This is a genomic window from Labrenzia sp. ATLA3, assembly GCF_057180185.1.
Genome location: NZ_JBXUKV010000006.1, coordinates 1 through 227015 on the forward strand (window position 1 = coordinate 1; position 227015 = coordinate 227015).

204 protein-coding genes, 1 tRNA gene, 1 pseudogene and 1 riboswitch (1 of these 207 running past the window's edge) are annotated in these 227015 nt (G+C 59.4%); of the genes and pseudogenes, 102 read left to right on the plus strand and 104 right to left on the minus strand.

Translation table 11 applies throughout. The features are described from left to right. Positions 1 to 86: 86 nt before the first annotated feature. A pseudogene (locus tag AC2A6O_RS16725) lies at positions 87 to 230 on the minus strand (glutathione S-transferase N-terminal domain-containing protein); the annotation flags it as partial. Positions 231 to 325: 95 nt separating this feature from the next. Here AC2A6O_RS16725 and AC2A6O_RS16730 point away from each other — a divergent pair. From AC2A6O_RS16730 to tyrS, 3 genes are all read left to right on the plus strand, one after another. Continuing rightward, entirely contained in the window at positions 326 to 769 is a 444-nt protein-coding gene (locus AC2A6O_RS16730) for a MarR family winged helix-turn-helix transcriptional regulator (RefSeq protein WP_498928770.1), read from the plus strand. Between the two features lie 98 nt (positions 770 to 867). Continuing rightward, positions 868 to 1452, plus strand: a complete 585-nt coding sequence (locus AC2A6O_RS16735; RefSeq protein ID WP_498928772.1) for a hemerythrin domain-containing protein — start codon at positions 868 to 870, stop codon at positions 1450 to 1452. 331 nt (positions 1453 to 1783) lie between these two features. After that, positions 1784 to 3061 (plus strand): tyrosine--tRNA ligase, encoded by a 1278-nt coding sequence (tyrS, locus tag AC2A6O_RS16740; protein ID WP_148585194.1) that lies wholly within the window; start codon positions 1784 to 1786, stop codon positions 3059 to 3061. 5 nt (positions 3062 to 3066) lie between these two features. Here tyrS and AC2A6O_RS16745 read toward each other — a convergent pair whose 3' ends face one another. The 4 genes from AC2A6O_RS16745 to AC2A6O_RS16760 form a co-directional block, all read right to left on the minus strand. After that, a complete protein-coding gene (locus tag AC2A6O_RS16745) occupies positions 3067 to 3627 on the minus strand; it encodes a DUF4166 domain-containing protein (protein ID WP_498928774.1) in 561 nt (186 codons plus the stop codon). Positions 3628 to 3781: 154 nt separating this feature from the next. Next, complete coding sequence (locus tag AC2A6O_RS16750; protein WP_148585190.1) at positions 3782 to 3997, minus strand: tautomerase family protein; 216 nt, start codon at positions 3995 to 3997, stop codon at positions 3782 to 3784. Between the two features lies 1 nt (position 3998). Continuing rightward, the gene (locus AC2A6O_RS16755; protein ID WP_498928777.1) at positions 3999 to 4385 is read right to left on the minus strand and encodes a nuclear transport factor 2 family protein; all 387 of its coding nucleotides are present in this window, start codon (positions 4383 to 4385) and stop codon (positions 3999 to 4001) included. Next, entirely contained in the window at positions 4382 to 4996 is a 615-nt protein-coding gene (locus AC2A6O_RS16760) for a glutathione binding-like protein (protein WP_498928779.1), read from the minus strand. Before AC2A6O_RS16760 ends, AC2A6O_RS16755 begins: the two co-directional genes overlap by 4 nt. A 156-nt stretch (positions 4997 to 5152) precedes the next feature. Here AC2A6O_RS16760 and AC2A6O_RS16765 point away from each other — a divergent pair, with 156 nt between their 5' ends. Continuing rightward, complete coding sequence (locus AC2A6O_RS16765) at positions 5153 to 5527, plus strand: winged helix-turn-helix transcriptional regulator (RefSeq protein WP_148585185.1); 375 nt, start codon at positions 5153 to 5155, stop codon at positions 5525 to 5527. A 42-nt stretch (positions 5528 to 5569) separates the two neighbouring features. Next, positions 5570 to 5896 carry a hypothetical protein gene (locus tag AC2A6O_RS16770; RefSeq protein ID WP_498928781.1) on the plus strand — a complete coding sequence of 109 codons (327 nt, stop codon included), beginning with the start codon at positions 5570 to 5572 and terminating at the stop codon, positions 5894 to 5896. A 99-nt stretch (positions 5897 to 5995) separates the two neighbouring features. Here AC2A6O_RS16770 and adh read toward each other — a convergent pair whose 3' ends face one another. Then, the gene (adh, locus tag AC2A6O_RS16775) at positions 5996 to 7516 is read right to left on the minus strand and encodes an aldehyde dehydrogenase (protein WP_148585181.1); all 1521 of its coding nucleotides are present in this window, start codon (positions 7514 to 7516) and stop codon (positions 5996 to 5998) included. Between the two features lie 173 nt (positions 7517 to 7689). Further along, complete coding sequence (locus AC2A6O_RS16780) at positions 7690 to 8634, minus strand: GAF domain-containing protein (protein ID WP_498928783.1); 945 nt, start codon at positions 8632 to 8634, stop codon at positions 7690 to 7692. A 445-nt stretch (positions 8635 to 9079) separates the two neighbouring features. On the opposite strand from AC2A6O_RS16780, the gene AC2A6O_RS16785 reads away from it, so the two are divergent. Both AC2A6O_RS16785 and AC2A6O_RS16790 read left to right on the plus strand, forming a co-directional pair. Beyond that, the gene (locus tag AC2A6O_RS16785; RefSeq protein WP_498929448.1) at positions 9080 to 9649 is read left to right on the plus strand and encodes a heme NO-binding domain-containing protein; all 570 of its coding nucleotides are present in this window, start codon (positions 9080 to 9082) and stop codon (positions 9647 to 9649) included. Positions 9650 to 9651: 2 nt separating this feature from the next. Beyond that, positions 9652 to 11457, plus strand: coding sequence for a putative bifunctional diguanylate cyclase/phosphodiesterase (locus AC2A6O_RS16790; protein WP_498928785.1), 1806 nt, complete (start codon positions 9652 to 9654; stop codon positions 11455 to 11457). A 109-nt stretch (positions 11458 to 11566) separates the two neighbouring features. Here the strand turns inward: AC2A6O_RS16790 and AC2A6O_RS16795 are convergent, their stop codons facing one another. The 4 genes from AC2A6O_RS16795 to AC2A6O_RS16810 all read right to left on the minus strand — a co-directional run bounded on the left by AC2A6O_RS16795 (position 11567) and on the right by AC2A6O_RS16810 (position 15346). Next, positions 11567 to 12706 carry a site-specific DNA-methyltransferase gene (locus AC2A6O_RS16795; protein ID WP_148585176.1) on the minus strand — a complete coding sequence of 380 codons (1140 nt, stop codon included), beginning with the start codon at positions 12704 to 12706 and terminating at the stop codon, positions 11567 to 11569. A gap of 131 nt (positions 12707 to 12837) precedes the next feature. Continuing rightward, on the minus strand, positions 12838 to 13524 hold the full coding sequence (locus AC2A6O_RS16800; protein ID WP_148585174.1) for a DNA-3-methyladenine glycosylase I: 687 nt from the start codon (positions 13522 to 13524) through the stop codon (positions 12838 to 12840). A gap of 88 nt (positions 13525 to 13612) precedes the next feature. Then, positions 13613 to 14419, minus strand: coding sequence for an amino acid ABC transporter permease (locus AC2A6O_RS16805; protein ID WP_498928787.1), 807 nt, complete (start codon positions 14417 to 14419; stop codon positions 13613 to 13615). A 126-nt stretch (positions 14420 to 14545) separates the two neighbouring features. After that, positions 14546 to 15346, minus strand: a complete 801-nt coding sequence (locus AC2A6O_RS16810) for a transporter substrate-binding domain-containing protein (protein ID WP_498928789.1) — start codon at positions 15344 to 15346, stop codon at positions 14546 to 14548. A gap of 219 nt (positions 15347 to 15565) precedes the next feature. Between AC2A6O_RS16810 and AC2A6O_RS16815 the strand changes: the two genes are divergently transcribed. Continuing rightward, the gene (locus AC2A6O_RS16815) at positions 15566 to 17053 is read left to right on the plus strand and encodes an AMP nucleosidase (RefSeq protein WP_148585613.1); all 1488 of its coding nucleotides are present in this window, start codon (positions 15566 to 15568) and stop codon (positions 17051 to 17053) included. Positions 17054 to 17212: 159 nt separating this feature from the next. Here the strand turns inward: AC2A6O_RS16815 and bfr are convergent, their stop codons facing one another. The 3 genes from bfr to mutY all read right to left on the minus strand — a co-directional run bounded on the left by bfr (position 17213) and on the right by mutY (position 19713). After that, positions 17213 to 17698: a bacterioferritin gene (gene bfr / locus AC2A6O_RS16820; protein WP_148585168.1), complete on the minus strand. Its 486-nt coding sequence runs from the start codon at positions 17696 to 17698 to the stop codon at positions 17213 to 17215. Between the two features lie 303 nt (positions 17699 to 18001). Beyond that, a complete protein-coding gene (locus AC2A6O_RS16825; protein ID WP_498928792.1) occupies positions 18002 to 18550 on the minus strand; it encodes a 2OG-Fe(II) oxygenase in 549 nt (182 codons plus the stop codon). 83 nt (positions 18551 to 18633) lie between these two features. Beyond that, a complete protein-coding gene (gene mutY, locus AC2A6O_RS16830) occupies positions 18634 to 19713 on the minus strand; it encodes an A/G-specific adenine glycosylase (protein ID WP_498928794.1) in 1080 nt (359 codons plus the stop codon). Between the two features lie 224 nt (positions 19714 to 19937). Between mutY and AC2A6O_RS16835 the strand changes: the two genes are divergently transcribed. The 8 genes from AC2A6O_RS16835 (at position 19938) to AC2A6O_RS16870 (ending at position 27821) form a co-directional block, all read left to right on the plus strand. Further along, a complete protein-coding gene (locus tag AC2A6O_RS16835) occupies positions 19938 to 20447 on the plus strand; it encodes a DUF721 domain-containing protein (protein ID WP_148585162.1) in 510 nt (169 codons plus the stop codon). Positions 20448 to 20810: 363 nt separating this feature from the next. Continuing rightward, a complete protein-coding gene (locus AC2A6O_RS16840; RefSeq protein ID WP_498928796.1) occupies positions 20811 to 21446 on the plus strand; it encodes a DsbA family protein in 636 nt (211 codons plus the stop codon). 87 nt (positions 21447 to 21533) lie between these two features. Further along, positions 21534 to 24992: a chromosome segregation protein SMC gene (smc, locus tag AC2A6O_RS16845; RefSeq protein WP_498928798.1), complete on the plus strand. Its 3459-nt coding sequence runs from the start codon at positions 21534 to 21536 to the stop codon at positions 24990 to 24992. Between the two features lie 212 nt (positions 24993 to 25204). Continuing rightward, positions 25205 to 25591, plus strand: a complete 387-nt coding sequence (locus AC2A6O_RS16850; protein ID WP_148585156.1) for an AtpZ/AtpI family protein — start codon at positions 25205 to 25207, stop codon at positions 25589 to 25591. Positions 25592 to 25644: 53 nt separating this feature from the next. Further along, positions 25645 to 26394: a F0F1 ATP synthase subunit A gene (locus AC2A6O_RS16855; RefSeq protein WP_148585154.1), complete on the plus strand. Its 750-nt coding sequence runs from the start codon at positions 25645 to 25647 to the stop codon at positions 26392 to 26394. A gap of 70 nt (positions 26395 to 26464) precedes the next feature. Next, entirely contained in the window at positions 26465 to 26689 is a 225-nt protein-coding gene (locus AC2A6O_RS16860; RefSeq protein WP_006935776.1) for a F0F1 ATP synthase subunit C, read from the plus strand. An 81-nt stretch (positions 26690 to 26770) separates the two neighbouring features. Then, positions 26771 to 27331: a F0F1 ATP synthase subunit B gene (locus tag AC2A6O_RS16865; RefSeq protein ID WP_148585152.1), complete on the plus strand. Its 561-nt coding sequence runs from the start codon at positions 26771 to 26773 to the stop codon at positions 27329 to 27331. A 10-nt stretch (positions 27332 to 27341) separates the two neighbouring features. Beyond that, on the plus strand, positions 27342 to 27821 hold the full coding sequence (locus tag AC2A6O_RS16870; RefSeq protein ID WP_148585150.1) for a F0F1 ATP synthase subunit B family protein: 480 nt from the start codon (positions 27342 to 27344) through the stop codon (positions 27819 to 27821). A 245-nt stretch (positions 27822 to 28066) separates the two neighbouring features. Here the strand turns inward: AC2A6O_RS16870 and AC2A6O_RS16875 are convergent, their stop codons facing one another. The 4 genes from AC2A6O_RS16875 to AC2A6O_RS16890 form a co-directional block, all read right to left on the minus strand. Then, complete coding sequence (locus AC2A6O_RS16875) at positions 28067 to 28651, minus strand: GNAT family N-acetyltransferase (protein ID WP_498928803.1); 585 nt, start codon at positions 28649 to 28651, stop codon at positions 28067 to 28069. Next, entirely contained in the window at positions 28648 to 29298 is a 651-nt protein-coding gene (gene rnhB, locus AC2A6O_RS16880) for a ribonuclease HII (protein ID WP_498928805.1), read from the minus strand. Before rnhB ends, AC2A6O_RS16875 begins: the two co-directional genes overlap by 4 nt. A gap of 45 nt (positions 29299 to 29343) precedes the next feature. Beyond that, on the minus strand, positions 29344 to 30456 hold the full coding sequence (locus AC2A6O_RS16885) for a PA0069 family radical SAM protein (protein ID WP_498929450.1): 1113 nt from the start codon (positions 30454 to 30456) through the stop codon (positions 29344 to 29346). Between the two features lie 156 nt (positions 30457 to 30612). Then, on the minus strand, positions 30613 to 31320 hold the full coding sequence (locus tag AC2A6O_RS16890; protein WP_498928807.1) for a substrate-binding periplasmic protein: 708 nt from the start codon (positions 31318 to 31320) through the stop codon (positions 30613 to 30615). A gap of 502 nt (positions 31321 to 31822) precedes the next feature. On the opposite strand from AC2A6O_RS16890, the gene AC2A6O_RS16895 reads away from it, so the two are divergent. Then, positions 31823 to 32518, plus strand: a complete 696-nt coding sequence (locus tag AC2A6O_RS16895) for a glycosyltransferase (RefSeq protein WP_498928809.1) — start codon at positions 31823 to 31825, stop codon at positions 32516 to 32518. Positions 32519 to 32565: 47 nt separating this feature from the next. Here the strand turns inward: AC2A6O_RS16895 and moaB are convergent, their stop codons facing one another. Beyond that, a complete protein-coding gene (gene moaB, locus AC2A6O_RS16900; protein WP_498928811.1) occupies positions 32566 to 33123 on the minus strand; it encodes a molybdenum cofactor biosynthesis protein B in 558 nt (185 codons plus the stop codon). A 186-nt stretch (positions 33124 to 33309) separates the two neighbouring features. On the opposite strand from moaB, the gene AC2A6O_RS16905 reads away from it, so the two are divergent. The 7 genes from AC2A6O_RS16905 to AC2A6O_RS16935 all read left to right on the plus strand — a co-directional run bounded on the left by AC2A6O_RS16905 (position 33310) and on the right by AC2A6O_RS16935 (position 41220). Next, entirely contained in the window at positions 33310 to 34536 is a 1227-nt protein-coding gene (locus AC2A6O_RS16905) for an aminotransferase-like domain-containing protein (protein ID WP_498928813.1), read from the plus strand. A gap of 39 nt (positions 34537 to 34575) precedes the next feature. Next, positions 34576 to 35220, plus strand: coding sequence for a ceramidase domain-containing protein (locus AC2A6O_RS16910; RefSeq protein WP_498928815.1), 645 nt, complete (start codon positions 34576 to 34578; stop codon positions 35218 to 35220). Between the two features lie 107 nt (positions 35221 to 35327). Beyond that, on the plus strand, positions 35328 to 37622 hold the full coding sequence (locus tag AC2A6O_RS16915) for an NADP-dependent malic enzyme (RefSeq protein ID WP_148585135.1): 2295 nt from the start codon (positions 35328 to 35330) through the stop codon (positions 37620 to 37622). An 82-nt stretch (positions 37623 to 37704) separates the two neighbouring features. Next, positions 37705 to 38052 (plus strand): chorismate mutase, encoded by a 348-nt coding sequence (locus AC2A6O_RS16920; RefSeq protein WP_148585133.1) that lies wholly within the window; start codon positions 37705 to 37707, stop codon positions 38050 to 38052. A 71-nt stretch (positions 38053 to 38123) separates the two neighbouring features. After that, a complete protein-coding gene (locus AC2A6O_RS16925) occupies positions 38124 to 39248 on the plus strand; it encodes a PQQ-dependent sugar dehydrogenase (RefSeq protein ID WP_498928818.1) in 1125 nt (374 codons plus the stop codon). 333 nt (positions 39249 to 39581) lie between these two features. Then, positions 39582 to 40898, plus strand: coding sequence for a DEAD/DEAH box helicase (locus AC2A6O_RS16930; RefSeq protein ID WP_148585130.1), 1317 nt, complete (start codon positions 39582 to 39584; stop codon positions 40896 to 40898). Positions 40899 to 41001: 103 nt separating this feature from the next. After that, a complete protein-coding gene (locus AC2A6O_RS16935; protein ID WP_498928820.1) occupies positions 41002 to 41220 on the plus strand; it encodes a hypothetical protein in 219 nt (72 codons plus the stop codon). An 861-nt stretch (positions 41221 to 42081) separates the two neighbouring features. Here the strand turns inward: AC2A6O_RS16935 and AC2A6O_RS16940 are convergent. After that, positions 42082 to 43758, minus strand: coding sequence for an electron transfer flavoprotein-ubiquinone oxidoreductase (locus AC2A6O_RS16940; RefSeq protein WP_498928822.1), 1677 nt, complete (start codon positions 43756 to 43758; stop codon positions 42082 to 42084). 379 nt (positions 43759 to 44137) lie between these two features. Here AC2A6O_RS16940 and AC2A6O_RS16945 point away from each other — a divergent pair, with 379 nt between their 5' ends. The 4 genes from AC2A6O_RS16945 (at position 44138) to AC2A6O_RS16960 (ending at position 47098) form a co-directional block, all read left to right on the plus strand. After that, a complete protein-coding gene (locus AC2A6O_RS16945) occupies positions 44138 to 45097 on the plus strand; it encodes a uracil-DNA glycosylase (protein WP_498928824.1) in 960 nt (319 codons plus the stop codon). Between the two features lie 196 nt (positions 45098 to 45293). Then, complete coding sequence (locus tag AC2A6O_RS16950) at positions 45294 to 45890, plus strand: PilZ domain-containing protein (protein ID WP_498928825.1); 597 nt, start codon at positions 45294 to 45296, stop codon at positions 45888 to 45890. A 117-nt stretch (positions 45891 to 46007) separates the two neighbouring features. Next, a complete protein-coding gene (locus tag AC2A6O_RS16955) occupies positions 46008 to 46865 on the plus strand; it encodes a S49 family peptidase (protein ID WP_498928827.1) in 858 nt (285 codons plus the stop codon). 47 nt (positions 46866 to 46912) lie between these two features. Then, entirely contained in the window at positions 46913 to 47098 is a 186-nt protein-coding gene (locus AC2A6O_RS16960; protein ID WP_006935813.1) for a hypothetical protein, read from the plus strand. 54 nt (positions 47099 to 47152) lie between these two features. On the opposite strand, the gene AC2A6O_RS16965 is transcribed toward AC2A6O_RS16960, so the two are convergent. Continuing rightward, positions 47153 to 48544, minus strand: a complete 1392-nt coding sequence (locus AC2A6O_RS16965) for an MATE family efflux transporter (protein WP_498928829.1) — start codon at positions 48542 to 48544, stop codon at positions 47153 to 47155. 316 nt (positions 48545 to 48860) lie between these two features. Here AC2A6O_RS16965 and AC2A6O_RS16970 point away from each other — a divergent pair, with 316 nt between their 5' ends. The 5 genes from AC2A6O_RS16970 to gltS all read left to right on the plus strand — a co-directional run bounded on the left by AC2A6O_RS16970 (position 48861) and on the right by gltS (position 55169). Next, positions 48861 to 49802 carry a glycine--tRNA ligase subunit alpha gene (locus tag AC2A6O_RS16970; RefSeq protein ID WP_205514114.1) on the plus strand — a complete coding sequence of 314 codons (942 nt, stop codon included), beginning with the start codon at positions 48861 to 48863 and terminating at the stop codon, positions 49800 to 49802. Positions 49803 to 50317: 515 nt separating this feature from the next. Next, positions 50318 to 50995 (plus strand): OmpW/AlkL family protein, encoded by a 678-nt coding sequence (locus AC2A6O_RS16975; protein WP_498928831.1) that lies wholly within the window; start codon positions 50318 to 50320, stop codon positions 50993 to 50995. A gap of 353 nt (positions 50996 to 51348) precedes the next feature. Further along, positions 51349 to 51909 (plus strand): LemA family protein, encoded by a 561-nt coding sequence (locus AC2A6O_RS16980; RefSeq protein WP_498928833.1) that lies wholly within the window; start codon positions 51349 to 51351, stop codon positions 51907 to 51909. Between the two features lie 10 nt (positions 51910 to 51919). Further along, positions 51920 to 53866 (plus strand): DUF2207 domain-containing protein, encoded by a 1947-nt coding sequence (locus tag AC2A6O_RS16985; RefSeq protein WP_498928835.1) that lies wholly within the window; start codon positions 51920 to 51922, stop codon positions 53864 to 53866. 82 nt (positions 53867 to 53948) lie between these two features. Beyond that, a complete protein-coding gene (gene gltS / locus AC2A6O_RS16990) occupies positions 53949 to 55169 on the plus strand; it encodes a sodium/glutamate symporter (protein ID WP_498928837.1) in 1221 nt (406 codons plus the stop codon). Between the two features lie 11 nt (positions 55170 to 55180). Here the strand turns inward: gltS and AC2A6O_RS16995 are convergent, their stop codons facing one another. Further along, positions 55181 to 56668 (minus strand): putative bifunctional diguanylate cyclase/phosphodiesterase, encoded by a 1488-nt coding sequence (locus AC2A6O_RS16995; RefSeq protein ID WP_498928839.1) that lies wholly within the window; start codon positions 56666 to 56668, stop codon positions 55181 to 55183. A 308-nt stretch (positions 56669 to 56976) separates the two neighbouring features. Here AC2A6O_RS16995 and glyS point away from each other — a divergent pair, with 308 nt between their 5' ends. Continuing rightward, positions 56977 to 59064 carry a glycine--tRNA ligase subunit beta gene (gene glyS, locus AC2A6O_RS17000; protein ID WP_498928841.1) on the plus strand — a complete coding sequence of 696 codons (2088 nt, stop codon included), beginning with the start codon at positions 56977 to 56979 and terminating at the stop codon, positions 59062 to 59064. A gap of 127 nt (positions 59065 to 59191) precedes the next feature. On the opposite strand, the gene AC2A6O_RS17005 is transcribed toward glyS, so the two are convergent. Further along, positions 59192 to 60427, minus strand: a complete 1236-nt coding sequence (locus tag AC2A6O_RS17005; RefSeq protein ID WP_498928843.1) for an MFS transporter — start codon at positions 60425 to 60427, stop codon at positions 59192 to 59194. A 461-nt stretch (positions 60428 to 60888) separates the two neighbouring features. On the opposite strand from AC2A6O_RS17005, the gene nadA reads away from it, so the two are divergent. The 3 genes from nadA (at position 60889) to nadC (ending at position 64549) form a co-directional block, all read left to right on the plus strand. Further along, complete coding sequence (nadA, locus tag AC2A6O_RS17010; protein ID WP_498928845.1) at positions 60889 to 61971, plus strand: quinolinate synthase NadA; 1083 nt, start codon at positions 60889 to 60891, stop codon at positions 61969 to 61971. Between the two features lie 100 nt (positions 61972 to 62071). After that, a complete protein-coding gene (locus AC2A6O_RS17015) occupies positions 62072 to 63673 on the plus strand; it encodes an L-aspartate oxidase (protein WP_148585103.1) in 1602 nt (533 codons plus the stop codon). Positions 63674 to 63685: 12 nt separating this feature from the next. Next, the gene (gene nadC, locus AC2A6O_RS17020; protein WP_498928848.1) at positions 63686 to 64549 is read left to right on the plus strand and encodes a carboxylating nicotinate-nucleotide diphosphorylase; all 864 of its coding nucleotides are present in this window, start codon (positions 63686 to 63688) and stop codon (positions 64547 to 64549) included. A gap of 212 nt (positions 64550 to 64761) precedes the next feature. Here the strand turns inward: nadC and AC2A6O_RS17025 are convergent, their stop codons facing one another. Beyond that, positions 64762 to 65355, minus strand: coding sequence for a HupE/UreJ family protein (locus AC2A6O_RS17025; RefSeq protein WP_148585100.1), 594 nt, complete (start codon positions 65353 to 65355; stop codon positions 64762 to 64764). A 273-nt stretch (positions 65356 to 65628) separates the two neighbouring features. Here AC2A6O_RS17025 and AC2A6O_RS17030 point away from each other — a divergent pair, with 273 nt between their 5' ends. Continuing rightward, the gene (locus AC2A6O_RS17030; RefSeq protein ID WP_498928850.1) at positions 65629 to 66693 is read left to right on the plus strand and encodes a GlxA family transcriptional regulator; all 1065 of its coding nucleotides are present in this window, start codon (positions 65629 to 65631) and stop codon (positions 66691 to 66693) included. A 66-nt stretch (positions 66694 to 66759) separates the two neighbouring features. On the opposite strand, the gene AC2A6O_RS17035 is transcribed toward AC2A6O_RS17030, so the two are convergent. Continuing rightward, a complete protein-coding gene (locus AC2A6O_RS17035; RefSeq protein WP_148585098.1) occupies positions 66760 to 67416 on the minus strand; it encodes a GntR family transcriptional regulator in 657 nt (218 codons plus the stop codon). A 133-nt stretch (positions 67417 to 67549) separates the two neighbouring features. Here AC2A6O_RS17035 and dctP point away from each other — a divergent pair, with 133 nt between their 5' ends. The 5 genes from dctP (at position 67550) to AC2A6O_RS17060 (ending at position 73349) form a co-directional block, all read left to right on the plus strand. Then, on the plus strand, positions 67550 to 68536 hold the full coding sequence (gene dctP / locus AC2A6O_RS17040) for a TRAP transporter substrate-binding protein DctP (RefSeq protein ID WP_498928853.1): 987 nt from the start codon (positions 67550 to 67552) through the stop codon (positions 68534 to 68536). A 74-nt stretch (positions 68537 to 68610) separates the two neighbouring features. Continuing rightward, positions 68611 to 69159 carry a TRAP transporter small permease gene (locus AC2A6O_RS17045; protein ID WP_148585095.1) on the plus strand — a complete coding sequence of 183 codons (549 nt, stop codon included), beginning with the start codon at positions 68611 to 68613 and terminating at the stop codon, positions 69157 to 69159. Further along, a complete protein-coding gene (locus AC2A6O_RS17050) occupies positions 69159 to 70475 on the plus strand; it encodes a TRAP transporter large permease (protein WP_148585093.1) in 1317 nt (438 codons plus the stop codon). The genes AC2A6O_RS17045 and AC2A6O_RS17050 overlap by 1 nt, the downstream gene beginning before the upstream one ends. Continuing rightward, positions 70475 to 71740, plus strand: a complete 1266-nt coding sequence (locus tag AC2A6O_RS17055) for a malonyl-CoA decarboxylase (RefSeq protein WP_498928855.1) — start codon at positions 70475 to 70477, stop codon at positions 71738 to 71740. Before AC2A6O_RS17050 ends, AC2A6O_RS17055 begins: the two co-directional genes overlap by 1 nt. A 91-nt stretch (positions 71741 to 71831) precedes the next feature. After that, positions 71832 to 73349, plus strand: a complete 1518-nt coding sequence (locus AC2A6O_RS17060) for a malonate--CoA ligase (protein ID WP_498928857.1) — start codon at positions 71832 to 71834, stop codon at positions 73347 to 73349. 652 nt (positions 73350 to 74001) lie between these two features. On the opposite strand, the gene AC2A6O_RS17065 is transcribed toward AC2A6O_RS17060, so the two are convergent. The 5 genes from AC2A6O_RS17065 to ygfZ form a co-directional block, all read right to left on the minus strand. Further along, entirely contained in the window at positions 74002 to 75249 is a 1248-nt protein-coding gene (locus tag AC2A6O_RS17065) for a cell wall hydrolase (RefSeq protein WP_498928859.1), read from the minus strand. A 233-nt stretch (positions 75250 to 75482) separates the two neighbouring features. Then, positions 75483 to 76514 (minus strand): NUDIX hydrolase, encoded by a 1032-nt coding sequence (locus AC2A6O_RS17070; protein ID WP_498928861.1) that lies wholly within the window; start codon positions 76512 to 76514, stop codon positions 75483 to 75485. Between the two features lie 20 nt (positions 76515 to 76534). Beyond that, positions 76535 to 77041: a tyrosine phosphatase family protein gene (locus AC2A6O_RS17075; RefSeq protein ID WP_148585083.1), complete on the minus strand. Its 507-nt coding sequence runs from the start codon at positions 77039 to 77041 to the stop codon at positions 76535 to 76537. A gap of 54 nt (positions 77042 to 77095) precedes the next feature. After that, positions 77096 to 77758 carry a YfbR-like 5'-deoxynucleotidase gene (locus AC2A6O_RS17080; protein WP_498928864.1) on the minus strand — a complete coding sequence of 221 codons (663 nt, stop codon included), beginning with the start codon at positions 77756 to 77758 and terminating at the stop codon, positions 77096 to 77098. Positions 77759 to 77781: 23 nt separating this feature from the next. Beyond that, on the minus strand, positions 77782 to 78696 hold the full coding sequence (gene ygfZ / locus AC2A6O_RS17085; RefSeq protein ID WP_498928866.1) for a CAF17-like 4Fe-4S cluster assembly/insertion protein YgfZ: 915 nt from the start codon (positions 78694 to 78696) through the stop codon (positions 77782 to 77784). A gap of 195 nt (positions 78697 to 78891) precedes the next feature. Here ygfZ and AC2A6O_RS17090 point away from each other — a divergent pair, with 195 nt between their 5' ends. From AC2A6O_RS17090 to AC2A6O_RS17110, 5 genes are all read left to right on the plus strand, one after another. Further along, positions 78892 to 80223 (plus strand): dihydroorotase, encoded by a 1332-nt coding sequence (locus tag AC2A6O_RS17090; protein WP_498928868.1) that lies wholly within the window; start codon positions 78892 to 78894, stop codon positions 80221 to 80223. 317 nt (positions 80224 to 80540) lie between these two features. Continuing rightward, entirely contained in the window at positions 80541 to 81692 is a 1152-nt protein-coding gene (locus tag AC2A6O_RS17095; protein ID WP_498928870.1) for a L,D-transpeptidase family protein, read from the plus strand. 250 nt (positions 81693 to 81942) lie between these two features. Then, positions 81943 to 83631 (plus strand): methyl-accepting chemotaxis protein, encoded by a 1689-nt coding sequence (locus AC2A6O_RS17100; protein ID WP_498928872.1) that lies wholly within the window; start codon positions 81943 to 81945, stop codon positions 83629 to 83631. A gap of 231 nt (positions 83632 to 83862) precedes the next feature. Continuing rightward, entirely contained in the window at positions 83863 to 85125 is a 1263-nt protein-coding gene (locus AC2A6O_RS17105) for a BtaA family protein (RefSeq protein ID WP_498928874.1), read from the plus strand. Positions 85126 to 85157: 32 nt separating this feature from the next. After that, a complete protein-coding gene (locus AC2A6O_RS17110; protein ID WP_148585072.1) occupies positions 85158 to 85814 on the plus strand; it encodes a class I SAM-dependent methyltransferase in 657 nt (218 codons plus the stop codon). 49 nt (positions 85815 to 85863) lie between these two features. Here AC2A6O_RS17110 and AC2A6O_RS17115 read toward each other — a convergent pair whose 3' ends face one another. The 3 genes from AC2A6O_RS17115 to AC2A6O_RS17125 all read right to left on the minus strand — a co-directional run bounded on the left by AC2A6O_RS17115 (position 85864) and on the right by AC2A6O_RS17125 (position 89590). After that, positions 85864 to 87369 (minus strand): caspase family protein, encoded by a 1506-nt coding sequence (locus tag AC2A6O_RS17115; RefSeq protein ID WP_498928876.1) that lies wholly within the window; start codon positions 87367 to 87369, stop codon positions 85864 to 85866. Between the two features lie 7 nt (positions 87370 to 87376). Then, positions 87377 to 88459, minus strand: coding sequence for an OmpA family protein (locus AC2A6O_RS17120; RefSeq protein ID WP_498928878.1), 1083 nt, complete (start codon positions 88457 to 88459; stop codon positions 87377 to 87379). Between the two features lie 162 nt (positions 88460 to 88621). Further along, entirely contained in the window at positions 88622 to 89590 is a 969-nt protein-coding gene (locus tag AC2A6O_RS17125; RefSeq protein WP_148585066.1) for a LysR family transcriptional regulator, read from the minus strand. Between the two features lie 108 nt (positions 89591 to 89698). On the opposite strand from AC2A6O_RS17125, the gene AC2A6O_RS17130 reads away from it, so the two are divergent. The 10 genes from AC2A6O_RS17130 (at position 89699) to AC2A6O_RS17175 (ending at position 98998) form a co-directional block, all read left to right on the plus strand. Then, positions 89699 to 90565, plus strand: coding sequence for an ABC transporter permease (locus tag AC2A6O_RS17130; protein WP_498928880.1), 867 nt, complete (start codon positions 89699 to 89701; stop codon positions 90563 to 90565). Further along, a complete protein-coding gene (locus AC2A6O_RS17135; RefSeq protein ID WP_148585062.1) occupies positions 90565 to 91350 on the plus strand; it encodes an ABC transporter permease in 786 nt (261 codons plus the stop codon). Before AC2A6O_RS17130 ends, AC2A6O_RS17135 begins: the two co-directional genes overlap by 1 nt. Positions 91351 to 91402: 52 nt before the next feature. Continuing rightward, positions 91403 to 92542 carry an extracellular solute-binding protein gene (locus AC2A6O_RS17140; RefSeq protein WP_498928883.1) on the plus strand — a complete coding sequence of 380 codons (1140 nt, stop codon included), beginning with the start codon at positions 91403 to 91405 and terminating at the stop codon, positions 92540 to 92542. A gap of 85 nt (positions 92543 to 92627) precedes the next feature. After that, positions 92628 to 93713 (plus strand): ABC transporter ATP-binding protein, encoded by a 1086-nt coding sequence (locus AC2A6O_RS17145; protein ID WP_498928885.1) that lies wholly within the window; start codon positions 92628 to 92630, stop codon positions 93711 to 93713. Next, a complete protein-coding gene (locus AC2A6O_RS17150; RefSeq protein ID WP_498928887.1) occupies positions 93710 to 95065 on the plus strand; it encodes an aminotransferase family protein in 1356 nt (451 codons plus the stop codon). The genes AC2A6O_RS17145 and AC2A6O_RS17150 overlap by 4 nt, the downstream gene beginning before the upstream one ends. A 9-nt stretch (positions 95066 to 95074) precedes the next feature. After that, a complete protein-coding gene (gene kce / locus AC2A6O_RS17155) occupies positions 95075 to 96004 on the plus strand; it encodes a 3,5-dioxohexanoate:acetyl-CoA acetone transferase (protein ID WP_498928889.1) in 930 nt (309 codons plus the stop codon). A 2-nt stretch (positions 96005 to 96006) separates the two neighbouring features. Then, positions 96007 to 96495 (plus strand): GNAT family N-acetyltransferase, encoded by a 489-nt coding sequence (locus tag AC2A6O_RS17160; RefSeq protein ID WP_148585053.1) that lies wholly within the window; start codon positions 96007 to 96009, stop codon positions 96493 to 96495. Continuing rightward, positions 96492 to 97514: a histone deacetylase family protein gene (locus AC2A6O_RS17165; RefSeq protein WP_498928891.1), complete on the plus strand. Its 1023-nt coding sequence runs from the start codon at positions 96492 to 96494 to the stop codon at positions 97512 to 97514. The genes AC2A6O_RS17160 and AC2A6O_RS17165 overlap by 4 nt, the downstream gene beginning before the upstream one ends. Beyond that, positions 97511 to 98611, plus strand: coding sequence for an NAD(P)/FAD-dependent oxidoreductase (locus AC2A6O_RS17170; RefSeq protein WP_498928894.1), 1101 nt, complete (start codon positions 97511 to 97513; stop codon positions 98609 to 98611). The genes AC2A6O_RS17165 and AC2A6O_RS17170 overlap by 4 nt, the downstream gene beginning before the upstream one ends. 36 nt (positions 98612 to 98647) lie before the next feature. Then, positions 98648 to 98998 (plus strand): RidA family protein, encoded by a 351-nt coding sequence (locus AC2A6O_RS17175; RefSeq protein ID WP_498928896.1) that lies wholly within the window; start codon positions 98648 to 98650, stop codon positions 98996 to 98998. 120 nt (positions 98999 to 99118) lie between these two features. On the opposite strand, the gene AC2A6O_RS17180 is transcribed toward AC2A6O_RS17175, so the two are convergent. Then, entirely contained in the window at positions 99119 to 99937 is an 819-nt protein-coding gene (locus tag AC2A6O_RS17180) for a helix-turn-helix domain-containing protein (protein ID WP_498928898.1), read from the minus strand. Positions 99938 to 100071: 134 nt separating this feature from the next. Between AC2A6O_RS17180 and AC2A6O_RS17185 the strand changes: the two genes are divergently transcribed. Further along, a complete protein-coding gene (locus AC2A6O_RS17185; RefSeq protein ID WP_498928900.1) occupies positions 100072 to 100494 on the plus strand; it encodes a hypothetical protein in 423 nt (140 codons plus the stop codon). A gap of 109 nt (positions 100495 to 100603) precedes the next feature. On the opposite strand, the gene AC2A6O_RS17190 is transcribed toward AC2A6O_RS17185, so the two are convergent. From AC2A6O_RS17190 to AC2A6O_RS17205, 4 genes are all read right to left on the minus strand, one after another. After that, entirely contained in the window at positions 100604 to 101350 is a 747-nt protein-coding gene (locus AC2A6O_RS17190; RefSeq protein ID WP_286192688.1) for a transporter, read from the minus strand. Between the two features lie 183 nt (positions 101351 to 101533). Then, the gene (locus tag AC2A6O_RS17195) at positions 101534 to 103489 is read right to left on the minus strand and encodes a multiheme c-type cytochrome (protein ID WP_498928901.1); all 1956 of its coding nucleotides are present in this window, start codon (positions 103487 to 103489) and stop codon (positions 101534 to 101536) included. An 88-nt stretch (positions 103490 to 103577) separates the two neighbouring features. Further along, on the minus strand, positions 103578 to 104573 hold the full coding sequence (locus AC2A6O_RS17200) for an HAD family hydrolase (protein ID WP_162530055.1): 996 nt from the start codon (positions 104571 to 104573) through the stop codon (positions 103578 to 103580). 83 nt (positions 104574 to 104656) lie between these two features. Continuing rightward, positions 104657 to 106264 carry an arylsulfatase gene (locus AC2A6O_RS17205; protein WP_498929453.1) on the minus strand — a complete coding sequence of 536 codons (1608 nt, stop codon included), beginning with the start codon at positions 106262 to 106264 and terminating at the stop codon, positions 104657 to 104659. Between the two features lie 468 nt (positions 106265 to 106732). Here AC2A6O_RS17205 and AC2A6O_RS17210 point away from each other — a divergent pair, with 468 nt between their 5' ends. Next, positions 106733 to 108607 (plus strand): hypothetical protein, encoded by a 1875-nt coding sequence (locus AC2A6O_RS17210; RefSeq protein WP_498928904.1) that lies wholly within the window; start codon positions 106733 to 106735, stop codon positions 108605 to 108607. Between the two features lie 124 nt (positions 108608 to 108731). Here AC2A6O_RS17210 and AC2A6O_RS17215 read toward each other — a convergent pair whose 3' ends face one another. Both AC2A6O_RS17215 and AC2A6O_RS17220 read right to left on the minus strand, forming a co-directional pair. Next, a complete protein-coding gene (locus tag AC2A6O_RS17215; protein WP_148585040.1) occupies positions 108732 to 108944 on the minus strand; it encodes a hypothetical protein in 213 nt (70 codons plus the stop codon). 183 nt (positions 108945 to 109127) lie between these two features. Next, complete coding sequence (locus tag AC2A6O_RS17220; RefSeq protein ID WP_148585038.1) at positions 109128 to 109832, minus strand: hypothetical protein; 705 nt, start codon at positions 109830 to 109832, stop codon at positions 109128 to 109130. A 212-nt stretch (positions 109833 to 110044) separates the two neighbouring features. Between AC2A6O_RS17220 and AC2A6O_RS17225 the strand changes: the two genes are divergently transcribed. Then, a complete protein-coding gene (locus tag AC2A6O_RS17225) occupies positions 110045 to 110689 on the plus strand; it encodes a LysE family translocator (protein WP_148585036.1) in 645 nt (214 codons plus the stop codon). A 111-nt stretch (positions 110690 to 110800) separates the two neighbouring features. Here the strand turns inward: AC2A6O_RS17225 and AC2A6O_RS17230 are convergent, their stop codons facing one another. The 4 genes from AC2A6O_RS17230 to AC2A6O_RS17245 all read right to left on the minus strand — a co-directional run bounded on the left by AC2A6O_RS17230 (position 110801) and on the right by AC2A6O_RS17245 (position 112754). Beyond that, positions 110801 to 111073: a hypothetical protein gene (locus AC2A6O_RS17230; RefSeq protein ID WP_006933467.1), complete on the minus strand. Its 273-nt coding sequence runs from the start codon at positions 111071 to 111073 to the stop codon at positions 110801 to 110803. A gap of 191 nt (positions 111074 to 111264) precedes the next feature. Continuing rightward, the gene (locus AC2A6O_RS17235; protein WP_209001137.1) at positions 111265 to 111675 is read right to left on the minus strand and encodes a TIGR02301 family protein; all 411 of its coding nucleotides are present in this window, start codon (positions 111673 to 111675) and stop codon (positions 111265 to 111267) included. A gap of 60 nt (positions 111676 to 111735) precedes the next feature. Continuing rightward, positions 111736 to 112182: an NUDIX hydrolase gene (locus AC2A6O_RS17240; RefSeq protein WP_498928908.1), complete on the minus strand. Its 447-nt coding sequence runs from the start codon at positions 112180 to 112182 to the stop codon at positions 111736 to 111738. Positions 112183 to 112241: 59 nt separating this feature from the next. Beyond that, a complete protein-coding gene (locus tag AC2A6O_RS17245) occupies positions 112242 to 112754 on the minus strand; it encodes a hypothetical protein (RefSeq protein WP_148585030.1) in 513 nt (170 codons plus the stop codon). Positions 112755 to 112871: 117 nt separating this feature from the next. Here AC2A6O_RS17245 and AC2A6O_RS17250 point away from each other — a divergent pair, with 117 nt between their 5' ends. Together AC2A6O_RS17250 and AC2A6O_RS17255 are read left to right on the plus strand one after the other, a co-directional pair. Beyond that, positions 112872 to 113627 carry an SOS response-associated peptidase gene (locus tag AC2A6O_RS17250; protein ID WP_498928911.1) on the plus strand — a complete coding sequence of 252 codons (756 nt, stop codon included), beginning with the start codon at positions 112872 to 112874 and terminating at the stop codon, positions 113625 to 113627. A gap of 79 nt (positions 113628 to 113706) precedes the next feature. Then, the gene (locus AC2A6O_RS17255; RefSeq protein ID WP_498928913.1) at positions 113707 to 114582 is read left to right on the plus strand and encodes a methyltransferase; all 876 of its coding nucleotides are present in this window, start codon (positions 113707 to 113709) and stop codon (positions 114580 to 114582) included. 109 nt (positions 114583 to 114691) lie between these two features. Here AC2A6O_RS17255 and AC2A6O_RS17260 read toward each other — a convergent pair whose 3' ends face one another. The 4 genes from AC2A6O_RS17260 to AC2A6O_RS17275 all read right to left on the minus strand — a co-directional run bounded on the left by AC2A6O_RS17260 (position 114692) and on the right by AC2A6O_RS17275 (position 120901). Next, positions 114692 to 115123 carry a glyoxalase superfamily protein gene (locus AC2A6O_RS17260; protein ID WP_498928915.1) on the minus strand — a complete coding sequence of 144 codons (432 nt, stop codon included), beginning with the start codon at positions 115121 to 115123 and terminating at the stop codon, positions 114692 to 114694. Between the two features lie 421 nt (positions 115124 to 115544). Further along, on the minus strand, positions 115545 to 117008 hold the full coding sequence (dnaA, locus tag AC2A6O_RS17265; protein ID WP_498929455.1) for a chromosomal replication initiator protein DnaA: 1464 nt from the start codon (positions 117006 to 117008) through the stop codon (positions 115545 to 115547). Positions 117009 to 117960: 952 nt separating this feature from the next. Beyond that, on the minus strand, positions 117961 to 119241 hold the full coding sequence (locus AC2A6O_RS17270; RefSeq protein WP_498928917.1) for a glycoside hydrolase family protein: 1281 nt from the start codon (positions 119239 to 119241) through the stop codon (positions 117961 to 117963). 247 nt (positions 119242 to 119488) lie between these two features. Next, positions 119489 to 120901 carry an FAD-binding oxidoreductase gene (locus AC2A6O_RS17275; protein WP_498928919.1) on the minus strand — a complete coding sequence of 471 codons (1413 nt, stop codon included), beginning with the start codon at positions 120899 to 120901 and terminating at the stop codon, positions 119489 to 119491. Positions 120902 to 121070: 169 nt separating this feature from the next. On the opposite strand from AC2A6O_RS17275, the gene fabI reads away from it, so the two are divergent. The 3 genes from fabI to AC2A6O_RS17290 all read left to right on the plus strand — a co-directional run bounded on the left by fabI (position 121071) and on the right by AC2A6O_RS17290 (position 124102). Next, a complete protein-coding gene (gene fabI / locus AC2A6O_RS17280; RefSeq protein ID WP_148585023.1) occupies positions 121071 to 121889 on the plus strand; it encodes an enoyl-ACP reductase FabI in 819 nt (272 codons plus the stop codon). An 88-nt stretch (positions 121890 to 121977) separates the two neighbouring features. After that, a complete protein-coding gene (locus tag AC2A6O_RS17285) occupies positions 121978 to 122622 on the plus strand; it encodes a histidine phosphatase family protein (RefSeq protein ID WP_498928921.1) in 645 nt (214 codons plus the stop codon). A 295-nt stretch (positions 122623 to 122917) separates the two neighbouring features. Beyond that, positions 122918 to 124102: a DUF3095 domain-containing protein gene (locus AC2A6O_RS17290; RefSeq protein WP_498928923.1), complete on the plus strand. Its 1185-nt coding sequence runs from the start codon at positions 122918 to 122920 to the stop codon at positions 124100 to 124102. Here AC2A6O_RS17290 and AC2A6O_RS17295 read toward each other — a convergent pair. Beyond that, positions 124093 to 126333 (minus strand): putative bifunctional diguanylate cyclase/phosphodiesterase, encoded by a 2241-nt coding sequence (locus AC2A6O_RS17295; RefSeq protein ID WP_498928925.1) that lies wholly within the window; start codon positions 126331 to 126333, stop codon positions 124093 to 124095. The genes AC2A6O_RS17290 and AC2A6O_RS17295 overlap by 10 nt on opposite strands. A gap of 344 nt (positions 126334 to 126677) precedes the next feature. Between AC2A6O_RS17295 and aroC the strand changes: the two genes are divergently transcribed. Then, positions 126678 to 127763, plus strand: coding sequence for a chorismate synthase (gene aroC, locus AC2A6O_RS17300; protein WP_498928927.1), 1086 nt, complete (start codon positions 126678 to 126680; stop codon positions 127761 to 127763). 140 nt (positions 127764 to 127903) lie between these two features. Beyond that, a complete protein-coding gene (gene yghX, locus AC2A6O_RS17305) occupies positions 127904 to 128791 on the plus strand; it encodes a YghX family hydrolase (RefSeq protein ID WP_498929457.1) in 888 nt (295 codons plus the stop codon). A 128-nt stretch (positions 128792 to 128919) separates the two neighbouring features. On the opposite strand, the gene AC2A6O_RS17310 is transcribed toward yghX, so the two are convergent. From AC2A6O_RS17310 to AC2A6O_RS17375, 14 genes are all read right to left on the minus strand, one after another. Beyond that, positions 128920 to 129474, minus strand: a complete 555-nt coding sequence (locus AC2A6O_RS17310; RefSeq protein ID WP_498928929.1) for a hypothetical protein — start codon at positions 129472 to 129474, stop codon at positions 128920 to 128922. Positions 129475 to 129497: 23 nt separating this feature from the next. Continuing rightward, positions 129498 to 130817 carry a 3,4-dihydroxy-2-butanone-4-phosphate synthase gene (ribB, locus tag AC2A6O_RS17315; protein WP_148585013.1) on the minus strand — a complete coding sequence of 440 codons (1320 nt, stop codon included), beginning with the start codon at positions 130815 to 130817 and terminating at the stop codon, positions 129498 to 129500. 71 nt (positions 130818 to 130888) lie between these two features. Further along, a complete protein-coding gene (locus AC2A6O_RS17320) occupies positions 130889 to 131998 on the minus strand; it encodes a class I SAM-dependent methyltransferase (protein ID WP_498928931.1) in 1110 nt (369 codons plus the stop codon). A gap of 14 nt (positions 131999 to 132012) precedes the next feature. Further along, the gene (locus AC2A6O_RS17325) at positions 132013 to 133245 is read right to left on the minus strand and encodes a class I SAM-dependent RNA methyltransferase (RefSeq protein WP_498928933.1); all 1233 of its coding nucleotides are present in this window, start codon (positions 133243 to 133245) and stop codon (positions 132013 to 132015) included. Between the two features lie 139 nt (positions 133246 to 133384). After that, the gene (locus AC2A6O_RS17330; protein WP_498928935.1) at positions 133385 to 134125 is read right to left on the minus strand and encodes a TlyA family RNA methyltransferase; all 741 of its coding nucleotides are present in this window, start codon (positions 134123 to 134125) and stop codon (positions 133385 to 133387) included. Between the two features lie 7 nt (positions 134126 to 134132). Continuing rightward, positions 134133 to 134261 (minus strand): hypothetical protein, encoded by a 129-nt coding sequence (locus tag AC2A6O_RS17335; protein ID WP_286192660.1) that lies wholly within the window; start codon positions 134259 to 134261, stop codon positions 134133 to 134135. A gap of 33 nt (positions 134262 to 134294) precedes the next feature. After that, positions 134295 to 134921, minus strand: a complete 627-nt coding sequence (locus tag AC2A6O_RS17340; protein WP_148585006.1) for an SCO family protein — start codon at positions 134919 to 134921, stop codon at positions 134295 to 134297. Between the two features lie 121 nt (positions 134922 to 135042). Continuing rightward, a complete protein-coding gene (locus AC2A6O_RS17345) occupies positions 135043 to 135561 on the minus strand; it encodes a copper chaperone PCu(A)C (protein ID WP_148585004.1) in 519 nt (172 codons plus the stop codon). 38 nt (positions 135562 to 135599) lie between these two features. Continuing rightward, entirely contained in the window at positions 135600 to 135992 is a 393-nt protein-coding gene (locus AC2A6O_RS17350; RefSeq protein WP_498928938.1) for a hypothetical protein, read from the minus strand. A 94-nt stretch (positions 135993 to 136086) separates the two neighbouring features. Continuing rightward, positions 136087 to 137478, minus strand: coding sequence for an MFS transporter (locus tag AC2A6O_RS17355; RefSeq protein ID WP_209001135.1), 1392 nt, complete (start codon positions 137476 to 137478; stop codon positions 136087 to 136089). Positions 137479 to 137704: 226 nt separating this feature from the next. Further along, a complete protein-coding gene (gene dxs / locus AC2A6O_RS17360) occupies positions 137705 to 139624 on the minus strand; it encodes a 1-deoxy-D-xylulose-5-phosphate synthase (protein WP_205514048.1) in 1920 nt (639 codons plus the stop codon). Positions 139625 to 140027: 403 nt separating this feature from the next. Continuing rightward, complete coding sequence (locus AC2A6O_RS17365) at positions 140028 to 140276, minus strand: exodeoxyribonuclease VII small subunit (RefSeq protein ID WP_006933521.1); 249 nt, start codon at positions 140274 to 140276, stop codon at positions 140028 to 140030. 115 nt (positions 140277 to 140391) lie between these two features. Then, positions 140392 to 141321, minus strand: coding sequence for a histone deacetylase family protein (locus AC2A6O_RS17370; RefSeq protein WP_205514046.1), 930 nt, complete (start codon positions 141319 to 141321; stop codon positions 140392 to 140394). Positions 141322 to 142187: 866 nt separating this feature from the next. Further along, positions 142188 to 143183 (minus strand): L-threonylcarbamoyladenylate synthase, encoded by a 996-nt coding sequence (locus AC2A6O_RS17375; RefSeq protein WP_498928942.1) that lies wholly within the window; start codon positions 143181 to 143183, stop codon positions 142188 to 142190. A 314-nt stretch (positions 143184 to 143497) separates the two neighbouring features. Here AC2A6O_RS17375 and AC2A6O_RS17380 point away from each other — a divergent pair, with 314 nt between their 5' ends. From AC2A6O_RS17380 to AC2A6O_RS17390, 3 genes are all read left to right on the plus strand, one after another. Next, entirely contained in the window at positions 143498 to 145279 is a 1782-nt protein-coding gene (locus AC2A6O_RS17380) for an acyl-CoA dehydrogenase (protein ID WP_498928944.1), read from the plus strand. A gap of 21 nt (positions 145280 to 145300) precedes the next feature. Further along, complete coding sequence (locus AC2A6O_RS17385) at positions 145301 to 146044, plus strand: crotonase/enoyl-CoA hydratase family protein (RefSeq protein WP_498928946.1); 744 nt, start codon at positions 145301 to 145303, stop codon at positions 146042 to 146044. Between the two features lie 74 nt (positions 146045 to 146118). Beyond that, positions 146119 to 146982, plus strand: coding sequence for an SDR family oxidoreductase (locus tag AC2A6O_RS17390; protein WP_498928948.1), 864 nt, complete (start codon positions 146119 to 146121; stop codon positions 146980 to 146982). A 67-nt stretch (positions 146983 to 147049) separates the two neighbouring features. On the opposite strand, the gene AC2A6O_RS17395 is transcribed toward AC2A6O_RS17390, so the two are convergent. Then, on the minus strand, positions 147050 to 147616 hold the full coding sequence (locus AC2A6O_RS17395) for an NADPH-dependent FMN reductase (RefSeq protein ID WP_498928950.1): 567 nt from the start codon (positions 147614 to 147616) through the stop codon (positions 147050 to 147052). A gap of 135 nt (positions 147617 to 147751) precedes the next feature. On the opposite strand from AC2A6O_RS17395, the gene AC2A6O_RS17400 reads away from it, so the two are divergent. The 3 genes from AC2A6O_RS17400 (at position 147752) to AC2A6O_RS17410 (ending at position 150813) form a co-directional block, all read left to right on the plus strand. Beyond that, complete coding sequence (locus AC2A6O_RS17400) at positions 147752 to 148192, plus strand: winged helix-turn-helix transcriptional regulator (protein WP_498928952.1); 441 nt, start codon at positions 147752 to 147754, stop codon at positions 148190 to 148192. A gap of 170 nt (positions 148193 to 148362) precedes the next feature. After that, entirely contained in the window at positions 148363 to 149910 is a 1548-nt protein-coding gene (locus AC2A6O_RS17405) for an ankyrin repeat domain-containing protein (protein WP_498928954.1), read from the plus strand. A gap of 96 nt (positions 149911 to 150006) precedes the next feature. Further along, complete coding sequence (locus AC2A6O_RS17410) at positions 150007 to 150813, plus strand: mechanosensitive ion channel family protein (RefSeq protein WP_498928956.1); 807 nt, start codon at positions 150007 to 150009, stop codon at positions 150811 to 150813. Between the two features lie 61 nt (positions 150814 to 150874). Here AC2A6O_RS17410 and AC2A6O_RS17415 read toward each other — a convergent pair whose 3' ends face one another. The 3 genes from AC2A6O_RS17415 to AC2A6O_RS17425 all read right to left on the minus strand — a co-directional run bounded on the left by AC2A6O_RS17415 (position 150875) and on the right by AC2A6O_RS17425 (position 156428). Further along, positions 150875 to 153760: a cation:proton antiporter gene (locus AC2A6O_RS17415; protein ID WP_498928958.1), complete on the minus strand. Its 2886-nt coding sequence runs from the start codon at positions 153758 to 153760 to the stop codon at positions 150875 to 150877. Between the two features lie 110 nt (positions 153761 to 153870). Next, positions 153871 to 155409 (minus strand): hypothetical protein, encoded by a 1539-nt coding sequence (locus tag AC2A6O_RS17420; protein WP_498928960.1) that lies wholly within the window; start codon positions 155407 to 155409, stop codon positions 153871 to 153873. A 71-nt stretch (positions 155410 to 155480) separates the two neighbouring features. After that, complete coding sequence (locus AC2A6O_RS17425) at positions 155481 to 156428, minus strand: DMT family transporter (protein WP_498928962.1); 948 nt, start codon at positions 156426 to 156428, stop codon at positions 155481 to 155483. 192 nt (positions 156429 to 156620) lie between these two features. On the opposite strand from AC2A6O_RS17425, the gene AC2A6O_RS17430 reads away from it, so the two are divergent. Next, on the plus strand, positions 156621 to 158783 hold the full coding sequence (locus AC2A6O_RS17430) for a malate synthase G (protein ID WP_498928964.1): 2163 nt from the start codon (positions 156621 to 156623) through the stop codon (positions 158781 to 158783). A 171-nt stretch (positions 158784 to 158954) separates the two neighbouring features. Here AC2A6O_RS17430 and AC2A6O_RS17435 read toward each other — a convergent pair whose 3' ends face one another. The 4 genes from AC2A6O_RS17435 to AC2A6O_RS17450 all read right to left on the minus strand — a co-directional run bounded on the left by AC2A6O_RS17435 (position 158955) and on the right by AC2A6O_RS17450 (position 164390). Next, positions 158955 to 159806, minus strand: coding sequence for a hypothetical protein (locus tag AC2A6O_RS17435; protein ID WP_498928966.1), 852 nt, complete (start codon positions 159804 to 159806; stop codon positions 158955 to 158957). A gap of 262 nt (positions 159807 to 160068) precedes the next feature. Continuing rightward, entirely contained in the window at positions 160069 to 161280 is a 1212-nt protein-coding gene (locus tag AC2A6O_RS17440; protein WP_498928968.1) for a mandelate racemase/muconate lactonizing enzyme family protein, read from the minus strand. Positions 161281 to 161289: 9 nt separating this feature from the next. Next, positions 161290 to 162777, minus strand: coding sequence for an aldehyde dehydrogenase family protein (locus AC2A6O_RS17445; RefSeq protein WP_498928970.1), 1488 nt, complete (start codon positions 162775 to 162777; stop codon positions 161290 to 161292). After that, positions 162774 to 164390, minus strand: a complete 1617-nt coding sequence (locus AC2A6O_RS17450; RefSeq protein ID WP_498928972.1) for a GMC family oxidoreductase — start codon at positions 164388 to 164390, stop codon at positions 162774 to 162776. The genes AC2A6O_RS17445 and AC2A6O_RS17450 overlap by 4 nt, the downstream gene beginning before the upstream one ends. A 184-nt stretch (positions 164391 to 164574) precedes the next feature. On the opposite strand from AC2A6O_RS17450, the gene AC2A6O_RS17455 reads away from it, so the two are divergent. Next, positions 164575 to 165468, plus strand: a complete 894-nt coding sequence (locus AC2A6O_RS17455) for a LysR substrate-binding domain-containing protein (RefSeq protein WP_498928974.1) — start codon at positions 164575 to 164577, stop codon at positions 165466 to 165468. Between the two features lie 329 nt (positions 165469 to 165797). Here AC2A6O_RS17455 and AC2A6O_RS17460 read toward each other — a convergent pair whose 3' ends face one another. Together AC2A6O_RS17460 and AC2A6O_RS17465 are read right to left on the minus strand one after the other, a co-directional pair. Beyond that, positions 165798 to 168128, minus strand: a complete 2331-nt coding sequence (locus AC2A6O_RS17460) for a fatty acid cis/trans isomerase (RefSeq protein ID WP_498928976.1) — start codon at positions 168126 to 168128, stop codon at positions 165798 to 165800. Between the two features lie 28 nt (positions 168129 to 168156). Then, positions 168157 to 168387: a hypothetical protein gene (locus AC2A6O_RS17465; RefSeq protein ID WP_498928978.1), complete on the minus strand. Its 231-nt coding sequence runs from the start codon at positions 168385 to 168387 to the stop codon at positions 168157 to 168159. Positions 168388 to 168586: 199 nt separating this feature from the next. Here AC2A6O_RS17465 and AC2A6O_RS17470 point away from each other — a divergent pair, with 199 nt between their 5' ends. The 3 genes from AC2A6O_RS17470 (at position 168587) to AC2A6O_RS17480 (ending at position 171847) form a co-directional block, all read left to right on the plus strand. Beyond that, entirely contained in the window at positions 168587 to 169912 is a 1326-nt protein-coding gene (locus tag AC2A6O_RS17470) for an NAD(P)/FAD-dependent oxidoreductase (protein WP_498928980.1), read from the plus strand. 1 nt (position 169913) lies between these two features. Continuing rightward, entirely contained in the window at positions 169914 to 171236 is a 1323-nt protein-coding gene (locus tag AC2A6O_RS17475; RefSeq protein WP_498928982.1) for an NAD(P)/FAD-dependent oxidoreductase, read from the plus strand. A 65-nt stretch (positions 171237 to 171301) separates the two neighbouring features. Next, positions 171302 to 171847, plus strand: coding sequence for a ClbS/DfsB family four-helix bundle protein (locus AC2A6O_RS17480; RefSeq protein WP_148584963.1), 546 nt, complete (start codon positions 171302 to 171304; stop codon positions 171845 to 171847). Here the strand turns inward: AC2A6O_RS17480 and AC2A6O_RS17485 are convergent. From AC2A6O_RS17485 to AC2A6O_RS17500, 4 genes are all read right to left on the minus strand, one after another. Next, complete coding sequence (locus AC2A6O_RS17485; RefSeq protein ID WP_498928984.1) at positions 171829 to 172557, minus strand: GNAT family N-acetyltransferase; 729 nt, start codon at positions 172555 to 172557, stop codon at positions 171829 to 171831. The genes AC2A6O_RS17480 and AC2A6O_RS17485 overlap by 19 nt on opposite strands. Before the next feature lie 175 nt (positions 172558 to 172732). Beyond that, complete coding sequence (locus tag AC2A6O_RS17490) at positions 172733 to 173263, minus strand: MarR family winged helix-turn-helix transcriptional regulator (protein WP_498928986.1); 531 nt, start codon at positions 173261 to 173263, stop codon at positions 172733 to 172735. 171 nt (positions 173264 to 173434) lie between these two features. Continuing rightward, entirely contained in the window at positions 173435 to 174409 is a 975-nt protein-coding gene (locus AC2A6O_RS17495; protein ID WP_498928988.1) for a DnaJ C-terminal domain-containing protein, read from the minus strand. Between the two features lie 197 nt (positions 174410 to 174606). Beyond that, a complete protein-coding gene (locus AC2A6O_RS17500) occupies positions 174607 to 175074 on the minus strand; it encodes an RT0821/Lpp0805 family surface protein (RefSeq protein WP_209001133.1) in 468 nt (155 codons plus the stop codon). Between the two features lie 81 nt (positions 175075 to 175155). Between AC2A6O_RS17500 and pdxH the strand changes: the two genes are divergently transcribed. Beyond that, positions 175156 to 175791 carry a pyridoxamine 5'-phosphate oxidase gene (gene pdxH, locus AC2A6O_RS17505; RefSeq protein WP_148584955.1) on the plus strand — a complete coding sequence of 212 codons (636 nt, stop codon included), beginning with the start codon at positions 175156 to 175158 and terminating at the stop codon, positions 175789 to 175791. A gap of 53 nt (positions 175792 to 175844) precedes the next feature. Here pdxH and AC2A6O_RS17510 read toward each other — a convergent pair whose 3' ends face one another. The 3 genes from AC2A6O_RS17510 to AC2A6O_RS17520 form a co-directional block, all read right to left on the minus strand. Continuing rightward, positions 175845 to 176819: a magnesium transporter CorA family protein gene (locus AC2A6O_RS17510; protein ID WP_148584954.1), complete on the minus strand. Its 975-nt coding sequence runs from the start codon at positions 176817 to 176819 to the stop codon at positions 175845 to 175847. A gap of 281 nt (positions 176820 to 177100) precedes the next feature. Next, positions 177101 to 177397, minus strand: a complete 297-nt coding sequence (locus AC2A6O_RS17515) for a hypothetical protein (RefSeq protein ID WP_498928991.1) — start codon at positions 177395 to 177397, stop codon at positions 177101 to 177103. Positions 177398 to 177534: 137 nt separating this feature from the next. Further along, complete coding sequence (locus AC2A6O_RS17520; protein ID WP_498928993.1) at positions 177535 to 177972, minus strand: hypothetical protein; 438 nt, start codon at positions 177970 to 177972, stop codon at positions 177535 to 177537. 189 nt (positions 177973 to 178161) lie between these two features. Between AC2A6O_RS17520 and AC2A6O_RS17525 the strand changes: the two genes are divergently transcribed. Then, on the plus strand, positions 178162 to 179160 hold the full coding sequence (locus AC2A6O_RS17525) for a DUF1499 domain-containing protein (protein WP_498928995.1): 999 nt from the start codon (positions 178162 to 178164) through the stop codon (positions 179158 to 179160). A gap of 12 nt (positions 179161 to 179172) precedes the next feature. On the opposite strand, the gene AC2A6O_RS17530 is transcribed toward AC2A6O_RS17525, so the two are convergent. Continuing rightward, the gene (locus tag AC2A6O_RS17530; RefSeq protein ID WP_498928997.1) at positions 179173 to 180075 is read right to left on the minus strand and encodes an MBL fold metallo-hydrolase; all 903 of its coding nucleotides are present in this window, start codon (positions 180073 to 180075) and stop codon (positions 179173 to 179175) included. A 172-nt stretch (positions 180076 to 180247) separates the two neighbouring features. Here AC2A6O_RS17530 and AC2A6O_RS17535 point away from each other — a divergent pair, with 172 nt between their 5' ends. The 8 genes from AC2A6O_RS17535 (at position 180248) to phoB (ending at position 189215) form a co-directional block, all read left to right on the plus strand. Further along, positions 180248 to 180733, plus strand: a complete 486-nt coding sequence (locus tag AC2A6O_RS17535) for an SRPBCC family protein (protein ID WP_148584947.1) — start codon at positions 180248 to 180250, stop codon at positions 180731 to 180733. Between the two features lie 236 nt (positions 180734 to 180969). Next, entirely contained in the window at positions 180970 to 182325 is a 1356-nt protein-coding gene (locus AC2A6O_RS17540) for an ATP-binding protein (protein WP_498928999.1), read from the plus strand. Between the two features lie 645 nt (positions 182326 to 182970). Further along, on the plus strand, positions 182971 to 184011 hold the full coding sequence (locus AC2A6O_RS17545) for a substrate-binding domain-containing protein (protein WP_148584943.1): 1041 nt from the start codon (positions 182971 to 182973) through the stop codon (positions 184009 to 184011). A gap of 65 nt (positions 184012 to 184076) precedes the next feature. Continuing rightward, positions 184077 to 185546, plus strand: coding sequence for a phosphate ABC transporter permease subunit PstC (gene pstC, locus AC2A6O_RS17550; protein WP_498929002.1), 1470 nt, complete (start codon positions 184077 to 184079; stop codon positions 185544 to 185546). Further along, positions 185546 to 186898, plus strand: a complete 1353-nt coding sequence (gene pstA / locus AC2A6O_RS17555) for a phosphate ABC transporter permease PstA (RefSeq protein WP_148584939.1) — start codon at positions 185546 to 185548, stop codon at positions 186896 to 186898. Before pstC ends, pstA begins: the two co-directional genes overlap by 1 nt. A gap of 11 nt (positions 186899 to 186909) precedes the next feature. After that, on the plus strand, positions 186910 to 187707 hold the full coding sequence (gene pstB / locus AC2A6O_RS17560) for a phosphate ABC transporter ATP-binding protein PstB (protein ID WP_148584937.1): 798 nt from the start codon (positions 186910 to 186912) through the stop codon (positions 187705 to 187707). Between the two features lie 31 nt (positions 187708 to 187738). Beyond that, complete coding sequence (phoU, locus tag AC2A6O_RS17565) at positions 187739 to 188434, plus strand: phosphate signaling complex protein PhoU (protein WP_148584936.1); 696 nt, start codon at positions 187739 to 187741, stop codon at positions 188432 to 188434. Positions 188435 to 188513: 79 nt separating this feature from the next. Beyond that, positions 188514 to 189215 carry a phosphate regulon transcriptional regulator PhoB gene (gene phoB / locus AC2A6O_RS17570; protein ID WP_148584935.1) on the plus strand — a complete coding sequence of 234 codons (702 nt, stop codon included), beginning with the start codon at positions 188514 to 188516 and terminating at the stop codon, positions 189213 to 189215. Positions 189216 to 189529: 314 nt separating this feature from the next. Here the strand turns inward: phoB and AC2A6O_RS17575 are convergent, their stop codons facing one another. After that, the gene (locus AC2A6O_RS17575; RefSeq protein WP_498929005.1) at positions 189530 to 190066 is read right to left on the minus strand and encodes a GcrA family cell cycle regulator; all 537 of its coding nucleotides are present in this window, start codon (positions 190064 to 190066) and stop codon (positions 189530 to 189532) included. A gap of 440 nt (positions 190067 to 190506) precedes the next feature. Here AC2A6O_RS17575 and AC2A6O_RS17580 point away from each other — a divergent pair, with 440 nt between their 5' ends. Genes AC2A6O_RS17580 through AC2A6O_RS17590 form a run of 3 tightly spaced genes read left to right on the plus strand, consistent with a single transcriptional unit; the run spans position 190507 to position 193629 of the window. Then, a complete protein-coding gene (locus AC2A6O_RS17580; RefSeq protein WP_498929007.1) occupies positions 190507 to 191703 on the plus strand; it encodes an aspartate aminotransferase family protein in 1197 nt (398 codons plus the stop codon). Next, positions 191703 to 192632 carry an ornithine carbamoyltransferase gene (gene argF, locus AC2A6O_RS17585; RefSeq protein ID WP_498929009.1) on the plus strand — a complete coding sequence of 310 codons (930 nt, stop codon included), beginning with the start codon at positions 191703 to 191705 and terminating at the stop codon, positions 192630 to 192632. The genes AC2A6O_RS17580 and argF overlap by 1 nt, the downstream gene beginning before the upstream one ends. Before the next feature lie 10 nt (positions 192633 to 192642). Continuing rightward, a complete protein-coding gene (locus tag AC2A6O_RS17590) occupies positions 192643 to 193629 on the plus strand; it encodes an Hsp33 family molecular chaperone (RefSeq protein ID WP_498929011.1) in 987 nt (328 codons plus the stop codon). A gap of 413 nt (positions 193630 to 194042) precedes the next feature. Here the strand turns inward: AC2A6O_RS17590 and AC2A6O_RS17595 are convergent, their stop codons facing one another. Further along, a complete protein-coding gene (locus AC2A6O_RS17595; RefSeq protein WP_498929013.1) occupies positions 194043 to 194690 on the minus strand; it encodes an alpha/beta family hydrolase in 648 nt (215 codons plus the stop codon). Positions 194691 to 194805: 115 nt separating this feature from the next. On the opposite strand from AC2A6O_RS17595, the gene AC2A6O_RS17600 reads away from it, so the two are divergent. After that, on the plus strand, positions 194806 to 195651 hold the full coding sequence (locus AC2A6O_RS17600) for a sterol desaturase family protein (RefSeq protein ID WP_498929015.1): 846 nt from the start codon (positions 194806 to 194808) through the stop codon (positions 195649 to 195651). Between the two features lie 25 nt (positions 195652 to 195676). On the opposite strand, the gene AC2A6O_RS17605 is transcribed toward AC2A6O_RS17600, so the two are convergent. Then, positions 195677 to 196573 carry a transporter substrate-binding domain-containing protein gene (locus AC2A6O_RS17605; protein ID WP_498929017.1) on the minus strand — a complete coding sequence of 299 codons (897 nt, stop codon included), beginning with the start codon at positions 196571 to 196573 and terminating at the stop codon, positions 195677 to 195679. A gap of 117 nt (positions 196574 to 196690) precedes the next feature. Next, positions 196691 to 197140, minus strand: a complete 450-nt coding sequence (locus AC2A6O_RS17610; protein WP_498929020.1) for an Lrp/AsnC family transcriptional regulator — start codon at positions 197138 to 197140, stop codon at positions 196691 to 196693. 148 nt (positions 197141 to 197288) lie between these two features. Here AC2A6O_RS17610 and AC2A6O_RS17615 point away from each other — a divergent pair, with 148 nt between their 5' ends. Next, the gene (locus tag AC2A6O_RS17615; RefSeq protein ID WP_148584922.1) at positions 197289 to 197495 is read left to right on the plus strand and encodes a YjiS-like domain-containing protein; all 207 of its coding nucleotides are present in this window, start codon (positions 197289 to 197291) and stop codon (positions 197493 to 197495) included. 47 nt (positions 197496 to 197542) lie between these two features. Here AC2A6O_RS17615 and AC2A6O_RS17620 read toward each other — a convergent pair. Then, positions 197543 to 197616: transfer RNA gene (locus tag AC2A6O_RS17620), tRNA-Gly, on the minus strand. 168 nt (positions 197617 to 197784) lie between these two features. Between AC2A6O_RS17620 and AC2A6O_RS17625 the strand changes: the two genes are divergently transcribed. Then, a complete protein-coding gene (locus AC2A6O_RS17625) occupies positions 197785 to 198585 on the plus strand; it encodes an ion transporter (protein WP_498929022.1) in 801 nt (266 codons plus the stop codon). A 193-nt stretch (positions 198586 to 198778) separates the two neighbouring features. Here AC2A6O_RS17625 and AC2A6O_RS17630 read toward each other — a convergent pair whose 3' ends face one another. Beyond that, positions 198779 to 199327: a YigZ family protein gene (locus AC2A6O_RS17630; RefSeq protein ID WP_498929024.1), complete on the minus strand. Its 549-nt coding sequence runs from the start codon at positions 199325 to 199327 to the stop codon at positions 198779 to 198781. A gap of 7 nt (positions 199328 to 199334) precedes the next feature. Further along, on the minus strand, positions 199335 to 200471 hold the full coding sequence (locus AC2A6O_RS17635) for a 2'-deoxycytidine 5'-triphosphate deaminase (RefSeq protein WP_148584916.1): 1137 nt from the start codon (positions 200469 to 200471) through the stop codon (positions 199335 to 199337). A gap of 140 nt (positions 200472 to 200611) precedes the next feature. Next, positions 200612 to 200691: riboswitch (SAM riboswitch) on the plus strand. Positions 200692 to 200727: 36 nt separating this feature from the next. On the opposite strand from AC2A6O_RS17635, the gene AC2A6O_RS17640 reads away from it, so the two are divergent. Further along, positions 200728 to 201936 carry an O-succinylhomoserine sulfhydrylase gene (locus AC2A6O_RS17640; protein ID WP_498929026.1) on the plus strand — a complete coding sequence of 403 codons (1209 nt, stop codon included), beginning with the start codon at positions 200728 to 200730 and terminating at the stop codon, positions 201934 to 201936. On the opposite strand, the gene AC2A6O_RS17645 is transcribed toward AC2A6O_RS17640, so the two are convergent. Next, the gene (locus AC2A6O_RS17645; RefSeq protein ID WP_498929028.1) at positions 201933 to 202550 is read right to left on the minus strand and encodes a CDP-alcohol phosphatidyltransferase family protein; all 618 of its coding nucleotides are present in this window, start codon (positions 202548 to 202550) and stop codon (positions 201933 to 201935) included. The genes AC2A6O_RS17640 and AC2A6O_RS17645 overlap by 4 nt on opposite strands. Before the next feature lie 210 nt (positions 202551 to 202760). On the opposite strand from AC2A6O_RS17645, the gene apaG reads away from it, so the two are divergent. Then, positions 202761 to 203162 carry a Co2+/Mg2+ efflux facilitator ApaG/CorD gene (apaG, locus tag AC2A6O_RS17650; RefSeq protein WP_498929030.1) on the plus strand — a complete coding sequence of 134 codons (402 nt, stop codon included), beginning with the start codon at positions 202761 to 202763 and terminating at the stop codon, positions 203160 to 203162. Between the two features lie 127 nt (positions 203163 to 203289). Here apaG and AC2A6O_RS17655 read toward each other — a convergent pair whose 3' ends face one another. Together AC2A6O_RS17655 and AC2A6O_RS17660 are read right to left on the minus strand one after the other, a co-directional pair. Then, a complete protein-coding gene (locus tag AC2A6O_RS17655; protein WP_498929032.1) occupies positions 203290 to 204390 on the minus strand; it encodes an alpha/beta hydrolase family protein in 1101 nt (366 codons plus the stop codon). A gap of 18 nt (positions 204391 to 204408) precedes the next feature. Next, positions 204409 to 204822 (minus strand): tellurite resistance TerB family protein, encoded by a 414-nt coding sequence (locus AC2A6O_RS17660; protein WP_148585602.1) that lies wholly within the window; start codon positions 204820 to 204822, stop codon positions 204409 to 204411. 319 nt (positions 204823 to 205141) lie between these two features. On the opposite strand from AC2A6O_RS17660, the gene AC2A6O_RS17665 reads away from it, so the two are divergent. Then, positions 205142 to 206800, plus strand: coding sequence for a lysine--tRNA ligase (locus AC2A6O_RS17665; RefSeq protein ID WP_498929034.1), 1659 nt, complete (start codon positions 205142 to 205144; stop codon positions 206798 to 206800). 79 nt (positions 206801 to 206879) lie between these two features. Here AC2A6O_RS17665 and AC2A6O_RS17670 read toward each other — a convergent pair whose 3' ends face one another. From AC2A6O_RS17670 to AC2A6O_RS17680, 3 genes are all read right to left on the minus strand, one after another. Continuing rightward, positions 206880 to 207683, minus strand: a complete 804-nt coding sequence (locus AC2A6O_RS17670; protein WP_498929036.1) for a pyrroline-5-carboxylate reductase family protein — start codon at positions 207681 to 207683, stop codon at positions 206880 to 206882. A 166-nt stretch (positions 207684 to 207849) separates the two neighbouring features. After that, on the minus strand, positions 207850 to 208743 hold the full coding sequence (locus tag AC2A6O_RS17675; RefSeq protein WP_498929038.1) for a thermonuclease family protein: 894 nt from the start codon (positions 208741 to 208743) through the stop codon (positions 207850 to 207852). A gap of 35 nt (positions 208744 to 208778) precedes the next feature. Next, the gene (locus AC2A6O_RS17680; RefSeq protein WP_498929040.1) at positions 208779 to 209462 is read right to left on the minus strand and encodes a S24 family peptidase; all 684 of its coding nucleotides are present in this window, start codon (positions 209460 to 209462) and stop codon (positions 208779 to 208781) included. Positions 209463 to 209613: 151 nt separating this feature from the next. Here AC2A6O_RS17680 and AC2A6O_RS17685 point away from each other — a divergent pair, with 151 nt between their 5' ends. Together AC2A6O_RS17685 and AC2A6O_RS17690 are read left to right on the plus strand one after the other, a co-directional pair. Further along, the gene (locus AC2A6O_RS17685; RefSeq protein WP_162855036.1) at positions 209614 to 209958 is read left to right on the plus strand and encodes a DUF952 domain-containing protein; all 345 of its coding nucleotides are present in this window, start codon (positions 209614 to 209616) and stop codon (positions 209956 to 209958) included. Next, entirely contained in the window at positions 209955 to 211049 is a 1095-nt protein-coding gene (locus AC2A6O_RS17690; protein ID WP_498929042.1) for a quinone-dependent dihydroorotate dehydrogenase, read from the plus strand. Before AC2A6O_RS17685 ends, AC2A6O_RS17690 begins: the two co-directional genes overlap by 4 nt. A 12-nt stretch (positions 211050 to 211061) precedes the next feature. On the opposite strand, the gene AC2A6O_RS17695 is transcribed toward AC2A6O_RS17690, so the two are convergent. Further along, positions 211062 to 212414 carry an MATE family efflux transporter gene (locus AC2A6O_RS17695; RefSeq protein ID WP_498929044.1) on the minus strand — a complete coding sequence of 451 codons (1353 nt, stop codon included), beginning with the start codon at positions 212412 to 212414 and terminating at the stop codon, positions 211062 to 211064. A 208-nt stretch (positions 212415 to 212622) separates the two neighbouring features. Here AC2A6O_RS17695 and AC2A6O_RS17700 point away from each other — a divergent pair, with 208 nt between their 5' ends. Further along, complete coding sequence (locus tag AC2A6O_RS17700; protein ID WP_498929046.1) at positions 212623 to 213570, plus strand: histone deacetylase family protein; 948 nt, start codon at positions 212623 to 212625, stop codon at positions 213568 to 213570. A gap of 10 nt (positions 213571 to 213580) precedes the next feature. Here the strand turns inward: AC2A6O_RS17700 and AC2A6O_RS17705 are convergent, their stop codons facing one another. The 9 genes from AC2A6O_RS17705 to AC2A6O_RS17745 all read right to left on the minus strand — a co-directional run bounded on the left by AC2A6O_RS17705 (position 213581) and on the right by AC2A6O_RS17745 (position 224064). After that, the gene (locus tag AC2A6O_RS17705; protein ID WP_498929048.1) at positions 213581 to 214657 is read right to left on the minus strand and encodes a DUF883 domain-containing protein; all 1077 of its coding nucleotides are present in this window, start codon (positions 214655 to 214657) and stop codon (positions 213581 to 213583) included. A gap of 122 nt (positions 214658 to 214779) precedes the next feature. Continuing rightward, positions 214780 to 215055, minus strand: a complete 276-nt coding sequence (locus tag AC2A6O_RS17710; protein ID WP_498929050.1) for a DUF6460 domain-containing protein — start codon at positions 215053 to 215055, stop codon at positions 214780 to 214782. A 555-nt stretch (positions 215056 to 215610) separates the two neighbouring features. Next, entirely contained in the window at positions 215611 to 216732 is a 1122-nt protein-coding gene (locus tag AC2A6O_RS17715; RefSeq protein WP_498929052.1) for an AraC family transcriptional regulator, read from the minus strand. A gap of 148 nt (positions 216733 to 216880) precedes the next feature. Beyond that, positions 216881 to 219091, minus strand: a complete 2211-nt coding sequence (locus tag AC2A6O_RS17720) for a 3-hydroxyacyl-CoA dehydrogenase NAD-binding domain-containing protein (RefSeq protein ID WP_498929054.1) — start codon at positions 219089 to 219091, stop codon at positions 216881 to 216883. Positions 219092 to 219109: 18 nt separating this feature from the next. Next, positions 219110 to 219493, minus strand: a complete 384-nt coding sequence (locus AC2A6O_RS17725) for a cupin domain-containing protein (protein ID WP_148584886.1) — start codon at positions 219491 to 219493, stop codon at positions 219110 to 219112. 2 nt (positions 219494 to 219495) lie between these two features. Continuing rightward, entirely contained in the window at positions 219496 to 220704 is a 1209-nt protein-coding gene (locus AC2A6O_RS17730; RefSeq protein ID WP_498929057.1) for an acetyl-CoA C-acetyltransferase, read from the minus strand. Positions 220705 to 220731: 27 nt separating this feature from the next. Continuing rightward, entirely contained in the window at positions 220732 to 221370 is a 639-nt protein-coding gene (locus AC2A6O_RS17735) for a glutathione S-transferase family protein (RefSeq protein ID WP_498929058.1), read from the minus strand. Positions 221371 to 221475: 105 nt separating this feature from the next. Further along, positions 221476 to 223272, minus strand: coding sequence for an acyl-CoA dehydrogenase C-terminal domain-containing protein (locus tag AC2A6O_RS17740; RefSeq protein WP_498929060.1), 1797 nt, complete (start codon positions 223270 to 223272; stop codon positions 221476 to 221478). A gap of 330 nt (positions 223273 to 223602) precedes the next feature. After that, positions 223603 to 224064: a MerR family transcriptional regulator gene (locus tag AC2A6O_RS17745; protein ID WP_148584879.1), complete on the minus strand. Its 462-nt coding sequence runs from the start codon at positions 224062 to 224064 to the stop codon at positions 223603 to 223605. A 422-nt stretch (positions 224065 to 224486) separates the two neighbouring features. Between AC2A6O_RS17745 and AC2A6O_RS17750 the strand changes: the two genes are divergently transcribed. Then, a protein-coding gene (locus tag AC2A6O_RS17750; protein ID WP_498929062.1) for a peptidoglycan-binding protein crosses the window boundary here: on the plus strand, positions 224487 to 227015 show its 5' portion. It continues 1545 nt past the right edge of the window; 2529 of the gene's 4074 nt are visible here — the first part of the coding sequence; the start codon lies at positions 224487 to 224489; its stop codon lies off the right edge, out of view.

A 227015-nucleotide genomic window follows, 5' to 3' on the forward strand; every position in this document is an offset into this window, starting at 1 on the left:
CGCTTCGACATCCCTGATCTCCTTCTCGTCGAAGACCAGAAGACAACAAATCGTAGCTTACGTCAGTGTCCGATTTCCGGGGAGTAGCTCACGGTGCGAAACCAGTCCGGTTTGTCGGCAAGGTCGATCATGACCCGGTCGAACGGCACATTCTTTTCATCAAGAACAATCGCTGCGCGCTGCACGTAGGGGCAAAGCGCGTGGCTGATCAGGGTGAGCTTGGTTGGCATCTGAAAACTCCTTTTCATGCACCTGCATTAAGATGAATGCAGTTGCATGAAAAATCAAGATTGATGCACTTGCATAAATTTTCTATCCCTTTGTCATGAGACAGACCACGCCACCACCGCCAGCCGCCATCGATGCCTGGGCCCGTTTGCAGCGGGCGAGCGGCGCTGTTCTGGCTCGCGTCGAGACGCGTCTCAAGGCGGACGGGTTTCCACCGCTTGGCTGGTACGATGTGCTCCTGGAACTGAGCCGCGCCGAGGACAAGACCCTGCGCCCGGTTGAAATCGAAAAGCGGATGCTGCTGGCGCAATACAACGTCTCGCGGCTGCTCGACCGCCTTGCTTCGGCAGGTTACATCGAAAAGCTGAAGAGCCCGGAGGACGGCAGGGGCGTGTCCGTGCGCCTTACATCTGAAGGGGACGCGCTCTTGAAGGCCATGTGGCCCAGCTACCAGGCGGCGGTGGAGGCCGAGTTTACGAAATATCTGGAGCCGGGCGACGCGGAAACGCTCTGGAATGTACTGGGCAGGCTTGTGCCCTGACATCTGTTCCCGGGGAGTGAACACACTGTTTCCCCAAGACACGCCAAAACACGCGTATAAGGTCGGCAAAACCTCTCGATGACCGGACTCTGATTGCCATGACAGACAGCAACAACCTGGACGAACGGACCGGACTTCCGCAGGAATGGCTGTTCCTTCTGGAAGAACATCCGCGTGAAGACTGGTCGGCTCACCGGAACCTGGGGCCCTTGACCGAGTTCTGGCTTGCCCGGCACAACGGCTTTCGTCAGCTCGGCGGTGACCTGGACACAATCCTGACCGACTTCCGCGAACAGAAGATCCCGGTGAACCGGTTCGGCAACCTTTTCGCGCCGCGCCTGCAGCAGTTCCTGAGCGAGTTGCATCACCATCACATGATCGAGGATCAGCACTATTTCCCGGTTTTCATGGAAGCGGAAAAGCGCCTTGTCGACGGGTTCGAGCTGCTCGAAGGCGATCACGAGCTGATCCATCACCGCATTGAATCGGTCATCAAGAGCGCAAACAAGCTGTTCGGACAGCTGCAGACAAAAGACCGGGACGCCATCCGTCGTGCAGCCGACAGTTTCGCCGGTGTCAGCGACACGCTGATCTCCGGCCTGATGCGCCACCTGGATGACGAGGAAGACCTGATCGTGCCGCTTATCCTGGATCGGGGCGAGCGGAAACTGGGACTTTCGTAAAAGCGGCTGTGCAGGCGGTTGGCCAGGGATCCTTGATCTGGCTGAAGCTGAGTGCTTTGCCCACGTCACGGTGTTGAGGCTTTCCGGTTACACTTGGCCGGGCCGTGGATATCGGCGGTACAACAGGCTTGACTCCTTTCCCGCTCTCACGCATTTAAAATGGCATGACCAAGATGAGCGCATCCTTCGTGTATTTTTATTACGTCACCGACATACCGGCGGCTGCGTAGGATCTTGTTCACCCCATAGACACCTCAAAAGCCGCCGCGTCAGGCGGCTTTTTGGTTTCTAGAGACCCGAGCTTCCTGGCGGGGGAACCAGGAAGCGAAAAATGACCAGACATATGATCGAAGCCGGTAAACCGGCAACAAAACTCAAATCGGAAGCACTTGCCGTGCTTCTGGAACGTGGACTCGTGCATCAGTGCACGGATATCGAGGCACTCGACCAGACCCTGTCGCAGGGTCCGATCACCGCATACGCCGGGTTCGATGCCACCGCGTCCAGCCTTCATGTTGGCCACCTGATGCCGTTGATGACGATGCGTTGGCTGCAGAAGCTCGGCCATCGTCCCATCGTCGTGCTCGGTGGCGGCACCAGCCAGATCGGCGACCCGAGCTTCCGGAACGATGCCCGGCCGATGCTGGAAGAGCGCCAGATCGCCGCCAACATCGCGACCATACGACGATCCGTCGAACGGCTCGTCGACATGGAAGGCGAAGATGGGGCTTTGCTGGTCGATAATGCGGAATGGCTCAATGAATTCCGCTTCCTGGAATTCCTTCGCGACTATGGCTCCCAGTTCACCGTCAACCGCATGATGACCTTCGACAGCGTCAAGTCGCGCCTCGATGCACAGATGCCGCTGACGGTTCTGGAGTTCTGCTACATGATGCTGCAGGCCGTCGATTTCCTGGAACTGGCAAAACGTCATGGCTGTTCGCTTCAGGTTGGTGGGTCCGACCAGTGGGGCAACATCGTCAACGGTGTGGAGCTTGGCCGCCGCGACGGCCGCAAGCTGCACGGTTTGACGGTGCCGCTGCTGACGACCGCCAGCGGTGCCAAGATGGGCAAGACGGCCGCCGGTGCCGTGTGGCTGCATCCCGAACATCTGTCGCCCTTCGGCTTCTGGCAGTTCTGGCGCAACACCGCCGATGCCGATGTCGCCAAATGCCTGCGCCTCTTCACCGAACTGCCGATGAGCGAGATCGAACGTCTGGCAGCGCTGGAAGGGGCGGAACTCAACGAAGCCAAGAAGATCCTGGCCACCCAGGTGACGGCTATCGTTCACGGTCCGGAAGAAGCGCGCGGAGCCTTGCAGCAGGGCGATGCACTGTTTGCCGGTGAAGGCGAGATCCTGGAGCCAACCCACAGTATGCCGCTGAAAACGCTGGCGGAAGGTCTGGGGCTTCTGGAGCTAGTGGTCGCGGTCGGCTTCGCGTCCTCCAACGGCGAAGCCCGCCGGTTGGTGGAAGGGGGCGGCGTCCGTCTCAACAACCAGATTGTTGACGATGCGCGTCGCCGTATCGCGACAGGTGATCTTCAGGCCAATGACCGCCTGTCGATATCCGTCGGCAAGCGCCGCAAGGCGCTGGTGGGATTTGAGTGAGTCGCTTAGACGGCTTCCGCGTCATCGATCAGAACGGCCGGCTCCAGCCGGCCGTTGTAGCCGAAGACCTTCCCGATCAGCGGGAATGTCACCTCAACGCTGAAACTATACCTGCCATCGACAACACGTTCGCGCCCGACCGCTCTCGGAGCAAGGGGCAGCGGCAGAGATAGAGGACCGAGTGAAACTTCCGCCGGGGTGATGTCGATACCCTGTTCGGTCGCACTCACTTGCATCTTGAACAGGAAGGGGCCAAGGCGCTCCAACATGCAGGGATAGGCTTCGCCGTTTCCGGCCATCATGTCGGTTTGGAATGGCTGCCCGTCAAACCGCCGTGTCCAGCGCTCTCCGCCCGCGATAGGTTCAAAGCTGGTCTCGACCCGAACACCCATCCGGGCTTCCGGCAACTTCGCCAGCCGGCAGATCAGTCTGGCTGCCAGGGAAGTGCCTCTGCTGACATCCGCGATTCCACGCGCCTCTCGCGCAAAACTGTGCATGTAGCGAATCTGTTCCGGAACCTTTGCGAAGTCGGGGCCGAGTATGTCCTGATAAAGTGTGCGGGGCATGTGTGAACTGCTTTGATGTCGATGTGTCTTCCCAGGCAGACCACTCCGGAGGCATTTGGGCAACTGAAAATCGTCTTTGTGCTTATTGCGTGACGTCCAGTTGAGCAGCGCCCCAAAGAAAGAAGCCGGGAGATCCCGGCTTCATTTGGTTTGCTCAGCTTTGTTTCTCCAGTTGCCTTGCCCGGTAGTCTGCCACCGGCAGGCCGCCGACGCCCCAGTTCTCAAGGTCCACTTCCTCGATCACCACGAAGGTGGTTGCGGGGGTCTTGTCGAGCACATCGACCAGAAGGTCCGTCGCGCCCTTGATGAGCCGGGCTTTCTGCTCTGCGGTCACCCCTTCACGGGTCACCTGGATATTCACGTAAGGCATGTCAGGTCACTCCTTCGGTGCGGGGCCGGATTTCAAAGATCTTCGCCATGATTTGCCAGTGGCCCTCGTCACGCACGAATGTCAGGAAGTCGGTGAAATCGTTGCTGCCGATCGAGCAGCGAACCCTGGCAAAGGCCGTGTTCTCGCCGGCAAACTGGATTTCGTCGATGACATCGCGGCGCTCCTCGCCCCGGGACGCCGGCGACTGACGGGCGGCGACGACCGGCACATACTCGGCCATCGTGCGGTAGAGAAGGGGTGTTTCGTCTGCAGTGGCGTAGATCGCCCGCTCGTGAAACACCTGCTGCAACAGGTCGGTATCGCAGTGATAAAGCGCATCGAAATAGTCGGAAATGACCTTTTCCAGCGCAGCCAAGGCACTGCTCATGCCGCCAGACCTTCTTCCTGAAGGGTCTTCTGGGCCGCCGGACGGGCGCGGATGCGCTCGACATAGGCTGCCGTCTTCGGCCAGTCGCCAAGAGATACGCCGATGAAGTTGGTCCAGTTCAGGATGACAAAGGCGTAGGCATCTGCCACGGAGAAGCTATCACCCAGCAGATAGTCGCCGCCCTTGGCCAGCAGGGCATCGAACTGGCCAAGCCTGATCTTCAGCTTGGCCAGGTTATCAGCCGCGTCTGCTTCAGAAAATTCCTTGCCGGAAAAGAACGGACTGAACCCCTTGTGCAGTTCGGACGAGAGGAAGCTGAGCAATTCCAGGACGTGGAACCGGTCGAGCGGTTTGCCGGCGCTATCGGAGGCAAAGTCCGGATATTGCTCGCCAAGCCAATGCAGGATCGCGACGTTTTCCGTGAGGACGTCGCCGTTTTCAAACCGCAGTGCCGGTACGTAGCCGCGCGGATTGGTCTCGTCGTAAACCGCGCCGGTTTCCGTCAAGCCCGCAGATGTATCCACTTTTTCGAGACTGTAGGTGGCTCCCGCTTCGTTGAGAATGAGATGAGCAGCCATGGAACAGGCACCGGGTTTGTAGAACAGTTTCATCGATTGGCTCCTTGGTTCATATCGATGCCTGGAAGGTGTAATCTTAGGTCACCATTGACAAGCAAGTTTCTATTGGTAACTTGCATTATTGAGTTACCGGGCAGAAACCTGATGGTTCCCGCGTGACCTTGGAACTTTAAAGATCGTGTGGGGCCCATGGCATTGAAAATGCGCAAGAACCTTAGCCCGAAGCCGCCGCAACCCTGCAGTCTGACCCAGTGCATGAAGGTGATTTCCGGCGCCTGGGCGCCCAACGTTATCTGGAACCTGCGCGCAGGTCCGCGCCGCTTCAACGAGCTGAAGGCGGATATTCCCCCTGTTTCCGGCAAGGTTCTGTCACAACGCCTTTCAGAACTGGAAGGGCGCGGCATCCTGTTGCGCCATGTCCGGCCGACATCGCCGCCGTCGGTCGAATATGAGCTGACGGACCTCGGCCAGGATCTCGTTCCCGCGCTGGAAGCCATCGTCGAAGTCGGTCACAAACTGAAGGAACGGCGTGATTTCCAGAAGGCGGCGGAAGCTGCCGAATAGGCTCTGGATCGGGGAGGGGGACTTGAAACACCGGACCTTTGTTTGTGTCCATGGCGTCTGGCATGGCGGCTGGTGCTGGTCGCGTCTGGCAACCATTCTGCGGGAACGCGGACACCACGCCTGACCCCGCATCCGTTCCAGACCTTCACCACAGCCCTGGAGCTGAAACACCTGGTCGGAAACGGCCTTCCGGCTCACTACATCGAATGCACAGACCCGCCCTATCCGCCAGCAAAAGTCGCCTTGGTCCGCGCGCGAGCCAAAGGCTGGCCGGTCTCGCAGATCGCGTCCGGGCGTGATGCGATGGTGAGCGAACCGAAGGCGCTGGCAGACTTGCTGGAAGGCATTGCTGAAGAGTTATTACGATGAAGCCGCAGGTTAGGGGCCTTGAACGGAAAACGGGGCAGCCCTCTGTCGAAGGCTGCCCCGCGTCACTGCCAGAACAGGGTCGTGTAACCTTGGTGGCCTTTAGAAAAACCCGAGCTTGTTCGGGTTGTAGCTGACCAGCATGTTCTTGGTCTGCTGATAGTGATCCAGCATCATCTTGTGGTTTTCACGACCGATACCGGACTGCTTGTAGCCACCGAAGGCCGCATGGGCCGGGTAGGCGTGGTAGTTGTTCACCCACACGCGGCCCGCCTCGATAGCGCGGCCGAACCGGTAGCAGCGGTTCGCATCACGGGACCATACTCCGGCGCCAAGGCCGTACATGGTGTCGTTGGCAATCGCCAGGGCTTCTTCGTCGGTCTTGAACGTGGTGACCGAAACGACCGGACCGAAGATTTCCTCCTGGAAGACCCGCATCTTGTTGTGGCCCTTCAGGATGGTCGGCTGAACGTAGAAGCCGCCGGAAAGGTCGCCGTCGAACTTGGCTTCCGCGCCGCCGCACAGCACTTCCGCACCTTCTTCAACGCCGATGGTCAGATAGGACAGGATCTTGTCCTGCTGCTCACGGCTGGCCTGGGCGCCGACCATGGTTTCCATGGAGCGCGGATCACCCTGCTTGATGGCTTTCACACGAGCAATCGCTCGCTCGATGAAGGCTTCGTAGATGTCTTCCTGGATCAAGGCCCGGCTGGGGCAGGTGCAGACCTCGCCCTGGTTGAACGCGAAGAGAACAAAGCCCTCGATGGCCTTGTCCAGGAACGCATCGTCCTGGCTCATGACGTCGGAGAAGAAGACGTTCGGCGACTTGCCGCCGAGCTCCAGCGTCACCGGAATGAGGTTCTCGGTCGCGTACTGCATGATCATCCGGCCGGTTTGGGTCGAGCCGGTAAAGGCGATCTTCGCAATGCGGTTGGACTTTGCGAGCGGCGCGCCGACTTCCGCACCAAAGCCGTTGACGATGTTGAGAACACCATCCGGCAGCAGGCCACCAATGAGCTCTGCCAGCACCATGATCGCGGCCGGTGTCTGCTCAGCCGGCTTCAGGACGATGCAGTTGCCGGCGGCAAGTGCCGGAGCCAGCTTCCAGGCTGCCATCAGGATGGAGAAGTTCCACGGAATGATCTGGCCGACAACGCCGAGCGGTTCATGAAAGTGATAGGCGACCGTATCGTTATCAATCTCCGACATCGATCCTTCCTGGCCGCGCAGGACACCGGCAAAATAGCGGAAATGATCGACGGAAAGCGGAATGTCGGCGGCAGTCGTCTCACGGATCGGCTTGCCGTTGTCCCAGGTTTCCGCCTTGGCCAGAATGTCGAGGTTCTGCTCCATGACATCGGCGATCTTCAAAAGGATATTGGCGCGTTCCGCTGCCGGGGTCCGACCCCAGCCATCCTTGGCCGCATGTGCGGCATCCAGCGCCAGGTCCACGTCGGCGGCGTCGGAGCGGGCGATTTCGCAGACCGTATTGCCGGAAATCGGTGTGATGTTGTTGAAATACCGTCCGTTGACCGGGGCAACGAATTTGCCGCCAATGTAGTTGTCGTACCGGGATTTGAACGGAGACGTCGTGTCGACGTTAAAGCTTGGCATCTGGTTCATCTGGGGTCCTCCACAAGATCGGCAGTCAGCCAACCGAAGCTGCAACTGACCGAAGGTCCCGGTCCTCCACCGGGAATGGGCAGACTGTGCGGGAGGAGGTCGCGCGGCGATAGATGGGGGAATGTGTAACTGTCCGGCATGTGTCTCAGTTCTGAGACAGGTTGGCCGCGATTTCAGTCGAGGCCGAGCCGTTTCATACGCCGATAAAGGGTTGCCCGGCCGATGCCGAGCGCGCGGGCCGCTTCGGAGACATTGCCACCGGCCCGCGTCAGGGCACGGATGACGGCTGCCCTTTCAGCCTTTTCAAAACCGCTCGGACCATCCTCCCGGCCAAGCAGATCGGAAGCGGGCAGGGGTTTCAAAGGGCCGCTTGCGCCAAGCCCGAAGGCCTTTCTGGCGGCGCGAGTCGCGCCAAGCACGATGTCGTCGCCGTCGACCGCGAGCAGCATCGCGTTGTCTGTGCTCTCGCCATCGGCGACAATGATACGGGCTCCGGGAAAGGCGGCACGGAAGGTCTCTATCTCGATCTGTCTTGCTGTCTGCGAGACCATGGCGGCAATCAGCCGGTTGAAGGCTTCCGTCTGGTCGGACCGTGCGGAGGAGACGTCCAGGGCCCCGGCAAGCCGTCCGTCCGGGCCATAGATTGGCGCGTCCATGCAGCTCATGCCGACATTGCGTGCCAGAAAGTGCTCCTGCCGGTGGACGATGAGATTGCGTTCTTCGGCGAGGCAGGTGCCGATTCCGTTGGTTCCGACGGCGGCCTCACTCCAGTTGGTCCCCTTGCTCAAGCCCCAGTCCTGAAAGGTATCCGCGTCGGCGGAGGTGCAGCGCTGGTCGAGGATGACACCGTCCGCATCGGTCAGAAGAACCGTGCAGCCGGACTGACCGACCAGGCCGAAAAGCTGATCCAGCTTGGAGGCTGCGATCGTCAGGAAAGCCCCCGTCTCTTCCAGGCGCTGGCAAAGCTGGTCGTCGCCGAGGCGCTGAGGAGGCTTGCCGGTGGCTGGATCCAGCCCATATTTGTCGATGGATCTACGCCAGGACGCCGCGATCCGGGAGAGCGCAGGCGCGGACGCGGATTGCACGGTTCGTAAAACTGTTTCGACGTGATCCTTCATTGTCGCGATCACCGGTCCAAAGGCGTCCGGCACTTTCAGCCGGTTTCAAACCCTGAACCCGTTCCTCCCATGAACGCTCGTTGAACGCAAAGGATGGCGGGATTGGAGGGCGATTGCAAGATGTCTGTCCGGCGCGGTCCAGGATCGGTGACATGCAAGGTGCCCCCTCGGCGGGCTTCTGTTGACATGCCGGAAAATCACCCGAAGAAGTACGTCCGCGTTAGGCTGCGTAGGGGAATAAACGTATTTCCTGTCATTTCTCCGGATGGTCTTCTGAGGAAAGAAGAAACCTGGAGTGATAATGTTAAAGAAGTTCGCGAAAAAGTAGTAAAATAAACTCAAGATGAGACTTAAAAGCAGAAATATGGCTGGAGCAGATTAGAGCGGCTTTAAGCAAATTCGTATAATCACACTATAAAATCCTGGGGGGCACCAGATGTACGGAATGCTGAACGAAGGCATTCGTAGCTTCGTTACGGAAAATCATGGACCTGAGGCTTGGCAAAGCATTTGTGAAACCGCAGGCCTGGATCAACTCGAATTCGAACGAATGTCGAGTTACGACGATGCCATCACTTACAAACTGATTGATGCCATCTGCGGCTTCACCGGTCTTCCCCTGGCGGATGTCATGGCCATTTTCGGCAGATACTGGGTTGACTTTGCGGGTGCTTCGCATTTCGGCAATCTCATGCGGCTTGCCGGCAATTCCTTCATCGAGCAGTTGAAGGGGCTCGACGACATGCACGACCGCATCCTCCTGACGATGCCTCATCTGAAACCGCCTTCCTTTGAGGTAGAGCAGAAGGACGATGGATCCTGTATTCTGCATTACTATTCCGAGCGCGAAGGACTGGCGCCGATGGTGATCGGCCTTCTGCACGGCCTTGCCTCGGAGACCGGTGAGCACATTGAGGTTAGCCAGGTCGCGGCGAAATCCGAGCAGTGCGATCACGACATTTTCGAAGTCAGGATTCTCGACAAAGCGCCACAACCTTCCAGCACCGGGGCCTGAATTTGACTTCATCCAAACTCGATCTGAGCGGCAAGGCCATCAACATGCTTTTTCCCATGCATGTCGTGCTGGACAGTCGCGGACGGATCGAAGGCCTTGGCCCAACACTGGAAAGGGTCCTGGGGACAGGCATTCTGGAGGCGGATCTCTTTGACGTTTTCACGGTGGAACGGCCGCGAAACGTCAGGTCTATCGCAGATATCCGCGAGAGGCTCGGCACAAAACTGGTTCTGCGGGCGCATCTGCGAGACGGCGAGCCGGTACAGTTCCGCGGGTTTGCATTGGCCGGCGCGGACGAGGACACGATTTTCCTGGATCTGTCTTTCGGCCTCCACTTGTCCAAGGTCGTGGAACGTTTCAAGCTGACGGAAGCAGACTTCAAACCCAACGATTTTTCCATCGACCTTTTCTATTCCTTCGAAGCGCAGCGCACGCTTCTGGAAGACAGTCAGAAAATGGCCTCCGCACTCAAGGCGGCGAAGATTGAAGCAGAAAAGAAGGCCTCGCAGGACCCGTTGACGGAAATCGCCAACAGGGGAGCCCTGCACCGCCGCCTGGAAGACGTGTTGCATTTGCCGAACAAAGGGCAACTTTTTGCCCTGCTGCATATCGATCTGGATCAGTTCAAGTCGATCAATGACAATTTCGGCCACTCCGCAGGCGACATGATCCTGATCCGGACGGCGGAGGCAATGACATCTCTTTCCGGTCCGAACGATCTTCCAGCGCGCCTCGGCGGTGATGAATTCGCTCTGTTTCTGGCGGCTCCCCCGGACAGGGAAGAGCTCTATGCCATGGCGCTGCGCCTGCTGGACGAGATCTCCATGCCGATCCGCTACAACGGGCAGAACTGTCAGGTTACGGCAAGCATAGGCATCGTGCTGTTCCACCCCGGGCAAGTCCAGAACGCCGACAGACTGATCGCGCATTCCGATATCGCGCTCTACGACGCCAAGACGACCAGGTCGTCCGTCAAAGTGCTGTCAAAGGAAATGATCCGGCGGCATGAGGAGACCAGCAGGCTGGTCTCGCTGATCGAGGAGGGGCTGAAACTCAGTCAGTTCGTCCCCTACTTTCAGCCGCAGATAAACAGCATGACGGGCCAGGTTTGCGGCCTGGAAGTTGTTGCCCGCTGGCAGACCGAGACGGAAGGGGTGCTGCCGCCGGCCCGCTTCCTGGAAACGGCGACCAGGGCGAATATCATGTCGGAAATCGACCGCCAGGTGCGCCGCAAGGCCTTCACGCATTTCGCAGAGTGGAAGGCTGAGGGCAAGGATATCGGCAAACTCTCCCTGAACGTGACCGCATCGAACCTCAGATCGGAGCAGTTTGCCGCGATTTTGCAGAGCGAACTTGATGACGCGGGCCTGACACCCGGCGATATTCAACTGGAACTTCTGGAATCAATCCTGTTTGAACAGTCGGACCAGGGGTTGATCGCCCAGTGCCGCAATCTGGAACAGGCCGGTTTTGCCCTGGCGCTTGACGACTTCGGCACGGGTCACTCTTCGATCGCCACCTTGATCGAAACACCTGTCGCGACCTTGAAGATAGATCGGTCGTTCGTCTCCGGCCTCGACAAAAGTCCGAAGATGCAGAGGATTGCGGGTGCCATGCTGGCGATGGCCCAGAATATGGGACTGGATGTTCTGGCCGAGGGAGTGGAAACCCGCGAGGAACTGGAGTTCCTGGAAAACTATGGCTGCCGGCTGTTTCAAGGGTTCTACTTCTCACCGCCCCTCGGCGCGGTGGAAATTCGGGAGTGGCTGGATGTCTGGGCGCCCGACTTGAAATGCGTGACGGCCTGATCGGGCCAATATTCCTGCCGTAAATAAAGAAAACCCCGTCTCCTTTTCTGGGAAACGGGGCTAAGTGGATTTCGCGGGGAACGCGAAGTCTCCTCTTTGGAGTGCCTGCTTATGCCTGCAGGCGGGATCTGATTTCCTTGCGGAGGTCGTCGATAGGTGACGTCTTTCCGCCTTCGTTTATGTGCCAGAAGGTCCAGCCGTTGCAGGCTTCCTGCCCCTGTACCAGGGCACCGACCTTGTGGATCGACCCGGTATGGTCGCCGGACTTGAGTGAGCCGTCCGCACGCACGATGGCAAGATGTTTGCCTTTCGGGCAGCTGAGTTCCGTGCCCGGCTGCAACAGTCCGCTCTCCAGCAACGTGCCGAACGGAATGCGCTTCTGGGCTCGCTTGCCCTGCTGCATTTCCAGCGATGCGGCGTCACCCGTCTCGATGGCCGAGATACGTGCCGTGGCCGCGTCGATATAGTCCTGCTCACGCTCCACCCCGACGAAGTGACGGCCGAGTTTCTTGGCGACGGCACCGGTGGTGCCGGTTCCGAAGAACGGGTCGAGCACGACGTCTCCCGGCTTGGAGGAGGCCGTCAGAACACGGTAGAGCAGGGCTTCCGGTTTCTGGGTCGGATGCACCTTTTGTCCGTCCTTGCCCTTCAACCGCTCGGCACCGGTGCACAGCGGCAGATGCCAGTCGGAGCGCATCTGAAGGTCCTCGTTGAACGTCTTCAGAGCGTCGTAGTTGAAGGTCGGCTTCGCATCTTTCGACTTCACCGCCCAGATCATGGTCTCGTGGGCATTGGTGAACCGTTTGCCACGGAAGTTCGGCATCGGGTTGGACTTCAGCCAGACGATATCATTCATGATCCAGAAGCCGAGATCCTGCAGGATCGCGCCGACACGGAAGATGTTGTGATAGGAGCCGATCACATACAGCGAGCCATCCGCCTTCATGACCCGGCGAATGGCCAGAAGCCAGGCCCGGGTGAAAGCGTCATAGGCTTGAAAACTTTCGAACTGGTCCCAGTGATCGTCACAGGCATCCACCTTTGACTGATCCGGCCTGTGCAAATCGCCACCCAACTGAAGGTTGTAGGGCGGATCCGCGAAGACCAGGTCCACAGAACGGGACGGCAGTTTCTCAAGGGCGGCTACGCAGTCGCCCTTCAGGATCGTGTTTAGCCAGGAAGCACCGGCTTCCGGTTCATTGGATAGACGGGGTGCCACGGTGGACACCCCGGTACGCAGTACACTCATTGCGACGCAATACCTCACGCAATTTCGAGTGTCATGGTTACCGGGTTTGGTAAACCAGCGGTTAAGCGATCGAAACAAAAATTCCCTTTGAATCAAAGCTTTGTTTACAATCGTAAAAGCTGAATGAGAAGTTAATGACCTGTCCCGACCGAAAAGGCCAGAATTCTGCTGATTTCGTTCAGACTGCGACCGGAAGTTGCTTTCCATTCGTTAAAAGCAGCCTGAATCGCGTTCAGATTTTTTTTCGACAGGGAGTCCTTCTCTATGACATTTTCTCGGATGAGGGCGTTAACCACATCGCCGGAGAGGACGAAACTTTCCTTGCCCATGAAGCGCAAAGCGATTTGCCCGGTGTTGCCGCCGAGCCGGCTGCCCCGCTTCTTGAGCAGCTCCATCAGACCGATCTGGTCGTTCACCGGGTAATGCGCGAAAAATTTGGCTGCGCTGCCGTGTTCCCTGCCAAGCTCCTTCAGGAAAATCGCGTTCTGCTGAACGGACCGGATCTTGGCGCCATTGCGCACGATGCGTTTGTCGCCCAGCAGTTCCTCGAACGCTTCGTCGGGCAAGAAGGCGAGGCGGGCGACGTCGAAGCCCTCGAAGGCCTCTTCGAAGCCCGGCCACTTCTGATCGATCACTTTCCAGCTGAACCCGGCCTGAAAGACGCATCTGGTGAACATGGCAAGCCAGCGGTCGTCACCGATCCTCTCCAGGTCCTCCACCGTTTTGGGAGCGTCATGCTCTGCGAGAAGAGCGTTGAGCGCCTCCGGTCCGCCCTTTTTCTCTGCGGCCAGAGCTTCGATGTCTTCAAAGGAACGCATGCAAATCTCCGTCTCGCTGCAAATAGCCGATCCACCCCGTAACCCTCATCAGGATGAGGAACAGGAGGGGAGGTCGTCGGAGAAAACCTTAGCGCTCCTGGATCTGTTGTGTCCGTTCAAATTTGCGCAGGGCCAGCGAAAGCGTGATCGTCATCATCAGGTAGATGAGGGCGACGACGTTATAGGTCTCGAAATAGCGGAAGGAGCCTGCCGCATAGACCTTCCCGAGCTGGGTGATATCCGCGACCCCCAGAACCGACACCAGCGAACTGTCCTTGATCAAGGCGACGAAATCATTGCCGAGCGGTGGCAGGATGGTCTTCAGCGCCTGCGGGAAGATAATGAGGCGGAAGCGCAACCAGCCGTTCATGCCAAGTGCTTCGGCTGCCTCGATCTGGCCCTTGTCGACGGCCTGGATACCAGCCCGGAAAACCTCGGCGATAAAGGCCGAGTAACCGATTGTCAGTGCAAGAACCGCCCGCCAGAGCAGCGGAAAATCCCGGGTGCGCAGAAGGTCCAGCCCCAAGGGCTCCAGAATGGCGTTGACTGCCCCGATGAACAGCGGGGTCGCGACAAAGGCGATATAGAGCAGCAGCACGATGATCGGCATACCGCGCACGATTTCGACGTAGAATCGTGCTGTCTGCCGCAAGACAATCGATCCGGACAGCGAGCCGAGTGCCAGCAGCAGCCCGAGCACGGAGGCGCAAAAGAAGGCGACCAGCGTTACGAAGACCGTCAGTCCGATACCGCGTGAAACCGTTGCCATGACCTGCGAATAGATGTCATTGGTCGCAATCTGGAACAACAGAAAGGCCGCGACACCGACGGCAACCACAAGCCAGTAGGGGAAGTCTTCCTTGGGCGCGCCGGACGGTCTCTTGTTGCGGAACATGGCTTGGTCTGGGCTCCAGCGGTGTTTACGGCGGTTCAAACGAAAACGGCCAGCATCGGGGCTAAGAACAGCCCGGATACCGGCCGTGGGTTGGAAAGTCCAGCCGCCTGCGGACGGAGATTGGCTTTACTGAGCGGCTTTGTAGTCGAAGAACCACTTCTTGTTGAGGGCATCCAGCGTGCCGTCGGAGCGCATGCTGGCAATGGCCGCGTTGACCGGTTCGATCAGGTCCGAGCCCTTCGGAAAGATGAAGCCGAAGTCTTCCGAGCCCATCGGGTCGCCAATCAGCTTGAAGGTGTCCGGGTTGGTCGAAACGTAACCCTGGCCGCCGGTGCTGTCGGTCAGAACCAGATCGACGTCACCAGTCTTCAGCGCCTGAACCGCGGCTCCGAAGGTTTCGAACAGCTTGATGCGCGGGTTGGCTTCGTCGCCATCCAGCACTTCATAGACGGTCACATAAAACGGTGTGGTGCCCGGCTGGGCGCCGGCCAGAAAATCGCTATTGGCAGCAAAGCCCTTGGCGTCGGTAAACCGGTCCTCGTCGGCGCGGACCAGCATGAACATTTCGGACCGCATATAGGGGACTGAAAAGTCCACCTGCTCGGCGCGGTCGGCGCGAATGGTGATACCGTTCATCGCCATGTCGTATTCGCCGGCCGATATGGCGGGGATCATGGCGTCCCAACTGGTGTTCTCGAAAGTGACGTTCAAGTTCAGCCGTTTGGCGATCTCGGCAACGGCATCATATTCCCAGCCGATTGCCTGGCCGGACTTCGGATCGACGAACTGCAGCGGCGGGTAGGTATTTTCCGTGGCGATAACGACGTCCCGGCCGCCAAGATCCGGCAGATTGTCGGCAAGGGCGGAGACGCCTGCGCCAATCAGGGAGGAAACGGCAACCGCAAGGGTCAGGACAGTGTTTTTCATGGGAAACTCCAGGTCAGAAATCAGCCGAAGCTTAGCCGCTTGCAACGCTTTGGGAAAGCCTGCTCAAATGCGACGCGAAGGGTCTTTTGCAGAAATTTTCTCTCTGCGAAAAAAAATTCAAAATCCGATGGTAGATCTATTGACCACGGGAAGCGTTAGCGGGACTGTGAACCCATAAGAACAATAAGGAGACAGTTTGTGTCCAACTCAAACAAGAACATGTTTCATCAAGCCGCCCGCAGGGTCCGGCATGCGCCTTCCCATCCGCTTGAGGTCTTTACCGACGCCGACAAGGCGGTCGACCGGCTGATCGAGATTTTTGAATCCAACACCGCCTTTCTGCGCAAGCATTTTCAGGATCTGCTGGAAGGCAGGGAAATCGACGGCCGCGTGCGCGCCTTCTATCCGCAGGTGCGGATCGTGACCGACAGCCACGTCCGGCTGGATAGCCGCCTGTCTTACGGTTTCGTCTCCCGGCCGGGCACTCACGCTTCGACGATCACCCGTCCGGACCTGTTCCGGCACTATCTGGTGTCCCAGCTGTCACTGCTGATGAAAAACCATGACGTGCCGATCCAGATTGGCGACAGCGACATGCCGATCCCGCTGCACTTCGCCTTTTATGACGGCACGCACGTGGAAGGCGGCGCGGCAGCAGCAAACCTCGATCGTCCCCTGGCGGATATGTTCGATCTGCCGGACCTCACCGTGATGGACGATTCCATTGCCAACGGCACTTATGATCCGGCCGACGGGGTCATGCCGCTTGCCTCGTTCACTGCGCCGCGGGTCGACTATTCCCTGCACCGCCTGCAGCACTACACGGCAACCAAAGCCGAGCACTTCCAGAACTACGTGCTTTTCACGAACTATCAATTCTACATCGACGAATTCTGCCGCATGTCCAAAGAGCTTCTGTTGCAGCCGGACAGTGGTTATGAGGCCTTCGTTTCCCCCGGCAACGTGGTGCTGGAGGCTGGCCAGAGCCAGCCGGACGGCGAAGAGCTGACAAAGCTGCCGCAAATGCCGGCCTATCACCTGAAACGGGCGGACGGCAGCGGCATCACCATGGTCAATATCGGCGTCGGGCCGTCCAACGCCAAAACCATCACCGATCATATCGCCGTTCTGCGGCCGCATGTGTGGCTGATGCTGGGGCACTGCGCAGGCCTTAGAAACAGCCAGACGCTTGGCGACTATGTTCTGGCCCATGGCTATGTGCGCGAGGACAATGTTCTCGACCAGGACCTGCCAATCTGGGTACCGATCCCGCCGCTGGCGGAAGTGCAGGTGGCCCTGGAAGACGCGGTTGCGGAAATCACCGGCATCGATGGCTACGAACTGAAGCGGGTGATGCGCACGGGAACCGTCGTTTCGCTCGACAACCGCAACTGGGAACTCTGGGACCAGCCGGAACTGGTCAAGCGGTTCTCCCAGTCCCGTGCCATCGCGCTCGACATGGAATCGGCGACCATCGCCGCCAACGGGTTCCGTTTCCGCGTGCCCTACGGCACGTTGCTATGCATCTCGGACAAGCCACTTCACGGCGAACTGAAGCTGCCGGGCATGGCAACCGACTTTTACAAGCGCCAGGTCGCCCAGCATCTTCAGATCGGTATCCGGGCGATGGAGAAGATGCGCGACATGACCGCCGAACGCCTGCATTCGCGCAAGCTGCGCAGTTTCACCGAAACGGCGTTCCAGTAAGGCGTCTTGAACGGCGAAGGCGTTTCATCAGACGAGCGCACGCCACGAAAGTGACGAAGCGCGCCGCCTGACGTCACACGCGTTTAACACACCAAATAAAAAAGCCGGTGCAGCGCTGCACCGGCTTCGTCATCGCTTGGAAAATCCCGGCTTGAGGCCTTACTCGGCTTCGTCGGCCGGAGCGGCATTCAGCATGCCGTAGCGCTCGACACCGATCTTTTCCAGAAGCTCAAGCTGGGTTTCCAGAAAGTCGATATGGCCTTCCTCGTCTGACAGCAGCTCTTCAAAAAGCTGCATGGAGACATAGTCGCCTTCCTCACGGCAGATGTCGCGGGACTTGGCGTAGGACGTGCGGGCGTCATATTCGCCGGCGAGGTCCGATTCCAGCACTTCCTTGATGTTCTGCCCGATCCGCAGCGGCGCAACCTTCTGCATGTTCGGATGGCCTTCTAGGAAGATGATGCGGTCGACCAGCTTGTCGGCGTGCTGCATCTCCTCGATGGATTCTTCACGTTCCTTCTTGGCAAGGCGCGCGAAGCCCCAATCGCTCAGGAGGCGGTAGTGAAGCCAATACTGGTTGATGGCGCCAAGCTCCAGAAACAGAGCTTCGTTCAGGCGCTCAATGACTTTTTCGTTCCCTTTCACGGCAGAGCCTCCTTCTTGGAAATCGATTATTGTTTAGAATCATTCTAGGGTAATTCACTTCAGGCGCAAGGGGCCATGGCACCTTGAGTTGCTACTTCCACTGGTTATACCCCAAAGCAGCAAAATGAAACCGGCCTCGGATACCTCCATGTAAGGCAAGGAGATTGCAAGACTTTTCCGGGCGAGCAAATCAGGATCTTCATAGTGTCTGTGTGTTGCCGGTCGATGACGGCGGGCAGTTGAATGGACGTTCGCCCAATCGTTTGGACAAGCGAGAGATAGCGCGGAAATCCGCAGCGGGACTCAGCGAAAGCGGGGACCATGGCTCCAGCAGGTGAGGGAATACCGGCTTCCCTTGCTCACCGGCACCACCCTGTGCAGCATGAAACTGGCAAACAGCGTTGCGCAGCCCTGATCGCGCGACGCAGCCATCACCTTGTGCCCGAGGCTGATTTCCAGCGCCCCGCCTTCATAGGTGTCCGACGGTGAAAGCTGGGTGACGATGGTCGCCTTGCGGAACTGAGCAATAGGGCCTTCGCCGACATCCGAATGCCAGTCGTAATGGCCTTCTTCGCTTTCATCGTAGATGGCGACCTGAAGTTTTTCCCGAAACTCGGTGATATCGAAATCGAAGGCCTCACGGTTGGCTTTGGCCACAGCGATCATCACACGGTTCATGACCCAGCCGGCGGTGCCTTCGTCATCAAGCCAGCTTATGCGCGCGCGGCGGATCTCGCCCTGCTGCTTGCCACCGACAAGGCCACCTGTGTCCTGGGCTTCCGCCAGGCTCAGGCGGATGATTTCATCGCAGTCTTTTTGAGAAAAGAGTGCGTCATAGGAATAGGTGAACATGGGGGCTCAGATCCAGCAAACGTGTTCGCTGATCAACAGCCAATCCGGGTAAACTGCAACTGTTTTCTTGAGCCGGGAAAGAACTATTTCCGCGGCCGTTCGACAGCGGCTGCCAGCGCTTTTTTCATCACCGTGGGAAGTGCTTCGCTTTCAATGACTTCCGGGGACGACCACCAGGTATCGTCAAGTGGCGGCAGGGCGTCCGCCGCAAGATCGGCCCGGTAGACCGTGAGCCGCAAATGGAAGTGGGTGAAGGTGTGTTTCACTTCCACCGGGCGCTGCTGCCAATCCGCGGAAAACGGTGCAAGGCTGAGGGCCTGATCAAGATCGAAATCCTCCGCCCACTCTGTCCCTGGCACTTCGCTCATTCCGCCCAGCAGCCCTCGCGGCGGGCGGCGGCGCAGCAAGACTGCGCCCGTTGCCGCGTCGACTGCCACGAAAGCGGCGCCGAAACGCGTCGGCTTTTCCTTTTTCGGCGCCTTGCGTGGCAGCGTTTCGGCAAGGGCTGACGACTGTACCCGGCAGATGGAACGCCAGGGACAAAGCCCGCAGGCCGGTTTGCGGGGTGTGCAGATCGTCGCACCGAGATCCATCACAGCCTGTGCAAAGTCGCCGGGCCGCTTGTCCGGCGTCAGATCCGCCATTTTCGCCTTGATCTCCGGTTTGGCGTCCGGAAGCGGCGTTTCGATCTCGTAGAGACGTGTCAGAACTCTTTCCACGTTGCCGTCAACCACAGCCGCGTGCCGGTCAAAGGCAATGGTTGCGATGGCTGCGGCCGTGTAGGGGCCGATGCCCGGCAGCTTCTGCAATGCCACTTCGTCTTCAGGAAATTGGCCACTGTGGTTCCGGGCAACGGTTTCGGCGCATTTTTTCAAATTGCGCGCCCGCGAATAATATCCAAGGCCCGCCCAGGCTTTCATGACGTCTTCTTCCGCTGCGTCGGCGAGATCGGTCACGGTTGGCCAGCGTCGCGTAAACTTCTCGAAGTAGTCTTTGACGGCGGCGACTGTGGTTTGCTGCAGCATGACTTCGGACAGCCAGATCCGGTAGGGATCCGGGACTTCGCCCAGGTTGCGGTCTTCCGGGGAAACCCGCCAGGGCAGGCGCCGGGCATGACGGTCGTACCAGTCAAGAAGCAGTCTGGAAGGGGAAGCAGAGGCCATGAGATCAGATGAACAACAGGTGGTGACATGAAGCAGCAAGCCTTGGATAGCCTGGGGACAACTTGGCTGATATAGGCAGTGCGGTGAGTTAGGTGTAAGTATTCGTCGTCGTTTTGTCGTAATCTATTGAGATACAACACCCCAATCTGGAAACTGGCCGGCAAATCACCGGACTGTTTGTCTGGATGAGGAGGTAGGCTATTAGCGCTACAAAGGCAAACCCTGTGCACGCCTCGAGAGGGGCAAAACCGCTGGCCGATCTTGTCGGCAAGGCGATGACGCCTGTTTGCCGGAAACGGGGGTTTGCGTCCGTTGACATCATTGCCGCCTGGGCCGACATCGTTGGCGAGCGGTATGGCACGCGCGTACAGCCGGACAGGCTGATCTGGCCACGCCAGCCCGAGCGCAGCGATCCGGAAAAGCCGCCGGAACCGGCGACGCTTGTGGTGCACACAGACGGCGCAACAGCCCTGATGCTGTCCCATGACAGCGCGCAGGTGATCGAACGCATCAACACTTTCTACGGCTGGCGGGCCATTGGCCGCATCAAGATCCTGCAAAAACCGGTTCTGGTGAAGCAACCGGTCAGCAAGAAGCCTTTGCGCGATCTGACGCAGTCCGAAGAACGTCAGCTTGAAGAGCGGCTGGAGGGCGTTGAGAACGACCGCCTTCGGCAAGCGCTGAAAAAGCTTGGCGCCCAGATCATCGCCCGTCAGGCAGACGATGCCGCGTGACGCGGTTGTGCCTATCCCTTCAATAACAACTCTGTGAAACGGGGACCGGCGGAAAATCCTCCAGACACGGCTGTTCCCGAAAATGGCCGGTTTACCCGACCCTTCGCTTGATCATGGCCCGGAATGCGGCAAAGAGGCCCGGCGGTTGATCGTCCTCGCTCATGCCACATTTGATAAGCTTTGTTGACGCCGCCTGTCCGAGAGGGCAGAGAAGGCAGCAAGACGGTTCATCCTGCGTTCAGCTGAAGGCACATAGGGTGGCCCGGTACCATTGAACCCGATCGGCTTGGATATCCGTCAGGATATTCTTCGATCCATGCACCGGCCGGTGCAGCGCTTGACTATTGTGACAGGACGATCTTCGTGACCCAGACCCGTAGACAGTTTCTCAAAACCACTGCCCTGGCGATGGCCGCATTCTGCCTCGCCGGATCGAGCTTGGCTCTTGCGCAGACCGTAAACGAGGCCGAGCTGGTAACGCCCGGCCCCTTGGGCGACAAGATCCTTGGCGAAGAAAACGCGCCGGTCACCATTGTGGAATACGCGTCCATGACCTGCGGTCATTGCGCCAATTTCCACAAGCGTACCTATCCGGACCTGAAGGCCAACTACATCGATACCGGCAAGGTACGCTTCATTTTCCGCGAGTTCCCGCTGGATCCGGTTGCCGCAGGTGCCTTCATGCTGGCGCGTTGCGCACCTGCCGACAAATATTTCGAGATTGTGGACATCATGTTCGAACAGCAGCGAGCCTGGGCGTTTACCGACAATCCGTACCAATCCATGCTCGACTTTTCCAAGCAGATAGGTTTTACAAAAGAGTCCTTTGAGGAATGTTTGGGGAACCAGGACCTGCTTGATGCCATCGAAGCGGTGAAAAACCGTGGCGCAAACGAGTTTGGCGTAGATTCCACCCCGACGTTCTTCATCAATGGCGAAAAGCACTCGGGGGCGCTTTCGATTGAAGAGATGGGCAAACTTATTGACGCGAACCTCTAGACTGGCGGTCAACCCGCCGGTCCGTTCGGTTTGCCTCAATCGAACCCATGATCTTCAGGTGTCCGTGTCCACGGGGCACGGGCGCCAATGAAATTCTCCAAACTCCGTATCGTCGGCTTCAAATCCTTCGTCGAACCGATGGAGTTCATCATCGGCAACGGCCTGACCGGGGTGGTCGGGCCGAACGGCTGCGGCAAGTCCAACCTTGTCGAAGCCCTGCGCTGGGTGATGGGCGAAAACTCCTACAAGAACATGCGTGCGTCCGGCATGGACGACGTCATCTTCTCCGGCAGCCTGAACCGCCCGGCGCGCAATACCGCCGAAGTGACGCTGTATCTTGAAAACCAGGACCGCACGGCACCAGCCGCTTTCAACGATGCCGATGCGCTGGAAGTCAGCCGCCGGATCGAGCGCGAGCAGGGCTCCAACTACAAGATCAACGCCAAGGATGTGCGCGCGCGCGACGTGCAGTTGCTGTTCGCGGATGCCTCCACCGGCGCCAGGTCGCCGGCGATGGTGCGTCAGGGCCAGATCGGTGAGTTGATTGCGGCCAAGCCGACTTCCCGTAGACAGATTCTGGAAGAGGCGGCGGGTATTTCCGGCCTGCATTCGCGCCGGCACGAAGCGGAAATCCGCCTGCGCGCGGCCGAGCAGAACCTGGAGCGGCTCGAAGACGTGCTTGTCCAGATCGACGGCCAGCTCGACAATCTGCGCCGGCAATCACGCCAGGCATCGCGTTACCGCAACCTCTCCTCCGAAATTCGCGGAGCCGAAGCTTCGATCCTCTACATCCGCTGGACCGAGGCGCGCGATGCGCTGGGCGTTGCGGAAAGTCATTTTGCCGAAGCCCAGAAGCAGGTGAATGAAGCAACGGGCCTCCAGGCGGAAAGCGCCCGCATTCAGGCCATCGCGGCGCACAAGCTGCCGGAACTGCGCGACGATGCGGCCAAGGCAGGCGCGGCGTTGCAGCGGCTTGTTATTGCCCGCAACGAACTGGACGCGGAAGAACGGCGGGTGAAGGAAAAGCTTCAGGACCTGGAGCGCCGTCTGGTGCAACTGGCGGAAGACATCCGGCGCGAACAGTCTTTGGTGTCTGAAAACGATGAGGTTCTGGAACGCCTGTCGGAAGAACGCGCGGAGCTTCTGGAAGAAAACGAGATGGTGCAGGAACGCACCGAAAGTGCCCGCGAAAAGGTGACCGAGGCTGAAGAGATTGTCGGAAACCTGGAAAGCCAGCTGTCCGATCTGACCGCAGCCGAGGCCCGTGCGACTGCCGAACGCCGCCAGTTGGAGCGCGCTGTTGCCGAAAGCCGTCAGCGCTCGGACCGGTTGCTCGCGCAGGCCCAGGACGCCCAGAAGGCCCTTGCCGAACTGAACGAACGCATGGCCGAGCAGGACGGTGTCACCGAAAACCGGGAAGCCCTGGAAGTGGCGGAGGAAGCCCTTCTGGAGGCGGAAGCCGCCGCCGAAGACGCCGAAACTGCAACCCGTGAAGCGCGTGAGCAGGAACAGTCGGCCCGCGGCCCAGTTGGCGACGCCCGCCAGTTGCTTCAAGGCCTTGAGACCGAGGCCAGGACGCTTGAGCAGGTGCTGAACGTTCATTCCGAACAGGATCATACGCCGGTTGTCGAGCAGATCCGCGTGGAGCAGGGCTTTGAAACGGCTTTGGGCGCAGCGCTTGGCGAGGATCTGGATGCTTCTCTGGAAGAAGCTGCCGCTGTGCGCTGGGGCGGTGTCCTGTCTCATGAGGGTGACCCGGCGCTGCCGGCTGGGGCCCGCAGCCTGGCCGAAGTGGTGGAAGCGCCTGCCGAACTGAGCCGCCGCCTGCGCCAGGTCGGCCTTGTCGACCAGGCAGCGGGTCCGGATCTGCGCACATCCCTGAAGCCGGGCCAGTGCCTCGTTTCGGTGGAAGGCGACCTGTGGCGCTGGGATGGTTTCGTGATTGCAGCCAATGCGCCGACACCGGCAGCACAACGCCTGGCGCAAAAGAACCGACTGGCCGAACTTGGAGACGAAATCGAACAGGCCCGGCGTGATCTTGAGGATCGCCAGCAGGCAATGGAAAGCGCTGCGACCAGGGTGCGTCAGGCGGTCGAGCTGGAGCAACTTGCCAGAGGCAAGGTACGTGACGGCCAACGCCAGACGGCGGCCGCTCGTGAAGCTCTTGCGGCAGCGGAACGGGCCGTCTCGCAGTTTGCCGCCAAGCTGGAAGCCGCACAGGACCGGGCACAGCGCCTCGGCGAAGAGGCTGAACTTGCGCGCGAACAGCTGGCCGAAGCCGAAGAACGTCTCGAAGAAGCGCCAGATGGAATCAGCTACCGCGATCGTATCGAGGACCTGCAGTCGCAGGTCGCGGCGGCGCGCGGTGCCCTGGCCGAAGCTCGGGCGGTGGCAGAAGGTCTTGCGCGCGAGCAGCAGATGCGCGACCGGCGTCTGGAAGCCATTGCCCGGGAATATGACGGCTGGAAAACGCGAGCTGCCAATGCCGCACAGCAGATTTCCATTTTGCAGGAACGGCGTGAAGAAGCGGAAGAGGAGCGGGCCGAGCTGATCGAGGCGCCCGAGGACATCGAGATCAAGCGCCGCGACGTGTTTTCCGCCATTGCCAAGGCTGAGGAAGACAAGAAGGCGAAGGACGATCAGCTTCAACAGGCGGAACTGGACCTTGCCGATGTCGACCGCGCGGCCAAGGCTGCAATGGAAGCGATGGCTGGAGCCAGGGAAGAGAAGATTCGCGCCGAGGAGCGCCTTGAAGCCGCCCGGGACCGCAAGCAGAACCTGGAACGGCGCATCGACGAGGACCTGGAAGTCGCGGTAACGGCATTGCCGGAGATCGCGGGCTTGAAGGAAGGCGCGCCGCTGCCCGATCCCGATGCCATGGAACGCAAGCTGGAGCGGCTGAAAGCCGAGCGCGAGCGGCTAGGCGGTGTCAACCTGCGTGCGGAGGAGGAGCTGCGTGAAATCGACGATCAGAAAACCACGCTGACCTCGGAGCGTGATGACCTGATCGAGGCGATTCGACGCCTGCGGACCGGGATCTCGAATCTCAATCGCGAGGCGAGGGAGCGACTGCTGGCCTCCTTCGAAGTCGTCAATGGCCACTTCCAGCGCTTGTTTACACATCTTTTTGGAGGCGGTACGGCCGAATTGCAGCTCGTTGATTCCGATGACCCGCTTGACGCAGGTCTGGAAATCATTGCCCGCCCGCCCGGCAAGAAGCCGCAGACCATGACACTGCTGTCGGGCGGTGAGCAGGCGCTGACGGCCATGTCGCTGATTTTCGCGGTGTTCCTTACAAACCCGGCGCCGATCTGTGTGCTCGACGAGGTCGATGCGCCGCTCGACGACGCCAATGTGGAGCGTTACTGCGACCTCCTGGACGAGATGTCCAGGAGCACGGAAACCAGATTTGTGGTGATCACGCATAATCCGATCACCATGGCGCGCATGAACCGCCTCTTTGGTGTGACGATGGCCGAGCGCGGCGTTTCCCAGCTTGTTTCGGTCGATCTGGAGACGGCGGAGCGATTCCGGGAAACTGGCTAAGATCGCGTCTGGTGTGGCACTGCCGCGAAAAGCTTATGCAACTTAGGTCTGGCTGAATCGGCTTAAACGAAAAAATATATTATTTTTCAATTAGATAGACTTTGACGCAGGCTTCTTGACACGACATGAGGTGCCGACTATGGTGCGCGCGGCTTAGGGGGCTCCCCAGTTGTCGGATCAAGCATGTCGGCGCGAGCTGAGGACTTAAGAACATGTCTTCGCAAAACGGCGATAATAAGGATCGGACGGTTGGTTCCCCGGAAGCGGGTCTGTCGGAGCGGCGGGCTCAATTGAACCGGAAGCTTGACGACATAAGAGTGGTTGAAGAAAAGACCGCTCGGAAGTCTCAAAGCAGCTCATCCGGATACGCGCAGGCAATGAAACTCTCTTCTGAGTTTATCGCCGGTGTGCTGGTGGGGGCCGGGATTGGTTGGGTTGGCGACCAGTGGTTTGGGACATCGCCCTTCGGGTTGATTGTCTTTCTGCTACTGGGTTTCGTAGCCGGGGTCTTGAACGTTCTGCGCGCGGCCGGTGTCGTCGAGCAGCCGGATGCCAAGGTCCAGCGCGAAAAAGACGTTCAGAACGACAGATCGAAATAGAATTTGTCGCGCCTTCTGGCGCATTGATATGAACGAGCGAAGAAGGCTGGCCGGTGGCGAACGATCCGATCCATCAGTTCCATATCCAGACGCTATTCCCGATTGAAGTCGGGGGCATGGATTTCTCTTTCACCAACTCTTCGTTGTTCATGGTTTTGACCGTGGCGGCGACGTCTGCATTCCTGATTTTCTCGACCAGCGGCCGCGGACTTGTTCCGACCCGTCTGCAGTCGATTTCGGAAATGGCGTATGAGTTTGTAGCCGGGACTTTACGAAGTGCGGCGGGAACGGAAGGGATGCGCTTCTTCCCTCTCGTGTTCTCGCTCTTCATGTTCGTTCTGGTCGCGAACCTTTTCGGGATGTTCCCGTACTTCTTTACCGTCACCAGCCACATCATCGTGACCTTCGCGCTGGCGATGCTGGTGATCCTCACCGTGATCATCTACGGCTTCATGAGAAATGGCATGAAGTTCCTCAAGCTCTTCGTTCCGAGTGGCGTGCCTGCGGCACTGATCCCGCTCGTGACGCTGATCGAGGTGATTTCGTTTCTTTCGCGTCCGATCAGCCTGTCCGTTCGTCTTTTCGCGAACATGCTTGCCGGTCACATCACGCTGAAAGTGTTCTCCGGATTCATCGTCAGCCTTAGCGCGATGGGTGCGGTTGGTATCTTCGGATCCATTCTCCCTCTCGGAATGACGGTTGCCCTGACGGCTCTGGAATTCCTGGTCGCGTTCCTGCAGGCATACGTCTTTACCGTTCTGACCTGCATGTATCTGAACGACGCCATTCATCCTTCACACTGAGGGTAACCCAATCACACGGCCTTTGCGCCGCGAGTGAGCAATCTGCAAACACCATTTAGGAGCACGTGTCATGGAAGCAGAAGCAGCAAAATACATCGGTGCCGGTATCGCATGCCTGGGCATGGGCGGCGCAGGCATTGGCCTCGGCAACATTTTCGGTAACTACCTCGCAGGCGCTCTGCGCAACCCGTCCGCTGCTGATGGCCAGTTCGGCCGTCTGATCTTCGGCTTCGCCGTGACGGAAGCTCTGGGCATCTTCTCCCTGCTGGTGGCTCTGATCCTCCTGTTCGCTTAATCGCTAATCCTTAGCGACTACCGATGCGACTCCGGTGGCGGCGCGCTCTAGCGCCGCCTAGCCGGATTTAGGAGACTGGAAATGGCAGGCCAAACTCACTCGACCACAGAAGGCATGCACGAAGCCATAGAAGTGCCGGCCGCAGAGCATGGCGCGGGTTTCCCGCCTTTTGACAGCACCACATTTGCTTCGCAGCTCTTGTGGCTCGCGATCACGTTCGGCGTGTTCTACTGGATCATGAAGAATGTGGCCGTTCCGCGGATCTCCGGTATTCTGGAAGACCGCCGGGACCGTATCGCCGGTGACATTTCCGAAGCCAACCGGCTGAAGGAAGAAACCGACGCTGCGATCGCAGCTTACGAGCAGGCGCTGGCCGAAGCCCGTAACAAGGCTCATGGCATTGCCCATGAAACACGGGCCAAGCTCAAGGCAGATCACGAAGCTCGCCGCGAAAAAGTGGAAGCCGAGCTGAATGGGAAGCTGAAGGAAGCTGAAGCACAGATCGCCGCAACCAAGACCGATGCCCTTTCTCAGATCGGCGACATTGCCGGAGAATCCGCATCAGCGCTCGTCGAGCAGCTGATCGGCAAAGCTCCGACCAAGACCGACCTGAACAAGGCGCTCAAGTCGGCGATGAACTGAGGAGACCGTCATGGACGCTACATTTTGGGCCCTGATCGGTCTTATCCTGTTCTTCGTCGTGATCATCTACGTCAAGGTACCGGCCAAGATCAACGGATCGCTTGACGACCGCGCCGAAACGATCCGCAAGGAACTGGAAGACGCACGCAAGATGCGTGAAGAAGCCCAGGCTCTCTTGTCTGAGTATCAGCGCAAGCGTCACGAAGCCGAAGGCGAAGCCGAAGCCATCATTGCGGAAGCCAACTCGGAAGCCGAGCGCCTGACGCTCGAAACCGGCCAGGCTCTGGACGAAATGATCGCACGCCGCACCAAGTCTGCGGAAGACAAGATTGCACAGGCCGAAAGCCAGGCAATCGCTGAAGTCCGCGCCAAGGCTACCGACGTTGCCATTGCTGCGGCTGAGGAAATCCTCGCCGCCAAGGTGAAGGACAAAGTCGCCGACGACATCCTCGCCAAGAGCATCGACCAGGTGAAGGAGCGGCTGAACTAGGTTCGGTCCACTCTGCTGACGAATTGAAGAAGCGGCCTTTCGGGGCCGCTTTTTTGTTGCTGGTTACAAACCGCCCGAAACCCGCTGTGTCTGTCGGCAGAACGTCAAGGTCCACTACTGACCGAGGCGTTTTGTAAAGGAGCAATTGTGGTTCTGGAATGCCCCTCGCGCAAACGCGGTGCGCATGCACGCGAACATTGCGCCAGTCTCGGATGTGATCTGGGGCAATCGACGTTCCAAATGCGTCAGTCCACTTGAAGGCCTGCGTCGGACAAATTTCGTGTCATGATCAGGTTTGGGGCCGAGCCACCTTCGAAGTCGAACGTCCAGCGGCCCGCGACCACCAGGCGCTGTGCCTTGTAAAAACCAATGGCTTTCAGGTTGCCCTCGTAGACGGTCAGAAAAAACGTCTGGTGACCAGCTTCGCGGATAAGGAGGCAGGCAGTTTCAAGCAGCTTGCGACCAATCCCCAAGCCCTGATGGTGTCGCCGGACATAGAGGGTTTCTATTTCTACCGTTCCCAAATCGGGCTGGATCGGCCGCGCCTTGAGGTCGAGTCGCAGATATCCAAGCAATCCGGCGCCGGAGCGGCACACGATCAGACGCTTATCCGGGCTGTTTAAGACGGCCGCGAACGCATCCGGCGTATATGTCTGCAGAACGTGCCTGGCGTGACTGTCGGGTATGCCCTCAAGGGCGTAAGTATCCAGCCAAACTTCGATCGAAAGTGCCGCCAAGGCATCGAAATCCGAGGTGATTGCTTCACTGAGTTCCGCGTTCACAGGCAAACCAGGTGTTGGCATGTCGAACCGTGTGATGACGTTCCTCACGAGCCGGCTGCCAGCCTGACCGGTTTGAAGCTCATGCGGTGGTGAACCGTCGGTCCATGGCGCTCCAGAGCCACCTGATGCTGCGGTACGCCATATCCCTTGTGCCGGGCAAACCCGTAGTCCGGAAAACTGGCATCCAGATGCACCATCATCCGGTCCCTAGCGACCTTGGCCACGATGGAGGCCGCCGCCACGCACAGGCAGCGCCCATCGCCCTTGATCAGCGCTTGTCCGGCCTGTTTCAGACCCTGCGGCACGTCGCGGCCATCGACCAGAACGTAATCGGGAACAAGAGGCAGGTGATTGACGGCCCGCACCATGGCCGTCAGGGTCGCGGTGCGAATGTTCAAAGCATCAATGGTTGCCGGTGACGTACTTGCGAGCGAGACATGGGCCGTTGCGACAATCTGTTCGTAGAGCTCTTCACGCCGGGCCTCGGTCAGTTTCTTGGAATCGTTGAGGCCGTCGGGCAGCCGGTCGTAGTCAAGGATAACGGCTGCGGTTACGACAGGCCCCGCCCAGGGGCCGCGACCGGCTTCGTCGACACCGCAAAGCCGACCGTCAAATGCGGCCGCGTGTTTGCGCTCAATCGCAAGATCCGGGCTATCGGGAAAGGCAAGATCGAAAAGGGAAGGGCTGAACGTCATGCCACGCACCCTGCCGCCGGACAGGCCGTTTCTCAAGATGCCGCGTCAAAAGAGATCCAATTGCACACCGCCTTTTTGCGGCTGGACGAAGGCTTCCGTATTGAGTTTCTTCCGACGGAGATTAAGGCCGAGCCGTTTCGCTGCCAGCGAGAACCGTTTGGCAATCTGATCGGCATAAGGGCCGCGTCCGCGCATGCGCTCCCCCCATTTGGCATCGTAGTCTTTGCCGCCGCGCATGGATCGGATCAGGTTCATCACATGGCGATAGCGGTCTGGCCGCTCGCGCAGCAGCCAGTCGCGAAACAGCTCGGAAACTTCCAGCGGTAGCCGCAGCAGGATGTAGGCGACTTCCGTTGCGCCATGCTCGGCTGCCGCTTCCAGCACGTTTTCAATCTCGCTGTCGGTCAGGGCAGGGATCACCGGCGCCATCATCACCGATGTTGGAATTCCGGCATCCGAAAGCGCCCGCACAGCCTCAAGCCGCTTGTGTGGCGCGGAGGCGCGCGGCTCCATCGCGCGGCAGAGCTTCTTGTCGAGCGTCGTGACCGACAAGGCCACCTTCACAAGGTTTCGCTCCGCCAGCCTCGACAATATGTCGATATCACGCGTTACCAGCGCCGACTTGGTAACGATGGCGACGGGGTGGGAGCAATTGTCCAGAACCTCCAGGATCTCACGCATCAGCTTGTAGCCGCGCTCCATTGGCTGATAGGGATCCGTGTTGGTGCCTATGGCGATCACGCGCGGTTGGTAGCCCTGGCGGGACAGCTCACGTTCCAGAAGCTGCGCGGCGTTGGGTTTGGCAAACAGCCTTGTTTCAAAATCGAGCCCCGGAGACAGCCCCATGAAAGCATGGCTTGGCCTGGCGAAGCAGTAGATACAGCCGTGCTCGCAGCCCCGGTAGGGATTGATCGAGCGGTCGAAGGAAATATCAGGCGATTCGTTCCGGGTGATGATTGTCCTTGCACGCTCTTCCTGAACCTGGGTCTTCAGCGGCGGCAGGTCTTCAAGGCTTTCCCAGCCGTCGTCAAAATATTCGCGTGACAGCTTTTCGAACCGGCCGGAGGCGTTGATTGCCGCCGCGCGTCCCCGCCGCCTGTTCTCGGCGACGGAGCGGACATCGGGCACGTTGCCGGTCACGTCGGCTGCAAGGGAAATCTCTTCGGGATGGCTGAGGGGCACGCGGCAAGGTCCAGGTTATGGGTTGGAACATAACGGGAACATTATCACGGTGCCGACGTGATGCAAGGTGTCGTTTACGTCCCGCGCGGTCAGGACTTCAAAAGATGGTGGAGTTTTGCGCTAGCTGTAAACTCAGGAACCGTCACGGTCGCCGCTGCCTGGGTGGCGGCCAAGGTATTTTACCAGAATTGCATCCAGCGTGCCGTCCGACTGCATCTGGCGAATGGTTGCATCATAGCGCCCTGGCAGGCTCTCGATTTCCGGAAAAGTGGAGGCTTTGGAAAAGACGTTGTAATAGGGCTTGGTGATCAGCGGTTGAGGCAAAGTGGCCAGTTGAGCCAGACGCCCGGCCTTCTTTTCCTCGTAAAGCGTGCTGATCGTGTTCATGGGAACAGCATCAACACGTTTGGCCAGAAGCATTCCGATTTGCAGGTTGTTGCTGGCAATCGTCTGGAAATCGAGGCCGGACGCAAGAAACTCCGGCGTATAGGAAAAATCCTGGGTGATGCCGATCTGAAGTCCCTGCAGGTCGTCATAGGAGTCAAACTGAATTGACCCGGCATCTTCCGCACGGATGAAAAAGCGCCAGCTGATGTCGATGTAACTTTCCTGCGGATAGATGAGATACTCCATCCTGTCCTGATTTTTGGAAAACAGCAGCAGCATGTCCGCACGCCCGGCACGTGCTTCCTGTTGAATGCGGGTGCCGGATTCGACAAATGTCAGCGAATAGGAAAGGCCGAGGCGGCGCATGACCTCATCGAGAACCTCTACGTCGATGCCTTGATAGACCCCGTGGTCGGCGAACTTGTAAGGCTCTTCAGGCGTAGCCAGCACCACGAGGTCTCGCGCTGACGCAGTCGCGGCCTGCAAAGCCAGTGCCAGGACAAACCCGGCAAACCCCGCAAATAACCGCCCAGGGGACCGCGCCAGGCAGTGTCGGCCGAAGTTTGGCTTTTGATCAGGTGTCGTCATAGCGCCTGTTGCCTGTGTCCTGGTCGGGAAGCAGGCCTTCAGCTTTGGCGTGCTCTCTTAAAATAAAATGAAATCCAGTCCGGCGTTTCGCAGAAACGGGTCAAATTTCCAAAAAAGTCTGCATGAATATCGCTCAATGGCAGGGTGAACCAAATTTTCAAAGGGATTTTCGTTATTTGGAACAGGTACTGGTGCAGCATTCACCCGGTCTTTTATTTTCCTGCGACCAAAGTAGACATTGCCACACGCTATATCACGTTGCGTACGTGGCTGATTATTGCATTGTGTCAAGAAGCCGAACAAAAAACTGCGCCTGCTTTGTCGGTGACACTCGCACTTTGAAAAAAATCATGTAAAACTTGAGGCCATGATTAGCGTCATCATTGCGACAAGAAATTCTGAATCCGAACTGATTCACGCGCTTTCAGCCCTGGTGCCGGCGGCGGCAGAAGGTGTTGTGCGCGAAGTCATCGTGGTTGATGGCGGGTCCTCGGATAACACGGAAAAAGTTGCTGACGCTGCAGGGTGTGTCTGGATCAACCGCAGCACCGCATCCCGCAGCGAGCGCCTGGCCTATGGGGCTTCCGTGGCAAGCCGGGGAGAGTGGCTTCTGTTTCTGCGGCCGGAAACGCTTCTGGAAAGCGGCTGGCATCATGAAGCCCAGGCCTTCGTCGAGCGTGCGGCCCGTGCGCCCAAGGGCCCGCGGACAGCAGCCAGTTTCAGCCTTCGCTACGAAGCCTTCGGCCTGAGCGCACGGCTGAGCGAGTCCTTCGCGGCCCTGCGGTCGCAACTGCTCGGCATGCCCTACGGCAACCAGGGCCTCCTCATTTCCAGGCAGTTCTATCAAAAGCTCGGCGGTCATCGGCCACTGCCCGAGTTGGAAGATCTCGATATCGCCAAGCGGATCGGGCGCGGGCGGATGGTGTTCCTGCGGGCGGCTGCGGTTTCTTCCGGAGAGCCTGAGCAGGAACAGCTTGTGTCACGCCTTCGTCAGGCCTTCGCACGGTTCTGCGTCGGCACTCTGCGTATTCCGGCAAGCGTTGCCGTCAAGCTGCACGGGTAAGGCCTCGGCGCCCACCGTTCGGGCACCTTCCGAACGATCAAGTGAGATCAGGCCTCGCGCAGTTTGCCGCGCTTCAGGTGCTCATCAAGCCGGGGCATGATTTCCACGAAATTGCAGGGCATGTGCCGATAGTCCAGCTGCCATTTCAAGATACCGTCCCAGGCATCCTTGCAGGCGCCCGGTGAGCCGGGCAGGGCGAAGATATAGGTCGCCCCGGCGACACCACCGGTGGCGCGCGACTGGATCGTTGACGTGCCGATCTTGTCGTAGGAGATCCGGTGAAAGACCTCGGAAAAGCCGTCCATCCGTTTTTCGAACAGCGGCTCCATGGCTTCCGGCGTCACATCCCGCCCAGTAAAGCCGGTGCCGCCGGTGGAGACGATCACATCCACGCCCTTGTCTTCGATCCACCCTTTGACGACCGCCTGAATGGCCGGAATGTCATCGGTGACGATCTGCCTGTCCGCAAGCACATGCCCGGCCTTTTCGATCCGGTCTGCCAGCGTGTTGCCGGACCTGTCCTCTTCAAGCTTGCGGGTGTCTGAAACCGTCAGCACAGCAATGTTGAGCGGAATGAACGGACGGCTTTCATCGAGACGGGACATGGCGAACTCCTTTGCTCTCCAGACATAGGCGATCGGCGCACCGGCTTCCAGAGGCTGCTCGCAAACTGTCGTGGCAAATGTGTTTTGAAATAAAATTACAAAAAATAACAAGATTGAGACACTTGCAAAACAGTTAGGTCAGTATTATTGACTTAAATAGCCAATCAAAAAGACAATGAGCCAACAATGACAACCTGGGAAAGCCTCTACGCCCGACGCGCCAGTCGCATGCGCGCTTCCGAAATCCGTGAACTGCTGAAACTGCTGGACCAGCCGGATGTGATCAACTTTGCCGGTGGTATTCCCGATCAAGCCCTGTTTCCCGCTGAAGCGTTCAAGGCCGCCTATCAGGAAATCCTGGCGGGTGAGAGCGCAGGCCGTGCCCTGCAATACGGCATGAGCGAGGGCAGCGCCCGCCTGCGCGACTGGATCGTCAGCCATATGCGCCGCCTCGGGGTCGAGTGTGGGCCGGAGAATATCCTGGTCACGTCGGGCTCTCAGCAGGGGCTGGATTACATCGGCAAACTGTTTCTGACCGAAGGCGACACCGCACTGGTGCAATGGCCGACCTATCTGGGCGCACTGCAGGCCTTCAATGCCTATGAGCCTGGCTACGACCGGCTTGACCCCGGGGCCAATCGCCCGGCAGAAGACTATGCGGCGGCGGCGCGCGAAAGGGGCGGACGGGTCAAATTTGCGTATCTGTCTCCCGACTTTGCCAACCCGACCGGCCTGACGGTTGATCTGGCTGAGCGAAAGCGTCTTCTGGCGCTGGCCGGGGAACTCTCCTGCGCGGTCATTGAGGATTCGCCGTATGAGGCACTGCGTTACGACGGCGAACCGCTGCCGCCGATGCTGGCTCTCGATTGCGAAGCCTCGGGCGGGATCGACAAAGCTCGTACGCTCTACTGCGGCAGCTTTTCCAAGTCACTCTCGCCGGGATTGCGCCTCGGTTGGATCTGCGCGGCGGCTGACGTTATTTCCAGACTGGTACTGATCAAACAGGCAAGCGACCTGAATTCGCCGGTGCTCAACCAGGAAGCCATGGCCCGGGTTGCCGAGAGTGTTTTCGAGGCGCATACGGCAAAGACGAATACGGTCTACAAGGCCCGCCGCGACGCGATGCTGGCGGCGCTGGAAAAGCACATGCCGGCAGGCGTTAGCTGGACCCGGCCGGAGGGCGGCATGTTCGTCTGGATGACGCTGCCCGAAGGGGTGGATGCAGCCGCTCTGCTGGAGACTTCCATCGAAACGGCACGGGTCGCCTTCGTGCCGGGACGCGCCTTTCATCCGGACGGTACCGGCGCAAACACCCTGCGGCTCAGCTTTTCCTGTAACGACTATCCGAAAATTGAAGAAGGTATTTCAAGGCTTGGACGCTTGATTACCGAAACTGTCACATCCAAGTTGTAAGTCCTTCGAAGGAAGAAGCAGGGGCGGGTGTTGGAGCCTATGGCGCTGACCGAAAAGCTGGACAATTATTGTGAGCGGACCGGGCCGGAGGTCTGGTCCGAGCCGCTCAATGCGCTCACCAATGCGGCTTTTCTGATTGCGGCGATCGCCGGCTATATGCTCTGGCGCCGGAAGACGCCGGACGATTTCTTCGCACTCGCCATGATCGGCATCGTCTTCATCACCGGCGTCGGGTCGTTGCTGTTCCACACTTTTGCGACACGATGGGCGAGCCTTGCGGATGTCATCCCGATCGCGCTGTTCATCCATGTCTACCTTTATGCGGCGCTGAACCGGTTTCTGGGATTGGCCTGGTGGCTGGCGCTTGGTGTGGTGATCGCGTTTTTTGCCGCAACACCCTTCGTGGGACAGGCGCTCGCGCCGATCGTCGGCTCGTCTGCCGGCTACGTGCCCGCGCTTGTGGCGATATTTGCGGTGGGTGGGCTGCTTGTGCTCAGGAATGCCCCGCTCGGGCGCGAGGTGCTGCTGACCGGTGTCATCTTTGCCGTGTCGCTGACATTCCGGACCCTGGATGGTCCGATTTGCGATCAGCTTGCAATCGGTACGCATTTCCTGTGGCATATTCTGAACGGGCTTGTACTGTTTTTGTTATTACGGGTTCTCATCAGGCATCGTGCCGGTTAAATCTCACAGAGTATTCATAAAATTGCAGATCATCGTCGCGGATAGACCGGACGGCTTTGCGACACAACATAATGACCTTAGGGAAGAGGCAGGAGACAGGGACCGTCATGAGCGACAGTAAAAAGACCGGAAGTGATCTGACAGAAGCAGCCCTGTTCTATCACGAGCATCCACGCCCCGGTAAACTGGAAATCCAGGCGATCAAGCCGCTTGGCAACCAGCGCGACCTTGCGCTGGCCTATTCACCAGGTGTCGCCGCGCCGTGTCTTGCGATTGCCGACAACCCGGCCCTGGCCGCCAATTACACTTCGCGCGGCAATCTGGTTGCCGTCATCTCCAACGGCACGGCGGTTCTCGGTCTCGGCAATATCGGCCCGCTGGCGTCCAAGCCGGTGATGGAGGGCAAGGCGGTCCTCTTCAAGAAATTCGCGGGTATCGACGTTTTCGATATCGAGGTGGCGCAGACCGATGTCGAGAAATTCGTTGATGCGGTGTCCGTTCTGGAGCCGACCTTCGGCGGCATCAACCTGGAAGACATCAAGGCACCCGAATGCTTCATGATTGAATCGAAGCTCCGGGAAAAAATGAACATTCCGGTGTTTCACGACGATCAGCACGGCACGGCGATCATCGTCGGGGCCGCGGTTCGCAACGGGCTGGACCTTGCCGGCAAGAAGATCGAGGACGCCAAGATAGTGGCCTCCGGCGCTGGGGCGGCGGCGCTCGCCTGCCTGAACATGCTGGTTTCGCTCGGTGCGAAGCGGGAAAACATCTGGGTGACCGACATCGAAGGCGTCGTCTACGAAGGTCGTGAAGCCTTGATGGACGAATGGAAGGCGGTCTTTGCCCAGAAGACGGATCTGCGGTCTCTCGATCAGGTGATCGACGGTGCCGATGTTTTCCTTGGCCTGTCCGCTGCCGGTGTCTTGAAGCCGAGCATGGTGGAGAAGATGGGCAAGGGCCCGCTGATCCTGGCGCTGGCCAACCCCAACCCGGAAATCATGCCGGAGGACGCCAAGGCTGCCCGGGACGACGTGGTCATGTGTACCGGGCGGTCCGACTATCCCAACCAGGTCAACAACGTCCTGTGTTTCCCCTATATTTTCCGGGGTGCGCTTGATGTCGGTGCGACCACCATCAATGAGGAAATGAAGCGGGCCGCCGTCGAGGCGATTGCGGGCCTTGCCCGCGAGGAACCGTCTGACGTTGCTGCGCGTGCTTATGGCGGCAAGACGGAAACCTTCGGTCCGAACTATCTGATCCCGTCGCCGTTCGACCAGCGCCTGATCCTGCGCATTGCACCGGCCGTCGCCAAGGCTGCCATGGCAACCGGTGTTGCCACGCGCCCGATAGAGGATTTCACCGCCTATCTGGACAGGCTCAACCGTTTCGTCTTCCGGTCCGGCCTGATCATGAAGCCGATCATCCAGAACGCAACCAAGGACCCGAAGCGCATCATCTATGCGGAAGGCGAGGACGAGCGCGTTCTGCGGGCCGCACAGGTTCTGATCGAGGACAATATCGCCAAGCCGATCCTAGTTGGCCGTCCGGATGTGTTGCAGCAGCGCTGTGAACGCTTTGGTCTTCGCATCCGTCCGGATGTCGATTTCGAATTCATCAACCCGCAGGACGATCCGCGCTACCGCGACTATGTCGATGAATATTTCGAGTGTGTCGGCCGCAGGGGCATGCCGCCAAATGCGGCGCGGACGATTGTTCGAACCAATACCACCGTGATTTCAGCACTCGCGGTGCGCCGCGGTGACGCTGACGCGGTCATCTGCGGCCTTGAGGGACGGTTTATCCGGCACCTGCGCGATATCAAGCAGGTGATCGGCGTTTGCGAAACGGCAAGAGATCTTTCGGCCATGTCGCTGCTGATCAACTCGCAAGGGGCGATCTTCCTGTCGGACACATTCGTCACGGAAGACCCGACGGCGGAAGAGATCTCCGAAATGGCAATCCTCGCTGCCGAGGAAATTCAGCGCTTCGGGATCGAACCGAAGGTTGCCCTGCTGTCGCTGTCCAATTTCGGATCCCGAGACACTGCATCCTCACGCAAGATGCGCGAAGCACTGGACATGATCTGGGAGCGCTATCCGGAGCTGGAAGCCGATGGAGAAATGCACGGCGATAGCGCCCTCAGCGTCGATCTGCGGGAGCGGGTGATGCCGGACAGCAAACTGAAAGGGGAAGCCAACCTGTTGCTGTTCCCGAACCTGGATGCGGCCAACATTGCCCATAACCTGCTGAAGGTCTCGACACAGGCACTTCATGTCGGTCCAATTCTGCTGGGCACCGCCAAGCCTGCGCATATTCTGACACCGTCGGTAACCTCACGCGGCGTCGTGAACATGTCGGCGCTTGCCGGCGTCGAGGCGCAGACCCGGTCTTCCCGCTAGGTCCGGCTTGCAACAGCGCTTTCTTCCGATCAAGGCGGACCGGCACCACCGGTCCGCCTTTCCATTTTAAAAACGGCACACCATGACCCGATTGAAACAGCCCGCCGACTGCGTCAGCAAAACGGACATACGATCCGCCATCGATGCGCTCGACGAGGACCTCTTGCAGCTCTTTGCCCGCCGCCAGGGATACGTCCGCCGCATGGCGGAACTGAAACAGCATCCTGATGAGGCTTTTGACGCCCAGCGGATTGAAACAATGATTGCAGCCCTGAAGAGCAGAGCAGAGGAACTGGGCCTGGAAGGCGAGCAGGCCGAGGCTGTCTGGCGTACGCTGATCGACTGGAACGTGGCCTTCGAGAAACGCACGATCGCCGCTCGGCTGGAGCGACTTCGGGACATGCCGTCGAAACCGGGTTCCGATTTTTAGCGCCTTGCCGGGTTTCCCGGACGGATCAAACGCCTACCTAGTAGCGGATATGGATCGTTCGTGGAGCCGTCATGACATTGAATTTGTCTATTCTTCCGGGTGTGGCCGCACTAGCCACCGTGCTTGGTCTGCCGCTTGCCCCTGCCGCGTTGGCACAATCCGCCGTTCAGCTCGAAACCGTCGGCGCCGGCTTGTCCTATCCCTGGAGTGTCGCCTTCCTGCCAGACGAGGGTTTTCTGGTGACCGAGCGCGACGGCGCGGTAAAGCATATTGATCCATCCGGCAGGCAAAGCGAGGTTGCCGGCGCGCCGGAAGTGTTTGCGCAAGGGCAGGGTGGTTTGCTGGATGTGGCGCTCAGCCCCGATTTCTCCACCGATCGAACGCTTTTCCTGACCTATTCTCAAGGCTCCCCCGAAGGCGCCGGCACGTCCCTTTTCCGGGCGCGGCTGGCCAATGCCTTTGAAGGCGGCTTTGTGCTGGAAGACGGGCAGACCATATTTTCCGGCAACAACCGGGCCTACGGTGGCCGCCACTTCGGTTCGCGGCTTGCCTTTGCGCCCGACGGAACCTTGTTCATGACAGTCGGAGAGCGGGGAGACGGCGAGCGTGCACAGGACACGGCGGACCATGCCGGGTCGGTGCTGCGGCTGACGCGGGATGGGCAACCGGCACCGGACAATCCCTTCATAAGCCAGGAAGGCGCCAAACCGGAGATCTGGTCCTACGGCCATCGAAACCCCCAGGCAGCTGCGATTCATCCGGACACCGGAGTGCTCTGGACGGTTGAACACGGTGCGCGCGGCGGCGACGAGATCAACATTCCCGAAGCTGGAAAGAACTATGGTTGGCCGGTGATTTCCTACGGACGTCATTACTCGGGTGGAAAGATCGGCGTTGGCACGTCAAAAGACGGGATGGAGCAACCGATCCACTATTGGGATCCGTCCATTGCACCGTCCGGCATGGCCTTTGTGACCAGCGATCTCTATCCGGAATGGAAGGGCGACATACTGGTTGGTGCTCTGGCCGGGCGGCATCTCGCGCGTGTTGACCTGGAGAATGGCAGGGTGGTTGGCGAGGAAAAGCTTCTGACGGATCTGGGCGAGCGGATCCGTGACGTCCGTCAGGGGCCTGACGGCTACATCTATGTCCTGACCGACAGCGACGATGGCCGCCTGCTTCGTCTGAAGCCGTGAGATCAGTCGAACTTTTTGAGCTATAAGAGCTTTTCTGGCTTCTTTGCTTGACATTGCGCCCCATCCCGTCGATATAGCGCAGTGCAACCACTGCCGCGTGAGCAGAGAGTGCGCCCCGTACAGGAACACATTCCTGGCGGGCAGTCGCAAGAAAGTTGCCACTTCAAGAACCCAATGAGGGGTTCAACCAGTTCCCATTTCACGCGAGGGTCTGGCGGTAAGGAGACCGAGCAGCGATGGCTGCCGTCTGTACCGCACTCCAACTTTGAGCCGCACCGTCATCGACGTGCGGCTGACCAAGCGTTTGTTTTCGCTTGAACCAAGGATTTTATATTGACCGACTTTCAAAGCCTGGGACTCTCCAACGGCCTCGTAACTGCCGTTTCCGAGAATGGCTATGACACTCCGACGCCGATCCAGCAGATGGCCATTCCGTTGATTCTGGAAGGCCGGGACCTGATGGGTCTGGCGCAGACCGGTACGGGCAAGACGGCGGCTTTCGGCCTGCCGTTGATCGACCGGCTTCTGATGGAGAACAAGAAAGCTGCCCCGAAGGGCACACGGGCGCTGATTCTTGCACCCACGCGCGAACTGGTGAACCAGATCGCCAAGAACCTGATTTCCTTTCTGAAACATACGCCACTGCGGGTTTCCTCCGTCGTGGGTGGTGTCTCCATCAACGGGCAGATCAAGCGCCTTTCGAAGGGCACCGACATTCTGGTGGCAACGCCGGGCCGCTTGCTTGATCTGGTCGACCGCCAGGCGATTGATCTGCGCACGGCCTCCCATCTGGTCCTCGACGAAGCGGATCAGATGCTTGATCTCGGCTTCATCCATGCCCTGCGCAGGATTGCAGGACTGGTCGCCGACAAGCGCCAGACGTTGCTGTTCTCCGCCACCATGCCGAAACAGATCAACGAACTGGCACAGTCCTATCTGCGCAATCCGGAGCGGGTTGAAGTCGCCCCGGCAGGCAAGACCGCGGACAAGGTCACTCAGTCGGTTCATTTCATGGACAAGACCGCAAAAGGCGACTTCCTCGTCGATCAGCTTCGCGACAACCCGGATGGGCTTTCGCTGGTGTTCTGCCGCACCAAGCATGGCGCCGAGCGGCTGATGCGCAAACTGTCGCATTCTGGCATTTCCGCTGGCTCGATCCACGGAAACAAGAGCCAGAACCAGCGCGACCGTGCGATCAAGGAACTGCGGGAAGGCACCATCAACGTGCTTGTGGCAACGGATGTTGCCGCCCGTGGCATCGATATTCCAGGTGTCAGCCACGTCTATAACTTTGAGCTGCCGGAAGTGGCGGAAGCCTATGTTCACCGGATCGGCCGTACGGCCCGTGCCGGTGCCGATGGTGAGGCGGTTGCCTTGTGTGCTCCGGAAGAAATCGGCCTTTTCCGTCAGATCGAAAAGCTGATCGGTATCGAGATTACTGTGGCAGGTGGCGATGTTCCGCCGATGTCCGCAGCATCCTCCGGCCGTGCCAAGCGGGGCGGGAACAGGAACAGCAACGGCGGTAACGGCAAACCGGGCGGCAAGAAGCCGTTCCGCAAGCAGTCGTCCTCCGGTGCGAATGACAACGCATCCGAAAACCGCCGGCCTCCGCGTCGCCGTCGTCAGAACACGCGCAGAGACGCTGCCTGAGGTTTTCAGTACGAGAACCTGAAAAGAAATAGCACCGGGAAGTGGCCTTCCCGGCGCCGAACCTTGTGGTCGATGGGTTTCAGAACTGCTTTGACAGCACTGAATGAATTTGGTGGATGAACCGCCGGATCAGAGCCAGAACCGCCGCAGCCTGGCCATGCGCCTGCATACTTCCTGTCCACAAGGTATCCAGCCGCGTGCGCAGCTCGATCTCGTCAATCTTTCGGGAAAACTGCGGAAGAATTCCACAGACCTTGCTGAAAACCACCAAAAGCTTGGTGAGTTGCTACAAATTAGCCCCGTTGAAGTAAACGTAAATTAACAAACACGAGACTGCAATCACAACCGTTTATGCGGCTCTGATCGTGTGGAAAAAATATTTATTTAATAAATACAGTAACTTAAGAATATTTACGCGTATAAGACTTTGGTTTAAGTGACAACCTGAGGTCGAGTGAACCTTCAATCGTTTTAAAGAAGTGCTTAGATTTCAAAGAATTGGCGTTTTCATTTTCTTTATCTATCATTGTATAGAAAAAATTTATGGTGCCTGTCTGAAGGGGTAGGTTGACTATCGCCTTGTTTGGAAAAGAAAAAACGGGCCCGTGGTTTTCTCGATAAATATCGCGATGCGATCAGCGTCTTTCTATCCGATTTTGTGAAATACCGGTGAGGTCTTTCGCGTGCGTTTGTCTGATCGAATTTTTTGACCAATTGGTATTATTTTGCCTTTTGGAGCCATAACAAGTTTTTATTTAGTGAATAAATTAATTGACCTTGCCGTTGGGTGAGCCTATTTCGGCGCCATCAAGGTTTTGGTTAACCGATTTAAGTGAATCGAAACCTGAAAAAAAATCCAGAGCTGTTCTGGGATAATGTGCACGCTGGCTCCATCGGGACCATCGACCTCATAAAGAACAGCCCGTCGTCAGTACGGGTACGAACTTGTGGCGCGGGCAAAGACGCGGCGGCAAGCCGAGTGGCATGACTGCTCGGTCCTGTCACCGCGTTCGATAACCGCAACAGGCTGGACCCCCACAACAGCCAGCCTGATTACGACCCATCGGCCACAAGACTGCAGCACCGGAAAGGTTTCCTTTCCGGTGCTGTCCGTTTTTTCGCAAACGAAAAAAGTCACGCGTTACCACGTGGCTTTCAACGATTGGCAGTCTGCCAGACTTACTTACATGTTCGGATAATTCGGACCGCCGGAGCCTTCGGGAACCGTCCAGGTGATATTGCCGTTCGGGTCCTTGATGTCGCAGGTCTTGCAGTGCACGCAATTCTGCGAGTTGATCTGGAACCGCGGCGCATCTTCGCCTTCCTCGATCCACTCATAAACACCCGCCGGGCAATAACGGCTGGAGGGGCCGGCAAAGACGTCGTGTTCCGAACGCTTCTGCAGCGCCTCGTCCTTCACCTTCAGATGGATCGGCTGATCCTCTTCGTGATTGGTGTTGGACAGGAAAACAGACGACAGCTTGTCGAAGGAAACGACGCCATCCGGCTTCGGATAGTCGATCTTCTTGCAATCCTTGGCCGGCTTCAGCGTGTCGGCGTCTTTTTTGCCGTGCTTCATCGTCCCGAAGAAGGAGAAGCCGAACAGCTCGTTGGTCCACATGTCGAGCCCGCCAAGGGCGATACCGATTGCGGTGCCGAATTTCGACCACAGCGGCTTGGCATTGCGCACACGCCACAGATCCTTGCCGATCGGGCTTTCGCGCCAGGTCGCGTCGTAGTTGCTCAGCTCGTTATGGGCCTCCCCGCGGCCGATGGCTGCCATCACTTCCTCAGCTGCCAGCATGCCGGACAGCATTGCGTTGTGGGAGCCCTTGATGCGGGGCACATTGACGAAGCCCGCGGAACAGCCCATCAGCAGGCCGCCGGGGAAGGAGAGCTTCGGAACCGACTGGTAGCCGCCTTCGGTGATGGCACGGGCGCCATAGGAAATGCGCTTGCCGCCTTCGAAGGTATCGCGGATGGCCGGATGCGTCTTGAACCGCTGGAATTCATCGAAAGGTGACAGCCAGGGGTTTTCGTAATTGAGGTGAACGACGAAGCCGACCGCCACCTGGTTGTCTTCCAGATGATACAGGAAGGTGCCGCCGCCCGTCTTGCCGTCCAGCGGCCAGCCGAAGGAGTGCTGCACGAGGCCGAGCCGGTGTTTTTCCGGGGCAACCTGCCACAATTCCTTGATGCCGATGCCGAACTTCGGAAAATCACTGTTCTTGTCGAGGTCGTATTTCTCAATGAGCTGCTTGGCGAGAGAGCCGCGGGCACCTTCGCCGATCAACGTGTATTTGCCGCGCAGCTCCATGCCGCGCGTGAACATGGCGTTGGGCTTGCCATCCCGGCCGATTCCCATGTCGCCTGTTGCAACGCCAACCACGTTGCCGTTGTCGTCATAAAGAAGTTCGGCGGCGGCAAAGCCCGGGTAGATTTCGACACCCAGAGCTTCAGCCTTCTCGGCGAGCCAGCGGCAGACGTTGCCGAGCGAGACGATATAGTTGCCGTGGTTGTTCATGAGCTTCGGCATGAACATGTTCGGCAGGCGCATGGAGCCTGCAGGCCCCAGCACGAGGAAATGGTCGTCGGTGACCGCCGTCTTGATCGGCGTCTCTTCTTCGCGCCATTCCGGAAGCAGCTGGTCGAGAGCGATTGGGTCGATCACTGCGCCGGAGAGAATATGCGCACCGACCTCGGACCCCTTTTCCAAGACGACGACGCTCAGCTCCTCGCCCTTGTCATTGGCGATCTGTTTCAGCCGGATCGCAGCTGCCAGGCCTGCGGGCCCGGCGCCAACGATCACAACATCCACATCCATGCTCTCGCGTTCGCCAAGCGCTTCTTGTTCGCTCATCTTTTTCTCCCTCCGCCCAAAGGGCAACATCTGCGCCGCAAGGAGCTCTGTTCAGGTTAGCCAGCGTCTCGATAACGGCTGATATCCGACTGTCAGAGCAACTTGACCACGTTCGTTCAGAACCAGTGCCTATTAGCCCTTACCGCTTATTTGCCTTATTTTGCAGCGCAAAACACGACATTTTTCATCGGCAATTGCGAAATCAGGACGCTGATCCTCCTGTTGAGGCCCAGATAGACCAAAGCAGGCAAAGGGCGTCAAGTGCCGATATTCCGCTTACGTAAGCGTTATATCGCACGGGGTTATCTTCGCTCTCGTGTGCACAGGCTTTGGAAAACCGGCCGCATTGAGCGTGTCACACTGCTGCATGCTTGTAGAAATGACCGGGGTCGTTAAACTCCGCGCCGGAGGCAGCCACTTGCAACAGATCCCGAACGACCCAAGACATCTCGAAGCCCTGCTGGATTTCTACGCGGGGGCGGGGGTCGATTGTTTTCTTCAGGACGATCCCGTCGATTGGGTGGCGCTCACACGAGAGCACACCGCGCAAAGGGCGCAAGCCGCTCCGCAAGCGGCAGGACACAGCCAGCCGCAGCAGCCGCGGCATCAGACGCCTGCAAACAATTTTCAGGGTCAGACAGCGGCCCCGGTTCCGGCCGCACCCGTTGCAGCTTCGGTCGGCACAGCACCGCCTGCGTCCGTGGGCCAGGCGCCGGTTTTGCCCGACAGGGAAATCATCGCTGCTGCCCGGGATCTGGCGGCGTCGGCCCCGACGCTCGACGAGCTGCGCAAGTGCCTGAGCTCCTTTGAAGGGTGCAACCTGAAACTGACGGCCAAAAAGCTTGTGTTTGCCGATGGCAATCCTGCGGCGAAGCTCATGTTTGTTGGCGAGGCGCCAGGGCGTGACGAGGACTTGCAGGGCCTGCCGTTCGTCGGACGTTCCGGTCAGTTGCTGGACAGGATGCTGGCAGCCATCGGTCTGGATCGCTCTTCGGCCTACATCGCCAACGTGGTGCCCTGGCGGCCGCCGGGCAACCGGACGCCGACCCCGCAGGAAACCGAAATCTGCAAACCGTTCATTTTACGCCAGATAGAGCTGGTCAACCCGGATGTGCTCGTCTTTCTCGGCGCGGCGTCGGCCAAGACCCTGCTCGGCGTTCAGGACGGCATTCGCAAGATGCGCGGTCGCTGGATGACCTACCCCTGCAAGGGGCGGGATATCTCGGCCATCGCCACCTATCACCCGGCCTACCTCTTGCGCAGCCCACTTGAAAAGCGGCTGTCCTGGCGAGATTTTCTGGCAATCAAACAGAAGCTTGGTGAAAAGACGCCGGATTGATCAGCGCGCTGTGTGATTGCAGCTTGCCAGGCAGAAGCGCTTTTGCCTGCTGCTTGGTGCTGAGCAACATCGCTGAAAAACCGCGCGGATCCTCTTGTTGGCGTCGAAAGTAGCATTTCGGCAAAAGGGAGCGGCTGGCAGAATTCGGGCGGGAATGTGCTATTTTGCCGGAACTCTGAACAACCTGGTCACGACAATGGATGCAGACAAATGCATTGCGGCGCTTGTCGTCGACTTGGCGGACATGTCCTGTTTCGAAGCAACCGCCTATGATCTGACGGACAAGGGCTGCTGGATCGCGTCCGACAAGGTTGACCTCCTGAAAGAGGAAGTTGGCTTGCGTCTGGCAGGCTTCGACAGGCTGGTGCGCGGGACGGTGATTGCCTATGGCGACCAGCAAGCCCAGATTTCCTTTCAGGTTGAACACCAGAGCCAGGGAGAAAAACGCCGTGAAGCCCGGCGTCAGGTCCGGATCACGGCCATTGTCTGCGGAAAGACCAACCCGGTGACGCTGAAGTGCCGGATAATCGATGCCAGCAGATCCGGCTGCCGGCTGCAGGGAGACAGACTGGATCGTCTTCCTGCGGATATCGAAGTCTTTATTCCCGATCTTGATCTGCCCATCAGCGCAAAGATTGTCTGGCGCAAGAACAGCGAGGCCGGAGCCAGGCTCACCTGGCCGTTTGAACCGGCGCAGAAACCCGAACCGGAGGACCTGCTGGAGCGCCTGAAGGAAGAAGAAGCCAAGCCGAAACGCAAGGCAAAAAAGAAGATCAGCGCGTTCGGCAGTTGAGCTGGTCTTCGCGTTATAAAAGCGCGCAGCACGGTTTTGACGGTCAGAGCCTTTGCAAGCGGCCCTCGCGTACATATATCGGAAGGAGATTGTGAACTCTTTCAGGGCTTTTTTCGCGTGATTTCATCCCTTCGCCGGTTACTTCCCAAACGCTTTCGAAATGACAAGACGGTAATCCCGGTCGTGCGCCTCAGCGGCGCGATTGGCGGCGGTGGACCGCTGCGGTCCGGGTTGTCCCTTGCGACCGCGTCCATCCCGCTGGAAAAGGCCTTCTCGATGAAGAAGGCGCCGGCAGTGGCCCTGGTCATCAATTCGCCGGGCGGGTCGCCCGTTCAGTCGCGGCTTATCTTCAAGCGGATACGCGAACTGGCGAAGGAAAACGAGAAGGACGTTCTGGTCTTCGTCGAGGATGTGGCTGCCAGCGGCGGCTACATGATTGCGCTCGCGGGAGACGAGATCTTCGTTGATCCGTCGTCCATCGTCGGCTCTATCGGCGTTGTTGCGGCCGGGTTCGGCTTTACCGAGATGATCAAGAAGATCGGTGTTGACCGGCGTGTCTATACAGCTGGTGAAAAGAAGGTCACGCTTGATCCTTTCCAGCCGGAAGTGCCGGAAGACATCGAATACATCAAAAGCCTGCAGCTTGAGATCCACGAGACCTTCATCGACATGGTCAAGTCGCGCCGGGGCGATGTGCTGGCAAACGACCCCGACCTTTTTTCGGGCAAGTTCTGGACCGGCCGAACCGGTGTCGAACTGGGGCTTGTCGATGCAATTGGCGACCTGCGTGGCGTGATCAAGGATCGCTTTGGAGACAAGGCCGAACCGAAACTGATTTCCGCGCCTCGGGGGCTTTTGGGCCGCAAGGCTGGGGTTGGGGTCAACCTCGGCAAGGGTAGGCTGCTGGAAGGCGTTGGCGAGGAATTGATCTCCTCTGTTGAAGAGCGGGCAATGTGGATGCGCTATGGCCTTTAAAAAGGCACAATGAGTGTGTGAAAATCGGGCGAGCAAGGGGAAACGATATGACCGAACTGATAGGCGTGGCCGCATTGGCAGTGGGTGGCTACTGGATCGTGCAGCGCGTGAAGCGCAAGATGGCCGAGGTTGAAAACCAGATTTCCCGGGCCGCTGCCAAGGCAGATCCGAATGGCCGTGGCGCCAAACTGGTGCAGGATCCGGTCAGCGGCAAATACCGTCCGCAAGCCTGAGGAAACGGCGGGCAATTTGATCACCCGCCGTCACTATTCTTTCTTTCGTCAGCATTATTTCGCCGGGACTGCCCGGAACAGGCCCCAGCGGGCCGGTCCACTGCGCGCGGTAACGGCCAGCAGCACGAGCGTCACCACCAGCAACATCAGTTCAGCCAGAGGGCTGGACAGCCAGATGCCGCTCTCTCCGAAATAGGCCGGCATCACGAACACCAGCGGCAGGAAGAAGGCATAGGGCTTGGTGAGGCTCAAAAGTGCCGCCCGACCAGCGTCCCCCAGCGCCTGAAAATAGGTCGCCACCATGAACTGCGGTCCCGCCACAAAATAGAGCGCCACGATCACCGGAAGGATCCGGCCGACGTCCTTTGCGACAAGGGGATCGTCGACAAAGGCGAAGCCGATCTCGTGCGAGAACAGTGTCAGCACCAACTCCGCGAGACCGCAGTAGGCAAATGCCGTAACCAGCCCCAAACGCAACGTATTGTCCGAGCGATGCCACAGGCCCGCACCGGAATTGTTGCCGATCATGGCCTGCAGCGCCTGGGCAAGGCCCAGGAGAGGCAAATAACAGAAGGTCATGATGCGAGTGACGATCCCGTACGCGGCAACCGTTGCCTCGTAGCCGCTGGCACCAGCCGACTGAAGCGCGGCGATGGTCGCCGCGGAACCGATGGCAATGCCGATGAAGCTCAGGCTCTGGGGCGCGCCAAGCATCAGGATGGCGCGCCAGGATGACGTCAGCGGGTACCGCAGAAGCGCGACCGGAGACAGGTCCGTTTTCCCGCTCAGCCGAAAGGCCAGCATGATTGCAAGCGCCAGGGCTTGCGCCAGCACGGTACCGACCGCACTGCCGGCTACGCCATAGTCGAAGACCGCGATCAGCAGATAATCGAAAACGATGTTGGCCAGCGAAACAAGCAGGCTGAAGACTGCCATCAAGACGGCAAGGCCTTCATTGCGCAGGGCATCCGCATTTACCGACAGAACGAACATCAGCGGAGAGAAAGCAACCGTAATGGCCAGATAGGTATGGCTCATACCGGCAATCTCCGCCGAACCGTCGGCGGCGGCCCGGGTAAGCCCGTCGCCGAAGACAGCGAACAGCGTGATCACGATCGCTGCAATGGCGAGGGCCAGTCCGTGGGCACCGGCGAAAACCGCTTCAGCATCAGTCCCAAGGCCTGCCCCGAGCTTGCGGGCAAGCACGCTGGACATGCCGCTGGCAACCAGGGTGGCCAGTGCTGCCAGCAGCATATAGGCGGGAAACATCAGCGTGACCGCGCTGAGGGCGTCCGGCCCGGCGAAAAGGCCGAGGAATATGGCGTCGACCACGGTCAATAACCCGTTCATGCTCATCACAAGGATGATGGGCAAGGCGGTTCTGACCAGGGTCGGAAGGATTGGCCCATGCGTAAATGTATTGGGCCGGGATATGTCGGAAGACATTCCGTTCTCCATCAATGGGCATTTCGATCAGGAAGGAGGGGCTCGCATTGCCACCAGCGCGAAATGCGTGGGGAACAGAAAGTCTTGAAAACCAGAATTTCACCGTGACTGACGTCCGCGAGCGGCAGGCATTCTGGAGCCGGTGCGAGGGATAGCGTGGAGCCGTCGGTCCGTCAATCTGAAACAGCCACGCCCGCTTCGCCTTGACCTTGCCCCGACATCGTGGCACCTGTCGCCCGAACCGGCGGTCGTTGAACGCCGGGCAGAGCCACATTCGCGGAACATCTTCATGTCGACTGAAACCCTGCCGGCGCACATGCGGCCGGAAAATTCCTTTCAAGGCCTGATCCTGACCCTGCAGCGCTACTGGGCCGACCAGGGCTGCGTTGTGCTTCAGCCTTACGACATGGAAGTCGGCGCCGGTACGTTTCACCCGGCAACGACACTGCGCTCGCTCGGTCCGCGTCCGTGGCGTGCTGCCTATGTGCAGCCGTCGCGCCGGCCGACAGATGGCCGCTATGGCGAGAACCCGAACCGCCTGCAGCACTATTACCAGTTCCAGGTAATCCTGAAGCCGTCGCCGTCGAACCTTCAGGAGCTCTATCTGAACTCGCTCTATGCCATCGGCCTCGATCCGAAGCTGCACGATATCCGCTTTGTGGAAGACGACTGGGAAAGCCCGACCCTGGGCGCTTGGGGGCTTGGCTGGGAATGCTGGTGCGATGGCATGGAAGTCTCGCAGTTCACCTATTTCCAACAGGTGGCCGGCTTTGAATGTTCGCCTGTCTCCGGCGAACTGACCTATGGTCTGGAACGCTTGGCCATGTATATCCAGGGCGTCGATAACGTCTATGACCTCAACTACAACGGCATGGAAGGCGACGCGAAGGTTACCTATGGCGATGTCTTCCTGCAGGCCGAGCAGGAATACTCCCGGCACAATTTCGAGCACGCGGACACGGAAATGCTGTTCCGCCACTTCAAGGATGCCGAAGCCGAATGCCGCTCGTTGCTGGAAGCAGGCGCCAAGGCGCGCGAAGCTGCCGGTGCCAACGTGCACCAGGTGGTTCTGCCGGCCTATGACCAGTGCATCAAGGCCAGCCACGCCTTCAACCTGCTGGATGCGCGTGGCGTCATCTCCGTGACCGAACGCCAGAGCTATATTCTGCGTGTGCGCGAACTGGCCAAAGCCTGCGGCGCTGCCTTCCTGGAAACGGAAGCCGGCGGTGTCGGCTATGACAACCAGGCGGCCGGTTGAACGCACTCCACGTTCTTGAGCTGACCCTTTAAAATCGCGTCATTTGACCGGTGCATTTGCGCCCGCTGACAGGCGGCTTGCGTGCTGTGGTGTTTCCTGCCACCAGCGCGAGCCTGCGCAGTTCGCGAACGTATGCGCACGGTCATCCCGTCACCCATCTGCTACCAACCTGAACACCGGTGAGGCTTCGACCGCATGACCGGTCGTTCTGCCGGGCGCGAGGTGCCCGTTTCGGGCCATGGGACGTATGTGCTTCACACAAGACCGGGCGCCATCGCGCAAGTCTGAAAAGTGGCCGGAGACCGGTCGCGGGAGCGCGCTGAGCCGTCAATTTGCAAACTGGAATTATTATAAAAATCAATATGTTGATGCAAAAATGCAACTATCGGTAAATGGTCGTAACGTAAGTTTTGATATCGGTCCCGATGATTTGATCCATCTCAATGTTGGCCCATCTCCAGGCGCCTACGCCGGACGGACAGCGCGCTTCTGCGCGACGACTCATGGAGACTGAAATGAACAGGAAATGGAGCGGCCTTGCAGCCGCAGCCTTGGCGATGACGTGTGCCCAGCAGGCGCTGGCAGCCGATCTTGGAAGCAGCGAGCCGCCGGCGGCATTCGAGGCCGTCGCGCCGAAGAGCCCTTGGCAAATCCGCGTTCGTGCACTCGGTGTCATCACCCAGGACAGCGGCTCGGTGGACGGAATCTCCGGCTCCGACCTTTCCTACTCGGATACCGTGATCCCCGAACTCGACATCACCTACTTCTTCACCAACAACATCGCTGCGGAACTGATCCTCGGAACGACCTTTGCCAAGGTCAACGGTGAGGGGTCGATATCGGCTCTGGGAGAAATCGGTGAGACCTGGCTGCTGCCGCCGACCCTCACGCTGCAGTATCATTTCACCAACTTCGGCAAGTTCAAGCCCTACGTCGGCGCTGGTGTAAACTACACGATATTCTACAACCAGTCGGCAGATAGTGCAGACAACCTGCATATCAAAAACAGCTTCGGCGCGGCTTTGCAGGCTGGTTTCGACTATATGATCGATGACCACTGGGGCGTGAACCTCGACGTCAAGAAGATCTTCCTGGAGCCCGACTACGACGTGACGGTCGGCGGCACGAAGATGCACGGTACGGCGGAAATCAATCCCTGGCTCGTGGGTGCTGGTCTCACCTACCGGTTCTGATCGAGGCACTTTAAAGTTTGCAAATTGATGCGGCGAATGAGCCGGGGCTGCCTAGCGGTCCCGGCTTTTTCGTGTCCGGGGGCTCCAGGCCATCCAGTCCGGCTTCTATCTGTGAGGAGGCTCCCGTGGCCTGATCTGGCTCGAGGTAAAGGACAATTGCGCAGAGAAGCGAAAATCACTGTTTTCGCAGTGGAGACCCGCAGCCTTGAAAAGAACGGCCGGTTCAGATGATTTTGGCCCGGTAACCTGTGTTCCAGATTACTCTTTGTCGTTTCACGACTGCCTGTAGAGTCGATCCGGATGACAAGCTATTCGTCAGCGGTTAGCTTCCTCGGCAGATTCCGGAGGTTCATATGGTCTTTGCCTGGTTCATTCTCGCGCTGCTGATAGCGCTCTCCCTGATAGTGATCGTTCTTTACAATGCTCTGGTCCGCAAACGGCAGATGGTCGAGGAAGGCTGGAGCGGCATCGATGTGCAGCTCAAGCGCAGGGCCAATCTCGTTCCCAATCTGGTCGAGACCGTCAAGGGCTATGCGTCCCACGAACAGGACACCTTGAACGCGGTGACGCAGAAGCGGGCGGAGGTAACGTCCATGTCCAGGGACGATGTCGCAGGCCGCGCCAAAGCGGAAGGCGAACTCAGTCAAGCGCTGGGCCGGCTTTTTGCAGTGGCGGAGGCCTATCCCGACCTGAAGGCCAGCCAGAACTTTTCCGACCTGCACAAGTCACTCGACGAGATCGAGAACGCCATTCAGATGGCCCGCCGCTATTACAACGGTGCTGTCAGGAACCTGAATGTCGCTGTCGAGAGCTTTCCGTCCAATCTGATCGCCAGTCAGTTCAAGTTTGAAAAGGCCGAGTATTTCGAAATCGAAGACGAGGCCGACCGCGCGGTGCCAAAGGTCCAGTTCTGAGGAGCCCACTATGCTGAACCGGATCTCAGCCTGCATTCTTGCTGCCTTCGTCCTGCTGGCCGCGGGCATCGGGGCACATGCGGACGAACGCATCTTGAAGTTCGTTTCCGATATCGACGTTGCCCGCGATGGTACGCTGACAGTCACGGAAACGATTACCGTGCGTGCGGAGGGCAATCAGATCAGGCGCGGCATTTTCCGCGACATTCCGCTTGCGGTGGAGGGGGCGAACGGGCGCATCTACAAGGCCGGGTTCAAGCTGCTTTCCGTGCAGCAAGGCGGTGTTCCTGCGCCGTACCACATCAACGAAAACAGCCAGGGTGTCCGGATCTATGTCGGGGAGGAGAACACCTTCCTGCAGGCGGGCAACTACACCTACACCTTCAGCTACGAAACCGACCGGCAGATCCGCTTTTTTGAAGACCATGACGAGGTCTACTGGAACGCGACCGGCAACGAATGGATCTTCCCCGTCGATGAAGCCATCGCCCGCGTCGTTCTGCCGAAGGGCGTGAAAGCCAGCGAATGGACGGCCTACACGGGCGGTTACGGAGAGACCGGCAAGGCTTTCGAAGCGCGGAGCGCTCAAGGCGGTTCGGAAGTGATCTTCCGGACGACGCAGGTTCTGCCACCCTACGAAGGCCTGTCGGTCAACGTCAGTCTGCCAAAGGGCGCGATTACGCCGCCCTCGGACGCTGAAAAGCTCGAGTATTTCGTCAACGACTACAGATCGGAACTGATCGGCGGAGCCGGGGTGCTGCTGGTGCTCCTGTATTACTTCGCCGCCTGGTGGATGGTTGGACGCGATCCTGCTGAAGGTGTTGTGTTTCCAAGATTCTCACCTCCCGCTGGCATCTCACCGGCGCTTGCAAAATATATTCAGAACCAGGGCTTCGGTGACGGCGGCTGGGTCGCGTTGTCGGCCGCCTGTCTCAACCTGGCCGTCAAGAAACGTTTGCGGCTTGAGGAAGAGGACGGCGACACGACGCTGGTGTTGAACCGAACTGGCCGGGAAGGGCAAATTCCCGGATTTGGCCTTCCAAAGGGCGAGGCAGCGCTGGAGGAATGGTTGAGCGGACGGGACAGCCCGTTGCCCCTGAACAAGACCAACGGCAAGTCGATCCAGGCTTTGGGCAGAAAATTTCGGGCGGCGATCGAGCGGGAAAGCCGGGACGTTTATTTCAGAACCAACAAGCGGTTTCTCATACCCGGTTCCATTCTGAGCCTGGTCACCATTGTCGCTCTTCTGGCTTTCGGCGGGCTGCAGCCCGGCCAGGAAGGGTTCGTCATCATCTTTCTGGTCTTTTCCATGTTCGCGACCGTCTTTGCGATCAATATCGGCAAAGCCATTTTCCGCTTCGCCAGCATGAAACTGCGCATGGCCCTGATATTCGTGGTCTTCGGCCTCGGCGTTGCAGGAGCGGCCTTCGGTGCCTTCCACGTGAATGGCGGAGTGGACTCCCTGCCTGTTCTGCCGTTCATCGCGGTGGCGCTGGTCGCCCTGAACATTCTGTTCTTTTTCCTGATCAGTGCGCCGACGGCGCTTGGGCGTCAGGCTCTTGACGAGATCGAGGGACTTCAGATGTACCTGAGCGTGGCTGAAAAGGAACGGCTCAACATGGCGGAAGTCCCGGACATGAGCACCGATCACTTTGAGGAGCTTCTGCCGTATGCCGTGGCGCTTGGTGTTGAAAAACCTTGGGCGAAGGCCTTTGAAGCCTGGCTGACCACGGCGGCAGGGGCGGCAGTCGCAGCCAGCTATCATCCGGGCTGGTACGGCGGCAGCCATTTCGACGCCCGGCATGTGTCTGACAGCCTGGGCCGGACGGCAAGTTCCATGGCCGGGTCTTTCCAGTCCTCGCTTCCTGCCCCTAAGTCATCGAGCTCGGGATCGTCTGGCTCTTCGGGTGGTTTTTCCGGTGGCGGCGGCGGCGGCGGTGGCGGAGGAGGCTGGTAGGCAACCCTGGGTCGGCAGGTCTTCCTTGCACAGGCCGCTTTGTAAGGCATAGTGGAAGCCTGAGACAGGGGCGAGAATGCAGATGGCCGGCGAAACGATCACGCTTACGGAATTTGTCAGCTTCAATCTGGCCATCCTCGTCTATTTTCTAGGGGTGCGGCTGAACAAGAAGATTGGCCTTCTGGACAGGTTCAACATACCAGAACCTGTGTCCGGCGGTCTGCTGGTGGCGCTGTTCTCGCTCGCTGTCTATCTGAGCCTTGGAACCGAAATCGGGTTCTCCCTGCAGTCTCGCGACTACCTTCTGTATTGCTTCTTCACCGCAATCGGCCTGAACGCGCGCTTTGCGGATCTTGCCAAGGGCGGCAAGCCGCTTTTGATCCTGCTGATGCTCACCGTCTGTTACATGCTGCTGCAAAATGCGGTTGGCACGGGGCTGGCGGCGGCGATGGGGCTTCCCACAGGTTTCGGTTTGCTGGGCGGGACCATTTCGCTGGTCGGCGGCCATGGCACGGCAATCGCCTGGGGGCCGAAGCTGGCCGCCGACTACGGCGTTGCGGGGGCCGTCGAGATCGGGGCTGCAACGGCAACGCTCGGCTTGATCGCCGCCAGCCTTCTGGGCGGGCCGGTCGGCAAGTTCCTGATGGAGAAACTGGGTGGGAGACCCGATCCGAACCGCCCGGAAGAAGCCCCGATGATCGGCCTTGAGATGGATCGGGAAGCGGACGCAAGCGTGACGCACACCGGGCTGATGCGTTCCCTGCTGGTTCTCAATATCGCAATCGGTCTCGGCGTTGCGCTTCAGGAAGCTTTGAGCACGGGCACAGGGCTGGACCTTCCAGTGTTCGTCTGCTGTCTTTTCTGCGGCATCCTGCTGTCCAACACCGTGCCACTGGTCTTTCCGAAGATGACCTGGCCGGCAAGGTCCAAATCCCTGGCGGTCTTGTCCGACCTTGCGCTTGGCATCTTTCTGACGATGTCCCTCATGAGCCTTCAGCTCTGGACCATTGCGGGTCTGGCGGGGCCGATGCTTCTGATTCTCTTCACGCAGATCGTCGTCGCAGCCGCCTTCATCATTCTGGCGCTCTATCCGCTGATGGGGCGCAATTACAATGCGGCGGTGCTGGGGGCTGGTTTTGCAGGGTTCGCCCTGGGGGCGACACCGACCGCCATTGCCAATATGACGGCAATCACCAAACACTTCGGACCGGCAACCCAGGCCTTCCTGATCCTGCCGCTGGTTTCGGCTTTCTTCGTGGATCTGGCCAACGCAGTCATCATCCTCCTGTTTCTGGGTGGATGAGGGCAGGGCGATCAGGCAGCGTCTATCGACTTGCTGAAGGGCAACCGGCCGTTGATCTGGGATGCCAGCAGGCTGGAAGCGTCTTCTGAAGAAACCGCAGCGGCATAAAGGAACCCCTGGCCGTAGTGGCAGCCGTTGGAATTAAGTGCGTCATGAACGGCACTATCCTCAATCCCTTCCGCCACCGCATCGATGTCGAGCCCCTTGGACAGGACCAGAATGGCTTCGACGATGGCCCCACACTGCTTGTCTTCCAGCATGCGCTCGGTAAAGGACTTATCGATCTTGACCTTCTTGATCGGAAAATCGCGCAGATAGCTGAGACTGGAATGGCCCGCGCCGAAATCGTCGAGCGCAATGGAGATGCCTGCTTCCGTCAGTTCGGTCAGGATGCGTTTGGCCGATTCCGGGTTTTTCACCAGCGATGTTTCCGTGATTTCCAGAACCAGCCGGCTGGGACTAAGCCCGTTCTTGTTCAAAATGGTGCTGATCTGCACCGGCAGGGCAGGGTCCTGCAATTGCACCGGAGAGAGATTGAAAGACAGATAGAGATCGTCCGGCCAGGTGACGGCGACCTTGCAAGCGTCCTCCAGCAGATGGTGCGTCAGTTCGGAGATTATGCCGCAGTCTTCCGCGATCGGAATGAACTGCAGCGGGGGTACGTTGCCGAAATCCGTGTCCGTCCACCTTGCCAGAGCCTCGAACCCGGCAATGCGGCCCGAATCCATGTCCAGAATCGGCTGGTAATAAGCCCTGACCTGATGCTCCGATATAGCGCGGCGCAGACGCTGTTCCAGAAGGGTCCGATGCAGGATCGAGGCATCCATGTCGACCTCGAAAAACCGGTAGGTCGAGCGCCCGGAGGATTTGGCACGGTAAAGCGCGATGTCCGCCCTACGCAAAAGTTCGGTAATCGCATGACCGTCATGAGGGTAGAGCGCGATGCCGATGCCGGAGCCAATGGAGATTTGCCGATTGCCGAACTCGAAACGGTCGCTGATGCGGGTCAGCAGCCGCCGGGCGAATCCGGCCGCCTCCGACTTCTCATTGAACACAGGAGAGACAATGGCGAATTCGTCACCGCCGAGCCGGGCGACAATGCCCTCCTTGCCGAGGATTTCCGCCAGCCGATCAGCAAAGCTGCGCAGCAGGTTGTCGCCAAAGGCGTGGCCATAGACGTCGTTGATCGGCTTGAAACCGTCGAGGTCGAGCATCATCACGGCGCGAAAACACTCCGGCTTGACCTCGTAGGTCAGGTCGGCAAAGGCTTCCAGCAGACGGCGGCGGTTGGGAAGCCCGGTAAGCGGATCGTGCTGGGCAAGGGCCAGGGCTTCGGAATGGGCCGAGGACCTGGCTTTCAGCTCCTTGCGCAATCGCTGGGTCGCCCATGCCCCATAGGCGAGACTAAAGATGGCAATGCCCAGCACAAGGCTGGTAATGAAATCAAACGTCAGTTGGGAATGATCGATTTCAAAAGCAGGAAAGAATACCGGTATCACCTTGATACCAGTAAAAATGACAAGGACTATAGCAAGTAGTGCAACTATAGATCGCGTCGTATATCCGTGCTCTGCAACTTCCCGTTTCACTTTAGGTTGATCCCAATACATGCAACTGCTAACAGGTTGCGAAGTTTCACATGCAATTCTTGAAGAAGAATGAAACAAAGCAGATGAGCCGTTGTCTGAACGGGCCAGCCGTTGGCGGGCGCTGCCTCGAAAAGGGGTGACAAGTCTTCATTGTCTTGGTAACGGACGGCGCAAACCGTTTCCGGTGTTATCCCACCAGACCAAAGGTCCAGACATCCATGCCCGATCTTCTGCTTGAACTTTTCAGCGAAGAGATTCCGGCCCGAATGCAGCGCAAGGCGGCCGAAGACCTGAAATCTCTCGTGACCAATGCCCTGGTGGATGCGGGTTTGCCGTACGAAGGCGCAAAGGCTTTCGCGACACCGCGGCGTCTTGCCTTGCATGTCGCAGGTGTTCCAGCGGGGTCTGCCGCCACACGCGAAGAGCGCAAAGGCCCGCGTGTCGGAGCCCCGGAAAAGGCGCTGGAAGGCTTCCTGCGAGGGGCTGGATTGGCGTCGATCGATCAGGCAACCATCCAGACGGACCCCAAGAAGGGGGACTTCTACGTTGCCGTCATCGAAAAGCCGGGCCGGTCTGCGATTGATGTCATTGCCGAATTCATGCCGGGAATCCTGCGTAACTTCCCCTGGCCGATAACCATGCGCTGGGGCGCCGCGACGACCCGCTGGGTGCGGCCGCTGCACTCCATCGTCGCCACCTTTGGCCCGGAAACGGAAGAGCCGGACGTCGTTCCGTTCGAATTCGACGGCATTAAGGCCGGCAAGACCACCCGTGGCCACCGCTTCCTGGCGGATGAGGCCTTCGACGTGCGTCGCTTCGACGACTACGCGCCGGCCCTCGAGAAGCACAAGGTCGTGCTTGATGCGGACCGCCGCAAGGACATCATCCAGAACGATGCCAAGGATTGCGCACTGGCGCTCGGCCTCGATCTGGTCGAGGATCCGGGTCTTCTGGAAGAAGTCGCCGGCCTGGTCGAATGGCCGGTGGTCCTGACCGGCAGCTTCGACGAGGATTTCCTGACGATCCCGGACGAGTGCATTCAGCTGACCATCAAGGTCAACCAGAAGTGCTTCGTCTTGAAGAACCCGGCCACCGGGCGCCTTGCCAACAAGTTCGTGCTGGTCTCCAACATCGTCGCCGATGATGGTGGCAAGCTGATCGTGGCCGGAAACGAGAAGGTGATCCGCGCACGCCTGTCCGACGCCCGCTTCTTCTGGGAAACGGACCTGAAGTCGAAGCTGTCGGACAATCTGCCCAAGCTGGACGAAGTCAAGTTCCACGAAAAGCTCGGCAGCGTCGGAGAGCGGGTGAAGCGCATGATTGCGCTGTCAGCCGAACTTGCTCCGGCTGCCGGAGCTGACGAGGCAAAGGCTCGGCGCGCGGCAGAACTCGCCAAGGCGGATCTCGTCTCCCACATGGTGTTCGAATTCCCGGAATTGCAGGGCCTTATGGGCCGCTATTATGCAACGGCCCAGGGCGAGGACGCATCGGTGGCAACTGCCATCGAAGAGCATTACAAGCCGCAGGGGCCGAGCGACAGCCTGCCGAGCAACCCGGTTGCCGTGGCCGTGGCGCTTGCCGAAAAGCTGGACCTTCTTGCAGGTTTCTGGGCGATCGACGAAAAGCCGACCGGCTCGAAGGATCCCTATGCCCTGCGCCGTGCGGCTCTCGGCGTGATCCGGATCGTTCTGGAAAACAATCTCAGGATCAGGCTTGGCGACAGTCTCCGCTCCGCTCTGGATCTTCAGGGTGTGAAAACGGCGGACCCTGCGGCTCTTGTCGCCGATCTGCTGTCGTTCTTCGCCGACCGCCTGAAAGTCCACCTCAAGGACGAAGGCGCGCGTCATGATTTGATCGACGCCGTTTTTGCGCTCGAAGGCCAGGACGATCTTCTGATGGTGGTCCGGCGTGTCGAGGCGCTTGGCAAATTCGTTTCCTCCGACGACGGTACCAACCTGCTGGCTGGCTACAAGCGTGCGGTCAACATTCTGAAGGCCGAGGAAAAGAAGGACGGGGCTCCTGTTTCCGGCAAGCCGCATGCGGACCACTTGCAGGAGCAGGCCGAAATCGATCTGGCGTCTGCCATCGATATCGCCCGGGCCGAAGCGGCCGACGCCGTGGCAAGCGAGAATTTCGAGGGCGCCATGGAAGCTCTTTCAAAACTGCGCGCGCCGGTCGACCGTTTCTTCGATGACATTCTGGTCAACGCGGAAGACGCCACACTGCGCATGAACCGCCTGCAGCTTCTCGCCGAAATTCGCGATGCGACCCATGTGGTGGCGGATTTTTCAAAGGTCGCCGGATAAGCCGACCAGACCTGAAAACAAAAAAGGGCGGGCCTTGGGTCCGCCTTTTTTCGTTCTGGAGCTGTAGCTGGGGAAGCGTTGGAACGTCACCACATGCAGCTTTGGCTCAGCTCATAACTTCCGCGCCTCACTCTGCCGCCTGAGCCGCCAGCCGGTCGACAGGTTTTTCCTCGATCGGCCAATGCACGATGGCGGCGAAGATGCCGAGAGCGATGCCAAGCCACCAGATGGGATCGTAGGAGCCTGTTTCGTCATAGATCTTGCCGCCCAACCACACGCCCAGGAACGAGCCGATCTGGTGGGAGAGAAAGACGAAGCCGAACAGGGTCGCCATGTACCGCGGACCGAACATGACCGCGACGAGGCCGGATGTCGGCGGCACGGTGGACAGCCACAGGAGACCCATGGCAGCGGAAAAAACCAGCAACGAGGCGGGGGTGACCGGCAGCATGATGAAGGCGAGGATCGCAACGGAGCGGGCAAGATAGATCAGTGACAGAAAGACCGGCTTGGAATAGCGGCCGGAAATGTAGCCTGACAGCAGCGACCCTGCGATGTTGCTCAGGCCGATAAGACCGAGCGCAGCGGCCCCCCAGGCCGGATCGAGACCCTGATCGGCGATATAGGGCGGCAGGTGTACCGTGATGAAGGCGAGGTGAAAGCCGCACACGAAAAAACCGAAAGTCAGCAAGATAAATCCGCGCGTTCTGAAGGCCTCTGCAATGGCGGAGGTCAGCTTCTGATCGTTCGCCGGATTGCTGTTTTGGGGCAGTTCCGACTTTCCCCGGAGCGCAATGGCCAAAAGCGGCACAAGAGCGACGAGCCCGGCAAAGACGACAAGGGTCTGCTGCCAGCCGATGCTGGCGATCAGCGTACCGCCAAGAGGGGCGAACAGGAACTGGCCGAGTGAGCCGGAAGCCGTGCCGATGCCGAAGGCGAGCGTTCTCTGCTCTGGAGTGACCGTGCGGCCGAAAGCGGCCAGAACCAGAGAGAAGGACGAACAGGAAATGCCAAGCCCGATGAGCACACCAGCCGAGACATGCATGGCGACGGCGCTTTCCGCGTCGATCATCAGCAACAGACCGGTGCAGTACAGCACGGCTCCGAGCGTCATGGTCTTCCAGGTGCCGAACCTGTCGGCCATCATGCCGGCAAGCGGCTGGCCGATGCCCCACATCAGGTTCTGGATTGCCAGCGCCAGCGCAAAAATCTCTCGGCTCCAATCCCGGGCATCGGTCATCGGCTGGAAGAAAAGGCCCATCGCGGAACGCGGACCGAAGGAAATGAGCGCGATCAAACAGCCGCAGGTAATCACCAGCGGGATATTGGGGCCAGCCCGGCCAGTGGAGGAAGCTGTTGTCATGGAGGTGTCTCTGATCGTCAAACTACGATCAGAATAGGCGGAAAGCAGGTCCCCGAAAAACGCGTAATTTTGATGGATTGATCAGCGTCTCGAATGGAACGTGCGCCGATAGACACGCTGGCTCGATGTGTCAGGAAGCTGGCCAGGCCACCCGGTTTTCACGAGGAGAGAGGGCTTGGGAGCTGTTTTTCAATTCAGGAAGATGGGGAGAATTGTTAGCCGGCTGTCAAAGGTTTGAAAAATTTCTTCTTAAGTTTCGGAAAAGAAAGGGGAAACGGTAGGCGGGCAATAATTTTTCGGATTTTTGTAGATTTTCGATTTGTCCACGACTATATAAACTCCGAAAGAGCAAAAGTATGGGCCGGTCAGCCCGTTTTCTTTTGCTCTAAATATGCTCAAGTTGAGTATAATTAAGTTGCGGCATCATCCCCCCTCACGCCGCGCAATAAAGGGAGGTCGCGATGACCATAGCCCAGACCAATGCACCGGTTGGAACTCCGATTGCCGCCGGACTGACGGCACTGGAGCGTTTCGGCAAACTGGAGCGCCCGGACCTGCGGTACACGCCGGAGGTCGCCGAGGCGACTGCGCAGATCTATGAGAAGGTCAAGCACATCATCCCGGCCATCGAATGGCCCGCTCTGGCGCCGACCATCCATGCGATCAACCAGCTGAAGAAGCAGCGCAACGCGGTTATTCTGGCTCACAACTACATGACGCCGGATATCTACCATGGGGTGGCCGACATCGTGGGCGACAGCCTGCAACTGGCTATCGAAGCGACCCGCACCGATGCCGACGTCATCGTCCAGTGCGGCGTGCACTTCATGGCGGAGACCTCGAAAATCCTGAGCCCGGAAAAGACGGTGCTGATCCCGGATATGCGCGCAGGCTGCTCCTTGGCCGAATCCATCACGGGGGCGGATGTGCGGGCTCTGCGCGAACGCAACCCTGGCGTCCCGATCATCACCTACGTGAACACGTCAGCCGATGTGAAAGCGGAATGCGACATCTGCTGCACGTCTTCCAACGCGCTGCAGGTGGTCGAAAGCTTCGGCGTCGACAAGGTGTTCCTGATCCCGGACAAGTATCTGGCCGCCAATGTCGGCAACAAGACCGACGTCGAGGTTCTGGTCTGGGACGGCGCCTGCGAGGTGCATGAGCGCTTCACCGCGGAAGAGCTGCGCGACTATCGCAAGATCGAGCCGGATGTGAAGATCATCGCTCACCCGGAATGCCCGCCCGAAGTGGTCGCGGAAGCCGACTTTGCCGGGTCTACCGCGCATATGATCGACTGGGTGAAGACCAAACGTCCGGAAAAGGTGATGATGATCACCGAGTGTTCCATGGCGGACAACATTGCCAGTGAAACGCCGGGTGTCGACTACATCCGTCCGTGCAACCTGTGCCCGCACATGAAGCGGATCACGCTGACCAAGATCCTCGACTCTCTGCTGGAGATGAAAGAGGAAGTGGTCGTTGACCCGGCGGTGGCCGACAGGGCCCGCACCGCGGTCGAGCGGATGATCAACTTGAAACTCTGACCGGCTTCGGTCTAAACCGCACTTATGCGATTGCTTCCGGGCTTCTCCGGCCCGGAAGTTTCTTTTGGGGCTCATGCCCGTCTGTTCCAGGAAGTTTCCCATGGCCGTGTCGGTTGAGGATTTTGCACCTGCTCATATGGGCAAGGATGTGGATGATGTCGTCATTCTGGGAGGAGGCCTGGCGGGGCTCTTCTGCGCGCTGAAACTCAGCCCGCGTCCTGTCACTGTCATCACCAACGCGCCGATCGGGCAGGGGGCGTCCTCCGCCTGGGCGCAAGGCGGCATCGCAGCCGCGATCTCCGAACAGGATTCGGTCGAAAAACACCGCGACGATACGTTGGTGGCCGGTTGCGGCATCTGCGAGGAAAAGATCGTCGACCAGATGACCCGTGAAGGCAGCGCCCGGGTGCACGATCTCCTGTCCTACGGCGTTCCGTTCGATCAGGATCTCGAAGGCCGGCTGAAGTTTTCGCGCGAAGCTGCCCATTCGCACAGCCGGGTCGTGCGTGTGCGCGGCGACATGGCCGGACGGGCCATCATGGATGCCTTGATTGCCGCTGTTCGCAAGACACCCTCGATCCGCATTCTGGAAGGCTATATCGGCGAAAGCTTCATTGGCGAAGGCCGGTATGTGACGGGTGTCCTCGCCCGCAAGCGCGGCGGCCTGGAGCGTCTGGTCTTCCCGGCGAGGGCCGTGGTACTCGCCTCTGGCGGCATCGGCCATCTTTACGCATTGACGACCAACCCGCATGAAGCCAACGGCCATGGTCTTGCCATGGCAGCCCGTGCAGGGGCCGTGATTGCCGATGCCGAATTCGTTCAGTTCCACCCGACCGCCCTTGATCTCGGCAAGGATCCGGCGCCGCTGGCGACCGAAGCCTTGCGCGGTGAGGGGGCAACGCTCGTCAACAAGGCCGGTGAGCGTTTTATGGAAGGCGTTCACCCGGATCTCGAGCTGGCACCGCGCGACATCGTTGCCCGGGCAATCCACCGGGAAGTCTCCGAAGGCCGCGGGGCCTTCCTGGATTGCAGGACCGCAATCGGCGACAGGTTCAAGGACGATTTCCCGACCGTTTTCGCGGTCGCTGCCGCAGCCGGCCTCGACCCGGCGAAAGACCTGCTACCTGTGGCACCCGCCGAACACTACCACATGGGTGGAGTGCTGACCGATGCCAACGGCCGGACGTCTCTCGACGGTTTGTGGGCTGCTGGCGAAGTTGCTTCGACCGGAGCCCATGGCGCCAACCGTCTGGCATCCAACTCGCTGCTGGAAGCGGTGGTGTTTGCCGCACGCATCGCCGAGGATATCCAGGGCCTGATGCCCACCCCGCGCAGCGCCTACTGGAACGAGATGGACGATGCTCCCGGCTTGCCAAGCCAGCGCAACGCCGACGAGCGGCAGGCCATCAGCGTTCTGCGCAAGACGCTGGCGCGCAATGTCGGTGTGCTGCGCGATGCCGAAGGGCTCAAGAAGGCTCTGGCAGATATCGTCAGGGTGGAACAGGACTGCGTGCGCCGGTCAATCCTCAACATGATGGTGACCGGGCGTATCATCACGGCAGCTGCGCTGAAACGCGAGGAAAGCCGCGGCGGGCATTTCCGCAAGGATTTCCCGCAGGAAAACCCCGACATGGCAAGCCGCTCTTACACCACCTTGAAGGAAGTCGAGGCCATCACCGCCGAGGCCCTTGAAACTGCCTGACCGGAGAGGCGCATGACCCGCAGATATTTGCCTGAGCTGCCACGCCTGATGGTGGATGAAGCCGTCAAGGCGGCCCTTCTGGAAGACTGGGGCCGGGCAGGCGACGTGACCAGCCAGGCGACGCTCCCGCCGGAGGCAAAAGCTTCCGCCGTGATTGCCGCACGCAAACCGGGGGTTCTGGCCGGGCTTGCCTTTGCCGAAAGCGCCTTCCGCCAGACCGACGCCGGGCTCCGATTCGAGGCGGTTCTGACCGACGGTGACCGGTTGTCGCCGAAAGCAGTTGTCGCCCGGATCGAGGGGCCAGCCCGGGCGCTCCTGGCCGCTGAACGTGTGGCGCTGAATTTCCTGGGGCATCTGTCCGGCATCGCTACGGCGACGTCGCACTTTGCCGATCTGATCGCCCACACCAAAGCCGACATCGTTTGCACCCGCAAGACGACACCGGGCCTGCGGGCTTTCGAGAAATATGCGGTCAAATGCGGCGGGGGTTCCAACCACCGCTTCGGTCTGGATGATGCGATCCTGATCAAGGACAATCACATCGCGGTCGCCGGCGGCGTGACGCAGGCCATCGAAGCCGCGAAGGCGTTTGCCGGGCACCTTGTCAAGATCGAGGTGGAAGTCGATACGCTGGAGCAATTGCAGGAGGCGCTTGCGGCCAGGCCGGACGTGGTCATGCTCGACAACATGCCGCCCGAAGTTCTGAAACAGGCTGTCGCAATGGCCGATGGCAAGGTTCTGCTGGAAGCTTCCGGCGGCATTGAACTCGATACGGTCAAGGCCGTCGCCGAAGCCGGTGTCGACCTGATCTCCTCAGGCTGGATCACCCATTCAGCCCCGGTTCTGGATTTGGGTCTCGATATCGAGATCGGCTGACGTTTTACCGGCGACCGTTCAAAGTTCGGCCCTGTCTGACATCCCACCTCCACCTTAACCTCATCCTGAGGAGGACCGCGAGAATCCATCTCGACGGATGGGCCACTTGCTCTGGAGTATGCCGCCCATCCTTCGAGACAGCGCTCACGCGCTTCCTCAGGATGAGGTTGGGGGGCGTCAGCCAAGGCGGTAAATCAATCAGTCACTGAAACTCACGCCGCGGCGAGGTAAAGCCCACCGAGGGCGGTCAGCACACCCAGGCTGCGAATGATCCGCGGGGCCCAGGCCGGATCGTTGCGCGTGGCCACATTGGCGCCATAGCCGATCAGGAGGCCAGCTGCATGGAGCAGCGCTGTTGCCAGAACGAAGCCGCCGGCATAGGCCAGTTCGGCGGCCGAGCCGATTTCGCCGCCGTGGGCATGACCGTGGCAGATACCGAAAATGCCCACCAAAGCCGCGCACAGACCAAGCGGCAGACGCAGCGCAAGGGCGACGGCAAGACCCAGAACAACCACCGAAGTCAGGATGAAGGGTTCAACATAGGGCAGGGGAACGCCCGCTAGCGAAAGCAGAAAACCGACGATCATCGAGCCGACGAAAGCGGTTGGCAGGACCCAGACGGCACGACCGCCCAGGAGAGCGGCCCAAAGGCCAACGGCGATCATGGCCAGCACATGATCGGTGCCAAACACCGGATGCGAGAAGCCGGCGGCGAAGGAGCCGTGTTCGGAAGGATCCAGATGGGCAAGGGCAGGAGAGGCGGTCAGCAGGCCGAATGCGGCAGCAAGGCCGAGGCGGTAGAACATGAAACGATCCTTCAGTTGGTCACCCCGGTGCCCCGGCATGGGTCGCACCGTTCATGATTGGGTCAAGACACCCCGTACTATCGGAGTTTCTGGAGCCCTGTAAACCGAGGCGAGGGGCTCTTATGCAAGGAGGTCCATGGTTGCGTAGCGGAAGAACTGCGATATTTCAGTCCGTTTTCCCGATAGGGGACGGCTTTTCAGAGTGCTAATTTCCAGGTCATTGGATCCTCAGGTTCGGGTCGAGCCGATGACGATGGTGGAGGCAAGGTTCCGATGAGCGCTGGATTGAACGAAACACAGGTTCCCCGCGGGCAGGAAACGCCCAAGGCACCGGCCTGGAACGAGGCGCGTGATGATGATGAGGCGCTCACTTCCCGGACAGTCGAGATCTGTTTTCTGTTGATGCGCAATTTTTCGCTGCTGTCCTTCGCGTCGGCTATCGAGCCCTTGCGCATCGCCAACAAGGTGCTGAAACGGAGAGCTTTCACTTATCGATGCTGCAGTCTTGATGGCGGCGATGCGGTTGCCAGCAACGGCAGCACCATACGGGCAGATTGTGCCATCGGCGATGTCGAGCGCCCGGATCTTCTTGCGGTCTGCAGCAGCGACGATGTGGAACGCATTTCCCTGTCACTGGCCCAGAAGGTTGCGATCCGGAAACTGGCGAACCGGTCCAGCCGGATCGCGGGTATCTGCACAGGTGCCTACGTGCTGGCCGACTTCGGCCTTCTGGACAACCGGAACTGCACGATCCATTGGGAATATGCCGATTTTTTCAAGGAGTGCTTCCCGCATACGAGGCTGGTGGACAGCCTCATTCAGACGGACGGCAAGTATATGACCTGCGCCGGAGGAACATCCGCGCTCGACCTCATGATCGGCTTTGTTGCCCAGGTTCACGGTGGCGCGGTTGCCGCCGACGTTGCCGAAATCGCCCTTCATCACGACTGGCGCAGCGGCAACGAACGGCAGCACAAGCATATGCGCGATGATCTGGAATCGGTTTCGCAGCGGGTGCGCAGCTGCATCGCATTGATGACGGAAAATGTCGTCGAACCTCTTTCCCTGCAGGAAATCGCGCAGATATTGGACGTCAGCCCCCGGCAATTGCAGCGGGAATTCCAGAAATACCTGAAGTGCAGTCCGCAGGACTATTACGCCAAGGTTCGTCTGGATATCGCCCGGCAGCTGGTTTGCCGCACCTCCATGCGCATGATCGACATCGCAATGGCCTGCGGCTTTGCCAGCGCATCCCATTTTTCGAAACGCTACCGGTCCGCCCTCGGCACAAGTCCCGCCGCGGACCGTCAGCAGCATGGCCGGGTTTTCGATTTCTAGCGGAAGGGACCAACGGCACCGCCGTTGGATTTGATGGTTATCAAGGGGATGTCGTCGGGAGGGCGATTACTCGGCAGCCGGCTTCAGGTTCGCCATCAGGTGGTGGAATTTCTCGCCCTGAACGGAAACGTGCCGGCGAATGGCCTCAGCCGCCCTTGCGCCGTCGGCTGCCTCTATGGCGGCAACAACGTCTTCATGTTCGGCCATCGACTGGTTCATGCGGCCGCGCACGCGAAGCTGCACCCGGCGGAACGGCTGGAGCCGACGCTGCAGGCGCAGGCATTCCTGCTCCAGAAAACTGTTGCCTGACTGACGGTAGATGATGGCGTGAAACTGCTCGTTTTCCTGGTAATAGCCATCCGTATCCTGCGCTTCAACCGCGTGTTTGCAGCGCTCGTTCGTGGCGTGAAGATCGGCGAGCGCGGTTTCTGAAATGCGCGCCGCAGCCAGGCGGGCGCTGACGGCTTCCAGCTCTGCCATGACTTCGAACATCTCGATCAGTTCCACCGGGCCAGGCTGGCGAACGAAGACGCCGCGGCGGGGGATCTGAACGACAAGTCCCGACTGGGACAGCCTGTGAAGGGCTTCCCTGATCGGTGTTCTGGAAACGGAAAATCGGGTCGCAAGTTGAACTTCGTCCAGCCTGTCGCCATCGGCGAACGTGCCGTCGAAAATCAACCCTTCTAGCGCATCAGCGATGCGGTCCGATCGTTTTCTTTCCATGGATGGCATTTAGCATATGACATTTTTGCGCGCAATATTGTCATTCTTGTATACAAAACACCTTGACAAAAAAACATCACATAGGGGTAAGATCCATCTCCGGTTCCCTTCCGGAACCAACAGGGAGGAAATAATGAACATCAAATTTTCAGCGTCGGTCGCCGCCATGGCGCTTTTCGCCAGCGCGCTCACAGCCAGTGCCGAGGAGCTTCGCCTGTCTCACCAGTGGTCGACCGGCGACGTTCGCCACAAGGTCGCCCAGATGGTGGCTGACGACGTGGCCGCGGCCGATGTGGATCTCGACATCAAGATTTTCCCGTCGCAGTCGCTTCTGAAGGCGCGCGAGCAATACAAGCCGCTGACCCGTGGCCTGTTGGACATGACCGTTTTGCCGCTCAGCTATGCGGGTGGCCTGCAGCCCGCCTATAACCTGACCCTGATGCCGGGTCTGGTGAAAAACCATGACCATGCCGCCCGGATGAACGACAGCCCCTTCATGGATGCCATTGAGGAAATCATGGCAGAGGATGACGTGATGGTGCTGGTGCACGGGTATCTGGCCGGTGGCTTTGCAGCCAAGGACAAATGCATCACCAAACCGGATGATATGCCGGGCCTTCAGACGCGCGCGGCTGGCAAGGCCTTTGAGCAGATGCTTGCCGGCGCCGGTGCCTCGATTGCATCCATGGCGTCCTCCGAAGTTTACAACGCCATGCAATCCGGTGTTCTGGACGCGGTCAACACCTCGTCCTCGTCCTTCGTCAGCTACCGCATCTACGAGCAGGTCTCCTGCTACACCCCGGCTGGCGAATATGCGCTCTGGTTCATGTACCAGCCTCTCCTGATGAACAAGTCCAAGTTCGACAGCCTGACGGAAGAGCAGCAGAAGGCCCTTCTGGCGGCATCGGAAAAGGCACAGGCCTTCTATCTGGAGGAAGCCAAGAAGGCAGACGCGGTTTCTGCTGAGGTCTTCCGCGAGAACGGCGTTGAGATTGCGGAAATGAGCGCCGCGGATTTCGATGCCTGGCGCGCCCTTGCCAAGGAAACATCTTACAAGGCTTTTGTAGAGGAGACCCCGAACGGTCAGCACCTTCTCGATCTGGCATTGTCAGTAGAATAAGCGTCTGAACTTGCGGGGTGGGCTGAAACCCACCCCGTTCGCTTTCCAAAGGACCTCATTTCAAGGAGTGACCCATGGCGGGCCACAGTACGGCTGCAGTTGCGCATGCCGGCAGCAATCCCTTCTTGCGCTTTGTCGCCGCGATTTCGACCGTGGCGGGCTGGTGTTCGGCTACGATGATCGTCGTCGCGGTCGTTGTCACGTGTCAGATGATTTTCGTGCGCCTGGTGCTCAATGCCTCCACCGTCTGGCAGACGGAAACGGTCATCTATCTGGTGATCGCCGCAACCCTTGTGGGCCTGCCTTACGTTCAGCGGCTCCGGGGCCACGTCAATGTCGATCTGTTTCCGTTGTGGCTGTCGCTGCGGGCCCGCTTCGTGCTGGCCTGCATCACGTTGTCGGTTTCGATGCTGGTCATGGCGATGATGCTCTTTTACGGCTTCGAATTCTGGCACCTTGCCTGGTCGAGAGGCTGGACCTCCGACACGGTCTGGGGCGTCCGGCTCTGGATCCCCTATCTCTCGATCCCCGTCGGCTTTGGACTGCTGTTGCTGCAACTTGCGGCGGACCTCTACGCGGTTCTCACCGGTGTGGATAAACCCTTCGGTCTGGAGGACAAATAATGGATCCTCTGCTGCTTGGTGTACTGGTGGCCGTCGCCACCATCCTTGTTCTCTTCTCAGGTATTTCCGTGGCCATTGGTCTATTGATCGTCTCCGCAGGTTTCCTGCTGGCGTTCGACGGTATGCGGTCGCTGGAACTGATGCCGGAAATCCTGTTCGGCAAACTTGATAACTTCGCGCTTCTGTCGATCCCCATGTTCATAATCATGGGCGCGTCCATCGCCTCGACGCGGGCAGGGGCGGATCTTTACGAGGCGCTGGAACGCTGGTTGACACGGGTCCCCGGCGGACTGGTGGTCTCCAACCTCGGTGCCTGCGCGCTGTTCGCCGCCATGTCCGGCTCTTCACCGGCCACCTGTGCGGCCATCGGCAAGATGGGCATTCCGGAAATGCGCAAGCGCGGTTATCCGGACGGTGTTGCCGCTGGCTCCATCGCTGCAGGTGGAACGCTCGGTATCTTGATCCCGCCGTCGGTCACCATGATCGTCTACGGCATTTCGACGGAAACCTCGATCGGGCGTCTGTTCCTGGCCGGCGTCATTCCCGGCCTGATGCTGATGGGCCTTTTCATGGCCTGGTCGCTCTATTCGACCTGGCGCAGCGGCAATGCCAGCGTGCTCAGCGCCGGCAACTACAGCTGGGCGGAGAAGTTCGAAATCCTGCCGCGCGTGCTGCCGTTCATGATCATCATTCTCGGCGTGCTCTATGCCATGTACGGCGGCATCGCGACCCCGTCGGAAACCGCAGCGGTCGGCGCGCTGCTGTGCCTGCTGATCGCGGTTATCGTCTACCGGCTCTGGAGCCCGAAGCTGCTCTGGACCGTGTTGAGAGACAGCACGCGGGAAAGCGTGATGATCCTCTTCATCATCGCCGCAGCCGGTGTCTTCTCCTACATGCTGTCGTCGCTGTTCATCACCCAGGCGATTGCGGAATGGATCGGCACCCTTGCGGTGAACCGCTGGATCCTGATGGCGGCGATCAACATGTTCCTGCTGATTGCCGGCTTCTTCCTGCCACCCGTTGCGGTGATCCTGATGGCCGCACCGATCCTGCTGCCGATCATCACGACCGCCGGCTTTGATCCGATCTGGTTCGCGGTTGTCCTGACCATCAACATGGAGATCGGTCTGATCTCTCCTCCGGTCGGGTTGAACCTTTACGTGATCAACGGCATTGCCCCTGACATTTCCTTGAAGACGATCCTCACCGGCTCGCTGCCATTCGTGGCCTGCATGTTCCTGGCGATCGTCATTCTCTGTTTGTTTCCGGAACTGGCCACATGGCTGCCGGATGTAGTGATGGGAGAAGCACGTTGATGTTCCTGGCCGACCTGCTGACGACTGTTTTCGAGCGTAGATACCTTTCGAAAGGGACTGACAAGGCGGATGACCGTCCGCTTGAAGCGCTCGTGACAGATCTGATCGGGGCAACGGGAGAGGTCTCCGGGCAAAAACTTGCCCGGCAGATCCTCGCCCGGTACGGCGGACTGAACGACGAGGACAAGCGCGCTTTCTTCCGGTATCTCGCCGAAGATCTTGCCGTGTCGGTTCCCGCCGTCCGTTTGGCGCTGGAGCATTACGAGACGGGACAATCGAAGGCGAGCTACCGCGAATTCATGGAGGCGGTCGAACCGCCCCGGCAGGAGCTGATCCGGCGGCTCAATCAGATTCCCGACGCAACCCGGCTTCTGGTCGGCATGCGCGAGGATCTGCTGCGGCTGAGCAAGGGCGACGATTCTCTGCAGGCGCTCGATCTGGATTTCCGGCATCTGTTCGCCAGCTGGTTCAATCGCGGTTTCCTGGTGCTGCGGCCGATCAACTGGGAAAGCCCCGCCCAGCTGCTGGACAAGATCATTGCCTATGAAGCCGTTCATGCGATCGACAGCTGGAGCGATCTTCGTCGCAGGCTGGAGCCTGTCGACAGACGCTGCTTCGCGTTTCTGCATCCGGCGATGCCCGATGAACCGCTGATCTTTGTGGAAGTTGCTCTGACAAAAGGAGTACCGGGTTCGATCCAGGACCTCCTTGCCGAAAACCGGACCCAGATCGAGGCAGACAGGGCAGATACGGCGGTTTTTTATTCGATCTCCAACTGCCAGGCGGGCCTTGCCGGCATTTCCTTCGGCAACTCGCTCATCAAGCAGGTTGCCGCGGATCTGTCGCTGGAACTGCCCAAGCTCAAGACCTTTGTCACCTTGTCGCCGATCCCGGGGCTGGTGCGCTGGCTGGACAGTAAGGGCATTGACCACGCCGCCGCCGATGGGGAAAGCCTGCGCAAGCATGCAGCCCGCTATCTGATGACCGCAAAACGCAAGGACGGTCTGCCGCTCGACCCTGTTGCCCGCTTCCACCTTGGCAATGGCGCGCTCGTTCATCAGGTGCATGCCGGGGCGGATCTGTCGGACAAGGGGCTGAAGCAATCCGCCGGTGTGATGGTCAATTACCTCTACGATCTGGAGAAGGTCATGCAGAACCATGAAAGGTTCGCTTCCTCGCAGACAGTCGCCGCCTCATCTGAAATCAAATCCCTCAGCACCGCTGGAGACAAAGCCCTCGCATTAGAGCTTTCCGCACCCAATTGATGCGGTTAAGTATCTCTAACACTATAGAATCGATCAGCTTTTTGGCCTTGCGAGGTAAGATTGAATGCCTGCTGATCCAGGAGCCCCATAAATGACAAACCCACTTTACGACCAACTTTTCGGAAAGCACGCCGGCAAGAACACTCCCTTTCTGATCTTTCAGGACGGCTCCATCCTGACCCACGCGGCGTTTCTCGAAAGCGCGGCGCAAATTGCTCACGTTCTGACCGGCAACGGCATGGTGGCTGGTGATCGGCTGGCAGCCCAGGTTGAAAAATCCGCGACAGCGCTGGCACTTTATGCGGCCTGTGCGCAGGCGGGTATCGTGTTTTTGCCGCTGAACACGGCCTATACAGTCGATGAACTCAGCTACTTTATCGAAAACAGCGGTGCCAAAACCGTGGTCTGCGACGGCGGCAGCAAGACCTTGCTGGAACCTGTGACCTCCCAGCTCGGCGCCCGTCTCGAAACGCTCAATGCCGATGGGTCCGGTTCGTTGACCGATCAGGCCAAGGCAAAGCCGTCAGAGTTTGAAACGGTAAAACGCGCACCCGACGATCTGGCGGCGTTCCTGTACACTTCCGGTACCACCGGACGCTCCAAGGGAGCGATGCTGACACAGGCCAACCTCCTGTCGAATGCCGAGGCTCTGGCAGATCTCTGGCGCTTCACCGACAAAGACGTGCTGTTGCATGCCCTGCCGATTTTCCACACGCATGGTCTCTTTGTTGCGACCAACGTTTCGTTGATGGCCGGTGGCGCGATCCTGTTCCTGCCGAAATTCGATCTTGATGCCATGATCGGCCTGATGCCGAAGGCAACGACGATGATGGGCGTGCCGACCTTCTATACCCGCCTGCTTCAGGATGACCGCTTTACGTCGGAGCTGACCAAGGGCATGCGGCTGTTCATTTCCGGAAGCGCACCGCTTCTTGCCGATACGCACCGGCAGTTCGAGGAGCGGACCGGTCACCGGATCCTGGAACGCTATGGCATGACCGAAACCAACATGAACACCTCCAATCCCTATGAGGGCGAACGCCGTGCCGGGACAGTCGGTTTTCCGCTGCCGGGCGTTGAACTGAAGATCACAGATCCGGACACGGGCAACACGCTGCCGGCCGGAACGGTCGGTCAGATAGAGGTGCGCGGGCCGAACGTTTTCAAGGGCTACTGGCAGATGCCGGACAAGACGGCGGCGGAATTGCGCCAGGACGGTTTCTTCATCACCGGCGATCTCGGGATGATCGACGCCGATGGCTACGTGCATATCGTCGGGCGCAACAAGGACCTGATCATTTCAGGTGGCTACAACATCTACCCGAAGGAGATCGAACTGATCCTGGATGACCAGCCGGGCGTGCGCGAAAGCGCCGTCATAGGCGTGCCGCATTCGGATTTCGGCGAAACGGTGCTGGGCCTCGTGGTGCCCGATGGCGATCAGGCGCCGGACCTGGACGCGATCATGGCTGTCACCGGAACGTCGCTGGCCCGTTTCAAGCATCCGAGAAAGCTCGTTCTGATCGACAGTCTGCCCCGTAACACCATGGGCAAGGTCCAGAAAAACATCCTGCGTGAACAGTTCAAGGATACTTTCGCCACCGCTTGAGACCACGCACATGACCCGGCACGCTCCAGAAGCTTGCCGGGTTTGTGCTTTGCGGGTGGGCTTTCCGGTTTGGTTTGCCGTTTAAACGCGTGCCGGCTCTGAAGAAGATCATTCGGGGCGATCATCATGGGCGAACCGCAGAACCAAGACCGAAAAGTCCGGCAAGCGACCCGGTCATCAGGCTGACCCGCTATGCTCAGGTCCCGATCCTGTCGGGGCTCAGCATTGCCATGCCCTGTTTCTCATCACCTTTTTCGTCGATACCCACGACGCGATCCAGAGCTTCGAATGTCTGGCCCGGAAGAAGGTAATCCTTCTGAACCTCGATCTGCTCGATATGGTCTTCATCGCCAATCTGGCGACCTATGTGGTGACCAACGTCTTCAAGTCGAGTGGTCGATAGGGAAGGAACACGCGGTTTGCTGCGGATGCCCGGACAAGCGGCCCATCCTTCGAGACGGACCTGATGATCCTCCTCAGGATGAGGTTCGGTGTTTACAGATGTCTGTAGAAATCTGATCCATGCTCGCCTCCTCTCAACCTCATCCTGAGGAAGCGCGAAGCGCTGCCTCGAAGGAGGGGCCGCAAATTAGGACGCCTTTGCAGTCGCAGCCAGGAGAGGGCCGTGGAAAGAAGCCCCAGGGCGGCTGGATCAGTTCCAGCCGCCGGCGTAGGTCTTGTAGAAGATGTGCAAGCCGACCTGGCCGCGTTTGGACATGGATTTCGCCCACCGCGGTTTGACATAGGTCGCGTGATAGTGCGTCGAGGCGTCAACCATCTTGGAATAGCGCTTGCCGTCGGTCACTTGCCTGGCCAGCTTCTGCGCCGTTGCCCAGGCAACCGGACTGGAAATGCGGTCCTTGATGCCGTCGCAGGCAAAGGAGAACTGGCAGCGGTTGCGCTTGTGCTGGTTCTGGTAAACGACGCCGCAGATACTGTCCGGATAGGCCGGGTTCTTGACCCGGTTCAGCACGACCTGCGCCACGGCCACCTGGCCGTCTTCGCTTTCACCGCGCGCCTCAAAGTAGATGGCCTCGGCCAGGCAGCGCTGCTCTTTCTTGCTTCCAACGGAAAGCGGCAGCGGCTTTTGGGCCCACCAATGCGGATTTTCGGGGTCTTCCGGTGGCGGCAGTTCCTGCTCATACATTGCAGCGCCGAACAGGGCATCGAAGGGTTCTTTTGTTTCCTTCACGCTGTCGGGGGCGTAGGCGGAAACGAGCGAGAAGCTGGCAGCCGCCGCATTGCGCGCCATCATCACCTTTTGCAAATCCAGCGGCCCGTCTTCCGGGAAACCATCCTGGCCATGGCCGGCCAGCATGCTGGTTTCTTGAGAGTTGAGCGGCTGTGCCTTCACGAAGGCCACGCGCGGCAGATCCTCATGTTTCTTTTCCGTCGAGATGAGGCTGGACATGGAATAAAGGTTGCCGGAGGCCCTCTCGACCATCTGGCGATCCGGCGCCATCGTGATCAAGCGGTCGCTTTTGGCGGAGCTGTTGGTCAGGATCTTGTCAGGAATTTCGGTCGGACGGGAGCTTAAGGTAACTTCGTCAAGACCGACAATCGGCCGCGCTTCAAAGTCATCGTCTGCGGAGGTCAGCGTCAGGACCGGCGATGAGGTGTAGTCCGGCACCGGTGTTGTGCCGAGCGCCAGTTTCGGCGAAATCTTGGTGGTGAAATTCGCAGGCTCAAGATACATCATCCAGCGCGGCGATTCTGCCTTGCGCGTATTGACGAGCGCGAAGATGTCCTGATTTCCAACCGATCCGCCGATACCGAGCCAGACCAGGGGACAGGCCACAAGCACGTATTTGAGCCGGCGCATTCGCGCACGGACCGGGCCGAAATCCTGTGTCACTTTAGAAGAAAACCGCTTTACGTTGCGGGACTTAAGGCCAGACATACGCAGCCAACTCCAACTCGTTACACATCGTCCCGAAACGCCGGACGAACAGCGTGAACGCTGTGTAAACAACGACGCTGGAATTGAAGATGTCCGCTTAACCTTGAAAGAGCGTTAATAAGACTGGAATTCGTGGAAAATCGTGGAAGTTTTCGCACCGGAGGGGTGCGTTATGGTTAATATTACTAAGGAATTAACTTCCGTGACGGCCGGCAATAAAGGGCGGAAAGCCGTCAGCGACCCCCGACGCGGAGCCCGGGCGCAGGCCGCTCGCTCAAAAGCTGATGACGGAACCGGAAGAGCGCTGCCGGGCGGCCACCAGTCGCGGTCGATGTTGCGCCGGTCGGTTCGACAAGGTCGGCATTTTCCACCAGACGCCGGAAATTCTGCTTGTGCAGATGCCGTCCCGAAATGGCCTCGACCGAAGTTTGAAGTTCGGTCAGGGTGAAGGTTTCAGGCATCAGTTCGAATATCACCGGCCGGTATTTCAGCTTGCCGCGCAGTCGGGAAATGGCCGTTGCCAGCACCCGGCGGTGGTCGAAGCGCATCGACGCGCCAAGGAAGGGCAGGTCGGACCGGCGCAGGGCCGCAGGCCGTCCATCGGTCCGCGCTTCCTCGACAAGACCCGCTTCATAGAGAAGCTCGAACCGCTCCAGCGCCCGTTCTTCATCCCAGGAGGTTCCGCCCGTGCCAAAGGCCAGCCGCACCCGCTCCTGACGTCCGAGTGGTTTGGGCGGCTCGCCAGATGGTGGCGGTTCATTGGCCCACAGGTCGAGCGCCGGCAGGATGTCCCGATCCAGGACATCAGGCCGTCCGGTGCGCCAGTCCTCCCAGGGAAAATAGTCGTACCAGGACCGCCATGCCGAATCATGCCGCGACAACATGCTCTCCGAATCCGGGGTCTGGCGGGTCAACGCCAGATATCCCACCGAAACCACGTGCGGGCCCTCGTCGCCGGTAACCCGGTGTCGGCCCCGGTCGCCGAAGGTATAGAGCTGTTCCACATACCCAAGCCTCAGTGCGGTCTGGTTTTCCACCCAGGACCGAAGGCCGATTTCGAAGGTACGGTGACGGATCGGATCGAACGGTCCAAAGGGCAGGCTGTCGAGCGCTGCTTCTGAAGAGGTATTTGCTCCACTGTCTGCGCCCGTTACCTGGCCAGTCTGCTTTGCGTCGTTCACATGGACGATCTGCGGCAGGCCCCCTGCAACCGATACGATGACGGCATTCAATCCGATTTCAATATTGGCTTGCCGGTGGGGCATTGGGTCTCCGTGGTGGGCGGTCAGTCGATCGGCATGACAAAGGGGGTGCCTTCAAAGGCATTGGCACCGCGGCCGATGCCACGGATGGCGTCGATCATGCGGCCGTCGCGGCCGAGAAGTTTGTCGCCAATGGCAACGATCCGGGCGTTTGGCGTGGCCGAAGGCGAGCGTTGCCTCAGGATTTTCGCTAGATGCTCTTCGTCCGCGTCCGGATTGAGCGAACAGGCAGCCACGTAGGCACCGGCCGTGGAGCGGCTGATCCCCGCCCAGCAATGGATGACCAGCGGCGCCTGCCGGTCCCAGGAATTCACGAACGACAGAAACGCCGCCACATGCCGTTCGCTGGCCGGCACCAGCCCCTGCACCGGGCTGACAATGTCGTTGAACGCAAGCGACAGATGCCGCTCCGGCAAGATGCCAGCCGGGGTCGGCACGTTCATTTCCGCGTTGATCAGCGTGATCACGGACTTGGCGCCCGTGTTGGCCACCGTTTCAGGTAATTTCGATAGGGAGCAGACGTGCAGCATGACAGGACCGGTTCTTAGTTTCTGCCACTAAACTAGGGTCATTCGCGGGCAAGGTCACCCGTTTGATTGCTTGCTTTTTGCATTGTTCCCAGCTTCGCGCAGGGCTTCGATCTCGTCGAAGCGCTGCATGAACATTTCCTGGGCAGTTTTCACCGGCAAAGGCTCGAGGCCATAGCGCAACTTGCCGTCGGCATCGAGTGGAAAACCGCGCGGTTTGCCGAAAATCTTCGCCGCTTCGTTTTCCTCGAAACCGGCCAGTTCCACAGCCTCGAAATAGGCACAGATGATGTCCGCGCGCTTGGCGAGCTTCTTCACGGTCATCGGTATGGCCGCAGGAAGGCCGAACCGAACGTGGATGGCCGCCTGCAGACGCGATTCCACTCCCTTGTAGGCTTCGCCGATCACGGATTTGAACGGAGAAATCATGTCGCCGATGACATATTCCGGTGCATCGTGAAGCAGAACGGCCAGTCGCCAGTGCGGTGGCAGGTCGGGTTTCAGCATCAAGGCGATGTCTTCGACGATCAGCGAATGTTCAGCGACCGAGAAGGCGTGATTGCCGTAGGTCTGGCCGTTCCAGCGGGCGACACGGGCAAGGCCATGGGCGATGTCGGAAATCTCGACGTCAAGCGGCGAGGGGTCCAGAAGATTGAGCCGTCTGCCGGACAACATGCGCTGCCAGGCGCGCGGGGGCTGGTCGGTTCGGGCAGAGGCCATCGGTTCTCAAGGGGCTCGCGGTTTCAGTCCGCGGTGTTCGGTTCCGGCAAGGAAAAGGAAGCCCAGTCGGGCAGCTTGACCAGAATCTCCGTGTCACCGCATTTCAAAGGAGAGCCGTTGTCCTTGGCTTGGGCAACCTTGTCAAGGCGCAGAAGCGCAAGGCCCACAGCGCCGTCTTCGGTCACGGCACTGGAGCCGAGGACGCCTGCGGATTTGCCATCGGCCGTGATGTCGGTGCCTTTTTCCCCAAGCGCAGCGCTGCTTTCGATCTGAACGAACCGCTTGCGGGCAGTACCCCGGTGATGCACGCGCGAAACGACTTCCTGCCCGACGTAACACCCCTTGGAAAAGGAAACGCCGCCAAGCTGGTCGAGATCGGCGTCATGCGGGAAGATATCCGAATAGTCGAAGTCTTTCAGACCCTCCGGCACACCCATTGAAATGCGGTGACGGTCATAGGCGGCAAGGTCCGCAGCCGTGGCGTGGAGTTTCGGGGCAAGATCCGCGACAGGACCTGCAATGCGCTTGCCGAGTGCCGGCAGGCGCGGGTCGGTGACCTCAGCAAGAGCACCCTCCAAATCACTGTCCGGAACCTCGCCTGCGTTCGCAGTGTCATCCCACTGGGCGATCACGCCAAAGTCCTCCGGCAGCATCTCCAGGTCCACCTTCGCTCGCAACCGGTAGAAAGTCAGCCGTTTCAGAAAATCGGCGGCGGTTGCGGAAGGTACATCCAGCAGATAGCTGCCTTCCTGCCGGTAGATCAGGAAGTCGAACAGGATTTTGCCCTGGGGTGTCAGCAGGGCACAGGCGCTTGCACCGCCTTCCACCATGCCGTCGATGTCAGCCGTGACCAGATTTTGCAGAAAATGCTGTGCATCTGCGCCTCCAACACGGATCAGCGAGCGGTCGGACAGATGGGCGTAGGACAAGGTCGGCACGGCAGGCTCCATGAACAAGATGGCTGTTTCAGACACATTGTCTGGCCAGTTTCACTTGAGTGGCACATAAGCGCTTTGCCAACCGTGGGCAAGGTTCTGAATCTGTTGGCCTCTGTCTGGCCCTTTGCCGCCGGGCCGCGTATAAGCCCGATAAACCGACCTGCCGATAGACCCGAATGAATGCGGAGGAGCCACATGAGCGCGACCTATGACCTGATCCTGAAGGGCGGAACCGTTGTCAATCAGGATGGCGCGGGACAGCGTGATGTTGCTGTTCGCGATGGCCGCATTGCGGGCATCGGCTCCTTCGACGCCTCACAGGCCGGCGAAACGGTCGATTGCACGGGCCTGCATGTTCTTCCCGGCGTCATGGACACCCAGGTGCATTTTCGCGAGCCAGGTCTCGACCATAAGGAAGACCTGGAGTCCGGCTCTCGTGCTGCCGTCATGGGCGGTGTCACCGCGGTCTTCGAAATGCCGAACACCAATCCGCTGACGACTTCGGAAGCGGCCCTTGCCGACAAGGTGCGTCGCGGTCATCACCGCATGCACTGTGACTTTGCCTTCTGGGTCGGCGGAACGCGGGACAACGCCAGGGATATTCCCGAACTGGAACGTCTGCCGGCTGCGGCGGGTATAAAGGTGTTCATGGGGTCTTCCACCGGTGATCTTCTGGTGGAAGACGACAAGGGCGTGAAGGAAATCCTGTCCGTGACCCGCCGCCGGGCAGCCTTCCACTCCGAAGACGAGTTCCGCCTGCGGGAACGCCAGGGTGAGCGTGTTGAAGGTGACCCGAGTTCCCATCCGATCTGGCGCGACGAGATCGCAGCTCTCCAGTGCACCCAGCGGCTGGTGGGCATCGCGCGCGAAACCGGCGCGAAGATCCACATTCTGCATCTGTCGACGGCGGAAGAGGTGGATTTCCTCATCGACCACAAGGACGTTGCCTCGATTGAGGTCACCCCGCACCATCTGACGCTGACGGACGAAGCCTACCACCGGCTGGGCACGCTGGTTCAGATGAACCCGCCGGTGCGTGCCCCACGTCATTCTGAACGCCTGTGGTGGGCACTGGAGCAGGGCATTCTCGACATTTTCGGCTCAGATCATGCGCCGCATCTGCTGGAAGAAAAACAGAAGCCCTATCCGGCTTCGCCGTCTGGCATGACCGGTGTGCAGACGCTGGTACCGATCATGCTGGATCACATCAATGCAGGCCGTCTCAGCCTTGCACGTTTCGTCGACATGACCAGTGCGGGCCCGGCCCGTCTCTTCCAGACTGCGCGCAAGGGCCGGATCGCCGTCGGCTACGATGCCGACTTCACGGTGGTCGACATGAAGCGCAAGGAAACCATCCGCAACGAGTGGATTGCCTCCAAATGCGGCTGGACGCCCTATGACGGCAAGGAGGTCACCGGCTGGCCGGTTGGCACGGTCGTCCGTGGGCAGCGCGTCATGTGGGATGGTGAACTGGCGGCACCCTCGCGCGGTGAAGCCGTCCGCTTCCTTGACGCACTGAAAGCCTGAAAAAGCCGTTCCTGAAAATCTGTGACGTGAGGGGCTGTTCTCCCTGTTCAGGCCCAGTTCACGTAGCGTCTGCTAACTTTACAAAATGTGATGTGAATAACAGCGGCGAGATAGCTAGTGTGCGACCTTGCGGCTGAAAGGTGGAAGGAAACCAATAAGTAACCGTGTTTCCTAACCCGATCTACACAGATGTTGGGTACAGTTTTAATCGAGCTTTATGGGTTTTTGCGTTGGGGAGCTCAGGGATGTTGTCATTGAAAAAAAATAGCCGGAGCAGGCGCACACGTTCGCTGCTCAGCCTCACCGGTGCCGCAGTTATGTCAGTCGCCGTCATGTCGACGGCCTTTGCGCGCGACGGCGCTCCGGAAGCGGATGCCGCAAGCGAGCCGCCATTGCACATGCTCGTTTCGCTGGACGAACAGAAAATCAAGGTCTACCGCGGCCTGGATCTGATCGAGATTTCGTCGATTTCTTCCGGAAAGCGCGGACACAGCACACCTACTGGCGTGTTTTCCATTCTGGAAAAGAAGCGCAAGCACTTTTCCAATCTCTACAACGATGCGCCGATGCCGTTCATGCAGCGGCTGACATGGTCAGGCATTGCTCTGCATGTCGGCAGGCTGCCCGGCTATCCGGCTTCTCACGGCTGCATTCGGCTGCCCAAAGCCTTTGCGCGGTCGCTTTACAGCATGACCGAGCGCGGCATGCATGTTGTCGTGACCAGGGGAGAGGCAAATCCGCTCGGAGTACATCACGCGGTGCTGCCTCAGCCCTACGTGCCGGAAACCGAGGTCGCGAGCCTGACGGACGAGACCATCGCGTCTGATCCGGCTCTGCGTGGAGCCATTCAGGAAGCGCCTTTGCAGGCCAATCTGCCTGCGGTCCAGCCGGAAAACCCGTATTTCGACTTGCCGCTGCGGATGATCATCACGCCGCAGAAAGCACCGAGCCGTGTGCAGGTGCTGCAGCAACTGCTCAACCAGATGGGCTTCAATGCCGGTCCGGAAGACGGTGTCATGGGCCGCAAGACCCGGGCAGCCATCAGCCTGTATCAGGAAGGCGCCGACTTGCCGGTCACCGGTCATTTGACCGATGCGCTTGAAACCCGCATTCGTGCCGACGCCGGCTACGAAGAACCGCAGAACGCCACGTTGCGGATCCGCCGCAAGTTCCGCGATGTATATTCCGCACAGGTCACGATCAAGGATATCGATCAGGAAATCGGAACACACGTTTTCACCGCGATGGATTTCAAACCGGGTGACACGTCCGTTGACTGGATCGCGGTTTCCGCGGAAGGGGAACGTGGCGGATCTTCAATGGAAGTTCTCGACCGGATCGAGATGTCCAGGAAGGTGGGACTTGAAGTTTCGAAGATGCTGACTCCGGGCTCGTCCCTGACGGTTACAGACCGCAACTTCACCCGCAACACCGGCCTTGGAACCGACTTTGTGGTGATCACCCGCTAGGTTCAGATTTCCCGACGTGCTGGACAAGTGTCAGGCCCCCGCTCTCGCGGGGGCCTTTTTCATTCTGCCGTTACCGATCAGCAGGCGCGGTATACTTCAGATTGTGGCAGTAGAAGTTAAAACCTATAGTATTGAAGGCAAATTGATCAATTATGGCGTGTATCGACATTGTTAAATGTGACAGGCTCACGGAAAATTTACAATAATGCTTCAGAAGTACCCTCAGTTAGTTTCCTCAGAGGTACGTCAGATGAAATACAACAGCATTCCACTGACCTGGAAAATTGCCATTCCGGCAGTGACTGTTTTCGCCTTCACCGTTCTGGTCGCAATTATCAGCCTGAATTCCCTTCACAAAGGAATGCTCGATGAGCGTCTCCTGAGTATCAAGAACATCGACCAGTCTGCGATCGCGATAGCGAAACGGTACAATGATATGGCCGTGGCTGGTACTCTGACCGAAGAGGAAGCCAGACAGCGTGCAGCGGTTGCCATCGGCGGAATGCAGTTCAGCGGTAACGGCTATATTTTCGTCTATGACAAGAAAGGAACGCTGCTGGTCCACCCGCGCTCCGAGATTGTCGGAGATAATCGCTGGGACAACGTCGACCCGGATGGCGTCTATATCACGAGAGAACTGATCAAGGCAGGCGACGCCGGCGGCGCCTATATTCAATATCAGACCAGGAAGAAGACCGGGGACGAGGTCTATCCCAAGCACGCATGGAGCGAGCTTTTCGCTCCCTGGGGTTGGTACGTCGGCAGCGGTGTCTATGTGGATGATCTTGACGCTGCGTATTGGAGCGCCGCCATTGTAATGATCGCTGTGTCTGCCATCGGTGCGCTCGTTGCGGGTTTCGTTGCCTTTTTCACGATCCGCAGTATCAGCCGCCCGATCAAGGCCCTTACCGACAACATGAACAGTCTTGCGGAAGGCAACAGTTCCATTGAGGTCGTGGGAACCGACCGCGGGGACGAAATCGGCCAGATGGCATCCGCCATGGAGGTCTTCGTGCGCAACGAGAACACGCGCAAGCAGCTTGAAGAAGAACAGCTGGCCAACCAGGAACAGGCTGCGCAGCGTGGTGAGGAAATCCAGCGCATGAGTGCCGAGTTCGATCGCCAGATCATGGAGATGATGAACATCATCGAAGGTTCGGTCAGCCGTCTGCAGAGCGCATCGGAGGAAATGACCAACGGCGCGGAACAGACGACGTCCCAGAGTGGCCTCGTCTCAAACGCCTCCTCTCAGGCCGCCCGCAACGTGGAAACGGTTGCCGCGGCTGCGGAAGAGCTTTCGGCATCGGTGAACGAAATCCGGCGTCAGGTACAATCCTCCAGCGAGATCGCCTCCCAGGCAGCTTCTGAAGCCCGTGCCACCAACGAGCGGATGAACGGTCTCTCCGAAGCAGCCGGGCGTATCGGCGAAGTGGTGACCCTGATTCAGGCAATTGCCGAACAGACGAACCTTCTGGCCCTGAACGCAACGATCGAGGCAGCGCGCGCAGGCGAAGCCGGCAAGGGCTTTGCTGTCGTTGCTGCCGAGGTCAAGGAACTTGCCACCCAGACGTCGAAGGCAACCGAGGAAATCTCCAGCCAGATCTCGGCAATTCAGGGCGAAACCCAGTCCGCTGCGAATGCAATCTCGTCCGTGACGCAGATCATCAACAGCATGAACGAAATCGCACAGTCGATTTCTTCGGCGGTTGAAGAACAAGGTGTGGCGACGCAGGAAATCGCTGAGAATGCGACAGAAGCATCCCGGAGCACGGTGGAAGTGACCAACAGCATCGAGAGCGTCTCCCTGGCGGCTGAAAGCACCCGTCACAATGCGGAAACAGTCGATGTCTCTGCACGCCAGCTCGAAGAAAACGCCAAGACCCTGAAGGGTCAGGTTGCAGCGTTCCTGGACGGCGTACGGACACAGTCCGCAGCCTGATCAGCTTTCGGTAATAATGCATCAAGGCCCCCGCATTTGCGGGGGTCTTTTTTGTGTGCTTTCAGGTGTCCGTCCCGACAAGGGAAGTTAGACCAGAACCGGATTGGCCAGTGTCCGCCGACCGTTTTATTGTCCGGATGACGGCTCGAATCTCCCCAAACGTCACCAAACTGTCGTGTCCGTCACGTATCGGAAGGCAGTTTATTGGCGCAGGTGACTCGGGAGAAAGACATGGCGCAGAGCACGCTCACCGCATCGAAGAAACGTCTGAAGAATGCGGTTCACCGGTCTGAAGCAACTTCCAGGGACGGCTTTCTGGAGCGCCTGTTTACGTTCGCCTTCAAGGGGCTCGTCTACCCGCAGATCTGGGAAGACCCGGACGTCGACATGAAGGCACTGCGCCTGACGCCGGACTCCAGAATGATCGCCATTGCGTCGGGCGGCTGCAATGTCATGTCCTATCTGACGGCAAACCCGGCCGAAATCACTGCGGTTGATCTTAACCGCGCGCATGTTGCGCTGGGCCGCCTGAAACTGGCCGCCGCCAGGCATCTGCCGAATTACGAGGTCTTCTACAGGTTCTTTGGCGAAGCCGACGAAAAGGCCAATGTGGCTGCCTATCAGCGTTTCCTGAAGGACAAGCTCGATGCTGAAACCGTTGTCTACTGGGAAGGCCGGGACATTGCCAACTGGGGCCGCAAGCGGATCACGCTGTTCTCGCGCGATCTCTATCATCACGGCCTGTTGGGCTATTGCATCGGTGCCGGCCACCTGATTGCGAAGCTCTATGGCATCGACCCGAAGTACATGGTCAAGACCAAGTCCCTGGAGGAGCAGCGCAGCTTCTTCGATACCGCGCTGGCGCCGCTGTTCGACAAACGCCTGGTGCGCTGGGCAACGTCGAAGAAGATGTCTCTCTACGGACTGGGCATCCCGCCTGCGCAATATGATGCGCTGGTGTCCGCCAGTGCAGAAGGCGATATGTCCGCGGTGCTGCGTCAGCGGCTTGAGAAACTCGCTTGCGACTTTTCCATGCAGGACAACTATTTTGCCTGGCAGGCCTTTGGCCGGGGCTATGCCCCCGGTGGTCAGGATAGCACCGGTCCCGCAGGGCCTCTGCCGCCCTATCTGAAGCGGGAACATTTCGAGGAAATTCGCCAGCGTGCGGGCCGTGTCCGGGTGCTCAACCGCAATTTCACCGAGCATCTCCAGTCGGTTCAGGAAAAGACGCTTGATGCCTATGTGTTGCTCGACGCGCAGGACTGGATGACCGACCATCAGCTCAACGCGCTCTGGACCGAAATCACCCGCACTGCCCGCCCGGGAGCCCGGGTCATCTTCCGCACGGCTGCCGAACCGACATTGCTGCCGGGCCGCGTCGCCGACCAGATCCTGGATCGCTGGACCTATGAGGAAGAGGAAAGCCTGGAACACGGCCGTCAGGACCGGTCTTCCATCTATGGCGGCTTCCATCTTTATGTGTTCAACGGCTAGACTGGCCATTCTCGGTACGGAAAACGAGCATCATGACCCAAGCTGTCGAAACGGCCCGGCTGATGGATGCCGTCTATCGTCATCAGCGCCATTTTTACGACCTGACCCGCAAGTTCTACCTGCTCGGGCGCGACAGGCTGATCCGTGATCTCCAGCCTCCACGTGGCGGCAATGTTCTGGAACTCGGCTGCGGCACGGGCCGGAACCTGATTGCGGCAGCCAAGGCCTATCCGGACGTCCGCTTCTTCGGTGTCGACATTTCCAGGAACATGCTGGAAACCGCGCAAAAGAACATCGACAAGGCAGGCCTGACGGAGCGGATCACGCTTGTGGAAGGTGATGCCGCCAATCCCGCTGTAACGGAAGGCCTGGGCGTGTCGGCATTCGACCGCGTGTTCTATTCCTACACGCTGTCCATGATCCCGATCTGGCGCGAAGCGCTGACGGCAGGTGCCGCCCGGCTGGCGCCGGACGGGCGTATTCACGTGGTCGATTTCGGTCAACAGGAGCGCATGCCGGGCTGGTTCAAACGCCTGCTCTTCGCCTGGCTGAAATCCTTCCACGTGTCTCCGCGCGCAGGGCTGGAAGACGAACTGAAAGACCTGGCTGCCCAAAATGGGGCGGTGCTGTCGTTCCACCGCCCATACGCCGGCTACACGGATTATGCGGTGATCGCCAAGCCGGTGTAAGCGCCGCGCCGAGGGGGGCTGTTCTGCGTCAGAGAAACGGGCGCTGACCTCAGGGACATCCCTGTTCGGCCCAGAGCCGCAAGGCATTCTTGAAGACACCGCCATAGGGGTGTTCCTTTGCCACGGCGCGGGACTTGTCAGCGACATAGGTCTTGGCCTGGTCGCACAGGTTGGCCTGTTCCCAGTGATGGCACGCAGCGCAGGTCTTGTCCTTCCAGACAGCCTCCGGCAGGCCTTCGATCGGCGGGAATTTCGGTGACCCTGTGATCAGCTCCGAAATGCTTCGGCTGGCGATGTCAGGCGTTCCCATGGCAAGCGGCGCATTGAACGCAATCACCGCAGGCGGGCCTTTCTGATCCTTGGTCGTTGCGGGCTGCTGCGTGGCCACAGGCGTGTCTTCGGGCGGTGGCTGAGTGGCAACCGGATCCTTGCTCTGCTCCTTGTTCAGGATCGTCTGCTGTTCCAGACGCGCCAGTTCGGCAAACGCCCCGTTTGGATAGGCGTCAAGATAGGTTTGATAGGCGCTTGCCGTGCCTGCACGACGCGCTGTTTCGATCATCTCGCGTTCGCTCGTCTGGGGGGCAGCCGGCTCGGAGGCCCCTTGCGGCGGAGCTTTAGCCGATGCGACGGGCTGTGCTTCCTTCTCCATCAGGACCGTCAGGAGCTTCCTGGCTTCTCCGGAATAGCGGCTGTCCGGGTGCGCGCGCAGGAACAAGAGCACCTGTAGCGGATCGTTGCTGAGTTTGACCGAGTCCCAGATCTGGCGAAGTTCGACTTCTTCCTGGGTAGGCGCCTTGACTGGAAGGAACTGGAAATCGACGGTGAGTGACGACGTATCCCACGGTGTCTGCTGGTTGTTCGTATCCTTCAGAACGTCGATCCGAACTTCCCTGAAAAGGGTTTCGACGGACATTCCGGGTGTCTGCATGTGCCGGGCCAGGGCTTCTGTGAAGGGGCTGTTGCCGTCGACACCGTCAAGAGCAACATCGCCCGGGGCTGTCGAGTAGGCCAGGAAGGTGCCCCTGGGGGCCTTCATTTCCGCAAGGCCATTGTCGCTCAGGTCCGGAATCGTAACGAACGGATTGTTCCGACAGGCATCGAGAATGACGATATTGGTCCGATTGCGGGCCGAGAACATCTGCCGCAAGACGGCCTGTGCCGGAACCCCGACCAGGCTGAGGTCTGCAGCATCCTGAAGCTCTATGTCGACAGGAAGCAGAAAGTTCGTGCCGAAGGATTGCACACCGTGCCCGGCATAATAGAAAAGCCCGGTCGCGTCCTCGCCCGCGGTCCGCAAACGGCTGCCAAAGTTGGAGATTGCCGTGATCATCTCGTTCTGGCTGGAGTTGGTCACGAGCGTGACCTCAAAGCCCACCTCGCGCAGCGCGTCGGCCATCAGTTCCGCATCTCTTACCGGATTGTCCAGCGGTGTGACTGTCGAATAGGCGCCATTGCCGACCACCAGAGCCAGCCGCGGTGCCGCATGCGCTCTGTTCGTGAGCATTCCGATGGTCAAGGTCAGCGCCATGAGGAATGCGATTGTAATGCGATGCATGGTGGTCCTATTCGACAACGACAAACTCTATCCGCCTGTTGCGTTGTTTTCCTTCCGCCGAGGTGTTCGGGGCAACAGGACGGCTTTCCCCGTAACCGACACTCTTGATCCTGCTTTCGGGAACGTTCTTGGAGACAAGATATTGCTTGACCGCTCCGGCCCTGCGTTCGGACAGAGCCTTGTTTGAGGTGTCGCTCCCATCGCTGTCGGTGTGGCCGCCAACTTCGATGACCAGACCCGGGCATCTCGTGATGATATCGACCAGGCTGTTCAAAAGAGGCTGGCTTCTCGGGTCAAGCTGTGAGCTTCCGCTCGGAAAGTAGATATTGTCGGTGCGGGACAGGATTTCAAAGCGGCCAATGCAGGCTTCGGCGTCCAGATTGCCTTCCGGTTCCAGGGCGGTGCTCGCCGCCGACTGGGCTGCTGCGACCTGCGGGGCCTCATCGGCCGAAACGCTCTGAACCGGTTTACCGGCTTTCCGTGCAAAGACGAAATCGAAGGAAACCGTTGCAGACGGCACGATCACCACGCCGGCGGCTTCCTCGAGTTTCTTGATGCCGCCGCCGAGGTTGAAGTCGGAAGCGGCAACAGAAATCGGCGCAGTGCTCGACACGGCAACCAGATCCTCGCTCAGATAGGTCACGGCAACATTGGACTGGTAGGTTTTGGAAATCCCGTGAAGATCCAGCTTGAAATCAAGCGGTATGATCTTGCGTTTCGCTGTTGGAAGGTCGGCAAGAGCCGATGCATCGATCTGCGTTGTGATCACCGCCTCGGGGAATTCGAACGTCTCGAAGAACAGGAACCGCATGCGCACGTTTCTGAGGTCGATCTTGGTATCGATCGAGTCCAGATAGATGCGAACCTTGGCGCTGCCGGTTTCATCTATGCCGCCTTCAATTTCGGCGAAGGAGCTTGATTCCACGATGGTCAGGTTCTTCACGGACTGGAACCTGAGGGACGAGGCATCCCGCTGCAGCGTCCAGCCACCTTTGAAGAAGGCTTCCGACGCGCTTGCTGGCGACTGAAAAAGGGCAATTGTCACCAGCCCCAGGAAAATCGCTTTCCAGGCAAACCGAACACCATTCATTTTCATACCCTTTCAGCCCGGTCGGCGTTTATCGCCACTTTTCCGTAACCTAATGAAAGTGTTGCAAAGTCGACGGGGGATTGCAACGTACCCCTATCGGGATTCCACTTACAACGATTTTGCGGCGTGAAAAGTCCGTTTGCCACAAATCCTACCAGCGTGTCACCTGTAGGTGCGGTCCTCGATTGGCGTTTCCCGTATCTTTTCAAGAAGCATGTCGAGAAGGGCCTGCTCGGCACGGTTGAGTTTCGCTTTCGGGTTCCAGACCACATGCACGTCGATCTCCGGCAGCGCGTCATAGGGCGGCAATTGCCACAACAGCCCCTCGCGGACGTCCCGCTTGGCGACATGGACGGGCAGGGGGCCGATTCCCAGTCCGGCGATGATCATGCGCCGCACTTCTTCGAGATTGGCCGAAGTGCCGACAACCCTGTCTTCCAGATCGGCTTCGGCACGCATCAAGGTGACCGCTCGCAGTGCATCTTCCAGCCGGTCGGTGACGAAACTGACCGAGGACTGACCCGCAAGATCGGTCTTTGTCAGGTTTGTCTTGCCGAACAGCGGATGGGGTGGGCCGCAGAAAAGGCCGAAGAATTCCCGGAAGAGGCGCCGATATTCAAGCTTCGGATTGCGCTCGCGCACCAGGCAGATTGCGAGCGATGCCCTGCGCGAAGTAACGGCCTCCAGTGCGTCCTTGCTGGCGGATACCTTGATGGTGAGCGTTGCCGCCGGATGGCGTTCATGAAAGGCACGCAAGGTGTCGTCGTAAAGCGGAGAGACCACATGACTGGCCATGGCGATTTCGACATGGCCGCGGATCTCGTCGGTCACGTCGCGCATAAGGGTTCCAAGCCGCAGGATGGAGCCCTGGATCTCGATGGCTTCCTTCAGCAGCAGTTGACCGGCTTCCGTCAGCTCGAACTGGCCCGGCTTGCGGTTGATGAGCTTGCGCTCCAACCGGTCCTCCAGCCGCTTCAGCGCACTGGAAACGGTCGGCTGCTTGAGGCGCAGCCTGTCGGCAGCTTTAGTCACGCTTCCGGACTGGGCCAGTACGACGAAGGTTCGCAGCAGGTTCCAGTCCAGTTCGCGGGCTAGCCGTTCCGCATGGATTGGGCGCAATCGCTCGGTCATTGATCAGATCTATAGTTATAATTTCCACTATCTATTTGATCAATGAACACCCGTCTGCGACGCTGAAGTCAAGCAATTTTGGCAAGGCATTTGGCGGGGTTCGAGCGCATGAGCGTTGAGGCGCGGGAAAAACGGCAGCCATGGATACTCCTTTCGCCTGCGTTGACCGCCGTCGGATTGCTGCTGTTCATTCCGCTCGTTTTCATTGTGGTCTATTCCTTCTGGCTGCGCACAGCCACCGGTGCCGATCAGGCGGGCTTTTATCTGGACAACTGGAATGAGGCGCTGACCGACCCCTTCTATCGGGACATCCTGCTCGGCACGCTGAGGATCGCGGCGATCACGACAATTGCCTGCGCTGTCATGGGCTACCCGGCGGCCTATTTCATCGCCCGCTCGCGCGGCAACAAGGCATTGCTGCTGCTGTTGCTGATGCTGCCGTTCTGGATCAGCTACATCATCCGAACCATGTCCTGGATCAACATTCTGGGCGTGTCCGGCGCGGTCAACTGGGTGCTGCTCAATCTCGGCATCGTCTCCGAACCGGTCCAGATGCTCTATAACGAGCCAACGGTGATCCTCGGCCTCGTGCACTTCCTTCTGCCCTTCATGGTGCTGAACGTCTATGTGGCGCTGGAAGGGATCGATGTCTCGCTGGAAGACGCGGCCTGCTCGCTCGGCTCCACCCGCTGGCAGGCGTTCCGGCAAGTCACCTTGCCATTGTCCTTGCCCGGGCTTGCCGCAGGTGGTCTGCTCTGTTTCGTGTTGAGCGCGGGCACCTATATCACCCCGCTGGTTTTGGGCGGTCCGACGGACGCCATGTTCGCCAATCTGGTCTTTGAAGCGATCATCACCCAGCTCAACTGGCCGCTCGGCTCGGCGCTGTCGCTCATGTTGCTCGCCGTCCTCGGCGCCCTGGTGCTGATCTACAACCATTATCTCGGCATGGGCCAACTGATGAAGGGGCTTGGCTGATGGGCTGGCAACTGATCCGGGCCTATACGTTGCTCGTCTATCTCTTCCTGTTTCTGCCGGTCGTGGTGGTGGTGCTTCTCAGCTTCAACGCCAGCCAGTTCGGCAGTTTCCCGATGACCGGTTTCTCATTCCGCTGGTTCGTCGAACTGGCCGGAAACGACGCGATTTTGCGGGCGTTCCAGACCTCGATTGTTCTGGGTGCGCTGACGGCGCTGATCTCCACGACACTTGGCGTTCTGGCAAGCCTTGCCCTGGTGCGGTACGACGTGCCTGGCCGCAACATGATCTCCACTCTCCTGATCGCGCCCATCCTGGTGCCGGAGGTGGTGCTGGCGGTCGCCTTGCTGCTGTTCCTCAATTTCCTGTCGATCAACAAGAGCTTCTTCCTGCTTCTCATGGGGCACGTCATCTTCACGCTGCCCTTTGTCATCCTTGTGGTGCAGGCTCGTCTTGTCGGGATCCGCCGCGACTATGAGGAAGCCGCGCTCAGTCTTGGCGCCAGCCCTGTGCAGGCCTTCTTCCAGATCACGCTGCCCCTGCTGGCTCCGGCGGTGTTTGCCGGCATGCTGTTCGCCTTCACCATCAGCTTTGACGACATCACCGGCACCTTGTTCTGGAAGCCGGGCGGGGTTGAAACCGTGCCCACCCAGATCTTTGCCATGCTGCGCAATTCCATCTCTCCGGAGATCAATGCGCTCGGCACCGTGATGATTTTCCTCACCGTCGGCCTGCCGCTTCTCGGGCTGGCAATCGCCCGGCGGATGGCCATGCAGCGCGGCGGTTAGAACCGCGCGATCAAAGCAAGTAACCGACAAAAGAACCAGAGTGGAAACCAAGATGGACAATACCAAACGCTATGAGCGTCTGCGCGAACGCTATCTCAACGGCGATCTCGACCGCCGCAAGTTTCTCGGGCTGATCGGGGCGGCCGGTCTCGCCTACGGTGTGCAGACCCCCTTTGCCCGCCATGCCTTGGCGGCGACCGAGGAAGTCCGCTTCGACGGTTGGGGCGGGGTCGTTTCCGAAGCCTTCCGCAAATACGCCTTCGATCCCTATACGAAAAAGACGGGCATCAAGGTTGTCGACGGCACCTTCGGCGGGGGGGATGAATATCTGTCGCGTGTGAAGGCCAGCCAGGAAGGCGAATACAACATCGCGCATCTGTCCGGCGTCTTCGACTATGCGCGCTATGTCAATCTCGGGCTGAACTCGACCCTGAACGAGGACAACATCCCGAACCTGAAATACGTGATCCCGAAGCTGACCGATGTCTTCCGCAGTGTCACCGACGGCAAGCTGTCCTGCGTGCCGTATGACTATGGCACCACGGGCATTGCCTATAACCGGAAATACATCTCCGACGACGAAGCCAAGGAGAAGGGCGCGAAACTCCTGATCGATGAAGCCTACAAGGGCAAGATCGGCGCCTGGTCCGACTGGCGCACCCGCGTCTGGTACGGATCACTGCAGACCGGCCAGGATCCGAACGACGCAACGGATATGGATGCGGTCTGGCAGGCCGTGCGCACCAACCGCGATCTGCTGTTGAAATACTGGCAGTCCGGAGCGGAACTGATGAGCCTTCTGGCGGAAGAGGAAATCTACGTCACAGAAGGCTGGTCCGGCCGGATCTATGCGCTTCAGGAGCAGGGCCACGACATTGGCTATATAGATCCGCCCAACGGTTTCGGCTGGCAGGAATGCCTGTTCGTGATCAAGGGCTCGCCGATGGAAGCCTGTGAAGAGCTGCTGAACTTCATGCTGGCGCCCGAAACCTCCATCGCGGTCGCCGAAGGACAGAACTATCCGCCGGCGCTTGACCCGAAAAAGGTCGACCTCGGCAAGAAGATCCCGACCCTGCCGGCCTTCGATCCGACAGGAACGCTCGATGGGCTGACCTTTGCCAATCCGGAATACTGGAACAGCCACGAGCAGGCATGGTCCAAGATGTTCGGACGGATCCAGAAGGGTTACTGAGCCCGGCACGGCCCATCCCTGAACCAATACCTTCCGGCAGTTGCTGCCGGAAGGCCGTTCTCTCCCCAGCACCTGGAGAATTTGCGTGAGCGCGGTTTCCCTCAACAACATCGTCAAGACGTTCGGCAGCTTTACCGCCGTTCATCGGATGAGCATGGACATCCCGGACGGAAGCTTCGTCACGCTGCTCGGTCCCTCAGGATGCGGCAAGACGACGACCCTCAGGATGATTGCCGGTCTCATCGACCCCACCGAAGGCGACATCACCATCAAGGGCCAGCGCATCAACGATGTGCCGATCCACAGGCGGAACCTTGGGCTCGTCTTTCAGAATTATGCGCTGTTCCCGCACAAGACGATTGCAGAAAACGTGGCTTTCGGCCTGAAATACCGCGATATTTCCAAGGCGGACGCCGAAAAGAAGGTGCGCGATGCGCTGGAACTGGTGCAGCTGCCCCACGTCAGCGACCGTTATCCCAAACAGCTTTCCGGCGGCCAGCAGCAGCGTATCGCCCTGGCGCGGGCCATCGTCATCGAACCCGATGTTCTGTTGCTGGACGAGCCGCTGTCTGCGCTCGACGCCAACTTGCGCGAGGACATGCGCGTGGAGCTGAAGCGCATCCAGCACCGGATCGGCATCACCACCGTCTTCGTCACCCACGACCAGTCCGAAGCGCTTGCCATGTCCGACAGGATCGTCGTGATGTCCAACGGGCGGGTGGAGCAGATCGGCACGCCGCAGGACGTCTACAACACCCCCGCAAGCGAGTTCGTTTCGCGTTTCCTGGGCGTTTCCAACATTCTGCCTGCCACCTGCCAGGCGGTGAACGGGCAGGAGCTGTCTCTCGAACTGCCTCACTTCGGCAAGGTCAACGTGCCGAAGGAAAAAGCGCCCAACCTGTCGCAGCCCGGTCCTGCGCAGCTTGTAATTCGGGCGGAAAAACTTCTACTGACGGAAAAATCCGCACCGGCGGATGATCGCATCGCGCTCGACGGCAAGGTCGAGGCGGTGGACTACCAGGGTCAGGCGGCGCGATATTTCGTGCGTGTCGGCGACCAGCAGCTTCAGGTGATCAACATGATCGATCAGCGTCCTTTTCAGGAAGGCTCGGACGTTTCCGTCCGCTTCCGCCCGCGTGACTGCGCAGCCCTGCCGGGAGCTGCCACATGAGCCGTCCGCAAACCTCTCATCTGTTCTACCAGTCCCGCCAGCGCCGGCCCGTGCTGGATCAGGCGCGCGGCGTCTACATGTGGGATGTCGATGGCAAGCGCTATCTCGACGGCTCCTCCGGGGCGATGGTCTGCAACATTGGCCATTCCAATCCGCGTGTGCTTGAGGCAATGCGCAAGCAGATGGACAAGTCCACCTTCGGTTATCGCCTCCACTTCGAAACCGAACCTGCTGAGCTTCTGGCCGCCAGGACGGCCGCGCTGGCACCCGAAGGGCTGGAAAAGGTCTTCTTCGTTTCCGGAGGATCGGAGGCGGTGGAAAGCGCCATGAAGCTCGCCCGCCAGAATGCCGTCGCGATTGGCGAGGCGCAGCGCTACAAGATCATCTCGCGCGAGCCGAGTTATCACGGCTGCACACTCGGGGCGCTGGCCCTGACAGGCTACGCGCCGCTCACCGCACCTTTCGATCCGATGATGCGGCCGATGCCGAAGATTCCGGCGCCGCGTGCCTATCTCGACGGACTGGACCCGGACGACGAGGCAACGGGGCAGCATTATGCCGACATGCTGGAGGCAAAGATCCTGTCCGAAGGCCCGGAGACGATCCTCGCCTTCATCGTCGAGCCGATTGGTGGCGCTTCCACCGGCGCGCTCGTACCGCCGAAAGGCTACATGCAGCGCATCCGCGAGATCTGCACGCGCTACGGGGTCCTGCTGATCCATGACGAGGTCATGACCGGAGGCGGGCGCACCGGCAAATTCTTCGCCGGCGAACACTGGAATGTCGAGCCGGATATTCTGGTCATCTCCAAGGGCTTTGCCGCAGGCTATGCACCCCTCGGGGCCATGATCGCGCATAAGGACATTGTCGCCAATGTGCTCGACAATGGTGGTTTCCTCCATGGCTTCACCTATGCCGGCAATCCGCTTGCCTGTTCGGCCGGTCTTGCGGTGCTGGAGGAGATCGAGCGGGAAAACCTCTGCCAGAACGCAGCCGCGACCGGGGCGCTCCTGAAGAGCGAACTGAAGAAGCTGATGGACCGCTATTCGATCATCGGCGACGTGCGCGGCGAAGGGCTGCTGCTGGCGTTCGAACTGGTCGAGGACCGGGCAAGCCTGAGGCCGCTTGCAAAGGAGTTGAACGCCTTCAACGAGCTTGTCGACATTGCCTATGAAAACGGCCTGATCATCTATTCCCGCAGAACGCGAGGCGGTTACAGCGGCGATCATTTCCTGATCGCGCCGCCCATGATCTCGACCCCGGATCATGTCGCCGAGATCATCGAAGGCCTCGACCTCTCTCTCCGCCAGTTCCTCGAGAGGATTTCGCAGCAACAGGCCAGAGCCAGCTAAAATAAAGACATGACAGACAAGATCATCATCACCTGTGCCATCACGGGCTCCATTCACACACCCACAATGTCACCCCATCTGCCTGTGACACCTGCAGAAATCGCGGGCCAGGCCATCGGCGCTGCCGAGGCCGGCGCGGCCATTCTGCACCTGCATGCACGCAACCCCGAAACGGGTCAGCCGTCGGCCCGGGAAGCGGATTTCATGGCCTTCCTGCCGGAGGTCAAGGCAGGTTGCGGCGCGGTGCTCAACCTGTCGACCGGGGGCAGCGCCATCATGAGCCTGGAGGACAGGCTTGCCGGTCCGCTGAAGGCCGAGCCGGAAATGTGCTCGCTCAACATGGGCACGATGAACTTCGCGCTCTATCCGCTGGCCGACCGCTACGACACGTGGGTGCACGACTGGGAGCAGCCGTTCCTGCGCGGCACGGACGATCTCGTCTTCAAGAACACGCCGCGCGACATCGAATTCGTGCTGACCCAGATGGGACAGCAGCGCGGCGCCCGCTTCGAGTTCGAGTGCTATGACGTCGGGCATCTCTACATGCTGCGCCACTTCGCTGACCGGGGGCTCGTCAAACCGCCGTTCTTCATCCAGTTCGTCTTCGGTGTTCTGGGCGGCATCGGGGCCGATCCGGAAAACCTGCAGCACATGAAACGGATGGCCGACAAGCTGTTCGGTGACGACTATCTGTTCTCCGTCTTGGCGGCCGGCCGACAGCAGATCCCCTTTGCGACAATTGCCGCCAGCATGGGCGGTCATGTGCGTGTCGGTCTGGAAGACAATCTGTATATCGCCAGGGGGGAACTTGCCCGGTCCAACGCGGAGCAGGTTACCAAGATCCGCAATATTGTCGAAGAGCTTGGACGCAAGGTTGCGACGCCTGAGGACGCCAGGCAGATGCTTGGTCTCAAGGGCACGGGCGGGACGGCCTTTTGATCATGAGCGGCATTACGATCAGGCGCGCGGAGCGGGATGATGCCGAAAGGCTTCACGCGGCATTGCTCCGGCTTTCCGCCGATATGGGCGATACCCATGTCGCCGGTCTCGACGACGTCATCCGTCACGGTTTCATGGAGGCGCCAGCCTTTTTTGCGCTGCTGGCGATCCGGAACTCTGACGGCCGAACGCTCGGTGTCTTGCAGGCCTCGCCGATCTTCTCGACGACGCGCGGCGGTTGCGGTCTCTATGTCTCCGATCTATGGGTCGATGGCGACACGCGTGGAGAAGGGCTGGGCCAGCGTCTGCTTGCCGCGAGCCTCGACCTTGCGCCTGAAAGCTGGTCCCCGGTTTTTCTGCGTCTCGCCGTTTATCACGACAATCCGGATGCTCGCCGTTTTTATGAACGGCTCGACTTTACGCCTCGGGAAGGGGAAACCGTCTTCGACCTGCGCGCACCTGCATTCGACAAATTGAGGCACCGCTCATGAAAGCCATTTTCGACGACCGCCAAGGGGCGCACGACCCCAAGCATTTCATGGCGAACGGAACCCGGCTGGCCAATCCGGAACAGCCGAAACGCATCGAGGTCCTGACAGCAGGAGCCAAAGCGGCCGGTTGCCGTTTCGAGCAGCCGGAAGATCATGGTCTTGGTCCGATTGCAGCGCTCCACTCGGCGGAATACCTGGTGTTTCTTCAAACGATCCATGAGCGCTGGAGCCGGATCGAGGGAGCGTCCGACGAGGTCATCCCGAACATTCATCCGGATCGGCGCACGGCAAGCTATCCGCGCTCGGCAGTCGGTCAGGCCGGTTTCCACCAGGCCGATACCAGTTGCCCCATCGCCGCGGGCACCTGGGAGGCGGCTTATTGGTCTGCCCAAAGCGCAATTCACGGCGCGGATTTGATGGCAGCCGGGGAACAGGCCGCTTACGTGCTGTCGCGCCCGCCCGGCCACCATGCCTTTGGTGATCTGGCGGGCGGCTTCTGCTTTCTGAACAACTCCGGCATTGCCGCCGAAAGGCTTTTGAAGGCAGGCAAGCGGCCGGCGATCCTCGACATTGATGTCCACCACGGCAACGGCACGCAGGGCATCTTCTATGAGCGTGGTGACGTGCTCACCGTCTCGCTGCATGCCGATCCGGTACGGTTCTATCCGTTCTTCTGGGGGCACGGCCATGAGCGCGGCGAGGGCGCCGGACGAGGCTGCAATCTCAACCTGCCGCTGGTGCGCGGCACGGGAGATGAGGACTATCTGAAAAACCTGGAAACGGCATTCGATCATATCAGGGCATTCGGCACCGACGTTCTTGTTGTTGCCTTGGGGCTTGATGCCTACGAGAAGGATCCTCTCAAGGGACTGGCTATCACGACGCCCGGGTTCGGACGGATCGGTGCCGCTATCGCGAAGCTCGGGCTGCCGGTGCTGTTCGTGCAGGAAGGCGGATACTTGTCGGACGAACTGGGCCAGAACCTCACCAGTTTCCTGACAGGGTTTCAGGACGCATGATCGAGACATCGGATTTTCTGATCATCGGTGGCGGCATCGCCGGAACTGGCGCCGCTGCGCGGCTTGCTCCGGAAGCGAAAGTCACCGTGCTGGAAATGGAAGATGCGCTCGGCCGTCACGCGACCGGCCGCTCGGCTGCCATCTTCATCCGCAACTACGGCAATGCCACCTTGCGTGCATTGAATGCGGCTTCCGAACCGGTTCTGAAGAGCCCGGAAGGAATTTCCGACGAAAGCCTGTTGTCGCCCCGCGGGGAAATGCTGATTGCGACCGAGGACGAACTGGACGCCTTCCAGGCATATCTGGATGGTACCGAAGGCATGGAGGTCCTGACGGCGGACGAAGCCGTTGCCCTGTTTCCTTTGCTCCGCAAGGAGTGCATTGCTGCCGCCGCCATCGAGCGGGACGCGCAGGATATCGACGTCGACCGGCTGTTGCAGGGCTTTGCGCGGCTTGCACGCAAGGCCGGGGCACGGTTCGTCATGGAAGCACCGGCACAGCGCATTCTCAGGAGCGGAGACAGGTGGCGTGTCGAAACGCCCAAGGGCGTGTTTGAGGCTCCGGTTCTCATCAATGCCGCCGGAGCCTGGGCGGATCAGATTGCGGGTCTCGCGGGCGCTCGGAAGATAGGGCTCGTGCCCATGCGCCGCTCGGCCGCAATCGTGCCACCTCCGGACGGTGTCGATATTACGAAATGGCCGCTCGTCGCCAGTGCGTCGGAGCAATGGTACGTCAAACCGGATGCAGGAAAGTTCATGGTGTCACCCGCCGATGAAGATCCCGTCGAACCGCATGATGCCTGGGCTGACGACATGGTTCTGGCCGAAGGCCTGCATCGCTTTGAACAGGCCGTGACCATGCCTGTCACCCGCGTGGAGCGGAACTGGGCGGGCTTGCGCAGCTTCGTTGCGGATCGCACACCTGTGGTTGGTTTCGCGCCTGACGCGGAAGGGTTTTTCTGGCTTGCCGGTCAGGGGGGCTACGGCGTACAAACGGCGCCAGCGCTGTCCCGGCTCGTTGCGGATCTTTGTCTCAGGCACCCGAGCGAGCTGCCCGAAAAGGTCGTGACCGCTCTCGATCCCGCCCGCTTGTTCTGAGCGGGCGTCTCTTTCAAGACTAGAAGGAATTCAATCATGTCCGACATCAAACGGCTGGAAGTTGGCCCGCGCATGAGCCAGGCCGTCATCCACGGCGGTCTCGTCTATCTCGCCGGCCAGGTCGGCAATCCGGGCGACACTGTCACCAACCAGACCCAGACCATTCTGGACCGCATCGACGCTCTTCTGGCACAGGCCGGAAGCGACAAGAGCCGCATTCTTCAGGCCACCATCTGGCTGGACGACATGAAGGACTTTGCCGAGATGAACAAGGTCTGGGACGCCTGGGTTGACCCGGCCAATCCGCCGGCCCGTGCAGCTGGTGAATCCAAGCTGGCAGCGCCGGAATACAAGGTCGAGATCATCGTCATCGCGGCGCTTGCCTAAATCACTTTCGAAATCGAACCCGCCCATCGGCGGGTTCGGTTGAAAGATGCAGGCGCAAACACAGCAGTGCCGCCCTGGCACGCCGCGCCGTTGCATCCGTTTTGGCGACCTGAGGGCACCTCAGGAACGGCCGCCTGCGCTTCCAGCACTCAACGCATTCATCTGCCGTGCCGTTTCCTCGTCTGCGGGAAAGAACGCCTCGATGGCGATCTCTGACAAGGTGACATCCACCGCCGTGCCGAACACCGTCGTGGTGCTCAGGAAGCTCAAGGGCCCATTTGGGCCTTGCAGATAAAGCGGAACGGCAATGCGTCCTTCGTGGAAGGGATTTGGTTTGCGGGATTCGTCTGCCTCATCTGGAACCATTGCGGCAAGCTCGTCCCGAAGGGCGGCCAGTTTCGGGTCAGCCGATTGATCGACCTCATGTGCCAGGCGTGCCAGAACATGGGTCTGCCATTCGCCGAGATTGAGGATACGTGGGGCCAGTCCATCAGGGTGCAGGCTGAGGCGCAGCACGTTTACCGGTGCTTCCAGAAGGTGTGGTGTGATGCCGTCCAACAGAGCAAAGACCGCCTGATTGGCGGCTTGCAGCTCCCAGTATCTGTTCACGGCAAGAGCCGGATGGGGCATATGCCCGTCAAGGATCCGGCGGACAACGGCGGTTGCCGCAGCCAGTTCGGGTTCATCCAGATCATGCTGCGGATACTGCGGAGCATGGCCGGCGGCAACCAGAATGGCGTTGCGCTCGCGCAAGGGAACATCCAGCTGTTCGGCCAGATGCATCACCATGTCCCGGCTTGGACGCGAGCGTCCGGATTCCAGAAAGCTCAAATGCCGCTGCGAGATGTCCGCTTCGCTTGCCAGCGCTAGCTGGCTCATCCGCCGGTGCTGACGCCATTGACGCAGCAGATCGCCCGCCGTCCCATTTGTCCGCTTCATGAGCATCACCCTGCCGTTTCGCTCGCGATAATTCAATTACCTCCAAAGTAATCGACTTCAGAACATCGGTTGGCAATCCTTTCTTTGTCGCCGCCCGCACCGTGCAGGCGTGCCGTGAGGAGTGGAGACCGAAAATGCCCAAATCGAATAAACCCGTTCCGCTACAGATTGTTCTGCGGTTTGACGCGCTCGTCTGCGCAGTGACGGGTATCCTGCTCGTCGGGGCTTCGGGATGGATTGCCGGGTTGACGACACTTCCCGCCAGCCTTTTGTTCTGGGCAGGCGTGGCGCTGTTTCCCGTGGCGGTGCTCATGGCGGTCTTTGCGGTCGCGGAGCCGGTGCCCGCTTGGGCGTCAAGCCTGGTTATCACCGGAAATCTTCTCTGGACCGTGGCCAGCCTGCTGTTGCCGCTGACGGGCCTGGTTTCGCCCAACATGCTCGGCTGGATGTTCCTGCTGGCACAGGCCGTCATCGTTCTCTGCTTCACCTGGCTGGAGTGGAAGGCAGCGCGGGAAGGCTGGAAGGTGGACCGCAAGGCGGCGAATGTCTCGACCTGATTTGGTGCTGCTTTCGTTGCACGACAGAAAAAGGCCGGTCCCTGGTGAAGGGAGCGGCCTTTTGATCTCAAGTCTTTTGTCCGCAATTCGCGCTTGAAACGAAAGGCACTTATTTCGGGAAGAGAAACGTTACTGCAGCTCGTGCGCCGAAGCCTTCCGGACCGTTGTCCGAACTGACCGCGTAGTAACGAACCCCCGCCTGAAGGCTGATGGGCTGTTTGTCTATCGTCACAAGTTTGGCGACCATGGCATTGACTGGCACCGACCATTCGTTCGACGTCCAGTTATAGGTGCTTTCCGAGTTCAGCGTGAAGGTCCAGGCGTCCTTGGTCGTGTAGGACAGGAACGGCTGCAGGAAGGTCGAGTTGACGTCGCTGCGGTTACCGTCGCCCGCAAAGGACCAGACATGGTTGGCAAGTCCACCGTAGGTCCAGGGACCAGACTGACGCAGGACAACGCCTGTCGGTCCCGCGCCCCATTTGCGGGAGCTCAACAGATCATCGGTGCCTGTTGGCAGCAACATCACCGGACCGAGACCCCAGATGATCCCGCCGGACGTCGGTTCCTTGGGTGAAAAGAAGAAGCTCTGCGTGGTATCGCTGAGACCAAACTGCGTGCCTGAATTCCCAGCGATATCATCCTGCCAGACCACGGGAACGATCGTTCGGGAGATCAGGTTCCAGTGCTCGTTGAGCGTGATGGGCACCACCGGCTGAATATTCAAGGTGACCTTGTTGCCGTCCGACGGGCCAAATCCGTGATCGTAGTTCCATTGGAATGGAACGCTGATGAGCGATGCCACGGGATTGGAGAGCTTCTTGGCAAGGTCGGCATCTTGGGCGCCCGCCGGCGCCATCTGGCAGAAAAGCGCGAGAGCGCCCAGAACAAACAACTGCTTCATGGTATGTGCCTTCCATGTCCAGGGCCGCTTGCCACCGTGACAGGTGCCCGATCATCAATGACACCCGGATATGTCTTTCGGGTGTGGCGGATGTATTTCAGGAAAAAGCAATCGGAAGTATATCACGCCTTTTGTGCTCTATTGTTGCGAAAGTTGCTGTTTGTAGGATTGCAGCGTCGGATCGGATGGATTGGCAACCAAAGCCTTTTGCAGACTGAGCTGCGCTCCCGCCAGGTCGCCGATGGCCATCTTGATGCGCACTTGCATCACCCAGGCATTGATCATTTGCGGATCCAGAAGGGTGACCTCTTCGAAAGCCGCAATTGCCGCCGGAATGTTGCGAAGGACAAGGGCCGTTCCGCCCAGCACGAGCTGGGTCTCCGGAAAATCCGCCTTGTTCGCGAGCGATTGCTGCCATTCGGCTGTGGCACTGGAGGCTGCCTCGGCCATTTTTTCGGGCATGTGGGCAATGGGTGCGCCGATCATGAGGCGGGCTGCCGCAATCCTCACGGATCTGACCGGGTCGCTCAAGGCAGGAATGATCCGGGGAAGCCGCTGGGGTGGCGGTACCTGCTGTTGCAGCGCCAGCGCCCCGGCGCGGACCATGGGCTCCGGATCTGCGAACAGGTCGGTGACAGCCTCGGCAATCTCCGGTGTCGCAACCGGCAGCAACAGGTCCAGTGCGCTCGCCCGCACGATGCCCGGATAGCTCGCCTGGTGAGCAACCGCCAGAAGGTCCGCGGCGTTGACGCCCGGGTCCTGCCGCGCGGCCGAAAAGATCTCCGCAAAATGCGCGCCGCGGTGGCGGCTGTCCGGAAAGCGCTCTTCAAGTTCCTTTGCTGCCCAGGCGGCGGACTTGTCGGTATGGCAATCGTTGCAGGCATTCGGCGTTCCGAGCTTTTCAGAAAGATCCGGCCTCGGAACACGGAAGGAATGATCCCTCCGGCCATCGATACCCATATAGACGCGCTCGATCATGTGGCACGATTTGCACGCAGCGCCCGGCGTGTCGGGCTGATGGAAATGATGTGAAGGATCGTCATAGAGCCTGGCCGTCAGTGACGGGAAGGCCTTGTTGCCCGCAGGACTGTGACACTGGGTGCAAACGGCGTTGCCCTCCGCACGTAATTCTCCGCTATGTGGCTCATGACAATTGCTGCAGCTTACCCCCTTGGCGTACATCTTCGACTGCAGGAACGAGCCGTAGACATAGACCTCGTCAAGGATCTGCCCATCCGCGTGATAAAGGCCTGCGCGCAGCGGTGACAGTCGATAGGCGTGATGGAACGGAGTACCCGGCACCGGATTGCCGTCGTCAAAGGCTTCGCGGCGTGAATGACAGCCTGCGCATTGCTGGATTTCCGCTTCCGGTTGGCCTTTTGCAAACACCGCCAGAAGACCGGACGGGCCGGTTCCCGGGAAGGGGCTTTCGGCATAGGTCTCCGGGTCTTTCGCCCAGGCAAGATGCGCGGCGCCCGGACCGTGGCAGGCTTCACAACCGACCCCGATTTCCGCCTGCCGGCTGGAATAGGTTCTGGTGACGGGGTTATAGTTTTTTTCAAAGCCGGTGGAGTGGCACTCGGCGCAGCGGGCGTTCCAGTTCTTGTAAGGACCGGTCCAGTGCAGACCGTCTGCCGGTGGAGGCGCATCGTCGCCGTAAAGGTGGTACCAGCGCTTCTTCTGCTGGTCCCACACCACGTCGAAGGACTGAACCCGCCCAGGTTCCGTCTCAACCAGATACTGCTGCAGCGGCGCGATCCCGTCGACGCCAATCACCTTGAAGGTTTGCGTCTTTCCCGGAACGTCGCTCGTCTCGATGAAATAGTCGCCGTCCCGGGTAAAGAAGCGACTGGTGCGCCCCTTGTGCGTGAACTCGGAATTGTTGAAGTCCGCGTCGACCGTATCCGGTCCTGGCTCCATCCAGGCCTTGGAATGGTGTGAGCTGCGCCAGGCGCTGGCTTCGGCTTCATGGCAGCCGGTACAGGCGGCTGTGCCGGCATAGTCCGGGACAGCGGGAGACAGGTTTTCGGCAGCAATGGCGCTCTGGAGCCAGAGCGTTGCAATGAGCGCGGCGAGCAATCGGGTGAACAGCATTCTGGGCGCTCAAACCTTTCCATCGTATCCGCCGGATAACGCGAGAGGTCTGCGTCTGCCGGCACCAAATCGTGTCTTTCCCGCAGATCTAGTCCGGAAAGATCTGCTTCCAGTCGTCTTTCATGCTGATGATGTGCCACCCTTCTTTCGAAGCGTCGTCCAGGCCCTTGCTCAGCATCCCGAAATGGGTATCGCGATCATAGGCATATTCCCTGACTGCATCGTCGTGATGGACGAACATGCCGAGGCGCTTGCCGGAACCGGCGGTCGTATATTGCAGCATCTGATAGTCGCCGTCGGAGTTGCCGAAGGCTGCCAGCGGGCGCTTGCCGATGTGGGTCAGGATACCCACGGGCTTGCCGGCCTTGTCGTCAACAAAGGCGATCTTGGGGGTTCGCATCAAGGTGGGAACGCCGTCGATGATCTTGTATTCCGTGACGATAGAGGAGCCGACCACCTGCTCGGTCGGAATCCCGTAGACCCTTTCGGTCCACGGACGCATGAATTCGATGCCGCCACCGGAAACGATGAAGGTCTTGAAGTCGTTGGCACGCAGATAGGCGAGAAGTTCCAGCATCGGCTGATAGACAAGGTCGGTATAGAGCTTGTCGAACCTCGGGTGTTTGGCGGTTGCGATCCAGTCGGTGACCGTCTTTTCGAACGCGTCGGTGCTCATGCCGGCATGGGTGGCAGCGATGATTTCCATCAGCCCCTTTTCGCCAGCCTTGCCGAGGGCTTCCATGTCGTTTTCCAGAACGGCCTGGAACGGCTGGGTCGTCTTCCATTCCGGGTGGTCCGGCGCCATGGCCTTTACCCGGTCGAGTGCGAAGACAAGCTGGGTATACATGGGATGTTCGACCCACAAGGTGCCGTCATTGTCGAAGGTGGCGATCCGGTTTTCCGGTATCACATAGTCCGCTCCGCCTTCCGCTGTGACCGCTTCGACGAACTCCACGATTGCCTGCTTGTTTGCACCATCGTTCCAGGACGGTAACGGATCGGATTGGGCCAGGGCTCCTGCCGCCGAGACGCTGATTGCCACCAGGCAAAGCACCAACGTTTTGAAGAGTGATCTGGCGTTCATGGCTGAGACCTTCCGATATGGCGATTTCTGGTTGATGTCCGCCCCGTTACTGATCGGGGGCGGACACTGTCGGCGTGTTCAGATCAGTTCCCGGTCGGCAGACCGATTGAGAAGCCGTCCTTGGCAAGGGCCTCCTGAACGTACTTGAAGCGTTGATACTGGGTCAAAGTAATCGGCCCTGTGTAAACTTCACTCTGCAGCTTCCGCGGCGGGTACTTGATGTAGGATTCAACGAGTTTTTTCACTTCCTCATTGATCACCGGCAGGTACCACGTACGTTCGGTGAAGTTGTTCATGAACATGTCGTAGCGTTCTTGCGGATCGGCAAGCAGATTGAAAATCTGCGGAACAGTTGCAACATAGCTTTCTGCGCCCTTCCATCCTAAGTTGCTGTCGACGGCAAGTCCACCGGTAGATGCGCCGTCATCGCCGCGCAGATTGAACACAGCCTTGTAGTTGCCGACGCGGGCAGCGCCCGGCGACAGTTCGTTCTCGGTGAAATAGAACCAAGCTTTGCGGCCGGAATCTCCCGTGCCTTCCCAGACAGGTGTCATGTCGTAGCTGTCGAAGATGATCGGTTTGCCTTCGCGGTCTTCGGTCGGCAGGGTGATGCCCGCGACGGAAGCGAAAGTGGCCATCAGGTCGAGACCTCCGACGACAGCGGCACTCTTCGTGTCCGGCTTGACGTGACCGGGCCAGCGGACGATTGCCGGAACGCGGTTGCCCCCTTCACGCACGGTGCCCTTGGTCCCGCGGAAAGGCGTATAGCCTGCATCCGGATAGACGTCCTGCCAGGCGCCGTTGTCCGTCGTCCAGAACACAATCGTGTTGTCCGCAAGGTCGAGCTCGTCGAGCTTCTTGACCAGATTGCCGATACGCGCGTCGAGTTCGACGACGGAATCGGCATATTTGGTCTTGGAGATCGACTTTCCTTTGAAATCGGGTGCAGGCATGTTTGGCTGGTGCACCTTCATGAAGTTGACGTTGATGAAGAACGGCGTATCCGGCTTCTTGGCAGCTTCCTCCAGGAATTCGAGCCCCGCTTTTTCGACATAGCCATCAAAGAATGGGATGCCGACCACACCCTTGTCCGGCGTGTCGACATACTGGCCATTGATCTTGAAGTCTTCGGTCGGTTTTTCACCGGCTTTGCCGGACAGCGATCCCTTGGTGACCTTTGCGAACATCTCGCGCAAGTCTTCCGGCATGTCCGGGAACCAGGTCGGATCGGCATAGGTATAGGCGTTGAGGTGATAGAGGCCGACGTGTTTCATCACGTCGTAGCCCTGGGCATTGGGCAGGGCGTAATCGTCTTCCCCCAGGTGCCACTTGCCAGTGAAATAGGTGTCATAGCCACCGGTCTTCAGAACCGATGCCAACGTCCACTCAGCAGCCGGAAGTCCGCCGCCCTGGCCCTGAAACGCCACGGTCGTCATACCGGAGCGGTTGGGAATGCGGCCTGTCTGCATGGCGGCACGCCCTGGCGTGCAGCTTGGCTGGGCGTAGAAATGGGTAAACATCATGCCGTCGTCGGCCAGTTTGTCGATGTTCGGCGTCGGCATGCCACGCGCTTCACCGCCCAGATACGGACCCGTGTCGCCGTAGCCGGTGTCGTCCGAAACAATGAAGAGGATGTTGGGTTTCTTCGCGTCCTGGGCGAAGGCCATGCCTGACAGCGCTGTGCAGGCCATGCCCGCGATCGCTAGTCCGGTCACTATTCTGGTCAACATACCTAATGGCTCCCTTTTGGTCCATTTGTTGAGGAGGCCTGAGAAGGCCCGACGTAACGTGTGCTTCCTGTGAGGAAGCTGGAAATTTCCCGTTCGAGCTCTTCGATCACGGCACGGTAGTCCGCCGCTTTGGCCTCATCGTTCCCCCAGCGTGCCAAAGCGCAACATGCGGTTGCGTAGTCCTCGCACAGTGAAAGGAAGGCTGGGTGAGCGCTGCAGAGGCGACGAAGAGCAAGTTCGTCCACGTTGAAGCGACGCATGATGAGAGCTGCAGCCGGCATGACGACACTGCTCCGTTCTCGAGAGCTCCTGGAAAATTCCACCAGAATTACCCATCGGAAACAGGCCTGTTGCAAGGTATGAACAGGTACGAACAGGAGTCTGGCGAGGCCTGTTTACCGTCTCTGCCGGTTTTGTTGGTTGTTCCGGATGACAAAGTCCACGGCATCGGACTATCGTTGTGCGGACATCGTTTTCCGGGAATTTTGGGGTGGAACAATGCTGCCTGGTGGGCAACACATAGTTGCAACGGATAAAGCAGACGAATACGACTGCCCTGCTCGTGTCCGGGAAGAGCTTTCCCGTGTCCTGCAAAGCGATCATTTCCACGCAACTCCCAAACGCCGGGCCATGCTGACGTTCCTCATCAAGGAAGCGTTGGCCGGACGCGCAGATAGCCTGAAGGGCTACACCATCGGGTTGGCGGTCTTCAGCCGGGACGAGAGCTTCGACCCACAGTCGGACCCGATTGTTCGTCTGGAGGCCCGGCGCCTGCGGCACGATCTGGACAGCTATTACATAGCCGAGGGTGCCCGAAACCCGCTTCGAATTTCCATTCCCAAAGGTCAATACGCTCCGAAGTTTCACGACAACCTGGCAGACGCTCCTGAAAGGGAGAGCCCGGTTGACGCCGGAGAGGACACCGTTCAGCGAAAGCAGCCGAAGGAAGAGGAAGCTCCTGCACAACCTGCTGTCAGGGCATCGAGATTGCCTTGGGCCGTTGCCGCGGCGGCAGTCCTGTTGCTTCTGGCGGCAGTTGCAACTGCAGCCGTGATGCATTTCCTGCCGGTAGAGGAGGAGCGGCAAGAGGTCTCAAAGCCGTCCGTGATGGTGCTTCCCTTCAAGGTGACATCGACAGATCCGGAACAGCAGATACTGGCCGAGGGAATTGCGGAGCAGATCATGACCGCATTGAGCCGGTTTCCGGACTTTCGCATTTTCTGGCCACCATCCGGCGCCAACGCTGCCACCACAATCGATCCGGTTGAAATCGGCCTGAAGGAGAATGTCTCCTTCCTGATTATGGGCGCGGTCGGATCGGAAGGCGGGGTGATACGGGTCAGCGCCAAACTGATTCACAGCTCCAGCAGGCGCGTGCTGTGGTCGGGAAGCTATGACCGCATGCGCAGCAGATCGACCCTGCTGGAAATCGAGGAAAGTATCGCGTCGGAAATCGCATCCGTCGCCGGACAACCCTATGGCATCATCAAGACCGAACTGGCAAGCAGTCTGCCGGCCGGGAACGAGCCGAGTAACGACAGTTTCGAATGTGTGCTGCGCGGATACGTCTATCGGAGGAACTTTTCCAGACAACTCCACACAAGGGTCCAGTCGTGCCTCGAGCGCGCGGTCAAACGGGATCCGGGTTATGTCGAAGCCTGGGCGATGCTGGGCTGGATCTATCTGGATGCCGCCCGCTTCGGTCTGATTGCAGACGAAAACAAGGAACTTGCCTTCGACCATGCACTGGATGCTGCGTCATACGCCTTGAACCTTGATGGCAACAATATCCTGGCGCTCAAGGCGCTTTCCTCGATCAATCACTACATGGGCAATATCGAGGAAGGCGAAAGGCTGGCCAAGAAGGCACTCGCTCTCAATCCCAACGATCCGGACACCATGGCTCAACTCGGCTGGCGGCTGGCTGTGGTGGGAAAATTCGACGAAGGCATTTCCTACCTGGAAAAGGCGATAGAGCGCACGCGGAACGCCCCCGGCTGGTATTATCACCTGATTGCCGTCGACCACCTGCTGAACGAGCGCTATGCGGAAATGCTGACAGCTGCAAAGAAGGGCGTTCTTGATGGCTCAGGGGTGAGCTGGTGTCTCGTCGCCGTTGCGCAATCCAAACTTGGCAATCAGGCAGCAGCCCGTGCCGCGTTGGAGAAGATGGCGGAAATGTCACCCGAATTGGGTCAGGATCCAGGTGGTTACCTGCGTTCGCACCAGGTCGGGGAGCAAATCGTCACCGCCCTTGTGGAAGGCTTGAAATCAGCCGGTTGGAAAAAGCCAGCCGGGGGGTGAGATCGGGAAGGCGTCCCAACAACAGAAGAACTTGCTTTGGGCAAGACTGCCTGGAGACGTTCCGAAACAGCGGTTCTTTTGCCTCAACCGTTCCGGAACGCCAGCTTTGAAAACCTGCGGGGCGTTAACAGCCCGGCGTCATCGAGGTGCCTTCAGACATTGCGCCGGAACACGCGTCAGGATCGCCGTCCGGGCCCTGGTCTACGGACGTCAGGTCGCCAATGGGGGGGGCAGAGCTGCCATCTTCGAGCCCGTCCCCGGACTGGTTGCTGGATTGGCAGCCGCCAAGAGCCAGGATCGAAATCAGAAAGGCAGCGGAGAAAAATCTTACAATCATCTTGGTCACTCGCATGCGCCGCAGGTGGCGGGAGTTGGAAGGCGGGGCGCAAGATACGTGCTTATCGGGTAGGCAACGGCTTGCGCTCGCACTGATTGTCACGATTTTTTCAATGGCCGCAATAGTCTCATGGATTGACTATCCGATTTATCGGCCGATTGGAGTGTGGCGGGATTGATTTGCTCAATCGCCCGCCACGAAATAATGCAGCGTGCCGTCCGGACCGATGCCGACTCGGTAAAACGTCCAGGCGCCGAAATCCTGCATTTCGGCAAAATCGCCTGCAGTAACGATCCGGAACATCTCCACTTTCTGATCGGGTGTCAGATCGTGCAGCGGGTAGCGGGCAAAATAAGGCCAGATATACATTTCCTGGGGCGTTCCGGCATCGACATGCAGGAAGCCGGCATCCATGATGTCGGCGAGAATGGCCAGGATCTCGAAGCCTTCACCGTCACCGGAGCTTTCTTTGAGGAAGTCTATCGGGTCGTCGATTTGCCCGAACGAGACGGTGGGCGGCAGTTCGTTGCTTTCGAACACCATGCGCAGACGTTCCATGTTTCCCGAAAGCGCTGCTTCCTTCAACTGGGCCTGCATCCGCTGAACCGGCTTCGGCAGATACGATGTGCTGTAAAGCACCTGGGGCAGGTCCGCGCTGTCGCTCGCTGGTGTTTCAGCAGCTTCGGTGCCGGCCGGTTCGACGCCCTCCGATTCTCCGGCCTCCGGCGACGTCAGGTCGTCTGCCGGAATTGACGGAGCGTTTCCGGTTTCGGACGGCGCAACCGGAATTGTTTCAACCTGCACCGTCTTGGCGACACCCGGAGCTGCGAATGCTGTGCCTGCCAGAAGACCGGCGACAAGAGCCGCAGCCTGATAAATCCGACTCATGAAAGTTCCTCGTTTATCCGCACCTGTCCATCGCCCTTCATGTCATGGCGGTGAAAGCAGGCATCGCCCCGCGCCATTCCTTAAACAATTCATGCAAGGGTGAAAACACAGGACCTCGAATTTCCTCTTGTCTTGTCACGAGGCCACCGGGCCGCTATCGAGTGGTCCGTTCGCAATAAAAGTAAAATCAAAGGTCTAGAAAAGGACCGCCCGTGTCGTTTTTCGAATATGCGCTGATTGGTTTTTTTGTTGGCATTGTCACAACGGCACCTGTCGGTCCTGTCAATATCATGGCCATTCAACACGCCGTGCACAGCGGGTTTCGTCAGGGTGTCTTTGTGGGGCTGGGCGCGGTCGTCGCCGATACCATTTATGCCGCTGCGGCAATTTTCGGCATCTCGGCGGTTACAAATTTCATCAAGGGCCAGATAGACCTTATCGAGATTATCGGCGGAGCGTTGCTGATCATTTTCGGCATCAAGATCTGGAACACCCATCCGCATCTGAGCCGGAACGGCAAAGAAAAGGAACACGGATTTCTGGCCGACGCGACGGCGGCCTTCTTCATGGCCATTACCAATCCGGGAGCGGTGTTTGCCTTTGTCGCAATATTTGGCGGTCTGGGAGACTATCGCCCCGAGAACGGGGACCATTTCGGCGCATTGGTGATGGTGGCCGGTGTTGCGGCAGGCGCAACAACATGGTGGGTGGTGGTTTCGGCGTCCGTCTCACACTACAAGTCGCGTATCGACGACCTCTGGCTGGATCGCGCCAACCATATTGCCGGATTTCTGCTCGTCCTGTTCGGCGCTCTGATCTATCTCAAGCTGGCGCTGGAAGCGGCGGCGTTGATCTGACCGGCTTGCGCATAGGCGGAAACAAAAGCCGCAGACAAACGGTCAGCATCAACGGACTGGAATCAAAAAGGCCGGATAACCGGCCTCTTCACAACGTGTGACGTGATCGGGTTACTGAAGAACGCGGTTCACGGTGTAGTCGCCTTGCAGGATACGATCCGGCAGGCCTTCGGCCAATTTGGCCACGGCATCTTCACCATAGGCGGCAACCAGATCCGCAAGCGCTGTGAACATCGCCGCATGTGCTACTGCGTCCGCATCCACGCCATTGGCGATGGCTTCGGCCCAAGCGTCGGAAATGAAGCCGAGTGCAGCACGCCTGATGTCTTCGTCTTCAGCAAATTCGGCTTCCATTGCCGCGTCGGCGTAATCATCGTTTATCATTCGCTTCCTTACCGGTCCTTCCCGAACGCATGGGAAACAACCCTTGCGTGTTCCTGCCCCGAATCTTGAGTATTGATCCTAGCACGGCGAACCGCGCTGATAAGTAACCGTGAACGCAAACTTAACGGCCACCCACAAATTTGATTCAAAAGGTTAACCAACTCGTAACGATTTGAATATTTTTGCGTACATTACCGGCCGTAGCGGCTCGTGACGTCGCTGATGATGACCTCACCTTCGCTCAAGTACTGTGCCATTGCGAGACGGGCAGCCTCGGTGCACTCTCTGTAAGCGACTGAGAATCCACGATAACCCTGGTTAAAACGCTCAATGAACCTGCGGCGCCGATTCTCGTCCAGAGTTTCTGCGTCCAGGAAATCCTCCATGCGGTCACGCCAGCTCGGATTATCGCTTTCCTTGCACAACGGACGCAGGAAATGCAGCGCTCCGAATATTTCGGACAGACGCATGAGTTGCTGTTCGTAAGGAGGCGCGTCGACCGCTGTTTGTTGAGCCGATACAACCTGAGCCGGATACACGCTCCCCAAGACCAGAACAACGGCGGTTCGGAAAAAGAAAGCTTGCATGCGGCGGTTCATCATGGGCCGATCATGCGGAACCCGGCTCGGCACCGCAAGCACTATGGCAAGTTGATCCCAAGATTAGACGCCCGGTCGTTGACCGAGGGGCGTTGCCAAGTGCCGCCGGATGCGCTCGGGGGTGCCGGGTGTGGTCAGCAGACCATCAAGATCTTCTATCTTCACCCAGTCGAGTGCGGCCGCATCGTCGGCTGCAACGGCGTTGCCGGAAACATAGGGGCCGCAAAATACGGTCAGGATAAAATGGGTGGCAACGCGGCCATCTTCGTCACGCTGGATCGAATCGAAGGTCTCCACAGGCTCATCGAGTTTTGCGGTAACGCCGGTTTCCTCAAAGAGTTCGCGCGCGGCAGCTTCCTGCAGGGTTTCGCCCAGTTCTATCACGCCACCGGGCAGGCTCCAGTGATCCTTGAACGGGGGCCTGCCGCGCTTCACCAGCAGGGCGCGGCCGTCGCGGTGGCACAGGACACTGACACTGGCGCGTGGTGTTTCCGGATAAAACCTGGACATGGAACCTCGGCGGGCGAAGAAAAGTCTGATTCTGTCCGGCCAGAATAAGCGGCCTTGAGCTATGCGAACAGGGCGTCGATTTCCGCCTGCGCACCTTCACCTTCGTGTTGGGTCGCTTCGGGCTCCACATGGCCGTGGATGACGGCGCCGGCAACGGCGATCAGAGGCTTGATTTCAATCGTTGCCTTGTCGGCGATTTCCGTCGCGATCGTTGCCGCATCCGGGGTGTCCCGCAGCTGGTCCTGGATGCTGATCACGAGCTTGTTGATTCCTGCGACCTGATTTTCCAGGTGCTCGCGCAAGTATGCCGGAGCGGCATGATAGGCCAGAATGGCCAGCTGTTTGTCCTTGAAAGTCGAGTTCTCGAAATGGCCCTCGTAGTCGAGCGGCTCCCATTCCAGAACATCTTCTGCGCAGTCCGGCATATCCGGAAGCATTTCCAGAAGCATCATCACTTCATTGAAATGATTGAGATAATCCGTCGCCAGGCCGGTCTGGGGATTAATGTTTGCCTCTTCCAGCCTTTCGGCTGCCAGCTCCCCGGCGCCCAAAACTGGATGCAAACATTCCATACCGGTCCCCCCTGTTATTGACTTGGAACCTACGGTACTTGTTTTTTATTTCCAATTGCCTAACTCGGCGGAACCCCGTTTGCCCCCGGTTGAGGCTGCCCCCATGGGAGAAAAACGATGTGCGGCCGCCTGGCTCTGACGACACCTCCGGATGCTGTGCGCAGCTTCTTTGATTACGTCGATCAGCCCAATTTTCCGCCGCGATACAACATCGCGCCAACCCAGCCGCTGGCCATCGTGCGGCAATCGCTCGATGGCACGCGCCGCTTTCACCTTGTCCGCTGGGGCCTGATGCCGCCATGGGTCAAGGACCCGGCAAGTTTCACGCTCCTGATCAATGCGCGGGCTGAAACCGCATCGCAAAAGCCGTCGTTCCGAAACGCCATGCGCCATCACAGATGCTTGGTGCCGGCCTCCGGTTTTTACGAGTGGCGGCGCACCCCGGAAGGCAAGCAGCCATTCTGGATCCGCCCGGCGGAAGGCGACATCATGGGCTTTGCCGGCCTTTGGGAAACGTGGTCGGATCCCGATGGCGGCGATATCGATACCGGCGCGATCCTCACCATCCAGTCCAACCGGATGATGTCGGCGATCCATCACCGGATGCCCGTGATCCTGAAACAGGAGCATTTCGGCACGTGGCTGGATGTCGCCAATGTTGACAGGCGAGAGGCGGAAAAACTGCTTCGTCCGGTCGAAGACGATTTTCTGGTGGCAACGCCGGTGTCGAACCGGGTGAACAAGGTTGCCAACGACGATGCGGATGTGCAGCGCGAGATTGCGCCCGACGAAATGTCTGTGCCGCTGAAAAAGGTCGCCAGGCCGGCGGCGGAAAAAACCCAGGCCGACAAAAAGCAGCTCGATCTGTTCTGATCCGCACCGGACCTTCAGAATTGCCGTGCAAAAGCGCGCTCTTGGCTGTAGGGCAAGGGCTCAGCCGCAAGGATAGACCATGAGCAACAACGACACGCCCGAATTCGAGCCAGACGAGATCTTCGACGACGCAACTCCCGAAAACGAAGCGTTGGCGGAAGCCTACAATCGTGGCCTTGACCTGCAGAAATCGGGTGATCTGGAAGGGGCCGCACAAGCTTACCGCGAAGCCTTGGCTCTCGATCCGGACGATCCGGGGGGCGTCAGCATTCGCCTGGCTGCCATTGGCGCGGAAGCCGCGCCGCCGAAAATGCCGGATGCCTATGTAGCAACCCTGTTTGATCAGCATGCCGATGTCTTCGACGACATTCTGGTTGATGAACTTGGCTATTGCGTGCCGCTGATGGTTCGCAGCCTTGTTCAGACACTTGAGATCGGTCCTTTCGACAGGTTGCTCGATCTTGGCTGCGGCACGGGTCTCACCGGGATGGCTCTTTCCGACTGCACCGCGCATCGGACCGGTGTCGACCTTTCCGAACGGATCGTCGAGCTTGCCTATGACCGAGACGTCTATGACGACCTTTATGTCGGCGAGGCTGTCGCATTTCTTGAGGAGTTCGAGGAAGACGACGGCTCACGACCGAGCTGGGACCTGATCGCGGCAACCGACGTGTTTCCCTATCTCGGCGCCGTTGAGCCTTTTCTGACGGGGGCCGTCGACCGCTTGACCCCGGGTGGCTATCTGGCCTTTTCAACCGAGACCTTGCCGGACGAAATGCTTCAGGGCCGCTCCTATATGGTTGGGCCGAAAAGCCGCTTTGCTCAGGGGGAAGGCTATATTCGCACGTCTCTGGATACCGCCGGTTTCGACATTCTCGCAATGGACCCGATCACTGTGCGTCTGGAAGATGGCTATCCCGTCCCCGGACACCTGGTGATCGCACGGCTGCGCTGACGGTCAGCCGCTGAACAATGCCCGTTATGGCGCAGCGTTCAGCGGCTCAGGTTCGTTTCACCAGCGCCTTCGGCGCAAGCGATTGAACGGCCGGGAAGTATGGTTCAGGTCAGTCGGTCGTCTGCATGCGCAGATAGGGTTCGCCGTCAGACGTCCGTTTGACCGCGACACCGTCGCCGGTGATCACAACCACGACCCTGCTGCGAAAGGCAGAGAAGCTGTCGAAGGTCACCACGTCCACCGGTGTGTCGAACTTGATGGTCACTCGGTAGTGGCCTGTGGTGCCAATCCGGCTCAGCGACAGCACTTCTCCGTCGAAGGGCTGCTTCAAGTAGCTTCCCGAGACACGGCTGCCGACGGCAAACTGCATCTCGTTCGGCCGCGCGGCCGTCGCGGAGGCGGTGTTCCAGTCCTTGAAGCCGTATTGAGCAGACAGAAGTTCAAGCGCCTGGCTGTGAGAGATGTCCTGCCCTTTGGCAGCAAGTGCGGCGCGCAGGCGCTTGGCCTGTGCCTTGAGATTGGCAACGCTGGGTAGCGTCATGGGATTACCTTTCCAAGAAAGGCAGGCGGTCAGGTGTTCGCCATGTGGCGGTGACCCGTCATGGGGCCCGCATTGCCATCAGCCTGCACTGTCTCGTGAAGGTCGGTCAAAGCTGCAAGAAGTCTTGCGCAAGGGCATTCACCATGGCCGGAGCCTGCGGGCGGCTGGTTCCCTCAAACCGGGGCAAGGCATACGCCCGGTAGCCTGGCCTGTCAACGCGGCAAAAAAAGAAGCCGCTGACGCGGCTTCAAGGGGTGGGGGGGTAATATAAAAGCACCCGACGGTTCTTGCCGCCTGAGTTGGACCGCGCCCCGGTGGGCGCAGAAGGGTGATTGCCCCGTATAGGGGGAAGGGCAATCGCGGAGGCGGGCGTGCCCGCCACCGCAGGTTTTCCGGGGGGAGGGGTGGTCCCGGAAACAGATCAGGCGTGGATCAGACGTTTCAGAAGTTCCACTTCCTGAGCAAGGGTCTTGTCCTTGGTCACCAACTCGTCAATCTTGCGAACGGCATGCAACACCGTGGTGTGGTCGCGGTTGCCGAAACGCCGACCGATTTCCGGCAGCGATCGTCCGGTCATCACCTTCGCGATATACATCGCGATCTGGCGCGGACGGACCAGTGTGCGGGCCCGGCAGGACGACAACAGGTCGGCCTTGGTAACGCTGAAATGCTTGCAAACCACCTGCTGGATCTCTTCCACCTTGATGGAGCGCGGTTCACCGATCCGCACGAGGTCGTGCAGGGTTTTTTCCGCCAGATCCATCGTTACCGGCTGTTTCGTCAGCTGGTTGTGGGCGAACAGGCGATTGAGAGCACCTTCCAGGTCCCGCGCCGATGCAATCACGTAACGTGCAATGTAATCGGCGACATCTTCGGGAACGGAAAAACCCGGATGCGTGCGGCGTGCTGCGTGGATCCGCTTCTTCAGGATATCCTGGCGCAGCGCATAGTCGGTGGCCTGAATGCCGACGATCTCGCCTTTCTGGATCCGGTAGCGCAGCGTCTCGCCAAGCGTATCGAGATCTTCCGGTGGCCGGTCGGCCGCCATGATGATCTGGGTCGGCGACTCCATCAGCAGTTCCAGAGTCTTGCTGAATTCCTCTGCAGCCTGCTTGCCATGCAGGAACTGCAGATCGTCTACCAGCAGCAGGTCGATGGAGCGCATGGCCTGTCGCAGAACGGGAAACGCCGGTGTTCTGAGTGCCGGGACCAGGTGATACATGAAGAATTCGGCTGACAGATACGCAACCTGCCGTCCCGTCTTGCGGGCTTCGGCAGCCGCGGCCTGCAGCAGGTGGGTCTTGCCGATGCCGGTGGCGGAATGGATATAGAGCATATCCAGAGTGCCCTGGTGACCGGCAGCCATCTGGCGCACGGCAGCGCAGGCAAGGCTGTTTGAAGCGCCTTCCGCAAAGGTGTCGAACGTCAGCTTGGGATTGAGGGACGCACCGTTCAGGAACTCTCCGGCGGCATCCTCATTGCTGTCTGCAAGGCAGGGAATGACCGGCACGCTGTGAGAAGAGCCGAACTGAGGCGTGCTGTTGAAAGGACCGGGGCGTCCGCTGATCCGCCGGGCGGAGATCGCATTGGGCGCAAGTCCGGCCTTGAACTGGCGCGGACGCAGGGCGCCGCGAACGGTCAACTCGATACGGTTGATGTCGTCCTGCTCGCGTTTCCAGAGACCGACGAGTTGCTTCTCGTAATTGTTCTGAATCCAGTTTTTCAGGAAGCGGGTGGGGACGGAGAGGCGCACTGCGTCGCCCGTCGTTTCTTCGTGATTTACTCTGCCGAACCAGTTGGAAAATACATCGTCACCGAGCTCGTTTCTCAGTTCCTTTTTCACACGATCCCATTGATCCGAACCGGCTAAGTTCTGAACCTGCATCATTGTGGCCTCCAATGGAGGGACTGTCTGCATGGCATCGATCCCCCCCCGTGCACTGTCTATGGACAACGATTTTCTGCCTCGTTGCCCGTTTCTATCCTTAGGTCTCTTGCCCATTCTGGGTCTTCGGACCGGGTGGCTTATTAACGCCTATGAAACACCATTAACCTTTTGCTTACCATATTTACAAATAGCTTATTTTTATGAGGTCATAGACGTATCATATTGTGATTTTTGTAGATGACGGTCGCTGCGCATGTAAATTTTACATAGCGAATCTTGCTTTTCGTCATCGTCAGGATCTGCCGCAAGTCCCGACGTAGTTGTTCTCCTGTTGCTGTTGATGCTCTGCCTGAGAGCTTGAAGACGATTTTAGGAAAAATTTAACTTTTAAGGAAGTTTTCTGCGAGTTTTCAAACGCCCGGTGTAAAATTAAGAACATCAGCCAATAAAAAAGCCGGGTTTAATCGAAAGATCATGTCAGTTTTACGGAGGGTGTGTACGCGCCGGTTCGCCTGTGGCATGACCGAAAGGCCGAGTGACATTTTTTTGTCGGCTGATCAGAAACGACTCGTTGTGGAAGCTGGGGACAATGTGCTTGTGACAAGGGCGCGCTGTGAGCGTTCGCGTTACGCGCACTGGCTGGCTCCAGAGTCTGGAAAGATCAGACAGATCAAGACCCTGGCCGAAGCAATGTATACATTGGCAGTGCCGCCGGTGCTCGTGGCTCCTCGCGCCCTTATCCCCAGTCCAGGCGAAATTTCGGCAACCTGCCAATTCTGACAATTGATCGATCAGGGCTGTTGCGGGCGGGCGTCCGCTTTCCGGCAACAGGCGTTTTGGATGGCCGTGACCCGGCATTGCTTAAGTAGAGGTCAGTAAAACATGGCGTCTGGCCCACGTTGATACGGAAAGGCCGGCTCTCAACGAGCCGGCTTTTCCGCGCGTGAGGTCAAGTCGTCGTCTTGAAAACAGTCGCAACAGTAGAAAACAGGTAGTTTCTATTCACGTGGACATCTATCGGCATATTGGGACCGTTGTTGTGCCAGATGGGGGCGTTGTTGTTCAGGCCGGGGCCGCGCTCCACTGAAACGAGGCCAAAGCCGTCATTGTCCCAATAGCCGTTAGGGAAACCGGGTGCGGGCGGACCACCCCACCAGGTGTAGATGTTAGGAGCTTCTGGCTGGTTCCACAGTTCATCACAATATTCGAAGTAATAAAGCCCGATACACAGCGGGTGTTCAAAAGCTTGCGGCAGCATTGTCTGAGCAACTTTCGCCGCCTTGCTGCAGGTTTGATCGTCGGCATAGATTGTTCCGGGGTTATTCGGATCCCGATGACTGGTGGCCGGTATGCCCCATTCGGTCAGGAGAACGGGTTTCTTGGCCCGTTGCGGCAAGTTGCCATAATCCCTGAAAATGCTTTCGAAGGTCTGGGTCTGATAGGTATTGACCCCCCAGAAGTCGATGCTGGGGCAGTTCTCCATATAAGAAGACGCTTTCAGGGGAATGTTGGGGTCGTCATGGGTTGCCATGCCGACCAGTTTGCCTGGCGCTTCTTCCTTCACGATGGCGGCCATCGTTTCTACCTGGCCCCACCAGAACTCGGCCCATGCCGGATTGTTGTAGCAAACGTCTGCGCCGTCCTGTTCGTTCTGGATGGTGAATCCCATCACCGCCGGGTGATCTGCAACGGATTTGACGGTCTCACGCAATACGTTGGTCCAGTAATCGATCTCTGCCCGTGTGGCGTTGTCATATTGGGTCTTCCAGAACATCGTGGCGGGCAGGGGAATGCCGATCAGAACGGATCGGTGCATCTTTGCTTCGGCTGGCGCAAACTTGTCCCACGCGAGATCCAGAAAATACTGATGCGTGAAATAGTGACCGCTGTCCCAGGGAGCCGGAAAGGTTCCGTTTCCCTCCAGTTGCCGCGACAGCATGCAGTAGACCCGAAGCGAGTTGTTGTGGAGCTGCCTGAAATTGGGAAAGTCGCGTAACAGGAGGGGCGACCAACTGGATATGAACGTGTTTCCTGCTTCAAATTCGTCCCAATACCAGTCTCCCAGGGCGGGTGCATAGGAATTGGAGCCATTGATCGGGGCAGGGGAATAGCAGACCCCTTTCAGTTTGATCTTCTCGGTCTTGGGCGGTTGCCCGTCTTCTGAGAGTTCGCAGTAAAGAGATGCGTTTCCATCGGTGTCGACGGAGCAGGTCCATTTGGTGGTCGTCATGGTGGGGTGCCTGAAATAAGGGTTTCGAATGACGCGCGGCGCTCAGGAAGATTATACTTTATAGTGTACATGTGAAGTGTTGCAATCAATAGGTGATGAATGAAGCTTTAAAGCCACTGCCTGCATTTGGGGTGGTTTGCCAAGGGGGCTGGCAGGGGCGCTTTGGGGGCATTCCGGGCAGCTCATAAAAAATGCCGGCGCTTGTGGCGCCGGCACGGGGTGTCTGTCGGGATGAGCTGATCTCGGTTTAGAGAACACGGCCCGGGTTCAGCAGGCCTTTGGGATCGAATGCGGTTTTGATCCGCTGCATGAGATCCAGTTCGATACCCTGCTTGACGTCCTTCAGGAGATCGCGCTTGAGACGGCCTATGCCGTGCTCCGCGGAGATGCTGCCGCCGAAATCGTTGACGATGCCATGCACGATGGCGTTCATCTCATCCCACTTTGCCAGGTACTCTTCCTTGTCGGCCCCAACCGGCTGGCTGACATTGAAGTGGATGTTGCCATCACCGATATGGCCAAACGGAACAGGCCGGCATCCAGGTACGAAAGCGTCGACCGCAGCCATCGCCTTGTCCAGAAAATCGGGGATCGAGGCAACGGGCACGGAAACGTCATGCTTGATCGAACCGCCTTCAGGCTTCTGCACTTCCGACATGCCGTGGCGGATATGCCAGAAATCCTGAACCTGGGTCAGGTTCTGCGCAAAGGCGGCGTCTTCCACAAGGCCGTTTTCGAATGCCTCACCCAGAATGCTCTCCATCAGGTCCCGGACAGGAAAGGCATCCGAACCGCTGGACAACTCCATCAGGACGTACCAGGCATGTTCGCCTTCAAGCGGGTCGCGAGCCCCTTCTAGATGACGAAGGCAGAACTCGACGCCAACGCGCGGCATGATTTCGAAGCCGGTCAGAACCGGCCCGGCCTGCGCCTTGGCAAGCGTGAACAGCTTGAGGGCGGCCTGAGGATGCGGCAGGCCGACAAAGGCGGCTTCCAGTTTCTTGGGCCTGGGGAAAAGTTTCAGTGCCGCGGCGGTAATGATGCCGAGCGTGCCTTCGCCACCGATAAATAATTGTTTCAAATCATAACCGGTATTGTCCTTGCGAAGGGTTCTGAGGCCGTTCCAGATCTCTCCCGTCGGCAGTACGACTTCGAGGCCGAGAACCAGATCGCGCGTGTTGCCATAGGCCAGGACGGCAGTGCCGCCAGCGTTCGTGGATATGTTGCCACCGATCTGGCACGAGCCCTGTGCACCGAGCGCGAGCGGGAACAGCCGGTCCACCTTTTCCGCTTCGTTCTGCAACGTCTCCAGCACCACGCCAGCCTCCGCCGTAATGGTGAAGCCGGCCGGGTCGACTGCGCGGACCTTGTTCATCCGAGACAGGGAAAGAACGATTTCGTCGCCGGTTTCCTGCGGAATCTGGCCACCGACGAGGCCGGTGTTCCCCCCCTGCGGAACAACCTTGAGATCGTTCTGATAGGCGTAGGTCATGACAGCGCTGACCTCCTCCGTGCTGCCCGGGCGCAGCACCATGGGAGTGACGCCCTGATACAGGTCGCGCCATTCTGTGAGATAGGGAGCCTGGTCGTCCGGATTGGTCAGAACGTTGGCTTCGCCGATCAGTTCGGCAAAGCGGTCGGCATGGGCAGTGCGCTCCATGAGCGAGGTCCTCGTGAAGTTTGACGGTAAAATTCGGGCGCCAACATAGTGTCTGAAAGCGTCTGCGTCGACGGTTCATTCCGTTACCGTGTCTCTTGAAGGAATAGACCCCTTGTGCCATAGGAAGCCAGCCCGCTGGGGCGGAAATGGAATTCTTTCGGAGACGACGATGGCGGAAACGCGCGGACTGATGAATGGCAAACGCGGCCTGATCATGGGTGTGGCAAACAACAAGTCAATTGCCTGGGGCATTGCCAAAGCACTGGCCGACGCGGGAGCAGAACTGGCACTGACCTACCAGGGCGATGCGTTGAAGAAGCGTGTTGAACCGCTGGCAGACCAGCTGGGCGCAATCGTTGTGGGCCATTGCGACGTCACCGATGGCGACTCCATCGATGCAGTCTTCAAGGCGCTGGAAGACAAATGGGGCAAGATCGATTTTCTCGTTCATGCAGTTGCCTTTTCCGACAAATCCGAATTGACCGGCCGTTTCGTCGATACGTCTTCCGACAACTTTGCCCGCACCATGGATATTTCCTGCTACTCGCTGACCGCTGTCACCCAGCGCGCAGAGAAGCTGATGTCCGATGGCGGCTCCATCCTGACACTGACCTATTACGGCGCCGAAAAGGTGATGCCGCATTACAATGTGATGGGCGTTGCCAAGGCTGCGCTGGAAACCAGCGTAAAGTATCTGGCGATGGATCTCGGTCCCCAGAACATTCGCGTGAACGCGATTTCCGCCGGTCCGATCAAGACGCTTGCCGCCTCCGGTATCGGCGACTTCCGCTATATTTTGAAGTGGAACGAATACAACTCACCCCTGCGCCGCACGGTCACGATCGAGGAAGTTGGCGACAGCGCCCTGTTCCTGCTCTCCGACCTTGGCCGTGGTGTGACCGGCGAGATCCAGCACGTCGACTGCGGCTACAACATCGTCGGCATGAAGGCGGTGGACGCCCCGGACATTTCCGTCGTCAAGGATTGATCGTTTCGGATGGCCGGTTTCAAACCGGCCATTTTTCTGTTGAGTAAGCCCTGTTCCTCTGAGCTGACCCCGTTTTCCGGAAACTGACATGACTTCTGTGCTGAGTGCCCTGAAATCCGGCCTGCTGCCCAAGCTGCACGATCCGGAGTTCCTGGTCTTCGTCCGCCATGGACAAACGGACTGGAATTTCGAAGGGCGCATGCAGGGGCAGAAGGATATTCCGCTCAATGAGACCGGACGCGCCCAGGCAAGTGGCAATGGCGAGAGGCTGAAGGCGTTTCTGGAGCGCGAGACAATCGATCCGGCCGGACTGGATTTTGTTGCCTCACCCCTTTACCGCACACGGTCCACCATGGAGCTGCTGCGCCAGTCGATGGGGTTGCCGGTTGAGGCATACCGCCTTGAGGACCAGCTCAAGGAAATCACTTTTGGCGACTGGGAAGGCTTTACGCTGGAAGAACTCGCGGATGAGGAACAGGATCTCATTCTGCAGCGCCGTGCCGACAAGTGGGGCTTCGTCCCGCCCGGAGGCGAGAGCTACAAGATGCTGACGGAGCGGATCGCCCGCTGGCTGGTGACCGTCGACCGGCCTTCTGTTGTCGTTTCCCATGGTGGCGTCTTCCGCGTTATGCGCGGTCTGCTGGAAGGTCTGGACACGGATGTGGTGCCCAAGCTGGATGTGCCGCAGGACAAGGTGTTTGTCTGGCGCAACGGCACGTTCGAGGCTGTCTGAAGCTCCAGGCATCGCAGGTGTTCAAGGGTATCTGGCGTCCATATTGAAGCAGCGCACAAAGCTGTTCGGTCTGCTTCAGTCTTCCGACATACATGTTGCCGCTCGCACGGATCACTTTGTTGTAGACAGACCATGTAGTTTCTCTTGTGATCATCGACACTGCAAAAGAGTGGATGATGCCGCAGCGGAAACTTCTGCGCCGGACAGCCCCAGCGCGGTGATCGGTCGGGACGACCGCAGCGTAAAAGAAAACAGCTAATGCAAGGGAGCCCGGAGAAAATCTAGGTGAGGTGCCGTGTCCGCCAATGAGTTTTACAGTGAGCTGCCAAGCTTTTCAGATTTCAGCACCGTCGGCGATCTAGCCGATTATCGCCCCGTGCCGGACGACTGGTACGTTCTTGCCACAGATATAGTCCGCTCCAGCGATGCGGTTGCGCAGGGCCGGTACAAGGAAGTCAACATGGTCGGAGCCGCGACGATTGCGGCAGTCCTGAACCGGATCGGCAGTGACCGTGTGCCATTTGTTTTCGGCGGAGACGGCGCGATGCTGCTCGTGCCCAAACACGATGTGAAGGCTGCCTGTGAGGCGCTTGCGGGCGTTGTCGTCTTGGCGCGCCAGGTCATGGAGCTGGAGTTGCGTGCCGCGGCTATCCCGGTCTCCCATCTGAGAGGGCTGGGCGGCGATGTCCGTGTGCGCAAATACCGCCTCAGCCCCGGCAATCACCTTGCCATGATCTTGGGAGACGGGCTGGCGATCGCCGATCACATCCTGAAAGATCAGGAGAAGTCCCGGCAATTTGCGGTTTCGATCCCCGATGCCGCTTTGCCACCGCTTGACGGGCTGTCCTGCCGGTGGGAGCCGCTTCCTTCGCAACACGGCCATATCGTGTCTCTCATCGTCAAACCGGTCGGGCGCATTCCGATGCAGGAGATCCTTAAAGGACTTGCCGACAAACTCGGCTACGACCCTTCGACGGATGACAGCCGGACGAGACTTGCGGACAAGACGCGCCTGCGCTTTCGGTTTCCGCCAACCGGAACAGGCCATGAAGTGCGGCTCGGATCTCCGGGCAGGCACTTTCGCGGATGGGCGAAGGCGATGCTCGAATCGGTTGTCTTCATGATCAGCCATCATACCGGCTGGCGTATCGGGCCGTTCGACCCGAAGCGGTACTTTCCGGAGCTAGGCCTGAACACGGATCATCGCAAGGTCGGCGACAGCCTTCAACTCGTTCTGGATCTGACGCCCGAGCAGCTTGGAAATGTCGAAGACTATCTGAAAGCCGGTTATGAGGCCGGGGATCTTGTGTACGGACTTCACGTTTCCGCATCAGCACTGATGACCTGCTTCGTGGAGGACATCAGCAACAGCCGGCATATCCACTTCGTGGACGGCGCGGACGGCGGATTTTCCTTTGCCGCAGCCGAATTCAAGAAACGGCAGGCGGAAATGACTGCGAAAGCGGCCGGTCAGGCCTGACCGCGCAGCGGGCCTTGCCCCTCGAGAGCGGGCTCCCAGGAAACGAAATCCTGTTTCAGGATCATCGTTGCGAGGTCGGTTTCCGGCACTGCCTGCGATATGAGGAAGCCCTGGATGACATCGCAGCCGTTGCGTTTCAGCCAGTCCCGCTCGCCCTCGGTTTCCACGCCCTCGGCAAGGACGCTGATGTCGAGGCTCTTGGCAAGGTTGATCAATGCGCAGGTGAACTTTTGCAGAGCCGGGTTGGTATCGACACCGGAAATGAAGCTGCGGTCGATCTTGACCCTATCGACTTTGAGATCGCGCAGACTGGAAATGCTGGAATGGCCCGTTCCAAAATCGTCCAGCTCGATGAAGAAACCCAATTGGGACAGTCGCGCGATGTTCTGCTTGATCGGAGCCGCCGTGACTTCGTCGATCATCACCGCTTCCAGAATTTCGAGGCTGACGTGGGCCGGATTCAGGCCAAGGTTCATCACCTGTTCGTGGAGCACGTCCACGGCTTTGGTGCTTGTCAGGAGGCTGGCGGTGACGTTGAGCCCCAGATGCATGGTGGATCGCGTCTTGCCACTGAGGCTGGCGGCGAAGTTCAGCGCCCGGCTACGCACCGCGTCCTCGATATGCTCCATATATCCCGCTTCCATGGCTGTCGGCAGGAAGGCGCCGGGATAGCGGATCGTGTCGTTGTCTATCCAGCGGGCCAAGGCTTCAGCGCCAACGACTTCGCCCGTGTGTATATTCACCTGAGGCTGGAACCACGCGACAATGTTGCCTTCCTTCAGGGCGTTCTGCAGTTCCGCGGCAATCTGGTCGCTTTCCTCGAAGGCTGTGCGCATCGCTGGTGTGAACCGGCTGAACTTGCCTGGCCCCTTCTGCTTCGCGGCCCTTAGGGCGAGGGCCGCATCGGTCAGAATATGATCGGAGATCTGATCGCCGGGACAGCTGATGAAAATGCCCGCATTGGCTTCGACCGCAGATCTGTTGTTGCCGATGACCCGGTCCGTTGAAATTTCCTGAAGCAGGGTGAAGGCGAGTTGCTCGAAACGGGCCACCCTTTTGAGCTGCGGGCGCAAAAGCAGAAATTCGGTCCCGCCTGTCCGGCACAGAAAGTCATCCGGCTCGGCGTGCTGGTTCAACTGCTCGGCCACCTGCCGAAGCAGAGAATCGCCATTGTGGTCGCCAAATCGGTCGTTCACCTTCTTGAACTCTCGCAGATCAATCAGGATGGCGCCGGTTTGCAGGCCGGGTTCCGCCGGGGGCAGGTTTCGAATGGTGTTCAGCAGGGCTCGCCTGTTTGGCAGGCCGGTCAACGGGTCATGAAAGCCGAGGCTTTCAAACTCCTGCTGCGTCTTGTCGGCAAGTGCGCGTGACAGGGCGATGGCTATGGCAAAGGCCGCGACGATCACCAGTCCACCGACAAGCCCGGCAAGGGTGACAGCGAAAAGTGTTTCCGACCGCTGCCGCTCCAGGTCTAACAGGAGATAGTCCACCGTGGACTGCCACAAGGCAAAAGCGGCATTCACCAGGGCCGGCTGCATTCTCACCACCGGCTGGGACAAAACATCCCCGCCTCGTTCGGCGACAATCGCCGATGTCAGCAGTTTCGACCCGACGGTCTGGAACGCTATGTTGGTTGCTCGGAAAACCCCGGCCTGCTTCTGCAGCAGTTCGGCTTGCTCCCCGGTCAGGTCGAAAAAGTACTCTACCGTATCGTGCGCGGCACCATCGGCGGCAATCTTGTACTGACCGCCCTGCACGGGGATCGCCATCTTGTCCCAGACATTGATCTCGCCCCGGGAGTGGATCTTCTGGGCGTTGTTCGCCAGGATCGCAGACTGAATGACCACCGTCGGCAAGACGTCGGTGATGAACTGCGGAAGCTTCGCGGCTTCGAAGGAAGAGGTCGAACTCAGCCTGGTGATCTGGGAGATCTTCGAGGCAAGGGTTTGCCCCTGACGAAGGGCGAGGGGAACGTCGTTATCTTGCAGGAAAGTATCGAGCGGTTGCATGAGATCTGCGGACCGTTCGCTATCCTCGAGCTCTTCTAGGTGCTCACGCAGGTTGACCGGCGTGCTGCTGATCTTGCCGGTGAGCGCCTTTTCCTTCAGCAGCGGTCCCAGTGCTTCAATCAGGTGAAGCCCGGCAAGGCTGGTGTCGATCGAATTGACCTTGTCGAACCTGTTATGAAACCAGAGCGAAGCAAACACCAGGCTGGGTGCCAGCAGGAACACGATCAGTCCAGTTAGCCAGCCCCTGATCCGCAACGGTATGCCTCGTGATTATCATTCATCCTCAACGTGTAATAGTGGTAGAGGTTTAAGGATTAGCAAATCCAGGGTCGAATTTTCACGAGCCATTTGCAAATTTTCCAGTGTCTTACAAGCAGAACATGTAAAACCCTGGTCGATGACCGCAGCATCCAGTCGAAATCTACTTGTTTTCAATTTCAGCAGGACCGGGGAGCGTATACGCCCACCTAAAAATGCCCTATTCCGGGCTGCGGGCTTGAGCTTGCAGGCGTGATGGCGTATCGCTCGGCGCCTGAAAGTTCATTTGCTAACCTCGGTCCCCGTTCATGTCGCACAACAGCTTTGGTCATCTTTTCCGGGTCACCACCTGGGGCGAAAGCCACGGTCCCGCAATCGGCTGCGTGGTCGACGGTTGCCCGCCGCTCATTCCGCTGACGGAAATCGATATTCAGGGCTTCATGGACAAGCGGAAGCCGGGCCAGTCCCGCTTCACGACGCAGCGGCGCGAGCCGGATGAGGTCAAGATCCTGTCCGGTGTCATGGTCGATGAGGATGGCATTCAGAAAACCACCGGTACGCCGATTTCGCTGTTCGTGGAAAACACCGACCAGCGCTCGAAGGACTATTCCGACATCAAGGATCGCTTCCGTCCCGGTCATGCCGATCTCACCTACAATGCCAAATACGGCATTCGTGACTATCGGGGCGGTGGCCGGTCGTCGGCGCGTGAAACGGCCATGCGTGTAGCCGCCGGGGCTGTCGCCCGCAAGGTGCTGGAGGGCGTGAGCATTCGCGGTGCCCTGGTGCAGATCGGGCCGCACAAGATCGACCGGAGCAACTGGAACTGGGCGGAAGTCGATAACAACGCCTTCTTCTGCCCCGATGCTGAGGCCGCTAGCTTCTGGGCGGACTATCTGGACGGTGTCCGCAAGGCTGGATCTTCCGTCGGTGCGGTCATCGAAGTGGTTGCCGAAGGCGTGCCGGCCGGCTGGGGTGCGCCGATCTATGGCAAGCTGGATACGGATCTTGCTGCGGCCATGATGTCGATCAACGCGGTCAAGGGCGTCGAGGTCGGCAATGGGTTCGATGCCGCAAGCCTGACCGGCGAGGACAATGCCGACGAGATCCGCCTGGACGATGTCGGCCGTCCCGTGTTCCTGAGCAACAACTCCGGTGGCATTCTCGGCGGGATCTCCAACGGTGATCCGCTGGTCGTCCGCTTCGCGGTCAAACCGACATCATCGATCCTGACCGAGCGCAAGTCGATCACAAGCAAGGGCGAAGAGGTCGATGTCATGACCAAGGGTCGTCACGACCCTTGCGTGGGCATTCGTGCGGTGCCGGTGGGCGAGGCGATGATGGCGTGTGTCCTGGCTGACCATTTCCTGCGTCATCGCGGCCAGATCGGCTGACCAGCAGACACTGCGGGTTACAACTCGTTACAATTCCGGAAGGCAAGGGCCATGGACCTTGCCGGTCATCTCCCTAGTTTTATCTCCAGCATGACGTCTCATGCATTTCAGGGAGTGATGACATGAATGAAATGACGCCGGTGCGCCGTATGACGGCAAAAGACTTTCCCCAGGAACTGCTCGATCTCTATGATTTCTACGCGCATGGAAAGATCACCAAGCGCGAGTTCATGAACGGGGCCGCAAAATTCGCAGTCGGTGGTCTGACGGCTGCCATGCTGCTCGACCAGCTTTCGCCGAACTATGCGCTTGCCCAGCAGGTTGCGCCGGACGATGCCGACATCGTAACCGAACGCATCACTTACCCGTCTCCGAACGGCCATGGCGAAGTGAACGGCTATCTGGTGAAGCCGGCAGGCGCCACGGGAAAGCTGCCGGCTGTGCTGGTCGTACACGAGAACCGGGGTCTCAACCCTTACATCGAGGATGTCGCCCGCCGTCTCGGCAAGGCCGGGTTCATGGCGCTGGCACCTGACGGCTTGACCTCCGTCGGCGGGTATCCCGGAACGGACGACAAGGGCCGCGAGTTGCAGCGCACGGTCGACGGCACGAAGCTGATGAACGACTTCTTCGCGGGGTTTGAGTATCTGCTCAACAGCGATGACAGCACCGGCAAGGTTGGTGCGGTCGGCTTCTGCTATGGCGGTGGTGTCGTCAACGCCATTGCGGTGGCCTATCCCGAGCTTGCTGCCGGAGTGCCCTTCTACGGCCGTCAGCCGGATGCCGCGGATGTCTCAAAGATCAAAGCGCCCCTGATGTTGCAATATGCCGAGCTGGACGAGCGCATCAATGCCGGCTGGCCGGCCTATGAGGAGGCTCTGAAGGCCAACGGCAAAACCTATGTGGCCCATATGTATCCGGGCGTGAATCACGGCTTCCACAACGACACCACGCCGCGCTACGACGAAGCGGCGGCAAAGCTCGCAGAGAAGAGAACGATCGAATTCTTCAAGGAAAACCTGATGTAGGGCTGCCGAATTGCCTTTGTGCGGTCATCCCTGTTCCGGTCTTTCCGGACAGGGTGGCGTCGATCAGCCTCTTTACCCGCAGCGCTCAGGCAGTTGCCGGGCTGCTGACTGTCAATTCTGGCCACGCATCAGGCGAACATGAAGGCCCTGATGCGGCTCAGGATTTCTTCCGGGTCAGCGGCGAGCGTGTGCAGGTTGATTGCGATCAGGTCCTGCCCGTGCTCGCGTCGGGTGCGTTTCCAGTTGCGCATCATGAATTTCTTCCAGACCGGAACGGTCTGTGCCTTCACGACGGCATCTTCCAGTGACCGGGTCAGAAGCACGTCAAGCCGGACCAGTTCGATGGAGCGGACAGAGGTTCGCTTGATGTCGGCCGTCCCGATGGCTGCCCAGTCGATGAAGCCGATGCGCTCCACATACAGGCCGTCCTCGTTGGCGCCGAGCTGAGGTATGCCTTTCTCGATCATCGGATAATGCCAATAGGCGATGCCGAGAGGCGCGAGGGCGGCAAGGGCCAGCAGTGGAAGGCTGCCGACGGCTCCGATTACGGCGAACAGAATGCCGAGGACAAGGCTGCCGTAGACGATGCTTTCGCTCTGGCTGCGGTTGAAGCCGACGGCGAAAGGCTCCGGGACCGGCTTTGCTTTGTCCTCTTGTTCGATTGCCTCTTTCTTCGCCGCCATGAAAGGCACCTTCCGAAGGATCCTCAGATATCGAGGATCTCTGTTTCGTCAATCTTGATGTCAAACCCTTCCAGACCAACGTAATGGCGCTCACGGGAGGCTAGCAGGCGAATGGAAGTGACGCCCAGGTCCTTCAGGATCTGTGCACCAAGCCCGACCTCACGCCATTGTTCCTGTCTGGCTTGTGCGGAGCTGTGTTCCTCGGTATCGGCGGCCTCAAAGTCGGATCTTGACCGCTTCGACTGACGGGCAACGCCGACCGAGCCTTCCCGCAGATAGACGATGATCCCCCGTCCGCGTTCCGCGAAATGTTTCATGATCGGGTCAAGCGGCCGGCCCTCTCCGAAGACATCGTCGAGCACGGACTCCAGCTGCAGGCGCACCGGCACGTTGCGGCCGTCCAGAATGTCGCCATAGACGATGGCCAGATGGTGCATCGGGTCGTACGGAGTGGAATAGGTGGTGGCATAGGCCGGACCGAACACCGTATCGACCGGCTGTTCGTTGACCCGCTCCACCAGCTTCTCGGTGCGCTGGCGCCAGGCGATCAGGTCGGAAACGGAAACCATCTTCAGGTCGTACTCCGCTGCGAATTCGGCCACCTGCTGGCCGCGCTTCACGGTGCCGTCGTCATTGACCAGTTCGCTGATGACACCGACCTGTTCCAGGCCCGAGAGACGGCAGAGGTCGACAGCAGCTTCCGTATGGCCGGAGCGGATCATGACGCCGCCTTCCTTGGCCACAAGCGGAAAGACGTGTCCGGGACGGACGAAATCGTCAGCGCCGACATTGGGGTTTGCGAGCGCGCGTACGGTGGAGCAGCGTTCCTCGGCTGAAATGCCGGTGGTCAGTCCCTGTCGGTAGTCGACGGAAATGGTGAAGGCCGTTGCCAGCGGAGCGTCGTTTTCGGAGACCATCGGATCAAGCCGCAGGCGGCGGGCGTGAGCAACCGTCATCGGGGCGCAGATGATGCCGGACGTGTGACGCACCATGAAGGCCATCTGTTCCGGCGTGACCTTGGCGGCGGCGACAATCAGATCGCCTTCGTTCTCGCGGTCATCATCGTCAGTCACGACCACCATTTCTCCACGTTCGAATGCGCGGATTGCTTCTGCGACACGGGCCTGGGACACGGGATGCTCCTTGGTTGTAGACAGTCCGAGAAAGTCGTTGGGGGTTACGGCACCATTGGTGGCAATTGCGATCTTGCGAGCCATGTCCCGCGAGACCCAGACATTGGGATCGTTGCAAAGGGCCGTAACGGAGGCAGGCGAAAGGTTGGCGCGGCGCGCAAAGGCGCTGCGGTTTTCCCCGGTCTGCAAGAGCCATAGATCCAATCTCATAATCTTGGATATACGCCCGAATATTTTCAGTCTCAAGGGAAGAGATGTAATTTTTCAGTGATACTGAAAGATCAGTCGCTTTTGATAAACTCCGCGACGCGGGAGACGAAGGCCGGAGTCATCCAGCTTTGTTCTAGCCCTGCCGCCTTTGCGAGCCCCGTCAGGTCTTCGCTGAGATAAGACGTAAAATACGGCTCGTGGAAAAGCTGAGGAAAGACCGACAGGAGACCGTCATATTCCGGCACATCTCCTGTCTGCAGGCTGTCGACAAAAAGAAACGAGCCGCCGGGCTTCAGAACGCGGCCCACTTCCGACATGACCTGTCTGCGGATTTTCGGCGGCAGCTCGTGAAACAGGAAGACGCAGGATACGACGTCGAGTGAATTGTCCGCGAACGGCAATGTTTCGGCGAGACCGCAGACATACCCGGCGCGGCGTGACGGCAGGCGTTCCCGGGCAACATTGAGATAGGGTTCCGACAGATCGATGCCCGTGCCCTTCAGGCGCGGAAAAGCGGCCAGGGCGGGCCGCAAGAGACCGCCGGTGCCACAGGCGATGTCCAGGTAGGAAACGCGGCGCTGATCCTTGCGGCGCAAGATTTTTGCAAACGGAACAAGGGCCCTGCGACGCATCGCGGCGGTGGCGCCTGAAAACAGCACATCCACCTGGAAATCGTAGAGCCGGGCACTTTCCTCCGACAGCCAGCCGTCGGTCTGAAAATGGAAGTTCTGCCGATAATAGCGGGGGAGGGCGGCTGCAAATCCCTCGGTGGAATTCACTTCCTGGTGCGCACCGCTCGCCCGTCGCCGAGCAACCTCCGGCACATCCTTGAAGAAGGCGCGACTGGTCGCAATCAGTTCGCCCGGTGTCATCGTGCCGTCGGACGGGAGTGGATAAAGCCCGTCCTCGACGGCTTTCAGATCGTCCGCGAACAGCTTGACGATGTCCGCCAGCATACGCCTCTGGCTCGGCACCGGGCCTGTCGGCACCACCTCCGGTGTTTCCGGAAGCTCTTTCTGGAGGTCCCGGTTCATCCGCCGCATGGCTTCGGAATGCAGGGTGTAGAGCGCAACGCGGGAGCCTTGATAAAGCGCATAGCGCGTTCGGCGGGCAAGGCTCAGAAGCGGCGGCAGGCTGCGGGGGCCTCTGACAGGTCCGAATTCCTCATCCGCCGCACTCATGGCTCACTCCCCTATCAAGGTCTGTTCAACACCGCCACAGCTTCAATATGGGGCGAAAAGTGGAACTGGTCCACTGGTGTGACGCTTTGCAGCACATATCCGCCGTCGAGCAGGATCCGCAGATCCCGGGCAAGCGTCGCTGGATTACATGAGACGGCAACAATCGTCTTGACCGTCGAAAGGGCCAGTTGTTCTGCCTGCGCCTGGCCGCCGGCACGCGGAGGATCGAAAACCACGGAGTCGTAACGGTCCAACTCCTCCTTCACCAGCGGTCTGCGAGAAAGATCGCGCCGTTCAAATGTTATCTTCTTCAGACCCTGGGGTTTGCGCAGGGCCTTGTCAAAGGCGGCCAGTGCCGCTGCATCGCCTTCCACCGCGTGCACATTGGCCTGCTGGCCGAGCCTGAGCGCGAATGTGCCGACACCGGAAAAGAGATCGGCGATGGCCTTGGCCTTGCCGACGCCTTCAAGAACCAGCTTGGACAACGCATGTTCCGCCGCCAGCGTTGCCTGGGCAAAGCCGCCGGGGGCGGCGACAATGCCGATGCCGCCCATGTCGAGCAGGGGCGGACGCAGCTCCAGGATGACTTCGCCATTGACCGAAAGCCGGGCAAGGTTCTGATCGACGACCTTTTGCGACAGGGCCGGGATCTTGCGTTCATATCCCTTGTCGGCCTTGTCGAGCGCGACATCCAGACCGGTGGTGGTCACCAGGACGGTCATCCGAAGCTCGCCTTTTTTCGGCAGAACTTCCGAGGCAAGCGACTTGAGGCCGGGGAGCGCTTCAACGATGACAGGGTCCAGCACGGGGCATTCGGAAATATCGACCAGCCGGTGGCTGGCCTTTTCATGGTAGCCGAGCAAAGTGTGGCGTCCGGCGCGGGTGGCCGTCAGAACAGCCCGGCGGCGACCGCCCATGGTCGCTGCAATCGTGCTGGATACATCGGTCTCGATACCGCGATCACGCAAGGACTTTTCGACAAGCCCGCGTTTCCAGGCCAGATATGGCCCTTCTGCAAGATGCTGCACGGAACACCCGCCACATGCGTGGAAATGTCGGCACACCGGTTCGACCCGGTCCGGCGACTTTGCAACGATCACTGGATCTTGCGCGCGTCCGTCCACCACTTTGGCCCGGACGGTTTCGCCCGGCAGGGCTTCGGCCACATAGACCGGCCCGGTCTCCGTCTCGGCAACACCGTCACCACGGTGGCCGAGCGTGGTGATTTCAAATTCTCTCTCGCTCATGGCCGAGCGATAGCGCCAAGAAGGGGAATGAGCAAGCCTTGATCATGAGACAGCCTCTCCGCGCTATCCCTGAGGTCAGCGGTATGCGCTTGGTCGGAATGTAGAAAAGGGAGAAGGGAAGGGGGAGAAGCGATGACCCTCAGCCAGCTTTCCGTCCGTAGAGCAGCCATTCCGCATTGCCGTCCCCCCCTTTGACCGGCGAGGGAACGAGGTCACCTGCCTGCCACTCTGGCATGCTGTTCAGCCACACCTGCAGGGATCTCGCGGTTTCTTCGGCAATTTCCGGATCAACCAGGCCGCCTTTGCCGATATTGTCCTTGCCCGCCTCAAATTGCGGTTTCACCAGGAACACGCCTTCCGCGCCGGGCGCGGCGAGTGCGAGCGCGGGCGGCAGGGCAAGCTTCAGCGAGATGAAGCTGACGTCGGAGACGAGCAGGCTTGGGGCGTCTCCTCCAAGATCCTGCAAGGTCAGGTCCCGCGCATTGAGACCGTCGCGTGCGACCACCTTCGGATTTGTCTTCAGGCTGTCGTGCAATTGGCCGTGGCCGACGTCGATGGCATGAACTTTTTCAGCGCCGCGTTCCAGAAGGACCTGGGTAAACCCGCCGGTGGAAGCGCCGATGTCGAGGCAGATCCTGCCGTTTGGATCGACAGCGAACCGGTCAAGGCCTTCGATCAGCTTCAGCGCGGCCCGGCTGACGTAGCCTGAGGCCGGATCTTCAACGGTGATGCTGGCATCGGCGGAGGTTTTCTGCGCCGGTTTGGTGCAGGGAGCGCCGTCGACGCTGACTGTCCCACGCAGGATGGCGTCCCGTGCCCGCGCGCGGGACGGGAAGACACCCGTATCGACGAGATGCTGGTCGAGGCGTTGTTTGGACATATGAATTTCAGAAGCAGCCGGCGATTGCCGAGATCAGTCGGTCGGCGAAGACCCGCTCACCGGCATAGAGCCACAGAAACGCCGAAAGCGCGACGAGGCCCGTCGCGCCAGCGGTCAGTCCCATGAACAGCGGCATGCGCATCGTGTCCGGCTTGCTCCAGTTTTTACCTCAGGAAGAGGCTGGCGCGTTGTCGATGAGCCTGCGCAGCTTCTTCATGGCGGTTTCTTCTGCCTCACCATAAGCAATCGTGCCGACGAACTTGTTGTCTGCACTCATGAGATAGATGGCAGCGGAATGGTCCATCGTATAGTCGCCATCGTCAAGAGGCACCTTCTTGGAATAGACCCGGTATGCCTTCAACATGGGATCGATCTGCTCTCGCGTGCCGGTGAGCGGAACAATGCGTTTGTCGAAGGCCCACACGTAGTCGCGCATGACTTCGGGTGTATCGCGCTCCGGATCCACGGTCACGAACGCATAGTTGAGCTTGTCGGCATCCGGTCCGAGTTCTTCCATCCAGCCCTGAAGCTCGGAAAGTGTCGTCGGGCAGACATCTGGGCAGAAGGTGAAGCCGAAAAACAGAACGGTTGGCTTCGTCGAAAAGGTCTTGTCGGTCACCGTTTCGCCGTTGCCGTTGATAAGCTCGAACGGGCCGCCGATGGCCGCAAGCGGCTCGATCAGGCCACCGGTGTTCTTGTTGCCAGCCGTCTGCTGATAGACCAGTACTCCGGAAACGATCGCAAGCACGGCAACAGCCGCCCAGGCCACGTACCGGAAGAGTTTCAAACCAGACATCGGTTTTGTCCTATCCTGATCAGAGCCCCCGGCACCTGTTGCAAGGCAGGAAGGGGCTCTGACACTTTGAAAATGGGTGTGGGCGTTTTATCGAGACCGAAGCAACGCCCACAGACGGGGCTCAGTTCTTGCCGTGATCCATCTTGCTGTGGTCCATGGCGCCATGCTCCGCACCGCCATCGGGAGTTTTGGCGCCCATCTTGGAGACAGCCATTTCGACAGCAACATCGCCAGCTTTTTCAAAGGTCAGGACAACCGGAATTTTGGTGCCCTCTTCGAAGGGTTGGTTGAGGCCCATGAACATGACGTGGTAGCCGCCCGGCTGAAGCGCAACCGTTTCACCGGCCGGGATTTCGACGCCATCTTCCATCTTGCGCATTTTCATCACGCCGTCGGTCACCGCCATCTCGTGAATTTCCACCTTTGCGGCAACGTCGGAACTCGCACCCACAAGGCGGTCTGCCTCGGTGCCGTTGTTGATGATTTCGACAAAGCCGCCGCCAGCCTTTGCTTTCGGCGGCGTTGCGCGGGTCCATGGATGGTTGAGCGTCAGCTCGCCAGCCTTGTAGTCGTGCGCGAGAGCGGACAGGGAGACAAGCGAAAGGGCGGCGGCAGCCGCTACGGTTTTCCAGATTTTCATAATGCTATTCCTTGAGGTCTGAGATGTTGGATGTTTTTTCAGACCGAGGAAGGCGGCGCCCTGATGGGGCTGGACCGCTGAGCAGGGGGCAGGACAGATGTCTGCCTTGTCGGCAGGTGCAGGTTTTCGGCGCTTGCGAGTGGTTGATCCACATGCGGCACTGCGCTTGCCAGGCAGGGCGCGATTGCGCAGCCATGGGCGCAGACCGGTCCGCATTGACAGGTGAGCGGATTGTGCGGTCGCGGCAGGCTCTGGTCCTGGTCGGAAGGCTGGCAAAGGCTGGTAAGACCTGCAGCAACCGCTGCATCCGGCGACAATGCGCTTGCAAGAACCAAAAGCACAAGACGCATCGCAAAGGCAAAGGCCGCCAGCGCCACCAGGGGGTGACGCTCCTGCCGGAGCTGTTGCAGCTTTGTGACGCGCGCTTTCATACAAGCGGCTATAAGCCGGTTGCACAATCATGTCGAGAGGCGAAACCGCGCAGGCAAAGGGGGCGATAGCCGGGCCACATGGAGCGGAAAGACATCAGGTCGTTGGCGGTGTCTTGTCCGCTGCGTCTTCGGTTGCAGTGGTTTCGGCGGAAGCGGCCGCATCCTCGTCGCTCGTATCGCTCTCGGCGGAGGTTTCGAAATTGTAGATGTCGTCTTCGTAAGCCGGGAACTCCTCGGGTGGGATGACAATTTCTTCGGGAGCGGCATCCAGGGCTTCGGCGGTGACAACCGAACCGACCTGCGCGGTGGAGGCGTATTCGAAGTCTGTCTTGTCTTCTCCGGTCGGTGCCACGCGGGTCATCACACGGGCAAGGATGAAGATCACCATCATGATATTGGCCGCGATAATCATGATGTACAGCCCGGACGGGCCGGTGTGGCTCATGATCATGGAGGCTGCCAGCGGTCCGATGATCGAGCCGATACCGAACGACAGCAGCATGCCGGAGGAGGTCGCGACGAAATCTTCGGTCGCCGCGTGGTCGAAGGCGTGCGCAACCGCGATTGCATAAAGCGGCTGCACGACCATGCCCACGGCGACCGCGCACAAAATGGCGACCATGAAGTCCTTCGGCGAGAAGAACACGATTGCCATCGAAACGGCTGCAGTTGCGACACCGAGACCGGCGATCACGAGACGACGATCGATGCGGTCGGAAAGCCGGCCCACTGGCCACTGTGCAATAAGACCGCCGCCGACGATGGCGGCCGCATAAAACGCGGCTTGCTTGGTGGAAAGGCCAATCTGCGACCCGTAAAGGGACGAGAGCGTAAGCAGAGCGCCTTGAGACGCGCCAATGAACAGCACGCCGACAAATGCTGCCGGGGAGTTCTTGTAGAGCTTTTTCGGCTCGAAACGCACCAGAGTGATCGGGGCGGGCTGGGTCGATGTGGTCAGAGATACCGGCATCACGGCAAGGGACACCATCACCGAGGCAATCGCGAAGGGAATGAAATCGGCGATGTTCATTGACGCAATGGAAATCTGCCCCAGCATCAGGGCGCCGAACAGGACGACGATGTAAAACGACATCACCGTGCCACGGTTCTCGTTCGAGGCGCTTTCGTTCAGCCAGCTTTCCACGATCATGTAAAAACCGGCAAGGCTGAAGCCGGAGATCATGCGGATGATCATCCAGGCATAGGGATCGATGAGCACCGGGTGCAGGATGGCGGCGGCGGACATCAACGAGACGAGCGCGGCAAAGGCCCGGATGTGCCCGGCGCGCATGATCACCAGCGGTGCGCCGAGACAGCCGATCACCATGCCGAAGAAATAGGCCGATGAGACCAGCCCGATTTCGAAGTCCGTGAAGTAAAACCGTTCCGCGGCCAGTGGCAGCAGTGTCGTCTGTATACCGTGCCCGAATATGAGCAGGGCGACCGACAACAAGAGAGCGGATACGGAAAGAAGGGTCTGAGCCATGGCTGCATCCTGACGATGGACCGCCGCAGCCCGGTCAGGAGCGTTGCGACTGGTATCGTGCCCGAGAAATAAAACAAAAGCGCCGGTTTGAACCGACGCACCTGTTCCTTTCAACCAGCCTTTTCAGGTATGGCGCCCCGTGTCAATCGGGTTTGATTTGAGCTCCCCAGCCGACTTTGACGGCGGGTATCCCGACGTCCTTTGGCAAAGAACGAAACACAAGCCCTCAGGCGCGCTGCGGCGCACTGACAGAGGCTGTTCCGAGTGCTGTGAAGACGGTCTTCAAAATGCCGTCACAGGAGAGCCCTGAGCGTTCATACATCGCTTCCGGCTTATCGTGATCGAGATAGGCATCCGGCAGAGCGAGTGCACGGACCTTCAATCCGTTGTCCAGAAGGCCTTCCTCGGCAAGCCGGGTCAGCACATGACTGCCGAAGCCGCCGGCTGATCCTTCCTCGATCATGACGAGAACCTCATGCTCGCGGGCAAGACGGCGGATCATGTCCATGTCCAGAGGTTTGGCGAAGCGGGCGTCTGCGACAGTGGTCGAAAGGCCGGCGGCATCCAGTTCGTCCGCAGCCTTGAGGCATTCGCTCATGCGGCCGCCGAAGTTCAGGAGGGCAACCTTGGTGCCTTCCCTGCGGATGACGCCCTTGCCGATTTCAAGCACGCTGCCGCGCTCCGGCATGTCCAGACCGACGCCTTCGCCGCGCGGGTAGCGGAACGAGATCGGGCCTTCGTCATAGGCAACGGCAGTCGCCACCATGTGGCGCAGTTCCACTTCGTCCGAAGCCGCCATGACGACAAAACCGGGAAGGCAGGTCAGGAACGCGGTGTCGAAGGCGCCCGCATGGGTGGGGCCATCGGCACCGACAAGACCGGCCCGGTCTATCGGAAAGCGTACGGGAAGGCCCTGGATCGCCACATCGTGAACAACCTGGTCATAGGCGCGCTGCAGAAAGGTGGAGTAGATCGCGCAAAACGGCTTGAAGCCTTCGGTGGCAAGACCCGCAGCAAAGGTAACCGCATGCTGCTCGGCAATGCCGACGTCGAATGTGCGTTTCGGATAGGCTTCGCCGAACAGATCAAGGCCGGTTCCGTCCGGCATCGCGGCCGTGATGGCGACCACGCGGTCGTCCGTTTCCGCTTCCTTGATCAGCGACGTTGCAAAAACGTTGGTGTAGCTGGGCGCATTGGCCTTTGGCTTGGCCTGCTTGCCGGTAACCACATCAAACTTGGCGACGCCGTGATACTTGTCCTTCGCTCCTTCCGCGGGAGCATAGCCCTTGCCCTTCTGGGTGACCGCATGGATCAGGATCGGGCCGTGGTGAGTGTCACGGACATTCTTCAAGATCGGCAGGAGATGTTCGAGATTATGACCGTCGACCGGGCCGACATAATAGAACCCGAGTTCCTCGAACAACGTTCCTCCGGTCCAGAAGCCACGGGCATATTCCTCTGCCCGGGCAGCCTTCTCGAACACCGGCTTGGGCAGGTTCTTGACCAGATTTTTGGCCGCATCGCGGAAGGTCTGGTAGGTCGGGCCCGAAACGAGCTTGGCCAGATAGGCGGACATGGCACCAACCGGCGGTGCGATGGACATGTCATTGTCGTTCAGGATGACGATGAGTCGCGAGCCGAGATGGCCGGCGTTGTTCATCGCTTCATAGGCCATGCCTGCGGACATGGCGCCATCACCGATCACCGCGATGACATTGTTGTCTGCGCCCTTCAGGTCCCTGCCGGTAGCCATGCCGAGACCGGCTGAAATCGACGTGGAGGAATGCGCGGCGCCAAACGGGTCAAAGGCGCTTTCGGCGCGTTTTGTGAAGCCCGACAGACCATTGCCCTGGCGAAGTGTCCGGATTCGGTCGCGGCGCTCCGTCAGGATCTTGTGCGGATAGCACTGGTGGCCGACATCCCAGATGAGCTTGTCTTCGGGCGTGTTGAAGACGTAGTGCAATGCGACCGTCAGCTCGACGACGCCAAGCCCCGCGCCCAGGTGACCGCCTGTCATCGACACGGCGTCGATTGTTTCCGCGCGCAATTCGTCGGCGAGCTGCTTGAGATCATTTTCATCAAGCTGGCGCAGATCGGCCGGGGACTTTACCTGGTCAAGAAGAGGGGTATCGGGCTTGGAAGACACTCTGGAGATAGCTCCACGATTTGAAACATGGCGGGCAGGCATACACCAACCGGATATAGGGCGCAAATCGGGCAGGGGGTATGCGCCATTTTGGCTCCACGAGTCCTGCGATGAAAACGCCGTGCATTTGCCTGAAATGACTTAAGGGGCCTTTTGGCAGAAAACGTGCAGGTTTTGGCGAAAATACGCGCAGTTATCTCGTTGGCTGATGCGCTTAACGAGAACGAAACCGCCCGCCAGTGAAGACATTGTCTGACACACGGTTATTTGATTGACGCGAAGGGAAAGAAATCGGCAGCGCAGCTTTCTTCCGAAAATCCGCGTTGCGACCGGGCGAGCCGGCACACAGTTCAGAACTGGCTCCGGATGCAGGCCGAAGGGCTATCGGTTTCGCGTGGCCGGGTTATTGCGGGTCGAGCGCTTCGGTCCCGCTGGCTTCGCCGTTTTGACCCAGCTGGATCTTCTCGACCTTGGCCTCCGCGGATTTCAGGAGCGTGTCGCAATGCTTGCGCAGCGCGTCGCCGCGTTCATACATGTCGATGCTCCGCTCCAGCGGCACGTTGCCTTGCTCGAGTTCCCGCACAATGGTTTCGAGCTGCTTCAGCGCTTCTTCAAAGGAAAGGCCGGCAATGTCGTTGGCAGCATCGGTCATCGGTGGGATCCCGTTTGTCTGAATATCGTCTGGTCTTGAGGGAAACTTGCGGTCTGAAGGCCGAAGGTCAAGGTTTCATTTTGGCCTTTTGCCGGTCATCCCCGTGCTTTTCACACTAACCGGTCATGAGTGTCATCACATGCGCGGCGACCGATCGCGCCAGCCCTTCAAGGTCGTATCCGCCTTCGAGAACGGAGATCAGATGGCCGTTGCTGTGGGTGTCGGCGACGTCCATCAACGCGCGCGTCGCCCAGGCGAAGTCTGCCTCGACAAGGTTGAGCCCACCCAGCGGGTCGCGCATGTGCGCATCAAATCCTGCGGAAATGATCACCAGTTCCGGTGCGAAGAGATTGAGGCGCGGCAGAAGCAGTATCTCGAAGGCTTCCTTGAAGCCGGTTCCATCTTCACCGGGCGCCAGAGGGGCGTTCACGATGTTGTTGGCGTCTCCGGTCTCCGACGCTGCACCGGATCCCGGATAAAGCGGCATCTGGTGAGTGGAGCAATACATCACCGTCGGATCGTCCCAGAAGATATCCTGGGTACCGTTGCCGTGGTGAACGTCGAAATCGACGATGGCCACCCGTTCCAACCCGAATTTCGCCTGCGCATAGCGCGCGGCAACCGCCGCATTGTTGAAAAAGCAGAATCCCATGGCGCGGTCTTTTTCCGCGTGATGACCGGGAGGGCGGGACGCGGAGAAGGCGTTGTTGACCCTTTTCGTCAGCACCTCATCGACCGCACGGCAAGCGCCGCCAACGCCGCGCAGCGCTGCTTCCCACGTGCCGGGCGACATGGTGGTGTCGGCGTCTACCCTGGCTGTTCCTTCCTCCGGAGCCAGCCGGTGGATCTGGTCAACGTAGCTCATGGGGTGAGCGCGGGCGATATCCTCAACAGTCCCCATGGGCGCGAGATCGCGTTCCACGGACTGGAATTTTTCGTGTTCCAATATCCTGTCGATTGCCCGAATGCGGTCCGGTCGCTCCGGATGCCCCACAGGGGTCAGGTGATCGAGATAGGATGAGTGGTGCAAAAGCAGCGTGGACAAGGGGGCGTTTCCGGAAGGTGAATTGTTATCTTTTGTCGGCCCTGCATCAGAGCGGTTGTAGGACAGGCTGTCAATTCCCGCATTGGACTAGAATGCGGACCTGTAAAGGGAGTTTGAGGCGGATTGTTCCTCCACGCCATTGCGACGGCTCGCACCTCGCAAACTGCGGCACATCAGGTGAGCGGCGGAAACTGGAAAGACGCACCTGGTCACACGCGATTGAAAACAGGACAGGGCCGCTGGGCAAAAATGTCAGTCTCTGGGCATTGGTCGCATCGCCGCGGCGAGGTCTGCCGGCCAGTTGATGGTCCTGAAGAAGCACAATGGCCATTCAACCACTACGTGCACATCGTCTCCGGATTGGCTGTCGTGTAACCAATCGCTTCGGTTGGTCACGCTGTGGCCTCTGTTGTGGCTGGTCGGGTCAGGAAGGGGGGGCAAAAAAACGGGCCGGCTATCTTGCCGGCCCTTACAGAGGTGCGAGCACCGCAGTGCTCGAGGGGAGGTCCGCTGCATCTCAATTCTGATTCTTAAACTAAGCGATTCCAGTAAGGGAATGCGAGCCTTTTACCGTAATCCATCTGCGGCATGGTGTTGATAAGTTTGCAGTAGAAGCTCTTGTTCCGGCAAATATTGTATGAATTGCTTAACCAGAATCGAGTTTTGGCGGCGAAGTTTGCTTGTCATCGGGAACGGAAACTTACGGTGTTTGAGATTAAATTAAGGCGATCCCGATTCAGCTTGATTTTCAACGACTACCGCCGAGTTGCTGTTTTTTAAGGCCTTTTGCTTGGGTGCCGAAGAAGGCATCAAACAACAGCCCAAGCACTTGGCCGGCTCAATCGTATTCGGGAGCAGCGCTGGTGTCAGTCGCGCGGGGCAGCTGCTCGACGCAGCCGGTCGTTGATCGCCTCGCCCAGTCCAAAGCTGGGGATAAACTGCACCTTGATTGTGCTGACACCCTTTGCATCGAGAAATCGCATGGCGCGAAACAGATTGGCGGCGGCTTCGGCAAGGTCGCCAGTCGCGCTCAGGTTGAATTCCGCCAGGGCTAGGTCAGCGCCCGGCAGCCGGTTGGCACCGAAGGAAAGCAGGCCGTCGTTGGCCGTCACATCGCTTGCATTCAGCTGCATCGCCGCATCGGGCGCATAATGTGACGTCAGCATTCCCGGCGCTGCCGGGGCATCCGGCCGCATTTCCGGGCTGGCGCCTTCAAGAGGCTGCCCCAGCACATGTTCGATATCCTCGCGGGCAAGACCGCCCGGCCGCAGCAGGCGCGGCGTTCCGTCAATCAGGCCAACGATGGTGGACTCTATGCCGACGGCACAAGCACCGGCGTCGATGACGAAGCTGAGTGAAGGGCCGAGATCGGCAACAACATCTTCTGCCCGCGTCGGGCTGATCTTGCCCGACCGGTTCGCGCTTGGCGCGGCAAGCGGCCTGCCGGTTTTTTCGGCCAGAAACCGCATGACCGGACCCACAGGAACGCGCAAGGCAACGGTCTGAAGTCCGGCGGTCGCCAGATCGCAAATCGGTGACGTGGAGCGTTTGGGGACGACCAGGGTCAAGGGGCCGGGCCAGAAGGCCTCGGCCAGTGCCAGCGCGCGCTCATCGAAAATGCCATGATCCAGAGCTGCATCCAGTGTCTGGACGTGCGAGATGAGCGGGTTGAACTGCGGTCGGCCCTTGGCCGCGAAAATCTTGGCGCAGGCTGTCCCGTTGGTGGCATCGGCCGCAAGGCCGTAGACGGTTTCGGTCGGCACCGCCACCAGCTCACCTGCCATCAGCGCAGCGCAAACGGCATCTGCTTCAGGCGCTGCCTGCCAGTCGGCTTCCTCGATGTCGAGCGTCCAAGTCCGCATGTGCCTCACTCGCTGGCGCATCAGGCGTTTACGCGCGGCCTGGATACGCGAAGATTTTCCATTCGGCGACGGTGTCGCAATCCTGTCAGGCAGGAGCCGGGCCGAGCGGACATCTCGGTTCCGCAATAGACCAAAAAGACGATGACCTGCCGCTGCGATACGGGTTGACGTTAACGTCAACGGGTCTATTGTCCTTCCAAACCGCTGTCGATGTTGCCTTTTGCGGAGTAGCCTTGCCGCCGTCAAGCTCGGAACAGCGAAAACCGTCATCTGGCGGAACGAATCGAAAGCCAATTGGTTTTGGGAGGACCTGAATGTATCGCGCACCCGTCGATGAGATTGCCTTCACTCTGAAACATGTCTGCGGTCTGCCCGACCTGCAGAAGAGTGCCCGTCACGCCGAACTCGGCGACGATCTTGTCGATGCAATTCTGACTGAGGCTGGCCGGTTTGCCGCCGAGGAAATCGCCCCCCTGAACGCGGTGGCCGACAAACACGGCACACCGCTTGTCGACGGCAACGTGTCCACGCCTCCGGGGTGGCGCGAGGCCTATCATGCCTGGATCGAGGGCGGCTGGAACAGCCTGACCGCCAATCCGGAATCCGGCGGCCAGGGCCTGCCGGTTATGATGTCGGCGGCTGCGCTGGAAATGTGGAACTCCGGGTCAATGGCATTCGCTATCGGTCCGACCCTGACCATAGGTGCCATCGAGGCAATGGAAAAACACGCCTCGGAAGACCTGAAGGCCAAATACCTGGAGAAGCTGGTCTCCGGCGAGTGGATGGGCACCATGAACCTGACCGAGCCACAGGCCGGTTCGGATCTGAACGCGCTGAAGGCAAAGGCTGAACGCCGCGACGACGGCACCTACCGCATCTTCGGCCAGAAGATCTTCATCACCTATGGCGACCACGACCTCACTGACAACATCGTCCACATGGTGCTGGCGCGCCTGCCGGATGCGCCGGCTGGCACCAAGGGTATTTCGCTGTTTCTGGTGCCGAAGTTCCTGGTCAACGACGACGGCTCCCTGGGCGAGCGCAACGACGTGAAGGTGGCCGGTGTCGAGCACAAGATGGGTATTCACGGCTCGCCCACCTGCACGATGGTCTATGGCGATGAAGGCGGTGCCATCGGCTGGCTGGTTGGCGAGGAAAACCGGGGCCTGGCCTGCATGTTCACCATGATGAACAATGCACGCCTGGCAGTCGGCATTCAGGGGCTCGGCGTTGCGGAGCGCGCCTATCAGCACGCTTTGACCTATGCGCTGGAGCGCAAGCAGGGCAGGGCACCTGGCGATACCGGTGAAGGCATGAGCCCGATTGCCCGCCATCCGGACATCAAACGCATGCTCCTGGGCATGAAGGCGCGCACGCAGGTCGCCCGGGCCATCTGTTATGCCTGCGCCCATGCCATCGACATGTCGAAGATTGCCGAGGACGAGGCCGGCAAGACCTTCTGGAGCGAACGCGCCAGCCTGCTGACGCCGATTGCCAAGGCCCTGCCCACGGACTTCGGCGTCGAGGTTGCCTCCCTCGGCATTCAAATTCATGGCGGCATGGGCTTCATTGAGGAAACCGGCGCGGCACAGCACCTGCGCGATGCCCGGATTGCCCCGATCTATGAAGGCACCAATGGCATTCAGTCCATCGATCTGGTCATGCGCAAGCTGCCGCTGTCCGGGGGGGAGCAGATCAAGGGCTTCATCGCGGAACTGCAGGCGGTGGCAGACGAGGTTTCGGCCTCCAACCGGCCGGAGTTCGGGGCGACCGCCGACCGGCTCTCGGCCAGCATTCGGGATCTTCAGGAAGCAACCGACTTCATGCTGAGCGCCCAGGCGGATGGCCGAAGCGGTGACGCCCTGGCTGGTGCAACGCCCTATCTGCGGCTCGCCGGCCTGACCCTGGGCGGCGCTTTGCTTGCCAGGGGCGCGCTTGCCTCAGCGGGCGAACCCGCACAGAGGTTGGCCGAGCGCACGCTGCTCGCCCGCAGTTTCTGCGAAACCCTGTTGGGTGAAACTGCCGGTCTGAAGTCGGATATTCTTCTGTCCGCCGAAGCCATCCAGGCGTTCGACGCCGAAGCCCTGGCGTCCTGAACCGCCTGACCGGAGTTGATGATGATCCGCAAGTCCCTTGAAGACGGCGTCCAGACCCTGCGTCTGGACAGACCGGAAAAGAAAAATGCCCTCACCGGGCAGATGTACAGCGATCTCGCAGAAGCCTTGGAGGTCGGCAATACGGATGCAGACATCCGCTGTCATCTGATCTGCGGCGTGCCGGAGGTTTTTACCGCTGGCAACGATATTGGCGACTTTCTGCAATATGCCGGCAAGACCGGGTTTGGCGAGACGCCGGTCGTTCGCTTCCTGAGAGCTCTGGTTCGCAACGAGAAGCCTCTGGTCGCTTCCATCGATGGCATCGCCATCGGTGTCGGCACCACTTTGCTGATGCATTGCGACATGGTTTTTGCCAGCCCGCGCGCCCTCATCCGCTCGCCCTTCGTCGATCTCGGCCTCGTTCCTGAAGCGGGGTCCAGCCTGCTCGGACCGCAGATCATGGGTCCGGCCCGGGCTTTCGAACTGCTGTGCCTCGGCAACGCCTTTTCGGCGGAAAAAGCCGAGAAGGCCGGGCTCGTGAACGAAGTGGTCGAAGGGGATGTCGACGCGGTGGCCCTGGCTTGCGCAAAGGAAATCGCCGCAAAGCCGCCTGAAGCCATGGCGCTTTCCAGAAAACTTCTGCGAGGGGATACGGCTCAGCTTTCCGAGCGCGTCGAAGAGGAAATCAGGATTTTTGCCAGCCGGCTGAGCGCCCCGGAAACCATCGCTGCCTTCCAGGCCTTCATGACGAAGAAGAAGGCCTGAGCCCTCTTGGGGCGGGACGACAAAACTGGAGACCGCAAGGTCGTCGCCGGAGAGCGACATACGGAGGAAACACCATGTCCCTGAAGGGCAAGACACTTTTCATCACCGGCGCGTCACGCGGCATTGGCAAGGCGATTGCGCTGCGAGCCGCACGGGACGGAGCCAACATCGCCGTGGCCGCCAAGACGGCGGAACCCCATCCGAAACTGGAAGGCACGATCTATACCGCCGCCGAGGAGATCGAAGCCGCCGGAGGCAAGGCGCTGCCGGTGCTGCTTGATGTACGCGACGACGAAGCGGTCAAGGAGGCCATCGACAAGACGGCAGCGCATTTCGGCGGGCTCGACATTGTGGTGAACAACGCCAGCGCCATCCAGCTGACGCCGGTGCAGCAGACCGACATGAAGCGGTTCGATCTGATGCATCAGATCAACACCCGTGGCACGCTGGCTTGTTCCAAACATGCCATCGACCATCTGAAACAGTCCGACAATCCGCATATCCTGATGCTGTCTCCGCCACTGGACATGCAGGAAAAATGGTTCGCTCCGTTCACGCCCTATTCGATTGCGAAATACGGTATGAGCCTGGTGGTGTTGGGGCTGGCTGGCGAGCTCCGCTCAAAAGGCATTGCGGTCAACGCCCTGTGGCCGCGCACGACCATCGCAACAGCGGCGATCAGGAATATCATCGGCGGCGACAGGATGATGCAGCAGAGCCGCACGCCGGATATTCTGGCCGATGCGGCCTATGAGATCTTTACCACGCCGTCGAAGGAGTTCACCGGACAGTTCGTCATCGATGACACTTTCCTGGCCAGCCGCGGCGTGACCGATTTCGACAAATACCGGGTGGACCAAGGTCTGGCATTGGCCCCCGACTTTTTCGTGCCCGACGACAGTCAGGCTCCGTGCGATCTCGGTCCTGTCAAGAAGTAACGTCGGAACCAGCGCACACAATGAAACGATTGAGGGCCGCCGGATCATGATCCGGCGGCCTTTTCATTCAGGCGCGCATGGGTTTCAGAGCGTTTGCCCACTTGGTGAGCTCGCTCAGCATCAGCGTGGTGCCTTCGCTGATCTTTTCGTTTGGCGTGAAGATGTCTTCGTCATTGATGAATTCCGGGAAGAAGGGAACCGGAACCACCTGCGGCAGGGCCACGACGTTGACGTTGGCCAGCAGGTCGCGCAGCGTCTGGGAGGCACGAAGGCCGCCGGAAATGCCACCGTAGCTGATGATGCCGGCCGGCTTGTAGTTCCACTCCTTGTAAAGCACCTGAATCGCGTTCACCAGCGATGCCGGCGCGAAGGAATCATATTCCGGGGTCAGGAACACGAAGGCGTCGGCGTCGGCAATGATGCTGCTCCAGCGCTTGGTGTGCTCGTGGGTGTACTGCTGAGCGGCAGGATGCGCCGGCTCGTCCAGAAGCGGCAGGTTGATGTCGGCGAGGTCAACGTATTCCACCTCGAAGCCGCCATGCGCTTCAACGGCACTGGCCGCCCACTTCGCAATGGTAGGGCCGACTCGTCCGGGGCGCGTGGACCCGGAGATGACCTTCAATTTCAGCGACATGTTGAATTCCTTGAGAAATAAGATCTTGGGAGGAGTATCCAGGCGATACCTCAGTATACGTTGGATACTTGCATGAAATGATGTATGCCGCTGTCAGCCGCAAGACGGCACTTTTTGGAAACCGAGGTATCCTTGATGAAACCCCTGGCTAAATCCTTTGACGAACTGCCAGCTGAAGCACGGCCTTCTGAAGAAAAACCACGTGAGCAACTGCCGCACCACGAGGACCCGCGTTGCGCGCCGGTGCGCAGGTTGCTGCAGACGGTGTGCAGCAAATGGTGCAGCCTCGTGGTCGCCCACCTTGAGGCCGAGCCACGGCGGTTTTCCGATCTGAAGCGCTCGATTGGCGGCGTGACCCAGAAATCCCTGACCGCGACCTTGCGGGAACTAGAGAAGGACGGTCTGGTCCACCGTGTTGTGACGCCCACCATTCCACCGCGGGTCGACTATTCCCTGACACCGCTCGGCCGGACGCTTCTGGTGCCGTTGAAGGCGCTTACAAGTTGGGCGATCGAGAATGAAGCCGCTGTTTCCAGTGCGCGCGAAAGGTTCGAACGCGAGCATGGTTCCGATTGAGCCTCGGGGTTGAAATCTGCTCTTCTCAAATGCAATCTGATGCCGCCGATGAGGGCGGCAACCGGATCCGCGGAAAGCGAAAGCACCCTGACATCTGAAGATATTTGCCGGTTTTTCACCTGCGCCCGACACCAGCGGATCGCCCGGGCTTACACTTCAGGAGAAAAGCCATGTCCACAGGACCTGCATCTTCCGTCGATCATTACCGGAAAACCGCGCGCCGTCTGAAGAAGGCGTATTTCAACGGCGAGGCAGAGGCCGTCGCACGGACCGCCGCCCATGTCGATACAGCAAGGTCACTGCGCCATGCGGATTTTCTGCATGTCATCGCCCGCGAAGCGGGCCATGAGAGTTGGCCAAGGCTGAAATTCGCGATCGAAACTGCATCCTTCAGCCGGTCAGAACGGGCAGCACGTCTGAAGCAGGCACTTTATTTCGGCCAGCATTGGGTTACGGAAAAACTGCTGGCAGATGACCCGACGCTAAAGGATGACAATTTCGGACTTCAGGTCGCGCTCTTCGATCTCGAGACTGTTCGGTCCATCCTGGCAACCGACGCCGGAGCCGCCACGCGCCAGGTCGGCGTGCGTACGCCGATCCTGCATCTGGCGTTTTCGAAGAACATTCACCGGCGGCCGGAACTCGCCCCGCAGATGCTTGCCATTGCCAGGCTGCTGGTGGCCAACGGGGCGGATGTGAATGATGGATATCCAGACCAGCCTGGCGACAAGCATCTGTTGTCCGCACTCTACGGCGCCTTGTGTCATGCGGATAATTACGAGCTTGGCCGCTGGCTGCTCGAACGGGGGGCTGATCCGAACGACGACGAAAGCCTCTATCACGCGACCGAGCTCGGGCATTCCCGCGCGCTTGAGCTGTTGTTGAAATATGGCGGAAGGCCTGACGGGACCAACGCCTTGCCGCGTGCGCTCGATTTCGGCGACGTGACGAAGGTCCGGCTGCTTCTGGACGCTGGGGCTGATCCGAACATTACTGAAGCAGACCACCCGAGCGGCCAGCCGATGGACTCCATTCCAGCGCTTCACCAGGCTGCACGGCGTGGGTGTTCAGAAAAGATCGTCGAACTGTTGCTTGCCCATGGCGCTGATCCGGATGCGGAATGGGAAGGGCACACCGCCCATGCCATGGCAGCGATTTACGGCAACTTGCCGGTTGCCGCTTTTCTGGCCAGGCGGAAACATGCGCGAGAGCTGACCCCCAACGAGAAGATTCTGGGGGACTGCGCGAAGGGGAAGTCAAACCCGGGAAGGCTGGATATCGCGCGTTTGAGCAGGGAAGACAAAAGCCTGCTGACAAGGCTTGCCATTCTTCCCGGAAAACGGGACCACATGAAGGCGCTGATTGCCGCCGGTCTGGACCCGGACGAAACCGACGAAATGGGGCTGCCGCCGTTGCATGTTGCAGGCTGGAACGGCCTAGCGGACGAGATGGACTATTTCCTCTCGCTTGGGCCGGACCTTACCCGCAAGAACCACTTTGGCGGCGATGCCCTGGACACCGTCGTCCACGGTTCGGAATTTGCTCCGAAGCGACCGGAGGCAGATCACATTTCCTGCGCACGTCTGCTGCTCGAAGCCGGCTGCCCGATAGACCCGCGCTCCATCACTGGCTGTGGCAATGAGGAAATGGCACAGTTTCTGGAAGATTGGCTTGCCGAGCCGGGAAGCAATCCCGGTTCTCGCGCGTTAGACCGATAGGGGCGAGCCTTCTCAAGGTAGATTTCTGGCCAGCACCAAAATCTGCTGTTAGTAATTCCACGTAATCAAGTGATCGCATAAGGCCGGAGGGAGTTCATGGAAAGCGCAATCGACCAGGTGAGTGTCTATACGCCACTCATCATCAACGCGGCGAAAGCCGTCATCGTTCTGGTGATCGGCTGGTTTCTGGCAGGCTTCCTGTCGAGCATTGTCAAGAAACGCATCGTCGCCCACCCGCGCATTGACGATACCATCGGCAGCTTCGCAGCATCGATCGTGCGCTGGCTGGTCCTGCTCGTCACCTTTATCGCGGTGCTGCAGCTGTTCGGTATTCAGGCAACCAGCCTGGTGGCGGTTCTCGGTGCCGGTACCCTGGCCATTGGCCTGGCGTTGCAGGGCACGCTGAGCGACATTGCCGCCGGTGTCATGCTGATCATCTTCCGCCCCTACAAGATCGGCCAGTATGTTGATATCGGCGGAACCTCCGGAACGGTGAAAGATCTCAACATCTTCGTCACCGAACTGGTGACGCCGGACAACGTGCAGATCATCATGCCGAACGGAAAGGCCTGGGGAACGGTCGTGACCAATTTCTCGGCCCATTCCACCCGCCGGCTCGATCTGACCTTCGGCATCGACTACGACGACGACATCGACAAGGCGATACAGATCATCCTCGATGTCGCCAATGCGGACGATCGGGTTCACAAGGATCCCGAACCCTGGGTCCGGTTGACCAACCTTGGCGACAGCTCGGTCGATCTTGGTGTCAGGCTTTGGTGTGATGCCAGCGACTACTGGGAACTGAAATTCCATATGCTGAAATCGGTGAAGGAAGCCTTCGATGGCGGTGGCATTTCCATTCCTTATCCGCATTCGGTGGAAATTCAGAAAGCGGGTTAACGCGCAAGACATCGCCGCAGCGGTTAGGCGCCACTGCGGCGATGTCGGGTAAAATCACACTTCAGGCCGTTTCACTGGCTTTCTTTTCCGGTGCCGAAGCTTCTGACGTGCGAGGTTCCTCGGGCGTCTCGTCGGCAAGAGAGGCTTCAGCCGAGGCAGTGCTGCTGTCTTCGGTCGCTTCTTCCGTCTCTTGCGTCCTCGCGCTTTCACCCTTTTCAGCAGGTGACGTTTCTTCCGCGGTGACGGTCTCCACTGCGTTCAGCTTTTCCGTGAGCGAGGGATCGTTCTGGGCTTCCTCTTCATCGAAGATGACGACCTCGGCTTCAGGCTCATTTGAGCCCGGATCCGGGTTGGCGGTTTCCTGTTCAGGGTCTTCATCGGACTGCGTACTGGTCCTGACCTCCGAGAAAATCGGGAAGACGGGATCTTCCATTTCCGCCTCGCCATCGTCCTTGTTCATCAACTGACGCCGTTTGGTCAGCATCGCGACGTGATTGCGCAGGTCTTCGTTTTCGGCCAGAAGCGCCTTGAAATCCTGCGCTCTGAGGCTGAGCAACTGACAATACCCCAGTGCAACGACATCGGCGCTGCGGCGGCCACCGGTCATCAGCGCAATTTCGCCGAACACATCACCGCGCCCAAGGCGGATGGTGTGACTGGGGGCGCGTACTTCCACCGCACCTGAAGCAATGAAATAGGCGGCATCGCCGCGATCACCCTTGCGGATCAGCTTCTCGCCCGGCGTTGCGAATTGCGGGCGCATCATCCGCCGGATAGCCTTTTGCTGCTTGCGGGTGAGGTCTGCGAACAGCGGGTGTGCGCTGACGAGTTCGCGTGTCTTCAGGCCGAGATCGAGCTTCGGCCGTGTGTGGCAGGCTTTTCGGGTCCGCTCGACATCGCGCAGTAGCTCCCGATGCAACTCGGTGCCGATCAGCATCTGCTCCTTGGCTTCGTCAAAGGCGGTTTCTTCCAGCCGGACGCCTGCCTTGCGCAGAAACTGCCCTTCGAGGGCGTCGGCATAGTCCGGATACTGCAGGCGCAGGGCATCGATGGCTGCAAGGGTTTCGTCCTGCCGGATCGCCAGGATGTCCTGCAGGATGTCGGCAACACGGTCACCGAGCAGGGGTCGGATCCGCTTGTTGTTGAAGTCGACCAGTTCGTCGGCAAGGATCCTGTAGACGAGCAGGAATTCGAACCGGTCGGCAAGGCGGATGGCCAGTGGCCGGGCAATTCGGAGCCGCCGCTGCAGAGCTTGCGCCAGGCGGAAACCAAGGCCGAATTTGAGCGGCTGCCGCGCAGCCTGATTATAGCCGGAGCGGCCTTCGGTTCGTGTCAGGTCTCCTGTGCGTCCCGTCATGGCAAGGAAGCGCGACACGGACCGGCCGGCGATGGTCTTGTCGTGGAAATGCTCCAGGACGAGCTGCTGTTCGCGGTCGGCCAGGGCGATCAGGCCAATGCGGACACGGTCCCAGTCCTTGAGTTCTTCCAGCTTGTTGGTTTCCGCCGCAGCTGCAGCCGCACGGGTTTCGTAATCCTTCAGAACATCGTCCGTGACGCGCGGGGCGATGTGATAGTTGCGGGCGGCGGTTTCCACTTCCTGCCGCACGTCTGACAGGGCAAGTGCGAGGAACTGGGTGCGCAAGGCCTCGTCGCGGGCATTCAGCTTGTCGAGGCCGAGCAGCCGGATCAGCGGCTTCAGGCTGGTGCCATAGACAAGCAGTGTGAACAGAACGAAGCCCGTCGCCAACTTGGTGACGAAGACCGACACTTCGTCCGACAGCAACGCGTGCTCGGACACGCTGAGCGCCAGTGTCAGTGTGACGGCGCCGCGCATGCCGCCCCACAGGATCACCGTCTTGTAGCGGTCGTTGACCGCTTGCCCCATTCGAAAAACGCTGAGGAGCGGCAGTAACCCGAAGATGACGACGGCACGTGCTGCCAGCGCCGCGACGATGACGACAAACAGCAACAGGATGTCGATGGGTGTGAAGCCTTCGACGAAACGCGGGATCAGGATGGCGGACAGAAGGAAGATGAGCGACGCCGCCCAGAAGGAGATCTGTTCCCACACTGAGTGCAGAAACTGCCAGTTTGCGGGTTGAATTCGGGCCGGGCCGTAAAGGTTGAACACCGTTCCTGCGCAAACCACCGCAACGACGGCGGAAACATCGACAAACTGATCGCTGAGCACATAGGTGCCATAGGGCAGGGCCAGGCTCAACGTCACCTGTGCCAGGGGAATATCGCGCATGATCGGCAGCAGCGAAACTGCGATCCGGCCAAGCAGCGCACCGACAATGATGCCGCCGGCAAACGAGCGGCAAAAGGCGAGGGCGGCTTCGCCGACCGTCATCGTTTCGTGACCCGTCAGCATATGCAGCAGGATGACGAAGATCACGATGGCGGCCGCGTCGTTCAGCAGGCTTTCGCCTTCCACGATACGGCCGAGGCGTGCTGGTGCGCCGATGTCCCGGAAGATGGCGACGACGGCCACTGGATCCGTGGTCGCGACGATCGAGCCGAGAAGAAGGCAGGCGATCAGTGTGATGTCCGTGAGCGAAAAAAGTGTCGCCAGCGGATAGAGGGCAAAACCGATAAAGGCCGTTGCAACAAAAACGGCGATGACCGCCATCAGCAGGATAGGAGCAATATCCTCGACGATCCGCCGGACATCTAGCGTGAGCGCGGTTTGAAACAGCAGGATTGGCAGGAAAATATAGAGGATCATCTCCGAATCCAGCGGGGGATTTATGAAGACGTCCGCAATCGAATTGAAGACATTGGTTTTGGCCGTGTAGCGCAGATAGATGGCCAGAATGCCGATCATCGTGCCGACAGTTGCCAGCAAAACGCTCGGCGCCAGCCCAAGCCGCCGGGCAAGGGGCTGCAGCAGGGAAATTGTCAGCAGGAGCAGCGCGAAAGCGCCTGTAATTAATGGAGTTTCCATGCCGATATGGTGCACCGCGATTGCGGCAATTTCAAACTAGTGTTTCAAATATTCTTGCAGCCCCCGGCAATAGCCACAGGATTGGGCGGAAATGACCATGACGCCAAACCCTATCGGCCAAAAACTTTGCGGAAGGGCCACGTCAGGAACCTCACCCAGTCGGCGACGACAAGCCAGAATATTGCCGGCACCACCATGACAAACGCAAACGGCAGGAAGAGCACGATCTTCGTGAGCTTGATCGGAAGAGACGTCGCCTGGGCCGCTGCACGGTTTTTCAGAACGTAGCGCCAGAGCCGGTTCCACCAGCGCCAGAGATACCAGCCCAGAAACAAGGTGACGGCGGACAGGAGAGCGAAGAGAAACAGGTTGAAGTTGGAGACCCAGGGTATCCAGCGGCTCTCGACTTCGTCCGTGTGTGCGGGATCTTCGTTGTTGCTGTGAATGCTCCGGACACCCGTCCGCAGGCTTCCATCCAGAAGCCAGCCGGCAAGCGTGTAGTCGTCCCCGGCCGACGAAGACACTTGCGGGCTGGCAGCCGCAGATTTCGCTTTCGGGTCGAAACGTGTTGCCGTCACGAGCCGGAAGTTTCTCTCGTCTGCGGCGTTGATCACGGTTGTGCTGTTGGGTGGCGACAGAGCCTTCAAAAGGTCGGCCTGGGTCATTGCCGATTGGGCGGCTGCAAAGCGTTTCTCAAGAGCGGTCTTTGAAAACCAGCTTTTGCCCGGTTGAACCAGCGAAGAACTTTCGACGAGCATCAGGTTGACGCGCTGGCTCTCGGCTGCTGCCTGGAAGCTGTCGAGGTCGATTTCCCGCACGGACTTGCCATCGCGCACACTCAATTGCGGGCGTCCGGTCTGCGGGTGCGGCGTAATGCGGCCACTGACGACCAGTGTCCTGTTTTTGTATTTCGCCAGGCTCGACGCCAGAATATCGGCATCGAGATTGGCAACAACGTCGCCCGGAGCCGCCGCCTTCGCCGCCCCGGCCTTGTCGAACCGGGCCATCTTGAGGTCCGCCTGTTTGACCGGCCGGGTGAGGAACTTCATGTTGCCGTCGAGTGCTCTGGCTGTTGCCGGATCGATCAGGACATCGGGCGAAAGCGCGACTGCCAGCCGTGTGCCGCCTGAATGGCGAACCGGCTTCAGGTCATATGCCTTGCCATTTGGCATCACCATCACCGGCCGGGTCTTGGGCGGCAGGCTGTCCAGTTGGTCCCGAAGCTTGAAGAAGTCAGCTTCCCGGACAGCTAGCTGAAGCGAGCCGGGGGCTTTGGTCTTGCCTGGAAGATCACCCGCCAGTGGCCGATGCGCCTGCCTTGCGGCATCATCCAGGACATCGGGCAGATCGTGAAGGGAGGACAGATGCAGGCTTTTGCCTTCGGCGTTGACAAGTTGCCAGGCGTTTCCCGGGGCCGGCACCAGCGCAATGGATGCGGCACCGGAGATCTTGGGCAGCCGTTTTGCAATCGAGGCGCCTTCGTCGAGAAGATGCTTGGGCGTGTGGACATGTTTTCCTGCGGAACCGGCGGCGTCTCCGGCTTCCCGCGCAAGCCGCGACAACAATCCGGCTTCGGCGGTTGAGGCAAGACACAAGGTGATTGCCGCCAGCAGAAGCACGCGAAGGGTAACTTTGAAATTATAGAACACGTCTGAAATCCAGGTCAGATAGAAAAGGTTATTTCAAAAAGCTCGAAAGGTCAGGCATTTCGCCGGTTCGCTCAACCTGCCTTGCGCTCCGATAGCCATATGCCACCGATAACCAGCGCCAGAGCGCTGCCGTGGTACCACTTGAACGGTTCTCCAAGGATGGAAACCGCAAGAATGGCCGCGAAGATCGGCACGAGGTTGATGAAGATCCCCGCGCGGGCCGGTCCGATCAGTTCGACGCCGCGCATGAAGAAGATCTGCGCGATGCAGGACGGAAAGAGCGCGATATAGAGGACCACCAGCCAGCCCTGGAGCGACGGCCACTGAACGGTGTCGGCAGCGATGTCATAGGCAAGACCGGGCAGGGATGTGAGTGCGGCAATACCGGACAGAACCGCAAAGAACGCAAGCGGCGAAACCCGCGGCCGGTCACGCAGCGCAAGCGTATATCCGGAATAGAGCACACAGGCGATCAGCATCACGCCATCGCCTGGATTGACGGCAAGCGCCAGCAGCACGTCCAGGCTGCCCTGGGCGGCAATCAGCGTCACCCCGACAAGCGTCATCAGAATGCCGAGGACCTGCAGGGCCCGGATCCTGGTGCCGAAGGCAATCAGGGAACCGATCAGAACAAGGATCGGGACCGACCCCTGGATAATGCCCAGGTTGACGGCCGTGGTTTTCGTTGCGGCGATGTAGAACAGGGTGTTGAACCCGATGAACCCGAAAACGGCCATCAGCACCATGCGCAAGGAATAGGGCCGCATGAGAGGCCATTCCGCACATATGTGCCGCCATTGCAGCGGCACCAGGATGCCGGCAACGATCACCCAGCGCAGGAACACCACCACCATGGGGGACACTTCGCCCACCGCAAGGCGGCCGGCAACAGTGTTGCCGCCCCAGAACAGTGAAGTCAGGGTCAGCATCAGCAGGGCATTGCCGTAGGACAGGTCGCCTACACGTTTAACCAGCGAGAACATGGAAACCGTTGCGTGGAAGATGGAATGAAGGTCCATCGGTAACGGATTGGCGCGCGGAGGCAAAGAGCAATCTTTTTGTATACCGTCTTATACTGTTGGAGATAATGATCTGGATCTTTTCCAAAATGGAAAAAGTCATCCAATAGGTCCGGCAATTGACGATTGCGTGCTTAGACCCCAAAACACGGGCTAATATCAGATTTTCAAGTTCGTTTAGGGAGCTGACAGATGACAGGCCGCGTCGATGCCCATGGATTGCAAGTAGCCAGGGTTCTTTATGACTTCATCAATGAAAAAGCTCTTCCGGATACCGGCGTCGAGCAGGAGCATTTCTGGAAAAGCCTGTCGAGCCTGATTCACGATCTGGCACCCAAGAACCGGGAACTTCTGGCCAAGCGTGACAGCCTGCAGCAGAAGATCGACATCTGGCACAAGGCCAACCCGGGCACTCCGGACATGGACGGTTACAAGACTTTCCTGACGGAGATCGGGTATCTGGTGCCAGAGGGACCGGACTTTTCCGTCGGGACCGCCAACATCGATCCGGAAATCGGCACCGTTGCCGGTCCGCAGCTTGTCGTTCCGGTGATGAACGCCCGCTACGCTCTCAACGCCGCCAATGCACGTTGGGGCTCTCTCTATGATGCGCTCTACGGCACAGATGCAATGGGCTCCCTGCCGGCCGGCAAGGGATTTGACCCGGCGCGGGGCGCAGAGGTGATTGCCTATGCGCGCAAGGTTCTCGATGAAGCCGCCCCGCTGGCAGACGGAAGCTGGTCCGATGTAACCGGGTTCGCCGTGGAAGCCGAAGCCCTGGTCATTTCGACGAAGGCCGGAAGCACCAGCCTTGCCGACGCCTCGCAGTTTGCCGGTTACTCCGGAGACAACGAGGCTCCCTACAAGGTGCTGCTCGTCAAGAACGGCCTGCATCTGGAAATCAACATCGATGCGCAACATCCGATCGGCAAGACCGATCACGCCCACATCGCCGATGTCATTCTGGAATCGGCCATGTCGACGATCATGGATTGCGAGGATTCCGTCGCTGCGGTGGACGCAGAAGACAAGGTCGTCATCTACACCAACTGGCTTGGCCTGATGAAGGGCGACCTGGAAGAAACATTCCAGAAGGGTGGAGAGACCGTCACCCGCCGGATGAATGCCGACCGCAACTACACGGCACCTGACGGGTCCGCGCTGTCACTGCACGGACGCTCGCTGCTGCTGGTGCGCAACGTCGGTCACCTGATGACCAACGATGCCGTGCTCGACAAGGACGGCAACGAGGTGCCGGAAGGTCTTCTCGACGGCATGATCACCTCGCTGATCGCGCTGCACGACATCGGTCCGAACGGCCGTGAACTGAACAGCCGCGCCGGCTCGGTCTATATCGTCAAGCCGAAGATGCACGGTCCGGAAGAAGTGGCCTTTGCCTGCGAGATCTTCAATCGGGTGGAAGATGCTCTCGGCCTTGCGCGCAACACGCTCAAGATGGGCATCATGGACGAGGAACGCCGCACCACGGTGAACCTGAAAGAGTGTATCCGCCAGGCAAAGGACAGGGTGTTCTTCATCAACACCGGCTTCCTCGACCGCACCGGCGACGAAATGCACACCTCCATGGAAGCTGGTCCGATGATCCGCAAGGGCGACATGAAGGCTTCAACCTGGATCAGTGCCTACGAGAACAACAACGTTGATGTGGGTCTTGCCTGCGGGCTGCCGGGGCATGCCCAGATCGGCAAGGGCATGTGGGCCATGCCCGACCTGATGAACGCGATGCTGGAGCAGAAGATCGGTCATCCGATGTCCGGGGCGAACACTGCCTGGGTTCCGTCCCCGACGGCTGCGACGCTCCATGCGCTGCACTACCACAAGGTGGCGGTAACTGAGCGCCAGAAGGAGCTGAAGAGCCGCGACGCGGCGAAGCTGGAAGACATTCTTTCCATCCCCGTTGCCGAGCGCCCCAACTGGGCACCCGAAGACATTCAGGCGGAGCTCGACAACAATGCCCAGGGCATTCTGGGGTACGTCGTGCGCTGGGTGGAACAGGGTGTCGGCTGCTCCAAGGTTCCGGACATCAACGATGTCGGCCTGATGGAAGACCGCGCGACCTTGCGTATTTCCTCTCAGCATATCGCCAACTGGCTGCACCATGGCGTTGTCGACCGGGAGCAGGTTCTGGAAACCATGAAGCGCATGGCGGCAGTGGTCGATGGTCAGAACGAGGGCGATCCGCTCTACCGGCCGATGGCAGCGGATTTCGAAGGCTCGGTCGCCTTCCAGGCAGCCTGCGAACTGGTGTTCGAAGGCACCAGCCAGCCAAACGGCTACACCGAGCCGGTGCTGCATCGCCGCCGGATCGAGTTCAAGGCCAAGACAGCGGCCTGAGCTTGAGAAAAGAAAACTGATGTTTCGGCCGCAGGGACACCTCCCTGCGGCCGAACTGCTTATGGCTTAGAGTTCGGTGGGTCTAAGGCATCAAATCCACGGATCAATAAGAAAACCAGCATCAAGGACTTTGTTCGGATTCTTTGGCGCGACCATACCTAGAACTTTCCCTTAAGATGAGACATCGTCTATGAGCCACCTACGGTCACGAAACATCATATGCTTCGCCCGCAGCTCAGAAATGATGGCATCCCTTTCAAGATTCTTAGGTCCAGTTCCCCAAGCATATTGTGCCAGAACTGTTTCAATAATCTGCAAATATAGACAGTTCCTGTTTGCTAAACCATATTTCATAGCTTCTTTATTTGCTAAACCATTTACTTTTAGGTCATTTATAGAATGGAATTTCTTCCGTTTTTTATTCTCATCCATTTGTCTTACATTTACTAACTGGGCGATGACGTCAGGATGGTTATCTTTAATATTTTGAAAAATCTGCATCAGTTCAGAAATCTTAGGCGGTTTTACATCAGCGTTCGGCCAATTCGGTGATGAAAATGTTCTAATACGATCGGCAGCAAATGCCATCGCGGCCTCATCATCGTCCTCGGAGATAGCGCCCGAAGCAAACTTACGCGCCAATGCAACAGCAATATTTAAGTTGACAGCGTAATGACCGGGCAACCGAAACGGCTTTGCGAGAAATGCCAAGACCTCTTCGATAAAACAATTTTCTTCATAAGAAAGGTCACCGTGCTCACCAACTTTGCGCAATAACTCTCGCACACCTTCCCAGGCAATAAGCTTGCGTGCTAACCAAACGACATCGGTTGGCTTAGTAATTGGCTTAACACTTTCGTCTAACGGATACAGCCTCATAGGACTGCACTTCACATTTACTACGGCCTGACTGCCCAAATTGGCTCTAATGAAATCATTCCATTCGAGTTCTAGGCGATTACGAAGTGCCTGCTCTTCCGGACTAATTGGCGGAAATTTATATTGCTGTGGCTGGTCTGACAAAGGACATTGCCTCTTAAGTGAAATACTGACTCAAAATTGCTTTGCTCCATCAAAACCTTCAAGGTCTTTTTGGAGACTGCAAGTCCTCGGAAGCATCACAGGTAATCTGGCAAAACATCAGACGCCACCCCACAATTAGAAGCGCTAAAAACAAAATCGGCTCATGGCCTAGGGTGACGCGCACGTTCTCGCGGCTGTGTCTCTGGTCGACCAGCGGTTTTTGCTGCGGGATAGCCTGGGAAAGCGCGGGTCCTTCTCTGTCTCAGAGCGGCAACGCCGGACTTTCTTGGAGTCCCAGATGCAGTTCGTTGCCAGTATAGGGATGTGCCCGGGCAACATCCTCGTTGAGATCGTGACCAAGGCCCGGTTCGTTCGAAGGGATGACGTAGCCGTCTTCCCAGCGGATTGGGGTCTTCAACAGCTCGGCATAGAAACCGTCGAAAGTGCGGATGGATTCCAGCACCAGAAAATTCGGGCTGCAGGCTGCAAGCTGAATATTGGCGAGCGCTACCAGCGGACCGCAGTAAAGATGCGGGGCGATCTGCGCTGATCGGCATTCCGCCATGGCGGCGATCTTCTTGGCTTCCAGCAGACCGCCGACACGCCCGAGGTTCATCTGCAGGATGCTGGCCGCACCGGTTTCCAGCACCCGGGCAAATTCATATTTGGTGCAGAGCCGTTCACCGGTCGCAACCGGGATGGACGTGAACCGCGCCACTTCGGCCATGTCTTCCGGCTTCTCCGGTGGGATCGGTTCTTCGAACCAGAGCGGGTCATAGGCCTCGATCCGGCGCGCAAGGCGCTTGGCGCCCGACACGGTGAACTGTCCATGGGTGCCGAAAAGAAGGTCGGCCCTGGTGCTGACCGCATTGCGGATCTGCCGACAGAAGGCTTCAGAGCGTTCCAGATCGTCAAGGCTCGGCTGGTGACCGTCGTAGATGGTGTAGGCACCGGCCGGGTCGAACTTCACTGCCGTGAAGCCCTGTTCCACCGCCTTGACCGCCGCTTCCGCCGCCATGTCCAGGTCGTTGTAGACGTTGGGTTTCGACGGATCCGGATAGACGTCGCCATCGGAAGGATAAAGGTAGGTGTAGGAGCGAAGGCGCTCATGCACCTTGCCGCCCATAAGCTGATAGGCCGGCTTGCCGGCAGCCTTGCCGATGATGTCCCAGCAGGCCATTTCCAGCCCAGACAAGACACCCATGACGGTGACATCCGGACGCAGCGTGTAGCCGGCACCATAGGTCTTGTGCCAGAGCTTCTCGATATGGTGCGGATCTTCGCCCTCGAACTGGCGCTGAAACACGTCCTTCGCCATGTCGGCAACCAGATGGGGGCCGAAAGTCGCGTTGTAGATCTCGCCGTAGCCGATGATCCCGCATGCCGTTACCAGCTTGACGAAGATGAAGTAGCGCCCGCCATGGCGTGGTGGGGCGTTTTCGACGACGAAGGTCTCGATTTGGTCGAGTTTCATATTGTCCACTTAGCTCGCGTTGCTGATCGTGATGGACTTTACCTTGGTATAGGCGTCGAGCCCTTCCCAGCCTTTTTCACGGCCATAGCCTGATTTCTTGTTGCCGCCGAACGGCAGTTCATTCCCGCCAGCCCAATAATCGTTGACCGACACTTGCCCGCAATCCATGGCGCCCGAAACGCGCATGGCCCTGCCAATATCCCTTGTATAGACACTTGCGATCAGGCCGAAATCGGTGCCGTTGGCCAGTGCGATGGCGTCTTCTTCGCTTTCAAACATCTGAACCGACAGAACCGGGCCGAAGATTTCTTCCTGGACCGCGGGATCATCCGGTGCAAGGTCGGCGATCACCGTCGGCTGGAAGAACCAGCCTTTGCCGGTGTCCCCATCGGTGGTGACGTCACCGCCGGTCAGGATATTGGCACCACGCGCCTTTGCGGCATCCACATGGGCCTTGATACGGGACAGATGGAGTTCGGAATTGATGGCGCCCATGTCCGGGTCGGTCAGGCCATGGCCGGGTCTGATCTTGGCCGCGCGTTCGACAAGAATGGCAAGCACCTCGTCGCGGATCGACTTGTGCAGGATCAGCCGCGATCCGGCGGAACAGATCTGGCCGGAGTTCGAGAAGATCGCCCAATAGGCTCCATCGGCGACCTTCTCCGGATCGGCATCGGCAAAGGCGATCAGTGGTGACTTGCCCCCGAGCTCCAGTGTCAGCCGGGTCACATTCGGCGCGGCCATCTGGGCCACATTGATGCCGGTGGTGACCGAGCCGGTGAAGGTCAACTGCTTGATGCGCGGGTCGCGCGCCATCTGTGCACCGATATCGCTGCCAAGCCCGGTGACCACATTCACCAGTCCTTCCGGCACTCCGGCTTCACACAGAAGTTCCGCCATCACAAGTGCGGTGAAGGGGGTGGTTTCGGCCGGCTTGGCAACAACGGAACAGCCCGCGGCAAGGGCAGGTGCGACACCGCGCGCGAAGGTCGAGGTGGGATAGTTCCAGGGAATGATATGCCCTGTAACTCCGACCGGTTCGCGCGCGGTGAAGGCGGTGTAGGCAGGGCCAAGGTTGACCGACCGTCCGTCCAGCTTGTCGGCGGCGCCTGCGTAATATTCGAAGAGGCGCGCGGAGGACTGCACGTCGCCCTGGGCCTCTGCCAGTGTTTTGCCGCTGTCGACCACTTCGATCACGGCCAGCCGATCGGCGTTGTCGCGGAACACCCGGGCGGCATTGTTCAAAATGCGGCAGCGCTCTGCCGGTGTAACCTGCCGCCAATGTGCGGCAGCTTTCTCGGCAGCATCGATTGCCCTGTCCATTTCGTTGTCGGACCCGAGAGAAAACTCGGCGAAAGCTTCCGCCCGGCCCGGGTCGAAGCTTTCCATCTTGCGGTTCGAGGCAGGAGTGCGCCTGCCGGCTATGAAATGCCCATCGGGCAGAGCGTCGAGCCTGCCGTTGACCAGATAGTCTTGGGCGATATCCTGAACGGTCATGAGTGGGCTCGCTTCTGGTCTTCCAGGATGAGATCGGCCCCCTTGAGGGCCAGCATCATAGTCGGGGCGTTGGTGTTGCCGGAGGTGATGTTTGGAAAGGCAGACGCATCGGCAACGCGCAGGCCTTCAACCCCATGCACCTGCAGGCGGCTGTTGACGACGGCGGTCTCGCAGTTTTCTCCCATCCGGCAAGTCGAAACCGGGTGGAACACGGTGCTGGCGCGGCTTCGGAAGTCCGACAGAATGCCGTCACCGTCAAGGTCACCAAGGTTGGGAGCGACAGGCTGTTCGACAAGGGCGCTCAAGGCGCGGCTCGCCATCAGTCTCTGGCAAAGTTTTCCGCCGTTGATCACAGTCTGCCGGTCTTCCTCTGTTGCAAGAGAGTTGGGCCGGATCGAGGGCGCGGCACGGGCATCGGCGCTACTGATGTCGATGCGGCCCCGGCTGGTGGGGCGGGCCGGCTGAGCACAGATGATGAAGCCGTTGAACGGATCGATGGTCAGCCGGGTCTTGTCCCCTTGGGGCCGCAGGCGATAGCTGATCGGATTGAAATAAAGCTGCTGGTCCGGCCGGCTCAGATCCGGCTGAGAACGCAGGAAGCCGCCACACTGGTTGACGGAAAGAGCCAGGGGACCCTTGCGCGTTGCCGCATATCGCATGGCGGAAAGGGCCTTGCCGAGCAGAGGACGCAGGATCGCATTGAGCGTCGGTTCCTTTGCGCGGAAGGTGAAACTTGTTGCCAGATGATCCTGTAGATTGCCACCGACATTGTCGTTGGCGTGGAGGACCGGAATGCCGAGCGTACTCAGCAGATTGCCCGGACCGATGCCGGAAACCTGAAGCAGTTGCGGTGAGCCGATGGCGCCAGCCGCCAGGATGACTTCCCGGCTGGCCAGCAGGGTCTCACCGCTCAGGAGTTCCACGCCTGTCGCGGTTTTGCCGTCGAACAGAATGCGGGCGACCTGGGCCTGCGTCCGAACAGTCAGGTTCTTGCGGACAAGGGCAGGGCGCAGATAGGCGCGCGCGGAAGAACACCGGCGGCCGTCCCGGGTGTTGATCTGGTATATGCCGCCACCTTCCGGAGCATCGCCGTTGAAATCGTCGCTCCAAGGCAGCCCCACTTCCCGGATCGCGGCGAAGAAATGCCGGTTCACCTTGTGGACCTGATCGGAAACGTTCTGGATATGGATCGGTCCATCGCCCTCTTTGACGCCGTCACAGCTCACCCGCGTTTCAAGGCGCTCGAAAGTCGACTTGACGTTCGCCCAGCCCCAGCCTTTTGCGCCGGAGGCCTCCCAGTCTTCGAAGTCTCCGGGCAGGCCGCGGCAATAGACCATTGCATTGATTGAACCCGATCCCCCCAGTAAACGTCCGCGTGGCCAATAGACACTGCGGCCTCCCAGGCCTTCGTCAGGGTCGGTCATGAAGCGCCAGGTGCGTTTGGGATCGGAATTCAGCTTGCCATAGCCGAGCGGCAGGGACACCCAGGGCGAGGCATCGGATCCACCGGCCTCCAGCAGAAGAACACGCGTTTGCGGATCGACGCTCAGGCGCTCCGCCAGAATACACCCGGCCGAGCCTGCCCCCACGATGATGTAGTCGACCTTGTTCATGCTGCGCTGCCAGGTGCCTTGACTGCTGATAAGCCAAAGTGTCGTTGAGGAATGAAAAATCCTGAAGCGAAAAAATATTTGGTGTAGCTTCGAAAAAATTTGAAGGAAGAGCTTGTTCGCACAGATGAGAATTCATTTCGGTGCGAGAAAGCAGGCGCCCCCGGTTTGAGGAAAGGACGGCGGAATGGCCTATAGCCTGCCACCGCTTACATGGCTGCGCGCATTCGAGGCGGCTGCCCGGCTCGGGAACTTCACCCGGGCAGCGGAGGAATTGCTGATCACACCGGCTGCTGTCAGCTATCAGGTGCGCCAACTGGAAGGGTTGCTGGGCTATCCGCTGTTCGATCGCGTTCACCGCGAACTGGTTTTGACCCGTCCCGGCCAGACCTACCTGCCCACGGTCGAAAAGGCGTTTTCCGACCTGTCCATCGCGACTGTTTCCGTGTTTGGCGAACGTGACCGGCAGCCGGTCCGGTTCCGCTGTCTCAACAGCTTCGGTCAACTCTGGATGATCCCGCGTCTGCGCGCGTTTCAGGAGGCGCACCCCGGCGTCGACCTGCAGATGATCTCGGCCTCCTGGGCGGAAAAGCTCAGTCCGGAACTGTTCGACATTGATATCCGCTTTGGCGACGGTAGCTGGACCGACGGGGTGGTGTCGTTTCTGCTGAACGACCCGATCATTCCGGTCTGCCATCCGGACCTGGCGCTCGACACTGGCAAGCGCGAACTGGAGGCGCTGGCGGGCGCGCCGCGCCTCGACATTATGGGAGTGATCGATACCTGGGAGAGCTTCTTCCACAGCCATGGCCGTGTGGTGCCCAAGCGCAATGGCCTGCAGGTCGACCAGACCCTGTCGGCTCTGGAACTGGCCGCTCTCGGCCATGGCCACGCTCTGGTCCTGGAAACGCTCGCCCAGCCCTATCTGGACAGCGGCCGGTTGATCCGGTCTTCAGACAAGAAGATCAAGAGCCGGCACAGCTACTATCTCGTCACCAACGGTCCACGCCAGGCACTCAGCCCCCACGCCCAGATCTTCTGCGACTGGATGATACGGGAACTTGGCGGTGTGACAGGCTGAGAAAGTTGTTCAAGGATATGAATAGTTTGCCTGCTTGATCGCAACAAACTCCGTCTTATCCTGGACCTCTGGCCCGAAAGTGTTGTCCGGGGCGACTGCTTCACCGCATTTGTCATTCCCGCGAAAGCGGGAAACCAGTACTCCGTGAGGTAAGAATTTATTTTATAAACAAATTCAGTGGGTTACTGGATCCCCGCTTTCGCGGGGATGACAACTAAGAAGGGTGAAATGTCGAGACGGGATCCACGACAAATGCGTCCTTTGGCATTGTGGCCTCAGACCCTCGGGAAGCGGGGAAATTTGCAAGATCACCCGCTCAAGCTGCAAGTCTAATCCAGTGAGAAGTTGAACTCGAACAGGCGGTCTATCGTGTCGAGGGGTTTCGGGTCCCGGTATCGATTGAGGTCGAGCAAGCCCGCCTGAAGTTCACTCTGCTCTCTCAAAGCGGTCTGGATCCGGTCGAACTCGGTCCAGAACGCCGGATCCGTTCTGCGGATACCGTAACGCGCCACGAGCTTGAGATAGTCGTTCTGAGACCGGATTGCCCGAATCATCTGCACGAAGTCCGGCAACTGGGCCTGTTTCACATTGAACATGAAATTCGGATAGCTGCTGAACTGCCCGGGAACGACTGTCACACCGTCGTTCTCTGGTTCGCGGCGCAGGTCCTCGTTGAAGATGAAGGCAACATTGCTGTGGGCCATGTCGTGCACCAGGGTGAACACCTGTGTGTCACGCTCCGTTTCCACAAGAAGGACCGAGATATCGGCCAGGAACTTTGCATAGGGAGCAGGCTTCTGGACGAGCGGGCGCAGCTGACCTGCGGGGGTGTCGTCGGCAGCGCAGGTGCTTCCGCTGCAGCGGTTGATGGGGTCGTGCGCGGCCCACAGGCCCGCTGGTCTGCGTAGCAGAGAGGTCAGGAACTCCGACTTGGCGTAGCTGGTGGCGAAATGGATGCCCGTTGGAGACGTGTTGTCCAGCGCACTTTCTTTCCAGAGATCGACTAGATTGACGAGCGGTCCCTGATACCAGCTATCGTGCATAGGTTTGCGAAGCTGTGGCGGGAGGAATGACAGGAACGTTCGCTCCCCCTCACGGCGCAGACTGTCCATGTAAAGACGCGTCGTCAGCTGGTGCTCCACATTGCCGAAGACATCGAACCCGGCGACGAGATTGTAATAGATCCGCTCGAACAGCGGGAAGTCGATGACCCAGGCTGTTTCCGGCACAGCGCCGACAAAACCGGTCACCACAGACGCTGAGGAGAAATTGCGGTAGACGGTCAGGCGGGCATCGACCTCGGTCCCGTCGCCGTCCCAGATGTCGCCATAGTCCGGGCCGCCATCAACCTTGAACTTGCTCTCGTATCGTCCCTTGCGAAACTCCTGATACTTGACCGGTCCGAGCGACAGGAATGCTTCCAGCCGCTTGGACAATTTGCCATCGAACTGCGCAACCGGCAGTTCCAGGATCGGGATCGCGTTTTCCAGAAAGCTCGGGTCCGTCACGGACAGGTCGGCATCCGGGCTCAGGAATGAGACCCAGAAGCGGTCCTCGATCACGTTGACCGCAACCTGCCCGTAGCAGACAGGGCCACGGATGAAGGACCGGACAAAATACAGCGCATCGTCCAGCAGGAACTGGTAGCGGCTGCGGGCAGGGATTGCCTGGAATGTCGACAGAGGGTTGCCGCCCGCGGCCGTTGAATAGGACGGCAGGCTCTCAATCTCCCAGTCGGTTTTCAGAAACAGGTCAGCGTAGCGGTTGAGGCGCTCGGGACCGATCTCATAGACCATGTGCTCCTTGTGAAGGATGGTGCCGTCAATCGGGACAAGCCTGTAGTGAAAGGGACCACCCGGATCGTCAAAAGGCCGGCGCGTGGGAATCTCATCAGGGGGGGAACCGGCCGGGGTTCTGGAGCGGATCACCCGGAAGAAGCGGGTTTTCTCATCGCCCTCCAGATGCAGATGGGCCAGGAACAGGTGCTCGTAGATATAGCGCGCAACAAGCTTCGATCGTTTGTCGCCGCGATTGAAGAAAGTTTCGACGGCATGCACCGACTGTTTGACGCTGTTGGGCAGACGCTTGTCCGCATCCGAGGCAGGCGCGCCATCCCTGGCCCAGGCCAGCAAGGTCGCGTACTCACCGTCGGCGAGCGGTGCCATGGCAAAGGGCATGCCGCCCTGCGGATGCTCTTCAAGATAGTCCTTCACCTTGCCGGGCATGGCGCAGCTATTGGACCGCAGTGTCGAAATGTCGATGTCGTCGGGAAGCGGTGCTCCGAGCTTGAAGGAACTCTTCCGTCCTGCCTGAAGCAACTGCTCCAGAACCGATGGGCCATCCTTTGCACCCGCAACGTCGAAGAACCCCTTGGCGCGCCAGCCCGGCACGGTTTTCGCGTCGATTCCAAGGCGCGTCAACGGGGCATCCTCCAACCGGGAGGAATCATAGACTGTCTGCTTGCTCGCGCCCCGCAACCAGCCTGCGGCCGACGACAGTTTCAGCTGACAGGGCGCGTCGTAACAGCCGTGGCAGACCACGCAGCGCTTGTTGAGAACGTCAACGGGAGCTCCGGCTTCCTGCGCCGTCGTCGCGCCGGCCCAGCAAATCATCAGCAGCTGAAAGGCGCGTTTCGGGAACCGGAAAAACGGCCTCTTCATGCGCCCGGCTGCAGTCCAGTCAGAGGGCTCACCCCTCATCGTCTTCCATCCGCTCACGGGTCACCCGGCTCGGATCATCAGGCCCCTTATAGTGGAACAGGTAGGCCCATCCCGCATAGGCTGTGATTGCAGTCATGATATAGACCCAGGTGGTGGTGCCGTAAGCATATTCCACGCCGGTCCAGCCGGCGCAAAAAGCGACCAGCACAATTCTGCGCCACAGCGGATCGAACCAGGGGTGTTCTACTGGACCAAACACAGTTTTGCCTTCCTTATGCGTCATCGGAGCCTTCTGATCGGACGTCCTGACGTTGCGGGATCTTCAAGAGCTTACAAAATCAGACAAAACCTGCCTGCTGCCGACTGATTACACCTTGAATCCGACTGCTGAACAAGGGAATGTGGGTTGCACTCCCCGCCACCGAAATTCATGTTGATAAGAGGGCCTGGCTTCCGACATGCTGACTTCGCTTGATCTCCTGACAGCTAATGACACGCCAGGTCAACACCCTCCTTCCTATTATGCTGCGACTGCCAACAGGCAAACAGCGCACCCGGCTCTGAACGGCTCTCAAACCTGTACGGCCTGTGTCATCGGGGGCGGATACACGGGGTTGTCAGCCGCATTGCATCTGGCCGAACGCGGTGTCGATGTCATCCTGCTGGAAGCCAACCGGATCGGATGGGGTGCCTCGGGCCGCAACGGTGGCCAGGTCGGGTCCGGTCAGCGCGAGGAACAGACTGTTCTTGAGCAACGCCACGGCAAGTCTCACGCCAGATTGCTGTGGGATCTTGCCGAGGACTCCAAGGCGCTCGTCAAGCACCTGATCGTGAAGCACCAGATCGCCTGCGATTACACGCCGGGGATACTGCATGCCGATCACCGCAAGAGTTTCATTGAGGATACTCGCGACTATGTCGAGCATCTCAGGCTCGTCTACGGCTATGAGGACATCCGCTTCGTCGGTCCGGACGAAATCGGCGAACAGGTCGGCAGTCCGCGCTATTACGGCGGTTCTCTGGATACGGGGGCAGGCCACCTTCATCCGCTCAATTTCGCACTGGGGCTCGGCCAGGCTGCCGCTGCCGCGGGGGCCAGGATTTTCGAGGAAACCAAGGTCACCGGTATCGAGGGTCAGGGCACGGAGCGGATCACCGTGCGGACCGGGCAGGGCGATGTTCGCGCTGACCATCTGATTTTGGCCTGCAACGGCTATCTTGGTCGTCTCGAGCGGCAGACCGCCGCGCATGTCATGCCGATCAACAATTTCATCGTGGCAACCGAACCCTTTTCGGAAGACGAGGCACGCAAGATCATCCGCGACAACGTCGCGGTGGCCGACAGCAAGTTCGTGATCAACTACTTCCGCATGTCCGCCGACCGCCGGCTGTTGTTCGGTGGCGGCGAGAACTACGGCTATCGCTTTCCTGAAGACATCAAGGCCTTCGTGCGTGAACCGATGCTGGAAATCTTCCCGCAGCTCAACGATGTGGCCATCGATTACGGCTGGGGCGGCACGCTGGCGATCACGCCAAAGCGCATGCCCTATTTTGCGCGTCTGGCCCCCAACATGCTGACCGCCAGTGGCTATTCCGGCCACGGCGTTGCCATGGCTACCCTTGGAGGACAGATTCTGGCCGAAGCCGTGACGGGAACCGCAGGGCGGTTCGACGTTTTTGAAAAACTGGACATACCATCCTTCCCCGGCGGTGACCGGCTGCGCTTCCCGCTTCTGGTGCTGGCCATGACATGGTTCTCCCTGCGGGACAGGCTCGGATTTTGAGATGCCGTTAAACCGCACGGAAACCCGCCAGACCATTGGCAGTTACTGGGAAGCCAGCGTTCCGCAGGCCAGACTGGACCGGCAGCTTATCGGAAATGCGGTGTTCGACGTCGCGGTGATCGGCGCGGGTTTTGCCGGGCTGAGCGCTGCGCTGCGGCTCGCGCAGGCCGGTGTCTCCGTGTGTGTTCTGGAGGCGGAACACGTCGGCTACGGCGCTTCGGGCCGCAACGGCGGATTTTGCTGTCTTGGCGGAACCAAGCTGGACGAGCACAGCCTGATCAGGAAATTCGGTCTGGAGGAAGCGCGCCGCTTCGTTGCCTATCAGGTTGCCGGCGTCAACCTTGTTGCCCAGCGGCTGGATAGCTGGGGTGTCCACGCCGACCGCCATTCAAAGGGGGAGATCTATCTGGCCCACCGGCCAAAAGACTTCGCCGGATTTCAGGCAGAAGCCGCTTTCCTGAAGGAGAACTTCGGCATCAAGGCGCGGGTTCTCTCCAAGGCGGATCTGGATGCTGAAGGCTATGGCGGGCCGACCTTCCATGGCGGCATGCACCTTCCGTATGGCTTTGCGCTCAATCCGATGGCTTACGTTCAGGCCCTGGCGGATCAGGTTCGCCGCGCCGGCGGCAGGATCTTTGCAAAAACACCGGTGACCGGGATCTCCCGGGACAGTGACCGCTGGCATCTTGAAACCCCGCACGGTCTGGTTCGGACCAAAAAGGTTCTCCTAGCGGGCAATGGCTACGCGCGTGAAGATGCCCCCAGGTGGCTGCACGGGCGCACGCTCCCGGTCATGTCGTCCATCCTGGTCACCCGGCCCTTGAGCGACGACGAACTGTCGGCGCAGGGCTGGACCTCCGATACGATGGCCGCGGACACCCGCAACCTGCTGCACTATTTCCGCCTTTTGCCGGACCGGCGGTTCCTGTTCGGCACGCGCGGCGGCATTTTCGAAAACGCCCAGTCCCTGGCGGCCATGTATGATCGTGCCAGGGCGGATTTCGACGATATGTTTCCGGCCTGGGCGGGCGTCGAAGCGGAACATAGCTGGTATGGCCACGTGTGCCTGGCGCGCAACCTCACCCCCTTTGTCGGCGAAGTGCCCGGCCTTGGCGGCATTTATGCCGCAATGGGGTGGCACGGCAGCGGTATCGCCATGGCTTCCATATCGGGAGACAAGGTCGCCGGGCTGATGCTGGGCAAGCTCCAGCCGGACGACCTGCCGGTTCCCTTGCGGCGGCCATTCGCCAGGTTTCCGCTACCGTCCTTGCGCAAGCTCTATCTTCAGGGCGCGTACTGGTGGTACGGCTGGCAGGACAGGTGAAACGCGCACGGGACGTGGCACATCAGGCTATCTGATCCCGCATGATGCGGTCACGGGAGAACAGAATGCCGGCAACATCCAAAACAGAACTACTTGCCGCAAGCGAGCGCGAGTTTTCAAAGCTACAAACGCTTCTCGATGACCTGCCCGCGATGCTGCGCCTTGAAAAGGATGCGGACGGCATTTCGCCGAAGGACATCGTCGGCCACAGGGCGCACTGGATCGACCTGTTTCTGGCCTGGTATCGGGATGGACAGGCTGGCAGGCCCGTCTGGTTTCCGGCAAAAGGGTACAAGTGGAACGAGACGACCAGATACAATGCCGATCTTCGGCAGAAGCAATCCGGTCTGTCGTGGCAGTCAGTGCGCTCGCTTCTGGACAGCAATCACGTTGAACTGCTTGCCCTGATCGAAAACCTGGACGAGGAAGAGCTTTACGGCGGGCCGATGAAAGGCTCCAACAACAAATGGACGACGGGCCGCTGGGCGGAAGCCGCCGGACCCAGCCATTACCGGTCGGCTTCAAAATACCTGCGCCAGCGTCGTGCCCGGTTTCAGGAAGACAGAGACCGGCGCAGCCCTCCTGCGGCGGATCAGGCTGGATCGGCCTGAGCCTTGCGCTTGACCACGGCTACATTGACCTCTCGCCGGATCTCGAAACCAAGCTTCCGGTAGAGTGCGATCGCTCCGTGATTGTCCGCATAGGCATGGAGGAACGGGGTGTCGCCCCGGCTCCTGATGACGTTTGCCACATGAAGAGACAACTCGGACGCCAGCCCCCTTCCGCGGAAGTCCGGATGTGTGCAGATTCCGCTGACTTCCGTATAGCCGTCGAGATTGATCCTGCTGCCAGCCATCGCCGCCAGGCGGCCGTCCTGTCTGATCCCGAAGAAGGTCCCCAGCTCCGGTGTTCGCGCGGTGAACGGCCCCGGTTTCGTCAGCGTTGCAAGCTCGACCATTTCCGGCACATCGGCTTCGCCAAGGCCCACGATAGGGGTTGAGGCAGATGGCCCGGCTGACGGCGAAACTTCCACCATGAGAACACCTGCCGCAGTAACCTCCGCTTCAAGGTTAGGGGGCAGGGCGATGTCGTCTGCCTGCAGAAGATAGACCCGGTCGTCACCCGCCTGGATCAGCTCCGCCAGGGCAGCCAATGCTTCAGGCGAGTTGTCCGCTGCTGCGGCAAAGGGAGAGATGGCCGGATCGAAACGACGGGCAAGGTTGCCACCCTGGCTGAATTGCGCCTGCCGGCTGGTCAGCGCTGACCACACAACCCGGTTCAGGAGGCTGTCCCGCCCCGTTTCATTGATAACTGCGTGCATCTTGATGCTCATTGTGCTGTGAAACCAGATCCCGTCGTTTCAGGACCGTCCGGGCGGTCTGGGGACGGTAACCACATGCGTAATCCGGCGACCGAGGCGCGGTGAATGATATTGTCTGCCGAGTGGAAACACATGGTGGTGATGAGTTCCGTCCAACCTTGCCAGACGTGCCTGATCATGATGCGCCCTCCGGGGGGGATTGCAGGCTGCTCCAGGCCTGCAACGGCTTGTCCTTGCAGCGGCTGGAAAGCGGCCGCATGGCCAGGGCGTCCTCCAGAGCAGCAAGCTGATCAAGCAGAGGGCCTTCCAGGCCGTCGCAGGCATCGGCAACAGCCAGAGTGATGGCAGGCCAAAGCGTCTCTTTCAGGTGGGCAACCAGAGCTTCGCCCTTGTTGGTCAGCTCGATTGTCGTCACGCGCCGGTCCTTATGGGAGGCGGAAGCCTCAACCAGTCCGTCCGATTTCATCTTGTTGATCATTCGGGTAACGCCCGGCTGGCTCTGGCCGATCGCCTTGGCCAAATCACCGATACTCAATGGCCCTTGCCGATCAAGTGCGGCGAGTACGGGATTGTGCGGCGTCGGCAGGTCCGTGCCGGCAAGCTCGGCGGCAACGGTCTGTGTCTGTGCCTGCAGAATTTCTCCGATCCGCTTCAGCCGGCTGCCCAGGGTGGCGTAGCCAAGGGCGCGCAGGACATCTTCGCTCATGGGTCTCTCCAATTGTATAACTGAATATATAACTAGTTATATATATTCGCAAGGCTTGACCGTGAAGGAGAGGGAGAGAACGGGTGAAGTGATTGGGTCCGAACAAAATCGCCCCGCCAGTGATCACTGACGGGGCGAAAGAAAACGTCACCGCGTTTAGGAGGACGCGACCTAGTCGAATTCCGGACCGCGTGCGCGGTAGGGAGTGATTTCCTTCCAGGCCCGCATGAGCGTGTCCAGCTCGTCATCGCTATGTGGCGGCATCACGATCTGCAGTTTCACCAGAAGGTCGCCATGACCACCGTTTTTGGTCGGCAGACCCTTGCCCTTCAGCCGCATGGTCTTGCCGCTTGAGGCATTGGCCGGAATGGTCAGGTTGACCGCTCCGGACAGGGTTGGAGTGCGCACTTTCGCCCCCAGAACAGCCTCATAAAGCGTCAGCGGCAGGTCGAGATGAAGGTCGGAGTCCTTCACGTCGAAAAGCTTGTGCGGCTTGAAGCGGATCTCGACCAAGGCATCGCCTGCGGGGCCACCGTTTTCTCCCGGATGCCCCTGGCCCTTGAGCCGGATCTTTTCGCCCTCGACCACGCCCTTGGGCAGGGTGACATTCACGGTCTTGCCGCTTGGGAGCGTGACCTGGGTCTTGCCGGAGTTGACGATGTCTTCCAGCGAGGCCCGCGCGACGAGTTCCGCATTGGCACCCTTCGTCTTGGGCGGTGCCTTGGCACGGGCTCCCGCGCCGAAACCGCCGCCAGGGCCGGCTCCCGCTCCGGCACGCCCACGGCCACCGCCGAAGCTGCCGAAAATGTCGTTCAAAATGTCGTCAAAACTGCCGCCGCCGGCCTGGGACGTCTTGTGGGTGCGCGCACCGCCGAAGTCTTCATAACCGGAAAAGCCCTCAAAACCGTGCGACTGATAGCGCTGCTTGCCTTCCGCGTCGATTTCGCCACGGTCGAACTTGGCACGCTTTTCCTTGTCGCCGACAATTTCGTAGGCCTGATTTGCTTCGGAAAAATGCTGCGCCGCCTTCGGATCATCCTTGTTCTGATCCGGATGGTACTTTTTGGCCAGCTTCCGAAAGGCCTTCTTGATTTCGCTCTCGCTGGCAGATTTTGCCACCCCGAGAACGCTGTAGGGATCACGCATTCGTCTCACCAGGTTCCTAAGATTTTCCGGCAGTCTGACCCGCGCACTGCTGTGTTCGGCAAGCCGAACGAAGCGTGCAAGTGAAGCAGGTCATGCTTGACCGGACTTGTCCTCTATATCGGGATGGATAGGAAAAAATTCCAGACCCTGACCTTGGACTTGAGAACCTTCCGGTTTTAGCTGGTTTTCGTCAGGGTTCAAGCGTCGGCGACGTTAAGGCTGGTGACAGCGAATTTCTGCGTCACGTCCCTGCAGGCCGTTCCGCTGTAAAGCTTGATGCCGACAATGGTATTCGCGGTTGTCTTGAAGCCAAGGCAGCCGGTCTCGCTGAAGCTGGACGCGTTGATGCTCGACAAGGTGCCCGAATTGCCGCTGATCGAATTGAGCCACGTCAGCGAAAGGGAATCTATCGGCTTTCCGGCGGCAAGGTCCGGGCTGATGGTGTCGAGGTTCTCGGCGATGACCGACCGGTCGTCGTCGTTGATATCAGCGTAGGCGACATCCGACACGGACGGAATGGAGCCGGTCAGGAGAGTGGGAGAATCGATGTTGTTGCTGCCCACCGGTACGGATATCTGGCTGCATCCGCCAAGTGCGGTTGCAATTGCCAGGCAAAGTGCCGCAAAGGGTTGGATCTTTATGTGCTCGGCAGTATATGAACGCATACGATACATTTTTTAAGGCAGCCCCCCGGTCCGGCTTTTTGCGCCGCTCTCAAGGCTGTCGTTTCCTTCGACAGGTTACCGATGACAGACCTTAAAGATCCCCCTGAAGAGTTAACAAAAGGTGACTTTACAGAGGTAGCGAAACCATTTGAGCTTTTTGCAGAATGGCTTGAGGACGCAAAAGCTTCGGAGCCCAACGATCCCAACGCCCTGGCGCTGTCGACCGTCGATGAAGATGGCCTGCCAAATGTGCGTATGGTTCTCCTGAAGGATTTCGACGAACGCGGCTTCGTGTTTTACACAAATTTCGAAAGCGCCAAGGGGCAGGAACTGCTCTCGGCCGGCAAGGCCGCCATGTGTTTTCACTGGAAGTCACTGCGTCGCCAGGTGCGCATCCGGGGTCTCGTCGAACAGGTCTCGAACGAGGAAGCGGACGAATATTACCGCTCCCGGGCCCGCGGCAGCCGGATCGGCGCCTGGGCATCCAGGCAGTCTCGGCCGTTGGAAAGCCGTTTCGCACTGGAAAAGGAAGTGGCGAAATACACAGCCAAGTTCGGTATTGGCGATATTCCGCGCCCCGACCATTGGTCTGGAATGCGCCTGATGCCGGTTTCCATCGAGTTCTGGCACGACAGGCCGTTCCGGCTGCATGACCGGGTGCAATTCACCCGCGCATCCGCCGATCAGCCCTGGAGCAAGGCGCGCCTTTATCCGTAAGACGTCTGCAAAGGCAAGTCAGAGAACTGGGCAGAGCCGGACGGTTCGGCGGTTCAGAGCAGGCGCTTCCAGCGGAAGAATATGTAGGTCAACGCCACAGACGTCACCATCAGTCCCAGTGAGAAAAGAAACCCGAGTTGCCAGTTCAATTCGGGCATGTTGGCAAAGTTCATGCCGTAGATCGATGCGATCAGCGTGGGCGGCAGGAAGATCACGCTGACGACGGTAAAGATCTTTGAAATCTGGTTCTGTTCCAGCGAAACGAGACCGACCGTCGCGTCCAGCAGGAAAGACAGCTTGTTGTCCAGTGCATCGCCATGTTCCTTGATGGAATGGATGTCCCTGCCGAACATCTTGCAGTCGGCTTCCTGCTCCTCGTTCAGGTTCAGCCGTTTGGCATGTGTGCTGAGATAAAGCAGCATCCGCGACAGGCTGGTGCAGACATCGTGCATCTTGGACACATGCAACCCGATCTGCCCCAGTTGCTTGATGGCGATCTGATAGCTTGCGGTCTTGCGCATGTTGAGGCCGTCGCCGAAAACCTGCACCGCCAGCGTGTCATACCGGGCCGAGGCGCTTTCCATTTCGTCGGCGCAGCGGTCGACGATGATGTCGAGCATCGCGAACAGAACAGCCGTTCCCTTGTGGGCGATGCCGGAATCGGCCTGAACCCTGCGCGACAGAAGGGCGATGGATTTCGGTTCGCCATAACGGACCGTGACGAGCCGCTTGGCATTGATGACGAAGGTGACGGACGAAAGTGCCGGGTCGATCATCTGGGTGGCAATGGGGAGCTGCGCGGTCATCACCACGGCGCCCGGTTCCAGATAAAGCCTTTCGGATGTTTCGATGGAAGCGATCTCGTCCCGGGTCGGGATTTCCGCGCCCATCAGCTTTTCCGCTGCCTTTTGCTCTTCCTGTGTCGGGGCGATCAGGTCAATCCACACGGACGTTGACGGCAAGGGGGCACCAGAGGAAAGCTCGATACGCTCCAGCCCTTTCACCGTTGGGCAATAGGCAATGATCATTCAGGGAATCTCCGCCGGGGGACGCGGACCGCGCCCTTTTCGGCGGCAGTTTGCCCAACAGATGGAGAGACGGCAACCACCTGAAAGATGTGATTTTGCGGGTGCCCATGAGGCACAGCCGCTTCCGGACGGCGGACATTCAATCGTGGCCGATTGCATGTCCGAGCACTATCCTTGACCGGTCATGCCGGCCGTGACCAAGCGTCTTTCAACGCCGCGGCGGGCTGACTTCAAGGAAGCCAGCAGCGGTTCCGGGCGCAGGACGCATCGGGAGCGGCTGCTCAGTTTTTCTTCTTCGCTGCCGTGCCTGAATTCTTGCAAAGGGCAGCTGCGTTGAGGGCTGCGATGCCGACGGGCTTGTAGAGGTTGACAAGCTTCGCGTCAGCGTTTTGCTTCGGGGCAGGGCGGCTTGCAGATTGCTCAGACATTTGTCTCGTCCGTTGTCTCTTCCAGTGCCCGCTCTCTGGGTTAAAGTTTACTTGGCTCGCGGGCGGAGTGCGTTTGTTATCCAATTGCGGCAAACGGAAGGCGGAAAACACGCCTTTCAGCCGATATCCGCAGCGGATGTTAAAAATCATGCGCTCATTGGCGGAAATCAGCCAGTCAAAAACAATAACAAGATGTAACGAATCCGGGATGGATTTGAAGTATTACGGTAATTATTTCTTTACGAATTAGGCGTGGCTGCGAAATCGGCAAGTATATGACTGGTGGTTCATATGAAATAGCTTTGGTGATTGCGCAGCGGAAAACCGCGCAGAGCCCTGTAGAAACCATGCAGTGATCGGGCAAAAATGAGCAGCACCGTCGCGGTGCAAAGGACCAGTCCGACGAGCATCAGTACCGAGGAAATCGCCGCCCCAAGCAGGATCATCAGACCGCCTGCGCTCAGGCCGATGACCAGAAGGGCAATCGTCGTGCGAAGATAATGATAGTGCGTCTGCTGCCAGTGGCCACCAGTCTCGGCATAGAGGAACGCAAACACGAGAGCGATGGGCGACAGCAGCAGCGTCAGCACCAGCAAGTGACACAGGCAGATATTGGCTGAGCCCGGCCGGAACAGGCCAAAAGGTGAAACTGCTTTTTGTTTTGCGTCACCGGTTGCGCTGTGCTCCGGTTCATTCGCCGTACGGCGGGACCGCAATCCGGTCATGCCTTGCCCCGATTTGAAACTGTCATTCCGGCGTGTCTTGCTTGCACGTTTATCGTTTACACAGAAGGAATGTATGATGTGTTCACCGTCGAAGTGAAGTTCATTTTTGACAATTTGGCTGTAAACGAAGAAACAATCAGGTGGAAAGCCTTCCGCGTCGATGCGGCAGGCCAGGTGAGATAGGGTCTGATGAAGCGCTACGCCGTTTACAAAACAGCTTCAGCACCGGCAAGCCGTACGGCTGGCTCCGTGGCGCTGGCGCTTGCGGCAATTGCTTTTCTGGCAAAACGGTTCGGTCTCATCGAGGCGGATGTCTTCGTTCTGTCGCTCATTGCGGCGGCAACGATTGCGCTCGGCGCCATTCTGCTTGCGCTGTTCAGCTTTCACCGGATCTGGACCTATGGCGGACCTGGTGTGCCGGCAGCGCTTACCGGGCTGTTCCTGGGGGTACTGGCGCTTGCGACGCCTGCACTGGTTGTCGGCATGCTGGTGATGCATGCAGGCGCGAGCGACCTGGCTACAAATCGAACCGATCCACCCAGCCTGGAAACGACGGTCATTTCCGACAATCAGCCATTTCTCGACTGGCTGAACACCATGCTTGTTGAGGACGTCTTGCCGAGTGTGGCAGCTTATTCGGGCGCCGGGCCGGAACTGAGCGAAGCGGGCACTTCGGCGGAAGACCGCCTGTATCCCGACATCGTTCCCCGCCGGTACCGTATTTCCACAGCCCAGTTGCATGCGGCCGGTGCCAAGGCACTTGAAGCGCTGAACTGGCAGGTGGTTGGCGAATTGCCGCCCGACCTTCTCGACGCTCCGACCTTTCTCCAGGCAGAGGGCACTTCGCAGATCCTGGGATTGAAACACGACATCGTCCTGCGCATTCGCCCGGATTCGGTTGGGGCGCTGCTCGATGTGCGTTCACGCTCACGCACACCGCTGAAGGACCTGACCGACAATGCAGATCGCATCCGTCTGGTCTTCAGCGAAATCGACCGGGTGCTGCTGGAGACCTATGGCGATCTGGCAAGACTGTCCGTCGATGAGACAGAGGTGGAAGAGGATCTGCCGGTCGAACCGGTTGAGGATCTGCGCGAGACAATTCCACTACCGAGCTTCAAACCGTATTACGAGGACGAGGACGCGCCGGTTGCCGAAGGTCTCGATGCGGTCGATCTTGAAGGCTGACCGTTCGCAGGTTTAACCGGCAAGACGGTAGCGGGCGGTGAGAGACACCTCCGGGCTGGCCTCGACGCGGCCACGGTCCGCAAGGTCTTCCAGATGTGCGAATACCGACAGACGAGCTGCAGGATGCAGCGCCGGATCGACGGCGGCATAAAGCACCGAAACGATTTCCGGGATCGATGTTTCACCTTTCTCCAGTTCCCGCAGGATAGAGGCCTCACGATTGAGCCTGTGTCCTTTTAGCGCGCGGACATAGTTGATCGCGTTTTGGACCATGCCGCCATGCCCGGGCAGATAGCTGTCTTCGGTGCGGGCCAGCAGTTTGTCGATGGAGGCCATGTAGTCCCGCATGCTGCCGTCTGGCGGGGCGACCACCGATGTCGACCAGCCCATGACATGGTCCGCAGACAGTAGAACCGGCTCGCCGGTGAGGGCAAAGCACAGGTGATTGGACGTGTGGCCGGGGGTGGCAACGGTTTCCAGCAAGATGCCGGCAGCCTCGAATATCTCGCCGTCTTCCAGCAATCGGTCTGGCGCGTAGTCCTTGTCACCGCTGGCATCGAGTGGGTTGACCTCGTTTTCCAGAAGCTCGCGTGCCGGCCGGTGCGGCCCGCATCCGATGATCTGCGCACCGGTCCTTTCTTTCAAAAGCCGCGCGCCCGGTGAATGATCCACATGCGTGTGCGTGACCAGGATCGCCTCAATGGGGGCGCCTTGTGCGGCTTTTAGAATGGTCTCCACCTGGCCTTCCAGGGCAGGTCCGGGATCGACGCAGATCAGCCGGCTGGTTCCCAGAAGGTAGCTGTTGGTGCCATGAAAAGTGAAAGGTCCCGGATTGTTTACTGTCAGCCGGCGCACGCCCGGCATCACTTCGACGGCGGTTCCATAGTGCGGATCGAACGCGCGATCATGCTTCATGTTGTCTCCGGTTCGTTTGTGCCTGCGGGCAAATGTTTCGGCGGTATCCGGGTGGATCTGCACGTCATGTATCTGACGTTTGAATCGGCTAGGGAAGCGCTACTTTGCCAAGCCGGGCCCAAATGTGAAACAGTGCGTTTGGGGTTGGGAAGAACGAATTTGACGGAAAAAAATGACACATGACACCGAGTGCCGGGTCGAAGGCATGTTGAATCTCCCACGGGCTCAGGCGTTTTCGCTGTTTGTCGACCGGCTCGACCTGTGGTGGACCTCTCCGTTCAAGGATGCGGGCGAAGGCAAGGCGCAGGCAGGGATCGATCCTCATGCCGGTGGGAGCTGCTATGAGATCGACGCCAATGGACAGCACAGGATCTGGGGAACGGTCCTGTCTCTCGAGCCGCCGCTTTACATCCGGCTTGCCTGGCAGGTCAGCCGCGATGGCGAGGAAGTCGCGGATCCCGCAACAGCAAGCCGTGTCATGGTCAACTTCCGTGACGCGGGAGACAGCACGCGCCTCGAAATCGTCCATAGCGAGTTTCTGAGGCATGGCGAAGCCGGGACGGATTATCTGGAACGCATGTGCCGGGCTGACGGCTGGCCGCGCATTCTGAATAATCTGAAGGCAGCCGCCAGACACCCCCTGCCGCAAACCCGCTGACCGGCAGGCCTCCTTTTCAGCCCTGCAAGCGGACATCGCTCGCCATCTTCAAGCGCCCTAGAGAGCTCTTGCCCGAAAGTCGCTCTTTGTCGCCGGGATGACATGCTTCCCATGTTAGGGGAGTGTTTCCATGCTGTCCCGATCTCCCTATTCCGGCCTTGCGCATTTACTGAGACGTCGAAATAGTGTGTGCACTCGGGAGACCAAATCGCTGAAAAGAATTCGCTCGACTGTCTATGACCCTACCGCCTTCGCCTATCGAAGAGCCCGCTGAAGATCGGCAGGCTGTATCGCCCCTGACCAGACTCCGCGAAGCTCGCTGGGTGCTGCTGTTCGCGCTTGCCGCGATCACCGGTGCGGTCATCCTGCACGAAGTGCCGCTGACGACGGGGCTGCTGGTCATGGCGGCAATGGTTGTCGTCGCCTGTTTCGTTCCCGGCAAGTCTTCGAGCCGCAGGGTCAAGCTGAATGCTCAGCGGGAAATCCGCAGGATGTGGCCGGGGACCGGCATGAAGGTCACCGTCGATGCGCTTCCGACACCCTGTTTCGTTGCCGACGGGCGCGGCATCACGCGTTATGTCAACAAGCGAGCCCTGTCGATCTATGAAGGCGTGAAGCCAGGAGATCCTCTGTCCTTCTCGCTCCGCGCGCCTTCGCTGCTGGAAGCCTTCGACCGTGTCTGCGCCACTGGTGAGGCGGAGAAGATAAGCTGGATCGAGAAGGTGCCGACCGAAACCTGGTACGAGGCCCATATCTCGCCGATCTACATGCCCGGCAGCGGTGGGCAGGAAAAAGTTTCCAAGCTACCGGACTTCATTCTTGTGGTGATCCAGGACTTGACCGAGAACCGCCGGTTGGAACGCATGCGCACCGACTTTGTGGCAAATGCCAGCCACGAACTGCGCACACCCCTGGCCTCGCTGACAGGCTTCATCGAAACCTTGCAGGGCCCAGCCCGCAACGACCCGGATGCGCGGGACAGATTTCTGTCGATCATGCTGGACCAGGCTGGCCGGATGCGCAGGCTGATCGATGACATCCTGTCCCTCTCGCGGATTGAGCTGAAGGCCCATGTCCGTCCCGCGAACGACGTCGACCTGTCGGAGATCGTGCGGCACACGAGCGATGCGCTGTCGCCACTTGCGTCCGACATGGGGGTCGAGATCCGGCTTCAGCTTCCCGATACCCCCGTGAAGATCAAGGGCGACCGGGACGAGCTGATCCAGGTGACGGAAAACCTGATCGAGAACGCGTTGAAATACGGGCACGACGGCAAGTTCGTTGACGTTGGTCTCGCGAAATCACCTGCGCCCCAGGAGGCTTCGTTCTGGCAACTGTCAGTGCGCGATTACGGCGAGGGCATTCCGCGGGAACATCTGCCCCGCCTGACGGAGCGGTTTTACCGGGTCGATGTAGAATCGAGCCGTGCGATGAAAGGCACCGGACTTGGCCTTGCGATTGTGAAGCACATCCTGACGCGCCACCGCGCCCGACTGGACGTGGAAAGCGAGCAGGGGCAGGGGGCGACCTTCACGGTCAGTTTGCCCGCCACCGAGAACGCGGCAGGTCTGCCAGAGAAAATCTCTGCGTGAGACCGCACAGGCAAGTCGCGATTTCCTGAGGCGGGAAGCCTCCAGCAGATTGCCCGGCAAGATCGGAACAGCCTTTTGTGACTGGCCAGGCGCCCCGCCGGCAGGAAGACCTGAAGTTCCGGATCACGCCCACTTTTTCTACGCCCGGAAGGAACATGTCTGCTTTCACCAGAGACGATGCCCGGAGTGATGACGGATATCTCGCGACCAGGGGACTGATTCCCCTTGTCCGCCGAATAACACAGGCAGGAAGCTGCCGAGGTGCTGGCACTACCGGCATTGCATCCATGGTCTGGCCAACACAGGCCGCACACTCCCCTTCCAGTCGCCGCGTCAGGTCCCCCAGAGAATACCTGGTTGGCCTTGCGAGCGGTGCAGCTGGCTAAAAAGGTTCATTGGCAACTTTGCCGGGGTCGATAGGGGGCGCACCTTGTGCGCTCCGGCACCTCTTTTTATGACTGTTTGCGACACAAAACCGTCAATCAGAGGGTTTTGTTTATAAATTTCAACGACTTAAATTGTCACAAAACTGAAAAAGAACTGTCATAGAACTCTCATCCGTGGAGCCTAGGTTCCCCGCATCGCTCGTGCAGATCCAAGCGCGGTGATCATCTAGAAACCTTGACATTCAAAGGGAGTGGTCAAGTGAAATTTACGACCCTCGTTAGCGCAACTGCTCTTGCCGTTGCTTCCACTGCATTCGCTGGTTCGGCTCAGGCTCGCGACCAGGTGCAGATTGCCGGTTCCTCCACGGTTCTTCCGTATGCTTCCATCGTTGCTGAAGCATTTGGCGAAAACACCGACTTCCCGACCCCGGTCGTTGAATCCGGCGGCTCCTCTGCTGGTCTGAAGAAGTTCTGCACCGGCGTTGGCGAGAACACCATCGACATTGCAAACGCTTCCCGCAAGATCCGCGAGAAGGAAATCAAGGCTTGTGCCGAAGCTGGCGTGAAGGACATCATCGAAGTCCGCATCGGCTACGACGGCATCGTTTTCGCTTCCCAGAAAAACGGCCCGGCATTCAACGAATTCACTCAGGTTCAGTGGTTCAACGCTCTGGCGCCAAAAGTCCTGAAGGACGGCCAGATCGTCGACAACCCGTACACCAAGTGGTCCGAAGTTGACGCATCCCTGCCGGACGCAGAAATCGCTGCTTTCATCCCGGGCACCAAGCACGGCACCCGTGAAGTGTTCGAAGAAAAAGTTCTGGCTGTCGGTTGTGAAGAATCCGGCGCTCTGAAGGCCATGATCGACAGCGGCATGTCCGAAGACGACGCTGAAGACGCCTGCATCGCAGTTCGCACCGATGGCAAGTCTGTGGATATCGACGGCGACTACACCGAGACCCTGGCCCGCATCGACTCCAACCCGAACGGCGTTGGCGTTTTCGGTCTGGCTTTTTACGAAAACAATACCGACAAGCTCAAAGTGGCAACGATGGACGGTATTGCTCCTTCCACCGAAACCATCGCATCGGGTGAGTATCCGGTTTCCCGTCCGCTGTTCTTCTACGTCAAGAAGGCACACATCGGCGTGATCCCGGGCCTGAAAGAATACGCTCAGTTCTTCGTTTCTGACGAAATCGCTGGCCCGGATGGCCCGCTGGCCCAGTATGGCCTGGTTTCCGATCCGGAGCTTGCCGCTACGCAGGCTTCCGTTGAAGCCGAAGAAACGATGGGCAACTAAGCACATCTTTCCGAAAGGGCGGCTTCGGCCGCCCTTTCTTTCTTCTTTGCCGGTTGGGTCGCCCTATGTCACTTCCCTATATTCTTATTGCGCTGCTGGTTCTGGCTGCCGCCGGATACATAGTCGGCCGCGGAAAAGCGTTAAGTTCTGCCGGAGGGGATTCGCGAGAGCTTCATTCCCTGCCTGGCTACTACGGCTGGAATGTCGTCGTTTCCATACTTGTGCCGGCCCTCCTGCTGCTTATTGCCTGGCTGATCATCCAGCCGATCGTTCTGGACAGTCAGGTATCCTCCAAGATTTCCGAAGAGACCATTGCCGCAAGCTCGCTCGACCTTGTCATGAGCGACGTCGTTCGTGTTGCCGAGGGGCTCGACCTTGCAGTGTCCCAAGGCGCTATGTCGGCTGACACGGCGTCATCCATACGTATCGAGCTGACCGACGTGCGCAGCCGTCTCGGCGAGATCGGTGTCGCACTCGGTTCTGAGGTAACCGCCGAAACGCTGCGGGCGGCACAGACCTACCGCAGCATCTCCAGCACCGGCCTGCTGCTGCGGTCCATCGTCGTTCTGGCGGCCGGTCTGATCGGTTTCGCCGTCGCTGTCCTGCGTACCAACAAGGATTTCCGCGCCCGCAATGTGGTGGAAACGGTTGTCCGCTACATCCTCATCGCAGCCGCTTCCATTGCTATCCTGACGACCGTTGGCATCGTGCTGTCGCTGATCTTCAACACGGTGGAGTTCTTCCGGCTTTATCCGGCCGCGGATTTCTTCTTTGGCCTGACCTGGTCACCGAGCTTCGGCGGCGGATCGGAGCTGGGTATCGTGCCGCTGATCTGGGCGACCATGTATATTTCCCTGATAGCGCTCGCTGTTGCCGTGCCGATCGGCCTGTTCGCCGCAATTTACCTGTCCGAATATGCAACGCCGCACGTGCGTGCCGTTGCAAAGCCGTTGCTCGAGATCCTGGCCGGTATTCCGACCATCGTGTACGGTCTCTTTGCGCTGCTGACGGTCGGCCCGCTTCTGATGAACCTGTTCGGCTCCGGCGGTGCGCTCGGCGTTAGCTGGATGTCAGGCGCTTCCTCGGTATTCACCGCAGGCGCGGTCATGGGCATCATGCTGATCCCCTTCGTCAGCTCCCTCTCCGACGACATCATCAACGCCGTGCCGCAGGCCATGCGCGACGGCTCCCTCGGCCTTGGCGCCACCCATTCCGAAACGGTGAAGCAGGTCATTCTGCCGGCGGCCCTGCCGGGTATCGTCGGTGCCGTCCTGCTGGCGGCTTCTCGCGCCATCGGCGAAACCATGATCGTGGTACTGGGGGCCGGGGCCGCTGCCCGCCTCAGCATGAACCCTCTCGAAGCGATGACCACCGTGACCGCGAAGATTGTCAGCCAGCTCACCGGCGACAACGACTTTGCCTCCCCGGAAGCGCTGGTCGCCTTCGCGCTCGGTATGACCCTGTTTGTCGTGACCCTGGGGCTCAACATCTTCGCGCTCTACATCGTGCGCAAATATCGGGAGCAGTACGACTAATGACCGACACGACCCTTACGCCTCCGTCGGGCAAGACCAGTGCTCCGGCCCCGAACAGGATCACCTCGATCCTCGAACTCGATCCGCTGACCAGGAAGCGCAACGCCGCCGAAGCCCGCTTCAAGCTCTATGGCATCATTGCCATCGGCATTGGCCTGTTCTTCCTTATCGCGCTCTTGTGGGCGATCCTCTCCAACGGTCTCGGCGCCTTCAGCCAGACCTTCATCAAGGTGGATGTGCCGCTCAACCAGGAGCAGATTGCCGCCGCGGAAAAGTCGGTGGTCAAGACGTCCAAATACCGGGCCATCATCGTCGACGCCTTCGCCAGGGAACTCGCCGGTGACAAGATCACCACCGATATGTCGGCCAAGGACATGGAGAAGCTGTTCTCCTCAGGTGCCGCAGCAACGGTCCGCGATTATGTGCTCGCCAATCCGGACAAGATCGGCTCGACCGTCACTTTCGATTTGATCGCCTCGTCCCGCGTTGACGGCTACCTGAAGGGCCGCGTCAAGCGGGAAGACCTTGCCGAAGACAAGAACCTGGACGCTGCGCACCTGGATCTGGCAGACCAGATGCAGTCTGCCGGCCTTCTGGAGAAGCGTTTCAACTGGGCCTTCATCACCGGAACCGATGCGTCCGACAGCCGCCCGGAACAGGCCGGCATCGGGGCCTCCATGATCGGCTCTCTGTTCATGATGCTGGTGGTGCTGTTCCTGTCACTGCCGATTGGTGTCGCCGCGTCCATCTATCTGGAAGAGTTCGCGCCGCAGAACAAGTTTACCGATCTCATCGAGGTGAATATCTCCAACCTGGCCGCGGTACCGTCCATCGTATTCGGGATCCTCGGCCTGGCGGTGTTCATCCAGTTCATGCACCTGCCTCAGTCCGCACCGCTGGTCGGTGGTCTGGTGCTGTCGCTGATGACGCTGCCGACGATCATCATCTCCACCCGCGCCTCGCTGAAGGCGGTTCCGCCAAGCATCCGCGATGCGGCGCTCGGGATCGGGGCATCCAAGATGCAGTCGATCTTCCACCATGTGCTGCCGCTGGCCATGCCGGGCATTCTGACTGGGACGATCATCGGTCTGGCGCAGGCCCTTGGTGAAACCGCTCCGCTGCTGCTGATCGGGATGGTCGGCTTCATCGCCTCCAACTTCCCCGATGGTGTGGCGGCCGGTTTCTTCTCGCCGAACTCGGCCATGCCGGCCCAGATTTACGAATGGGCGAAACGCGCCGATCCGGCATTCTATGAGCGCGCATGGGGCGGGATCATTGTTCTGCTGGTGTTCCTCATGACCATGAACATTATCGCTATCATCCTGCGCCGCAGGTTTGAGCGCCGCTGGTAAGGATTGCTCCGATGAACGAGATGCCGAATTTTGAACAGGCGAAAACCATGACCGAAAGCAAAATTTCCGCGAAAAAGGTGCAGGTCTATTATGGCGATACGCACGCCATCAAAGACGTTGACATCGAAATCCAGCCGCGGTCCGTGACGGCCTTCATCGGCCCCTCCGGATGTGGCAAGTCGACCTTCCTGCGCACGCTCAACCGGATGAACGACACCATCGACATCTGCCGCGTCGAAGGCTCGATCAAGATCGACGGCGAGAATATCTACGACCCCAAGGTCGATCCGGTGCAGCTGCGCGCAAAGGTCGGCATGGTGTTCCAGAAGCCGAACCCGTTTCCGAAGTCGATCTATGACAACATCGCCTACGGCCCTCGGATCCACGGCCTGGCTCGCAGCAAGTCCGAGCTGGATGAAATCGTGGCCTCCAGCCTGCAGAAGGCCGGGCTTTGGGAAGAAGTCAAAAACCGTCTGGACGAGCCGGGTACCGGTATGTCGGGCGGTCAGCAGCAGCGTCTGTGCATCGCCCGTGCGATTGCCGTGAGCCCGGAAGTGATCCTGATGGATGAACCGTGCTCGGCGCTTGACCCCATCGCGACCGCGAAGGTGGAAGAGCTGATCGACGAGCTGCGCGAAAACTTCACCATCGTGATCGTGACCCACTCGATGCAGCAGGCTGCCCGTGTGTCTCAGCGTACCGCGTTTTTCCATCTGGGTATTTTGGTTGAGGAAGGTCTGACGCAGGACATCTTTACCAATCCGAAGGACAAGCGTACGCAGGACTATATTACGGGCCGCTTCGGCTAAGCATTTTTTAGGTTTCTGAAGGGGACACACGATGTCTGAACATACAGTCACGGCTTACGATGACGAACTGACGGCCATGGCCGGCAAGGTCGCCGAAATGGGCGGTATTGCCGAGAAGGCCTTTGCCGATGCGGTCTCTGCGCTGGTGTCGCAGGACCTGGAGCTTGCCAAGGCGACGATCAAAGGCGATGTCCGTCTGGACAACCTTTACAACGAACTTGAAGTGAAGCTGATCGAGCTGATCGTTCGTCGTCAGCCGATGGGGCAGGACCTGCGCGAAATCACCGCTGCCACCCGCATTGCCAACGACCTGGAACGTGTCGGCGATCTTGCAAAGAACGTTGCCAAGCGGGTGATCGCCATCGACAGCGGCTTGCAGTCCAAGAAGCTTGCGATCGGCGTCGAGCACATGACCGAGCTTGCTCTGTCTCAGCTCAAGCAGGTGCTGGATGCCTATACCCGGAAGGATCCGGAAGCTGCCCGCAGGGTGCAGGAAGCCGATGCAGAGGTTGATGCGATCTACACATCCATCTTCCGCGAGCTTTTGACCTACATGATGGAAGATCCGCGCGTCATCACCCAATGCGTCCACCTGCTGTTCTGCGCCAAGAACATCGAGCGCATCGGCGACCACGCGACCAACATCGCCGAGAACGTCTACTACATGGTCACTGGCGAACGTCTGCCGGAAGACCGGGCAAAGGTCGATGAAACGGGCGCGGTCTGAGCGCCGGCTTCTGTCGCATTTGCAAAGGATCTGAACGGCCGGCGCTCTGGCGCCGGTTGCTGTAATTGGAGCGAGATGTATGCCGAAGGTGCTCATCGTTGAAGACGAAGAACCGCTCAGCCTTCTTTTGAGATACAATTTGGAAGCAGAAGGATATTCGGTCGAGTCCTGTGTCCGGGGCGACGAGGCGGAAATCCGCCTGCGGGAAAGCCTGCCAGACCTGTTGCTGCTTGACTGGATGCTGCCGGGCCTGTCCGGAATTGAACTGTGCCGCCGCCTGAGAGCGCGCGAGGACACCGAGCGTCTGCCGGTCATCATGCTGACGGCGCGCGGCGAGGAAGCAGAGCGCATCCGCGGCCTGTCGACCGGTGCCGACGACTATGTGGTCAAGCCTTTCTCCGTGCCGGAGCTGATGGCCCGCGTGCGCGCCATCCTGCGGCGGGCAAGCCCGGAAGTGGTATCTTCCATGCTGCGGTCCGGCGATATCGAACTGGATCGCGAAACACACCGTGTCCGCCGCAATGCCAAGGAAATTCATTTGGGGCCGACGGAGTTTCGTCTCCTGGAATTCCTGATGACTTCGCCTGGCCGGGTCTTCTCCCGCGAGCAGCTTCTCGACGGCGTCTGGGGCCATGATGTCTATGTGGACGAACGCACGGTCGACGTCCATGTCGGCCGATTGCGCAAGGCGCTGAACAAGGGCAAGGCAAAGGACCCTATCCGCACGGTGCGCGGTTCTGGCTACGCCTTCAACGACCAGTTCACCTCTGCAGCTGTCTGAGGGCAGAGTGCGGAATACGCAATGAAAGCCCGCCCACAAGCGGGCTTTTTGCATTTCAGGGGCTATGTGACTGTGAGAGTTATCTGCGTCTTCGCTGCCAGGCATTCGATCAGGCTATGGTCAATAGCTGGAGGATGTCGTCACCTTCTGTTCCCATGAAGGGGCATTTTCGAAGCGAAGGCACTCGGGTCAACGGATGCACAGGGCCTTCGTGAGACGCGGCACACAGGAAGCAGCACCTGGCCGTGGGAAAACTCAAACAAAAAACCCGCCGAAACGGCGGGTTTTTACGAGCTGGATTTATCTGGAGGCTATCAGCCTGCCTGAGCCATCGTCTTGCGGTCGCGGCGGCGGTCGGCGACCGGCTGATAGGCGATCTTGCAGTGATGGGCGCAGTAGGGGACCCCGGCATCGGAATGGCGGCCGCAGAAGTAGAAGTCGTCGGTCGCCGGATCGCCGATCGGCCATTTGCAGGTCCGCTCTGTCAGCGTCAGGATGGTCGCACGCTTGGAGATCGGCACCAGGTCGGCAATCGGTTCGACGCGCGGCTTGGCTTCCGCCACCGGTGCAGGCGCCATGTCTGCTTTAAGTGCTGTTGCGCCGATGGACTGCGGCTGAGTGGGGGTTGGTTTCTTTGGCGCGGCGCCCGCTGGGGGGGCTGCCGTACGCGGCCGGCGCGGCTTGGCGCTTGAAGACGTGGACTTGGCACGGCCGGACAAACCAAGGCGATGGACCTTGCCGATGACAGCATTCCGTGTGACGCCACCCAGTTCGCCTGCAATCTGGCTTGCGCTCAAGCCGTCGCCCCAAAGCTTTTTGAGAAGCTCAACCCGTTCGTTTGTCCAACTCATCGCCGCACCCTTTAGTTTGACCGTCCTGCGGCCATTAACCCCGTGTTAAGCATGCGTGAGCACGCTTAATGATGGCATATCTAGTGCCTCTTGGTGATTTGCCTCACGAGATCTCGTGTTTGATTGTTCAGAGGTTACAATAACGTTAATTTGTCAGGCAACCGCCGAACCCAAACCAGTTGGGGATGAAACGACTTTTCCCCAATTATGGCGAGGTCATTGAGAATTTTATGAAATCCGCCTTCCCGGACGGGTGAAATGTCCTGTGCGCCATTTCCATTGACAGCGCAGGGTACGGGCAGTGTATAAGAAAGCCGCTACGTGCCGCCTCATCGGGGCGGCATGTTGCGTTTTGACCCTTCGGCAACTGTTTCAGATGTCGGCCTGGCGTCTGGGTGACGCTGGGACAGAAAGGGCGTTTAAAGGAGACAAACGAGGTTATGTCCGCGACTGCACTATTCGGAAATTACGCAAGATCGAAACTGGCTTTCGATCATGGGGAAGGTGTCTGGCTGGTAACGACTGACGGCCGACGATTCCTCGATTGCGGTTCCGGCATCGCGGTCAACGCACTCGGTCATGCTCATCCGCATCTGGTCAAGGCATTGCAGGATCAGGCCGCCAAGCTGTGGCATACGTCCAACCTGCACCAGATGCCCGACGGTGAGCGGCTGGCGCAGCGTTTGTGTGCGGAAACCTTTGCCGACAAGGTGCTCTTCGTGAATTCGGGCGCCGAGGCGATGGAAGCCGCCATCAAATGCGCGCGCCGCTATCATTATGACAATGGCGACCCCGAGCGGTTTCACATCATCACCTTCGAAGGCGCCTTCCACGGCCGGACCATCGCGACCATCGCAGCGGGCGGCCAGGCGAAGTATCTTGAAGGCTTCGGTCCGAAGGCGCCCGGTTTCGATCAGGTGCCCGCCGGCGATCTGGACGCTTTGAAAGCCGCTATCGGTCCGCAGACGGCGGCGATTGCCATCGAGCCGATACAGGGTGAGGGCGGTATCCGCGAGATTCCCGCCGACTTCCTGCGCGCGCTGCGCAAGATCTGCGACGATAACGGCATTCTGCTGATCTTCGACGAAATCCAGACTGGCGTCGGACGGACCGGCAAGCTGTTCGCTCATCAGTGGGCGGGGGTTGAGCCGGACCTGATGGCGATTGCCAAGGGGATCGGCGGCGGGTTCCCGATGGGCGCATGCCTGGCAACCGAGGAAGCGGCTGCAGCCCTTTCGCCAGGAACCCACGGCACCACCTTTGGCGGCAATCCGCTGGCCATGGCGGTGGGCAACGCCGTCCTGGACGTCGTCCTGGATGAAGGCTTTCTGGAAGGTGTTCGCCAGAAAGGGCTCAGCTTCAAGCAGAAGCTGGCCGGGCTGGTGGATGGACATCCGGACGTGCTGGCGGAAGTGCGTGGTACTGGCCTGATACTCGGCCTGAAATGCGTGGTGCCGGTGGCTGATTATGTGCTGGCGGCCCGTGAAGCGGGTCTCCTGGCAGTGCCTGCCGGCGACAATGTGGTGCGCATCATGCCGCCACTGACCATGAGCGAAGATGAAATTTCCATTGCTGTCGAGCGCCTGGAGCAGGCTGCCGTCGCCGTGGAAGCGAAATTGGCGGAAGGAGCGGCCTGATGACCGCAAATGGAACCTACCGGAACTTTCTGGATCTGACGGATTTCGAAGGCGACGAACTGCGCGCCATCCTGGACATCAGCCGGAAGATCAAGTCGAGCCGAAACGGCGTGAATCGCGGCCAGGGGCCGCTGGCTGGCAAGGTGCTTGCCATGATCTTCGAACAGCCGTCGACCCGCACGCGCATTTCCTTCGATGTCGGCATGCGCGAGCTTGGCGGCGAGACGCTGATGCTGACCGGCACGGAAATGCAGCTCGGTCGCGGTGAGACCATTGCCGATACGGCACGGGTGCTGTCCCGTTTCGTCGACGCGATCATGATCCGTATCCTCGATCACAACGAACTGCGTGAACTCGCGGAAAATGCGACAGTGCCGGTGATCAATGGCCTGACAAAGATCTCGCATCCTTGCCAGATCATGGCCGACCTGTTGACCTTCGAAGAGCATCGCGGTTCGATCAAGGGCAAGAGTGTTGCCTGGACCGGAGACAGCAACAACGTGCTGGCTTCCTGGATTCACGCCGCACCGCGCTTTGATTTCGAATTGCGCATCGCGACGCCGGGCGAGTTGGCGCCGCCGATGGACCTGATCGAGACCGCCCGCGCCAAGGGTGGTTCCATTCAGGTCACAACGGACCCATATGAGGCGGTCAAGGGGACCGACTGTGTCGTGACCGACTGCTGGGTGTCCATGGGGGATGACGACGCGGAATCGCGTCACAATCTTCTCAGCGCCTATCAGGTCAACAAGCGCCTGATGGCTGAGGCAAACCAGGACGCCCTGTTCATGCATTGCCTGCCGGCTCACCGGGGTGAGGAAGTTACCTCGGACGTCATGGACGGTCCCAACTCCGTTGTGTTTGACGAAGCCGAAAACCGGCTCCATGCCCAAAAGGGCATTCTGGCCTGGTGCTTCGGCGCAGCATAAGGCAAGCCAAGTGGCACTTAATCTTGATGAACTGGGCATTACGCCTGCAGGGCTGGACGCTGTCCGGCCCTTTGCCGTGGAAGGGCTCGATGTGCGCGGCCGTGCGGTCGCGCTTGGTCCTGTCCTGGAAAAAATTCTGGACCGCCATGCCTATCCGGAGCCGGTCTCGCGCCTGCTGGCGGAAGCGATTGTCCTGACCAGCCTTTTGGGCACGTCGCTGAAATTCGACGGTCGTTTCACGCTGCAAACGCAGACGGACGGGCCGGTCTCCATGCTGGTGGTCGACTTCAGGTCTCCGGACGCGATCCGCGCCTGCGCCACCTTCGATACCGGCGACGTCGAGGCCCTGATGGCCGATGGCAACGCGACGCAGGAAGCGCTTCTGGGGCATGGACATCTGGCGATGACCATCGACCAGGGCCCGCATATGCAGCGCTACCAGGGTCTGGTGGAGCTGGGTGGTGTGTCGCTGGAGGAAGTGGCACGGCGCTACTTCGAGCGGTCAGAGCAGATCCCGACCGAAGTTCGTCTTGGGGTCGGTGAACTGTTCACCCGCCAGGAAGGCGAAGGTCATGCGAAAACCTGGACCGCCGGCGGTATCCTGATCCAGTTCCTGCCAGAGGCACCGGAACGGATGCGTCAGGCCGATATAGATCCGGGCGACGCCCCGGAAGGCACGCGTCCGCATGAGATTGACGAGGACGACGCCTGGGTGGAAGCCAAGGTGTTGGTCGAGACGGTCAAGGATGTGGAACTGACCGATCCGGAAGTCAGCGTGGAAATGCTGCTCTTCCGCCTCTTCCACGAACGGGGCGTCCGCCTCTTCGAACCGCAGCCGCTGGCCGACAAGTGCAGCTGCTCGCGCGAGAAGATCGAAAACGTGCTCGCTGGCTTCAGTCAGGAGGATGTCGACCACATGACGGTGGACGGCAAGATCATCGTCACCTGCGAATTCTGCAGCGCCCGCTACGAATTCGACGGCAAGCCGGGTCAGTAAACCGGGACGAAGGCACATTGAAGAAAGCCCGGATCGGAAACGGTCCGGGCTTTTGTCTGTTTTTCTGCCAAAACGGCCTCCTCGTGAGGAAGCGCAAAGATCAACTGCGGTAAGCCGTCATGTGAGCAGGCACCGGATCTGCGCTGCGCTTGTCCGGTTTAACCGCCTGGGGTGGGGGGAGCATCTCTTGGATGAGACAACGCGAATTTGCGGCTAACGGTGCTCATGTCCTTTGGACGCGTGGTCCCAGGACCCCGATTAGCAACAAAAATTGAGCTGTCCCACCCACATCTTCCTCCTCCTGAGGAAGCGCTTTAGCGCTGTCTCGAAGGATGGGCCGCTTGCGTAAAAGGTCACCACTCCTGCTTCCGGCAAGAGGTCATGTGGGTAGATAGCAAGGGCTGTGGTGGGCCTTAACGCGCCAACCCGTCCGCAAATGCCCTGACAGCCTCTGCAGCCAGCGCGATGTTGCCGTCGAGTGTTGCCGGAGACTTGCCGCGCGGGCCGAAGTCATGGTTGCCGTCTTCCAGATAGGACAGGCTGACATGAGCGGGCAGGGTGACCTCGTCAAGCTCTGCCTTGGAGCCGAAAGGATCCCTGTCGCCCTGCAGCACCAGAACCGGGCGCTTGGCGTCCTGCAGCGGCTGGAACCGCCACTCTGCGTCGGCCTTGCCGGTGGGATGGAAGGGGTAGCCGAAACAGGCTACACCCTTGACGCGCCCGGGCAGCGAGCCGCCGCCTGCCAGCATCGCGGCAACCCTGCCGCCCATCGATTTGCCGCCGATCAGCAACGGGCCGTCGGTTTCGCTCATGACGGACTGCAGGGCAGTCTGAAACTCGGCAATCAGCTTGTCGGCCCGTGGTGGCGGCTTTTTCGGGCCGCCAGTCCGGCGTCCGGCCATATAGGCAAATTCGAAGCGTGCCGCCGCAATGCCCTCGCGGGCGAGAGCCGCCGACAGCTTGTTCATGAAGGCCGAGTCCATGGCCGCACCGGCACCATGGGCCAGCAGCAGGGTTGCCATTGGGGGCGTTTCGGGGCGGGTCCAGAGAAAGTCGGTCATGATGATGTGATCTGTCGCAGCGGCAAGAAATGATATCAGGAGTATTGTTGTACCGCCCTATCGTGCCATCGGGACCGTGGCAAGCTGCATTAGTCAGGACGTTTCAAAAGACCCCATGTTTGACCAGATCGACATCAACCTGCTTCGCATGTCCTGTTTCGGCGGCATCTTTCTGATTATGGCGCTGCTGGAGGCCGGTCTGCCGCGGCGTCGCCTGAAAAGCAGCCGTTTGAAACGCTGGCCGACCAACTGGGGCATTGTCCTGCTTGATGCCCTGCTGGTGCGGCTGATCTTCCCCATGGGCGGCGTTGGCCTGGCACTGCTGGCACAGGAAAAGGGCTGGGGCCTTTTTGCGCTGCCCGGCTGGTCCGGCGTTCTGGCGGGTGTGATCACCTTTCTCGCGCTCGATCTGGCGGTGTGGTTTCAGCATCTGGTATCGCACAAGGTTCCGCTTTTCTGGCGCATTCACCGCACGCATCATGCCGATAGCGAGGTTGATGCAACGACGGCGCTGAGGTTCCACCCGATAGAAATTCTGCTGTCGTTCCTCTGGAAAGGGCTGGTCATCATCGCGCTCGGCGGCCCGGTCGAAGCGGTGTTGATCTTCGAGATCGTCCTCAACGCCTCGGCGGTTTTCAGCCATGCCAATGTCCGCTTGCCGCTTTGGCTGGACCGCCCGTTACGCTTTCTGATCGTCACCCCGGACATGCACCGCATCCATCATTCGGTGCTGCCGCATGAGACAGATTCCAACTACGGCTTCTATCTCGCCATCTGGGACCGTCTGTTCGGGACCTATGTTGAAGATCCGGAGCAGGGACACGAGACCATGGAAATCGGGCTCGGTGCCGCGCTCACGCCGCGTGCGCATTCGTTTCCCTTCAGTCTGGCAATCCCGTTCCTGAAAAATCCGGACCGTTCGAAAAAGGCAGATCTGAAGAAGAGCGCTGGCAAAAGCTGACACGCTGCCAGCCTGCCGGAAACAATCAGAAAAAGCTCATCGGGAAATAGCGCAGGTAAAGCTCGCGGTAGATACCCTTCTGATGAAGCTGGCGCAGGGCGTAGGTGAGGGCAGCGGCCCGTTCCGGGTCGTCCTGGCGCGTTGCAATGGCCATGCCCTCATCAAAGTAGCCGGGCTCCAGCCACGGCCCGCCGGCAAAGGCACAGCAGCCATCTGCGGCTTCGCTCGGCAGCCAGAAGGACAGGTTCAGACCATCGCCGAAAAGGGCGTCGGCCGAGCCACCTTTGACGGCCTCCCGGGTCGCCTCCACCGTCTCCAGACTGATAATCTCTGCCTCGGGAAAGAAGCGCTTGGCAAAGGCTTCGTATCGGGACCCGGCCTCGACGGCAATTCTCTTGCCGGTCAGGGCCTGTTCGTTGAAATCGGACGCGTTATAAGCCCGCACCACAAACCGTGCCGGCAGCTTCAGATAATCCTCGGTGAAGTTGAGGCCGCGCGTGGCGGGCAGGCTGCGCGACAGGCCCGAGATGATCGCGTCGCCTTCTTCCTCGTCCAACGCGGGCAGAAGAACCTCGAAGTCCTTGATGCGCAGAGCGCAGGAACTGCCCAGTTCCTGGCACAGCGCCCGGGCGAGATCCACATTGAAGCCGGTCAGCCGGCCATGCTGATCGCGGAAGACAAATGGCGGGTAGCCGTCGGTCGCCAGAAACTGGATCTTGTCCGGAATGGCATTCGGCCGGTCGTGGACGGCTTTGGGATCCCAGAAATTGGGAACGCGGACCGAAGGTTCCTGGGCGGAGGCCGACAGGGTGCCAAGCGCCAGAGTGCAGAGCGTCAGAGTGGCGAGTGTCCGGGAGCTGGGAGCCAGCAGCCCGGCGGCACGACGGCCAATAGTCTGAAGAAGTGGTAGTGAACGTGGCACGCGGACGTCTCGTTCCATATCAAGTCATGGTCGGCATACGCGCCGGGAATCGCAACAACAGGATATCGCGAACCTGCACTGCTTGTCAGCCCGCTCTTTGGCGTGCGCGGAGTACCGTCAGGTCTGCGGTTCCGGATCATAGGACCGCAGGACGACGATTGTGTCGAAGCCCTTGATTTCGTCTTCATAGAAATGAGCTTCGGTGAAGGTCGCATAGGCTTCCATGGAAGCGCATTGCACCGTCAGCACCAGATCGGCCGGGCCGGTGACGTGATAGACCTTCTTCACTTCCCGAAGCTTCCTCAACTTCTGCAGCAACTTTGCCATGCGCTCGGGCTGTCCGCGCGACAGCGCCAGCATCACGAGCAAGGTGACAGAGGCGCCGGTTGCCTCTGGCGACAGAACGGCCACCTCCCGCTCGATTGCTCCCACTTCCCGAAGGCGCTGAACCCTGCGCAGACAGGCAGCGGAAGACAGGCCGACTTTCTCCGACAGTTCCTTGCCGGTCTGGCGGGCATCGTGGCTGAGCAGATGCAAAAGCTGATGATCGAAATCGTCCAGATCCATGGAAAGGTCCCCTAAGGCATCGTTATGCGACATATTATCGGAGATTTTTAAATCTTGCGAGTTTGTCGCTTCAAGGCGAGACATTTGCGCACCGCTCGCGGTGGCTCTTTCTAAACTTGTTCCTGTCTCGTTGGAAAGGAGCAAACAGATGTCCGATCACCATGTATCACTGCACCTGACGCGCGTCCGCAGGACGGGTCTGGGAACCGCCGTCTTTCATTTTTTACTGAAGCGTCTGCGCCATCGGCGCGATATGGCTCATCTGGCAGATCTGCCTGACTATTTGCTGGAAGACGTCGGACTCAGCCGCTCGGTTGTCCGAAAACAGGCACAGGTACGGGAAACGCTCCGCTGATAGGGGTCGGGCGTTGCTGCAAATTTGGGAGATAGGATGAAGAGGTTTGGAGCGGGTGAGGGGAATCGAACCCCCGTCTTAAGCTTGGGAAGCTTCTGCTCTACCATTGAGCTACACCCGCCGAACCTGATGAGCTTTCTGCGCCGACTTGCCCGGCCTGTCAAGCGGGCTTCTTTGAGGGGCATATGCTTTTCCAAAGCGCGGCGATCTTGCGATGCAGCATTGAAATCGCCATGTTCTGGCCGTGCAGTGCGACACGCACGAAAAGCCATCAAACCGGGGCACATCAATGCGAAAACAGGTCAGGGCGCTGGTCACCTCACGCAACTGGGAAGCCTGGATCATCGGCGTCATCGTTCTGAATGCGGTAACGCTCGGTCTGGAGACGAGCCACACCGTCACGGCGGAGATCGGCGGTTTCCTGAAGCTGGTCGATCAGGCAATTCTGGGCATATTCGTCGTCGAGCTGATATTGCGCCTTTATGCCCATGGTCTGAAATTCTTCAAGGACCCGTGGAGCCTGTTCGATTTCACCATCGTGGCGATCTCACTGATGCCGGCAACGGGCAACCTCTCCGTTCTGCGGTCGCTGCGGATCCTTAGGGCCTTGCGCCTCATTTCCGTCGTACCGTCCCTGCGCCGCGTAATCGGCGGACTGGTGGCCGCTCTGCCGGGCATGGGCTCGATTGTCGTGCTGATGGCGCTGGTCTTCTATGTCTTCGCTGTCATGGCCACCAAGCTTTACGGCGAAGCCTTTCCCGAGTGGTTCGGGACACTTGGCGCTTCGCTCTACACACTGTTCCAGGTCATGACGTTGGAAAGCTGGTCCATGGGCATCGTGCGTCCTGTTATGGACGTCTACCCGTATTCCTGGCTGTTCTTCGTGCCCTTCATCCTGTGCACGGCCTTCACGGTGCTGAACCTGTTTATTGGTATCATCGTTTCCGCCATGCAGGAGGAGCACGAGGCCGAGGCCGACGCCAACCGGCAGGCCATCCATGTCGACACAGGTCTTATTCTGGAAGAGGTCAGGGCGCTCCGCAACGAGGTCAGGCAGCTTCAGACGCAGGTAGACGAGTCCCGGAAGTAAGACTGCGCGACTGTCTGAAGCCGAGGCAACAGCGTATGGACCGAGAGCGATTTATGATCTGATGCGGCGTCCCATGGCTGGACCATGGGACCCATGCCGTTCCGTCTCCCAAGCCACTTGTTTCTTTGTGGCCAAGGTCTCGAGAGGGATGCGGGATCAAGTCCGGCGATGACGACTGGAGAGGGTCCACACCCTAAAGCTCCGCCAGAACATCTTCCGGCCCCTCGACCGCCAGCGTCACACCGTCTTCGGTGTAATCCCGCGTGATCACCGTCAGGCGGAGGCTTTCGATCCGCCGTTCCAGCTCGGAGCTGGAGGCAAAGTCGGCGCTAACCGTTTTTGACAGGATCTTCTGAAATGGCACCAGATCGGCATTGTTGATGGCATCCTGGGTGGCGCCGGAATAGGCCCGCGCAAGGCCGCCGCCGCCGAGTTTGGTGCCACCGAAATAGCGCACGATCAGAACGGCGCAGTTGATCAGTTCGGCCCCTTGCAGCACCCGAAGTGTCGGCATGCCGGAAGTGCCTGCCGGTTCGCCGTCGTCCTTGCCGCTTTCATCAATCCGGTCATCATCCAGCAGTCGGCGGTGCGCCGTGACGATGTGGTTGGCCTTCTTGTGTTCCTTGCGCAGCTCTTCCAGCCGCTGGTCGAACATTTCCATCGGCACAAGATGCGCCAGGAAACGGGACTTCCGGTCTTCCAGAAAGCCTTCAAATTCACATGTGACGGTTTTCAGGGCCATAGGAGGGTCAGGCAGGTGCCCTGAAGTGTTTGGACAGCTTGAGCGCCTGGCCCTGATAGTTGGAGCCGATGCCTTCGCCGTAAAGCGTTGCCGGGCGCTCGGCCATGTGTTCATAGACCAGGCGGCCGATGGTCTGGCCGTGTTCCACAATGAAAGGCACATCGTGCGAGCGGACTTCCAGCACCGCGCGCGAGCCGACACCGCCGGCACCCGCATGGCCAAAGCCCGGGTCGAAGAAACCGGCATAATGGACGCGGAATTCGCCGACGAGCGGATCGAACGGCACCATTTCGGCGGCATAGTCCGGCGGCACATGCACCGCTTCCTGGCTCACCAGAATGTAAAAGGCGTCCGGATCGAGGATCAGTTCCGCCCGTTGGCGGCGATAGATCGGCTCCCAGAAATCCAGGACATCCTGCGCGCCCACGACATCCACATCGATCAGTCCGGAGTGCTGCTTCGCGCGGTAGCCGATCAGGCTGTTCGGGCCGGTCCCCTCAAGATCAATGGAAAGCTGCACACCGTTGCCGATACGCTCGTTGCCACCGCTCATCAAGGTGTGGGCCTTGTGGACTGCTTCCAGTTCAGCATCGGGAATGAGCGACTGGCCGCGCCGGAAGCGGATCTGACTGAGGCGGGACCCAGACCGAACGAGGATCGGGAAGGTCAGCGGCGAGATCTCCGCATAGAGCGGACCGGTATAGCCGGCCGGGATGGTGTCGAAGGCCAACCCGTTGTCGGTGATGACACGGGTGAAGACATCCAGGCGCCCGGTGGAGCTTTTCGGGTTGGCGGTCGCGGAAATATCCGGTGCCAGAGCAAGGCTTTCCTGAAGGGGCACGATGTAGACACAGCCGGTCTCAAGAACCGCGCCTTCGCTCAGGTCAACGGTGTGCAGTTTCATCTGCTCAAGCCGTGCCGCCACCTGGATCTCCGGTCCCGGTAGGAAGCTGGCTCGCACCCGGTAAGCCTCTTTGCCCAGACGCAGGTCAAGGCTGGCAGGCTGGATCTGTCCGGTGACTGGCGGTGCGTCCGCTGAAATCTCTCCGGCGGCGAACATGGCCTGGATTACCCGTTCCGGCAGAATGCCGTTTGCTGTGAGAATTGCGCTTCCGTTCAAGGCCTGACCTGCTGTGACGTTCATGAAGATATTCCGCAGTTTGCTGGTCTATGGTCATTAAAGGATCGGGCCGCCCACGCCAACAGGCATTCTGGCAGAACCGGGCTTTTGGGCTCAAAGGACGCAATACACAATTGACCTGTGTCCGATTATCCCGTAGGACAAGCTCACTTCGTGGTGATTTGGGCCGGCCGGCTTGCAGCCACGTTAAACAAGTTGCTAAAAAGGCCGGAGGTGAGAACCCCGGTCTTTAGGCTGGGGTTTTTTGCGTTTGGAGCGAATGAAAGACATGACTGAGACCACCAAGACCGGAAACAAGAACTGGCGCCCTGCAACCAATCTGGTTCATGGCGGCACCATGCGGTCACCGTTTGGTGAGACCTCGGAGACCATCTATCTGACCCAGGGCTTCACCTACAGCGGTGCGGAAGCTGCGGAGGCCAGGTTCAATGGCGAGGATCCGGGCTATGTCTATTCCCGCTACGCCAATCCGACCGTTACCATGTTCGAAGATCGCATCAAGGGTCTGGAAGGGGCCGAGGCCGCACGGGCAACCGCCAGCGGCATGGCAGCCGTCAACCTGGCGCTGATGGCGTCGGTCAGAGCCGGCGACCATGTGATTGCCGCCAAGGCGCTGTTCGGCTCCTGCCGCTATATCTGCGAAACCTTGCTGCCGCGCTTTGGTGTTGAAAGCACGCTGGTCGACGGAACGGACATCGAGCAGTGGAAGGCGGCCGTTCGGCCGAACACCAAGGCCCTGTTTCTGGAAAGCCCGACCAATCCGACGCTGGAAGTGATCGATATCGAAGCCGTGGCGCAGATCGCGAAGGAGGCCGGGGCTCGGCTGGTCGTCGATAACGTCTTTGCGACGCCGCTCTACCAATCGCCGCTACAGCTCGGCGCCGATGTGGTCGTCTATTCGGCCACCAAGCACATCGACGGCCAGGGTCGGTGTCTCGGCGGCGTGATCCTGTCGGATGAAGAGTGGATCAACGACGAGGTCATGCCCTTCGTCAAGCACACCGGTCCGCACATGAGCCCCTTCAGTGCATGGGTGCTGTTGAAGGGCCTCGAAACACTGCCGCTGCGCGTTGCGCGCCAGACGGAAACCGCCGGCATGATCGCCGATTACCTGGCGGGTCAGTCCAAGGTGACGCGGTTGATTTACCCGGGCCGGGACGATCATCCGCAGGCTGATGTTGCCAAGCGCCAGATGCGCGGCGGGTCCACGATGCTGGCGATGGAAATCGAAGGTGGCAAGGAAGCCGCCTTCCGGTTCACCAATGCGCTGGAGATCATCAAGATTTCCAACAATCTGGGCGACGCCAAGAGCCTGATCACCCACCCGGCAACGACCACGCATCAGTCAATCGGCGAGGAAGCCCGCGAAGAACTCGGTATCACCGACGGTATTCTGCGGCTATCGATCGGCCTGGAAGATCCGCAGGACCTGCTGGAAGATGTGGAAAAGGCGCTTCAGGCGATCTAACGGCCTGTCTGCCGCAGGGCCCGGACGCCAATGAGCACCCGGGCCCCGGCGGACAGGAAGCAAACCGCTGCAAAGCCATAGGCGAGCACCGGAAACCAGTCAGGCATCAGGGCCATCAGCAGAAACAGCGCGATGGTTTCGGTGCCCTCGGCAAGGCCACCGATGTAATAGAGCGATTTGGCTCCTTGAGCGTCGGTGGTCAGCTTGTTCTTCTCCGCCATGATGGCAAAAGCCAGAAAGGCCGAGCCGTTGGCGTAGAAGCTGGCAAGAAGCGCCGCGGCCGCGAGGGCATTGCTGGCCGGGTCCTGCACGGCAAAGGCAAGGGGAATGGCGCTGTAGAAAAAGAAATCCAGCGTGATGTCGAGATAGCCACCAAGATCCGTTTTGGCAGTGGCGCGGGCCAGCGCACCATCGAGACCGTCGGCAAAACGGTTGACCGCGATCAGGAAAAAACCGACCAGAGTGTACCCGGTCGAGATTGCAACGGCTGCCGCCATGCCGATGGCAAAACCGGCAAGGGTCACGCTGTTGGCCTTGAGCCCCGTGCCGGCAAGGTATTGTCCCAGCCGGTTCAACGGCGGGTCGATCAGCGGGCGCAGGCAGGCATCGAACATGAAAAGGTCACTGTGTTTGGACTGACAGATCGTGTTCTTGCAAAATCCAGCATCAAATCACAAGCAATTCCAGCCTCAGATGCCACAACCCTCTTTCACGCTTGCGTCATTCGCCCTATAAGCGCGTCCTGAATGAGCGGGTGCCCCCCGTGGACGTCGCTTCGGACCGGTCTATTTCAAGGTTCGCAGTTCAGAAATTAAGGAAAAGCCGTGTCTGGCAGTTACACCGCCATCACCCAAGGGATCGAAGTCTCTGTCGAGCCGTTTTACATGGACGATGAATCGCGTCCCGAAGCGAGCGAGTACATCTGGGCGTATATGGTGGAGATCCACAACGGTGGCAGCGAGCCGGTGCAACTGAAAACGCGGTACTGGCAGATCACCGACGCTCTGGGGCGCCAGGAAGAGGTCAGCGGAGAGGGCGTCGTCGGCGAACAGCCGGTGATAGAACCCGGTGAAACCTACGAATATTCGTCTCACTGCCCGCTTTCGACCGACAGCGGCATCATGGCCGGGTCCTATTCGATGGAACGTCCGGACGGCTCCCTGTTCGATGTCGTCATTCCCGCGTTCTCGCTCGACCTGCCGGACGCGATCCACAGTCTGAACTGAGGCTCGTGGGCCCGGTCAGATGCCGGCAAGGCCGCCGCTTCGGCGGATAGTGCAGGCTCATTTGCGCTCCGATTGCCTGATTGCCCATGTTTCGTCTCCGCAATGAGGGACCGAAAACAACAAGGTTTCAATTTGAACGATCTGGCGAAGTTGAACGGCGATGTGCCGTTGCTGCCTGTTCCTTGATCCAGAGGGTTATTGTGTCCAGTGCGCCCGGCGCGTAGGCACGGCGCCCCAGCACCATAAACAAGGCCTTCGCCCAGGAAGGCATTTGCCCCTCGAGCTGGTAGTTGAAGGCTTCCGCCCGAAGCAGTGCATGTGTTGCGTGCGGGACGACCACGAAGCGGTTGGCGGGGTTGCCAGCTTCGAGGGTCTTTCGATAAACGGCGGAATTGAAATCGGGATCGACATTGAGGTCTTCGCCGCCATGCACAGTCAGAACAGGGGCGGATATGTGTGTCAGGCTAGAACTGGAATCGGCCGCCGCATTCCGGTGAGCGAATGCGAAGCGGTCTTCCGGCATCGGAACCTTGTCCATGCCGCTGTCGAGATAGTCCTGATAGGAAAAATCCCGGTCGAGAAATCTTTGCCCATCCCTCGCGTTCTCGGCGACGGCTTGATCGATCTCCTTGAGATCGGTGCCTGTACGTTCCAGCCTGCGCCGGGTATGATAGCCTGCCTGCCTTAACCAGTTGACCGCGCCGCCGACAATCACGAAGAAATCGGCCTGTGCAGGCTCTTCCGCCAGAATTGGCAATACCCAACCAGCTTGGGAAAAGCCGAGAAACCCGGCGGGAGACATTCGCAATTCAGGCTGTTCTTTTGCTGCAGCAAGGGCCGTTGCTGCGAGGCGAGCCCTGTCAGCCATCGAAAAGGACAGCCAGTTGCCTTCGCTCTCGCCAACCCCCGGTTTGTCCCAGGAATAGAGGGCAAACCCGCTGTCCAGGAGGCTGCTGACAAGAGGCAGGTAGCCACCGCCGGAGTACCTGTCGGCAGGGCCATCCCCATGAACGAGCAGAACCAGGGGCGGCGGATCAGGCTTCGTGTTTTCGGGGGGCGGCAGATGCAATGTGCCTGAAACGGAATATCCGTCGAAGGAAAAGACAATCGGCCGCGTCTCGTATTCAGAAAGCTCGAAATCCTGAAGGCCCAGGAAAACCAGGAAAACACCCGCCAGGACGGCAATGGATGCCGCCCCGACCCAGGCGAGGGCCTTCGATGCTTTCAAATACCTGCTCCGAGCGGATCAGATGGTCCGGTGACGGGCAATCGCGCCGCGTTCGATGGCAGCCACGGTCAGCTTGTCGAGTTTGAAGCGGTCACGCAGAAGCTGCAGGATGCGCAATTCTTCCTTCTCGACGTGGAGATCGGCAGCCGCCACTTCAACCGCCAGGGCATAGGCCGTGTCGTAAAGCTTTGTCGGAAGCACGTCGCCGACCAGTTCCAGCACCAGATGAAGGCCGTTGTCTTCCTGCAGGATGTCACCACAGCGCTGGGCGGCCGGGATGATCCGGTTGTCGTCGTAGCCACTGAAGACGGGCAGCATCTTGATCATGTCGCCGATGGTGGCCAGTTCGTTGTCGGTCATCTGATTGTCCGACGCCGAGACGATAACCATCACGTAAATGAGGGCTTCCTGTACGCTGATCGGCTCGTTCATAGACACTATTCTTTCTCCCGTAGCACCAAAAGACGGAAACATCTTCTTGATCGTGCGCCCGATGTAGCGGGTTGGGAGACAAGCTTCAAGTCACCGCTGCAAGACAATCTGATGGCCGCCGCAGCCTGCTTTTCCAGCCGGGATAACGTTGGAGAGGGAAAGAGTGCTCAAAGGTCCCGGTTACCGTCAACTTAGCTGGGATCATGCGATTGCACACAGAGGCGTGTTGATCTAGTGTCGCGCCGCAGCAACCAGCCGAAAATACCAAAAACCGGCTTGTTGCGTTCCATCCATTCTCTTGAACAGAACGACTATAAAAATGACCGAACAATCCCTGCCTCCGCTTGACCTTTCGCAAGAGTTTGTCGAGGCGGCCACGAAATCGAAAGCGTGGCCGTTTGAAGAAGCGCGAAAACTGGTCAAACGGATCGAGAAAAAGGGATCGGACAAGCCGGTTCTGTTCGAGACGGGTTACGGCCCGTCAGGGCTGCCGCATATAGGCACCTTCGGCGAAGTTCTGCGGACCACCATGGTGCGTACCGCCTTCCGCCTGCTGACCGAAGACAAGATCCCGACCCGGCTGCTGTGCTTCTCCGACGATATGGACGGCATGCGCAAGATTCCGGAAAACGTGCCGGATCGTGCAGCGCTCGAACCCTATCTCCAGATGCCCCTGACGGCGGTGCCGAACCCGTTTGGCGGCGACTTCGACAGTTTTGCTGCCCATAACAACGCCATGCTGCGCCGGTTCCTGGACACCTTCGGCTTCGACTACGAGTTTGCCAGCGCGACGGAATATTACAAGGCGGGCAAGTTCGACGAAGTGCTCATCCGCGCCACCGAAAAGTACCAGAAGATCATGGACGTGATGTTGCCGACCCTTGGGGCGGAACGTCAGGCAACCTATTCGCCGTTCCTGCCGATCTCGCCGACGTCGGGCCGTGTGCTCTATGTGCCGATGAAGGACGTCAATCCGAAGGACGGCACCATTACCTTTGCTGATGAGACTGGCGAAGACATCACTCTGCCGGTTACCGGTGGCAAGGTAAAGCTGCAGTGGAAGCCCGACTTCGGCATGCGCTGGGCCGCGCTTGATGTCGACTTCGAGATGTTCGGCAAGGATCACATGACCAATGCGCCGATCTACGACAAGATCTGCAACATCCTGGGCGGCTCTGCTCCGGAACACTTCGTCTACGAGTTGTTCCTGGACGAGAAGGGCGAGAAGATTTCCAAGTCCAAGGGCAATGGTCTGACCATCGACGAATGGCTGACCTATGCCGCACCGGAAAGCCTTGCGCTCTACAATTTCCAGAAGCCGAAGACGGCCAAGAAGCTCTATTTCGACGTCATCCCGAAGGCGGTGGACGAATATTACACCTTCGTCCAGAAATACGAGCAGATGCCGGTGGAGCAGAAGCTGCAGAACCCGGCCTGGCACATCCATTCGGGCAATATCCCGAAGATCGACATGCCGGTGCCTTTCGCCATGCTGCTCAACCTCGTGTCCGCCTCCAATGCGGAAAACAAGGACGTGCTGTGGGCGTTCATCTCCCGCTATGCACCGGGCGTCACGGCATCGACCCATCCGGAACTGGATGCGCTTGTCGGCTATGCGATCCGCTACTTCGACGATTTCGTCAAACCGACCAAGTCGTTCAAGGTGCCGGACGATGTCGAGCGCACTGCGCTGGAAAAGCTGGACGAAACCCTGGCAGCCCTGCCGGCCGATGCGGATGGCGCTGCCATCCAGGATGCGGTTCTGGACGTCGCACGATCCATTGAGCGCTATCAGGACCCGTCGAAAAAGGGGCCGGACGGCGGCCCCGGCGTGTCGGTCGTCTGGTTCTCAGCGCTTTATCAGTTGCTGCTGGGTCAGGAAAAGGGGCCTCGTTTCGGATCCTTCGTCGCTCTTTACGGCATTGCCGAAACACGCGAGATGATCCGCAAGGCGCTGGCTGGCGAACTGACGGCCTGATTGAAAGACAAAAGCAAAAGCGGTGCATCTGCACCGCTTTTCGTCTTTATGGTCTACCTTCCGGCGCAAGCTGCGTGGATTAGTCCGGACCGGCTATGGTTCTGACACGCGCGGTACTGGCTTCCAGTCCCTCACCGATCAAATCGGCAACGCCCAGTTCCTTCAGCTTGAGAAGACCGGCAGCCGTCGTTCCTGCGTAGTCGATCATTTCCTGAACATGCTCTGCCGAAGACCTGGCGTCTTCGGCCATGATCTGCCCGGCCGACAGGATCAATTGTTTTGCGGCGCGTTCGGCGATGTGCCTCTCCACCCCGTTGGCGCGGGCATACTCAACGATACACTCGGCGAAGAAGGCGGCAAACCCGGGAACTGGTCCGGTTATGGCGGTGAAAACCTCGATCTGCTGTTCGTCAGCGACTTCATCACTCGGACCGCAGGCCGATAGCAGTGCCTGGACGCGCTTCCGGTCCGCTGGTGTGAGCGACGTAGCCGCACACCAGGGCGAGTAGGCCAGCCGCTTGCCAGCCGCCGGGCTCGACATGGCGCGAACGACCCTGTCCGAGCCTGTGATGGCCTTGAGCCGGTCGCGCGAAACGCCCGCCATAACTGAGAGGATCAGTTTATCGGGAGCTGAAATCCGAACCGTATCGACAAGCGCCGGCGGGACGGACAGTAGGATGACGTCACAGGCATCGGCCAGAAGCTGGTTGGACGCGGTAAAGGTGATCTCCGGCCAGGCGTCGAACCCGCCTGCCGAACCGGACCGATTGGATATCCAGAGCTGGTCAGCTCCGATACAGCCACTGTCCAGCCACGCAGTTGCGATAGCGCTGCCAAGTTGGCCTGTTCCCCCAATGATGCCGACCTTGATGTCTGCAGTCATGAAAACTCCCGATCCGGTTTCTTCGCCTTATGAGCCTAATACCAATCAGGATAAACGCGAAGCAGGCTTGCTGGCCTAAGTAAACGACCCTTGCCGGTAAACCGGGCTTCGTGACGCGAGCGCTTGATAGCCGCTGTGCGAAAGAACAGATCTTTCCAGTCGGGCTTTAGCGTATGGGTGGGTCTGCCTCCGGGAACTCATCAATGGTCAGTTGGTCTTCACCCGGTTGTTCCGGTTCGGACCTCAGGCTCCATTCGACAGTTTCCGGGGCGAGTTCCTCCAGACCCGGCAAAGAGGACGGCACTTCGGTTTCGAGCCCGGTCGTCGGCAATTCGTTCAGCCATTCCGATTGCCACTTGCCGATCTTTCTGTCCCTGGCTTTTTCGGCAAGCTCAAAAAGTCCGGTTGGCGCATCCGGCGCCGGATCCGCCCAGCCGTAGCGAACAAGCCGTCTGCTGAGGTCCATGGACCCGCGGCTGCAAGTGGCCAGGATCTGTTGTGGACCGGTTTCCTCGATCTTCTCGCAGGTCACCTTCAATTGCCGCACCAGTCCTCTCAGGAAGGTGCGTGCCCTGGCGCCGCAGGGCCAGGTGCCTCCGAGCCGCGAAATGCAGGTTTCGTCCGGTTTCAGCGGAACAATATGGGCGAGCGTGATCGTCAGCCTCTTCGATTTGATGTGCCCGCCATCCAGAACCTGAACCCGCATGAACTCCAGCGGCCCGTCTGGGATCGGTTCAACCGGTGGGTTCTTCAGTTCCAGATAGCGTTTGGATGGCTCAATCCGCTTCAGGTTGCCGTTGACCTTCGGTGCCGAGACCCCTTCGGGGGAAACGTTGCGAATGTCATCCGGCCGCGGAGCGGTTGTGACGACAACCGGTTCGCTTTGTGTCCGGACAGCTTGCGAGGCGGTGTCTTCCGTCTTCACCGGGACGCCGGTTTCCTGGCCAGTGGGGGCCGCACTGGTTGCCGCCACGCGTTCGTTCTGCGGCGAGGGCGGGTCGCTCAGCAACAGCCAGGCGAGCAGACCACCTGCGGTGGTCAGCACGATAGCAGGTGTCATGAGAGGCCGAAGCTTCATCAATGTGCGCTCGCAGGTTATTGGCTCGCCCAGATAATACGGGCAGTCCACTCGATTGCCGAGTGCCGAAAGCGCAGGGAGTGAGAATTGTCCCCGATTGTGCGGACAGCCAGGTCCTCGCGGCCTGTCTCCAGCAACGTATAAAGCGACAGACGGCCGCTGGTGAGTCTCAGTGCCAAGCGATCACCTGTGCGAAGGGGTACATCCGGTGCGACCACAACGATATCGCCGCTCCGGTAAAGGGGCTGGAAGTCTTCGTTGCTGACCCGCAGGGCAAAAGAAGCCCCGGGCTGCGGAAAGGTGAACCGTTGCCAGGTCGCGCCGGAAGGGCGGCCTGCGTCGTCGAAGGCATCACGGTTTGACGCCGCTTCCAGTCCGGCAAGGGGCACCAGAGCAGGCGCATTGTCGTTTGGCACGTCCAGCGTTTCCACGCGTGCGGCAAAGGTGTTCAGGGCTTCACCGGTCGCCGCCAGCACCTTGGCAAGCGACTCGGTGGAGGGCCAACGCGGACGTCCATCGCCGGCAACGCGTTTTGACGGATTGAACGCGGTCGGGTCCAGGCCGGCCCGCCGTGCCAGACCGGACGGCGACAGCCCGTTCTGCGAGGCGAGGGCATCGATGGCCGCCCAGACTTTTTCGTGTGAGAGCACGGCTGCCGGTTTCTCCATGGTATGCGACAGGAATAAATACCTTTCGCTCATATGGGTTTTCCCTGCCAAAATTCAAAAGAAACGCGCAGGCCTGCCTGTGCGGCTTGTTCGGGGCGGTCCGGATGAGTAGTGTCCCGACCGGCTGAGCATGCGCCGGGCCTTTGCCTGCCATGCCGTCGCTGGCACCAGGCAAGGCAGACAGATGACACTGATATTCAAGATCGCTCCAAAATCCCTCTGGCAGGAAGCAATCAGCCTCGGCGTTTTCAACGGCGCACCGGTGGATCTTCAGGACGGCTTCATTCATTTTTCCGCTGAAGATCAGGTTCGGGAAACCGCTGCAAAGCACTTCGCGGGCCAGCAGGAGCTGTTGATCGCCGCCTTCGATGCGGACAGTTTCGGCGACGATCTGAAATGGGAGACGTCGCGGGGGGGAGCCCTGTTTCCCCATCTCTACGCACCGCTGGATCCGATGGCCGCTGTCTGGGTGAAGGACTTGCCGCTTTCGCCGGACGGATCGCATACGTTTCCGGAGCTCGCGCGATGATACCGCCTTTCCTGGAAAACGTTGCAATGAAGGGCCTTCAATGCCTGGACGCGGAAACGGCGCACCGTGCGACCATCCTTGCCCTGAAGTCCGGGCTGATGCTGCCGCGGCGCAGGCGCGACGACCCGCGTCTTGCGGTAAGACTGTGGGATCTGACCTTTCCCAACCCGGTTGGCATGGCAGCCGGTTTCGACAAGAACGGTGAAGTGCCCGATGCCTTGCTGAAGCTTGGCTTCGGATACACCGAAGCGGGATCGGTCACCCCCAGGCCGCAGCCCGGAAATGAACGGCCGCGTGTGTTTCGTCTGCCTGACGATGAAGGGGTGATCAACCGCTACGGTTTCAACAATGAGGGTCATGCGGCCTTGCGCAAGCGCCTGGAAGCCCGGCGGCAGCACAGTGGGATTGTCGGCATCAATGTTGGTGCCAACAAGGATGCGACTGACCGGATCGCCGATTACGTTGCCGGGATCAACGCCTTCGCCGATGTGGCGTCCTATTTCACAGTCAATATTTCTTCGCCCAACACCCCGGGACTGCGCGACCTGCAGGCCCGGTCTGCACTGGCCGATCTGCTGACCGCCGTGATGACGGCGCGCGACGCCTGCACCCGGAAGTTTGGGCGCAAGGTACCGGTGCTTTTGAAGATCGCGCCGGACGTGGCAGATGAAGACCTGAGGGACATTGTCGAGGAAGTTCTTGCCAAGACTGTCGACGGCCTGATCGTTTCGAACACGACCATCGGGCGCGAAGGCCTCAGCGGTAAGGGACCGGTGCAGGAAACCGGCGGCCTGTCCGGCAAACCCCTGTTCCGCAAATCGACCATCATGCTGGCACGCACCCGCAAACTGGCCGGGCCGGACCTGCCGATCATTGGTGTCGGCGGTATCGACAGCGCGGAAACCGCCTGGACGAAGATCACCGCGGGTGCCGATCTGTTGCAGCTCTATTCGTCTCTCGTCTTCAAGGGCGCAGGGTTGATCGACGAGATCCTGAGCGGCCTGTCTGCGAAACTGGATCAGCACGGGATCGCGTCGCTGCGCGAGGCTCGCGATGCCAATGTGGACGCCTGGGCCTCGGAAACGGCTTAGAAAGAGCCGCCGTCAGGCGGCGCCGAAGGTTTCCGTCGCCCGCTTCGGGCAGGCCGCCAGCAATGTCAGACCGCGTGTGCCGAAAAACAGCAGGAACGCCAGCCAGAGGCCGTGGTTGCCGAGGACCGGAAACAGCAGGTAATAGGCTGCCAGATAGACGACCAGCGACAGCAGCATCATGTTCCGCATGGTTGACGACCAGGTGGCTCCAATAAAGACGCCATCCATCTGGAAAGCCAGCACCCCGAACAGGGGCATCACAATGGCCCAGCCCAAATAGGCCGCAGCCACCTGGCGGACATCTTCGGCTGTCGTCATGAAATCGATCACATGTTGTCCGAACAACCAGAACAGGGTCGACAGGATCGCGGCCAGCGCGAAGCTCCACAGGGCCGTCAGTTTCAAGGTAAGGTCGAAGGCGGGCCGGTATCTCGCGCCGACGGCCCTTCCGGCAAGCTGTTCCGCCGCGGTGGCAAGGCCATCCAGAAAGAAGGCCGTCAGCATGATGAATTTTTCAAGCAGCGCGTTTGCCGCAAGAACGGTATCGCCCTGATCTGCCGAGCGCGCGGTGAAGAACGCGAAGGCGAACAGCAGGGTAAAGGAGCGGATCATGATGTCGCGGTTGACGGCCATCATGCGCACCAGCAGGCGGCGGTCGAAAATGACCTGAGGCGCCGGCCACGGCGCCTTGCCGGTGGTAAAGACGATCAGGCCGACACCCAGGATCGTTGCCGCGATTTCACTTAAGACCGTTGCCAGGGCAACGCCTTCCACGCTCCAGTCGAGGCCGATGACGAACCAGACACTGAGGCCGATGTTGAGCCCGTTCATGACAAGCTGGAGGACAAGTCCGGTTCCCGCGCGTCCGAGACCGATGAACCAGCCAAGTATGGCGTAATTGGCAAGCAGGAAAGGCGCACTGTAGACGCGGATATCGAAGTACCGGCTGGTGGCGGCCTGCACATCGGCGCTGCCTCCAAGGAACCAGAGGCCTGTTTCCCGCAAGGGGATCTGCAACAGGATGACGAGCAGGCCGCCGATGGCCGCGATCAGGAAGGCGCGCAGCAGTGTCGCCCTGACTTCTTCCTCGTTCTGCGCACCATAAGCCTGTGCCGTCAGCCCTGTTGTTCCGGACCGCAGGAAATTGAAAGTCGTGAACACCAGGTCGAAGATGATGCCGCCGATGGCGATGCCGCCAAGAAGGGCCGGATCTCCCAGTCGGCCGATCACCGCCATGTCGACAATGCCGAGCAGCGGTGTCGACAGATAGGCCAGCGTCATCGGAATGGCGATAGCCAGAACGGAGCGGTGCGTAACCGCAAAGGCCAGTCCTGGCCGCTCGCCGGTTTCTGAAAGGTGGGACATCGATGGCTCGCTTCAAAGGGAAGACCTTCTTGTCCGCCCGGTCTCCGCGCGTCAATTCTTTTCCGCACATACCGGGTATACATTGCCGCCTTTGACCGGGCTGCTGGGAAGGGTGCTGACACTAAGGATGGGCGCGGGCCGGAAGGGGCCAGTTAATGCTCCTTATGGGGGTGCCCGTGACGCTGCAGGCGCCTTATATTGCGCACAGATGACCCTGCCGATCGTACACCACCCGGCCTATTGCGCCGATCTTCCCGCCAATCACCGGTTCCCGATGGACAAGTTCCGTGCCGTCGCCGCGCTGATACGTGAGGAAGGCCTCCTTGGAGACAGTGCCTTTTTCAGGCCCCGTCCGGCCCCGTTCGAATGGGTCGCGCTGGCACACGATCCTGCTTATGTGGACCAGGTGTTCAATGCTCGTGTGCCGGACAAGATCGCGCGGGAAATCGGGTTTCCGATGCGCGAGGACATCGCCCTTCGTGCGCGCTGCGCCACCGGCGGGACGGTGCTGACGGGATATCTTGCGCTGGAACATGGCATTGCCTGCAACACCGCCGGTGGCAGCCATCATGCACGGCGTGCGCATGGTGCCGGGTTCTGCGTTTTCAACGATGTCGCCGTTGCCATCAAGGTGCTGCAGGCGGACGGAGCGATCCGAAAGGCGCTGGTGATTGACCTGGATGTGCATCAGGGAGACGGTACAGCGGATGTTTTTCAAGGAGATCCGGATGTCTTCACGTTCTCGCTCCATTCGGAAAAGAACTACCCGGTTCGCAAGGTGCCTTCTCATCTCGACATAGGCCTTGCCGATGGAACGGGAGACGAAGTCTATCTTGCTGTTCTGGAGGAGGTGCTGCCGGATCTGCTGAGGCAGGGGGCCTGGGACATCGTTTTCTTCAACGCCGGTGTCGATCCCTTTTCCGGCGACCGGCTCGGCAGACTGGCCTTGTCACGCGACGGGCTCTGCCGTCGTGACCGCTATGTCATCGAGACGGTGCGAAAGGCCGGCGTCCCTCTGGCGGGCGTTCTGGGCGGGGGCTATTCAACGGACATCGACGAACTGGCGGACCGTCACGTCACGCTGCACCGGACGGCGAGGGCGGTGCTGTTGGAGGAAGCGTTGTCTGCGACGGATCAACAAGTGTCCCTTCGCTAGGGAAACTGGGTCAAACCACGATATCCGACACCTGCACGGAAACATTTGCGGAAACGCTTGCCACTGAAACAGCGTCGGTGCTGCCGGTGGCAACGGTCGAAGGGGCTTCCGGTTGTGCACCGAAGTCTGTGTCCCGCAGTGCCTTGAGCCCGTCATTCAGGTCGTCGCGAACATCTTTCAGCTCTTTCTTGGACTCGCGGTCATCGCGCTTGAGCAGACGTTCGATCTGTGAGGCAAGGGACTTGATGTCTGCTGCAATCTTGGCAAGGGCTTCCTTGTCGCCCTGGAGCCTGGACTTGCGGCCTGCGGTATGGGCTCTGTCCGTTTCCTGCTGCCGTTCCGTGTAGCTGAGAATGGCTGCCTTGAGATCTTCCTGCCAGCTTTCGGGCTCTTGGCCCTCAGGGGAGAAACCATCCTGTTCCTCATCATTCTGGCTTTGGCCTGCCTGGTTTTGATTTGTTTGACTGGAGTCTGAGGCCTGGTTTCCTGAAGCCTCAGACGCTGTCTCTGCTTCTGGTGCGAGCGCTGTCGCACGTGCCTGGGAAACGCCTGCAGTTGCAGCCGTATCCGTGACCGGTGCCTGTGTCTCGACAACTTGAAGTCCCGCGCCTGCAGTGGCCGCTGCGGTACCGGTGACGTTTGACAGGCCTGGCAGAGCGCCTGGCCCCGATACGCCGCCGCTCAGGCTCTGTCCTGCCGATTTCAGGCTCTGTGCAGCAGACTTGAACTCCTGAGAAATCTGTTTCAGCTCCTTGAGCAGCCGTTTGGCCTGCTCTGGCGTTGCGAACCGAAGCATTTCCTTGAGTTGTTCAATGCGCTCCTTGGCTTTGTTGATCTTCTGGCTGCGCAGCGCATCCTTGTTGGCTTCCACCGACCGGGAAAGGCTGTCGTTGAGTTCAACAGAGTCCTTGTATGTCTCGAACAGGGACTTTGCCTTGTCCTCGTCCTCCGCCGAGCCGCTTGCACCGATAAACGTGGTGAGCGTCTGAACGGCGCCGAGTGAAGCAGCGCGATTGCCTGCCTGGGCGCCCGTACGCGCGTAGGATTGAAAGGAGGCGGCAAATTTGGACGTTGCAATGGCGGACATGAAAAGGCCCTTTCAGGCTTCGGTAGGCCACGCCAGTGTCGGTTAATGATGATTAAGAAAAGGTTAATTTTCTCGCAGAGGTTGCGTTCCGGAGTCGTCAGGAATGCAAGCTGCTCCTGATCCTAGCGGTTGCGGCCCATGGCCAGAATGCGCATGACCAGCCAGATGGGCACGACCACCATTGCACCGATGACCAGATATTTGCCCAGCCGCCCGAGGGCATTGAAACCCATGTTCCACAGCCGTTCGACAAAATCGAACGACATGGTGATCAGGTCGAGCGGGTCGAGGTTCAGCGCAGACAGGATTATGCCGACAACGAAGGACAGGAACACAAGCCGCAAAAGCACCTGGGCTGGCGAGCCTCCCAGAAAACGGCTCAAGCCGGTGTCGAACATAGGTGTCTCCTGCATGACGTTGGTGTCTATCCTGGCAGGTAGTTAGGAACATTCGTTGCCGATTACAATGAGGCTGCTCGAACACTGCGAGAACTTGTGGTGCTCGAGAAGGCGGATCGTAAATTTTCTTATTAATTAAATAAACTTGGTGTCGTAATTCGTATAGTTCTGTACGCTTCCTGCCAAAGACACGGATGAGTGCTTGGCGTATTAAACTTTCAGGAATGCGAATCTAGATCGTTTGCGGCTACCCACATCCGCATTGGTCTGCCTTCCTCTACCTGCGGTGAAAGACAGCCGCTGGGCCGGGATTAACCCCGGACCGGCAAAAAAGGCGAACATATCGCAGGATGGGCCAGCCGCCATCGACCCCACCTGTTCTTCATCCGATCGGATGAACAGCCGGTTGCGGTAAGGCGTTTTCATGGAACCCCTCCATGAAGCCGCCGGCATTCGGGATGATCTTTGGCACGGTGGCGACTAGCCCGCCGCCGCCGTGCCACAATTCTCGACGACTGACCGATCTCCGGCGTGAAAACCTTGAGCGAACGGATCTTACTTTACGGCGGCTGACTGCCGGGACGTGGAGCGGGCAGCCGTTGCCACGTTGGACCGTTTGACCGGCTGCTTGGGCCCCGGAGTGGTCGTGCTCATCGCATGAGGTCTGGAGCGTGGCGCATCCCGAACCTTTTTGGGAGAGACGCCGAACCATGTCTTGACGGCCCGTGAGAAGGTGCTCAGCTCCGAAAAGCCCAGAAGATACGCAATCTCTTTCATCGGAAGATCTGTTCCGAGCAGATAGCGTTCGGCGGCGGAGCGCCGGACTTCCTCACTGAGTTGGCGGAAGCTCGTGCCTTCCTTTTCAAGAAGCCGCTGGACCGCCCGCTGCGACATGCCGAGTTTGGAAGAGATGAGCGGCAGGGTGCTGGCACCGGACGACAGATTGCTCGCGAGTTCGTTGGCGATGCGCGACAGCGGGGATTCAAGTTCACCGAAGCTTTTCACTTCCGAGGTCGCGGATTTCAGAATGATATCATATAGATGGGCGTCATGGCGCCGCAGGGGGCGGGAGAGCAGGGCCTTCGGAAACGAAATTCTGTTCCGCGTCGCCCCGAATTTGATACGGCCCTGATATTTTTTCAGAAAACTGGAAGTGCAGAGGGGGCGGGCGGTCGCAAGCTCGATGAGGATCGGAGGCACATTCATATCGAGCGCATGTTCAATCTGCTGGGTTGCCCAGCCCACGCGTGCGAAGACGTTCTGCCGCCATTCGCCACGTCCCTCGAGAATGGGCCACTCAACGTAGCCACCGGTCTCGTCCTCATCGTATTTCAGGCGATAGGCGTTGGTTCTGATCGGCGTGAACCTGGCCCAGGCCAGGCAAGCGTCCCGCAGCGACGGAGCGCAGGCAAACAGATAGTCGTAGATGGAAAAACGGCCGGTCTCGATGCTGTTGAAGAGGTCGAACATGGCGGCGTCATCGTTCATGACAGCCGCGATATGCTCAAATACGGCATGCCAGGCCGTTATTGGCACGACGCCTTGCGGATCGTCCAGGCTGGCAAGATCGAATTGATAGAGCTTGGCCATCTGAGGCCAGTCCAGATTGGCATCCGAACAGATGTCACGCAGAACGCGAAAGACATCGGAGCGCGCCCATTCGCCCTCAAGTGGCATACGTTCCTCCAACAAGCCAATGTCTTGTTCCCGCCGGAACTGTGCATGACAAGTTAGTCTGGATCAAGTTTTGTCGTAATTTGCCAACAATTTTGAGGCGAGCATTGGCTGAGTGCCGCTCCCCAAGGGGAGCGGCACAGGTTCCAGATCAGGCGGCGTCCTTGACCTTGGCTTCCGCTTTTGGCGGAAATTTGCCGTAGAAGGTCTCGTTTTCCTTGGCCATGTCCTTGAGCAGCTTGTTGGGCTTGAAGCGCGGGCCCCATTTGCGGGTGTACTTCTTGCACAAGTCGACAAAGGCGGGGGTGCCCATCATGTCGATATAGCTCAGCGTGCCGCCGGTGTAAGGGGCAAAGCCGAAGCCGAGGATAGAGCCGACATCGGCTTCACGTACATCCGTCAGGCACTTTTCTTCAAAGATGCGGGCCGTTTCGAGTGCCTGCATCACCAGAAGCCGTTGCTTGAGCTCTTCGATGTTGAAGCTCTCGGCAGGCTTCGGCTGGCCGGTGACCTCCGGAATGCCCGGCCACAGGCTTTTGTCCTTGCCCTTGTAGTCGTAGAAGCCCTTGCCATTCTTGCGGCCGAAGCGCTCCTGCTTGACGACCATCTCCTCAAGGATGTTGTCGAGCGGGCCCTCGACGTATTTGACGCCAAGGTCCTTGCGGGTTGCGGACACGATCTTCCACGCAAGATCCAGCGCCACTTCATCGCCGAGCGACAGCGGGCCAACCGGCATGCCGGCCATCTTGCCGGCATTTTCGATCATGGCCGCCGGAACACCATCCGCCAGCATCATCAGGCCTTCGCGGATATAGGTCATGACAACGCGTGAGGTGTAGAAGCCACGGCTGTCGTTGACGACAATCGGGGTCTTCTTGATGGCCTTGATGTAATCAAGCGCCATGGCGAGCGCGCGGTCGGAAGTGCGTTTGCCGAGGATCACTTCCACCAGCATCATCTTGTCGACGGGCGAGAAGAAGTGAATGCCGATGAAGTTCTTCGGCCGCTTGGACGCCTGCGCCAGAGAGGTGATCGGCAGCGTTGAGGTGTTGGAAGCGTAGATGGCACGTGACTTCATCACCGCCTCGGCCTTTTCCGTCACCGCTTTCTTGATGTCACGATCCTCGAATACCGCCTCGATCACCAGGTCGCAGTCGGCGAGCGCTTCGTAGTCGACCGTGGCGGTGATCTTCGACAGCAGCTTTTCCTTCTGCTCTTCGGTTGCCCGGCCACGTTTGATTGCCTTGCTGATAAGCTCGTCGGAATGGGCCTTGCCCTTGTCGGCGGCCTCCTGGTCGCGGTCGATCAGGACGACGTCGATGCCTGCCTGTGCGGTGACAAAGGCAATGCCCGCGCCCATGAAACCAGCGCCCAGAATACCGATCTTGCGGATCTTGTTCGGCCGCTGGTCCACCGGGCGGCGGGCCAGCTTGTTCAGCTCCTGCATGGAGACGAACAGCGAGCGGATCATGTTGGCAGCTTCCGGCGTCTGCAACACCTTGGCGAAATAGCGGCTTTCCACCTGAAGCGCGAGGTCCATGGGCAACTGAAGACCTTCGACAACCGAGCGCAGCAGGTAGCGGGCGCCGGGGTAATTGTCATGGGTCTCGCGGCGATAGATCGCGTTGGCAGCCGGCCAGAACTGGAAGCCCGCCGGGGAATACACCTTGCCGTTTGGCAGCTTGTAGCCCTTCTTGTCCCACTCCTTGACCGGGTCGAGACCCGCCTTCAGCATCTTCTTGGCGGCAGCGACCAGTTTCCTGGTCGGGGCGACTTCATCCACCAGTTTCATCTGCCTGGCCTGCGGGGCGCGCAAGGTGCGGCCCTGGAGCAGAAACTGCATGCCCTGCTGGGCATCGGTCATCCGCATCACGCGCTGGGTTCCGCCGGCGCCGGGGAAGAGACCGACCTTCACCTCCGGAAGACCCATTTTCAGGCCTTCGTCAACAACGCGGCCATGGCAGGCAAGTGCCAGCTCGGTGCCGCCGCCCATGCAGGTGCCGGCAACGGCGGCCACGAAGGGTTTGCCGCTTGTTTCCAGCTTGCGGTAGACCTGAGACAGCTTGCGCGATCCGTCGAAGAGCGCCTTGGCAGCCGCTTCCGCATCGTTGCCGCGCTTGGTGTGGAAGTCCTTCAGGAGGCCTTCCAGCATGGTCAGATCAGCCCCACCGGAAAAGGTGGATTTGCCGGACGCAATCACCGCGCCCTTGATGGCCTCGTCCCCGGCTACCTGGTCGACAATCGCTTCCAGTTCATCCATGACCGACATATCGATGACATTCATCGATTTTTCCGCCATGTCCCAGGTGATCAGGGCGAAACCGTCCTCATCGGTTTCAACGGTGAAATTCTTGTAGCTCATTTGATGGTCCTCCTCCGGTCAGGCGCCAGTCGACTGCAGGTGGGCGCGCTGTTGCGCAGCCGTCTTCGTGCCGTCAACGACGACGTCGCCGGTGTGTTTGGTCTCTGCGGGTTCGAACAGCATCACCCAGCATTCGTCTTCGGCGAGCGGATTGTGCTCGACCCCCTTGGGCACGACATGCATGTCGCCAGCGTTCAGCACGACGTCATCCCGGTCGCGGTAGCGGATGGTGAGGCTGCCCTTGACGATGAAGAACAGTTCGTCCTCGTCCTGGTGGTCGTGCCAGACGAACTCGCCTTTCAGCTTCGCAAGCTTGACGCTCTGTTGGTTGACATCGGCCACCACACGCGGAGACCAGTAGTCGGTGATCTGGGCGAATTCTCTGTCGATGTTGCTGATCATGGTCAAACCCGCTCGATGATGGTCGCTGTGCCCATGCCTGCGCCGATGCAAAGTGTGACGAGGGCGGTGTTGAGGTCGCGGCGTTCCAGTTCATCGAGGACGGTGCCGAGGATCATGGCGCCGGTGGCACCAAGCGGATGGCCCATGGCAATCGCGCCGCCATTGACGTTGACCGTTGCCGGATCGAGGTCGAAGGCCTGCTGGTAACGCAACACGACGGATGCGAAGGCTTCGTTAATCTCGATGAGATCGATGTCCTTGATGTCCATCTTGGCGTTTTTCAGCAGCTTTTCTGTGACATCCACCGGACCTGTGAGCATCAATGCTGGTTCGGAACCGATGTTGGCGAAGGCCTTGATGCGCGCGCGCGGTTTCAGGCCGCAGGAACGACCTGCAGTGCTGGAGCCGATCAGCACGGCGGCTGCCCCGTCGACGATGCCGGAAGAGTTGCCGGCGTGGTGGACGTGCTTGATCCGTTCGATTTCCGGATGGGCCTGAATCCCGACCGCATCGAAACCGCCCATGTTGCCCATCATCTCGAAGGAGGGATTGAGCGAGGCGAGCGACTGCATGTCGGTGTCGGGCCGCATGTGCTCGTCCCGGTCCAGAATGGTGATGCCGTTGACGTCCTTCACCGGCACCACTGATTTGGAAAACCGGCCTTCGTCCCAGGACTTGCCGGCGCGCTTCTGGCTTTCCACCGCATAGGCGTCGCAGTCATCGCGGGAAAAGCCGTATTTGGTGGCAATCAGGTCTGCCGAAACGCCCTGAGGCATGAAATAGGAGGGGATGGCGACCTGCGGTTCGATCGGCCAGGAGCCGCCGGAGGCGCCAAGGCCAACACGGCTCATGCTCTCCACGCCGCCCGCGATCACCAGCTTGTGCTGGCCTGCCATCACCTGGGCCGATGCCATGTTGACCGCATCGAGACCGGACGCACAGAAGCGGTTGATCTGCATGCCCGGAACCGATTTGTCGTAACCAGCCGCAAACACCGCCGCACGGGCAATGTCGCCACCGGCTTCCCCGACCGGGTCGACACAGCCCAGGACGACATCGTCCACCCGGGTCGTATCGAGGCCGTTCCGGTCACGGATCGCTTCCAGCGCAGTGGCAGCCAGGCGGACAGTCGGCACTTCGTGCAGCGCACCGTCCTTCTTGCCGCGTCCGCGCGGGGTGCGAACGTGGTCGTATATATAGGCTTCGGGCATCAGATCCTCCTCTGGAGCGGATTGGCCTCAGGTCTTGTCCGGCAAGGGATGACCGGGCATGAGGTCGTAAGGATGTTTCCAGCCGGGCAGCGCCTTGATCCGCCCCAGCCATTTGGTGACATTCGGATAAGCCTCGAGATCGATCCCGAGCTCACCTTCGTAAAAGAGATAGCTGCACAGAGAGAAGTCGGCGCTGGTCGGCTTCTTGCCGATGGCGAAATCGTTCTTCGCAAGATGCTTGTCCAGGATGGCGAGCGCGGATTTGCAACGTCCGTCGAGCCATTTGACGACATCCGTTTCACCGGTCTTCATAAGAGTGCGCATGAACCGCAGCGGGCCAAGCATTCCGGAAATCTTCTGATTGTCGAAAATCGTCCAGCGCAGGATTTCCCGGCGTTCTTCTTCGTTTTCAAAGCCGAACGCGCCAAATCTCTCGGACAGCACGTCCATGATCACGGCAGACTGCGTCAGAATGCTGTCCCCGTGCACAAGCACAGGCACTTCACCCATCTCGTTCAGCGTTTCCCGGAACTCCTCCGTGCGGGTGGCTCCGTTGAAGAAGTCCACCCATTCGGGTTTCCAGTCTGCGCCGCACAATTCCAGCATCAGGGCCACCTTGTAGGAGTGTCCCGACTGGGCCATGCAGTGAAGAACGTATTCAGCCATAACTTGAATTTCCCCTCGCAAATCAATCTGGAACACGACTATAGCGGCCGGTTTCGGTTTGCGGGCTCAATTTTATGCCATCGGCCAGCCGGTCTCCGGACGCCCTTAAAAGGCGTCCGCGGCAACCGACATCATGGTTTCGGAGCCGGACGAGATCCGGGCGAGGTGGGCGGCTGTTTCGGGCAGGCTGCGCTCCATGAAGTAATGGCCGAAGGTAAGCTTGGTTTCCAGCCAGTCGGACTTGTCGCCTGCACCTTCCGCGGTCTTTTCCTGGATTGCCTTGGCGATCTTTGCCCACATGTAGCCAAGGGCAACGAGCCCGAAGAGGTGCATGTAGTCGACCGAGCCGGCACCGGCATTGTCCGGGTTCTTCATGGCGTTGTTCATGAACCACATGGTCGCGGCCTGAAGATCGTCCATGCCCTTCTTCAAGGGACCGGTGAAGGCGGCGAGGGCTTCGTTGTCCTTGTTCTCCTTCAGGAAGGTATTGACCTCGTTGAAGAAGCTCATGACCGCGCGGCCGCCGTTCGCCGGCAGCTTGCGGCCGACGAGATCAAGGGCCTGAATGCCGTTGGCGCCTTCGTAGATCATGGCGATACGGGCATCGCGGACGAATTGTTCCATGCCCCATTCGCCGATGTACCCATGTCCGCCGTAAACCTGCTGCGCATTGACCGTGTTGGCAAAACCGGTGTCGGTCAGGACACCCTTCAGCACCGGCGTCATCAGACCCATCATGTCGTCGGAAAACTGCCTGGACTTTTCGTCGTCGGAGCGGTGCGAGATATCGCCGTGAAGCGCGGTCCACATGATCAGCGCCCGGGCGGCTTCATTGAAAGACCGGATCTGCATCAAGGTGCGGCGGATGTCCGGATGCACGATGATCGGGTCGGCGGGCTTGTCTGGAGCCTTCGGTCCGGTGAGGGCTCGTCCCTGGACACGGTCCTTGGCGTAGGTGACCGCGTTCTGATAGGCGACTTCCGACTGGGAAAGCCCCTGAACGGCAACGCCGAGACGGGCTTCGTTCATCATGGTGAACATGGCGCGCAGGCCCTTGTTCTCTTCACCAACCAGCCAGCCGGTGGCATCGTCGTAGTTCATCACGCAGGTTGCGTTGCCGTGAATGCCCATCTTGTGCTCGATCGAGCCACAGGAAACGCCGTTGTTGTCTCCGACCGAGCCGTCGTCGCCAATCGCATTGCGCGGCACGACGAACAGCGAAATGCCCTTGGTGCCTTCCGGCGCGCCTTCGATACGGGCCAGCACCAGATGGATGATGTTTTCCGCCAAGTCGTGCTGACCGGCGGATATGAAGATCTTGGTACCGGTAATCTTGTAGGACCCGTCTGCCTGCGGCACGGCCTTGGTGCGGATGAGGCCGAGATCCGTTCCGCAATGGGGCTCTGTCAGGTTCATGGTACCGGTCCACGTGCCGGCAATCATGTTGGGAAGGTAGGCCTGTTTCTGCGCGTCGGTGCCATGGATGCTCAAGGCCGCCACAGCACCTGCGGTCAGACCCGGATACATGGAAAAGGCCATGTTTGCCGAAGAGGCGTATTCGTTGAAAATGGTGGTCAGCGTATGCGGCAAACCCTGGCCACCATAGGCCGGATCAGCGGACAGTGTGCCCCAGCCGTTTTCGCAAAAGGCCTTGTAGGCTTTGAGAAACCCTTCTGGCGTCGTGACAGTGCCGTCTTCGTTGCGGGTGCAGCCTTCGCTGTCACCGGTCTGGTTCAACGGCTGAAGAACTTCCTCCGCAAACTTGCCGCCCTCACGCAGAATCGCTTCCACCAGATCGAGAGGAGCATCGGCAAAGCCTGGAAGGTTGGTATAACGATCGTAGCCGAACACGTCCTTCAACAGGAAAAGCGTGTCATCGACGGGAGCGGAATAGCTCGGCATGGATATCCTCCCAGAATTGCCGTTTTTGTTGACCTTACGTTTCCGTAAACGTCACCTTTGCGCTCTATATACGCGTCCTGTTTTTGTCCGGCAAGTGGTGTCCCAACGGAAGGGATGACAAAAAAATACGCCTAAAACATGCTGATGGGAATGATTTCCGTGTGTCCGGCATACGAATTCGTGTTGAGACAGCGGAATTTTGAATGAATTTTGCCGGTTTGAGGAGAGGGCGTTGATTCGCGCAAAGCGGGTAAAAACCAGGTCTACAAACGAAAACCGCCGGAGTTGCCGCCGGCGGTTTCAAATCTCTGAAATCGAAAGGGGAGAGGATCAGGCCTCTTCCGCTTCCTTGTGTTTCAGCATTCCGGAAACGATCTCGACAGTGCGCGACAGTTCCTCGATGGCCTGTTCGATGTCCTTGCGCTGATCTTCCAGGACGGCGATCTGTTCGTTGAACTTGGACAGGGCAACGCGCAACTGCGTCACCTGACCGTCGCGCAGGTCGTAAAGGTCAAGCATGTCGCGGATTTCGGACAGGGAAAAGCCGACGCGCTTGCCCATGAGAACCAGTTTCAGACGGGCGCGGTCGCGGCGGTTATACACCCGGTTCAGACCGTCACGCTTCGGGTTGAGCAACCCCTTGTCTTCATAAAAGCGCAGCGTACGCAGGGTGCAGTCGAATTCTTTTGCCAGGTCGCCGATTGTGAACTGGGTTTTCTTCGTGCTGTCGTCGGTTGCGGACACAACGTCCACAAGATCGTCTTCATTGAGGATCGAAAGAGCTTCGCTCATAGCAGTTTGTTCTCGTTTTTCAGCCGTTGTCCGGCTCATCGTTGATGTTATGCAATTTTCGAAACCCGCTCCAAAGACATGGTCTTCGGTGCGTTCGCAGGCGACGCGTTTGTGTGCACAGTGGCTCAGCCGGTTTCTTGCTTACTATTTAGCTTACGTTTGCGTTAACGTCCAGTCACGGAAGGTCTCAGGCGAAAATTTCGTTAATGCGGCGTTTGCCGATTCGCACAGTCCTGTTCTCTTGAAATGCGAATATTCACTCGAAAACGGTCTGTTTTTGCATTTAGCAAAGCCAATTAACGGCCTGTTTACCCTAAATCGACACAGTCTCTCAAAACGCTGCGCCTTTCTCGTCCTCGACGGAATTCTGGTGCAGCCTGTTCCATCAGCGGTCTGAATGACCGTCAGCCCAGGGTCAAGAGATGCCGGCTTGGAAGAAAAACGAGGCAGGACGCCGCGGCCGTGATGCGTATGAAGGCGACGACTTTTACGATTCACCGCGCCGCGAGCCAGCGCGAAACCGTATCGAACGGTTGACGCGCACTGCAACGGCGCTCGGCGGCCAAGACCGTTATACCTCCGAAGAACGCGACGAGGATCTCGATGCCGTGGCGGACGAACTAGACCGCCTGTTGGCCGACCAGTCGGAACCACGTCGAACCGATGCGCACCGGCCTGAAACGCGCCAGACCGCAGTACGCCGGCCTGAACCACGTCAGCCTGCGCCGCGCCCCAGAGCGCAGCACAGAGAACCGGGTATCGATGAGGTCATGGGCGCGCTGGACCGCTTGGACGAACAGGTGCAGGGGCTGGCAAGACCGGACCCGAGGCACGACTACGGACAGACCCAACGCACCGATTTCGCGGACGAGCCGCTTCGGTCCGCGCCAAATCAGCGTCCGCGGCCAGGCAGCTATGCCATCGACAATTTGCCTGCCGAAGATCCCCGCTATGAACAAGACGATGCTTACGGAACGCACTATGCGCCGCAGCCTTCCCGTCACCGGGAGCGGGACGGGCGCGGCAGAAGCGACGCGTCCATGCACATCTACAAGGACCTTGGCCGCCGCATCGATGCTCTGAGAGCGCCGCAGGAACAGGCTTTCAATCAGGTTCGCGACGAACTCGGCTCGCTGCGCGAGGCGCTTGGTGGCCTGTCCCGTGGCACCAATGAAACCGTGGGCCGGCAGAACGCTGAACTGCGCCGCTTGTCCGACATGGTCGAGCGTTTGCGGGCCGACAAGAAGAACGATCTGCTTGCCCGCGATATCCGCAAGGAAGTTGCGGATCTGAAGGACATGGTTGGCCGCACCAATGTGGAAGGGGCCCTGCAGACCCTCGAGCATGGCTATGCCCACATCCTGCAACGCCTCGACGAATTGTCCCGTGCCTCGGTCGATCCGCGTGTTCTGAACGGCGTGACCGCTCGCCTCAACGAAATCGAGGACGCCTTTGCTGCGTTGCCGCGGTCCGAGCACATGATGGTGCTGGAAGACCGGGTCGTCAGCATTGCCGAGCGTATGGAAGAGCTCCTGCAGCGCAAGGGCCATGCCGAGATCGAACCCCTTCGGGCAGAATTGCGGGAAGTGCGCGGCTTCGTCGAGCAGATCGATATCAAGGGTCTTGTCGAAGGTATCGACGACCGGATGAAATTTGTCTCCAGTCGGCTGGACGATCTGGAAGTGCTGGCGCGTGAACAGCGCGGTCTGGACAGCCGACTGTCCGCCATGGAACAGCGCATGCCGGAGCCGGAAACGATCTCCAGGCTGCAGGGCCGCCTTGAGGACATCGTCGGCATGATGGCCGATGACCGGGCGTCCCCGGTCGACACCCAGCATCTGGGTCAGGTCGACCGGCGTCTTGATGAGATCGTTGACCGCCTGGAGCGGATGGAGCAGGCTGGCCCATTGCCTTCGGCCGACACGGGAGCCTTCGCGGCCCTGGAGCAACGCCTGGAAACGATTTCCGGAAAGATCGATGCAATCGAACGGAAGTCAGCCCGGCCCGTGCCCGTGCTGGATGCCGCCGCCATGCGGGCTGGCGGCAATTCGCCGGACAACAAGTTCCTGGCTCAGCTTCAGGACAGGCTGAACGATCTGACCGAGCGTCTGGATCAGCCGAAAGACACCGTCACGACATCCGATCTCGACAAGCTGCGTGCGGAAATCGGGTCGATGCGCGCCAGCGTGTCCGCACCGGCGTCCACCGACGCTCTGGAACAGCGGATTGCCGATTTGGCACAGGTCGTGTCCAAAGGGGCTGAAGTCACCGACGACGGCCGATTCGAGCAGCTTGGTGCGAAGGTTGCCGCGCTTGCCGAGCAGATCGAAAGCACATCCTCGCGCGCCTTCAGCATGGAACAGTTGTCGCCGGTTCTCGAGCGGATCGAGAAGGGCCTGGAGAAAACCCGTTCGGACGTCGTCGGGATTGCCCGCGAAGCTGCCCGGGAAGCCGTCGAAAATGCAGCGACGCCTCCCAACGGCCAGTACGATCAGGCCATTACGGAGCTTCAGTCCGACCTGAGGCGGTTGCTTGATGCCGCCGAAGGAAATGACGAGCGGACACGCAACACCTTCGACGGGGTCAAGTCGGTTCTCGGATCGCTGACCGAACGCCTGGACAATCTGGAACGTGCCGAAGATGTTGGCGACGCAACTGGCTCCAGCTTCTCGCCGGTCATGGTCGACGAGCCTGTGTCGCTCTTCTCCAAGGCAGCCAGAGCCAAGAAGCCGAAAGGCGATCAGCAGCCGGTTGAAGCACCGCGGTCCGACGACCGGACCCGGGACCGCAAGGCCGATTTCATTGCTGCCGCCCGGCGGGCTGCGCAGGCAGCGTCTGCTGAAGCCGCGCAACTGGAAAAGCGCGAGCAGACGGCCGAGGAAATGGAAGTTGCCGACGACGAACGCGGCAAGGCCCGCGTCGGTTGGCTGCGCAACGTACTCAAGCGCGAC

Excerpts from the sequence above, each read along its gene's own strand:
- AC2A6O_RS16730 (WP_498928770.1), top strand. The coding sequence starts at position 326 with ATGAGACAGACCACGCCACCACCGCCAGCCGCCATCGATGCCTGGGCC.
- AC2A6O_RS16735 (WP_498928772.1), top strand. The coding sequence starts at position 868 with ATGACAGACAGCAACAACCTGGACGAACGGACCGGACTTCCGCAGGAA.
- tyrS (WP_148585194.1), top strand. The coding sequence starts at position 1,784 with ATGACCAGACATATGATCGAAGCCGGTAAACCGGCAACAAAACTCAAA.
- AC2A6O_RS16745 (WP_498928774.1), bottom strand. The coding sequence starts at position 3,627 with ATGCCCCGCACACTTTATCAGGACATACTCGGCCCCGACTTCGCAAAG.
- AC2A6O_RS16750 (WP_148585190.1), bottom strand. The coding sequence starts at position 3,997 with ATGCCTTACGTGAATATCCAGGTGACCCGTGAAGGGGTGACCGCAGAG.
- AC2A6O_RS16755 (WP_498928777.1), bottom strand. The coding sequence starts at position 4,385 with ATGAGCAGTGCCTTGGCTGCGCTGGAAAAGGTCATTTCCGACTATTTC.
- AC2A6O_RS16760 (WP_498928779.1), bottom strand. The coding sequence starts at position 4,996 with ATGAAACTGTTCTACAAACCCGGTGCCTGTTCCATGGCTGCTCATCTC.
- AC2A6O_RS16765 (WP_148585185.1), top strand. The coding sequence starts at position 5,153 with ATGGCATTGAAAATGCGCAAGAACCTTAGCCCGAAGCCGCCGCAACCC.
- adh (WP_148585181.1), bottom strand. The coding sequence starts at position 7,516 with ATGAACCAGATGCCAAGCTTTAACGTCGACACGACGTCTCCGTTCAAA.
- AC2A6O_RS16780 (WP_498928783.1), bottom strand. The coding sequence starts at position 8,634 with ATGAAGGATCACGTCGAAACAGTTTTACGAACCGTGCAATCCGCGTCC.
- AC2A6O_RS16785 (WP_498929448.1), top strand. The coding sequence starts at position 9,080 with ATGCTGAACGAAGGCATTCGTAGCTTCGTTACGGAAAATCATGGACCT.
- AC2A6O_RS16795 (WP_148585176.1), bottom strand. The coding sequence starts at position 12,706 with ATGAGTGTACTGCGTACCGGGGTGTCCACCGTGGCACCCCGTCTATCC.
- AC2A6O_RS16800 (WP_148585174.1), bottom strand. The coding sequence starts at position 13,524 with ATGCGTTCCTTTGAAGACATCGAAGCTCTGGCCGCAGAGAAAAAGGGC.
- AC2A6O_RS16805 (WP_498928787.1), bottom strand. The coding sequence starts at position 14,419 with ATGTTCCGCAACAAGAGACCGTCCGGCGCGCCCAAGGAAGACTTCCCC.
- AC2A6O_RS16810 (WP_498928789.1), bottom strand. The coding sequence starts at position 15,346 with ATGAAAAACACTGTCCTGACCCTTGCGGTTGCCGTTTCCTCCCTGATT.
- AC2A6O_RS16815 (WP_148585613.1), top strand. The coding sequence starts at position 15,566 with ATGTTTCATCAAGCCGCCCGCAGGGTCCGGCATGCGCCTTCCCATCCG.
- AC2A6O_RS16825 (WP_498928792.1), bottom strand. The coding sequence starts at position 18,550 with ATGTTCACCTATTCCTATGACGCACTCTTTTCTCAAAAAGACTGCGAT.
- mutY (WP_498928794.1), bottom strand. The coding sequence starts at position 19,713 with ATGGCCTCTGCTTCCCCTTCCAGACTGCTTCTTGACTGGTACGACCGT.
- smc (WP_498928798.1), top strand. The coding sequence starts at position 21,534 with ATGAAATTCTCCAAACTCCGTATCGTCGGCTTCAAATCCTTCGTCGAA.
- AC2A6O_RS16850 (WP_148585156.1), top strand. The coding sequence starts at position 25,205 with ATGTCTTCGCAAAACGGCGATAATAAGGATCGGACGGTTGGTTCCCCG.
- AC2A6O_RS16860 (WP_006935776.1), top strand. The coding sequence starts at position 26,465 with ATGGAAGCAGAAGCAGCAAAATACATCGGTGCCGGTATCGCATGCCTG.
- AC2A6O_RS16865 (WP_148585152.1), top strand. The coding sequence starts at position 26,771 with ATGGCAGGCCAAACTCACTCGACCACAGAAGGCATGCACGAAGCCATA.
- AC2A6O_RS16870 (WP_148585150.1), top strand. The coding sequence starts at position 27,342 with ATGGACGCTACATTTTGGGCCCTGATCGGTCTTATCCTGTTCTTCGTC.
- rnhB (WP_498928805.1), bottom strand. The coding sequence starts at position 29,298 with ATGACGTTCAGCCCTTCCCTTTTCGATCTTGCCTTTCCCGATAGCCCG.
- AC2A6O_RS16895 (WP_498928809.1), top strand. The coding sequence starts at position 31,823 with ATGATTAGCGTCATCATTGCGACAAGAAATTCTGAATCCGAACTGATT.
- moaB (WP_498928811.1), bottom strand. The coding sequence starts at position 33,123 with ATGTCCCGTCTCGATGAAAGCCGTCCGTTCATTCCGCTCAACATTGCT.
- AC2A6O_RS16905 (WP_498928813.1), top strand. The coding sequence starts at position 33,310 with ATGACAACCTGGGAAAGCCTCTACGCCCGACGCGCCAGTCGCATGCGC.
- AC2A6O_RS16910 (WP_498928815.1), top strand. The coding sequence starts at position 34,576 with ATGGCGCTGACCGAAAAGCTGGACAATTATTGTGAGCGGACCGGGCCG.
- AC2A6O_RS16915 (WP_148585135.1), top strand. The coding sequence starts at position 35,328 with ATGAGCGACAGTAAAAAGACCGGAAGTGATCTGACAGAAGCAGCCCTG.
- AC2A6O_RS16920 (WP_148585133.1), top strand. The coding sequence starts at position 37,705 with ATGACCCGATTGAAACAGCCCGCCGACTGCGTCAGCAAAACGGACATA.
- AC2A6O_RS16925 (WP_498928818.1), top strand. The coding sequence starts at position 38,124 with ATGACATTGAATTTGTCTATTCTTCCGGGTGTGGCCGCACTAGCCACC.
- AC2A6O_RS16935 (WP_498928820.1), top strand. The coding sequence starts at position 41,002 with ATGAATTTGGTGGATGAACCGCCGGATCAGAGCCAGAACCGCCGCAGC.
- AC2A6O_RS16940 (WP_498928822.1), bottom strand. The coding sequence starts at position 43,758 with ATGAGCGAACAAGAAGCGCTTGGCGAACGCGAGAGCATGGATGTGGAT.
- AC2A6O_RS16945 (WP_498928824.1), top strand. The coding sequence starts at position 44,138 with ATGACCGGGGTCGTTAAACTCCGCGCCGGAGGCAGCCACTTGCAACAG.
- AC2A6O_RS16950 (WP_498928825.1), top strand. The coding sequence starts at position 45,294 with ATGGATGCAGACAAATGCATTGCGGCGCTTGTCGTCGACTTGGCGGAC.
- AC2A6O_RS16960 (WP_006935813.1), top strand. The coding sequence starts at position 46,913 with ATGACCGAACTGATAGGCGTGGCCGCATTGGCAGTGGGTGGCTACTGG.
- AC2A6O_RS16965 (WP_498928829.1), bottom strand. The coding sequence starts at position 48,544 with ATGTCTTCCGACATATCCCGGCCCAATACATTTACGCATGGGCCAATC.
- AC2A6O_RS16970 (WP_205514114.1), top strand. The coding sequence starts at position 48,861 with ATGCGGCCGGAAAATTCCTTTCAAGGCCTGATCCTGACCCTGCAGCGC.
- AC2A6O_RS16975 (WP_498928831.1), top strand. The coding sequence starts at position 50,318 with ATGAACAGGAAATGGAGCGGCCTTGCAGCCGCAGCCTTGGCGATGACG.
- AC2A6O_RS16980 (WP_498928833.1), top strand. The coding sequence starts at position 51,349 with ATGGTCTTTGCCTGGTTCATTCTCGCGCTGCTGATAGCGCTCTCCCTG.
- AC2A6O_RS16985 (WP_498928835.1), top strand. The coding sequence starts at position 51,920 with ATGCTGAACCGGATCTCAGCCTGCATTCTTGCTGCCTTCGTCCTGCTG.
- gltS (WP_498928837.1), top strand. The coding sequence starts at position 53,949 with ATGGCCGGCGAAACGATCACGCTTACGGAATTTGTCAGCTTCAATCTG.
- glyS (WP_498928841.1), top strand. The coding sequence starts at position 56,977 with ATGCCCGATCTTCTGCTTGAACTTTTCAGCGAAGAGATTCCGGCCCGA.
- AC2A6O_RS17005 (WP_498928843.1), bottom strand. The coding sequence starts at position 60,427 with ATGACAACAGCTTCCTCCACTGGCCGGGCTGGCCCCAATATCCCGCTG.
- nadA (WP_498928845.1), top strand. The coding sequence starts at position 60,889 with ATGACCATAGCCCAGACCAATGCACCGGTTGGAACTCCGATTGCCGCC.
- AC2A6O_RS17015 (WP_148585103.1), top strand. The coding sequence starts at position 62,072 with ATGGCCGTGTCGGTTGAGGATTTTGCACCTGCTCATATGGGCAAGGAT.
- nadC (WP_498928848.1), top strand. The coding sequence starts at position 63,686 with ATGACCCGCAGATATTTGCCTGAGCTGCCACGCCTGATGGTGGATGAA.
- AC2A6O_RS17025 (WP_148585100.1), bottom strand. The coding sequence starts at position 65,355 with ATGTTCTACCGCCTCGGCCTTGCTGCCGCATTCGGCCTGCTGACCGCC.
- AC2A6O_RS17030 (WP_498928850.1), top strand. The coding sequence starts at position 65,629 with ATGAGCGCTGGATTGAACGAAACACAGGTTCCCCGCGGGCAGGAAACG.
- AC2A6O_RS17035 (WP_148585098.1), bottom strand. The coding sequence starts at position 67,416 with ATGGAAAGAAAACGATCGGACCGCATCGCTGATGCGCTAGAAGGGTTG.
- dctP (WP_498928853.1), top strand. The coding sequence starts at position 67,550 with ATGAACATCAAATTTTCAGCGTCGGTCGCCGCCATGGCGCTTTTCGCC.
- AC2A6O_RS17045 (WP_148585095.1), top strand. The coding sequence starts at position 68,611 with ATGGCGGGCCACAGTACGGCTGCAGTTGCGCATGCCGGCAGCAATCCC.
- AC2A6O_RS17050 (WP_148585093.1), top strand. The coding sequence starts at position 69,159 with ATGGATCCTCTGCTGCTTGGTGTACTGGTGGCCGTCGCCACCATCCTT.
- AC2A6O_RS17055 (WP_498928855.1), top strand. The coding sequence starts at position 70,475 with ATGTTCCTGGCCGACCTGCTGACGACTGTTTTCGAGCGTAGATACCTT.
- AC2A6O_RS17060 (WP_498928857.1), top strand. The coding sequence starts at position 71,832 with ATGACAAACCCACTTTACGACCAACTTTTCGGAAAGCACGCCGGCAAG.
- AC2A6O_RS17065 (WP_498928859.1), bottom strand. The coding sequence starts at position 75,249 with ATGTCTGGCCTTAAGTCCCGCAACGTAAAGCGGTTTTCTTCTAAAGTG.
- AC2A6O_RS17070 (WP_498928861.1), bottom strand. The coding sequence starts at position 76,514 with ATGCCCCACCGGCAAGCCAATATTGAAATCGGATTGAATGCCGTCATC.
- AC2A6O_RS17075 (WP_148585083.1), bottom strand. The coding sequence starts at position 77,041 with ATGCTGCACGTCTGCTCCCTATCGAAATTACCTGAAACGGTGGCCAAC.
- AC2A6O_RS17080 (WP_498928864.1), bottom strand. The coding sequence starts at position 77,758 with ATGGCCTCTGCCCGAACCGACCAGCCCCCGCGCGCCTGGCAGCGCATG.
- AC2A6O_RS17090 (WP_498928868.1), top strand. The coding sequence starts at position 78,892 with ATGAGCGCGACCTATGACCTGATCCTGAAGGGCGGAACCGTTGTCAAT.
- AC2A6O_RS17095 (WP_498928870.1), top strand. The coding sequence starts at position 80,541 with ATGTCAGTCGCCGTCATGTCGACGGCCTTTGCGCGCGACGGCGCTCCG.
- AC2A6O_RS17100 (WP_498928872.1), top strand. The coding sequence starts at position 81,943 with ATGAAATACAACAGCATTCCACTGACCTGGAAAATTGCCATTCCGGCA.
- AC2A6O_RS17105 (WP_498928874.1), top strand. The coding sequence starts at position 83,863 with ATGGCGCAGAGCACGCTCACCGCATCGAAGAAACGTCTGAAGAATGCG.
- AC2A6O_RS17110 (WP_148585072.1), top strand. The coding sequence starts at position 85,158 with ATGACCCAAGCTGTCGAAACGGCCCGGCTGATGGATGCCGTCTATCGT.
- AC2A6O_RS17115 (WP_498928876.1), bottom strand. The coding sequence starts at position 87,369 with ATGCATCGCATTACAATCGCATTCCTCATGGCGCTGACCTTGACCATC.
- AC2A6O_RS17120 (WP_498928878.1), bottom strand. The coding sequence starts at position 88,459 with ATGAATGGTGTTCGGTTTGCCTGGAAAGCGATTTTCCTGGGGCTGGTG.
- AC2A6O_RS17125 (WP_148585066.1), bottom strand. The coding sequence starts at position 89,590 with ATGACCGAGCGATTGCGCCCAATCCATGCGGAACGGCTAGCCCGCGAA.
- AC2A6O_RS17130 (WP_498928880.1), top strand. The coding sequence starts at position 89,699 with ATGAGCGTTGAGGCGCGGGAAAAACGGCAGCCATGGATACTCCTTTCG.
- AC2A6O_RS17135 (WP_148585062.1), top strand. The coding sequence starts at position 90,565 with ATGGGCTGGCAACTGATCCGGGCCTATACGTTGCTCGTCTATCTCTTC.
- AC2A6O_RS17140 (WP_498928883.1), top strand. The coding sequence starts at position 91,403 with ATGGACAATACCAAACGCTATGAGCGTCTGCGCGAACGCTATCTCAAC.
- AC2A6O_RS17150 (WP_498928887.1), top strand. The coding sequence starts at position 93,710 with ATGAGCCGTCCGCAAACCTCTCATCTGTTCTACCAGTCCCGCCAGCGC.
- kce (WP_498928889.1), top strand. The coding sequence starts at position 95,075 with ATGACAGACAAGATCATCATCACCTGTGCCATCACGGGCTCCATTCAC.
- AC2A6O_RS17160 (WP_148585053.1), top strand. The coding sequence starts at position 96,007 with ATGAGCGGCATTACGATCAGGCGCGCGGAGCGGGATGATGCCGAAAGG.
- AC2A6O_RS17165 (WP_498928891.1), top strand. The coding sequence starts at position 96,492 with ATGAAAGCCATTTTCGACGACCGCCAAGGGGCGCACGACCCCAAGCAT.
- AC2A6O_RS17170 (WP_498928894.1), top strand. The coding sequence starts at position 97,511 with ATGATCGAGACATCGGATTTTCTGATCATCGGTGGCGGCATCGCCGGA.
- AC2A6O_RS17175 (WP_498928896.1), top strand. The coding sequence starts at position 98,648 with ATGTCCGACATCAAACGGCTGGAAGTTGGCCCGCGCATGAGCCAGGCC.
- AC2A6O_RS17180 (WP_498928898.1), bottom strand. The coding sequence starts at position 99,937 with ATGAAGCGGACAAATGGGACGGCGGGCGATCTGCTGCGTCAATGGCGT.
- AC2A6O_RS17185 (WP_498928900.1), top strand. The coding sequence starts at position 100,072 with ATGCCCAAATCGAATAAACCCGTTCCGCTACAGATTGTTCTGCGGTTT.
- AC2A6O_RS17190 (WP_286192688.1), bottom strand. The coding sequence starts at position 101,350 with ATGGCGCCGGCGGGCGCCCAAGATGCCGACCTTGCCAAGAAGCTCTCC.
- AC2A6O_RS17195 (WP_498928901.1), bottom strand. The coding sequence starts at position 103,489 with ATGCTGTTCACCCGATTGCTCGCCGCGCTCATTGCAACGCTCTGGCTC.
- AC2A6O_RS17200 (WP_162530055.1), bottom strand. The coding sequence starts at position 104,573 with ATGAACGCCAGATCACTCTTCAAAACGTTGGTGCTTTGCCTGGTGGCA.
- AC2A6O_RS17205 (WP_498929453.1), bottom strand. The coding sequence starts at position 106,264 with ATGGCCTGCACAGCGCTGTCAGGCATGGCCTTCGCCCAGGACGCGAAG.
- AC2A6O_RS17210 (WP_498928904.1), top strand. The coding sequence starts at position 106,733 with ATGACAAAGTCCACGGCATCGGACTATCGTTGTGCGGACATCGTTTTC.
- AC2A6O_RS17215 (WP_148585040.1), bottom strand. The coding sequence starts at position 108,944 with ATGATTGTAAGATTTTTCTCCGCTGCCTTTCTGATTTCGATCCTGGCT.
- AC2A6O_RS17220 (WP_148585038.1), bottom strand. The coding sequence starts at position 109,832 with ATGAGTCGGATTTATCAGGCTGCGGCTCTTGTCGCCGGTCTTCTGGCA.
- AC2A6O_RS17230 (WP_006933467.1), bottom strand. The coding sequence starts at position 111,073 with ATGATAAACGATGATTACGCCGACGCGGCAATGGAAGCCGAATTTGCT.
- AC2A6O_RS17235 (WP_209001137.1), bottom strand. The coding sequence starts at position 111,675 with ATGATGAACCGCCGCATGCAAGCTTTCTTTTTCCGAACCGCCGTTGTT.
- AC2A6O_RS17240 (WP_498928908.1), bottom strand. The coding sequence starts at position 112,182 with ATGTCCAGGTTTTATCCGGAAACACCACGCGCCAGTGTCAGTGTCCTG.
- AC2A6O_RS17245 (WP_148585030.1), bottom strand. The coding sequence starts at position 112,754 with ATGGAATGTTTGCATCCAGTTTTGGGCGCCGGGGAGCTGGCAGCCGAA.
- AC2A6O_RS17250 (WP_498928911.1), top strand. The coding sequence starts at position 112,872 with ATGTGCGGCCGCCTGGCTCTGACGACACCTCCGGATGCTGTGCGCAGC.
- AC2A6O_RS17255 (WP_498928913.1), top strand. The coding sequence starts at position 113,707 with ATGAGCAACAACGACACGCCCGAATTCGAGCCAGACGAGATCTTCGAC.
- AC2A6O_RS17260 (WP_498928915.1), bottom strand. The coding sequence starts at position 115,123 with ATGACGCTACCCAGCGTTGCCAATCTCAAGGCACAGGCCAAGCGCCTG.
- dnaA (WP_498929455.1), bottom strand. The coding sequence starts at position 117,008 with ATGCAGGTTCAGAACTTAGCCGGTTCGGATCAATGGGATCGTGTGAAA.
- AC2A6O_RS17270 (WP_498928917.1), bottom strand. The coding sequence starts at position 119,241 with ATGACGACCACCAAATGGACCTGCTCCGTCGACACCGATGGAAACGCA.
- AC2A6O_RS17275 (WP_498928919.1), bottom strand. The coding sequence starts at position 120,901 with ATGGAGCGCACTGCCCATGCCGACCGCTTTGCCGAACTGATCGGCGAA.
- fabI (WP_148585023.1), top strand. The coding sequence starts at position 121,071 with ATGGCGGAAACGCGCGGACTGATGAATGGCAAACGCGGCCTGATCATG.
- AC2A6O_RS17285 (WP_498928921.1), top strand. The coding sequence starts at position 121,978 with ATGACTTCTGTGCTGAGTGCCCTGAAATCCGGCCTGCTGCCCAAGCTG.
- aroC (WP_498928927.1), top strand. The coding sequence starts at position 126,678 with ATGTCGCACAACAGCTTTGGTCATCTTTTCCGGGTCACCACCTGGGGC.
- AC2A6O_RS17310 (WP_498928929.1), bottom strand. The coding sequence starts at position 129,474 with ATGGCGGCGAAGAAAGAGGCAATCGAACAAGAGGACAAAGCAAAGCCG.
- ribB (WP_148585013.1), bottom strand. The coding sequence starts at position 130,817 with ATGAGATTGGATCTATGGCTCTTGCAGACCGGGGAAAACCGCAGCGCC.
- AC2A6O_RS17320 (WP_498928931.1), bottom strand. The coding sequence starts at position 131,998 with ATGAGTGCGGCGGATGAGGAATTCGGACCTGTCAGAGGCCCCCGCAGC.
- AC2A6O_RS17325 (WP_498928933.1), bottom strand. The coding sequence starts at position 133,245 with ATGAGCGAGAGAGAATTTGAAATCACCACGCTCGGCCACCGTGGTGAC.
- AC2A6O_RS17330 (WP_498928935.1), bottom strand. The coding sequence starts at position 134,125 with ATGTCCAAACAACGCCTCGACCAGCATCTCGTCGATACGGGTGTCTTC.
- AC2A6O_RS17335 (WP_286192660.1), bottom strand. The coding sequence starts at position 134,261 with ATGCCGCTGTTCATGGGACTGACCGCTGGCGCGACGGGCCTCGTCGCG.
- AC2A6O_RS17340 (WP_148585006.1), bottom strand. The coding sequence starts at position 134,921 with ATGTCTGGTTTGAAACTCTTCCGGTACGTGGCCTGGGCGGCTGTTGCC.
- AC2A6O_RS17345 (WP_148585004.1), bottom strand. The coding sequence starts at position 135,561 with ATGAAAATCTGGAAAACCGTAGCGGCTGCCGCCGCCCTTTCGCTTGTC.
- AC2A6O_RS17350 (WP_498928938.1), bottom strand. The coding sequence starts at position 135,992 with ATGAAAGCGCGCGTCACAAAGCTGCAACAGCTCCGGCAGGAGCGTCAC.
- AC2A6O_RS17355 (WP_209001135.1), bottom strand. The coding sequence starts at position 137,478 with ATGGCTCAGACCCTTCTTTCCGTATCCGCTCTCTTGTTGTCGGTCGCC.
- AC2A6O_RS17365 (WP_006933521.1), bottom strand. The coding sequence starts at position 140,276 with ATGACCGATGCTGCCAACGACATTGCCGGCCTTTCCTTTGAAGAAGCG.
- AC2A6O_RS17375 (WP_498928942.1), bottom strand. The coding sequence starts at position 143,183 with ATGCGGACTTGGACGCTCGACATCGAGGAAGCCGACTGGCAGGCAGCG.
- AC2A6O_RS17380 (WP_498928944.1), top strand. The coding sequence starts at position 143,498 with ATGTATCGCGCACCCGTCGATGAGATTGCCTTCACTCTGAAACATGTC.
- AC2A6O_RS17385 (WP_498928946.1), top strand. The coding sequence starts at position 145,301 with ATGATCCGCAAGTCCCTTGAAGACGGCGTCCAGACCCTGCGTCTGGAC.
- AC2A6O_RS17390 (WP_498928948.1), top strand. The coding sequence starts at position 146,119 with ATGTCCCTGAAGGGCAAGACACTTTTCATCACCGGCGCGTCACGCGGC.
- AC2A6O_RS17395 (WP_498928950.1), bottom strand. The coding sequence starts at position 147,616 with ATGTCGCTGAAATTGAAGGTCATCTCCGGGTCCACGCGCCCCGGACGA.
- AC2A6O_RS17400 (WP_498928952.1), top strand. The coding sequence starts at position 147,752 with ATGAAACCCCTGGCTAAATCCTTTGACGAACTGCCAGCTGAAGCACGG.
- AC2A6O_RS17405 (WP_498928954.1), top strand. The coding sequence starts at position 148,363 with ATGTCCACAGGACCTGCATCTTCCGTCGATCATTACCGGAAAACCGCG.
- AC2A6O_RS17410 (WP_498928956.1), top strand. The coding sequence starts at position 150,007 with ATGGAAAGCGCAATCGACCAGGTGAGTGTCTATACGCCACTCATCATC.
- AC2A6O_RS17415 (WP_498928958.1), bottom strand. The coding sequence starts at position 153,760 with ATGGAAACTCCATTAATTACAGGCGCTTTCGCGCTGCTCCTGCTGACA.
- AC2A6O_RS17425 (WP_498928962.1), bottom strand. The coding sequence starts at position 156,428 with ATGGACCTTCATTCCATCTTCCACGCAACGGTTTCCATGTTCTCGCTG.
- AC2A6O_RS17430 (WP_498928964.1), top strand. The coding sequence starts at position 156,621 with ATGACAGGCCGCGTCGATGCCCATGGATTGCAAGTAGCCAGGGTTCTT.
- AC2A6O_RS17440 (WP_498928968.1), bottom strand. The coding sequence starts at position 161,280 with ATGAAACTCGACCAAATCGAGACCTTCGTCGTCGAAAACGCCCCACCA.
- AC2A6O_RS17445 (WP_498928970.1), bottom strand. The coding sequence starts at position 162,777 with ATGACCGTTCAGGATATCGCCCAAGACTATCTGGTCAACGGCAGGCTC.
- AC2A6O_RS17450 (WP_498928972.1), bottom strand. The coding sequence starts at position 164,390 with ATGAACAAGGTCGACTACATCATCGTGGGGGCAGGCTCGGCCGGGTGT.
- AC2A6O_RS17455 (WP_498928974.1), top strand. The coding sequence starts at position 164,575 with ATGGCCTATAGCCTGCCACCGCTTACATGGCTGCGCGCATTCGAGGCG.
- AC2A6O_RS17460 (WP_498928976.1), bottom strand. The coding sequence starts at position 168,128 with ATGAAGAGGCCGTTTTTCCGGTTCCCGAAACGCGCCTTTCAGCTGCTG.
- AC2A6O_RS17470 (WP_498928980.1), top strand. The coding sequence starts at position 168,587 with ATGCTGACTTCGCTTGATCTCCTGACAGCTAATGACACGCCAGGTCAA.
- AC2A6O_RS17475 (WP_498928982.1), top strand. The coding sequence starts at position 169,914 with ATGCCGTTAAACCGCACGGAAACCCGCCAGACCATTGGCAGTTACTGG.
- AC2A6O_RS17480 (WP_148584963.1), top strand. The coding sequence starts at position 171,302 with ATGCCGGCAACATCCAAAACAGAACTACTTGCCGCAAGCGAGCGCGAG.
- AC2A6O_RS17485 (WP_498928984.1), bottom strand. The coding sequence starts at position 172,557 with ATGCACGCAGTTATCAATGAAACGGGGCGGGACAGCCTCCTGAACCGG.
- AC2A6O_RS17490 (WP_498928986.1), bottom strand. The coding sequence starts at position 173,263 with ATGAGCGAAGATGTCCTGCGCGCCCTTGGCTACGCCACCCTGGGCAGC.
- AC2A6O_RS17495 (WP_498928988.1), bottom strand. The coding sequence starts at position 174,409 with ATGCGTGATCCCTACAGCGTTCTCGGGGTGGCAAAATCTGCCAGCGAG.
- AC2A6O_RS17500 (WP_209001133.1), bottom strand. The coding sequence starts at position 175,074 with ATGCGTTCATATACTGCCGAGCACATAAAGATCCAACCCTTTGCGGCA.
- pdxH (WP_148584955.1), top strand. The coding sequence starts at position 175,156 with ATGACAGACCTTAAAGATCCCCCTGAAGAGTTAACAAAAGGTGACTTT.
- AC2A6O_RS17510 (WP_148584954.1), bottom strand. The coding sequence starts at position 176,819 with ATGATCATTGCCTATTGCCCAACGGTGAAAGGGCTGGAGCGTATCGAG.
- AC2A6O_RS17515 (WP_498928991.1), bottom strand. The coding sequence starts at position 177,397 with ATGATTTTTAACATCCGCTGCGGATATCGGCTGAAAGGCGTGTTTTCC.
- AC2A6O_RS17520 (WP_498928993.1), bottom strand. The coding sequence starts at position 177,972 with ATGACCGGATTGCGGTCCCGCCGTACGGCGAATGAACCGGAGCACAGC.
- AC2A6O_RS17525 (WP_498928995.1), top strand. The coding sequence starts at position 178,162 with ATGAAGCGCTACGCCGTTTACAAAACAGCTTCAGCACCGGCAAGCCGT.
- AC2A6O_RS17530 (WP_498928997.1), bottom strand. The coding sequence starts at position 180,075 with ATGAAGCATGATCGCGCGTTCGATCCGCACTATGGAACCGCCGTCGAA.
- AC2A6O_RS17535 (WP_148584947.1), top strand. The coding sequence starts at position 180,248 with ATGACACATGACACCGAGTGCCGGGTCGAAGGCATGTTGAATCTCCCA.
- AC2A6O_RS17540 (WP_498928999.1), top strand. The coding sequence starts at position 180,970 with ATGACCCTACCGCCTTCGCCTATCGAAGAGCCCGCTGAAGATCGGCAG.
- pstC (WP_498929002.1), top strand. The coding sequence starts at position 184,077 with ATGTCACTTCCCTATATTCTTATTGCGCTGCTGGTTCTGGCTGCCGCC.
- pstA (WP_148584939.1), top strand. The coding sequence starts at position 185,546 with ATGACCGACACGACCCTTACGCCTCCGTCGGGCAAGACCAGTGCTCCG.
- pstB (WP_148584937.1), top strand. The coding sequence starts at position 186,910 with ATGAACGAGATGCCGAATTTTGAACAGGCGAAAACCATGACCGAAAGC.
- phoU (WP_148584936.1), top strand. The coding sequence starts at position 187,739 with ATGTCTGAACATACAGTCACGGCTTACGATGACGAACTGACGGCCATG.
- phoB (WP_148584935.1), top strand. The coding sequence starts at position 188,514 with ATGCCGAAGGTGCTCATCGTTGAAGACGAAGAACCGCTCAGCCTTCTT.
- AC2A6O_RS17575 (WP_498929005.1), bottom strand. The coding sequence starts at position 190,066 with ATGAGTTGGACAAACGAACGGGTTGAGCTTCTCAAAAAGCTTTGGGGC.
- AC2A6O_RS17580 (WP_498929007.1), top strand. The coding sequence starts at position 190,507 with ATGTCCGCGACTGCACTATTCGGAAATTACGCAAGATCGAAACTGGCT.
- argF (WP_498929009.1), top strand. The coding sequence starts at position 191,703 with ATGACCGCAAATGGAACCTACCGGAACTTTCTGGATCTGACGGATTTC.
- AC2A6O_RS17595 (WP_498929013.1), bottom strand. The coding sequence starts at position 194,690 with ATGACCGACTTTCTCTGGACCCGCCCCGAAACGCCCCCAATGGCAACC.
- AC2A6O_RS17600 (WP_498929015.1), top strand. The coding sequence starts at position 194,806 with ATGTTTGACCAGATCGACATCAACCTGCTTCGCATGTCCTGTTTCGGC.
- AC2A6O_RS17610 (WP_498929020.1), bottom strand. The coding sequence starts at position 197,140 with ATGGATCTGGACGATTTCGATCATCAGCTTTTGCATCTGCTCAGCCAC.
- AC2A6O_RS17615 (WP_148584922.1), top strand. The coding sequence starts at position 197,289 with ATGTCCGATCACCATGTATCACTGCACCTGACGCGCGTCCGCAGGACG.
- AC2A6O_RS17625 (WP_498929022.1), top strand. The coding sequence starts at position 197,785 with ATGCGAAAACAGGTCAGGGCGCTGGTCACCTCACGCAACTGGGAAGCC.
- AC2A6O_RS17630 (WP_498929024.1), bottom strand. The coding sequence starts at position 199,327 with ATGGCCCTGAAAACCGTCACATGTGAATTTGAAGGCTTTCTGGAAGAC.
- AC2A6O_RS17635 (WP_148584916.1), bottom strand. The coding sequence starts at position 200,471 with ATGAACGTCACAGCAGGTCAGGCCTTGAACGGAAGCGCAATTCTCACA.
- AC2A6O_RS17640 (WP_498929026.1), top strand. The coding sequence starts at position 200,728 with ATGAAAGACATGACTGAGACCACCAAGACCGGAAACAAGAACTGGCGC.
- AC2A6O_RS17645 (WP_498929028.1), bottom strand. The coding sequence starts at position 202,550 with ATGTTCGATGCCTGCCTGCGCCCGCTGATCGACCCGCCGTTGAACCGG.
- AC2A6O_RS17660 (WP_148585602.1), bottom strand. The coding sequence starts at position 204,822 with ATGAACGAGCCGATCAGCGTACAGGAAGCCCTCATTTACGTGATGGTT.
- AC2A6O_RS17665 (WP_498929034.1), top strand. The coding sequence starts at position 205,142 with ATGACCGAACAATCCCTGCCTCCGCTTGACCTTTCGCAAGAGTTTGTC.
- AC2A6O_RS17670 (WP_498929036.1), bottom strand. The coding sequence starts at position 207,683 with ATGACTGCAGACATCAAGGTCGGCATCATTGGGGGAACAGGCCAACTT.
- AC2A6O_RS17675 (WP_498929038.1), bottom strand. The coding sequence starts at position 208,743 with ATGACACCTGCTATCGTGCTGACCACCGCAGGTGGTCTGCTCGCCTGG.
- AC2A6O_RS17680 (WP_498929040.1), bottom strand. The coding sequence starts at position 209,462 with ATGAGCGAAAGGTATTTATTCCTGTCGCATACCATGGAGAAACCGGCA.
- AC2A6O_RS17685 (WP_162855036.1), top strand. The coding sequence starts at position 209,614 with ATGACACTGATATTCAAGATCGCTCCAAAATCCCTCTGGCAGGAAGCA.
- AC2A6O_RS17690 (WP_498929042.1), top strand. The coding sequence starts at position 209,955 with ATGATACCGCCTTTCCTGGAAAACGTTGCAATGAAGGGCCTTCAATGC.
- AC2A6O_RS17695 (WP_498929044.1), bottom strand. The coding sequence starts at position 212,414 with ATGTCCCACCTTTCAGAAACCGGCGAGCGGCCAGGACTGGCCTTTGCG.
- AC2A6O_RS17700 (WP_498929046.1), top strand. The coding sequence starts at position 212,623 with ATGACCCTGCCGATCGTACACCACCCGGCCTATTGCGCCGATCTTCCC.
- AC2A6O_RS17705 (WP_498929048.1), bottom strand. The coding sequence starts at position 214,657 with ATGTCCGCCATTGCAACGTCCAAATTTGCCGCCTCCTTTCAATCCTAC.
- AC2A6O_RS17710 (WP_498929050.1), bottom strand. The coding sequence starts at position 215,055 with ATGTTCGACACCGGCTTGAGCCGTTTTCTGGGAGGCTCGCCAGCCCAG.
- AC2A6O_RS17715 (WP_498929052.1), bottom strand. The coding sequence starts at position 216,732 with ATGCCACTTGAGGGCGAATGGGCGCGCTCCGATGTCTTTCGCGTTCTG.
- AC2A6O_RS17720 (WP_498929054.1), bottom strand. The coding sequence starts at position 219,091 with ATGAGCTACAAGAATTTCACCGTTGAAACCGATGAGGACGGTTTCGCC.
- AC2A6O_RS17725 (WP_148584886.1), bottom strand. The coding sequence starts at position 219,493 with ATGATCAGCAACATCGACAGAGAATTCGCCCAGATCACCGACTACTGG.
- AC2A6O_RS17730 (WP_498929057.1), bottom strand. The coding sequence starts at position 220,704 with ATGCCCGAAGCCTATATATACGACCACGTTCGCACCCCGCGCGGACGC.
- AC2A6O_RS17735 (WP_498929058.1), bottom strand. The coding sequence starts at position 221,370 with ATGGCTGAATACGTTCTTCACTGCATGGCCCAGTCGGGACACTCCTAC.
- AC2A6O_RS17740 (WP_498929060.1), bottom strand. The coding sequence starts at position 223,272 with ATGCCGAGCTATTCCGCTCCCGTCGATGACACGCTTTTCCTGTTGAAG.
- AC2A6O_RS17745 (WP_148584879.1), bottom strand. The coding sequence starts at position 224,064 with ATGAGCGAAGCTCTTTCGATCCTCAATGAAGACGATCTTGTGGACGTT.